This is a genomic window from Bacillus sp. H1a (assembly GCF_000633475.1).
GTDB lineage: Bacteria > Bacillota > Bacilli > Bacillales > Bacillaceae_G > Bacillus_A > Bacillus_A paramycoides.
In genome coordinates, this window is record NZ_AYMH01000010.1 from 1 (window position 1) to 226,043 (window position 226,043).

231 protein-coding genes, 2 tRNA genes, 8 pseudogenes and 8 other annotated features are annotated in these 226,043 nt (G+C 36.6%); of the genes and pseudogenes, 58 read left to right on the plus strand and 183 right to left on the minus strand.

What is annotated here, in order from left to right:
• The 4 genes and pseudogenes from exsA to nadB form a co-directional block, all read right to left on the minus strand.
• Positions 1-798 (minus strand): annotated as a pseudogene (gene exsA / locus U860_RS0103915) (spore coat assembly protein ExsA); the annotation flags it as partial.
• Between the two features lie 223 nt (positions 799-1,021).
• A complete protein-coding gene (nadA, locus tag U860_RS0103920) occupies positions 1,022-2,128 on the minus strand; it encodes a quinolinate synthase NadA (RefSeq protein WP_025147477.1) in 1,107 nt (368 codons plus the stop codon).
• A gap of 30 nt (positions 2,129-2,158) precedes the next feature.
• Complete coding sequence (gene nadC, locus U860_RS0103925) at positions 2,159-2,992, minus strand: carboxylating nicotinate-nucleotide diphosphorylase (RefSeq protein WP_025147478.1); 834 nt, start codon at positions 2,990-2,992, stop codon at positions 2,159-2,161.
• Between the two features lie 19 nt (positions 2,993-3,011).
• Complete coding sequence (nadB, locus tag U860_RS0103930) at positions 3,012-4,541, minus strand: L-aspartate oxidase (protein ID WP_025147479.1); 1,530 nt, start codon at positions 4,539-4,541, stop codon at positions 3,012-3,014.
• Positions 4,542-4,694: 153 nt separating this feature from the next.
• Between nadB and U860_RS0103935 the strand changes: the two genes are divergently transcribed.
• The 3 genes from U860_RS0103935 (at position 4,695) to U860_RS0103945 (ending at position 7,113) form a co-directional block, all read left to right on the plus strand.
• Positions 4,695-5,837, plus strand: coding sequence for an IscS subfamily cysteine desulfurase (locus U860_RS0103935; RefSeq protein WP_025147480.1), 1,143 nt, complete (start codon positions 4,695-4,697; stop codon positions 5,835-5,837).
• Complete coding sequence (locus U860_RS0103940) at positions 5,837-6,379, plus strand: transcription repressor NadR (protein ID WP_002173606.1); 543 nt, start codon at positions 5,837-5,839, stop codon at positions 6,377-6,379. Before U860_RS0103935 ends, U860_RS0103940 begins: the two co-directional genes overlap by 1 nt.
• Before the next feature lie 86 nt (positions 6,380-6,465).
• On the plus strand, positions 6,466-7,113 hold the full coding sequence (locus U860_RS0103945) for an MOSC domain-containing protein (RefSeq protein WP_025147481.1): 648 nt from the start codon (positions 6,466-6,468) through the stop codon (positions 7,111-7,113).
• A gap of 125 nt (positions 7,114-7,238) precedes the next feature.
• On the opposite strand, the gene pheA is transcribed toward U860_RS0103945, so the two are convergent.
• The 32 genes from pheA to hemA form a co-directional block, all read right to left on the minus strand.
• Positions 7,239-8,090: a prephenate dehydratase gene (gene pheA, locus U860_RS0103950; protein WP_025147482.1), complete on the minus strand. Its 852-nt coding sequence runs from the start codon at positions 8,088-8,090 to the stop codon at positions 7,239-7,241.
• A 97-nt stretch (positions 8,091-8,187) separates the two neighbouring features.
• The gene (locus tag U860_RS0103955) at positions 8,188-10,101 is read right to left on the minus strand and encodes an ABC transporter permease (RefSeq protein ID WP_025147483.1); all 1,914 of its coding nucleotides are present in this window, start codon (positions 10,099-10,101) and stop codon (positions 8,188-8,190) included.
• Between the two features lie 49 nt (positions 10,102-10,150).
• Complete coding sequence (locus U860_RS0103960; protein ID WP_025147484.1) at positions 10,151-12,073, minus strand: ABC transporter permease; 1,923 nt, start codon at positions 12,071-12,073, stop codon at positions 10,151-10,153.
• Positions 12,048-12,824, minus strand: coding sequence for an ABC transporter ATP-binding protein (locus U860_RS0103965; protein WP_025147485.1), 777 nt, complete (start codon positions 12,822-12,824; stop codon positions 12,048-12,050). Before U860_RS0103965 ends, U860_RS0103960 begins: the two co-directional genes overlap by 26 nt.
• A gap of 93 nt (positions 12,825-12,917) precedes the next feature.
• Positions 12,918-14,000 (minus strand): HAMP domain-containing histidine kinase, encoded by a 1,083-nt coding sequence (locus tag U860_RS0103970; RefSeq protein ID WP_025147486.1) that lies wholly within the window; start codon positions 13,998-14,000, stop codon positions 12,918-12,920.
• Entirely contained in the window at positions 13,990-14,697 is a 708-nt protein-coding gene (locus tag U860_RS0103975; RefSeq protein ID WP_025147487.1) for a response regulator transcription factor, read from the minus strand. Before U860_RS0103975 ends, U860_RS0103970 begins: the two co-directional genes overlap by 11 nt.
• Before the next feature lie 213 nt (positions 14,698-14,910).
• Complete coding sequence (gene obgE, locus U860_RS0103980; protein ID WP_000497121.1) at positions 14,911-16,197, minus strand: GTPase ObgE; 1,287 nt, start codon at positions 16,195-16,197, stop codon at positions 14,911-14,913.
• On the minus strand, positions 16,197-16,745 hold the full coding sequence (locus U860_RS0103985) for a sporulation initiation phosphotransferase B (protein WP_025147488.1): 549 nt from the start codon (positions 16,743-16,745) through the stop codon (positions 16,197-16,199). Before U860_RS0103985 ends, obgE begins: the two co-directional genes overlap by 1 nt.
• Before the next feature lie 63 nt (positions 16,746-16,808).
• Positions 16,809-17,099 carry a 50S ribosomal protein L27 gene (gene rpmA, locus U860_RS0103990; RefSeq protein ID WP_000944957.1) on the minus strand — a complete coding sequence of 97 codons (291 nt, stop codon included), beginning with the start codon at positions 17,097-17,099 and terminating at the stop codon, positions 16,809-16,811.
• Between the two features lie 3 nt (positions 17,100-17,102).
• The gene (locus U860_RS0103995) at positions 17,103-17,447 is read right to left on the minus strand and encodes a ribosomal-processing cysteine protease Prp (protein WP_001993153.1); all 345 of its coding nucleotides are present in this window, start codon (positions 17,445-17,447) and stop codon (positions 17,103-17,105) included.
• An 11-nt stretch (positions 17,448-17,458) separates the two neighbouring features.
• Positions 17,459-17,767 (minus strand): 50S ribosomal protein L21, encoded by a 309-nt coding sequence (gene rplU / locus U860_RS0104000; RefSeq protein ID WP_000270907.1) that lies wholly within the window; start codon positions 17,765-17,767, stop codon positions 17,459-17,461.
• Between the two features lie 14 nt (positions 17,768-17,781).
• Positions 17,782-17,859, minus strand: a sequence feature (ribosomal protein L21 leader region).
• Positions 17,860-17,936: 77 nt separating this feature from the next.
• Positions 17,937-19,325 (minus strand): Rne/Rng family ribonuclease, encoded by a 1,389-nt coding sequence (locus U860_RS0104005; protein ID WP_025147489.1) that lies wholly within the window; start codon positions 19,323-19,325, stop codon positions 17,937-17,939.
• Positions 19,326-19,388: 63 nt separating this feature from the next.
• A complete protein-coding gene (locus U860_RS0104010) occupies positions 19,389-20,249 on the minus strand; it encodes a M50 family metallopeptidase (RefSeq protein ID WP_002173616.1) in 861 nt (286 codons plus the stop codon).
• Positions 20,242-20,988 carry a M23 family metallopeptidase gene (locus U860_RS0104015; RefSeq protein WP_002173617.1) on the minus strand — a complete coding sequence of 249 codons (747 nt, stop codon included), beginning with the start codon at positions 20,986-20,988 and terminating at the stop codon, positions 20,242-20,244. Before U860_RS0104015 ends, U860_RS0104010 begins: the two co-directional genes overlap by 8 nt.
• Before the next feature lie 133 nt (positions 20,989-21,121).
• A complete protein-coding gene (gene minD / locus U860_RS0104020; RefSeq protein WP_000503310.1) occupies positions 21,122-21,919 on the minus strand; it encodes a septum site-determining protein MinD in 798 nt (265 codons plus the stop codon).
• 2 nt (positions 21,920-21,921) lie between these two features.
• Positions 21,922-22,608, minus strand: coding sequence for a septum site-determining protein MinC (gene minC, locus U860_RS0104025; RefSeq protein ID WP_025147490.1), 687 nt, complete (start codon positions 22,606-22,608; stop codon positions 21,922-21,924).
• Positions 22,609-22,643: 35 nt separating this feature from the next.
• Positions 22,644-23,189: a rod shape-determining protein MreD gene (gene mreD, locus U860_RS0104030; protein ID WP_025147491.1), complete on the minus strand. Its 546-nt coding sequence runs from the start codon at positions 23,187-23,189 to the stop codon at positions 22,644-22,646.
• A gap of 14 nt (positions 23,190-23,203) precedes the next feature.
• Complete coding sequence (gene mreC, locus U860_RS0104035; protein WP_025147492.1) at positions 23,204-24,055, minus strand: rod shape-determining protein MreC; 852 nt, start codon at positions 24,053-24,055, stop codon at positions 23,204-23,206.
• A 41-nt stretch (positions 24,056-24,096) separates the two neighbouring features.
• Complete coding sequence (gene mreB / locus U860_RS0104040) at positions 24,097-25,116, minus strand: cell shape-determining protein MreB (protein ID WP_000466737.1); 1,020 nt, start codon at positions 25,114-25,116, stop codon at positions 24,097-24,099.
• A gap of 157 nt (positions 25,117-25,273) precedes the next feature.
• Complete coding sequence (radC, locus tag U860_RS0104045; protein ID WP_025147493.1) at positions 25,274-25,951, minus strand: DNA repair protein RadC; 678 nt, start codon at positions 25,949-25,951, stop codon at positions 25,274-25,276.
• A gap of 49 nt (positions 25,952-26,000) precedes the next feature.
• Positions 26,001-26,576 (minus strand): nucleoside triphosphate pyrophosphatase, encoded by a 576-nt coding sequence (locus tag U860_RS0104050; RefSeq protein WP_025147494.1) that lies wholly within the window; start codon positions 26,574-26,576, stop codon positions 26,001-26,003.
• 218 nt (positions 26,577-26,794) lie between these two features.
• Entirely contained in the window at positions 26,795-27,757 is a 963-nt protein-coding gene (locus tag U860_RS0104055) for a hypothetical protein (RefSeq protein ID WP_025147495.1), read from the minus strand.
• A 164-nt stretch (positions 27,758-27,921) separates the two neighbouring features.
• On the minus strand, positions 27,922-29,223 hold the full coding sequence (locus tag U860_RS0104060; RefSeq protein WP_025147496.1) for a folylpolyglutamate synthase/dihydrofolate synthase family protein: 1,302 nt from the start codon (positions 29,221-29,223) through the stop codon (positions 27,922-27,924).
• 94 nt (positions 29,224-29,317) lie between these two features.
• Positions 29,318-31,963 (minus strand): valine--tRNA ligase, encoded by a 2,646-nt coding sequence (locus U860_RS0104065; protein ID WP_025147497.1) that lies wholly within the window; start codon positions 31,961-31,963, stop codon positions 29,318-29,320.
• 38 nt (positions 31,964-32,001) lie between these two features.
• Positions 32,002-32,233, minus strand: a binding site (T-box leader).
• 121 nt (positions 32,234-32,354) lie between these two features.
• On the minus strand, positions 32,355-33,380 hold the full coding sequence (gene ysxE / locus U860_RS0104070; protein ID WP_025147498.1) for a spore coat protein YsxE: 1,026 nt from the start codon (positions 33,378-33,380) through the stop codon (positions 32,355-32,357).
• A gap of 72 nt (positions 33,381-33,452) precedes the next feature.
• The gene (spoVID, locus tag U860_RS0104075; protein ID WP_115610286.1) at positions 33,453-34,475 is read right to left on the minus strand and encodes a stage VI sporulation protein D; all 1,023 of its coding nucleotides are present in this window, start codon (positions 34,473-34,475) and stop codon (positions 33,453-33,455) included.
• A gap of 79 nt (positions 34,476-34,554) precedes the next feature.
• Positions 34,555-35,844, minus strand: a complete 1,290-nt coding sequence (hemL, locus tag U860_RS0104080) for a glutamate-1-semialdehyde 2,1-aminomutase (protein WP_002173628.1) — start codon at positions 35,842-35,844, stop codon at positions 34,555-34,557.
• Positions 35,844-36,833 carry a porphobilinogen synthase gene (gene hemB, locus U860_RS0104085; RefSeq protein WP_002173629.1) on the minus strand — a complete coding sequence of 330 codons (990 nt, stop codon included), beginning with the start codon at positions 36,831-36,833 and terminating at the stop codon, positions 35,844-35,846. The genes hemL and hemB overlap by 1 nt, the downstream gene beginning before the upstream one ends.
• A gap of 29 nt (positions 36,834-36,862) precedes the next feature.
• Positions 36,863-37,621: a uroporphyrinogen-III synthase gene (gene hemD / locus U860_RS0104090; RefSeq protein ID WP_025147500.1), complete on the minus strand. Its 759-nt coding sequence runs from the start codon at positions 37,619-37,621 to the stop codon at positions 36,863-36,865.
• Between the two features lie 2 nt (positions 37,622-37,623).
• Positions 37,624-38,553, minus strand: coding sequence for a hydroxymethylbilane synthase (hemC, locus tag U860_RS0104095; RefSeq protein ID WP_025147501.1), 930 nt, complete (start codon positions 38,551-38,553; stop codon positions 37,624-37,626).
• A gap of 15 nt (positions 38,554-38,568) precedes the next feature.
• On the minus strand, positions 38,569-39,402 hold the full coding sequence (gene ccsA, locus U860_RS0104100; protein ID WP_002173632.1) for a cytochrome c biogenesis protein CcsA: 834 nt from the start codon (positions 39,400-39,402) through the stop codon (positions 38,569-38,571).
• 17 nt (positions 39,403-39,419) lie between these two features.
• On the minus strand, positions 39,420-40,754 hold the full coding sequence (hemA, locus tag U860_RS0104105) for a glutamyl-tRNA reductase (RefSeq protein ID WP_025147502.1): 1,335 nt from the start codon (positions 40,752-40,754) through the stop codon (positions 39,420-39,422).
• Positions 40,755-41,170: 416 nt separating this feature from the next.
• Between hemA and U860_RS0104110 the strand changes: the two genes are divergently transcribed.
• Both U860_RS0104110 and U860_RS0104115 read left to right on the plus strand, forming a co-directional pair.
• Entirely contained in the window at positions 41,171-41,623 is a 453-nt protein-coding gene (locus U860_RS0104110; protein WP_025147503.1) for a MarR family transcriptional regulator, read from the plus strand.
• A gap of 2 nt (positions 41,624-41,625) precedes the next feature.
• Positions 41,626-42,042 (plus strand): organic hydroperoxide resistance protein, encoded by a 417-nt coding sequence (locus tag U860_RS0104115; protein ID WP_025147504.1) that lies wholly within the window; start codon positions 41,626-41,628, stop codon positions 42,040-42,042.
• A 34-nt stretch (positions 42,043-42,076) separates the two neighbouring features.
• Here the strand turns inward: U860_RS0104115 and ysxC are convergent, their stop codons facing one another.
• From ysxC to U860_RS0104205, 17 genes and pseudogenes are all read right to left on the minus strand, one after another.
• On the minus strand, positions 42,077-42,673 hold the full coding sequence (gene ysxC / locus U860_RS0104120; RefSeq protein ID WP_000869121.1) for a ribosome biogenesis GTP-binding protein YsxC: 597 nt from the start codon (positions 42,671-42,673) through the stop codon (positions 42,077-42,079).
• Positions 42,670-45,000, minus strand: a complete 2,331-nt coding sequence (gene lon / locus U860_RS0104125; protein ID WP_025147505.1) for an endopeptidase La — start codon at positions 44,998-45,000, stop codon at positions 42,670-42,672. The genes ysxC and lon overlap by 4 nt, the downstream gene beginning before the upstream one ends.
• Positions 45,001-45,184: 184 nt before the next feature.
• A complete protein-coding gene (gene lonB / locus U860_RS0104130; protein ID WP_025147506.1) occupies positions 45,185-46,855 on the minus strand; it encodes an ATP-dependent protease LonB in 1,671 nt (556 codons plus the stop codon).
• 106 nt (positions 46,856-46,961) lie between these two features.
• The gene (gene clpX / locus U860_RS0104135; protein ID WP_000472286.1) at positions 46,962-48,221 is read right to left on the minus strand and encodes an ATP-dependent protease ATP-binding subunit ClpX; all 1,260 of its coding nucleotides are present in this window, start codon (positions 48,219-48,221) and stop codon (positions 46,962-46,964) included.
• Between the two features lie 264 nt (positions 48,222-48,485).
• A complete protein-coding gene (tig, locus tag U860_RS0104140) occupies positions 48,486-49,769 on the minus strand; it encodes a trigger factor (protein WP_025147507.1) in 1,284 nt (427 codons plus the stop codon).
• A gap of 309 nt (positions 49,770-50,078) precedes the next feature.
• Complete coding sequence (locus U860_RS0104145) at positions 50,079-51,077, minus strand: hypothetical protein (RefSeq protein ID WP_025147508.1); 999 nt, start codon at positions 51,075-51,077, stop codon at positions 50,079-50,081.
• A 198-nt stretch (positions 51,078-51,275) separates the two neighbouring features.
• Positions 51,276-51,524, minus strand: coding sequence for a hypothetical protein (locus U860_RS0104150; protein WP_002173640.1), 249 nt, complete (start codon positions 51,522-51,524; stop codon positions 51,276-51,278).
• Between the two features lie 295 nt (positions 51,525-51,819).
• Positions 51,820-51,893: transfer RNA gene (locus U860_RS0104160), tRNA-Arg, on the minus strand.
• 1 nt (position 51,894) lies between these two features.
• Positions 51,895-51,968 (minus strand) — tRNA-Gly (locus tag U860_RS0104165).
• Between the two features lie 109 nt (positions 51,969-52,077).
• The gene (locus U860_RS0104170; RefSeq protein WP_025147509.1) at positions 52,078-52,581 is read right to left on the minus strand and encodes a metallophosphoesterase; all 504 of its coding nucleotides are present in this window, start codon (positions 52,579-52,581) and stop codon (positions 52,078-52,080) included.
• Positions 52,582-52,594: 13 nt separating this feature from the next.
• Positions 52,595-53,203, minus strand: coding sequence for an XTP/dITP diphosphatase (locus tag U860_RS0104175; protein WP_025147510.1), 609 nt, complete (start codon positions 53,201-53,203; stop codon positions 52,595-52,597).
• Between the two features lie 11 nt (positions 53,204-53,214).
• The gene (gene rph / locus U860_RS0104180; protein WP_025147511.1) at positions 53,215-53,952 is read right to left on the minus strand and encodes a ribonuclease PH; all 738 of its coding nucleotides are present in this window, start codon (positions 53,950-53,952) and stop codon (positions 53,215-53,217) included.
• A gap of 132 nt (positions 53,953-54,084) precedes the next feature.
• A complete protein-coding gene (locus U860_RS0104185; protein ID WP_025147512.1) occupies positions 54,085-55,131 on the minus strand; it encodes a GerMN domain-containing protein in 1,047 nt (348 codons plus the stop codon).
• A gap of 130 nt (positions 55,132-55,261) precedes the next feature.
• Positions 55,262-56,074: a glutamate racemase gene (gene racE, locus U860_RS0104190; RefSeq protein WP_002173646.1), complete on the minus strand. Its 813-nt coding sequence runs from the start codon at positions 56,072-56,074 to the stop codon at positions 55,262-55,264.
• A gap of 331 nt (positions 56,075-56,405) precedes the next feature.
• A complete protein-coding gene (gene gerE / locus U860_RS0104195) occupies positions 56,406-56,630 on the minus strand; it encodes a spore germination transcription factor GerE (RefSeq protein ID WP_000659484.1) in 225 nt (74 codons plus the stop codon).
• Between the two features lie 165 nt (positions 56,631-56,795).
• Positions 56,796-57,124: pseudogene (locus U860_RS32710) on the minus strand (purine/pyrimidine permease); the annotation flags it as partial.
• A 37-nt stretch (positions 57,125-57,161) separates the two neighbouring features.
• Complete coding sequence (locus tag U860_RS0104205; protein ID WP_025147514.1) at positions 57,162-58,403, minus strand: amidohydrolase family protein; 1,242 nt, start codon at positions 58,401-58,403, stop codon at positions 57,162-57,164.
• A 211-nt stretch (positions 58,404-58,614) separates the two neighbouring features.
• Here U860_RS0104205 and U860_RS0104210 point away from each other — a divergent pair, with 211 nt between their 5' ends.
• Positions 58,615-58,800 carry a PspC domain-containing protein gene (locus U860_RS0104210; RefSeq protein WP_002173650.1) on the plus strand — a complete coding sequence of 62 codons (186 nt, stop codon included), beginning with the start codon at positions 58,615-58,617 and terminating at the stop codon, positions 58,798-58,800.
• 69 nt (positions 58,801-58,869) lie between these two features.
• Here U860_RS0104210 and U860_RS0104215 read toward each other — a convergent pair whose 3' ends face one another.
• Positions 58,870-59,442: an XRE family transcriptional regulator gene (locus U860_RS0104215; RefSeq protein WP_002173651.1), complete on the minus strand. Its 573-nt coding sequence runs from the start codon at positions 59,440-59,442 to the stop codon at positions 58,870-58,872.
• A gap of 100 nt (positions 59,443-59,542) precedes the next feature.
• On the opposite strand from U860_RS0104215, the gene U860_RS0104220 reads away from it, so the two are divergent.
• Together U860_RS0104220 and U860_RS0104225 are read left to right on the plus strand one after the other, a co-directional pair.
• Positions 59,543-60,508, plus strand: coding sequence for a multidrug resistance efflux transporter family protein (locus U860_RS0104220; RefSeq protein WP_025147515.1), 966 nt, complete (start codon positions 59,543-59,545; stop codon positions 60,506-60,508).
• A 139-nt stretch (positions 60,509-60,647) separates the two neighbouring features.
• Entirely contained in the window at positions 60,648-61,313 is a 666-nt protein-coding gene (locus U860_RS0104225) for an aquaporin (protein WP_002015331.1), read from the plus strand.
• A 59-nt stretch (positions 61,314-61,372) separates the two neighbouring features.
• Here U860_RS0104225 and U860_RS0104230 read toward each other — a convergent pair whose 3' ends face one another.
• The 3 genes from U860_RS0104230 to U860_RS0104240 all read right to left on the minus strand — a co-directional run bounded on the left by U860_RS0104230 (position 61,373) and on the right by U860_RS0104240 (position 64,036).
• Entirely contained in the window at positions 61,373-61,804 is a 432-nt protein-coding gene (locus U860_RS0104230) for an Rrf2 family transcriptional regulator (RefSeq protein ID WP_025147516.1), read from the minus strand.
• Between the two features lie 118 nt (positions 61,805-61,922).
• Entirely contained in the window at positions 61,923-63,149 is a 1,227-nt protein-coding gene (locus U860_RS0104235; protein ID WP_025147517.1) for an ABC transporter permease, read from the minus strand.
• A 2-nt stretch (positions 63,150-63,151) separates the two neighbouring features.
• On the minus strand, positions 63,152-64,036 hold the full coding sequence (locus tag U860_RS0104240) for an ATP-binding cassette domain-containing protein (RefSeq protein WP_025147518.1): 885 nt from the start codon (positions 64,034-64,036) through the stop codon (positions 63,152-63,154).
• Positions 64,037-64,308: 272 nt separating this feature from the next.
• Between U860_RS0104240 and U860_RS0104245 the strand changes: the two genes are divergently transcribed.
• Positions 64,309-65,136 (plus strand): 5'-nucleotidase, lipoprotein e(P4) family, encoded by an 828-nt coding sequence (locus U860_RS0104245; RefSeq protein WP_025147519.1) that lies wholly within the window; start codon positions 64,309-64,311, stop codon positions 65,134-65,136.
• Positions 65,137-65,162: 26 nt separating this feature from the next.
• Here U860_RS0104245 and motB read toward each other — a convergent pair whose 3' ends face one another.
• Entirely contained in the window at positions 65,163-65,948 is a 786-nt protein-coding gene (motB, locus tag U860_RS0104250) for a flagellar motor protein MotB (RefSeq protein ID WP_025147520.1), read from the minus strand.
• Positions 65,938-66,732, minus strand: a complete 795-nt coding sequence (motA, locus tag U860_RS0104255; RefSeq protein WP_025147521.1) for a flagellar motor stator protein MotA — start codon at positions 66,730-66,732, stop codon at positions 65,938-65,940. Before motA ends, motB begins: the two co-directional genes overlap by 11 nt.
• A gap of 265 nt (positions 66,733-66,997) precedes the next feature.
• On the opposite strand from motA, the gene U860_RS0104260 reads away from it, so the two are divergent.
• Positions 66,998-67,777 (plus strand): M15 family metallopeptidase, encoded by a 780-nt coding sequence (locus tag U860_RS0104260; RefSeq protein ID WP_025147522.1) that lies wholly within the window; start codon positions 66,998-67,000, stop codon positions 67,775-67,777.
• A 36-nt stretch (positions 67,778-67,813) separates the two neighbouring features.
• Here the strand turns inward: U860_RS0104260 and U860_RS0104265 are convergent, their stop codons facing one another.
• The 4 genes from U860_RS0104265 to sdhC all read right to left on the minus strand — a co-directional run bounded on the left by U860_RS0104265 (position 67,814) and on the right by sdhC (position 71,540).
• Positions 67,814-68,260, minus strand: a complete 447-nt coding sequence (locus U860_RS0104265; protein ID WP_025147523.1) for a thioesterase family protein — start codon at positions 68,258-68,260, stop codon at positions 67,814-67,816.
• Positions 68,261-68,352: 92 nt separating this feature from the next.
• Positions 68,353-69,114 carry a succinate dehydrogenase iron-sulfur subunit gene (gene sdhB / locus U860_RS0104270; RefSeq protein WP_025147524.1) on the minus strand — a complete coding sequence of 254 codons (762 nt, stop codon included), beginning with the start codon at positions 69,112-69,114 and terminating at the stop codon, positions 68,353-68,355.
• Positions 69,107-70,900 carry a succinate dehydrogenase flavoprotein subunit gene (gene sdhA / locus U860_RS0104275; RefSeq protein ID WP_000676747.1) on the minus strand — a complete coding sequence of 598 codons (1,794 nt, stop codon included), beginning with the start codon at positions 70,898-70,900 and terminating at the stop codon, positions 69,107-69,109. The genes sdhB and sdhA overlap by 8 nt, the downstream gene beginning before the upstream one ends.
• A gap of 13 nt (positions 70,901-70,913) precedes the next feature.
• Positions 70,914-71,540, minus strand: a complete 627-nt coding sequence (gene sdhC / locus U860_RS0104280; protein ID WP_000678360.1) for a succinate dehydrogenase cytochrome B558 — start codon at positions 71,538-71,540, stop codon at positions 70,914-70,916.
• 299 nt (positions 71,541-71,839) lie between these two features.
• Here sdhC and U860_RS0104285 point away from each other — a divergent pair, with 299 nt between their 5' ends.
• Positions 71,840-72,289, plus strand: a complete 450-nt coding sequence (locus U860_RS0104285) for a YslB family protein (protein ID WP_002173663.1) — start codon at positions 71,840-71,842, stop codon at positions 72,287-72,289.
• Between the two features lie 115 nt (positions 72,290-72,404).
• Here the strand turns inward: U860_RS0104285 and uvrC are convergent, their stop codons facing one another.
• From uvrC to U860_RS31140, 8 genes and pseudogenes are all read right to left on the minus strand, one after another.
• Positions 72,405-74,189 carry an excinuclease ABC subunit C gene (gene uvrC / locus U860_RS0104290; protein ID WP_025147525.1) on the minus strand — a complete coding sequence of 595 codons (1,785 nt, stop codon included), beginning with the start codon at positions 74,187-74,189 and terminating at the stop codon, positions 72,405-72,407.
• Positions 74,190-74,347: 158 nt separating this feature from the next.
• Entirely contained in the window at positions 74,348-74,662 is a 315-nt protein-coding gene (trxA, locus tag U860_RS0104295) for a thioredoxin (RefSeq protein WP_001018943.1), read from the minus strand.
• 211 nt (positions 74,663-74,873) lie between these two features.
• Positions 74,874-75,851: an electron transfer flavoprotein subunit alpha gene (gene etfA, locus U860_RS0104300; RefSeq protein ID WP_025147526.1), complete on the minus strand. Its 978-nt coding sequence runs from the start codon at positions 75,849-75,851 to the stop codon at positions 74,874-74,876.
• Positions 75,852-75,887: 36 nt separating this feature from the next.
• A complete protein-coding gene (gene etfB, locus U860_RS0104305; protein WP_025147527.1) occupies positions 75,888-76,661 on the minus strand; it encodes an electron transfer flavoprotein subunit beta in 774 nt (257 codons plus the stop codon).
• A gap of 78 nt (positions 76,662-76,739) precedes the next feature.
• Positions 76,740-77,516 carry an enoyl-CoA hydratase gene (locus U860_RS0104310; protein WP_002173667.1) on the minus strand — a complete coding sequence of 259 codons (777 nt, stop codon included), beginning with the start codon at positions 77,514-77,516 and terminating at the stop codon, positions 76,740-76,742.
• An 11-nt stretch (positions 77,517-77,527) separates the two neighbouring features.
• Positions 77,528-78,160, minus strand: a complete 633-nt coding sequence (locus tag U860_RS0104315; RefSeq protein ID WP_025147528.1) for a TetR/AcrR family transcriptional regulator — start codon at positions 78,158-78,160, stop codon at positions 77,528-77,530.
• 61 nt (positions 78,161-78,221) lie between these two features.
• Positions 78,222-79,907, minus strand: coding sequence for a long-chain-fatty-acid--CoA ligase (locus tag U860_RS0104320; RefSeq protein ID WP_025147529.1), 1,686 nt, complete (start codon positions 79,905-79,907; stop codon positions 78,222-78,224).
• Between the two features lie 193 nt (positions 79,908-80,100).
• Positions 80,101-80,247 (minus strand): annotated as a pseudogene (locus U860_RS31140) (hypothetical protein); the annotation flags it as partial.
• Positions 80,248-80,494: 247 nt separating this feature from the next.
• On the opposite strand from U860_RS31140, the gene U860_RS0104330 reads away from it, so the two are divergent.
• Both U860_RS0104330 and U860_RS0104335 read left to right on the plus strand, forming a co-directional pair.
• Positions 80,495-80,998: a DinB family protein gene (locus U860_RS0104330; protein ID WP_025147531.1), complete on the plus strand. Its 504-nt coding sequence runs from the start codon at positions 80,495-80,497 to the stop codon at positions 80,996-80,998.
• Positions 80,999-81,136: 138 nt separating this feature from the next.
• A complete protein-coding gene (locus U860_RS0104335) occupies positions 81,137-81,469 on the plus strand; it encodes a hypothetical protein (RefSeq protein WP_025147532.1) in 333 nt (110 codons plus the stop codon).
• A gap of 62 nt (positions 81,470-81,531) precedes the next feature.
• Here U860_RS0104335 and U860_RS0104340 read toward each other — a convergent pair whose 3' ends face one another.
• The 6 genes from U860_RS0104340 to U860_RS0104365 all read right to left on the minus strand — a co-directional run bounded on the left by U860_RS0104340 (position 81,532) and on the right by U860_RS0104365 (position 85,902).
• On the minus strand, positions 81,532-82,227 hold the full coding sequence (locus U860_RS0104340) for an ABC transporter permease (protein WP_025147533.1): 696 nt from the start codon (positions 82,225-82,227) through the stop codon (positions 81,532-81,534).
• A 109-nt stretch (positions 82,228-82,336) separates the two neighbouring features.
• Entirely contained in the window at positions 82,337-83,035 is a 699-nt protein-coding gene (locus U860_RS0104345) for an ABC transporter permease (protein ID WP_025147534.1), read from the minus strand.
• Between the two features lie 34 nt (positions 83,036-83,069).
• Positions 83,070-83,231 carry a hypothetical protein gene (locus U860_RS35740; protein WP_205206294.1) on the minus strand — a complete coding sequence of 54 codons (162 nt, stop codon included), beginning with the start codon at positions 83,229-83,231 and terminating at the stop codon, positions 83,070-83,072.
• Complete coding sequence (locus tag U860_RS0104355) at positions 83,224-84,147, minus strand: ABC transporter ATP-binding protein (protein ID WP_025147535.1); 924 nt, start codon at positions 84,145-84,147, stop codon at positions 83,224-83,226. The genes U860_RS35740 and U860_RS0104355 overlap by 8 nt, the downstream gene beginning before the upstream one ends.
• Positions 84,148-84,272: 125 nt before the next feature.
• Positions 84,273-85,208 (minus strand): HAMP domain-containing histidine kinase, encoded by a 936-nt coding sequence (locus tag U860_RS0104360; RefSeq protein ID WP_025147536.1) that lies wholly within the window; start codon positions 85,206-85,208, stop codon positions 84,273-84,275.
• A 1-nt stretch (position 85,209) separates the two neighbouring features.
• Complete coding sequence (locus tag U860_RS0104365; RefSeq protein ID WP_025147537.1) at positions 85,210-85,902, minus strand: response regulator transcription factor; 693 nt, start codon at positions 85,900-85,902, stop codon at positions 85,210-85,212.
• A gap of 168 nt (positions 85,903-86,070) precedes the next feature.
• Here U860_RS0104365 and U860_RS35745 point away from each other — a divergent pair, with 168 nt between their 5' ends.
• Together U860_RS35745 and U860_RS0104375 are read left to right on the plus strand one after the other, a co-directional pair.
• The gene (locus tag U860_RS35745) at positions 86,071-86,244 is read left to right on the plus strand and encodes a hypothetical protein (RefSeq protein WP_001293584.1); all 174 of its coding nucleotides are present in this window, start codon (positions 86,071-86,073) and stop codon (positions 86,242-86,244) included.
• Positions 86,245-86,439: a YwbE family protein gene (locus tag U860_RS0104375; protein ID WP_025147538.1), complete on the plus strand. Its 195-nt coding sequence runs from the start codon at positions 86,245-86,247 to the stop codon at positions 86,437-86,439. It abuts the gene before it with no gap.
• A 43-nt stretch (positions 86,440-86,482) separates the two neighbouring features.
• Here U860_RS0104375 and U860_RS0104380 read toward each other — a convergent pair whose 3' ends face one another.
• The 7 genes from U860_RS0104380 to zapA all read right to left on the minus strand — a co-directional run bounded on the left by U860_RS0104380 (position 86,483) and on the right by zapA (position 95,550).
• Entirely contained in the window at positions 86,483-87,682 is a 1,200-nt protein-coding gene (locus U860_RS0104380) for a class I SAM-dependent rRNA methyltransferase (RefSeq protein WP_002173679.1), read from the minus strand.
• A gap of 214 nt (positions 87,683-87,896) precedes the next feature.
• On the minus strand, positions 87,897-89,222 hold the full coding sequence (gene brnQ, locus U860_RS0104385; RefSeq protein WP_025147539.1) for a branched-chain amino acid transport system II carrier protein: 1,326 nt from the start codon (positions 89,220-89,222) through the stop codon (positions 87,897-87,899).
• Between the two features lie 118 nt (positions 89,223-89,340).
• Positions 89,341-89,592, minus strand: a binding site (T-box leader).
• A gap of 107 nt (positions 89,593-89,699) precedes the next feature.
• A complete protein-coding gene (locus U860_RS0104390; protein WP_025147540.1) occupies positions 89,700-90,389 on the minus strand; it encodes a 23S rRNA pseudouridine(2604) synthase RluF in 690 nt (229 codons plus the stop codon).
• A gap of 195 nt (positions 90,390-90,584) precedes the next feature.
• Positions 90,585-92,945 (minus strand): endonuclease MutS2, encoded by a 2,361-nt coding sequence (locus U860_RS0104400; RefSeq protein WP_025147541.1) that lies wholly within the window; start codon positions 92,943-92,945, stop codon positions 90,585-90,587.
• Between the two features lie 19 nt (positions 92,946-92,964).
• Positions 92,965-94,683 (minus strand): DNA polymerase/3'-5' exonuclease PolX, encoded by a 1,719-nt coding sequence (gene polX / locus U860_RS0104405; protein WP_025147542.1) that lies wholly within the window; start codon positions 94,681-94,683, stop codon positions 92,965-92,967.
• Between the two features lie 56 nt (positions 94,684-94,739).
• Positions 94,740-95,279: a CvpA family protein gene (locus tag U860_RS0104410; RefSeq protein WP_002173684.1), complete on the minus strand. Its 540-nt coding sequence runs from the start codon at positions 95,277-95,279 to the stop codon at positions 94,740-94,742.
• 1 nt (position 95,280) lies between these two features.
• Positions 95,281-95,550: a cell division protein ZapA gene (gene zapA, locus U860_RS0104415; RefSeq protein ID WP_000082701.1), complete on the minus strand. Its 270-nt coding sequence runs from the start codon at positions 95,548-95,550 to the stop codon at positions 95,281-95,283.
• A gap of 123 nt (positions 95,551-95,673) precedes the next feature.
• Between zapA and rnhC the strand changes: the two genes are divergently transcribed.
• Positions 95,674-96,609 (plus strand): ribonuclease HIII, encoded by a 936-nt coding sequence (gene rnhC / locus U860_RS0104420; RefSeq protein ID WP_025147543.1) that lies wholly within the window; start codon positions 95,674-95,676, stop codon positions 96,607-96,609.
• Positions 96,610-96,774: 165 nt separating this feature from the next.
• On the opposite strand, the gene U860_RS31150 is transcribed toward rnhC, so the two are convergent.
• The 5 genes from U860_RS31150 to U860_RS0104450 all read right to left on the minus strand — a co-directional run bounded on the left by U860_RS31150 (position 96,775) and on the right by U860_RS0104450 (position 103,457).
• Entirely contained in the window at positions 96,775-96,909 is a 135-nt protein-coding gene (locus tag U860_RS31150; protein WP_002173687.1) for a YuzL family protein, read from the minus strand.
• Positions 96,910-96,999: 90 nt separating this feature from the next.
• Positions 97,000-98,391, minus strand: coding sequence for an asparagine--tRNA ligase (gene asnS, locus U860_RS0104435; protein ID WP_025147544.1), 1,392 nt, complete (start codon positions 98,389-98,391; stop codon positions 97,000-97,002).
• A gap of 52 nt (positions 98,392-98,443) precedes the next feature.
• Positions 98,444-98,695: a binding site (T-box leader), on the minus strand.
• Between the two features lie 155 nt (positions 98,696-98,850).
• Positions 98,851-101,271 carry a phenylalanine--tRNA ligase subunit beta gene (gene pheT / locus U860_RS0104440; RefSeq protein ID WP_025147545.1) on the minus strand — a complete coding sequence of 807 codons (2,421 nt, stop codon included), beginning with the start codon at positions 101,269-101,271 and terminating at the stop codon, positions 98,851-98,853.
• Between the two features lie 18 nt (positions 101,272-101,289).
• Entirely contained in the window at positions 101,290-102,324 is a 1,035-nt protein-coding gene (gene pheS / locus U860_RS0104445) for a phenylalanine--tRNA ligase subunit alpha (RefSeq protein WP_000388222.1), read from the minus strand.
• Between the two features lie 43 nt (positions 102,325-102,367).
• Positions 102,368-102,597: a binding site (T-box leader), on the minus strand.
• Positions 102,598-102,659: 62 nt separating this feature from the next.
• Positions 102,660-103,457: an RNA methyltransferase gene (locus U860_RS0104450; protein WP_025147546.1), complete on the minus strand. Its 798-nt coding sequence runs from the start codon at positions 103,455-103,457 to the stop codon at positions 102,660-102,662.
• Positions 103,458-103,539: 82 nt separating this feature from the next.
• Between U860_RS0104450 and sspI the strand changes: the two genes are divergently transcribed.
• From sspI to U860_RS0104480, 6 genes are all read left to right on the plus strand, one after another.
• The gene (sspI, locus tag U860_RS0104455; RefSeq protein ID WP_025147547.1) at positions 103,540-103,749 is read left to right on the plus strand and encodes a small acid-soluble spore protein SspI; all 210 of its coding nucleotides are present in this window, start codon (positions 103,540-103,542) and stop codon (positions 103,747-103,749) included.
• Positions 103,750-103,924: 175 nt separating this feature from the next.
• Positions 103,925-104,482 (plus strand): HD domain-containing protein, encoded by a 558-nt coding sequence (locus tag U860_RS0104460; RefSeq protein WP_025147548.1) that lies wholly within the window; start codon positions 103,925-103,927, stop codon positions 104,480-104,482.
• Between the two features lie 189 nt (positions 104,483-104,671).
• A complete protein-coding gene (locus tag U860_RS0104465) occupies positions 104,672-105,343 on the plus strand; it encodes a type II CAAX endopeptidase family protein (RefSeq protein ID WP_081806600.1) in 672 nt (223 codons plus the stop codon).
• 142 nt (positions 105,344-105,485) lie between these two features.
• The gene (locus tag U860_RS0104470) at positions 105,486-106,199 is read left to right on the plus strand and encodes a CPBP family intramembrane glutamic endopeptidase (RefSeq protein ID WP_025147550.1); all 714 of its coding nucleotides are present in this window, start codon (positions 105,486-105,488) and stop codon (positions 106,197-106,199) included.
• A 157-nt stretch (positions 106,200-106,356) separates the two neighbouring features.
• The gene (locus tag U860_RS0104475; protein WP_025147551.1) at positions 106,357-106,731 is read left to right on the plus strand and encodes a hypothetical protein; all 375 of its coding nucleotides are present in this window, start codon (positions 106,357-106,359) and stop codon (positions 106,729-106,731) included.
• A 13-nt stretch (positions 106,732-106,744) separates the two neighbouring features.
• On the plus strand, positions 106,745-107,107 hold the full coding sequence (locus tag U860_RS0104480; RefSeq protein WP_025147552.1) for a hypothetical protein: 363 nt from the start codon (positions 106,745-106,747) through the stop codon (positions 107,105-107,107).
• Positions 107,108-107,127: 20 nt separating this feature from the next.
• Here U860_RS0104480 and U860_RS0104485 read toward each other — a convergent pair whose 3' ends face one another.
• Together U860_RS0104485 and U860_RS0104490 are read right to left on the minus strand one after the other, a co-directional pair.
• On the minus strand, positions 107,128-108,927 hold the full coding sequence (locus U860_RS0104485; RefSeq protein WP_025147553.1) for a DHA2 family efflux MFS transporter permease subunit: 1,800 nt from the start codon (positions 108,925-108,927) through the stop codon (positions 107,128-107,130).
• 12 nt (positions 108,928-108,939) lie between these two features.
• Positions 108,940-109,593: an HlyD family efflux transporter periplasmic adaptor subunit gene (locus tag U860_RS0104490; protein WP_025147554.1), complete on the minus strand. Its 654-nt coding sequence runs from the start codon at positions 109,591-109,593 to the stop codon at positions 108,940-108,942.
• Positions 109,594-109,888: 295 nt separating this feature from the next.
• Between U860_RS0104490 and U860_RS0104495 the strand changes: the two genes are divergently transcribed.
• Positions 109,889-110,506, plus strand: a complete 618-nt coding sequence (locus U860_RS0104495; protein WP_025147555.1) for a TetR/AcrR family transcriptional regulator C-terminal domain-containing protein — start codon at positions 109,889-109,891, stop codon at positions 110,504-110,506.
• 41 nt (positions 110,507-110,547) lie between these two features.
• On the opposite strand, the gene U860_RS0104500 is transcribed toward U860_RS0104495, so the two are convergent.
• The 7 genes from U860_RS0104500 to ytxC all read right to left on the minus strand — a co-directional run bounded on the left by U860_RS0104500 (position 110,548) and on the right by ytxC (position 117,376).
• Complete coding sequence (locus tag U860_RS0104500) at positions 110,548-111,633, minus strand: M42 family metallopeptidase (RefSeq protein WP_002173699.1); 1,086 nt, start codon at positions 111,631-111,633, stop codon at positions 110,548-110,550.
• Positions 111,634-111,703: 70 nt separating this feature from the next.
• Complete coding sequence (locus tag U860_RS0104505; RefSeq protein ID WP_000365057.1) at positions 111,704-112,195, minus strand: dUTP diphosphatase; 492 nt, start codon at positions 112,193-112,195, stop codon at positions 111,704-111,706.
• A gap of 548 nt (positions 112,196-112,743) precedes the next feature.
• Positions 112,744-113,100 carry a 50S ribosomal protein L20 gene (rplT, locus tag U860_RS0104510; protein ID WP_001138364.1) on the minus strand — a complete coding sequence of 119 codons (357 nt, stop codon included), beginning with the start codon at positions 113,098-113,100 and terminating at the stop codon, positions 112,744-112,746.
• 37 nt (positions 113,101-113,137) lie between these two features.
• Positions 113,138-113,338 carry a 50S ribosomal protein L35 gene (gene rpmI, locus U860_RS0104515; RefSeq protein WP_001125945.1) on the minus strand — a complete coding sequence of 67 codons (201 nt, stop codon included), beginning with the start codon at positions 113,336-113,338 and terminating at the stop codon, positions 113,138-113,140.
• A gap of 21 nt (positions 113,339-113,359) precedes the next feature.
• A complete protein-coding gene (gene infC, locus U860_RS0104520; RefSeq protein ID WP_000973214.1) occupies positions 113,360-113,863 on the minus strand; it encodes a translation initiation factor IF-3 in 504 nt (167 codons plus the stop codon).
• Positions 113,864-113,926: 63 nt separating this feature from the next.
• Positions 113,927-114,047: a sequence feature (ribosomal protein L20 leader region), on the minus strand.
• A gap of 208 nt (positions 114,048-114,255) precedes the next feature.
• A complete protein-coding gene (gene thrS, locus U860_RS0104530; protein ID WP_025147557.1) occupies positions 114,256-116,187 on the minus strand; it encodes a threonine--tRNA ligase in 1,932 nt (643 codons plus the stop codon).
• Positions 116,188-116,235: 48 nt separating this feature from the next.
• Positions 116,236-116,463: a binding site (T-box leader), on the minus strand.
• A gap of 31 nt (positions 116,464-116,494) precedes the next feature.
• Positions 116,495-117,376, minus strand: coding sequence for a putative sporulation protein YtxC (gene ytxC, locus U860_RS0104535; RefSeq protein WP_025147558.1), 882 nt, complete (start codon positions 117,374-117,376; stop codon positions 116,495-116,497).
• Positions 117,377-117,614: 238 nt separating this feature from the next.
• On the opposite strand from ytxC, the gene U860_RS32725 reads away from it, so the two are divergent.
• Positions 117,615-117,794: a DUF4177 domain-containing protein gene (locus U860_RS32725; RefSeq protein WP_240184448.1), complete on the plus strand. Its 180-nt coding sequence runs from the start codon at positions 117,615-117,617 to the stop codon at positions 117,792-117,794.
• Between the two features lie 30 nt (positions 117,795-117,824).
• Here the strand turns inward: U860_RS32725 and dnaI are convergent, their stop codons facing one another.
• From dnaI to U860_RS0104595, 12 genes are all read right to left on the minus strand, one after another.
• The gene (gene dnaI, locus U860_RS0104540; protein ID WP_002173703.1) at positions 117,825-118,763 is read right to left on the minus strand and encodes a primosomal protein DnaI; all 939 of its coding nucleotides are present in this window, start codon (positions 118,761-118,763) and stop codon (positions 117,825-117,827) included.
• Positions 118,764-118,796: 33 nt separating this feature from the next.
• On the minus strand, positions 118,797-120,203 hold the full coding sequence (locus tag U860_RS0104545; RefSeq protein WP_025147559.1) for a DnaD domain protein: 1,407 nt from the start codon (positions 120,201-120,203) through the stop codon (positions 118,797-118,799).
• 152 nt (positions 120,204-120,355) lie between these two features.
• Positions 120,356-120,817, minus strand: a complete 462-nt coding sequence (gene nrdR, locus U860_RS0104550) for a transcriptional regulator NrdR (RefSeq protein ID WP_001203686.1) — start codon at positions 120,815-120,817, stop codon at positions 120,356-120,358.
• Between the two features lie 195 nt (positions 120,818-121,012).
• Positions 121,013-121,396 (minus strand): adenosylmethionine decarboxylase, encoded by a 384-nt coding sequence (gene speD / locus U860_RS0104555; RefSeq protein WP_002003660.1) that lies wholly within the window; start codon positions 121,394-121,396, stop codon positions 121,013-121,015.
• 386 nt (positions 121,397-121,782) lie between these two features.
• The gene (locus U860_RS0104560; RefSeq protein WP_025147560.1) at positions 121,783-122,811 is read right to left on the minus strand and encodes a glyceraldehyde-3-phosphate dehydrogenase; all 1,029 of its coding nucleotides are present in this window, start codon (positions 122,809-122,811) and stop codon (positions 121,783-121,785) included.
• A 109-nt stretch (positions 122,812-122,920) separates the two neighbouring features.
• Positions 122,921-123,523 (minus strand): dephospho-CoA kinase, encoded by a 603-nt coding sequence (coaE, locus tag U860_RS0104565; protein ID WP_025147561.1) that lies wholly within the window; start codon positions 123,521-123,523, stop codon positions 122,921-122,923.
• A 51-nt stretch (positions 123,524-123,574) separates the two neighbouring features.
• Positions 123,575-124,207 (minus strand): sporulation membrane protein YtaF, encoded by a 633-nt coding sequence (gene ytaF, locus U860_RS0104570; RefSeq protein ID WP_025147562.1) that lies wholly within the window; start codon positions 124,205-124,207, stop codon positions 123,575-123,577.
• 72 nt (positions 124,208-124,279) lie between these two features.
• Positions 124,280-125,110: a DNA-formamidopyrimidine glycosylase gene (gene mutM / locus U860_RS0104575; protein ID WP_025147563.1), complete on the minus strand. Its 831-nt coding sequence runs from the start codon at positions 125,108-125,110 to the stop codon at positions 124,280-124,282.
• Between the two features lie 12 nt (positions 125,111-125,122).
• Positions 125,123-127,756 (minus strand): DNA polymerase I, encoded by a 2,634-nt coding sequence (gene polA, locus U860_RS0104580; protein ID WP_025147564.1) that lies wholly within the window; start codon positions 127,754-127,756, stop codon positions 125,123-125,125.
• 297 nt (positions 127,757-128,053) lie between these two features.
• A complete protein-coding gene (gene phoR / locus U860_RS0104585; protein WP_025147565.1) occupies positions 128,054-129,817 on the minus strand; it encodes a sensory box histidine kinase PhoR in 1,764 nt (587 codons plus the stop codon).
• Positions 129,810-130,529, minus strand: a complete 720-nt coding sequence (phoP, locus tag U860_RS0104590; protein WP_002173711.1) for a two-component system response regulator PhoP — start codon at positions 130,527-130,529, stop codon at positions 129,810-129,812. Before phoP ends, phoR begins: the two co-directional genes overlap by 8 nt.
• A 158-nt stretch (positions 130,530-130,687) precedes the next feature.
• Positions 130,688-130,933, minus strand: a complete 246-nt coding sequence (locus U860_RS0104595) for a hypothetical protein (protein ID WP_025147566.1) — start codon at positions 130,931-130,933, stop codon at positions 130,688-130,690.
• 102 nt (positions 130,934-131,035) lie between these two features.
• On the opposite strand from U860_RS0104595, the gene U860_RS36780 reads away from it, so the two are divergent.
• Complete coding sequence (locus U860_RS36780; RefSeq protein ID WP_081806602.1) at positions 131,036-131,167, plus strand: hypothetical protein; 132 nt, start codon at positions 131,036-131,038, stop codon at positions 131,165-131,167.
• A 58-nt stretch (positions 131,168-131,225) separates the two neighbouring features.
• Here the strand turns inward: U860_RS36780 and U860_RS0104600 are convergent, their stop codons facing one another.
• The 5 genes from U860_RS0104600 to U860_RS0104620 form a co-directional block, all read right to left on the minus strand.
• Positions 131,226-131,699, minus strand: a complete 474-nt coding sequence (locus U860_RS0104600; RefSeq protein WP_002173714.1) for a MaoC/PaaZ C-terminal domain-containing protein — start codon at positions 131,697-131,699, stop codon at positions 131,226-131,228.
• A gap of 216 nt (positions 131,700-131,915) precedes the next feature.
• Positions 131,916-132,854: a malate dehydrogenase gene (gene mdh / locus U860_RS0104605; protein ID WP_002173715.1), complete on the minus strand. Its 939-nt coding sequence runs from the start codon at positions 132,852-132,854 to the stop codon at positions 131,916-131,918.
• Positions 132,855-132,873: 19 nt separating this feature from the next.
• A complete protein-coding gene (icd, locus tag U860_RS0104610) occupies positions 132,874-134,166 on the minus strand; it encodes an NADP-dependent isocitrate dehydrogenase (RefSeq protein ID WP_025147567.1) in 1,293 nt (430 codons plus the stop codon).
• Positions 134,167-134,326: 160 nt separating this feature from the next.
• A complete protein-coding gene (gene citZ / locus U860_RS0104615; RefSeq protein ID WP_025147568.1) occupies positions 134,327-135,475 on the minus strand; it encodes a citrate synthase in 1,149 nt (382 codons plus the stop codon).
• 387 nt (positions 135,476-135,862) lie between these two features.
• Positions 135,863-136,324 (minus strand): DUF441 domain-containing protein, encoded by a 462-nt coding sequence (locus U860_RS0104620; protein WP_025147569.1) that lies wholly within the window; start codon positions 136,322-136,324, stop codon positions 135,863-135,865.
• A gap of 423 nt (positions 136,325-136,747) precedes the next feature.
• Between U860_RS0104620 and ytvI the strand changes: the two genes are divergently transcribed.
• The gene (gene ytvI, locus U860_RS0104625) at positions 136,748-137,866 is read left to right on the plus strand and encodes a sporulation integral membrane protein YtvI (RefSeq protein ID WP_025147570.1); all 1,119 of its coding nucleotides are present in this window, start codon (positions 136,748-136,750) and stop codon (positions 137,864-137,866) included.
• A gap of 493 nt (positions 137,867-138,359) precedes the next feature.
• Here ytvI and U860_RS0104630 read toward each other — a convergent pair whose 3' ends face one another.
• The 8 genes from U860_RS0104630 to dnaE form a co-directional block, all read right to left on the minus strand.
• The gene (locus U860_RS0104630; protein WP_002173720.1) at positions 138,360-138,749 is read right to left on the minus strand and encodes an FxsA family protein; all 390 of its coding nucleotides are present in this window, start codon (positions 138,747-138,749) and stop codon (positions 138,360-138,362) included.
• Positions 138,750-139,003: 254 nt separating this feature from the next.
• Complete coding sequence (gene pyk / locus U860_RS0104635; RefSeq protein ID WP_002173721.1) at positions 139,004-140,761, minus strand: pyruvate kinase; 1,758 nt, start codon at positions 140,759-140,761, stop codon at positions 139,004-139,006.
• Positions 140,762-140,814: 53 nt separating this feature from the next.
• Complete coding sequence (gene pfkA / locus U860_RS0104640; protein WP_002173722.1) at positions 140,815-141,774, minus strand: 6-phosphofructokinase; 960 nt, start codon at positions 141,772-141,774, stop codon at positions 140,815-140,817.
• Between the two features lie 128 nt (positions 141,775-141,902).
• Positions 141,903-142,877, minus strand: a complete 975-nt coding sequence (accA, locus tag U860_RS0104645; RefSeq protein WP_025147571.1) for an acetyl-CoA carboxylase carboxyl transferase subunit alpha — start codon at positions 142,875-142,877, stop codon at positions 141,903-141,905.
• Positions 142,865-143,734 carry an acetyl-CoA carboxylase, carboxyltransferase subunit beta gene (accD, locus tag U860_RS0104650; protein WP_002173724.1) on the minus strand — a complete coding sequence of 290 codons (870 nt, stop codon included), beginning with the start codon at positions 143,732-143,734 and terminating at the stop codon, positions 142,865-142,867. Before accD ends, accA begins: the two co-directional genes overlap by 13 nt.
• Positions 143,735-143,919: 185 nt before the next feature.
• Positions 143,920-144,564: a GntR family transcriptional regulator gene (locus U860_RS0104655; RefSeq protein ID WP_002173725.1), complete on the minus strand. Its 645-nt coding sequence runs from the start codon at positions 144,562-144,564 to the stop codon at positions 143,920-143,922.
• 14 nt (positions 144,565-144,578) lie between these two features.
• Complete coding sequence (locus U860_RS0104660; RefSeq protein ID WP_162790989.1) at positions 144,579-145,787, minus strand: malic enzyme-like NAD(P)-binding protein; 1,209 nt, start codon at positions 145,785-145,787, stop codon at positions 144,579-144,581.
• Positions 145,788-145,920: 133 nt separating this feature from the next.
• Positions 145,921-149,247, minus strand: coding sequence for a DNA polymerase III subunit alpha (dnaE, locus tag U860_RS0104665; RefSeq protein ID WP_025147573.1), 3,327 nt, complete (start codon positions 149,245-149,247; stop codon positions 145,921-145,923).
• 42 nt (positions 149,248-149,289) lie between these two features.
• Between dnaE and U860_RS0104670 the strand changes: the two genes are divergently transcribed.
• A complete protein-coding gene (locus U860_RS0104670; RefSeq protein WP_002034291.1) occupies positions 149,290-149,703 on the plus strand; it encodes a YtrH family sporulation protein in 414 nt (137 codons plus the stop codon).
• Positions 149,700-150,203 carry a sporulation membrane protein YtrI gene (gene ytrI, locus U860_RS0104675; protein ID WP_002173728.1) on the plus strand — a complete coding sequence of 168 codons (504 nt, stop codon included), beginning with the start codon at positions 149,700-149,702 and terminating at the stop codon, positions 150,201-150,203. The genes U860_RS0104670 and ytrI overlap by 4 nt, the downstream gene beginning before the upstream one ends.
• Before the next feature lie 57 nt (positions 150,204-150,260).
• On the opposite strand, the gene U860_RS0104680 is transcribed toward ytrI, so the two are convergent.
• Positions 150,261-151,193 (minus strand): bifunctional oligoribonuclease/PAP phosphatase NrnA, encoded by a 933-nt coding sequence (locus U860_RS0104680; protein WP_002173729.1) that lies wholly within the window; start codon positions 151,191-151,193, stop codon positions 150,261-150,263.
• A 157-nt stretch (positions 151,194-151,350) separates the two neighbouring features.
• Between U860_RS0104680 and U860_RS0104685 the strand changes: the two genes are divergently transcribed.
• Complete coding sequence (locus U860_RS0104685) at positions 151,351-151,656, plus strand: YtpI family protein (protein ID WP_002173730.1); 306 nt, start codon at positions 151,351-151,353, stop codon at positions 151,654-151,656.
• 7 nt (positions 151,657-151,663) lie between these two features.
• Here U860_RS0104685 and U860_RS0104690 read toward each other — a convergent pair whose 3' ends face one another.
• Positions 151,664-151,927, minus strand: coding sequence for a DUF3949 domain-containing protein (locus tag U860_RS0104690; RefSeq protein WP_025147574.1), 264 nt, complete (start codon positions 151,925-151,927; stop codon positions 151,664-151,666).
• Between the two features lie 262 nt (positions 151,928-152,189).
• Positions 152,190-153,503, minus strand: coding sequence for a CBS domain-containing protein (locus U860_RS0104695; protein WP_002173733.1), 1,314 nt, complete (start codon positions 153,501-153,503; stop codon positions 152,190-152,192).
• 244 nt (positions 153,504-153,747) lie between these two features.
• On the opposite strand from U860_RS0104695, the gene U860_RS35750 reads away from it, so the two are divergent.
• A complete protein-coding gene (locus U860_RS35750; RefSeq protein WP_033795368.1) occupies positions 153,748-153,909 on the plus strand; it encodes a hypothetical protein in 162 nt (53 codons plus the stop codon).
• Between the two features lie 40 nt (positions 153,910-153,949).
• Here U860_RS35750 and U860_RS0104705 read toward each other — a convergent pair whose 3' ends face one another.
• Complete coding sequence (locus U860_RS0104705) at positions 153,950-154,633, minus strand: metal-dependent hydrolase (RefSeq protein ID WP_025147575.1); 684 nt, start codon at positions 154,631-154,633, stop codon at positions 153,950-153,952.
• A 149-nt stretch (positions 154,634-154,782) separates the two neighbouring features.
• Between U860_RS0104705 and pepQ the strand changes: the two genes are divergently transcribed.
• Entirely contained in the window at positions 154,783-155,880 is a 1,098-nt protein-coding gene (pepQ, locus tag U860_RS0104710) for a Xaa-Pro dipeptidase (protein ID WP_025147576.1), read from the plus strand.
• A 31-nt stretch (positions 155,881-155,911) separates the two neighbouring features.
• Here the strand turns inward: pepQ and U860_RS0104715 are convergent, their stop codons facing one another.
• Positions 155,912-156,298 (minus strand): DUF3221 domain-containing protein, encoded by a 387-nt coding sequence (locus U860_RS0104715; RefSeq protein WP_025147577.1) that lies wholly within the window; start codon positions 156,296-156,298, stop codon positions 155,912-155,914.
• Positions 156,299-156,378: 80 nt separating this feature from the next.
• On the opposite strand from U860_RS0104715, the gene U860_RS0104720 reads away from it, so the two are divergent.
• Entirely contained in the window at positions 156,379-157,206 is an 828-nt protein-coding gene (locus U860_RS0104720; RefSeq protein ID WP_025147578.1) for a DUF2785 domain-containing protein, read from the plus strand.
• A 12-nt stretch (positions 157,207-157,218) separates the two neighbouring features.
• Here the strand turns inward: U860_RS0104720 and U860_RS0104725 are convergent, their stop codons facing one another.
• The 6 genes and pseudogenes from U860_RS0104725 to U860_RS0104755 all read right to left on the minus strand — a co-directional run bounded on the left by U860_RS0104725 (position 157,219) and on the right by U860_RS0104755 (position 160,022).
• Positions 157,219-157,425: a hypothetical protein gene (locus U860_RS0104725; protein ID WP_002173739.1), complete on the minus strand. Its 207-nt coding sequence runs from the start codon at positions 157,423-157,425 to the stop codon at positions 157,219-157,221.
• A 63-nt stretch (positions 157,426-157,488) separates the two neighbouring features.
• Positions 157,489-157,840, minus strand: a pseudogene (locus tag U860_RS32745) (anti sigma factor C-terminal domain-containing protein); the annotation flags it as partial.
• Positions 157,841-158,023: 183 nt separating this feature from the next.
• A complete protein-coding gene (locus U860_RS0104740) occupies positions 158,024-158,479 on the minus strand; it encodes a GNAT family N-acetyltransferase (RefSeq protein WP_025147579.1) in 456 nt (151 codons plus the stop codon).
• Positions 158,480-158,551: 72 nt separating this feature from the next.
• Positions 158,552-158,896: a DUF6176 family protein gene (locus U860_RS0104745; protein WP_025147580.1), complete on the minus strand. Its 345-nt coding sequence runs from the start codon at positions 158,894-158,896 to the stop codon at positions 158,552-158,554.
• Positions 158,897-158,898: 2 nt separating this feature from the next.
• A complete protein-coding gene (locus U860_RS0104750) occupies positions 158,899-159,693 on the minus strand; it encodes a GNAT family N-acetyltransferase (protein ID WP_025147581.1) in 795 nt (264 codons plus the stop codon).
• Entirely contained in the window at positions 159,690-160,022 is a 333-nt protein-coding gene (locus tag U860_RS0104755; protein ID WP_025147582.1) for a cupin domain-containing protein, read from the minus strand. The genes U860_RS0104750 and U860_RS0104755 overlap by 4 nt, the downstream gene beginning before the upstream one ends.
• Positions 160,023-160,165: 143 nt before the next feature.
• Here U860_RS0104755 and U860_RS0104760 point away from each other — a divergent pair, with 143 nt between their 5' ends.
• Together U860_RS0104760 and U860_RS0104765 are read left to right on the plus strand one after the other, a co-directional pair.
• On the plus strand, positions 160,166-160,435 hold the full coding sequence (locus tag U860_RS0104760) for a helix-turn-helix transcriptional regulator (protein ID WP_033795369.1): 270 nt from the start codon (positions 160,166-160,168) through the stop codon (positions 160,433-160,435).
• Positions 160,425-160,850 (plus strand): hypothetical protein, encoded by a 426-nt coding sequence (locus tag U860_RS0104765; protein ID WP_025147584.1) that lies wholly within the window; start codon positions 160,425-160,427, stop codon positions 160,848-160,850. Before U860_RS0104760 ends, U860_RS0104765 begins: the two co-directional genes overlap by 11 nt.
• A gap of 51 nt (positions 160,851-160,901) precedes the next feature.
• Here the strand turns inward: U860_RS0104765 and ald are convergent, their stop codons facing one another.
• Both ald and U860_RS0104775 read right to left on the minus strand, forming a co-directional pair.
• The gene (ald, locus tag U860_RS0104770; RefSeq protein ID WP_025147585.1) at positions 160,902-162,035 is read right to left on the minus strand and encodes an alanine dehydrogenase; all 1,134 of its coding nucleotides are present in this window, start codon (positions 162,033-162,035) and stop codon (positions 160,902-160,904) included.
• 195 nt (positions 162,036-162,230) lie between these two features.
• Positions 162,231-163,025 carry an SDR family oxidoreductase gene (locus U860_RS0104775; protein ID WP_029952849.1) on the minus strand — a complete coding sequence of 265 codons (795 nt, stop codon included), beginning with the start codon at positions 163,023-163,025 and terminating at the stop codon, positions 162,231-162,233.
• 147 nt (positions 163,026-163,172) lie between these two features.
• Between U860_RS0104775 and U860_RS0104780 the strand changes: the two genes are divergently transcribed.
• Positions 163,173-163,631 (plus strand): universal stress protein, encoded by a 459-nt coding sequence (locus U860_RS0104780; protein WP_025147586.1) that lies wholly within the window; start codon positions 163,173-163,175, stop codon positions 163,629-163,631.
• A 79-nt stretch (positions 163,632-163,710) separates the two neighbouring features.
• On the opposite strand, the pseudogene U860_RS32750 reads toward U860_RS0104780, so the two are convergent.
• A pseudogene (locus tag U860_RS32750) lies at positions 163,711-163,894 on the minus strand (hypothetical protein); the annotation flags it as partial.
• A 95-nt stretch (positions 163,895-163,989) separates the two neighbouring features.
• Between U860_RS32750 and U860_RS0104785 the strand changes: the two are divergent.
• Both U860_RS0104785 and U860_RS0104790 read left to right on the plus strand, forming a co-directional pair.
• Entirely contained in the window at positions 163,990-164,169 is a 180-nt protein-coding gene (locus tag U860_RS0104785; protein ID WP_000342760.1) for a hypothetical protein, read from the plus strand.
• A 100-nt stretch (positions 164,170-164,269) separates the two neighbouring features.
• Entirely contained in the window at positions 164,270-164,836 is a 567-nt protein-coding gene (locus U860_RS0104790; protein WP_025147587.1) for a DinB family protein, read from the plus strand.
• Between the two features lie 41 nt (positions 164,837-164,877).
• Here U860_RS0104790 and argH read toward each other — a convergent pair whose 3' ends face one another.
• The gene (argH, locus tag U860_RS0104795; RefSeq protein ID WP_025147588.1) at positions 164,878-166,269 is read right to left on the minus strand and encodes an argininosuccinate lyase; all 1,392 of its coding nucleotides are present in this window, start codon (positions 166,267-166,269) and stop codon (positions 164,878-164,880) included.
• Positions 166,266-167,471: an argininosuccinate synthase gene (locus U860_RS0104800; protein WP_002173754.1), complete on the minus strand. Its 1,206-nt coding sequence runs from the start codon at positions 167,469-167,471 to the stop codon at positions 166,266-166,268. Before U860_RS0104800 ends, argH begins: the two co-directional genes overlap by 4 nt.
• A gap of 166 nt (positions 167,472-167,637) precedes the next feature.
• Between U860_RS0104800 and U860_RS0104805 the strand changes: the two genes are divergently transcribed.
• Positions 167,638-167,955 carry a hypothetical protein gene (locus U860_RS0104805; protein ID WP_000417212.1) on the plus strand — a complete coding sequence of 106 codons (318 nt, stop codon included), beginning with the start codon at positions 167,638-167,640 and terminating at the stop codon, positions 167,953-167,955.
• A 28-nt stretch (positions 167,956-167,983) separates the two neighbouring features.
• Here U860_RS0104805 and U860_RS0104810 read toward each other — a convergent pair whose 3' ends face one another.
• Positions 167,984-168,178, minus strand: coding sequence for a hypothetical protein (locus U860_RS0104810; RefSeq protein ID WP_025147589.1), 195 nt, complete (start codon positions 168,176-168,178; stop codon positions 167,984-167,986).
• 854 nt (positions 168,179-169,032) lie between these two features.
• Between U860_RS0104810 and U860_RS0104820 the strand changes: the two genes are divergently transcribed.
• Positions 169,033-169,695 carry a YitT family protein gene (locus tag U860_RS0104820; protein WP_025147590.1) on the plus strand — a complete coding sequence of 221 codons (663 nt, stop codon included), beginning with the start codon at positions 169,033-169,035 and terminating at the stop codon, positions 169,693-169,695.
• A gap of 31 nt (positions 169,696-169,726) precedes the next feature.
• On the opposite strand, the gene U860_RS0104825 is transcribed toward U860_RS0104820, so the two are convergent.
• Complete coding sequence (locus tag U860_RS0104825; protein ID WP_025147591.1) at positions 169,727-170,560, minus strand: EcsC family protein; 834 nt, start codon at positions 170,558-170,560, stop codon at positions 169,727-169,729.
• Positions 170,561-170,711: 151 nt separating this feature from the next.
• Between U860_RS0104825 and U860_RS0104830 the strand changes: the two genes are divergently transcribed.
• On the plus strand, positions 170,712-171,146 hold the full coding sequence (locus tag U860_RS0104830; RefSeq protein WP_025147592.1) for an NUDIX hydrolase: 435 nt from the start codon (positions 170,712-170,714) through the stop codon (positions 171,144-171,146).
• 24 nt (positions 171,147-171,170) lie between these two features.
• Here U860_RS0104830 and ackA read toward each other — a convergent pair whose 3' ends face one another.
• From ackA to U860_RS0104855, 5 genes are all read right to left on the minus strand, one after another.
• Complete coding sequence (gene ackA / locus U860_RS0104835; protein ID WP_025147593.1) at positions 171,171-172,364, minus strand: acetate kinase; 1,194 nt, start codon at positions 172,362-172,364, stop codon at positions 171,171-171,173.
• 299 nt (positions 172,365-172,663) lie between these two features.
• Entirely contained in the window at positions 172,664-173,650 is a 987-nt protein-coding gene (locus U860_RS0104840) for a class I SAM-dependent methyltransferase (protein ID WP_025147594.1), read from the minus strand.
• 211 nt (positions 173,651-173,861) lie between these two features.
• On the minus strand, positions 173,862-174,362 hold the full coding sequence (gene tpx, locus U860_RS0104845) for a thiol peroxidase (protein ID WP_025147595.1): 501 nt from the start codon (positions 174,360-174,362) through the stop codon (positions 173,862-173,864).
• A gap of 133 nt (positions 174,363-174,495) precedes the next feature.
• A complete protein-coding gene (ytfJ, locus tag U860_RS0104850) occupies positions 174,496-174,891 on the minus strand; it encodes a GerW family sporulation protein (RefSeq protein ID WP_000350005.1) in 396 nt (131 codons plus the stop codon).
• 12 nt (positions 174,892-174,903) lie between these two features.
• On the minus strand, positions 174,904-175,542 hold the full coding sequence (locus U860_RS0104855; protein ID WP_025147596.1) for a DUF2953 domain-containing protein: 639 nt from the start codon (positions 175,540-175,542) through the stop codon (positions 174,904-174,906).
• A 204-nt stretch (positions 175,543-175,746) separates the two neighbouring features.
• Here U860_RS0104855 and U860_RS0104860 point away from each other — a divergent pair, with 204 nt between their 5' ends.
• A complete protein-coding gene (locus U860_RS0104860; RefSeq protein ID WP_025147597.1) occupies positions 175,747-176,550 on the plus strand; it encodes an NAD kinase in 804 nt (267 codons plus the stop codon).
• Positions 176,551-176,708: 158 nt separating this feature from the next.
• Here U860_RS0104860 and U860_RS0104865 read toward each other — a convergent pair whose 3' ends face one another.
• The 8 genes from U860_RS0104865 to U860_RS0104900 form a co-directional block, all read right to left on the minus strand.
• Positions 176,709-178,277: an amidohydrolase gene (locus tag U860_RS0104865; RefSeq protein WP_025147598.1), complete on the minus strand. Its 1,569-nt coding sequence runs from the start codon at positions 178,275-178,277 to the stop codon at positions 176,709-176,711.
• An 87-nt stretch (positions 178,278-178,364) separates the two neighbouring features.
• Positions 178,365-178,796 carry a VOC family protein gene (locus tag U860_RS0104870; protein ID WP_025147599.1) on the minus strand — a complete coding sequence of 144 codons (432 nt, stop codon included), beginning with the start codon at positions 178,794-178,796 and terminating at the stop codon, positions 178,365-178,367.
• A gap of 103 nt (positions 178,797-178,899) precedes the next feature.
• Positions 178,900-180,486, minus strand: a complete 1,587-nt coding sequence (locus U860_RS0104875; RefSeq protein WP_025147600.1) for an acyl--CoA ligase — start codon at positions 180,484-180,486, stop codon at positions 178,900-178,902.
• Positions 180,487-180,662: 176 nt separating this feature from the next.
• Positions 180,663-180,857 carry an alpha/beta-type small acid-soluble spore protein gene (locus U860_RS0104880; RefSeq protein ID WP_000168890.1) on the minus strand — a complete coding sequence of 65 codons (195 nt, stop codon included), beginning with the start codon at positions 180,855-180,857 and terminating at the stop codon, positions 180,663-180,665.
• A gap of 79 nt (positions 180,858-180,936) precedes the next feature.
• Positions 180,937-182,151 (minus strand): tRNA uracil 4-sulfurtransferase ThiI, encoded by a 1,215-nt coding sequence (thiI, locus tag U860_RS0104885; RefSeq protein WP_025147601.1) that lies wholly within the window; start codon positions 182,149-182,151, stop codon positions 180,937-180,939.
• 6 nt (positions 182,152-182,157) lie between these two features.
• Complete coding sequence (locus U860_RS0104890) at positions 182,158-183,300, minus strand: cysteine desulfurase family protein (protein ID WP_025147602.1); 1,143 nt, start codon at positions 183,298-183,300, stop codon at positions 182,158-182,160.
• Between the two features lie 274 nt (positions 183,301-183,574).
• Positions 183,575-185,284 (minus strand): septation ring formation regulator EzrA, encoded by a 1,710-nt coding sequence (ezrA, locus tag U860_RS0104895; RefSeq protein ID WP_025147603.1) that lies wholly within the window; start codon positions 185,282-185,284, stop codon positions 183,575-183,577.
• Between the two features lie 207 nt (positions 185,285-185,491).
• Positions 185,492-186,337, minus strand: coding sequence for a LysR family transcriptional regulator (locus U860_RS0104900; protein WP_025147604.1), 846 nt, complete (start codon positions 186,335-186,337; stop codon positions 185,492-185,494).
• Between the two features lie 121 nt (positions 186,338-186,458).
• On the opposite strand from U860_RS0104900, the gene U860_RS0104905 reads away from it, so the two are divergent.
• Positions 186,459-187,403 (plus strand): DMT family transporter, encoded by a 945-nt coding sequence (locus tag U860_RS0104905; RefSeq protein WP_025147605.1) that lies wholly within the window; start codon positions 186,459-186,461, stop codon positions 187,401-187,403.
• Between the two features lie 11 nt (positions 187,404-187,414).
• Here U860_RS0104905 and refZ read toward each other — a convergent pair whose 3' ends face one another.
• The gene (refZ, locus tag U860_RS0104910) at positions 187,415-188,053 is read right to left on the minus strand and encodes a forespore capture DNA-binding protein RefZ (protein WP_025147606.1); all 639 of its coding nucleotides are present in this window, start codon (positions 188,051-188,053) and stop codon (positions 187,415-187,417) included.
• Between the two features lie 147 nt (positions 188,054-188,200).
• On the opposite strand from refZ, the gene U860_RS0104915 reads away from it, so the two are divergent.
• Positions 188,201-188,680: a GAF domain-containing protein gene (locus U860_RS0104915; protein WP_002173777.1), complete on the plus strand. Its 480-nt coding sequence runs from the start codon at positions 188,201-188,203 to the stop codon at positions 188,678-188,680.
• A gap of 62 nt (positions 188,681-188,742) precedes the next feature.
• Here the strand turns inward: U860_RS0104915 and megL are convergent, their stop codons facing one another.
• Positions 188,743-189,921 carry a methionine gamma-lyase gene (gene megL / locus U860_RS0104920; RefSeq protein WP_025147607.1) on the minus strand — a complete coding sequence of 393 codons (1,179 nt, stop codon included), beginning with the start codon at positions 189,919-189,921 and terminating at the stop codon, positions 188,743-188,745.
• Between the two features lie 398 nt (positions 189,922-190,319).
• Between megL and rpsD the strand changes: the two genes are divergently transcribed.
• The 5 genes and pseudogenes from rpsD (at position 190,320) to U860_RS0104950 (ending at position 193,798) form a co-directional block, all read left to right on the plus strand.
• Entirely contained in the window at positions 190,320-190,922 is a 603-nt protein-coding gene (rpsD, locus tag U860_RS0104925) for a 30S ribosomal protein S4 (RefSeq protein ID WP_000135316.1), read from the plus strand.
• Positions 190,923-191,129: 207 nt separating this feature from the next.
• Positions 191,130-191,559, plus strand: a pseudogene (locus tag U860_RS31160) (N-acetyltransferase).
• A 196-nt stretch (positions 191,560-191,755) separates the two neighbouring features.
• Positions 191,756-192,854, plus strand: a pseudogene (locus U860_RS36235) (WXG100 family type VII secretion target).
• Between the two features lie 24 nt (positions 192,855-192,878).
• A complete protein-coding gene (locus U860_RS0104945) occupies positions 192,879-193,331 on the plus strand; it encodes a YrhA family protein (protein ID WP_025147610.1) in 453 nt (150 codons plus the stop codon).
• Positions 193,332-193,345: 14 nt separating this feature from the next.
• Complete coding sequence (locus U860_RS0104950; protein ID WP_025147611.1) at positions 193,346-193,798, plus strand: SMI1/KNR4 family protein; 453 nt, start codon at positions 193,346-193,348, stop codon at positions 193,796-193,798.
• A gap of 455 nt (positions 193,799-194,253) precedes the next feature.
• Here U860_RS0104950 and U860_RS0104955 read toward each other — a convergent pair whose 3' ends face one another.
• Positions 194,254-194,382 carry a hypothetical protein gene (locus tag U860_RS0104955; RefSeq protein WP_002112286.1) on the minus strand — a complete coding sequence of 43 codons (129 nt, stop codon included), beginning with the start codon at positions 194,380-194,382 and terminating at the stop codon, positions 194,254-194,256.
• A gap of 187 nt (positions 194,383-194,569) precedes the next feature.
• Between U860_RS0104955 and U860_RS0104960 the strand changes: the two genes are divergently transcribed.
• Positions 194,570-194,872, plus strand: a complete 303-nt coding sequence (locus U860_RS0104960) for a YjdJ family protein (RefSeq protein WP_025147612.1) — start codon at positions 194,570-194,572, stop codon at positions 194,870-194,872.
• Positions 194,873-194,950: 78 nt separating this feature from the next.
• On the opposite strand, the gene tyrS is transcribed toward U860_RS0104960, so the two are convergent.
• The 7 genes from tyrS to acsA form a co-directional block, all read right to left on the minus strand.
• The gene (gene tyrS / locus U860_RS0104965; protein ID WP_025147613.1) at positions 194,951-196,207 is read right to left on the minus strand and encodes a tyrosine--tRNA ligase; all 1,257 of its coding nucleotides are present in this window, start codon (positions 196,205-196,207) and stop codon (positions 194,951-194,953) included.
• A 69-nt stretch (positions 196,208-196,276) separates the two neighbouring features.
• Positions 196,277-196,505, minus strand: a binding site (T-box leader).
• A gap of 64 nt (positions 196,506-196,569) precedes the next feature.
• Positions 196,570-197,148, minus strand: coding sequence for a zinc ribbon domain-containing protein (locus tag U860_RS0104970; protein WP_025147614.1), 579 nt, complete (start codon positions 197,146-197,148; stop codon positions 196,570-196,572).
• A 119-nt stretch (positions 197,149-197,267) separates the two neighbouring features.
• Positions 197,268-197,510 carry a hypothetical protein gene (locus U860_RS0104975; RefSeq protein ID WP_025147615.1) on the minus strand — a complete coding sequence of 81 codons (243 nt, stop codon included), beginning with the start codon at positions 197,508-197,510 and terminating at the stop codon, positions 197,268-197,270.
• Complete coding sequence (locus U860_RS0104980) at positions 197,491-198,036, minus strand: RNA polymerase sigma factor (RefSeq protein WP_025147616.1); 546 nt, start codon at positions 198,034-198,036, stop codon at positions 197,491-197,493. Before U860_RS0104980 ends, U860_RS0104975 begins: the two co-directional genes overlap by 20 nt.
• Entirely contained in the window at positions 198,017-198,397 is a 381-nt protein-coding gene (locus tag U860_RS0104985; protein ID WP_025147617.1) for a hypothetical protein, read from the minus strand. The genes U860_RS0104980 and U860_RS0104985 overlap by 20 nt, the downstream gene beginning before the upstream one ends.
• A gap of 67 nt (positions 198,398-198,464) precedes the next feature.
• Complete coding sequence (locus tag U860_RS0104990) at positions 198,465-199,022, minus strand: maltose acetyltransferase domain-containing protein (protein WP_025147618.1); 558 nt, start codon at positions 199,020-199,022, stop codon at positions 198,465-198,467.
• An 86-nt stretch (positions 199,023-199,108) separates the two neighbouring features.
• Positions 199,109-200,827: an acetate--CoA ligase gene (gene acsA / locus U860_RS0104995; protein WP_025147619.1), complete on the minus strand. Its 1,719-nt coding sequence runs from the start codon at positions 200,825-200,827 to the stop codon at positions 199,109-199,111.
• A gap of 176 nt (positions 200,828-201,003) precedes the next feature.
• Here acsA and acuA point away from each other — a divergent pair, with 176 nt between their 5' ends.
• The 4 genes from acuA to U860_RS0105015 all read left to right on the plus strand — a co-directional run bounded on the left by acuA (position 201,004) and on the right by U860_RS0105015 (position 204,466).
• Positions 201,004-201,636 (plus strand): acetoin utilization protein acetyltransferase AcuA, encoded by a 633-nt coding sequence (gene acuA, locus U860_RS0105000; RefSeq protein ID WP_025147620.1) that lies wholly within the window; start codon positions 201,004-201,006, stop codon positions 201,634-201,636.
• A 17-nt stretch (positions 201,637-201,653) separates the two neighbouring features.
• On the plus strand, positions 201,654-202,298 hold the full coding sequence (locus U860_RS0105005; protein ID WP_025147621.1) for an acetoin utilization AcuB family protein: 645 nt from the start codon (positions 201,654-201,656) through the stop codon (positions 202,296-202,298).
• Positions 202,295-203,461, plus strand: a complete 1,167-nt coding sequence (gene acuC, locus U860_RS0105010; RefSeq protein ID WP_081806608.1) for an acetoin utilization protein AcuC — start codon at positions 202,295-202,297, stop codon at positions 203,459-203,461. Before U860_RS0105005 ends, acuC begins: the two co-directional genes overlap by 4 nt.
• Positions 203,462-203,626: 165 nt before the next feature.
• Positions 203,627-204,466 (plus strand): alpha/beta hydrolase, encoded by an 840-nt coding sequence (locus U860_RS0105015; protein ID WP_025147623.1) that lies wholly within the window; start codon positions 203,627-203,629, stop codon positions 204,464-204,466.
• 189 nt (positions 204,467-204,655) lie between these two features.
• On the opposite strand, the gene U860_RS36240 is transcribed toward U860_RS0105015, so the two are convergent.
• From U860_RS36240 to U860_RS0105030, 4 genes are all read right to left on the minus strand, one after another.
• On the minus strand, positions 204,656-205,018 hold the full coding sequence (locus U860_RS36240; RefSeq protein WP_240184449.1) for a hypothetical protein: 363 nt from the start codon (positions 205,016-205,018) through the stop codon (positions 204,656-204,658).
• Entirely contained in the window at positions 205,012-205,731 is a 720-nt protein-coding gene (locus U860_RS31170; RefSeq protein ID WP_240184450.1) for a hypothetical protein, read from the minus strand. Before U860_RS31170 ends, U860_RS36240 begins: the two co-directional genes overlap by 7 nt.
• Positions 205,732-205,914: 183 nt before the next feature.
• Entirely contained in the window at positions 205,915-206,604 is a 690-nt protein-coding gene (locus tag U860_RS0105025; protein WP_033795372.1) for a response regulator transcription factor, read from the minus strand.
• Between the two features lies 1 nt (position 206,605).
• Positions 206,606-208,063: a HAMP domain-containing sensor histidine kinase gene (locus U860_RS0105030; RefSeq protein ID WP_025147625.1), complete on the minus strand. Its 1,458-nt coding sequence runs from the start codon at positions 208,061-208,063 to the stop codon at positions 206,606-206,608.
• A 149-nt stretch (positions 208,064-208,212) separates the two neighbouring features.
• Here U860_RS0105030 and U860_RS0105035 point away from each other — a divergent pair, with 149 nt between their 5' ends.
• From U860_RS0105035 to mscL, 3 genes are all read left to right on the plus strand, one after another.
• Complete coding sequence (locus tag U860_RS0105035; RefSeq protein WP_025147626.1) at positions 208,213-208,893, plus strand: ankyrin repeat domain-containing protein; 681 nt, start codon at positions 208,213-208,215, stop codon at positions 208,891-208,893.
• Positions 208,894-208,984: 91 nt separating this feature from the next.
• Positions 208,985-209,911 (plus strand): Gfo/Idh/MocA family oxidoreductase, encoded by a 927-nt coding sequence (locus U860_RS0105040; protein WP_025147627.1) that lies wholly within the window; start codon positions 208,985-208,987, stop codon positions 209,909-209,911.
• A gap of 128 nt (positions 209,912-210,039) precedes the next feature.
• Positions 210,040-210,438 carry a large conductance mechanosensitive channel protein MscL gene (gene mscL, locus U860_RS0105045; RefSeq protein ID WP_025147628.1) on the plus strand — a complete coding sequence of 133 codons (399 nt, stop codon included), beginning with the start codon at positions 210,040-210,042 and terminating at the stop codon, positions 210,436-210,438.
• A gap of 50 nt (positions 210,439-210,488) precedes the next feature.
• Here mscL and U860_RS0105050 read toward each other — a convergent pair whose 3' ends face one another.
• On the minus strand, positions 210,489-210,761 hold the full coding sequence (locus tag U860_RS0105050) for a DUF3917 domain-containing protein (RefSeq protein WP_025147629.1): 273 nt from the start codon (positions 210,759-210,761) through the stop codon (positions 210,489-210,491).
• A gap of 110 nt (positions 210,762-210,871) precedes the next feature.
• On the opposite strand from U860_RS0105050, the pseudogene U860_RS36245 reads away from it, so the two are divergent.
• Positions 210,872-211,039 (plus strand): annotated as a pseudogene (locus U860_RS36245) (DUF4288 domain-containing protein); the annotation flags it as partial.
• A 33-nt stretch (positions 211,040-211,072) separates the two neighbouring features.
• Here the strand turns inward: U860_RS36245 and ccpA are convergent.
• The 5 genes from ccpA to U860_RS0105080 form a co-directional block, all read right to left on the minus strand.
• Positions 211,073-212,071 (minus strand): catabolite control protein A, encoded by a 999-nt coding sequence (ccpA, locus tag U860_RS0105060; protein ID WP_002173804.1) that lies wholly within the window; start codon positions 212,069-212,071, stop codon positions 211,073-211,075.
• 319 nt (positions 212,072-212,390) lie between these two features.
• Entirely contained in the window at positions 212,391-213,464 is a 1,074-nt protein-coding gene (locus U860_RS0105065; protein ID WP_025147630.1) for a bifunctional 3-deoxy-7-phosphoheptulonate synthase/chorismate mutase, read from the minus strand.
• 204 nt (positions 213,465-213,668) lie between these two features.
• A complete protein-coding gene (locus U860_RS0105070) occupies positions 213,669-214,685 on the minus strand; it encodes a CamS family sex pheromone protein (RefSeq protein ID WP_025147631.1) in 1,017 nt (338 codons plus the stop codon).
• Positions 214,686-214,796: 111 nt separating this feature from the next.
• Positions 214,797-215,123 (minus strand): bacillithiol system redox-active protein YtxJ, encoded by a 327-nt coding sequence (gene ytxJ / locus U860_RS0105075; protein WP_025147632.1) that lies wholly within the window; start codon positions 215,121-215,123, stop codon positions 214,797-214,799.
• 2 nt (positions 215,124-215,125) lie between these two features.
• Positions 215,126-215,635, minus strand: coding sequence for a DUF948 domain-containing protein (locus U860_RS0105080; RefSeq protein ID WP_002173808.1), 510 nt, complete (start codon positions 215,633-215,635; stop codon positions 215,126-215,128).
• 187 nt (positions 215,636-215,822) lie between these two features.
• Between U860_RS0105080 and U860_RS0105085 the strand changes: the two genes are divergently transcribed.
• Positions 215,823-216,938, plus strand: coding sequence for an aminopeptidase (locus U860_RS0105085; RefSeq protein WP_025147634.1), 1,116 nt, complete (start codon positions 215,823-215,825; stop codon positions 216,936-216,938).
• 40 nt (positions 216,939-216,978) lie between these two features.
• Here U860_RS0105085 and U860_RS0105090 read toward each other — a convergent pair whose 3' ends face one another.
• The 9 genes from U860_RS0105090 to U860_RS32410 form a co-directional block, all read right to left on the minus strand.
• Positions 216,979-217,425, minus strand: coding sequence for a hypothetical protein (locus U860_RS0105090; protein ID WP_025147635.1), 447 nt, complete (start codon positions 217,423-217,425; stop codon positions 216,979-216,981).
• Between the two features lie 198 nt (positions 217,426-217,623).
• Complete coding sequence (locus U860_RS0105095) at positions 217,624-218,025, minus strand: PH domain-containing protein (RefSeq protein ID WP_025147636.1); 402 nt, start codon at positions 218,023-218,025, stop codon at positions 217,624-217,626.
• Between the two features lie 77 nt (positions 218,026-218,102).
• Entirely contained in the window at positions 218,103-218,594 is a 492-nt protein-coding gene (locus tag U860_RS0105100) for a GNAT family N-acetyltransferase (RefSeq protein WP_025147637.1), read from the minus strand.
• Positions 218,591-219,139 carry a GNAT family protein gene (locus tag U860_RS0105105; protein ID WP_025147638.1) on the minus strand — a complete coding sequence of 183 codons (549 nt, stop codon included), beginning with the start codon at positions 219,137-219,139 and terminating at the stop codon, positions 218,591-218,593. The genes U860_RS0105100 and U860_RS0105105 overlap by 4 nt, the downstream gene beginning before the upstream one ends.
• Before the next feature lie 56 nt (positions 219,140-219,195).
• Complete coding sequence (locus U860_RS0105110; protein WP_025147639.1) at positions 219,196-220,101, minus strand: DMT family transporter; 906 nt, start codon at positions 220,099-220,101, stop codon at positions 219,196-219,198.
• Entirely contained in the window at positions 220,091-220,504 is a 414-nt protein-coding gene (locus U860_RS0105115) for a MerR family transcriptional regulator (RefSeq protein ID WP_025147640.1), read from the minus strand. Before U860_RS0105115 ends, U860_RS0105110 begins: the two co-directional genes overlap by 11 nt.
• Positions 220,505-220,728: 224 nt before the next feature.
• Complete coding sequence (gene murC / locus U860_RS0105120; RefSeq protein WP_025147641.1) at positions 220,729-222,039, minus strand: UDP-N-acetylmuramate--L-alanine ligase; 1,311 nt, start codon at positions 222,037-222,039, stop codon at positions 220,729-220,731.
• Positions 222,040-222,289: 250 nt separating this feature from the next.
• Positions 222,290-223,408 (minus strand): nicotinate phosphoribosyltransferase, encoded by a 1,119-nt coding sequence (locus U860_RS0105125; RefSeq protein WP_025147642.1) that lies wholly within the window; start codon positions 223,406-223,408, stop codon positions 222,290-222,292.
• Positions 223,409-223,469: 61 nt separating this feature from the next.
• On the minus strand, positions 223,470-226,043 hold a 2,574-nt coding region (locus U860_RS32410; protein WP_025147643.1), incomplete at its 5' end, for a DNA translocase FtsK.

Here is a 226,043-nt window from a genome sequence, read left to right on the forward strand (position 1 = left end):
TATGTTTCCTACATTTTCTTTCTTCACTTGCGGTGATACTATGTTTCCTACATTTTCTTTCTTTACTTGCGGTGATACATTTCCTATATTTTCTTTTTTCGTTTGCGGGGAAATGATGTTGTTAGGTTTCATTTTATTAATTTGAGGAGCAATTAACTCGCTTCCCTTTTTTATTACGTCTGAAATTTTATATTCTTTTTTCGGTTTAATCGGCGGTTGCGGCGGCTGCGGTAATACATTAACAGAAAATTTAGTGCTCTCTTTCGTAGTCGGTTTTGGTTTTTCTACTTTCTCTACAACAGGTGGTTTTTGAATGACAGGCGGCTTCTCAACTGGCTTTTCTTTTTGAATTGGTGTTTCTTTTTGCACTTCTTTTTGCGGCTTCACCTGTATTTCTTTTTGTGGTTTCACTTGCATTTCCTTTTGCGGTTTTACCTGCATTTCTTTTTGTGGTTTTACCTGCATTTCTTTTTGCGTTTGTTGCATAGCTGGTTGCTGTGTAATAGGTGCTGATTGATACGTAACTTCTTCTTCATCTTCTATTCCGAGTGGAGTTGGTGTTGATGCAAACTCTTTTTGCTGCACCTCTTTTACATATTGTTTCGGAGGCGCTGAACCCGATCCAGCCTGTTGTTTCACATGAACGCTGCTCGATGGTACTTTAATTTTCATCCCTGGCATAATAAGGTCTGGATTACTAAGTTGTGTATTTGTTTTCTTTAGCGTTTCAAAATCCACTCCGTACTTTTTCGCAATTTTCCAAAGGGTATCCCCTTTTTGCACGATATGAATTTTCAAATTTTCCCCCTCCTGTATAACTTATCTATAAGTAAAAACACTTCGAAGTAACACTTTCTAAAAAACTTAACTTCATCTACTTTTATCACTTCTTCTATTTTCAATATGGTTTGAAGTGGCATAATCATAAAAAAATCACAATGATTTCCTCAACACAATGTATGCCTATTTCACTCTTCTTATGATTGCATGCACGAAAAAAAGCAACGAGAGTCCCGTTGCTTTACACACGCTCTAACATACGATTCAATGCAAGAACCGCCTCTTTTGTTACTTGCTTATTTACACGAATAACATTGATTTGTTCTCCTCTTTCTATATTCTCAAGCGCCCATAACAGGTGGGGTAAATCAATCCGGTTCATCGTTAAACAAGGACACATAAACGGATTTAGAGAAATAATTTCTTTATCTGGATGTTGCTGAATAATTCGATTCACTAAATTCATCTCTGTACCAATCGCCCATTGACTTCCCGCTGGAGCTGCTTCAATCATATCAATAATATATTTCGTCGACCCTGCATAATCAGACGCATCAACAACTTCATAACAACATTCAGGGTGAACAATAATATTCATATCCGGATGGTTTTTTCGCACACTTTCAATATTTTTTACAGTAAAGTTTTGATGAACAGAACAATGGCCTTTCCATAAAATCACTTGAATTTCTTCTATAGCTCCATCGTACTCTAGTGAATCTGTATGCGGGTTCCACACTGCCATTTTCTCTAAAGGAATACCTAAATCGTACGCTGTATTTCTCCCTAAATGTTGGTCTGGTAAAAAGACGAGACGCTCTTTTTGGGTAAACGCCCAAGACACCATTTGTTTTGCATTAGAAGAGGTTACTGTTGCCCCTCCATTACGACCGCAAAATGCTTTAATCGCAGCTGTTGAATTTACATACGTTAACGGAATCATCGTATCCCCAAATAACTTTGTAAGCTCTTTCCACGCTCTTTCTGTTTGTTCAATATCTGCCATATCCGCCATAGAGCAGCCGGCACGCATATCTGGTAAGATGACAACTTGATCATCTGTTGTTAACATGTCTGCCGTTTCTGCCATAAAGTGCACACCACAAAATACAATATATTTTGCCTCTTTATTACTCGCTGCAACTTGTGCAAGTTGCAACGAGTCCCCTGCTGCGTCTGAAAATTGCACCACTTCATCTTTTTGATAATGATGCCCTGGAATAAATAGTAATTCCCCCATTTTTTCTTTAATTTCGCGAACACGCTCTTCCATTTCTAATGTAGACATCGTTTGATAACGCTCCGGTAACATTACTTCAATTGGCTGAACTTTCTCTAAAATACCCATTTACGATTCTCCCCCTCTAAACCACTCTCATTAAGACTCAATATTAAAACTAATATCAAGTGCTTTCACTGAATGTGTTAACGCTCCAAGTGAAATATAATCTACCCCTATTTTTCCGTATTTCGATAAATCTTCAATTGTAATGCCACCTGAAGCCTCCGTAACGATAGCACTCGGTACAAGTTTTGAAAACTCACGAATCTCTTCTGGCGTGCGGTTATCGAACATAATAACATCTGCGCCAGCCTCTACCGCTTCTCTCACTTGCGCCTCCGTCTCTGTTTCAACTTCTACTTTTACCATATGCCCTAATCTTTCTTTCACTGTCGTAACAGCCTTTGTAATAGACCCCGCAAACGCAATATGATTATCTTTAATCATGACCCCATCATACAAACCGAAGCGGTGGTTAAACCCGCCTCCGCACACTACCGCATACTTATCAAACATGCGCAATCCTGGCATCGTTTTTCTCGTATCACAAATACGCGTGTAATTGCTATCTAACGTAAGAACTGCTTTACGAGTCATCGTTGCTACACCGCTCATACGCTGAATGATATTCAATATAACGCGCTCCGCTGTTAATAAAGACGCAATAGGCCCTTGTGCCGTTGCTATAATTTCACCTTTTTCTACTAAGTCCCCATCTTTTTTATGGAGTGCAACTTCAATTTTTTCATCGATTAGTTTAAAGCCCTCTTCTATTACTAAACTCCCTGCAAAGACCCCTGAATCCTTTACAAGAAACGTTCCTTTCGCAAGTGCATTATCAGGAAAGATAAACTGAGATGTTACATCTCTTTCTCCTATATCTTCTAGAAAAAATCTATTTAATGCTTCCTTAACCTTTAACGTGTTCATAAAACCCCTCTTCCCCTCATTAAACAAGTTGTAGTTTTCTTCTCACTCGAATAATCTCTTTCCTTACTTTATTTCTTTCTGGATAATCACTGCGGTAATGACCACCAATACTTTCTTCTCTTTGTAAAGCTGATACTGTTATAAGCTCACAAACCGTTAACATATTAATAAGCGTTATCTCTTCATTTGTAAGTGCATCATATTGTAATATCATATTTTGCACACCGTACCTACTAAACCATCTCTTAGCATATGATAAACTTTTCTCAGTTCGTACAATCCCAACGTACTTCATCATGTATTCTTGTATTTCTTCTTTCAACGGTAAATCATTAAGAGCTATAAAGCTTTTTTCTCTCTCTTCTGATACATTTTTTCTTTCTTGTACTGGTCTAGCTAAAATATGTTTTCCTATTCTTCTTCCAAACACTAGACCTTCTAATAATGAATTACTCGCCAATCTGTTCGCACCGTGAACCCCATTACAAGCCACTTCGCCGACTGCATATAAATTTGGAATAGACGTCTCGCCGTCACAATTCGTCTTCACGCCGCCCATATGAAAATGAGCACCAGGTACGACTGGAATCCGATTTTCTTTTAGATTAACACCATTCTTTTTACATAATGATGAGACGGTTGGAAAACGCTGTTCAAAGTTTTGAATGGATGCAATGTTCAAATACACCTTTTCGCCTGCTAGGAGTTGTTCGTGAATAGCCCTTGCCACTACATCACGCGGTGCGAGATCTTTCCCAGGATGTATCTCCATCATAAAACGCTGTCCTTTTCCATTTATAAGGACAGCTCCTTCACCACGGACTGCTTCAGAAACAAGACCACAACATCGCCCGCCCACATATAACATCGTCGGATGAAATTGTACAAATTCTAAATCAACAAGTTCTCCCCCAGCTCGATAGATCATCGCAAGTCCATCGCCTGTAATTGTCTCATCATTCGACGTAAAGGCGTACAAGCTACCAATTCCACCTGATGCTAACACTGTATAATCAGCATAGTAGCGCTTCAGCTTCCCTTCACTATTTCGTGTTAAAGCCCCTATACATTTATTATTTTCCATAATAAAATCGAGCACCATTTCTTGCTCAACGACAGTAACGTATGGAGCTACTTCTTGAATTAAATGTTCTAATAAATTTTTACCAGTTGCATCTCCTCCCGCATGTAAAATACGACGTTTTCGATGCGCTCCTTCTTTACCAAGGTGGAGCCCTTTTTCATCCCCATCAAATTCCATCCCATTTGTAATCAGTTTACTTATTTCTTTCGGCCCTTCTTCAACTAAATACCGAACTGCTTCTTCATTGTTATAATGACAACCTGCCACTAATGTATCTTCAAAATGCCCACTCGGATTGTCATATGCAGCAACAGCTGCTGCAATTCCTCCTTGGGCTAAATGTGTATTGTTATTGCGTCCTGTTTTTTTTGTGATAATTATCACATTCTTTTCGTGACAAAGCTCTTTCGCAACACGAAGTGCCGCAACGCCACTTCCAATAATTAAGACATCTGCACTTGGCATAATTATTGCCTCCTACTTTACACTTTTCAACTGTCTTGACACCTATATTTACATAGTTTTAAAATAATGACAAGAGTTTTTTTACAATTCTTATTTTCACTACCATTCTAAAAACAAAAATTAATATCACTCTTACTGAAGAGAGGAAATTACATAATGATATATCTTGATTATGCAGCGACAACACCTATGAGCGAAGAAGCTTTAGAAACATATATACAAGCAACAAAGAAATATTTCGGAAATGAACAAAGTTTACACGATATCGGTGGAAGTGCCTCGTCTTTATTACAAGCTTGTAGAGAAACATTTGCAGAAATGATTGGGGGTAAAGAACAAGGTGTATTCTTTACAAGCGGCGGTTCAGAATCTAACTACCTTGCGATTCAATCACTTCTAAATGCTAGGAATGGGAAGCATATTATTACGACACCTATGGAACACGCATCGATTCGAAGTTATTTTCACTCCTTACAATCGCAAGGCTATACGATTACTGAAATCCCCGTTGATAAAAGCGGGCTAATTCATTTAGTAGATTTAGAAGCAGTTATTACAGAAGATACTGTTCTAGCAAGTATACAGCATGGAAACTCTGAAATCGGGACCGTTCAAAACATTGCAGAGATTGGAGCACTTTTAAAAAAATATAATGTTTTATTTCATTCGGATTGTGTTCAAACATTTGGTAAACTTCCAATAGACGTTACAGCGATGGAGATTGATAGTCTCTCTGTTTCAGCACATAAAATTTACGGCCCAAAAGGAGTCGGAGCTTGCTATATAAATCCGCAAGTTCGTTGGGAACAAATATTTCCTGGAACCTCTCATGAAAAAGGATTTCGCCCAGGTACAGTGAATGTACCTGGGATTGCCGCTTTTTTAACAGCCGCAGAGCATATATTAAAGAATCAAAAGGAAGAGAGCTTTCGTTTTAAACAATTACGATCTTATTTTTTAGAGCAATTACAAACACTTCCTCTAGAAATTGAAGTGGAAGGACATTCTACTTCTTGTTTACCACATATTATTGGGGTTACAATAAAAGGAATAGAAGGTCAGTATGCGATGTTAGAATGTAACCGTCATGGTATTGCCATTTCGACTGGAAGTGCTTGCCAAGTCGGTAAACAAGAACCTTCAAAGACAATGCTCGCAATTGGAAGAACGTATGAAGAGGCAAAACAATATGTTCGCTTTTCTTTCGGACATCACACAACGAAAGAACAAATTGATACAACTATTCATGCACTACACACAATTGGAAATCAATTTTATAGAGGTGTTAAATCATAATGAAACAAAATGATCAAAAAAAGATTTTAGGTGAAGAAAGACGACAGCTCATTCTGCAATGGCTTCTTGCTGCAAATGAACCGTTATCAGGAAGTGAACTATCTAAAAAAACGAATGTAAGTAGGCAAGTTATCGTTCAAGATATTTCCTTACTAAAAGCACGAAATGAACCAATTATTGCGACTGCACAAGGGTATTTATATTTAAAACCACAAGCGAAACAACAAGCTTTTGAACGTGTAATCGTATGCCAACATAAACCAGCAGAAGTACGTCAAGAACTTACAATGTTAGTTGACCACGGCGTTACGATTAAAGACGTAAAAGTTGAGCATCCTGTATACGGTGACTTAACAGCATCGATTATGGTAAGTAATCGCTTTGATGTAGAGCAATATTTACAAAAAATCGAAAACACAAACGCTTCTTACCTTTCTCAGCTAACAGATGGCATTCACTTACATACAATTGAAGCAGATTCTAAAGAAAAATTAGATGCAGCTTGCGATGCACTAGATCGAGCTGGATTTCTCGTTTATTAATGTACAGCACAGAGTTTTTCATCAATCTCTGTGCTTTTATTTTTTAAATGATATAATATTGTAATCAATTGTAAAGGAGATCAACTATGGGAATTGAACTCGTTCACTTTAGCATTGGCAAACCGAAACAAATGAAATATAGCGAAGATAAAGAAATGATTACTGGTATATGTAAAGAGCTTACAGAAGAAGCTTTTCTCTCAAAAGAAGGCTTCCGTGGTGATGATGTAGCGGATTTAAAACATCACGGCGGACCTGATCGTGCGGTTTGTGTGTATCCATATGAACATTACGCACTATGGGAAAAGGAATTTCAAACAACGCTCCCAGCTTCCACATTTGGCGAAAACATTACCGTAACAAATTTGTTAGAGCGTGATGTTTGCATCGGAGATACATATCAACTAGGCGAAGCAATCATTCAAGTGACACAAGCTCGCGTACCTTGTAGCACAATTTCAAAACGTCTTGGCATTCCAGGCATTTTACCACGCATTGTAGCAACTGGATATACCGGCTACTTATGCCGTGTTCTTCAAGAAGGTACCGTACGTAAAGATTCTAAAATTACATTACTAGAACGTCAACCGAGCAATGTTTCTGTTTCTTTCTCTAACGAAATCTATTTTCATAATAGAAAAGATAGAGATGGCATTGAGAAGATTCTTGCTGTCCCAGAACTAGCTGATGTTTGGCGTGAGCAGTTAGAGGATCGTCTTGCGAAGTTAATATAAAAAATCCCACCCTTTACTGGTGGGATTTTACTAATCTAGCACAAAGTATACTATTAAATGAAATTATATCAGCGATTCGACATGAAATATCGACTTACTGACAAATACCGACATACCATCCACCTCTACAACCAATAAGAAGAATAACTCCCCAGCACAGTAACAGAAAACCCGAGTGCTTCAAGTTCCATCGTTACGCCTGGCAATAATACATCATCATATGCTTTATCTACATCGATTAGGAAAAAGTAATTGCCAAGACCTGTTTTCATCGGGCGAGATTCGATTTTTGATAAGTTTAATTTTCTCCATGCGAAAGCTGATAACACTTGATATAGCGCTCCTGCATAATCCGCAGGTAACGTTATCATAAGCGTTGTTTTCTCTCCGCGGTTTTCTCCGTTATTTGGGAGTGCCGCTCTTTTTTTCTTATGCAAGACAAGAAAACGTGTATGATTGTTTTTATGCGTATGAATGTCACGCCTTACAATTGTTAATCCGTACTTTTCTGCCGCTGCCTCATTTGCAATAGCCGCAATTTTTTCTTCGGGATGTTCTTTCACATATTGTGCAGCTGCGCTTGTTGATGTCATATCTCGAACCGTTATGCCTTTTAATTCCTCATTTAAAAACTTATGACACTGTGCAATAGCATGTGGATGAGAATGTACAGCGTATACTTCTTTCCATGCTTCTTCATAATACGGATGCACAAGTAAATGTTGCTGAATTGGCACTGTAATTTCTCCTACAATAGAAAGCGGCTGCTCATGTACAAGATAGTCAACCGTTATATTAACCGAACCTTCTATGGCGTTCTCTAACGGTACAACCGCATAATCTACATTTTCATTTGCAGCTGCATCAATACAATCCGGAATCGTCCGATACGGTACATGCTCTGCTTCCGGAAAAAAACGACTCACCGCCATATTTGTAAATGTTGCCTCTGGTCCTAAATATCCTACTCGAATCATCGTCTTTTCCCTCTCTTTTTCGTTTTCTTACTGTTATACCATAATTTTTTATATTCTTCTATGTAAATTTCGAATATTTAAAAAAGACTAGTATTCGCTAGTCTATATGTTTTCTATATTCTCTTTGAGCGAAGAAGAAATAAATGATACATGCAGCAATATAAAACAGAATGAACAAGCATACTTTTCTTAATGACCCATCCATAAAGACAGTATTATGAAACGTATATAACGCAACTGCACTATGCATACTCCCTACTATAATTGGCGCAAAAAATAGCATACATAATTGCCAACGAGAAATCTTCCACACTTCTTCCTTCGTCATTCCAAGTTTAGAGAGCGCACCATACTGCTTACGATCCGATGAAATATTATGAAACCATTTAAAATATACGATACTACATGACGTAAGAAAGAATAATATACTAATGAATGAGCCTACAAATAGAGTAATATCACCGAACTCTTTCATATTCACATATAACTCCATATTACTTCGAAATGCATCATTTGTATTTTGTTTCATATGTTTCCGTAAATCTTCGTTTAATTCCTTCGTATTTTCGATATTTGGTAATGTATAACCTCTATATATCATTTTTTCAGAATCCGGAATTGTATTTGCTATACTGTTAAAATCTTCATCATTCATGACGAAAAACAGGCCATTAATGTGCGAAGGGTGATAGTTAAATTGCACCCCTTCTTTCTGACCATTAAATGCGAATTGATGCGTTTGATTCATTACTTGTAATTGAATCTCTTTTTGATTATACACATTCGGATGATTGTATTTATTATAATAAACAAGTGTAACTGTTCCTTTTTTAGGATGATACGTTTTCTGTTTTTGTTTTCTTGCCTCTTGATTGTATTCACTTTCCTTTATAAGCGGTGCTACTTCTGTTTCTCCTTTATTAGACTGAAAGGATGCATACACTCCAACAAAACTCATAGATTGAAAATCATCATACCCATATTGATGCAGTAATTTTTCAACCGCACCTTCCTCAAAGACTTCATGAGAAAAAGTACCTTTTTCTATGTAAGAAAACGAGTGCACTCCTCCATCTCGCCACATATCTTGCATGCTAGAAAAATATAAGAACACCGTACCTGTTGCCGTAACTACAAACGTTGTTGCCATAGACAGCATAAAGAAAAAGCGACCATTTTCCTTCATTCGATGTGACAATTGATTCACTATAAATAAATACGGATATGTATACATAATCTTTTTATTTCGTTTTATCATTTCTAATACTTGGGTAGCGCCATGTGTAAAAGAAAAGTACGTTCCGAAAAAGACAAGTATAGACACAGGAAAAAAGTATAACGCTATCGTTGGCATCGTTGCATTTAGCGCTAAGGCATACCCTATCCCTAAGCAAACGAAACCGAATAAACAAAGCCACTTTGATGTTTTTGCTTCTCTTTTATCCGTACGAAATTCTTTTAATAACCGAATTACTTTTATATTCCATATGCGTAAAGCACTTATAAAAGATAAGACAATAAAAACGACCATATATGTAACAAACGTTACACCAATCGCTCTCATATCAAATATGACAGGGAGTTCTTTCGGAAGGCGAAGTAACATACTAAACACCATAAAAAAGAGTTTCAAAAAGATCATGCCAAGCCCAATACCGAAAATATTAGCGAAAATCCCAATTAATATTTGCTCGGTCATAATCACTCCTATTACGTTAGACTTCGTCGCTCCCATTAACATATATAATCCTAATTCTTTCTTACGTGCTTCTATGAAAATAGAAGTAGAATACAAAATAAATATGACGAAAAAAGAAATAATTATAATGTTACATATGATAAGTCCCCAGCGTACATTTTGATACCACATCGTCTCTTGCATATACGGATGTACAATGACAGACATGTATGCATAAGAAGCAAATATTGCAAAACAACTACTTAAGAAAAACACTTTATAATTACGCCAATTCCCCTTTATATTTTGCATCGCTAGTTGCCGAATGTTCATCTACCGTCCTCCTGTAACTTACTACATAGGTAAAAAGCTAGAGGTTGCCCTAGCTTTTTACGTGTTTTAAATATCCTCTTTGAGCGATCATAAAGTAAATTGCAGAAGCTAAAATATATGCTCCAATTACAATCACACCTGATTTCCATAAATCGATATAAAGCATTTTTCCTAACGTATGAAGAGCAAATCCACTATGAATTGCACCGATCAAAATCGGGATAAAGAAGATAACGCCCATTTGTCGAATCGCAATTTTACGGATTTCTTTATCTGTCATGCCAATTCTTTTTAATGATTTAAATTGAATACGATCTTGTTCTTTATCGTTAAACCATTTAAAGTATGTCATACTACAAGCGAAGAAGAAGAACAATACTGCTACGAAGAAACCGATGAACATTGTAATTGCTCCGGATTCTCTTATATCTTTATAAGCAAACACTGAATTTTTCAGTTCTCCTTGCTTTTCTGGCGCAATTTCTTTTTTCAAATCTAGCACAAGATTTTCGGTACTTTTCCAATCTTCAATATAATACCCATAATATTTCGTCTTTTCTCCATCTGGTACGAGCTTTGCATATTTCTCAAAGTCTTGATCATTCACAATAATATATTCATCATCATTAAAAACAGAATATGAAGTTGGTTCATTTAACTGAACAGACTGTTTTTGCCCATTAATTGCAATTTCATATGGCTTCGTACGATCTATCTTCACTAGATCATTTGTCATATCACTCATGATCATCGTCGCACTACCTGGTGCATTATGAACTTCTCTAACTTCTTCCCTTTTTTGTTTGCGTACTTCCGCATTATATGCTTTCTCTGAAATAATCGCCGTTGGCACTTCATGTTCACTGTTAAAAAACGTTATTTTCTGTGTAGCAGGTAGTTTTACGTAGGTTATTTTTCGTGCATCTTCAAACCCATTCTTTTTTAATAATCCTTGTACTTTCTCCTCGTTAATAATGGTATGCGTATTTACACCCTTTTCTTCATATGAGATAGCATGTGGCATAAGGTCTACCGTTTTTGCACTCATATTTTCAAAATATACATAAAGCGTACCAACTGCTGAAGAAACAACCGCCGTAATAATAGAAATGACAAATAGAAAACGAGCATTATCTTTCATTTTATAAATAAGATTACTAAGGACAAACATATTTGGATACGTATAGAAAGATTGCTTTCTTTTTTGCAATGCTTTTAATACAACTGTACTTCCTTGTGTAAATAGTAAATACGTTCCGCCAATTGTCAGCCCTACAATCGGTAAGAAATACATCAGAAAATTCATAATTGTCACTTGGAAACAAAGGACGTATGCAGCAATGATACATCCTATACCGGCTACACATAACCATGTAAATGCAAAAGGCTCCACTTTTTGTTTTCTTGCTTCTCTTAATAAATCAATAATTTGCAAGCGTCCTACTGTCCAAACACTAAACAATGATAATATTAAAAAGAGAATAAAGTACACACCAGCTGTAATAAGAATTGCTTTACTATTCCACACAAGCGGAAGTGTTTTATCAACCTTTAGTAATACACTCAGTACTTGGAAAAACAGTTTTGAACAAAGCATTCCAATTCCAATACCTGCTACAATGGCAATACTACCTAACATCAATTGTTCTAATATAATCATTCTGCCAAGTTGAGACTTCGTTCCGCCTATTAACGTTAATAAGCCAAACTCTTTTTTTCTTGCTCGTAAAAACGTTGAATTTGCATATAAAATAAAGAGTGCTGAGAAGATGACTACAATATAATTCATCGATTCTAATCCTTTTGTAATCATCGTCCTCATACTAATATTACCGCTTACGACATCTGGATGATAAATGAAGGAAGCATACATGAAAAATACTACGATTGATAAACAACTACTAATAAGGAATGCTTTATAATTACGCCAATTTCCTTTTACGTTATTAAGCGCGAGCTGGCGAAAGTTCATGATATTCTCCTCCTAGCATCGCAAGTACGTCTAAAATTTCTTGGAAAAAGGCTTGCTTCGTTCTTCCTTTATGTATCTCTGAGAAAATTTCTCCATCGCGAATGAAGAGGATGCGTTCGCAATAACTAGCTGCTACTGGATCGTGCGTTACCATTGCAATTGTCACTTTCTTTTGCTCATGTAAATCTTGCAGAGCACCCATTAATGATTTCGCAGACTTAGAGTCTAAGTTTCCTGTTGGCTCATCTGCTAAAATTAATGTTGGGTCATGAATAATTGCTCTCGCTGCTGCCGCGCGCTGTTGTTGTCCTCCTGATACTTCATATACTTTTTTATTTAAAATTTCTTCGATGTTTAAAAACTTCGCAATTTCAAGTACTTTCGCATCAATTTCTTTTACAGATTTCTTCGCCATAACAAGTGGTAAAATAATATTTTCTTTAATCGATAACGTATCAAGTAAGTTGAAATCTTGGAAGATGAATCCTAAATGTGTACGGCGAAATTCCGCTAATTTTGCAGCACGCATTTGATTAATTTCTTCACCATTTACAAGCACATGACCTGAAGTTTGCTTATCAATTGTCGCTAATAAATTTAAAAGCGTTGTTTTTCCGCTCCCTGAAGGACCCATAATTCCTACAAATTCGCCTTCTTCTATTTTAAAATTTATATCATTTAAAGCAGTCGTCGCTACTGAACCTTTTGATTGGTACACCTTTGTTAACCCTTTTACTTCAAGAACACTCATTTCTAATCCCCCTATGTGTTTTCTTCTTACATTTACTATAAGAAAAATAAGAAAAAGAAACGAGTGATTTCCCTTACAAAACGTTTTGTTATCTTACAGTTTTGTCATTTTTCTCATTAGTGTATGATATTCCTCATCTTTTACAAATTGGAACGTAAACGTTGTCCCCTCACCTTCTGTTGATTTTACATAAATTCCATGATGTAAATTATCGCAAATTTCTTTCGTAATATATAAGCCCATTCCAGTTGCTTCCCTCGTTTTACGGCCGTTTACTCCCGTAAAGAACGGATCAAATATACGCTTCACATCTTGTTCTGGAATACCGATTCCATTGTCCCTAATATGTAGTAACACCTTTTGATCCTTCTCTTCAATTTGAAATTGAATTTCTTTTTTCTCTGCTTCTGAAATTTTTGTATACTTAATTGCATTTACAACAATTTGGCCCATAGCGATACTAAGCCACTTTCTATCAGACGCAATCATACAAGTCTCTTCTTCAAACATAAGTTTCGGAAATACAGAAGATTGAATGAACGACTTCCGATTTTCATTAATAATATCTCGAATGACATCTATAACATTTACTACCTCTACTTTATAATCCTTCGCAAACTGATCTAATCTTGCCATATGTAACGCTAAATCTAAGCCATTTAAAATACGGTTATTTTCTTCACGAATACTTTCAATCGTTCCTCTTGCTTCCCGGTGTTCCTTACCATATTTCTGTAACAATAATTCAATAACAGATACCGGTGTTTTCATTTGATGAATCCATTGGTTCATAAAAATCATTTGCTGTTGTTCTTTCGCATGCTGCTTATGAACTTCATTCATATATTGCTGCCTTAGCAACGTGAACGCTTCAACGACCATTTCTTGCTCTAATGTGTATGAAGCATCTATGAGTAAGGAATCGTGTAATGTATGTCCACCGGCAATATACTGTTCTATTCTTTTTAAAAACACACTTCTTTTTCGGTAATCGTAAATAAGGTATACACTAAACACAACTGTTCCTAATAAAAGTCCATATAGCCACGTACTCCAGTCCAATGACCTCTTTTCTAAAAGACTTTGTAACTGCAGTACAAGCCCAAATAAACAAAGGCTTATAATGTAAGAAAGGATTAAGGAAAAACGGTCTATGAGGTAGCTTTTAACCTTCATGCCCTTCGCCCCACTCTGTAAGAAGCGCATAACCGTACCCACGTTTTGTTACAATAGCATTTTTAATACCTAGTTCCTCTAGCTTCTTTCTTACACGCTTTACATTTACGGTTAATGTATTATCATCAACAAAAGCTACTTCATCCCATAAGGCCTCTAACAACTCTTCACGTGTTACGTATTGATTTGCTTGTTTCATTAAACATTCTAATAAATAAAATTCATTTTTTGTAAGTTCCGTTTGTTGACCTTTCCACTCTACTGTGTGCTGTGATGGGAATAATAACAATCCATTAACACCTAAACAGTCACTTTCCGCGGCCAAAGCATACTCACCGTATCCGCGGCGAAGTGCACTTTTCACCTTTGCCATTACGATATCTAAATGGAATGGCTTTGTAATGTAATCATCTCCGCCATTCTCAATCGCCATGACTTGATCCATTTCTCCTGTTCTTGCAGAGACAAAAATAATTGGTGCATTCGATACTGTGCGAATTTGGCGACACCAATAGAAGCCATCAAAATACGGTAAATTAATATCGAGTAACACGAGATGCGGATTTACTTTTACAAACGCATCTTTTATATGACGTAAATCGCTCGCTCTAAATGATTGATATCCATACCTTTCTAAATGCTCCTCTAATATCTCTGCAATTTTTTCATCATCTTCTACAATTAATATTTTATACATATTTCTTTTACTCCCCATAAAATATTCTTCTAAAATCACTCCTTTTTCTATTATAAATTGAAAATTTAATTAGTGGGGATTTTTTCCTATCTCCACTTATTTTTAACTAGTAGCCCGATTCCCACCTAACTTCTTTACATCCCCTAGTTTTGAAGTGGAGTTTTACTTTCCTCAAATAGTAGAATAAAAAAAGACCGCCGTATTTCGGCAGTCTTAATCGATAAATTCAAATTCATATTCAAGAATTTTTACAATATCTCCGTCTTTTGCACCACGTGCACGAAGCGCTTCATCAATACCCATTCCGCGCATTTGACGAGCGAAACGACGTATAGATTCATCACGTGAGAAGTCTGTCATTTTGAATGTCTTCTCGATATCGTAACCAGAAATAACAAACGTGCCGTCACTTTCACGTGTAATTTCAAATTTAAGACTTTCAGCATCAAATTTGTACATTACACTTGCTTCAGACTCCTCGACAACATCGTACATTGGGAATTCTGGTGTTGTTTCTAATAAGTTCGCTACTTCAAATAGTAAATCACGAACACCTTGTTTCGTTACAGCTGAGATTGGGAAGATTTTTACTTCGTCTCCCACTTTCTCTTTAAATGCTTGTAAGTTTTCTTCCGCATCTGGCATATCCATTTTGTTTGCAACAACAACTTGTGGACGCTCTGTTAAACGCATATTGTATTCTTTTAATTCATTATTGATTGTGACATAATCTTCATATGGCTCACGGCCTTCTAAACCAGACATATCGATAACATGCACAATTACACGTGTACGTTCGATATGACGTAAGAATTGGTGTCCAAGTCCGACGCCAGCGTGTGCGCCTTCAATTAGTCCAGGAAGGTCAGCCATAACGAAGCTGCGGTTATCACCAGTTTCAACAACACCAAGATTTGGAACGATTGTTGTAAAGTGATACTCTGCAATTTTCGGACGCGCTGATGATACAACAGATAATAATGTAGATTTACCTACACTTGGGAATCCAACAAGTCCAACATCTGCTAGCACTTTAAGTTCTAGAATGACATCACGTTCTTGACCTGGTTCCCCGTTCTCAGCGATTTCAGGCGCTGGGTTTGTCGCTGTTGCGAAACGTGAGTTACCACGGCCACCACGGCCACCTCTTGCGATTACAGCTGTTTGTTCATGCGTTACTAAATCGGCAAGAATTTGACCTGTTTTTTCATCTTTTACTATTGTTCCTGGTGGAACCTTTACGATTAAATCTTCTGATTTACGACCGTGCTGACCTTTACTCATTCCGTGCTGACCGCGATCAGCTTTGAAATGACGTTGGTAGCGGAAGTCCATTAATGTACGTAAGCCTTCCTCAACAACGAAAACAACATCTGCACCTTTACCACCGTCGCCACCTGCTGGGCCACCTTTAGGTACATACTTCTCACGACGATACGCAACCATTCCGTTACCACCGTCGCCGCCTTTTACATATATCTTGACCTGATCTACAAACATTATTTCACCACACTTTTTTCGATTGGTTGTAATATAACTGAGACTTCTTCGTCTCGTACTGTATAAGAAATGGAATACCATTTATTGTTTTGGTTCGCAAGCCACGTTTGTAGTTCTTCTACATTCGTTAGCTTTCCACGAAAATCAAAAAAGAAACGAGCATTCTCCGCGTCACATTCAATTGTGATACAAACATAATTTTCAACATATACGTCTAAACTATGCTGAAGCATTAAGAAAAATTGATCCGTCCATGTACATACAGTCTCATCTAAGTGAGATAAGTTATGTAATTCTCCTAATACTTCGTACTCCAATAAGCACGGCTGCTGTTTCCAATTATATGTTAAAATCCACTCTGAAAATAAAGGCATTGATAGCCCCATCAGATTGGATTCTTGTCTCGCTTCTTGGACAAAACGATCGATGAGCCTATGAATCTCTTCCACTTTTCCAAGGGAAAGGTTTCCTTTAACCATCTGCATACGATTGAGCCAATCATGTCTCGAATGACGTAATGCATCTATAATTGTCCATTTTTCATTCATTTAGATACCCCTTAATATAGAAAAACTCTAACCTGCACTCAGGTTAGAGTTTTCCGTGAGTTCTTATGCTTCTTGAGCAACAGGATATACGCTCACTTGTTTGCGGTCACGGCCAAGACGCTCAAAGCGTACTACGCCGTCAACTTTCGCGTATAAAGTGTCATCGCCACCACGACCAACGTTAACACCTGGATAAATTTTTGTACCGCGTTGACGGTAAAGAATTGAACCACCTGAAACCGTTTGACCATCTGCGCGTTTAGCACCAAGACGTTTTGACTGAGAGTCACGACCGTTCTTTGTACTACCTACACCTTTCTTAGATGCGAAAAACTGAAGATCTAATCTTAACATACGTTACACCTCCTGCACTTTTTCTATTAAACGGATATACTTTCCGTAATCAAGTTCGATCGTCTTAAGCGAAACAACCAATCCTTCTAAAAGTATCTGTGCTTTTTCTGCTGTATGAACGTCTAAATCATTAGGCAATTCATACGTTAAGAATCCGCCATCACTTCCGAGTTCAATAGTTGCCTGCACATTACAAAGTTCTTCCACTGCATTTATAGAACCAAACACAACCGCTGTAGTTCCAGCACAGACAAGGTCTTGTCCATGTGGCGCATAATCGGCATGTCCAGTCATTTTAAATGATTGGATACTTCCTAATTTCGTGCGACTTATCGTAATTTTAATCATGTTAACCAGAATTAAGCGTTGATAGCTTCAACAACTAGCTTAGTGTAAGGTTGACGATGACCTTGTTTCTTACGATTGTTCTTTTTCGCTTTGTATTTGAAAACGATGATTTTCTTAGCGCGACCTTGTTTTTCAACTTTCGCAGTAACTGTTGCACCTTCTACAACTGGGCTACCAACTTTAACGTTTTCGCCACCAACGAAAAGAACTTTGTCAAAAGTAACAGTTTCACCAGCTTCAACATCTAATTTTTCAATGTAGATTGCTTGACCAGCTTCAACTTTAATTTGTTTTCCACCTGTTTCGATAATTGCGTACATACTTGCACCTCCTCTTAATTACTAAGACTCGCCAAAAACGAGGTAGACATAAATGCCTTTAGGGAACCTGTCTTGTGCGGTTGTAGCATATAGCCGTTTAGGTGCTATAAACTATAACATAAAGATGTTATCATGAATCATTAACTATTGTCAACAAATGTTCTGCTAACTATTTTTTCCGTTCCATTATTTCTTTTTTACTTCCGAAACGAATTACCGCATACTTCTCTACATCTTCGTCTTTGAAATAAATTTCAAACGGAATATTTTTTTGTAATTCTTTTTGTAAAAAGATTTTTTGCACCTTTTTCGAGGCACCAATCAATACAGCTTCATCCTCTATATTACCATAAGTAATAAGTTCTCTCTCTAGCTCGTACGCGATTGTTTCATTAGACATAACGTAGCCTGTCGCTTTACAAGGTGCACACTCTTCTAATAATACGTCACGTAACGAATGTTTCTTACGCTTACGTGTCATTTCTAAAATTCCTAACTCAGTAAACCCAAGCACTCTCGTATATGTACGATCATCTTGTAAAGCTAACATTAAACTCTCTCTTACCTTCTCTTTATCTTCCCGTCTTTTCATATTAATAAAATCGATTAATATCATGCCGCCAATATCACGAAGTCTTAATTGACGAGCGATCTCTTCAGCAGCTATTTCATTTGTACGAAGTACTGTATCTTGTAAATTTTGTTTTCCAGTAAACTTACCCGTATTCACATCAATTACAGTCATCGTCTCCATTTGTTCCACAATTAGATAAGCACCATTTGATAGCCAAACAATTTTTTGAAGTGCTTTCTCGATTTCACGTTCTATTCCAAAATGGTTAAACATCGAAGATTTTTCATTATACAGGGAGACTCTTTCTTTTCCGACTTTTTCTTCTAATTCTTTTACTACACTTCTCGTATCTACAACTACTTTTTCAATTGTTTCAATTGGGTTCTCCTGAAATACACGATCTAAAAACGTCGCTGGTCGATGAAGTAGTAACGGTGCTTTCCCTTGCTCTTCTTTTCTTGTTAATTCTTCATATAGTTGTTGCAGTCGCTGCATTTCAGCTTGTATTTCATCGATTGTCCCTTTTTCAGAAGCAGAACGGAATATATATCCTCCTGTCCCTTCCACTTCAATATGAAGTAACTCTTGTCTTCTCTTGTTATTTTTTATTTTCCGAGAAACAGCACGCATTTCATCATACGGCATATACACGACATATTTCCCAGTAAATTCTATCTTCGCCGTTAATTTTGGCCCTTTCGTATCAATTGCCTCTTTCACAACTTGTACAAGTATCGCCTGCCCTTCATGTATGCGATATGAAGATGGTACATCATCGTATGAAAGATATGCATGTTTTTCTAATCCGATATTTACAAAGGCTGCGTTCATTCCAGCAATTGTTCTTACGATACGTCCAACATAAATATGTCCGACAATTTCCTGCTCTTCATTACGTTTCCATAATAGTTCGACAACTTTTTGCTTCTCTTCTATCGCAACACGCTTTTCCGAACCAGTGTAGTTAATATATAACGTCTTCAAAATTCTTTCCTCACTTTTCACTTCTTTTCCTTACAATATAAAAGGTTAGTGTCGTCGTCAACACTAACCAATTAATTCTTCAACAGATGAGGTTGTTCTTTTTTCAGCAAAATACGCATACAGCAACTCATTTTCATCCAATGTGTAGTGCTCTTTATATTTTCCATGAACGATAATAGAGTGCTTATATCCTCTGCGAAATTTTGTGAAAATCGTATATAAACGATCTTCTGTTTTCACCTCAATAGGTGCAATCTTTTCAATATCTCTTTTATTCCCATAATAACGTTCTAATAAAAAGCGCATAAATGCGTACCTTCTTTGTTTCCATTCTTGATATAAAGAAATCGCTAGAAAAACGAGTAATACCCACATCATAATGTTATTACTATTCCAAAGTAACTGCCATCCTAATATTACACTAAAAAAAACACATGACAATTTCATCATCTTTTCATGTGCTTGTAAATAAGGGAAACGATATGATAATACATTAAATAATACTTTCCCACCATCAAGTGGCCAAATAGGCAATAAATTAAAACCTAAAATGACAACATTATTCCATACAAAGAAATGATACAAATCATTAGTTACCCAGCCCGCTTGATACAAAATATAAGCAACCGCAATCATCCATACATGCTGAATTGGCCCAGCTATAACGACAATTAATTCTTCTTTTAATGATTTGTTCCCATGTTCTTCAAGCTCAGCTACGCCACCAAATGGCAAAAGCTGAATTTGTTTAATACGCCAATTATAATATGCCGCTGCAAAAGCATGCCCAAGTTCATGAACTAGAACGATACAAAATAATAATATTAACTCTTTAAAACGTGCCGTGAAAATGCCAATAACGATAATAACCCAAAACAATGGATGTACTGTAATTTTCGTTAAAACATCTCTATATTTAATCAAATGAAATCACCTGAATGGGATCGATAAATTTTTCATTCTTTTTTATCGCAAAGTAAAATTTACCGTTTTTATTATTTTCGTCACTATTCACCGTTCCGATTTTCTGTTTTTTTGAAACGTAATCATATAACTTCACTGACATATCGCTTAAATTTCCATACCACGATTCTGTACCGTCGGCATGTTGAATTTGAACTGTATTTCCAAGATCCTCTTTCTTGCCTGCAAAAATAACTACACCTTCATTTACTGACTCCACCGTTGCATTTGTAGCTGTTTGAACAAATACACCTTGGCCGTTTTTTTGAAATCCTTGCATCACCTTTCCAGAAGCAGGAATTGCATAATCTTTTTGCTGAATAGCCCCTTCTTTTTTCTCATTTGGAGAATAGAACACAAGAGGTTTTCCAAACTGCTTTTCATACCATTTCGATATAGTAGCAAATTGAAACTCTTCTTTCATAACCTTTTCTGTAACAGCTCTAGTACCATCAAAGGAAGGAGGAGCATTTTTAAATAAAATAGCGATTGAAAGAACTAATATTGCTGATAGCAAAACTTTGAAGAGAAAGACTTCTTTTCGAAATAGGGGATGAATTTCCTTTTCCCCTTCTTCAATAAATACCGTTTCGCTGTCAAAATCACCTCCAGCAAAATACTGCTCTTCCTCCATCCTTTCTTGCTCTGCTTTCCTTTTCGCAATCCGCTTTTTAATTTCTTCTACACGTCTATTCTTCATACTGTCTCCTTTCTTTAGTTAGCCTTATTCAAATAGAAACAGTTATATACAGTTTGTACATATGTATGAGCTACGGAAGAAAGATATTCATGCGAAGAAAAAAGAAAGCACTCCGCATATATGCGAAGTGCTTTTAACGGATTCCAAAGAAGTTTTTCATCTTTGTAAATACCGATACTTTTTCTTGTTCAAATGCTTGTAATGGTACATTCTCACCTAATAAACGTCTTGCAATATTACGATAAGCTAGCGCTGCTTTCCCACTAGGTTGCAGTGCTACAGGTTCACCTGTATTCGTAGCACGAATAACTTCATCATCATCCTCGACAACTCCAAGAAGCTCGATTGACAGTGTACGTACGATTTCATCTACATCTAACATATCTTGTTCATGAAGCATATGACTACGCACACGGTTAATAACAAGTTTCGGTGGTTCAATATCCTCTTTCTCTAAAAGCCCGATAATACGATCCGCATCACGCATTGAGGATACTTCTGGTGTTGTTACAACGATTGCTTTATCCGCACCCGCTACTGCATTTTTAAATCCCTGCTCAATCCCGGCAGGACAATCAATTAATATGTAATCATAATCTTGACGTAATACTTGTATTAATTCATCCATTTGTTCAGGTGTTACCGCCGATTTATCACTCGTTTGTGCTGCAGGTAATAAATATAGATCATCAAAACGCTTATCTTTAATAAGAGCCTGAGGTAAACGACAACGCCCTTCAACGACATCAACAAGATCAAATACAATACGATTTTCCAGCCCCATTACTACGTCTAAATTACGTAAACCGATATCTGTGTCAATTAAGCATACTTTCTTTCCAGATAACGCTAAGGCTGTACCAATGTTCGCAGACGTTGTAGTTTTACCTACTCCGCCTTTTCCAGATGTAATTACTATTGCCTCTCCCACAGCTATACAATTCCCCTTTCTAACTTTGTTAAATTAGGTCTAAGATGAGTGAGAAGTTGCAGGCGATCGACAACAATGTGATTGTTCTCATTAATATACGCACATTCCGCCGCCTCAGCTCCGACTTCTTTCTCTTCCGGAGCCCGCATTGCCACATCACTAATTCGGAGTTGCATAGGATTCATAATAGATGCAGCAATAACAGCTTCTGAATCTCCATTATACCCAGCATGTGCAATCCCTCTTAATGATCCCACAATAAAAATATTCCCCCCAGCGATAACCGTTCCGCCTGGATTAACATCCCCAATTAATAATAAATTTCCTTTTACATGTAACACTTGTCCAGAGCGAACAATTTTAGAAATAGGGACAATTTCTGTTTCTTCTTTCCAAGCTATTGCTTCCGCTTTTGTTATAACATCACTTTCAATAGAATCCACAACAAGGTTCTTCTTATTGCGAATTAACGTACGAATCTCTTCTTGTTGAACTTCTGTTAAATAACGATTTCCTACTTTAACATGCACTTCAATTAAAGAGCGTCCGTCACCATCATAGTAATGTGTAGAAAGCTTTTCGTCCAATTCTTTCAGTAATTCTGAGAATGAACAGCAATCATCTAAATGAAGCGTTATTCCATCTTTCGTCCCTTTTATCGTTACATTTTGTTGCTTTTTTTCTTCCACTAAAGTTCACCCCACCGATTCAATTCGACATAAAATTAGAAAATCCTTTTTTCTTTTTCTTCCATCGCTTTTGAAAGACGCACTAAATATCGTCTCAGTGGGAAACAAACTATTAATAAGAAAATTCCATTTAGCAATAAAGTAGCAAGGAGACGATCGGTGAAAAAGACATGCGCCGACATATGAGTACGTCCTAACAAAGTTAAAAATCCATACACATAGTACTCTAATGCTGCAATACCAGCTAATACGATAGAAACAACAATAAATAAATTCAATTGTAATACCTTCATCGCACTATAAACTAAGTAAGCTAAAATTGGATAAGCAAATATATATATACCGACAAGCTCTGTGTATACGGTATCAAATAAAAAACCAAACAATAGTCCGTAGTAAATCCCTTGGACCGGACTATAGTACACTGTAATAAAACAGAGCACAATTATAAAGAAATGCGGTGCTGCTATACTACCTTTCCAAAAAACCTCTGTTGGAACAACAGTAGCAAACATATTTTCAAATAAAAAAACAAAAAGGAGCAAAAGAGGAAGAGCTGCTCTTTTTAAAATCTTCATCATCTCTTCTTCCCCTCCTATTCTAACGGCGCTGTAGGCGTAGCGCGTTTGGCAACCGTAATATGCTCTACGTCATTTAAATCAGCAGCAGGTTTTACATAAGCTGTTTTTGTTAAACCGTATGGATCTGGCTGAACATCAACGATCTTCCCAATTACAAGACCTTTCGGGAAAATATCACCAAGTCCAGATGTTACAACTAGTTGATCTTTTGCTACTGGTGCATCAGAGCCAATCTTTGTGAAAAGAAGTAATTGTTTTTCTTTATCATAACCTTCAATCAATCCAAAGATTTTTTCTTGTCCTTGTACAATAGCAGAAACACGGTTTGTTCGGCTCATAGAACTTAACAACTCTACTGACGATGTAAACTGCGATACACTTTTCACTCGTCCAACTAAACCTTGTGAAGTGATTACAGCCATATCTTTTTTAATTCCTTGCTGTGCCCCTTTATCAATTCCAATTAAATCGTACCATTTATCTGGATTACGAGAAACAACAGTAGCTGGAATTTCAGTATAATCGCTATTCAACTCTTTTTTACCCGTTAACTCTTGTAATTTCTTTTTATCATCTTCTAATTGCTTTACGTCACTTGATAACTTTGCATAGTTATCTAATTTTGCTTTTAATTCTTTATTCTCTTCATACGTGCGCTTTACATCTTCTACGTTTTCGAAGAATCCGGCAACATAATTCGCTGGCTTTTGGAATACACGTTCTACAACACCGACAGTATCTTTAATAAACTGCTCTGGCCATGTTAAACTGTTCCGTTCTTTCAATGAGATTCCAATCAATGCCACGAGAAGAATAATACTAACTAACAAAACAATTAATCTTTTGTTTAAGAAAAACTGTGGCACGTTCACACCCTCTTAATTTCAGTGATTTTTATTTTGCAATATTATCGAGCAGCAGTTTTGAAAAGATCGATATTGTCTAATGCTTTACCCGTTCCAATTGCTACGCAATCTAATGGGTCCTCTGCAACAAGAACTGGCATATTTGTTTCTTCACTAATAACCTTATCCAAGTTACGAAGCAATGCTCCACCACCTGTTAATACAATACCACGGTCCATAATATCTGCCGCTAATTCAGGTGGAGTTTTCTCTAATGTATTTTTAACTGACTCTACAATCGCATCTACTGTATCTTTTAATGCATCTGCAATTTCTTCTGGTTGAATTAGTACTGTTTTTGGTAAACCACTTACTAAATCACGACCGCGAATTTCCATCGGCTCAATACCTTCTGGCTCGCCTGCAGAACCGATTTCTAATTTTAATGCTTCTGCAGTTCTTTCACCGATCATTAAGTTATAGCTTTTCTTAATGTACTGAATGATTGAATCATCCATATCATCACCAGCAACACGAACTGATTGACTTGTTACAATACCACCTAAAGAAATAATTGCAACTTCTGTTGTACCACCACCGATATCAACAACCATACTACCAGTTGGCTCCCAAACAGGTAAGTTCGCACCAATAGCTGCTGCAAATGGCTCTTCAATTGGATATGCATCACGAGCACCTGCTTGACGAGTCGCATCGATTACTGCACGTCTTTCTACAGCTGTAATACCAGATGGTACACATACCATTACATATGGTTTACGTGAGAAGAATCCATTTGATTTTTGAGCTTGTTGAATATAATATTTCATCATTGTTGCTGTTGTTTCGTAATCAGCAATTACACCGTCTTTCATAGGACGAAGTGCCACTACGTTTCCTGGTGTACGACCAATCATTTGTTTTGCATCGCTACCTACCGCAACGATTTGTTTCGTATCAGTTTGTAATGCTACTACTGAAGGTTCACGTAAAACTACACCTTTTCCTTTCACATATACAAGCGTGTTCGCTGTTCCTAAATCTATTCCAAGATCGCGAGTAAATCCACCAAATCCAAACATATCATCTATCTTCCCTTCTTATTTTCACGGACTCATTTTTCTTACTTTATATTTATAAAAACAGTACGTTTTTTATATTTGTATCCTTTTTATAGATAATTTTCTACAAAAAACTCATAAATCACATTATAAAACAAAATAAGTAAAAAGAATAGTCTTAAATATGACCTTTTTCCTTTAAACTCACGAATTTATGGTCACCTATTATGATATGATCAAGCACTTCAATTCCGATAATTCGACCACATTCTACTAATCGTTTTGTAACTTCAATATCTTCACGGCTCGGCGCCGGATCTCCTGAGGGATGGTTATGAAGACATATAATAGAGGCTGCTGCACGACGGAACGCTTCTTTAAAAACTTCCCTTGGGTGCACAATCGACGTATTTAAACTTCCGATAAAAATCGTTTGTCTATGTATAACTTGATTTTTCGTATTCAAATATAAACAAACAAAATGCTCCTGTTGTAAAAAACGCATTTCTTCCATCATATAGCTCGCACAATCTTCTGGACTTCGAATACTATATCTATTTTGATATTCTAAACGCACCATTCTTCTACCTAATTCAAAAGCAGACATAAGCTGCGACGCTTTTGCAATCCCAACACCATGAATGCTCATCAGCTCTTCTAACGTTGCATCTTTCAACATTCGTAAACCATCAAAATGATGTAAAATTTTATCTGATAATGCTAAAACTGTCTCTTCTTTAGAACCTGTTCTGAGTAAAACCGCAAGAAGCTCTCGATTTGATAAACTTCCAGCTCCTTCTAGCAATAAACGCTCCCGTGGCTGTTCCTCTTTCACAACATCACGAATACCGTTCATCTTTCCACCCCTTTTTTACGATTTCTCCCAAAGAAAACCCCATGCAATTTTACGCATGGGTTACATCGCTATCAAACTGTTTTAATTCACGAACAAGACGCGCAATTGGCAGTCCAACTACACTGTAGTAGTCCCCTTGAATATGTTGAACAAAAATAGCCCCTTTGCCTTGAATCCCATAGCTTCCTGCTTTATCAAGTGGTTCCTTCGATGCAACGTATACGTCAATTTCCTCTTCTGTTAATTCCCAAAATGTTACTTCTGTACGTTCATAAAAAGTTACCGTTTTCTCTTTTGATATAATTGCAACACCTGTGTATACTTCATGTGTTTTCCCCGATAATAATCGTAACATTTCTTTCGCCTCAGCCTCATTAGACGGCTTTCCAAGAATACGTGAATCATATGTAACAATTGTATCTGCACCTAGTACAACGTGATCACTATGATTTTCCGCCACGGCAGATGCTTTTTGCAAAGCAAGCGACATAACAATATCAGAAGGTGATGAATATGCACCAATCGTCTCTTCTACTTCACTAACAACAATTTCAAATGGCACATCAGCTAATTCAAGTAATTCCTTCCTCCGGGGTGATCCTGAAGCTAAAATAATTTTTCTCATATTTTCTCCTTCCTTTCTCATATGCAGCAGAACAATTCAAATCAATCGTATCAAAGGAATAGTTTCCCCACAAATTATAGAAATATCATTTTCTCTAAACAAAATAATGATTCTTTTTAAATACGATTATATTCTGCCATAAAGAAAGCACTTTGCTCTAAATTCAAAAGAAAAGAAAGAAGTATACATACTTCTTTCTCCTTCATCTCATTATCTTATTATTTTCCTTTTTGTGAAACCATTTTTTCGTACGAAAGTAATCCATCAATAATAACTTGATTTAATTTAGCTACAGATTCCTTATCGCTCTTTCCTTCCTTAATCGTTTGCATAGCCACAGATGTATACGTATAAAGCTTCTTCGCATCTTCACGCTTCATACTCTTCCCTTCCTTTTCAATGGCTTGCCATTCTTTTTCAATCGCCTCTACATCTTTTGAATTACTCTTTCCACTAGTTTGTACGGTGGACACATATTTTGTTAAATGAGTATATAATGGCTGCACTTTTGCTAAAAACCCACCTACTTCTTTATCATTTTTGAGTAATGCTTTATCTGTAATATCCCAATTCTTTTTCAAAACTGAAACGCCATCTTGCTTATACTGATCTATTAATTGATTAACTACCTGTTCATCACTCGCAACTCCAACAACTAGCGCATACTTATCACCACTTGGTTTCAAAGCAGCAATACCTCCATTACTTTTCCACTCTTCAAGAGCGGCCTGTCCCTTTTCTTCAGAAGAATAAAGCCCTCCTTGAACAAAAAATAATTTCATTGGTTCTAATGAAGCACCTACCTGCGCTTTTTGTTTTTCATCTCTTGGTTCTGCTGTTGGTTCTGTCGTTCCGCCCACCTTTTTTTCCTCATTCCCCATCTGCTTCGAAGTTGTTGCCGTACTTTCTCCTGTTGTCCCTTGTCCCGTTAGCAAATGAAGCATCCCCATTCCAAATGCCGTACCAATAATAATTGCAGTTGCAACTATTACGATTAGTGTATTACTCCATTTCTTTCGGTATTTTCCCATATGCGCTGCCTTCGCTTTTTGAAACGGCACGACATTTTGCGGTCTTTCACTTTCTACTACCATCCATTCAAACTCATCTTTCTTCTTTTCCTCATACTTCGCTTCTGTTCCATTTACTTTCACCGAGATTGTTCGTGATTGCTTGTCCATACACTCACACCTCACCTCTTATCGTTGTCCGCATCATATCATATTCATTTCACAAAAAAACGAGATATTTGTCAGAGGAATTCGCCAAATTACCCTATATAATTATCTTATATGTATGCATTTGACTTCATTTGTAGAACAAAAAACTAGATAGCAAATACTATCTAGTTTTTCTTGCGAATATATTTTCGAACTTCAGAAATGAAATATAGAGAACCTGTTATAATGAAGACATCATTTTCTCCTATCATTTCAATCTTCGTATCAATTGCCTCTTTCCAATCCTCAAAAATTAATTTTGATTCTTTTTGTGAATACGATGCAAGTTTGTCAGCAGAAATGGCACGATCAAAAGCGAATGTTGTAAAAATAATTTCATCTGCAATTGTTTCTAATTGTCCTACCATGTTATGCAATTGTTTGTCACCAAGAGCAGTAAATAAAACTATTACATTTTTATCTTTGTAATGTGACGATACGGTTTTCACAAGACTTTCAATACCTTCCGGATTATGAGCACCATCAATAATAACGTCCGGATTACTTTGTAACTTTTCAAATCGACCAATCCAGTACGCTTCTTGTAATCCAGCTTTCATTTCCTCTTCATTAATTAAAAATGATAAATATGTCCTTAAATACATCACTGCCATAAGCGCTACTGCAACATTTCCTACTTGATGACTCCCTTTCATTGAAATCCGAACATCTTCAAATGAGGCGAATGGACAAGAAAAATCAAAATGTTCCCCATCTTCATTAGAATGTTTATGTAGTGATGTAAACTGTTTGCCAAGTTCATATACGTTTGCATGATTTTCCTTCGCAACTCTTTGAATTACTTGCAACGCTTCTTCATCTTGCACACCAGTAATAACCGGTACACCAGACTTAATAATCCCTGCTTTTTCATATGCAATTTCTCCTAGTGTATTTCCTAAAATATGCATATGATCGTGACCGATATTCGTAATAATCGTGAGAACAGGATGAATAACATTTGTAGAATCAAATCTTCCCCCAAGTCCCGTTTCAAATAAAACAACATCACAGAAATTAACTTTACCGAAATAACAAATTGCCATTACTGTAATAATTTCAAACTCTGTCGCTTCCCCTAAGTCCGTCTCATCTAATTTTTCAACGACTGGCTTTACCATATTTACAAGTTCCGCAATCTCTTCATCTGCAATCGGTGTGCCGTTTACACTTATACGTTCATTAAATGTTTCTATATAAGGAGATGTAAACGTTCCTACCTTATATTTTGCACCTTCTAACATGTAGCGCATATATGTTAAAGTTGAACCTTTTCCATTTGTGCCAGCAAGATGAACACATTTTATGTGACGCTCTGGATTTCCGAGCTCTTCTAGCATCCATCTCATTCTTTCTAATCCTGGTTTAATACCAAACTTCAATCGGCTATGAATCCATCCTATCGCTTCTTCGTATGTATGTATCACGTATGTTATTCCCCTTTCAAAAGACAACCTTCATAATTCTATTATACGCAAAGAAAAGAGACTCACCAATATAGTGAGTCTCTGAAAAACATTTTTATTTCTCTAGGTCAGCTAGACGTTGACGAACCGCTTCACGTTTTTCTAGATAATCTTGCTCTTTCGCACGCTCTCCGTCAATAACTGCTGCAGGAGCTTTCGCTACGAATCCTTGGTTTAAAAGTTTCTTCTGTACACGTTCTACTTCTTTATCGAACTTCTCAAGTTCTTTTTCAAGACGCGCTTTCTCTTCATCAAGATTGATAAGATCAGCTAACGGTAAGAATAACTCTGCACCTGATACGATTGCAGTCATCGCTTTTTCTGGCGCTTGTAAATCAGTTTTAATTGTTAATTCACTTGGATTACAGAAACGCTCAATGTAAGAGCTGTTTTTCGTAAGTTGAGCTAGTACCGCCTCGTCTTTTGCTTTAATTTGCATTTGAACTTTTTTACTCATTGGCGTATTTACTTCTGCACGGATGTTACGAACAGAGCGAATGATATCAACTAGAAGGTGCATTTCTGCTGCCGCCTCTTTATCTTGTAAATCTTCGCGAACTGTTGGCCATGCAGCTACTGTAATAGACTCACCTTCATGTGGTAAGTGTTGCCAAATTTTCTCTGTTACAAATGGCATGAATGGGTGTAATAGACGCATCGTTTGGTCTAGTACGTAAGCTAAAATAGAACGCGTTGTTTTCTTAGCCGCTTCATCTTCACCGTATAGTGGAAGCTTCGCCATTTCGATGTACCAGTCACAGAAATCATCCCAAATGAAGTTGTATAATGAACGACCAGCTTCACCGAACTCATATTTATCCATGTTACGTGTTACACTTTCAATCGTTTCATTTAAGCGAGTTAAAATCCACTTATCAGCAACTGATTTTTCACCAGTTAAATCGATTTCTTCATACTTCATATCATCCATGTTCATTAATACGAAACGTGATGCGTTCCAAATTTTATTAATGAAGTTCCAAGTAGATTCTACTTTTTCCATGCTGAAACGTAAATCTTGGCCTGGTGCACTTCCTGTTGATAGGAAGTAACGCATTGCATCTGCACCGTACTTCTCGATAACATCCATCGGGTCAATACCGTTACCAAGAGATTTACTCATTTTACGTCCTTGCTCATCACGAACTAAACCGTGAATTAATACATCTTTAAATGGACGCTCGCCTGTAAACTCTAAACCTTGGAAAATCATACGAGATACCCAGAAGAAGATAATGTCATAACCAGTTACTAAAGCATCTGTTGAATAGTAACGTTTAAAGTCTGCTGCATCTTCATTTGGCCAACCAAGTGTTGAGAACGGCCATAATGCTGAACTAAACCATGTATCAAGTACGTCATTATCTTGATTCCAGTTTTCAATATCTGCTGGCGCTTCTGTACCTACGTATACTTCACCAGTTTCTTTATGATACCAAGCTGGAATGCGGTGTCCCCACCATAATTGACGAGAAATACACCAGTCATGAATGTTTTCCATCCAGCGTAAGTATGTGTTTTCAAAACGTTCTGGTACGAACGTTACTTTTTCTTCTTCTTTTTGTTGAAGTTCTACCGCTTTTTCTGCAAGTGGAGCCATTTTTACGAACCATTGTGTTGATAAGTAAGGCTCAACAACTGCACCGCTACGCTCACTATGACCTACTGAGTGCATATGAGGCTCGATTTCTACTAATACGCCAGCTTCTTGTAAGTCTTTTACTAACTCTTTACGGCATTCGAAACGATCCATACCGTTGTACTTACCGGCTTTTTCGTTCATCGTTCCATCTTCGTTCATTACTAAAATACGTGGTAAGTCATGACGGTTACCTACTTCAAAGTCATTCGGGTCATGAGCTGGTGTAATTTTTACAACGCCTGTTCCGAAGTCTTTTTCTACGTATTCATCAGCAATAATCGGAATCTCACGGCCTACGATTGGAAGTGTAACTGTTTTTCCGATTAAATGTTTGTAACGATCATCTTCTGGATGTACTGCTACTGCTGTATCACCAAGCATCGTTTCTGGACGAGTTGTTGCAAGACGAATGTGACCAGAACCATCTGTTAACGGATAGTTCATATGGTAGAACGCACCTTGAACTTCTTTATGAATTACTTCAATATCAGAAAGAGCCGTGCGTGTTGCTGGGTCCCAGTTGATAATATATTCACCGCGGTAAATTAAGCCTTTTTCGTATAATTGAACGAATACTTTATTAACCGCATCAGATAAACCTTCATCTAATGTGAAACGTTCGCGAGAATAGTCTAGTCCTAAACCAACTTTCCCCCATTGTTGACGAATGTGAGAAGCGTACTCTTCTTTCCATTCCCAAGCTTTTTCAAGGAACTTCTCACGGCCAAGATCGTAACGTGAAATACCTTCTTCACGAAGTTTTCCTTCTACTTTCGCTTGTGTTGCGATACCAGCATGGTCCATTCCTGGAAGCCATAATACATCGTAACCTTGCATACGCTTTGTACGAGTTAAAATATCTTGAAGCGTCGTATCCCAAGCATGACCTAAGTGCAACTTACCAGTTACGTTTGGCGGTGGGATTACGATTGTATAAGGTTGTTTCTTTTCATCTCCTGTTGCTTCGAAATATTTGCCTTCAAGCCACCATTGATAAAGGCCTTCTTCAACGGACATATGATCATATTTAGTTGGTAAATTCTTTTCCGTGTTTGACATTATTTTCCCTCCTTAAAATAAAAAATGTCCCTCATCCAAAAAAGGACGAGGGACATCGCGGTACCACCTTTATTTACAAACAAATTCAGAATTTGCTTATACTCTTAATTTGATAACGGACAAATCCGTCTTTTCCTAATGAGAATCATTCCGTTCAGAAAAGATGCTCCAGGGCTACCTTCTAACATAACTATCTAGAGAATCTCCCAGCTAATGATTCCCCTCTCTGAAGACGTTTCATGTTATACTCTTCCCCTTCAATGCATTTATATGATTGTTAATTATTATATACAATAGTGTAAAAAACGAAACCTTATTCGTCAAGATAAATTTGAGACTACGACTTTTATCTCACAAAAAAGACAAGCAAAGAACTCCCTACTTATCTTCTTTATCCGTTCCCTTGCTGGGCAGCTTGTAATTGTGAAAGGAAATATTCTGTATTGCTAACGAGCCAATGCGATTGTTGCAGGCTTTTCACTCCGCGGAGCTCATTTTCTTCATTACGACTCTGTCTTCTTTTCGTATAAGACTCAATTTGCCGAATAAAATGCGATGGGTACGTCATATACGCAAACATAAGAAGTTGCTCCTCTTTCGTAAACGGAAAATTTTTTTGATACATTTGATACCATTCAAAGCGGTCACTCCGTGCAATTGGATATGTGTTCAAAGATCTTGAATAAAAGCTAACGATATCTTGTACGGGTGTGGCAAACTGTGATTTTTCTAAACTAATAAAATAACCGTTTCGTTCATAATCAAATAAAAAATGGTTAAGCGATACATTTCCGTGAACGAAGGTAATACGTGTTTTTTCCTTTTCTTTCATTGCATCATGCCATTCATTTAATTGTTTCGTTGCGAACTCACGTGCTCTCATAACATGGTGATAATACGTACAATATTGTAATTCAAATGGAGACATATACCACTTCGCTTCAGATTCTACAAGAAACTCTTCTAACATCTCACCATCATTTTCCCAGCGATCCGATATATTCGTATAATGCTTTTCTAAATCTTCTTCTGTATAAGTCTCCTCTTTCACCGTTTTTTGATGCAACATTCCAAGTGTCTGGAACATTTTATGATATTGATCATTATCCTCGCCGTTTCCTTCTACACGTTCTAACCAAGGCATTAAATAATAACTATACGTCCCATCACTTAAAATATAGTTCCCGTCCGTCGCATGATATATAGGTACATAATTCGAAAAACCTTTCTCCTTCAAGTATTGAATGTGATGCAAAAAGTTATTCCGCTCTAATTTTCTATCTTGTATTCTCTTTAACGCATACGGACCTTGATTCGTATAAATTTTCATTACACTTCCGTGCTCTTCCATATGCTGAGTGTCCAATCTATATTGCCTCACAATGGGTTCATAGCGATTTCGTAATTCAATATCCATACGAATAACCCTTTCTTATTCAAAACATAGCTTCTAGGAAAAGAAAAGAGGTGAGTGAAAACACTCACTCACTTATTTCACCTTTGCTTTTGAAACAGGAATATATATAATTTGCCCTGTAGTTAAATATATATCTTCTGTTTGATTTATACGGTATAGGTTTTGTACAGACGTTTCGTAACGTTCTGCAACTGATTCAATTGTATCTCCTTCTTGTACGAAATACATTCTTAACTTCGTAAATTCTTCTTCTGGTTCTTTCGTAAATATTTTCGTTAAATAAAGTGCGTTTTCATCTCGCTGCGAGTAAGCTTCTTCCTCTTGCGCTTCCTGCTTTTTCGCTTTCTCTTTCTTAAAATCTTTTCTTCCGAACAATTCAAACTGTGGCGCTTTTTCTTGCTCCTCTTCACGCTCCACATTCTCAAACTCTTCGACTTCCTCTTCTTCTATTTCCTGCTCTTTTCTTTCTTCTAGCTGGAACGGTTCAAATGCGTAATCTTCCCATCCATCTGATTCTTTATAAGCTGATACTTCTTCAAGCTGCGCTGGTCTGTTTTCGTCCTCTATAACTGAAGTTTCCTCGGCTTCAACTTCCTCCATCTCGGCATACACCGGTTCTTCCTCTTCATACTCTTCTCTCTCTTCATCACATAAACCCGAAATGGATATATCCGCTAATAGTTGTAAGCAACCATGTTCCTTTAACTCATAATCAAATTCCTCGATTGATACATATAACTCTTCAATTACTTTTACTCGATTTCTTGGAATTGATATTTCGAGTGGAAAGGAATGGACAAGCTCATTAACCCCGTCTTCCCTTGTTTCTACATAATCAATTGCCTTTGCTGGTGATAGTTCCCTTAATGAATAAGCTGAATCATCTTGCCTTGCAACGTACTCTCCCGTTAAATCTAATTGCCCTCTCACGATAACTTCATGATCAAGCTCCTCTATCTCAACGTCTGGATCTAACGAAATTGACAAAAGTTCTTCGACTTCCTGTCCTTTTTGGAACCAAACAGATTCTTTTAACGAAAATCGTAATGAATGATCTGTTGCCACTTCTTTTCCCCCTCCCAAACTATATGTCATTACAGATTTATGTTTCTGAAGGCCACTTTATGAATAAAAAAAATCGCTCCCCTTATGGAGAGCGATTTTCTCTAAGAAATTATGCTTTTAATTTTGACATTGCAATTTCAGCCGCCGCAATTGTCGCTTCAATATCTGCATCACTATGTGCTGTCGATAAGAATAAACCTTCAAATTGAGAAGGTGGTAAAAATACACCTTGTTCTACCATTTCACGATAGTAAGCTGCAAAGAATTCTAAATTCGAAGATTTTGCTGCATCGTAATTGATTACAGGCTCATCTGTAAAGAAAATACCAATCATAGAGCCTGCGCGGTTAATATGATGAGGAATGCCATGTTTTTCAGCCGCTTTACGTAATCCAGCCTCTAACATTTCTGCTTTACGCTCAAATTCCACGTACGATTCTGGTGTTAACTGTACTAACGTTTCATAACCTGCTGCCATTGCAAGTGGATTACCTGATAATGTACCCGCTTGGTAAATCGGCCCGCTTGGCGCAACCTGACGCATAATTTCTGCTTTACCACCGTATGCTCCTACCGGTAAACCACCACCGATTACTTTACCTAAACAAGTTAAATCAGGTGTTACGCCGTAGTAACCTTGTCCACAGTTGTAAGCAACGCGGAATCCTGTCATTACTTCATCAAAAATAAGCAGTGAACCGTTTTGCTCTGTCACTTCACGAAGTCCTTCTAAAAATCCTGGTTGCGGAGGAACAACCCCCATATTCCCTGCCACTGGTTCTACAATTACACAAGCGATGTCATCACCGAATTGTTCGAAAGCATATTTTACACTTTCTAAATCGTTATACGCTACTGTAATCGTATTTTTCGCTACACCTTCTGGTACACCAGGGCTATCTGGTAAACCTAACGTCGCTACACCCGAACCTGCTTTAATTAATAAAGAATCACCATGACCGTGATAACAACCAATGAATTTCAAAATTTTGTTACGCCCTGTATAACCACGTGCTAAACGTAGCGCACTCATTGTCGCCTCTGTTCCAGAGTTAACCATACGTACAATCTCAATCGATGGCACGCGCTCAATAACAAGTTTTGCTAGTTTATTTTCAATTTCTGTTGGTGCACCAAAGCTTGTTCCTTTTTCAGCAACAGCTTTTAAAGCCTCAACAACACGATCGTTCGCATGACCATGAATTAAAGGTCCCCACGATAATACGTAATCGATGTATTCATTACCATCGATATCATATACTTTAGAGCCTTTTCCACGCTCCATAAACAACGGATTCATACCAACAGACTTAAAAGCACGAACAGGGCTATTTACGCCTCCAGGCATTAAGTCTTGTGCCTCTTCAAACGCCGCAATCGACTTATCAAATTTTTTCATTATTTAGCGCCTCCTTCTTGTAACCATCTTGCTGCATCTTTTGCATGATACGTAATAATTAAGTCTGCTCCTGCGCGCTTCATGCTTATTAATTTCTCTAATACAACTTCTTTTTCGTTAATCCAGCCATTTTGTGCTGCTGCTTTAATCATAGAATATTCACCACTTACATTGTAAGCTACGACTGGTAAGTTAAAGTTATTTTTCACATCACGAACAATATCTAAGTAAGAAAGAGCTGGTTTTACAATTAAGAAGTCGGCCCCTTCCATTACATCTGATTCTGCTTCACGGAATGCTTCCATACGATTTGCTGGGTCCATTTGATATGTTTTACGATCACCGAACTGCGGTGCACCATGTGCTGCATCACGGAACGGTCCGTAAAATGCTGATGAATATTTCACAGCGTACGACATAACTGGTACGTGTGAAAAACCATTTTCATCTAACGCGTGACGAATTGCCGTTACAAATCCATCCATCATATTAGATGGAGCAATAATGTCTGCTCCTGCTTTCGCTTGGCTTACAGCTGTTTTTGCAAGAACTGCAAGAGACTCATCATTTAAAATAACGCCATCTTCAATAACACCGCAATGACCATGGCTTGTGAATTGGCATAAACATGTATCTGCAACTACTACTAGCTCAGGGAACTCATCTTTAATTTGTTTAATTGCAAGCTGTACAATTCCATGCTCACAATATGCTGATGATCCAACTTCATCCTTTTCAGCAGGTAAACCAAATACAATAACAGAACGAATACCTAAATCAACAACTTCTTGCATTTCAGCTTGCAATAAATCTAAAGAGATTTGATATACGCCTGGCATAGAAGGAACTTCATTACGAGTATTTTCTCCTTCTAATACAAAAATAGGGTAAATAAAATCTTCTGTATGTAAAAAAGTTTCACGCACAAGCGCACGCATGCCCCCGCTTTGTCTTAAACGACGATGACGATTAAATTGTAAAGAATTCATAGATTTCTATCCCCATTCTTTTATTTTGATTATGCATGTAAAGTAGATTCACAAATGCATTGTATTAACGATTCTATTGTGTATTCTTCCGGTACGATAACATCTGAAAAATAGCTCCTTGCCTCTTTTGCTGTTATCGGTCCTATACAAGCAATTGTACATTTTTTTGTCCATTCTCTCCAGTTTGTACCCTCGAGTAAATGAACAAAACTATCAACAGTTGAAGGGCTCGTAAATGTAATAATATTTACTTTCCCTAATTTCAATGCAGTTATAAGCTCTTGCTTTTTCCCTACATTCGCTTTCGTACCGTATACGATTAGCTCATCTAGAAAAACACCAAACTCCCTTAACTTTACCGGGATTACATCTCTTGCTAAGTTCCCTTTCGGAAATAAAATGCGTTCGTTTCCACTTAACTCTTTTACAAACTCCTCTGCAAATGCCTCAGCGACAAATGACGATGGAATAAAATGAACTTCATAGCCTCTTTTTTCCAACTCTAATTTTGTTTTCACACCTACTGCAGCAATTTTAATAGCTAAAGGTATTTTCTTTCTCAAACCATCCAGAAAAAAAGTTACACCATTTTTACTCGTAAAAATAACCCAGTCATACGAATGTAGTTGCCTTGCTGCACGTTGAATTTGTTGCTGAGATGTGCCTTCCATACGCAAAAGCGGAATTTCCAATGGAATTCCGCTCCTTTCTTTCACCGCTACACTCATTTGTTTCGCTTGATGCTGGGCACGTGTAATCAATACTGTTTTGCCAGCGAGAGCATCCATATTTATTGTTGCTCCTTATTTGCAGCAAGGATGAGCTCTTTTGCTCCTTGTTTAATTAAACGGTCTGCAGCTTCTAATCCTACTTGCTCTGGATCAGTTCCTAATACTGTCTCTTTCAATAAAACAGAACCGTCCATAGAACCGACAAGCGCAGTTAATTCAATTGCATCATTTTCTTTAAGGGTTGCATATCCAGCGATTGGAACTTGGCATCCACCTTCAAGTTTATGAAGGAATACTCGCTCTGCTGCCACTGTTTTTTCTGTTACTGCATCATTAATATGTGATAATAACTCCAGTAAATCCTTATCGTCTTCACGACATTCAATCGCTAATGCACCTTGTCCTACGGCTGGTACACATAACGTTTCATCTAAATGTTCTGTAATAACTTCATCATCCCAGCCCATTCTCTGTAATCCAGCTGTCGCTAAAATAATTGCATCGTAATCTTCATCTTTCAACTTACGTAAGCGTGTATCGATGTTTCCACGAATCCACTTCACTTGTAAATCTGGTCTTGCAGCTAGTAGTTGTGCACTACGTCTCAAGCTACTCGTCCCTAATATCGCCCCTTCTGCTAAGTCTTTAAACGATTCTCCGTTTTTAGAAATAAAAGCATCACGAGGGTCAACGCGCTTTGGTGTACAACCAATCGTTAATCCTTCTGGCAGTACAGCCGGCATATCTTTCATACTATGTACAGCCATATCAATTTCTTTCGTCAGTAACGCATGTTCAATTTCTTTAACAAACAAACCTTTTCCGCCTACTTTTGAAAGAGTAACGTCTAAAATAACATCACCTTTTGTGACGATTTCTTTCACTTCAAATTCATATGGTAAACCAAGCGCTTTTAATTGATCGATAAACCAATTCGTTTGTGTTAATGCTAGTTTACTCTTTCGTGAACCTACAATAATTTTGCGCATAATTCTCTCTCCTCATTATAAATACCAAAAGTGGAAATTAGATAAACTGCTTAATAGAAAAATGTTAACTAGCATTACGAGAAATGCCCCGATATTCCACTGCACAATTTTCTTACCTTGCAACACATCTGCCGCTCGTAAATATAAGCCTGCACAATATGTAAATAGGACGACAAAAGACCCGATTACTTTCGTATCATACCAATGGAAATTATCCAACTTTGTATATCCCCATATGCACCCTAATATAATTGCTAATAAGAAAAACGGAACAGAAAATAAATTTAATCCGTAAGACATAGATTCAAGCTTCGGCAAATTTCCTAATCTTCTTAATCTCGCATTCCATTTTTTCTTTTTTAATAGCCGATATTGCAATAAATACATAATAGAAAAAATAAACGATACAGTAAACGTTGCATAAGAAATAATCGCCATACCGACATGCACGTATACAAGTTCTGACACTAATTGTTCTGCAAGTACTGGCGACATCTTTCCAAGCGGTGTAAAAATAGAAAAAGCGCTTACGCCAAATGCGACAACGTTTGTAAAAAAGACTAAAAAGTCAATTCGCATAAATCGATTAATGATTAATGACATCGTAATCAATAACCAAACATAAAAATAAATCCCTGATAATAAAGTTAAAATGGGATTCGTTTCTGAATCAGTAGCCCTAAGCAACATAAAAATAGACTGCAGAACCCATACAATCGAAAGTAACCAAAAAGCAAATCGATTCGCCTTTCGGTTACTTTGGAAATAATCTATAAAATATAAACTAATGCTACAAGCATATAAAATAATTGCAATATGATAAATAATACTGTTATTTAAAAAACTCATCCGATCATCCTTCCAAATTATAAAGATGGAACGGATGGTGTCCACGCTCTTTTATGTTCTACTTCTTCCGTATCTTCTGCGGTTTCTTCCGCTTCTAAATCAAAAATCTTCGCAAATAGAGCTAATTTTTCGTCAGCTCCCTCTTCAGCAGCTAGTTCTTTAGCTACTAAAATTGGGTCTTTTAACAATTGATTAATAATACTTTTCGTATGTTTACTAATTACTTTTCTCTCACGATCACTAAGAGTTGGTATTTTTCGCTCAAGACTTTCCATCGTGTCACTTTGAATTGCTAGCGCTTTATCACGAAGAGCAGATATTAACGGCACAACACCAAGCGTACTTAACCACGTTTTAAATAACACAATTTCCTCTTCAATCATAAATTGAATTTTCTCTGCTTCTTTCAAACGTTCAGCACGGTTTGCTTCCACTACACCTTGCAGATCATCGATATCATATAAGAAAGAGCCTTCTAGTTCATCAATAGCAGGATCAATATCACGTGGTACTGCAATGTCAACCATAAATAATGGACGACCAGAGCGCATTTTCTCTACTTTCGTCATCATCTCTTTCGTAATGACATATTCTGATGCACCAGTTGAACTAATTAAAATATCCGCTTCTAATAATGCACATTGCAATTCACTTAAAGGCTTTGCATGTCCCATATATTTCTCAGCCATCACTTCCGCTTTCGTAAGCGTCCTATTCATAACTGTTACTTTACGAGCTCCACTTCCGTATAAGTTTTGCAATGCAAGTTCACCCATCTTACCAGCACCAAGAATAAGTACATGACAATCTGTTAACTCGCCAAATATTTTCTTTCCAAGCTCAACAGCAGCATAACTAACAGACATCGCACTTCCACCAATTGTCGTTTCTGAGTGCGCACGTTTTGCTAATGTAACCACTTGCTTAAACAATTCATTAAAAATTGTACCTGTCGCTTTTACTTGTTGTGCTTCTAAAAAGCTATCTTTTATTTGACCTAAAATCTGTGTCTCTCCAACAACCATAGAATCTAAACCGCATGTTACGCGGAATAAATGATCTATTGCGCCATCTTGTTCAAAAATAGACAAGTATGGTGCGACTTCTTCTATTTCAAGCTGAAACCAATCAGCTAAAAACTTCTTAATGTAATATCGTCCCGTGTGTAATTGATCCACAACAGCATAAATCTCAGTGCGATTACAAGTTGATACAATGACATTTTCTAGCACGCTCTTTTGATTTTGTAATGTAGTCATTGCTTGCTCTAGCTCTGCTGCCTGAAATGTGAGTTTCTCACGAAATTCTACAGGGGCTGTTCGATAATTTACACTAACAACAAGAATATGCACGCAGCATGTCCCCCTTCAACCGTTTTATCACTTTATCTACTATCATAATACAACTTTCCTCTTATGAATCTGACAATCGTGTGAACAATCGATTGTTTTTATATATTCTCCATATGTAGTACAGGAGATTCAGTAAATCTTATGAAATAACTTTCTACTTTATAATAATTATAAAATAATAACTCTATTTGTACGTTACCAAAAAAAGTCCTCATAATCAAGTGATGGAAACTATTCCATATTAATTATACCATCATCTTTTCTATCTTCTTTCATCATGAAGGAAAATATGTATGATTGTTCCAAAATATAGCACTCACTTTCTCAATACAATGTATTTGACATTGTATTTCTTTTTCGTTATATTAATTTTACAAAATTAAATTGTACACAATCTAAAAAGAAAGGAGTTACTCATGAAAAAAGATTCTTTGCATCTAGATAAACAACTTTGTTTTTCTATTTACGCTTGTTCAAGAGAAGTTACCCGTTTTTACCGACCATATTTAGAAGAAATGGGCATTACGTACCCCCAGTACATTACTCTACTCGTACTATGGGAACAAGACGGACTAACAGTAAAAGAAATTGGAGAACGTCTATTTTTAGATTCTGGTACTTTAACACCTATGTTAAAACGGATGGAATCATTAAAACTTGTAAAACGTGTTCGTTCAAAGGAAGACGAGCGAAAAGTTTGTATCGAATTAACGGAACAAGGTAAAGATTTAAAAGAAAAGGCTTGTTCATTACCAACAACAATGGCTACAAATTTAGGAATTACAGAACAAGAATATCGTTCTTTATTAATCCAATTAAATAAATTAATTGAAACCATGAAAATAATTAATGATAGAAAAGGGGAATAAACATGGATAAATTATATACAGCTTCAGTAACAGCAACAGGTGGAAGAAATGGGAAAGTAGTTTCAGATGATGGCATATTAAATCTTGATGTGAAAATGCCAAAAGCACTAGGTGGCGTAGGCGGAGAGGCAACAAATCCAGAACAACTATTTGCAGCTGGTTATGCAGCTTGCTTTGATAGTGCATTACAACTTGTCATTCGTACAAAACGTGTGAAAGTGGAAAGTACAGAAGTTACTGCACACGTTTCTATTGGTAAAGATACAGATGGTGGTTTCGGACTATCTGCTGTACTTGATGTACATGTCGCTGGCGTTTCTCATGCCGAAGCACAAGAACTTGTAGAAGCTGCTCACGGTGTATGTCCTTACTCTAAAGCAACAAGAGGAAATATTGAAGTTACATTAAACGTACGCTAAAAAGTTACGTAAATAAAAAAACGCGCGACATTCGTCACGCGTTTTTTGTTTTTGTCATTTTATGAATTGCTTTCCATGCCTCTTCTTTTCCAAGTCCTGTTTCAGAAGAGAATAGAACGATTTCATCGCCAATTTCAACAGCAAGCGTTTCTTTTACAACTTTTAAATGCTTTTGCCATTTCCCTTTCGGAATTTTATCGGCCTTCGTTGCAATAATGATTGTTGGGATTTCATAATGCTTTAAGAAATCATACATCATCACGTCATCTTTTGTTGGTTGGTGACGTAAATCAACTACTAATACAGCAGCGTCTAATTGCTCACGTGTTGTAAAGTAAGTTTCAATCATCTTACCCCATGCCGCACGCTCCGTTTTAGATACTTTCGCATATCCATAACCTGGAACGTCAACAAAATGCATCATTTCATTGATTAAGAAAAAGTTCAACGTTTGCGTTTTTCCTGGTTTAGAAGAAATACGTACTAACTTTTTACGATTTAAAATCTTATTAATAAAGGAAGACTTCCCGACATTAGAACGACCCGCCAAGGCAATTTCTGGTAAATCACTGTCTGGATATTGTTCCGGTTTCACGGCACTAATTACAATATCTGCTTTTGTTACTTTCATTGTTTCACTCCTACTAATGCGTGCTCCAATACTTCGTCTAAATGAGATGCAAGCACAAACGTAAGGTTTTCTTTTACGCTCTCTGGAATATCATCTAAATCTTTCTCGTTCTCTGCTGGCAAAATAATTTTTGTTAAGCCTGCGCGGTGAGCACTTAATGTTTTTTCTTTCAAACCACCAATTGGTAATACACGGCCACGAAGTGTAATTTCACCTGTCATACCAACTTCTTTACTTACAGGAATACCTGTTAGTGCCGAAATAAGTGCCGTTGCCATCGTAATACCTGCTGACGGTCCATCTTTTGGAACTGCTCCTTCTGGAACATGAATATGAATATCGTTTTTCTCATGGAAATCTGGATCAATATGAAGCTCTTCTGCACGAGAACGAATATAGCTAAACGCCGCTTGTGCGGATTCTTTCATAACATCCCCAAGTTTCCCCGTTAAAATTAATTTCCCTTTTCCTGGTGCTACAGACACTTCAATTGCAAGTGTATCTCCACCAGCTGCTGTGTATGCTAAACCTGTCGCCATACCAACTTGGTCTGTCTTTTCAGCTTGCCCATAACGGAATATGTGCTTACCAAGTAAATCAACAACATTTTTCTCCGTTACAACAATGCGCTTGCGTTCTGCTGTAACAATAATTTTTGCTGCTTTACGACAAACTTTTGCAATTTGACGCTCTAACGTACGAACACCAGCCTCGCGCGTATAATAACGAATAATTTCAAGAAGCGCTTCATCACGCACTTGTAAATTACCTTTTCGTAAGCCGTGCTCTTTTAATTGTTTCGGCAGTAAATGCTCACGAGCAATGTGCACCTTTTCAAGTTCTGTATAACCAGCAATCGAAATGATTTCCATTCGATCCAGAAGAGGGCCTGGAACACTTGCAAGTGTATTCGCAGTTGCAACGAACATAACTTTCGATAAATCGTATGGCTCTTCAATGTAATGATCGCTGAAGTTATGATTTTGTTCTGGATCTAACACTTCAAGTAATGCCGCTGATGGATCTCCCCTGAAATCGTTAGACATTTTATCAATCTCATCTAATAAGAAGACTGGATTAACTGTTTTCCCCTTTTTCATACCTTGAATAATACGTCCTGGCATCGCTCCTACATATGTACGACGGTGACCACGAATTTCAGATTCATCACGTACACCACCAAGAGATACACGAACAAAATTACGATTCAATGATGTTGCAATAGAACGCGCTAACGAAGTTTTCCCGACTCCAGGAGGTCCTACTAAGCAAAGGATAGGTCCTTTTAATGAATTCGTTAACTTCTGTACAGCTAAATATTCAAGTACTCGCTCTTTCACTTTTTCAAGACCATAATGATCTTTGTTTAAAATCTCTTCAGAATGAACAAGATCAATCATATCTTCTGTTGCTTCTGTCCACGGAAGCGCCAATAACCAATCAATATAATTGCGAATAACACCGCTCTCTGCAGAACTTGCTGGTAACTTTTCATAGCGATCTAATTCTTTCAGTGCAGCCTTCATTGTTTCTTCAGGCATTCCTGACTGTTCAATTTTCTCACGAAGTTCTTCAACTTCCCCGCCCTTGCCTTCTTTATCACCAAGTTCAGTTTGAATCGCCTTCATTTGCTCACGTAGGAAATATTCTTTTTGCGTGCGCTCCATTGAACGTTTCACTTTTTGTCCAATTTTCTTTTCTAGGCTAAGTAATTCTTGTTCATCTTGAATAATTGAAATAAGTATATGTAATCGTTCTTTCACAGATACAATCTCTAAAATCTCTTGTTTCTGCTTCGTTTTAATCGGCAAGTGAGAAGCAATTAAATCAGCTAGTCTTCCTGGTTCTTCTACATCAGCTACCGTTGCAAATGTTTCATTTGAAACTTTTTTCGAAACTTTAATATATTGTTCGAAATGCTCCAGTAACGTACGCATAAGAGCCTTCTCTTCTAAATCATCTTCTACTTCTTCAGTTACCGTTCTAATAGAAACTTTTACTACATTTTCTTCTTCAATAAACTCTATTACTTCTGCTCTATGTAAACCTTCTACAAGGACACGAAGCGTACCGTTCGGCAATTTTAACATTTGCTTCACTTTCGCCACTGTACCTACACTATATATGTCATCATCTTTCGGATCGTCGATATTCATTTCTTTTTGCATTGCTAAAAAGATGATATTTTCATCCATTGCCGCCTGCTCTAGTGCTTGTATCGATTTATCACGTCCTACATCAAGATGCAGAACCATCGTTGGATATACGAGAACGCCTCTTAATGGTAGGAGGGGCACGATTCTTTCGTTCGCATTCATACTAGACATAGCACCTCCATAATAAATTAAACTCCTGTTCAACTATTTTATATTACAATACATCTAGATGCAATTGCAGAGATTCTTCGTAATTGTAAATCCCTTGTTTTTTTCTGCCTCATGAAAAGAAAAAGAACTCCGCTTAAGCATACAAACTTAAACGAAGTCTGGCAAATTTTATTATTATTTATTCTCACATTGATTGTGCATCTGTTTCGTCCAAAGTATTATGTACATCAAGCTCACGATGCTTGTTTTCCTGCATAAATGTTAGCTCAAATACTTCTTTTAGTTTGCGAACGGGAATGATTTCAATTCCCTTAATAGTATACAAAAATGGTTGCATGTTTTCCGCAGGAATGATGACTTTCTTAGCTCCTGCTTTTTTCGCAGCTTTTATTTTTGCGTACACACCACCAATAGGCTTCACCTCTCCGTGGATACTTATCTCACCTGTCATCGCTACTTCATTGTTCACATACGTACGATGCACCGCTGAATAGACACCTGTTGCCATAGCAATCCCTGCCGAAGGACCATCAATCGGGATACCACCTGGAAAATTAATATGTATATCATACCCTTCTGGCAACACATCTAGAGAACGAAGTACTGTTAACACATTATCAACAGAACCTTTCGCCATACTTTTTCGACGAATCGATTTCGTTTGGCTACCAATACTTTCCTCTTCTACAATTCCAGTTACATTTACTGACCCTTTATCTTTCGCAGGAATAGCTGTTACCTCAATTTCTAATAACGCGCCTGTATTCGGTCCATATACAGCAAGCCCGTTTACAAGACCAATCCTTGGAATTGGATAAATACGTTTTTCGTACTTTGGTGTAAGTTGACTCGAATGAACAACCCACTCAATATCTTCATCTTTAATGAAAGAACGTTCTTCATTTATCGCCATACCAGTAGAAATTTGCACGAGATTAATTGCTTCCCGTCCATTTCTTGCATACATTCCAATCATTTCAATACCGTTTTCACCTATTTGCATTTCCACCTTATCAGCTGCATTTTTCGCTACCTTTTGGATTTCTTCTGTATCTAATTCACGGAAGAACACTTCTAAACAACGCGACCGAATTGCAGGTGGAATCTCCTCTGGTGAACGTGTCGTTGCACCAACTAGGCGAAAATCTGCTGGTAAACCTTTTTGAAAAATATCATGTATATACGTTGGGATCATCGAATTTTCTTCACTATAGTACGCACTTTCCAAAAATACTTTCCGATCTTCTAACACCTTTAGCATTTTGTTCATTTGAATCGGATGTAATTCACCAATCTCATCAATGAACAAAATACCACCATGTGCATCTGTTACAGCCCCTTTTTTCGGTTGCGGGATACCCGCTTGCCCCATTGCACCCGCTCCTTGATAAATCGGATCATGCACTGAACCAATTAAAGGATCTGCAATACCACGTTCATCAAACCTAGCTGTCGTCGCATCAAGTTCGATAAATGTTGCATTCGTACGAAATGGAGATTTCGGATTTCGTTTTGCTTCTTCTAATACAAGGCGTGCTGCCGCTGTCTTTCCGACACCTGGCGGACCATATATGATCACATGTTGCGGATTAGGACCACAAAGAGCCGCTTTCAACGACTTAATTCCGTCTTCTTGCCCTACAATGTCTAAAAAGGATGTAGGACGTACCTTTTCCGCAAGTGGCTCTGTTAAAGAAATCTCACGCATTTTACGAAGTTGCTCTAATTCTTTTTTCGATTCTCGATCAATTGAAACTTTTTGTGTTCGCTGATTTCGAAGTAAATGCCAAAAATACAATCCGACAATTACGCCAAAAACAAGTTGAACAAGTAAAAATATATTTGTCCAGCTCATAATTTATTTCCTCCCGCTATGTTTTATCTTTTAGTATTTCCTGGGAGGAATAGTGCTAAACATAAAGAAAAACAGCAATTATAAAAATTGCTGTTTCTCCTTCACATTATGCAGATGTTTTTGTATCAAGTACAGTACCGTCTTGTAACACCAATTTCGGTGGCTCATTATCAGCTACTGTTTCTTTTGTAAGAATACACTTCTCGATATCTTTGCGAGATGGAAGTTCGAACATTACATCAAGCATTAAGCCTTCAATAATTGAACGAAGTCCACGAGCACCTGTTTTACGTTCAATTGCTTTTTTCGCAATCTCAATCAGTGCACCTTCTTCAAACTCTAACTCAACATCGTCAAGCTCCAATAGTTTTTGGAATTGCTTAACAAGTGCATTTTTTGGTTTAGTTAAAATATCTACAAGAGCATCTTCATCAAGCGGCTCTAGGTTCGCAATAACTGGAAGACGACCGATAAACTCCGGAATTAAACCGAATCTTAAAAGGTCCTCTGGTAAAACGTGAGATAAAACATGCTTCTCGTTTACATCAGCATTTTTCTTCTCAGAACCAAATCCAATTACTTTTTCACCAAGGCGACGTTTAATAATTGGCTCAATGCCATCAAACGCTCCACCACAAATGAATAAGATATTCGTTGTATCAATTTGAATAAACTCTTGATGCGGGTGCTTACGACCACCTTGAGGTGGAACGCTTGCTACAGTACCTTCTAAAATTTTCAGAAGTGCCTGCTGTACGCCTTCACCAGATACATCACGTGTAATTGATGGATTTTCGGACTTACGTGCCACTTTATCAATCTCATCAATATAAATGATTCCTTTTTCCGCTTTCTCTACATCATAATCAGCCGCTTGGATTAATTTTAATAAGATGTTTTCTACATCTTCCCCAACATATCCAGCTTCTGTTAAAGATGTTGCGTCCGCGATCGCAAATGGAACATTTAAAATACGCGCTAATGTTTGTGCCAATAATGTTTTACCACTACCAGTTGGCCCAATAAGTGAAATATTACTCTTCGCTAATTCTACATCATCAATTTTGCTGTTAGAATTAATGCGTTTGTAATGGTTATATACCGCTACCGCTAGTGCTTTTTTCGCGTTATCTTGTCCGATGACATACTCATCTAAGATTTCACGAATTTCTACCGGTTTCGGTACATCTTTGAATTCTACTTCTTCATCCTTCGCAAGCTCCTCTTGTACAATTTCAGTACAAAGCTCGATACACTCGTCACAAATGTAAACACCTGGACCTGCAACTAACTTACGAACTTGCGTCTGTGTTTTACCACAGAAAGAACATTTTAATTGCCCTTTTTCATCATTAAATTTAAACATATTTTCACACCCCTTACAAAGTGCTAACCTCTTGCCCTCGTATGTACACGATAAATGTATCGTATGTAAATACATATTATGTCACTACGCGGCGAGAAATACAAATAATATGACTAGTTATGTACAGATAAATTTTTTTTGAAACTTTTGAAATATGTATATTCGACTTATAAAGGAACTTTTCCTTCTTCATCGAAAAGTTTTATAAATATATTTCTATATTTATAAAACAAGGCACGATTAAAATCGCGCCTTGTTATTTTATTATGCAGCTTTGCTGTTGTCTACTAAGAAGTCTACAGCTTTACGCACTTTAAGATCTTCAGATAAAGCGTCTACGCTTCCAAGAGCTTGCTTGATAGCGTCTACTGGCATACCGTACATTTCAGCCATTTTTTCAACTTCTGCAGTTACTTCTTCTTCAGTAACTTCGATGTTTTCAGCTTCAATGATAGCTTCAAGAACAAGGTTGATTCTTACACGTTTTTGTGCATCCTCTTTCATTTGCTCTTTTAATTTGTCAGCGTCAGTACCTGTGAATTGGTAGTAAAGCTCAAGGTTCATACCTTGTTGGCTTAAACGTTGCTCGAATTCACGAACCATACGATCTAACTCAGTGTCGATCATAGCTTCTGGAATGTCGATTTCAGCGTTAGCAGCAGCTAATTCTACTACTTCGTCACGTACTTTGTGCTCAGCTTCGTGCTTTTTGCCTTCTTCTAAGTTTGTGCGAAGTTTTGCTTTTAATTCATCAAGAGTTGCAACCGCTTCGTCAGCTTCTTTAGCAAACTCGTCGTTTAACTCAGGAAGTTCTTTTGTTTTGATTTCGTGAATTGTTACTTTGAATGTTGCTGGTTTGCCAGCTAATTCAGCAGCATGGTACTCTTCTGGGAATGATACTTCAACGTCTTTAGACTCACCAGATTTAAGACCAATTACTTGCTCTTCGAAACCTGGGATGAAAGTACCAGAACCGATTGCAAGTGAGTAGTTTTCGCCTTTTCCGCCTTCAAATGCTTCGCCATCAACGAAACCTTCGAAGTCGATTACAGCTGTATCACCGTTTTCAACAGTTCCTTCTTCTTTAACAACTAGTTCAGCTTGACGCTCTTGTAAAGCTTTTAATTCGTTCTCTACATCTTCGTCAGTTACAGTTGTTTCAACTTTTTCTACTGCTAGACCTTTGTACTCACCTAATTTAACTTCAGGTTTCACTGTAACTTTTGCAGTGAAGATAAGGTTAGCATTTTTTTCGAACTTCTCAATGTCAATCTCAGGATGAGCAACTGGGAAGATACCAGCTTCATCGATTGCTTCACCGTATGCTTTTGGTAAGATGATATCTAAAGCATCTTGGTATAAAGATTCAATACCAAAGCGTTGTTCGAATAACGGACGAGGCATTTTTCCTTTACGGAAACCTGGTACGTTAATTGTTTTTACTACTTTTTTGAACGCAGCGTCGATAGAGTTGTTTACTTCTTTAGCATCAACTTCGATTGTTAAAACGCCAACGTTACCTTCTAATTTTTCCCATTTTGCAGCCATTTATTCTTTCCCTCCAACTATAATAATGTATGCACATACCTCTATAGATTAAAATCTTCATTATCTCTTTTTTGAAATAACAAATGTACAAATAATCCTCTAGCAAAAGCTTTCAGATATAATGTTCCAATCTACTAATTGTCTAAAAGACAACTACGGTATATTTTGTTCGAGACTAATATGAAACATATTAAGTAAGAGAATTATACTCCTCTTCTCTTACAAACAGGCAGTTTTCTGCCTTTTGCAACCCTTACATTATAACATAGAATATGCTCGTTTCAATAACTGAACGATTCTTTTTCATAATTATACGGGCAAATACCCTTCTCTTTCAACGCGTAGTAACCATTGATAAGCAATATGAAATTCCTCAAACTCGATATTGTATGCTGTCATAAGTTCTTCTTCATCAATAGCCAATCCGAAACGCTTTCTTCCAATTCTCTCTAAGACGGCAGCCCAAATTTCTACTTTATCCATTAATAGAGGGAATGGGAAAATGCTAATTTGTAATTCTTTCCAGTATGTAACCATTGTATCAAATATATCTGGATAATTTTGCTCTAATCGGCTTGATAATTTATGTATAATTTTATCGGATTGCTCCTCATTATGACCTGTAAATGCTGGTATCACCTTTATCGTATTTCCAAACTTCTCTACTTCTATCTCTTCTTCTATTTGATTTTCTACCATTTTATACAAAATAGAAGTTTTTAAATACGGGTGCTGATCTTCGTCTATTAAAAATTTCTTTAAAACAGGAAGTGCGAGATCAAGATCTTTTAACGAAAGCTTCTGAATTACCCTTAACTTTTGACCAAAGTTTTCTCCAAAAAGTTCATCGGTAAATTCTTCTAATTCAAAATCCGAATCCACTAGCGGTATATCTTCCTCATTCAGCATCCCTTGCGCAAACAAAGCAAGCTGCGCTAGTTTTTCCTTTTGCTCTGGAATTATATCTTTCGTTTGCAAAACTTCCTCAACAGTTTCGATAACACCTTCATAATCATTTGTTTGAACTAAAATAGTTACATACGTTTCAAGAATATCACCAAATAATACAGCTCCTGTTTCAAGCAACTGCTCACATTTTTCTTTCGCTTCTTCCATACGTTTTAATTCTAGCAAACAAATAACTGAAGCTAATTCTGTTTGTTCCGTTTCTGCATTATACTGACGTAATATTTCAAAGCAGCGCAATGCATCTTCGAATTTCCGCTCTTTCAGCGCTAAAAAACCTTCGTCAATATAGCGTTCTGATAGTTGCGGAAACAATACGACCGTATTTTCTTTTTTATCCATACGTCCGCCTCTTTTTCTAGATTTTAATTATCTTCACAGTAAATATATCAAATGCGTAATGAGAACACAACATTCCAAAACTGTTTATTTGAAATATAGGAATATTTAATTTTTATAACAAAAAATCAACAAACTGTTACATAAAATTCATTTTTTCATAAACAAAAACCCTCAGCAACAGACGCAGAGGATTCATCATTAATGGAAAGCTTTTATAATTGTGGGATATATAACAAGGGTAATAATTTGGAGAACAATAATTGCCATAACAATCATGCTAAAAAAGAAGATTGGTTTACTTCGCTTCATTAAAAACATAATAATAAGCATTGTACAAGCAAACAAACTTAAGAAGAACAAACTTGTTGTCGAACTAAGTATACCACTCGGGACAAAGAACAATAAAACTACACTACAAGTACCTATAATTCCGAATAACCATTCCATTCATTCACTCATTCCCTTTCCCTCTCATGGCAGTTTTTCTAAGCTACTAAATGTTTTACAACGTCAATTACATACGTTAATTTCTCATATGCTACAAATCCAAACGCTACTGTTAAACCCGTTACGATTAATCCTTTCATCATCTCTTCCTCCTCATTTATCGTTGTTATCTTCATTATAGAGGATTCGTAATGTGTTACCATCGAACTTCCTTACACTTACCTTACAGAATTGTAAGATTTCAAAAAAGACAAACAAAAAACCTTGTTATCAAAAGATAACAAGGTTTTTTTAGCGTCCCAGGAGAGATTCGAACTCCCGACCGACGGCTTAGAAGGCCGTTGCTCTATCCTGCTGAGCTACTGGGACATGGAGCGGGTGAAGAGAATCGAACTCTCGACCAGAGCTTGGAAGGCTCTTGTTTTACCACTAAACTACACCCGCATATGTTATTTTATTGTTTGTTTTTAGCGCCGATGTCCTATCGACAATATTTATTATATGTATATCCACACATAAAGTCAACACCTTTTTTAAAAGAGGATAATTTTTCTTATCCTCTTTTAAAAACTGCTTGTTCAACTAGTTGTCCATCTAATGTTTCAAAACGAACTTCCATTTGATTTTCATCCATTTCTAATAAGGCAAATGTTTTTTCTACACGCTGACGTGGTAATAAAACACTTCCTGGATTGATAAATAAAACGCCATCAATGAATTCCGCACCTAATACGTGAGAATGTCCAAAGCAGGCAACTTGCGCTCCTACCTCTTCCGCATGGTACGCTAATGTTTGTAACGTCATTTTCACATTATGACGATGTCCATGTACAACTAAGAAGCGAATTCCATCTACATCAGTTACAATTTCATCTCGAAAGTTAGCATAATCACAATTACCTTTTACAACATGGAAACCTTGCAGCTCTTCATGAGCAGGCGTTAACTCTGAATCACCGCAATGAATCATGACATCTACTTTCCCTTCGTATTTCTCTTTTAACTGCTGTAATTCCTTCACAGAGCTATGACTATCGCTTACGATTAAAGCTTTCATCAATCTCTCTCCCTTACTCTTCTAAAAACCATTCTGGGATTTTTTCTTCTAATTTACGAAGAGCACGCCCACGGTGACTAATTGCGTTTTTCTCATCTGAACTTAGCTCAGCCATCGCTTTTTTATATTCTTCTACATAAAAAATCGGATCGTATCCGAAACCATTTTCCCCGCGGCGCTGTTCTAAAATCTTCCCTTCGCACGTTCCGTTTACAATAACCGGCTCTTTATCCGTTTCAGGGAAGGCAACTGCTAACGCACAGTAAAAACGAGCAGTACGTTTTTCTAAAACGATGTCAGTTAACTCTTGCAAAACTTTATCGATATTCGCTTGATCATCTTTCGGTTCTCCAGCAAAACGAGCTGAATATACACCTGGTTTCCCGTTTAAAGCATCTACAATAAGACCAGAGTCATCTGCAATTACGATGGAATTCAATTGTTTACTAAGACTATCCGCTTTTAAAATTGCGTTTTCTTCAAATGTTTCACCAGTTTCTTCGACTTCTTCAATATGAGGAAAATCGTGTAAAGATTTCACTTCTAAGTCAAATCTCTCAAATAACTCAGCAAACTCACGCACTTTCCCCACGTTTTTTGTCGCTACAACAACTTGCTTCATATTTCCCACCTCTACTCTATATGAGATACGATGTCACCTAACGCTTCTTTTTGCTTTTCAACAAGTTGGAAAATCCCTTGTTCAGCAGCATCAAGTAATTCATTTAATTCCGCTCTACTAAACGTCGCTTCTTCTCCAGTTCCTTGTACTTCAACAAACTGACCTTTTCCAGTCATAATTACGTTCATATCAACGTCTGCTTTAGAATCTTCTATATAGTTTAAATCTAAAACGACACCTTGCTCTTCAACAATCCCTACTGACGTTGCTGCTAAATAATCTTTCACAGGGATTTTAGATACTTTTTCTGCTTGCAATAATTTTTCAAAAGCTAATACCATTGCTACATAAGCACCTGTAATAGAAGCTGTTCTAGTTCCGCCATCCGCTTGAATTACATCACAGTCAATCCACACTGTTCTTTCACCAAGCGCTTCTAAATCAACAACCGCACGTAATGCTCGCCCAATTAAACGCTGGATCTCCATTGTACGACCCGTTACTTTCCCTTTACTTGACTCTCGAATTGTACGTTGCTCTGTCGCACGTGGAATCATTGCGTATTCTGCTGTTACCCATCCTTTTCCTTCTCCACGCATAAATGGCGGTACACGCTCTTCAATTGTCGCTGAACAAATTACCTTTGTATCCCCAACTTCAATTAGTACCGATCCTTCTGGATGTTTTAAATAATTTGTATGAATATGTATATGGCGTAGTTCCGCTTGCCCTCTACCATCTACTCGCATAAAAATAACCCCCTCTTAACTACTACTCATTAGTATAGCCAAATTTAAATGTATGATATGTATAACAATAAAAGAAGGGGAACTCAAAAAGCAATTCCCCTTTCTTACATAATTATATCAAATTATTCACGATTAAAAACTACCTGTATTCACGTTTTGTGGACGATCAACAGGTTTTATTAATTTTTCACCTTTCTCATCCATAAGATTCGCTTTACCATTCACTTCAATAGAAACATTTTTTACACCTTGTTTTTCCGTTAAAGATAATACTAACGATTTCAGTACGTAATTTGAAATCATATTTTTGTCTTGATTCGCAAATATATTTTCATTAAAGTTTAATGTAATATTTCCGTTCTCTACTTTTGGATTCGTAATAAGCTTAACCCCTGGATTAAAATCATTTAGTAGCGAACCTTGAATCGGACCTTTTACAAGCTCATTCACAATTGTCGAATAATCATTCTCTTTCCCATCTGCAACGCGGCGTGTTACTGGTACGTAGTATTGTTTCTTATTACTTTGCGCCATAAAATAAAGTGTAACGGGTTTTGTATTCGTTACATCTGCTACTTGTTCATCATCAAAGTTAATTCCATTTGCACGGCTCACACCTTCACCAAGTGGCGTACCCGCTACAGGCATCTTCGCTAACTTCTCACCATTTATTTGGAACTGCACTTGTTTTATCTCTTTAAATTGCGTCAAAGTCCACGCTACTGATTCAACAATTTGACGTTCTTCTTCTTTTGCATAGTTTTTCATTTCTTTAGAGAAATCAATTACCGCTGTCCCATCTTTCTTCAAATCTAGGGTCATCGTTGTATTTGCTGGGAGAACTGCTCGAAATCCATTCGGCAATAAATTTGTGACTGGTCCATCTTTCACAAGATATTCTAACGTTTGCTGTACAACTTCATTCGCTTTCGGAGTAGGCATTGCAATGGTTTGCGGTACAACATACCCATTTTTATCAACGAGGTATAACTCTCTATTTACTGTTTGCCCTTGTTTATCTTTTTTAGCCGTTTCTTTCTTTTCACCTTCTGTATACGTAACTTTTTTCGGCGGATCAATTTGCTCTGTCGCTTTCTCCTGATTTAAAAAGCCACACCCTGTTAATAAAATTGCACTCATAGTAGCACCAACAACCCATTTAAAAGTGGATTTAGGCATGCCATTCCCCCCTAAAATCTAAGTTTGTACTATTATGTATACGAGCTGTTTCATGTTTTAGAACAAGCTATGGCTACTTATACAGAAAAAACCCCTGATTTCTCAGGAGTTCTCTTATATGAATCTACTATTATTCTGTTTCTAAATTAATATGCTTCACATTTTCAATCGGCTGACCGAACCATTTTGAAGCGATTTCTTTAAACAAACCTATTTTACCAGTTGTTAAGAAGAGGTGGTCACTTTGTTCTTCTCCCTCATTTAGCATCTTACTATGGTATAGGATCGTACTTACTTCACGTGCTGTTTCATCACCCGAACTAATTAATTGTACTTGATCTCCCATTACCTTTTTAATAACAGGACCTAAAATAGGATAATGTGTACACCCTAAAATTAGGGTATCAATATCAGTACTTTTCAACGGTTGCAATGTTTCTCTTACAACTTCATATGCCATTTCACTTTCGAAATTTCCGCTCTCTACAAGTTCTACGAAAGGCGGGCACGCTAAACTTTCTACCATAACACGGTTATTAATAGACTTTAGCGCCTCTTCATATGCACCACTTTTCACAGTGCCAATCGTTCCAATAATCCCAACATGATACGTATTTGTCATTTTTAAAGCTGTACGTGATCCAGGATGAATAACTCCAACTACTGGAATTGGTAATTGTTTTTGCATTTCTTCTAACACAACCGCAGTTGCTGTATTACATGCAATAACTAACATTTTGATGTTTAGTTCTAACAAATGTTCTGTCATTTCCCACGTGAATTTACGCACTTCTTCACGAGAACGCGGACCATAAGGGCATCGCGCTGTATCCCCTAAATATATAATACGTTCTTTAGGTAACTGACGAATTAATTCCTTCGCTACTGTTAATCCACCTACTCCTGAATCAATGACACCGATCGCTCTATTCAACTTAATCACCCGTTTTCTCATTCATCATCTTATTTTATGTTTATCAGTATATTTTACACACTTTAAGTTCGCTAACTTAAAATGCCCCTGTATAAAATTTTTCATTTGTACCTGTATAGACCAGGACCTTTTTTATTTTGCTCCTTTTTTTCATAATTTGCAAGACAGAAAAATAACCGACTCTTTTTATAAAAGTCGGCTTCTTCTATAACATATCTTCTATCTCAAAATCTGAGATACCTGCTTTTTAAGTTCAAAAACCTTTTCCCACTTCAATAGTTCATTTCAAAATATAAACAGAAAAATAGCCGACTCTTTTTATAAAAGTCGGCTTCTTCTATTATAGTTCGAGTTCTCCCATACGAAGAAGCTCAACAACTGCTTGTGAACGTCCTTTAACCCCTAGCTTTTGCATTGCATTTGATATGTGGTTGCGCACTGTTTTTTCACTTATAAAAAGTTCACCTGCAATTTCCTTCGTCGTTTTATCTTGAACCAGTAATTCAAATACTTCTCTCTCTCTCTTTGTGAGTAAAGGTTTAGATTGATACGCTTTTTCCTTCAACTGGTATAACCCTCCTTGCTTAAGCCAGAGCTGTGTATGTGTAAGTTGGGTGTTTATTTAGTCAAGATATTGTATGAACGAAATGTGCAGGTGGTGAATGAAAATGGGCTTTATTTCTTATGTTATTTTAGACTTTTATACTGTTTATGCACTCGTTTTATACATTTACTTCTCCGTACGCCATATTTGTTCTAGCAATATACTTACAACGGTACCTACAAACAAACCATTACCGAATATATTTTGCATAACAGAAGGCAATGATTGGAGTGCTCCAGACGGTAAAAACATAACGCCGCAGCCAAATAATACCGCAACTCCTAAAATCGTTACATTCTTTTCGCTAAGTTGTATTTTTTTATGTTATGAAACCCAATTCCAATGAACTGTACGAACGAAGCCATTAAAACTGCAGATGCGACCGCGGATGGCAGAGATGCTAGGTAGCGGATAATACTTGAAAACAGCGACATAACAACTAGTAGCACACATGCAAATAAGCCCCCTTCTCAAAACGTCTAAACGATTCTTCTATACAAGATTATCTAATTTCACTTGATCTAAATTCCCCATAACGACATTCCCCTTATACATAACTACACACTTCTCCGCTTGACGAGCTACTGCTTCAGCGACACATGTTGCATTCGTTAAAACAAAACTTGCCTCATCCCCTACATTAGGCCACACTCGCTCCCCTTCATTATTTAACGTTTCTTTCCCTCCTGTAATAAAACGAAGAGCTTTTCCTAAAGATCTTTCATCACTCCAACCAAACCGTTCCGCCAATCGATTCGCTTTTTGAAGCATATCCCCCGTTCCAAACGGAGACCAATGATCTGTAATACTATCATTTCCTAATGAAACTTTAACTCCTTTTCGATCTAATAATGGAATTGGGATTACTTGTTTACCAATTGGAACAGTTGAAGTAATATCGATCTTTAATGCCGCTAATCTTTCTGCCACTTCTTCAGCTTCTTTATCAGTAACGCCTCCAAGTCCAAGTGCATGGCTAATCGTTACACGCCCTTGCCATCCTGCTTCCTCTGTTAGGCTCGCCAATCTCTTCATCGTAAACGTTCCAAGGTTATTTGCATCATGCAGATGGATGTCCACATCCGCATTAAACTCCACTGCAATATCCATAATTGTATGTAATGATTTTTCGATGTCATTATCTACAGTAGCTGGGTCCACTCCGCCAACTAATTGTGCGCCCATACGCATTGCATCTTTCACAAGCTGTACAGAATTACTGCGCAATAATCCATGTTGCGGAAATGCAACTATTCTACCAGACAACCGATCTTTATATGTTTCTAAAGCCGCTAATGTTGCTTCCAAATTACGAAGTCCAATAATTGGATCAACATTACAATGCGTTCTAATATTCGTTGCGCCATTTCGGAGCAGTAACTCTAACATATTTTCCGCCCTATGTTGAGCAGTTGCTAATTGCTTTGGCAAAATCGTTTCTTCTTCATTAAAACGTGTAAAAATATTTTCTGCTGGCATGCAAGCTTTCCAAGGCCCACTATAATACGTTTTATCGATATGAATATGCATCTCTTCGAAAGCTGGTAAAACTAATAAACGATTAGCATCAAAAGTTAAAGTTCCTTCCTCTTGAACGATTCCCGATATAATTTTTTTAATTATGCCATCTTCAATAAGAAGACTGTATATCTCTGTTTCCGTTTGTGAAATTTTCGCTTCTTCATATGTATAACCTGTTTCAAGCTTTACATTAGTCAACCAATACAATGTCATTACCATTTCCCCACCTTATATTAGAAAATATGTCACACCCTCATTTTCATTTTAATATCAACTGAAAATTAAGACAATTAACAAACTATGAACCTCTTTGAAAAAAATAATATAATCAAATGGTCCCCCCATAAATTCCCATATAGAATAAAAGTACATACGCACACATAAAATTTTCACAATGATGATATAAAAAGGGGAGGATCATTATATGTCGAAGAAATTATGTAAATCTGAAACTGACAAAATGTTATTTGGTGTATGCGGAGGTTTAGGCGAATATTTTGATATTAGCGCTACTCTCATTCGGATCATCTGGCTTATTGCCGTTCTATGTTTTGGAACAGGGTTTTTAGTTTATCTCATTTGTTTATTACTCATGCCACGTTCGTACTAATAACATCGTTCAATATACTTTAGCAGTGCATATAAAAAAGTCACCTATAGAATTCTATAGGTGATTTTTTTATGAAGAATATTTCATCGTTAAATGCAATACCGCCACTTCATCCTCTTCATTTTTATAACTATGTTTCTTATTCGCTTCAAATTGAATGGAATCAAACTCATTTAGCTCATACACATCATTCTCAACTTGAATAGAAACTTTCCCTTTCATTACCGTTACAAGCTCAATTGCTCCTTCATGATGAGCTTCAGGCTCATATATACTATGCGCTCTTAAACAAGCCCGGTGCATTTCCATCCCCGTTTCTTTCGTGTAACGGAACATTGTTTCTAAGTGCCACGCTTGTCCTACATCTACTGCAAACCCTTCTCCGCAGCGTGCAACGGCTACAGGCTCTCCAACAACCATCAATCTCGATAAAGGGATTGATAACCCTTTCGTAATTTTCCAAATGACAGCTAATGTTGGATTCGTTTCACCTCTTTCAATCTTTCCTAGCGTTAATTTACTAACACCTGTCTTTTGGGCTAAATCTTCTAAACTTAATTTTTGTTCATTTCGAATTTGTCTTAATAGCTGACCTACTTGCTGAATGACTTCTTTCGTTTGCATGTCCTCATTTTCTTTCATCTATAAAACCACCTTAAAATATAAAATAGTTTACTTTTATTAAATTAAAGTATAGTATACTATACATAATTATTTAATTCCGAAAGGAGTGTTATACTTCATGCGCGCAATATTACTAGGTCTTTTATCATCGGCCTTTTTTTCTGCAACCTTTATTATTAACAGAGCAATGAATGTATCTGGAACAAGCTGGGCTTGGACTGCTTCCTTCCGTTTTCTATTTGCTCTCCCTATTTTATTCCTTATCGTTTTATTTCGCAAAAACTTAGGAGCTTTATGGGCAGAGTTAAAGAAACATCCATTTGCATGGATTGGGTGGGGCTCCGTCGCTGGCATCGGCTTCTATTCTTTATTAAGTTTCGCAGCTGTTTTTTCTCCAGCTTGGCTCGTTGCTGGAACTTGGCAAGTTACGATATTAGCAGGTTTACTTTTATCACCATTATTTTTCATTAAAATAGAAACAAAGTCTGGTACAAAACTTGTACGCGGAAAAATTCCACTGCGCAGTTTATATGTAGCATTATTTATTTTACTTGGTGTAATTTGTATGCAAGCTACTGCAGCGGGTCATATTACAATGACTCAGTTCATTTCTGGTTTTTTACCCGTCGTTTTAGCAGCTTTCTTATATCCCTTCGGTAACCGAAAAATGATGGAACTTGTTGGCGGGCGTCTTGATACATTCCAACGTGTATTAGGAATGGCGATCGGAAGTCTCCCTATTACAATTTTACTTGGTATATACGGATTTTCCACTACTGGTATTCCATCATCAAGTCAAATGCTGCAAGGGTTTTTGTTAGCATTATGTTCCGGAGTTATTGCGACGATGACATTTTTCTTTGCTACTGACTTAGCAAAAGACAATCTTGGTTTACTTGGAGCTGTTGAAGCAACACAAGCTGGAACGATGGTCTTTACCGTGCTCGGTGAGATTATTTTCTTAAATGGTTCATTTCCTGGTGGTCTGTCACTAATTGGGATGATTATTATCATGCTAGGCATGGTCGTAAATAGTGTTTTAAACCGTTCTGTTCCAGTCGTTAAACAGAAAAAATTAGCATAAAAAAAGCATGATTCTTCTTTATAGAATCATGCTTTTTTACTGTCCCCCTATTCAGATTTATCAGAATAGAATTTCATTAGCTATTTATACTAAAACCTATGTTATAATACGTTTCATGTGCATTAATAGGAGGTAAATTATGTTAAAAAAAGCAATTGCTGAATTTATTGGTACATTTGTACTTGTACTATTTGGAACTGGAGTAGCTGTCATTGGCGGCGGAATTGAAGGAATTGGAACATTAGGTATCGCTATGGCTTTCGGATTATCTATCGTGGCTATGGCATATAGCATTGGAACAATTTCTGGATGTCATATTAACCCAGCAGTATCAATCGCTATGTTCATCAACAAAAGAATGAACGCTATGGAACTTAGCTATTATTTATTAGCTCAAATTTTAGGTGGTTTATTAGGAACTGCAACGTTGGTAACAATTTTACGATCTGCTAAATTACCTTTAGATAATTTAGGACAAAATAGTTTTGGAACTCTTGGTTTATCTGGAGCATTTTTAGTTGAATTCATTTTAACTTTCGTATTTGTTTTAGTTATCGTTGCTGTAACAGGTAAAAAAGGAAGTTCTTCTTTAGCTGGACTAGTAATTGGTTTCACGTTAGTATTAATTCACTTATTAGGTATCCCGTTAACTGGAACATCTGTTAACCCAGCTCGTAGTATCGCACCAGCTTTATTCGCTGGCGGAGAAGCAATTTCTCAACTATGGGTATTCATCGTTGCACCAATTCTTGGTGGTATCGTAGCAGCTGTTGTAGGAAAGTTTATTTTAAATACTGAAAAATAGAATTTTCAATATTTCCGAATAAAAAAGGCGAGCCCTCTTCATGAGAAGGCTCGCTTTTTTTATTCTTTAATCTTGGACTTTAAATTTGTAACTAATTGCTGCACCGTTACATTTTCAAGTACGTTTTCCATCGCTTCTTGCGCTTGCATTAAAATAATTTCTAATACCGATTGAATATTAGCTCCTACTGGACATTCAATGTTGGGATTTTCATGGAAAGAAAATAGGTGTCCTTCTTCTACAACTTCCACAGCTTTATATACATCAAGTAATGTAATTTCATCTAAATCACGAGCAAGTGTCGTACCACCTTTACCAGCTTGTACATCAACAAATCCTGCTCTCTTCAACATTCCTGTAATGCGACGAATCACAACTGGATTTGTATTCACACTACCAGCAATCCATTCAGAGGTACAGCGAGAGTTTCGATCTATTGCAAGTAACGTTAACATATGAACACCTACTGTAAAACGACTACTAATTCCCATCTGCACACCCTCCTTTTTATTCATTCTATTAAAAGACAACTCTTATTATTATATACTATTTTTAATTTATACATAAAGAAAAAGCATGATTCCACTAGAAAATCATGCTTTTCTCTCCTTATTGACGCTTTATAAATTTCGCTAAATCTTTAAATTTCACTTTGTCGGAGTAATTCATTACACCGTTTACATAAATACGACTTGTAATAACATTTAATATACCAATTGTCGCCAATAAAACTACTAATGTTATCGTAATTTCTAACATACCTGCTTCACCAGCTACAATACGCGAGAAGGTAACCATCGGCGTGAAAAACGGAACATACGAACTTACAACGACAATAGTACTATTCGGATCACTTAATGATTTAATACTAATGAAGAATGCAGCCATAATCAAAATCATTACCGGGAAAGATACAGCTTGTAAATCCTCTGTCTTAGACACAACAGCTCCAGCCGCAGCGTACATCATCGCATAAAGTAAATATCCCGTAATGAAATAAACAAGAAACATACTTATAACTTTTGCATCTAATTTTGTAAAGTCAATTGGAATCCCAAATAATGAGGCACTTTCTAAGTCGACCCAACCTAACAAATAAGGAATAAGATAACCACACGCCAGTATTACAAGTTGTAGTAACGCCGTTGAAACAACCGCTAAGATTTTCGCATACATCATCGTAAGAGGTTTTACTTTCGGAAGCATCACTTCCATTACGCGTGACGCCTTTTCAGATGCAATATTCATTGCGATTGTATTCCCGAAAGCAACAATAAACATATACAAAGCAAATGTAAAGAAATACGCAATTCCGAAAGAAGACGTACGGTCTTTTATCGCTTCTTGCTTTACTTGAATTTCTGCTTGTAATTGCTGTGCAATTTCCGGCGAAACATTATTTTTTGCAATCGTCACCATTGTATATTGTTGTTTTAAATACCCCGCCATAATTGCAGAAGTTGCTTGGCTTGGGAATCCATTATACATATATGTAACCGATGGGGCTCCATTCTTCTCCGTCACATGGAATAGACCATCTAAATCGCCTTCTTCTACTTGCTTATGCAGTTTATCAAAATCAGCCTTTGAACCAACCGTTATTTTTGCTGATGGTAATAACTTATCTAACTCTTCTTTTTGTATTTTATACGTGGAACTCTCTGTCACAACTGCAATTTTATCTTTATCCTTATTTTTATCTCCACCTGAAGTGAAATGATTAAATGCAAAAATACCAAACACAACTAAAAATAAAATCGCACTTGTAATTAATGATTTTTTAGATAAAAACGCTTCCCTAAAATAAAATGAAAATACATGAGAAAATTTACGCATCTTTATTTCGCCCTCTCTACAAAGATTTCGTTTAATGTCGGCTCTAACATTTTAAATTGTCGTAAGCTAACACCTTGTTCTTGCAACTGTTGCAAAATCTTTAGAGCTTCTGCATCTTCTTGTATTTTCACATAAAGAAGGCCTTGTTGTTTTTCATACGGAACATCTATAACTTCGAGCCCTTTTTCATTCTCTACTGTATCTTCAACCGTTAAATTACGAAAACCATATTCTTTCTTTATATCACTTAATTGACCTTCTACGACCGCTTCACCTTTTTTCAAAATACATACATGCTGGCAAAAAGCTTCTACTTGCTCCATACGATGACTTGATAAAATAATTGTCTTTCCCCTTTGTACTTGTTCTTCAATAATACTAGCTAGCATCCCAGCATTAACTGGATCAAGTCCACTAAATGGTTCATCTAAAATAAGAAGCTCTGGATCATGAAGAAGAGCAGCAATTAATTGAATTTTTTGCTGGTTTCCTTTCGAAAGTTCTCCCGCTGTTTTGAATTTATATTCTGGGATTGCTAATCGCTCTAACCAGTGATCAATTGCAAGATCCACTTCTTTCTTCGTCATTCCTTCTAATCTACCAAAATAACGTAGTTGATCTATTACTCTACTTTTTGTATATAATCCTCTTTCTTCTGGTAAATATCCAATCGTTACCCCGCTTTTACCAAATTCTTTTCCATCCCACGTAATAGAACCTTCATTTGGCGTTAATAACCCTAGTAACATTTTAATCGTCGTTGTTTTCCCTGCACCATTTCGGCCAAGTAACCCTAACACTTCACCTTTTGGTAACGAGATTTGCAAACCATTAACTGCTTTTGATTCTCCAAATAGTTTCGTTAAGTTTTGAATTTGTAAACTCAATGTATATATCCTCCCCTTCAATAGCATTCTCGCTTTCATAATATGATTGTTTAAAAAACAACATATAGTAACCTTATTCCATCTTCTTACATACATTCCTTTTCTTCAGCTACTTAGTCTTTATCGCATCTTTTTTATGCATCTTATCTACTATAGGACAAACTACTATATATACAAAAGACAATATGTAAATGTTCATAAAAAAAAATGCAAAAAATATTATATTTTAATATATAATATTAATTGATTTTCTAACATCAAGGAGGATACATATGAAGATGAAGAGGGGTATTACCACTTTATTATCTGTAGCCGTTCTTTCCACATCGCTTGTAGCATGTTCAGGAACAGCTGAGAAAACAGTGGCAAAAGAAGAAAAAGTAAAATTAACAGACCAGCAATTGATGGCTGATTTATGGTATCAAACAGCTGGCGAAACGAAAGCGCTGTACTACCAAGGATACAATATTGGTCAATTGAAGCTTGATGCAGCTCTTGCAAAAGGTACAAACAAAAAACCTGCTATCGTACTTGATTTAGATGAAACTGTTTTAGATAACAGTCCTCATCAAGCAATGAGCGTAAAAACAGGAAAAGGCTACCCTTATAAATGGGACGATTGGATTAATAAGGCTGAAGCTGAAGCCCTTCCAGGCGCGATTGATTTCTTAAAATATACAGAGTCTAAAGGTGTAGATATTTACTACATCTCAAATCGTAAAACGAATCAACTAGATGCAACAATTAAAAATCTCGAGCGCGTAGGTGCTCCTCAAGCAACGAAAGAACACATATTACTACAAGACCCGAAAGAAAAAGGAAAAGAAAAACGCCGTGAACTTGTTTCTCAAACACATGATATTGTCCTATTCTTCGGTGATAACTTATCTGATTTCACTGGTTTTGATGGAAAATCTGTAAAAGATCGCAATCAAACAGTAGAAGAATCAAAAGCACAATTTGGTGAGAAATTCATCATTTTCCCTAATCCAATGTATGGTGATTGGGAAGGCGCTTTATATGACTATGATTTCAAAAAATCAGATGCAGAAAAAGATAAAATTCGTCGTGATAACTTAAAATCATTTGATGCAAAATAAAAGAGGATGGCTTTCGCCATCCTCTTTTATTGCATATTTCTTGTTAAAGGTAAAATAAATACTTCTACACGTCTATTTTTTGCTTTTCCTTCTGGTGTATCATTTGCTGCAATTGGACGGTATTCTCCGTAACCAATTGCACTAAATTTTTCTGGTTGCAATTCTTTATTTTGAAGTAATACCTGCATAAAATTTACTGCACGCTGTGTACTTAACTCCCAGTTTGATGCAAACTGAGCATTTGCGATAGGAACAGTATCTGTATGACCAGATACTGTGATTTCACGAGGTGATGCCGAAACAAGTAGATTAGACATCTCTTTTGCAATCCCTAACGATTCCAACTTCACATCCGCTTTTCCTGAATCAAATAGGACATTTTCTAATATCGTTACCATTAACCCTTTTTCTGTTAAATCAGTTTTAAAAGAAGAAGATAATTGATTCTCAGCAATATACTTGTCAATACTTTGTTGTACTGCTTTTAATTCATTCATTTCTTGCTGCTTCACTTTAGCTTCAGCATTTTTTTTTATATTCTCAGATTCCAAACTACTTGCCGATAATTCCTTTTCTTTCTTCGGTTTTTGATCACTTAAAAACTCTTTATTTCCTGTTCCACCTGCTAGTTCACTGCGAAAAGCTACTGCCATCTGTTTAAATTTCGCAGCATCTATACTACTCATTGCAAATAAAACAATAAACAGCGCAAACAACAACGTTAGCATATCAGAATACGGAATTAACCAAGTTTCATCAATATGCTCATCGTGTTTTTTCTTTTTACCTCTTCTATTTTTCTTACTCCGCATTTTTCTCCGCTCCTTTTTCTAGCTTCTTACGCTCAGTCGCAGAAAGCGCACCTAAAATGCGGTTTTTCATAATAAATGGATATGTACCTTCTTGTAACATTAATAAACAATCAATAATTAAACGTTTCTTCTCTAATTCAGCGGCAGACTTTTGCTTTAGTTTATTTGCAAATGGATGCCATAACACATAACCTGAAAAAATACCGAAAATCGTTGCAATAAACGCACCTGAAATAGCATGCCCTAGCTTCTCAATATCAGTTAAATTTCCAAGTGCAGCTACAAGACCAATAACAGCACCTAAAACCCCTAATGTAGGTGCATATGTACCAGCTTGCGAAAAAATAGCAGCACCTTTTGCATGCCTCTCTTCAATTGCTTCTAATTCGGCTTCTAAAATTTGTTCTAAATCTTCCGCAGATACGCCATCAATAACAAATTTCATACCACGCAAAAGAAATTCATCTTCAATTTTATCTAATTGTTGCTCTAAAGACAAAATACCATATTTTCTACTCTCAGATGTCCAATGAACAAATAATTCTAGCAACTGTTCATAACTTAAATCTTTTTTATTTGAACCAAAAAGAACTTTAAATAATTTTGGAACCCTCTTAAGTTGATTCATCGGAAATGCAATACAAACTGCGGCAAATGTACCGATAAAAATAATTAATGCTGCGGCAGGATTCAATAAGGCTGTTACGTCAGCGCCCTTGACGAACATCCCTACTACTACCGCTACAAATCCTAAAATGAGCCCAATAATTGTTGCAAAATCCATTCTCATTCACTCCTAGTCTATACAAGAAGTCCTTTATTCTCGATAATCGTTACATCTTCTTATACATATATATTACATAAAAAATGAATTTCATGAAAGATAAGAAATGAATTATGTGAAAAAATTCTACAATTTCACACATTTTCTGACATTTTCTTTGCATTTCTATTACGTTACGACTCTTATATTTCTTTTTCAACAAACTAGATTTATAATAAATAATGCTACAAATTTTATTAAGAAAGGACTGTGATTACAGGGTATCATGAAAAAAATAGTAATTATTTCTGCCGCTACTATTGTAATCGGTATCACCTCTTTCGCTTACTTCGGTTCTAAATCACCACTACAGAATGAGGCGAAAGCTGTCGAAAGTCAAAAACATAATAACCATCAAAAAGAAGAGATTCCTGCTTTTCCAAAAGCTGATCATAATGCAAAGAAACTAGATGATAATTTTTCCGTTGTAACAAATCCAGATTCTGATCTTGTATTGGTCAATAAACATCGTAAATTACCAGATGGGTACATTCCAGAAGATTTAACTAAACCGAACGTACCATTTACTAGTCCAAAAGATAAGGAGAAAACATTACTTCGTAAAGATGCTTCAGACGCGCTCGAAAAAATGTTCCAAGCGGCGAAAGAGGAAGGCTTAGAACTTACAGCAGTTTCAGGCTACCGTTCTTACAAACGCCAACAATCACTACATAACACATATATTAAACGCCAAGGAAAAGCTGAAGCTGATTCAGTAAGTGCAATTCCTGGAACAAGTGAGCATCAAACTGGTCTAGCAATGGATATTAGCTCAAAATCTGCTAAATTCCAATTAGAACCAATCTTCGGAGAGACTGCAGAGGGAAAATGGGTTGCAGAACATGCCCATGAGTTCGGATTTGTCATTCGTTATTTAGAGGATAAAACAAAGACAACAGAGTATGCATATGAACCGTGGCACTTGCGCTACGTTGGTAATCCATACGCCACATACATATATAAGCACCATCTAACATTAGAAGAGGCGATGGAGGACAAAAAATAAGAGAGCTAATTGCTCTCTTATTTTCTCTTTTCTATATTAAAGTAGCAATTTCTTCTTCCATTCTTCAGGCCATGGTTCGCCTCTTCCAGTTTTTTTCGATGCTTGCACCATTGTTCCACGCCCAACTAAACAAACTTCTTCCTTTGCATTTTTGACCATATAATGTAAATCTAAAGAAGAATTCCCCACCGCTCCTGCCTTTACATATACTTTCAACTGCTCATCAAAATAAATTTGTTTTATGAAATTGCATTGTAGATCTGCGACGACTATCATCGTTTCTGAAGATTCATGTGTCCATTCTTGCATAAATCCAAGTTCTTTAAACAATGCGATACGTGCTTCTTCAAAATATGTAAAAGCAACAACGTTATTCACATGACCAAACATATCTACTTCACCAAAACGAACTTTAACAGGATTATAAAATGAAAAACCACTTTCCCACTGCTCAAAGTCTTCAATATAAGAAATTCTCTTCATTGTTCCCTCTCCTTTTCTTTTATAAATACACAGAATAAACAGAAAAAACAAGCTATAAATATTGCCTCTTCAAAATGAAGAGGCAATATTTATTAATAGTTATTGTCGCTACCAAAGAAATCTTTGAACGATTGAATTGTTGTATCACGGTTTAATGCTGCAATTGAAGTTGTTAATGGAATACCTTTCGGACATGATTGCACACAGTTTTGAGAGTTACCACAGTTTGCAAGTCCTCCATCACCCATAATTGCACGTAAGCGATCTGCTTTATGCATTTCACCAGTTGGATGCGAGTTGAATAAACGCGCTTGTGAAAGCGGTGCTGGTCCAATAAAGTCAGATTTACTATTTACGTTCGGACATGACTCTAGGCAAACACCACATGTCATACATTTTGAAAGCTCATACGCCCATTGACGCTTTTTCTCTGGCATTCTTGGACCTGGTCCAAGGTCATACGTACCGTCGATTGGAATCCAAGCTTTAACACGTTTTAGCGCGTTAAACATACGACTACGGTCAACTTGTAAATCACGTACAACTGGGAATGTCTTCATTGGCTTTAAGCGAATTGGTTGTTCTAATTGGTCAATAAGAGCTGTACATGATTGACGTGGTTTTCCGTTAATCACCATCGAACATGCTCCACATACTTCCTCTAAACAGTTCATATCCCATGCAACCGGAGTTGTTTGGTTTCCTTTTGAGTCAACAGGATTACGACGAATTTCCATAAGCGCCGAAATAATATTCATATTAGGACGATACGGAATTTCAAACTCTTGTTCAAACTCTTGTGCATCTGGTCCATCTTGTCTCGTAATGATGAGGCGGATTGTTTTCTCAGACATGTTGTTTATCCCCCTTCTCTTCACCCTTAGCAGCTACATCATGTTTTGAAGAATAGTCACGTTTACGTGGTTTAATCAATGAAACATCCACGTCTTCGTAATGGAATGCTGGTGCATTTCCTTCTCCTTCAAATTTTGCCATCGTAGTTTTTAAGAAGTTCGCATCATCACGATTTGGGAATTCTGGTTTATAATGCGCTCCGCGGCTTTCATTACGGTTGTATGCCCCAATTGTAATAACACGCGCTAGCTCAAACATATTTGCAAGTTGGCGTGTAAATGAAGCACCTTGGTTACTCCATCTTGCTGTATCGTTAATGTTTATGCGTTTGTAACGAGCCATTAACTCTTCAATTTTCGCATCTGTTTCTAATAGTTTTTTATTTTCACGAACTACTGTAACGTTATCTGTCATCCATTCTCCAAGCTCTTTATGAAGAACATATGCATTTTCGTTACCATCAAGCGTTAAAATATTGTTAAATTTCTCTGTTTCGATTAATTCATTTTGCTCATATACAGTAGATGACACAGCATCAGATGATTTAGAAAGACCTTTCATATACTCAATTGCATTCGGTCCTGCTACCATACCACCGTAGATTGCTGATAATAGTGAGTTCGCACCTAGACGGTTACCACCGTGCATAGAATAATCACACTCACCTGCTGCAAATAAACCTGGAATACTTGTCATCTGCTTATAATCCACCCATAATCCGCCCATTGAATAGTGAACCGCTGGGAAGATTTTCATTGGTAGTTTACGAGGATCATCACCTGTAAATTTCTCATAGATTTCAATAATTCCACCAAGTTTAATATCTAGTTCTTTTGGATCTTTATGAGAAAGATCTAGATATACCATGTTTTCACCGTTAATACCTAGTTTTTGCTCTACGCAAACATCAAAGATTTCACGCGTTGCAATATCACGAGGTACAAGGTTTCCGTAAGCTGGATATTTTTCTTCTAAGAAGTACCACGGCTTACCATCTTTATATGTCCAAACACGCCCACCTTCACCACGTGCAGATTCACTCATAAGACGTAACTTATCGTCTCCAGGAATTGCAGTTGGATGGATTTGAATGAACTCACCGTTCGCATAATATGCACCTTGTTGATATACAGCAGATGCTGCTGTACCTGTATTAATAATGGAGTTCGTTGATTTCCCGAAGATGATACCAGGGCCCCCTGTTGCCATAATCACGGCATCAGCTTGGAAACTTTTAATCTCCATAGTTTGTAAGTCTTGTGCAACGATTCCTCGGCACACACCTTCGTCATCCACAACAGCTCGTAAGAAATCCCAACCTTCATATTTCGTTACAAGTCCTGCTACTTCATGGCGACGTACTTGCTCATCTAATGCGTATAGTAATTGTTGACCAGTTGTTGCGCCAGCAAATGCTGTACGGTGATGTTGTGTTCCACCAAAACGACGGAAATCAAGAAGTCCTTCTTCCGTACGGTTGAACATAACACCCATGCGGTCCATTAAATGAATAATACCAGGTGCAGCTTCACACATCGCTTTAACTGGTGGTTGGTTCGCTAAGAAGTCCCCACCATAAATTGTATCGTCAAAGTGGATCCATGGAGAATCCCCTTCACCTTTCGTATTTACGGCACCGTTAATTCCACCTTGGGCACATACAGAATGTGAACGTTTTACTGGTACTAAAGAAAATAGTTCAACATTTACTCCTGCTTCTGCCGCTTTAATCGTTGCCATTAAGCCAGCCAAGCCACCGCCGACTACTATAAGTTTCCCTTTCATGCTCTCCCACTCCTTACTGGTTTGCTAGCTGTGGATCGATGAACGCTAATAATGCACTCACACCTACATAAGATAGACCTAAGAAAATAGCTAATGTTACATAAGTAGAGATTCTTTGTGAACGTGGAGATACTGTAATTCCCCAGCTTATGCAGAATGTCCATAGTCCATTTGCAAAGTGGAAAATAGTTGAAACAACACCAACTAAGTAGAATGCAAACATAGCTGGATTGCTTAAAATATCTGCCATCATATCATAGTTTACCTCTTTACCTAACATTGCTTGAATACGAGTTTCCCAGACGTGCCAAGAAATAAATATCAGCGTAACGATACCTGAAATTCGTTGGAAGACGAACATCCAGTTACGGAAATAACCGTAAGATACCGCATTGTTCTTAGCTGTAAATGCAATATATAAGCCATATATAGCATGGTACAGTATAGGTAAAAAGATGATGAAAATTTCTAGCGCATACCGGAATGGAAGGAGCTCCATAAAGCCTGCAGCTTTGTTAAAAGCCTCTGCTCCTCTTGTTGCAAAGTTGTTTACTACTAAATGTTGCGTCAAAAAGACACCAACCGGGATGACCCCCATTAATGAGTGCCACTTACGAAACGTATACTCGCGGCCTTTCATGTCCCCATTACCCCCCTTGAATGTTTGACTGCTGTTTTCAGATTAGTTTACAACAATAATGTTTTTTCACTATTGGCATAAGAAAAACTGAAAAAATTATTCGAAATATTTCAGCATAATTTGATACCAAGTTCATTTTACTCCTATTTTTGTCGAAGCGTCAAGAAAACGTATACATAATTTGCATATAATTTGCCATTTCTTTTTTTCTTCTTATATATTCAGATTTCCCAAAGAAAAATCTGTTTTTATAAATGAGAAATGTTATATAATAATCCCTATAGAAAGAGGGGAATATTGTGAGCAAAAATACAATCGATATAACATCTTTAGAAGATGTTTCATTGAACGCCTTCGCTTATGAATTACTGCGTGAAGAACTACTACCTGATTTAATTGGTAATGATTTAGATGGAATTTTATACTGGTCCGGTAGAAATCTTGCAAGAAAATATCCGCTAGAAACCATTGAAGAAGTTATTCAGTTTTTCGAAAAAGCCGGTTGGGGCACTTTAAGCATCGTTGAGCATAAACGTCGTGAAATGCAGTTCCAACTTAAAAGTGCACTCATTGCTGAGCGTCAAAAACAAAAAAGACATTCTTCTTATCAATTAGAAGCTGGATTTATCGCCGAGCAAATTCAAAGACAAAGAAACGTCATTGCCGAGTCCTACGAAGAACAGAAAAAACGTTCAGACTCTATTACATTTCTTGTTAAATGGGATATAAAAGATCTCATTGAAGTGTAGCATTTACCTACAGTCAACTAGACATATACGTTTAGTTGACTTTTTTGCATATTCATTCAGGTGTGTTTATTTCAAATCTTCAGAAATTATACCAAAAAACAGAAGACATTGTAAACTACAACGTCTTCTTATCTGTTAAATAAGTATAAATCGTCTCCGCTACATTTTTCGGCATACCCGCTTCGACAAATTCTGCTACAGAAGCTTCTTTCATCTTTTTTAATGAGCCAAAATGTTTTAGCAATACCTTTTTCCGTTTATCACCGATTCCCGGAATTTCATCCAACGCGGATTGAATAACAGATTTTCCGTGTAATTGACGATGGAATGTAATTGCAAATCGATGCACCTCATCTTGAATGCGCTGCAATAAATAAAATTCTTGGCTATTCCTCGCAAGCATAACGGGCTCAGGTGGATCGCCAATAATTAAATGTGATGTTTTATGTTTTTCATCTTTGACAAGCCCTGCCATTGGAATATATAATCCAAGCTCGTTTTCAAGAACATCACTTGTAGCCGCGAGATGTCCTTTTCCCCCATCGATAATTATTAAATCTGGCAAGGGTAAATTTTCCTTTAATGCCCTCGTATAACGGCGCCTCACAACTTCCCTCATAGACTCGTAATCATCTGGCCCTTGGACTGTTTTAATTTTATATTTCCGATATTCTTTCTTCGCTGGTCTCCCATCGATAAAAGCAATCATTGCTGAAACAGGGTTTGTCCCTTGAATATTCGAGTTATCAAACGCTTCAATACGATATGGCGTTTCAATACCGAGCTGCTTCCCTAAATTGTCAACAGCTTTAATCGTCCGCTCTTCATCGCGTTCAATTAAGTAAAATTTCTCTTCTAGTGCAATTCTCGCGTTTTTATTTGCTAATTCCACAAGATCTTTTTTCTTCCCACGCTTCGGCTGTGTCGCTTCAACTTCTAAAAAGCGCTCTACTAATTCTGAATCTATACTTCCTGGAACTACAATTTCCTTCGGCTTAAAATGACTACTGTTTTCATAAAATTGACCGATAAAAGTTAAAAAACCCTCTTCAGGTTCATCATATATCGGGAACATTGAAACATCGCGTTCAATTAATTTTCCTTTTCGAACAAAGAAAACTTGAACACACATCCATCCTTTATCAACTGCATATCCAAACACGTCACGATCAACTAAGTCACTCATAATCATTTTTTGTTTTTCCATAATTGCATCAATATGAGCAATTTGATCTCGCAGCTCTTTTGCCCGTTCGAATTCTAGTTTCTCTGAAGCCTCATACATCTTTGTCTCTAATTCTGAGCGCACTTCTTTATGTCCGCCATTTAAAAACTTAATAATTTCATCAACTATTTCTTTATTTTGTTCTTCCGTTACTTCTTTTACACAAGGTGCTAAACATTGTCCCATATGATAATAGAGACAAACTTTATCTGGCATATTGGTACATTTACGAAGCGGATACATACGATCTAATAACTTTTTCGTTTCATGAGCTGACTGGGCGTTCGGATAAGGACCAAAGTACTTTCCTTTGTCCTTTTTTACATTTCGCGTAATGAGTAAACGCGGCTGCTTTTCAGCTGTAATTTTAATAAAAGGATATGTTTTATCATCTTTTAATTGAATATTATATTTTGGATCATACTTTTTAATTAAATTTAACTCTAAAATAAGAGCCTCCAAATTTGAGGAGGTTACAATATATTCAAAATCTACAATTTCTCCTACAAGCCTAAGTGTTTTCCCATCATGCGAACCAGTAAAGTACGAGCGCACACGATTTTTGAGTACCTTTGCTTTTCCGACGTATATAACCGTTCCCTGTTTATCCTTCATTAAATAACAACCAGGTTGATCGGGCAAAATTGCTAACTTCTCTTTTAAATGCTCGTGCACTCGTCTCCCTCCATTTCTACATGCTTATCATTTTTATTTTCATACGAAAACATACTATGCTAAAACACCCAACATACGTTCTTTTATTGTAACGGAAAGCGACAGAAAAAGAAAATATTATAAAATAAAAAAAAGCTGCCTCATGGCAGCTTTTTTTATTAGAAGTGTTTAGAAACTAATTCTACTAACGCTTCTTTCGGTTTGTAACCTAACGCTTGATCAACCACTTTACCATCTTTTAACACGAAAAGAGCTGGAATGCTCATTACTTCGAATTGACGAGCAGTTTCTTGGTTTTCATCAACGTCAACTTTTACTACCTTTACTTTCTCACCTAACTCTGCATCGATTTCCTCTAATACAGGAGCGATCATTTTACAAGGTCCGCACCAAGGCGCCCAGAAATCTAATAATACAACACCTTCGCTAGTTTCAGCTGCGAAGCTTTGGTCATTTGCATTTACAATTGCCATTTTATTTCCTCCTTCAAGTATATTCTACCAAGAGTATATCATTAACTTATATACGTGGCGAATATTATGTATCGTTATGTATTGTAACAAAAAAATGTTCCTTTATACTATATAAAAATACGGATTAAATACTAAAAAGATGAGAGACAGGGGATCTCTCACCTTTTTCTATATATAGGGGTACTTCACTTGGAACTCAAGGGTACTCAAATCATGAATGTACTTTTAACTTTTTAAACTCTTCTGTTAAAAGAGGCACTACTTCAAATAGATCACCGACAATACCGTAGTCAGCTACTTTGAAGATACTAGCTTCTGGATCTTTATTAATCGCAACAATTATTTTTGAGTTAGACATACCAGCTAAATGCTGAATCGCACCAGAAATACCGCATGCAATGTATAGGTCTGGTGTAACAACTTTACCAGTTTGACCAATTTGTAATGAGTAATCACAATACTCAGCGTCACAAGCACCACGAGATGCTCCAACAGCGCCACCTAGTACATCAGCTAACTCTTTTAATGGTTTAAATCCTTCTTCACTCTTCACACCGCGTCCGCCAGCGATAATAACTTTCGCTTCAGAAAGATCAACACCTTCTGCAGTTTTACGGACAACATCTTGAATAATTGTACGTAAATCTTTCACATCTACTGTAATAGAAGACACGTCACCGCTGCGAGACTCATCTTTTTCAAGAGTTGCAATGTTATTTGGACGCACTGTCGCAAATAAGATACCATCTGTTACAATCTTCTTCTCAAACGCTTTACCAGAGTAAATTGGACGAGTGAAGATAACATTTCCACCTTCAACCTCTAAAGCAGTTACGTCAGAAACTAGACCAGCTTCAAGCTTCGCCGCTAATTTTGGTGATAAATCTTTACCAAGTGCTGTATGTCCAAATACAATTCCTTCTGGTTTTTCTTCAGCATATACAGCTAAAAACGCTTGTGCATAGCCATCAGATGTATATGATTTTAATTTATCATTTTCAACTGTCACAACGCGATCTGCACCGTAATGAATCAATTCATTTGCAAAAGAGGTAACGCTGTCTCCAACTAGAAGACCTACCACTTCACCGCCTTCTGCAATTGTTTTTGCTGCTGCTACCGCTTCAAACGAAACGTTACGTAGCGATCCGTCACGAACTTCACCCATTACTAATACTTTACGAGCCATAGATTTTCCCTCCTGCATATATAATTTCGTATTTTATTAGATTACTTTCGCTTCTGTATGGAGCAACGATACAAGTTCTTTTACTTGATCTTGCAGCTCGCCTTGTAACACTTTTCCTGCATCTTTCTTAGGAGGCAAATAGATTTCAATTGTTTTTGTTTTTGCTTCCACATCATCTTCTTCTAAATCTAAATCATCTAATTCTAATTCTTCTAGTGGCTTCTTCTTCGCTTTCATAATACCTGGAAGCGATGGATAACGCGGTTCATTTAAACCTTGTTGTGCTGTTACTAAAACCGGTAATGATGTTTCAATTACTTCTGTATCTCCTTCAACATCACGCTCGATTTTCACATTTGTACCATCAATTTCAAGCTTTGTAATTGTCGTTACATATGGAATATTTAACGCTTCAGCTACACGTGGACCAACTTGTCCAGATGCACCGTCAATCGCAACGTTTCCACCTAAAATTAAATCTACTTCTTTATCTTTCAAATATTCAGCAAGCACTTTTGCCGTTGTAAACTGGTCACCATTCTCAATCTCATCTTCAATATTAATTAATACCGCTTTATCGCAGCCCATCGCTAATGCTGTGCGAAGTTCTTTTTCACTATCCTGGCCACCAACTGTTACAACAGTAACTTCTCCACCTTGTGCATCTCTTACTTGAATTGCTTCTTCAATCGCATATTCATCGTAAGGGTTGATGATGAATTCCGCTTCGCCATCGTAAATTGCACCGTTTTTAATTACGATTTTTTCTTCTGTATCAAATGTTCGTTTCATGAGTACGTAGATGTTCATTCCATTTACCCCCTTATTTTTCAGAAAGATTCTATCAATTTTAAAATTCTGTTAATTTATATTAAAAAAATATTTGGACTACCTACCACTAAATGAAGGCTTACGTTTTTCTAAAAATGCTGCTACGCCTTCTTTTCCATCTTCACCCGTAAATACTTCACCAAAAATCTGTGATTCACGCTGTACACCTTCATAATAATGAGACGATTTTGTTGTTTGTAATAACTCTAGCACAGCACGAATTGTTGCCGGACTTTTTCCAGCAATCTGCTTTGCAATTTTAAGCGTATCTTCTAAAAGTGATTCTTCAGAAAGTACCCCATTAACAAGTCCCCATTTCAATGCCTCTGCACCAGTAATTGGTGTACTTGTTAACATCATTTCACAAGCTTTCGCTTTACCAACATAACGCGGTAAGCGCTGTGTACCTGCAAAACCAGGAATTAATCCAAGTGTTAACTCAGGTAAACCAAGCTTTGCACTTTCAGTTACAAAGCGCATGTGGCAAGACATAGCAAATTCAAGGCCGCCGCCAAGTGCCGCTCCATGAATTGCCGCAATAACTGGCTTTGAACATTTTTCAACACGCTCAAACGTAACTTGCCCAAGCTGTGCTAATTCTGTCGCTTGCTTCGCTTCAGTAACAGATGTAAATTCTTTAATATCTGCTCCCGCTGAGAAGAAGCGCCCTTCACCATGTAGAACAACAACACGAATGTTATCATCCTTTTCCACTTGATCGATTAATTCAGTAACGTCATGCATAACTTGTGAAGACATCGCATTAGCTGGCGCATGGTTTAACGTCGCCACGGCGATATGGTCTTCAACTCTTACAGATAGGAATTTCAACATGATCCCTCCCATTATTGACGATAACCACAAGCTGCAATAAGTAGCCCATGTACCGTTTTTGAAAGTGCGACCAGATCATACTTATGATCGCTCATTACCCAATTGGTCACAACTTCATCTACTGTTCCAAAGATCATTTGTCTTGCCACGCGAACATTTAAATCCGCCTGAAATTCACCTTGCTTTATACCTGTCTCTAAAATCTCATCCATAACTAGCAAGTAGCCTTTTAATACTTCATTTATCTTGAGGCGCAAGTCTTGATTGGACTGTCTTAGCTCTAATTGTGTAACGATAGCAAGAGGATCATTTTGCGACAACAGCAAGAAGTGCGTTTCTACCAACATAAATAACTTCGCTACAGCGCTTTCAATTCCTGCTGTTTTTTGACGAATTGTTTCAACAAATTCTCCCATCTTCTCTTGGAATAAGGATATTAATATATCTTCTTTATTTTTAAAATATAAATAAATCGTGCCATCAGCTACCCCAGCTTGCTTTGCAATTTTAGAAACTTGCGCTTGATGGTATCCATTCTCCGCAATCACAATGACTGCTGCATCAATAATTTGATTGTATTTCGGTCTATTTTTCTTCACTTTACTGTCCCCTTCAAGAAGATGACTGAATGAATAGTCATTCATATTCTTATAATACTGACTATTTAGAAAAGTGTCAATCCTATTTTTTCAAAAAGAAAGGGCCTTAGCCCGTTTGTTCATCATCATTCTTTCTCTTTTCTTCATCTATTAGGACCCGACGTAAAATTTTTCCAACTGTCGTCTTCGGCAACTCACTTCTAAACTCATATACTTTCGGGACTTTATAAGCTGCTAAATATTTACGTGCAAACTGATCTAATTCTTCTTCAGAACATTCAGTGCCTTCCTTCAAAACAACAAACGCTTTTACAGTTTCCCCTCGATACGGATCAGGAACACCGATTGTTACCACTTCTTGCACCTTTTCGTGTTCATATAAAACCTCTTCTACCTCACGAGGATATACATTAAAACCGCTAGCAACAATCATATCCTTCTTACGATCTTTCACATAGAAAAAGCCATCCTCATCCATGTATCCTACATCACCTGTATGGAGCCAGCCATCTTGCAATACAGCCGCTGTTTCCTCAGGCTTATTCCAATACCCTTTCATAATTTGTGGGCCCTTTACAACAATTTCACCAATTTCACCCGGAGGTAATGCCTCTCCTGTTTCAAGTGACATAATGATTGCCTCTGTGTCTGGCCACGGCACCCCAATACTTCCCGGCACGCGTTTTTCCCACAAAAAATTCCCATGTGTAACTGGTGATGACTCCGTTAATCCATAACCTTCTACTAATTTACCACCTGTAACTCTCTCAAACTCTTCCTGCACTTCTACCGGAAGCGGCGCAGATCCACTAATACAAGCCTGAATAGAAGAAATATCGTATTCTTTTAAAAGGGGACTATTTAATAAAGCAATATAAATGGTTGGTGCTCCTGGAAATAGTGTGACTTTATGTTTTTTAATTGCTTCAAAAACCATTTTCATATCAAACTTCGGAATAAGCACCATTTTATATCCTTGCATAATACTTAAATTCATTACAGCTGTCATCCCGTACACATGAAAAAACGGAAGGACACCAAGGATTACTTCTTCTCCTTCTTTACAATTGTATAACCAATGCGCTCCCATTAAAGTGTTCGAAACGAGGTTTTTATGCGTCAACATAACCCCCTTTGGAAATCCTGTCGTTCCCCCTGTATACTGCAAAAGGGCTAGATCATTTGCAGGATCACACGGTACTTCAACATCCGTATTTACTTCTCTTTCTACTGAATCCCAAAGATGAATCGTTTCACTTTCTGATACTTTCACAACTAAATTCGACTGTTTCTTCTGCACAAATGGATACAATAAATTTTTAGGGAAAGGTAAAAAATCTGCAATACGGGTTACGATAATATGTTCAAGCTTTGTCGTATTTTGAACATTCGTCACTTTCGGAAATACTAAATCCAGGCAAAGAATTACTTTTGCTCCCGAGTCACGAAGCTGATACTCCAGCTCTCTTTCTGTATAGAGTGGATTTGTTTGTACGACAATTCCTCCCGCAAGTAATGTACCATAATAACCAATTACAGATTGCGGACAGTTCGGCAACATAATGGCAACTCGATCCCCTTTTTCCACACCTAGCGTTTGAAGATAATTTGCAAATCTCTTCACCTTATCATGGAAATCTGAAAATGTAATATCCTTCCCTAAAAAGTGAAGCGCTTTCTTTTCTGGATAACGAGAAGCCATCTGTTCTACATATCCATGAAGCGGCTGAATATCATAAGAAATCGTACTTGGAATTTCCTCTGGATAATTTTTCAACCAAGGTTTTTCCACTCTCATTCCCCCTTCCAATATTTGAGAAAATAAATGAATGTTCATTCATGATGGTTGTTTTCATTATATTATAGTCACCATAACGTTACAATCATAATATTCTGACTTCTGTGTAGCTATGCTTTACTTCATTAACTTCTTCTTATATGTATAAACTCTCCTAATTTTAATAGAATAAGAGAGTTATTAGTATTTAGCTTAATCTTATAATTGTTAATACCGCTTCTGGAGTAGCTGTTGATAATGTTGCAACAGCTACCAAACCAAATAATTGCAAACTAATGGCACTTCCAGCTGCAAGAGTTGTAATTATTGTTGCACTAAAGGAATTCGTTGCAAGCAATGCTAACATGTCTCTTTTTCGTAATCCCTCTACTATCTCTATTTCTTTCATCCTTATCACCACCCTTTATTCCATTCTCTACTCACTAAGTATACGAATGAACTCGTCAGTTTCCTGACACTTCCACAAATATTTCCTAGTTATTTCTATATTGTAACAATACTTAATTAAGTGTTCTTTATTAAACAGGGATTATATTATCTCTCACGAATTTAATTTATGAACGAAAATAGGGGGGATAACAATGTACCAAACAATTGAAGGCTTTTTAAGATCATGGAAATACGAGGCTGAGTCTACTCAGAAGATGCTCGATGCATTAACGGATGAATCTTTATCACAAGAAATTGCACCTGAACACTGGACGTTAGGAAGAGTGGCTTGGCATATCGTTACTGCAATTCCTGTTATGCTATCTGGTACAGGATTAAAGTTTGAAGGTGAAACGAAAGATTATCCTGTTCCAACTTCAGCAAAAACAATTGCAGATGGGTATCGCAAAGTGAATGTTGCTTTTGTTGAAGCACTTCAAAGTGAATGGACAGATAAAGACTTATCTACTATCAATGACTTCTTTGGTCGCCCTATGCCGAATTCTATATTTTTAATGACACTCATTAATCATCAAAATCACCACCGCGGGCAAATGACTGTTTTAATGCGACAAGCTGGCTTAACAGTTCCTGGCGTATATGGTCCTGCAAAAGAAGAATGGGCTGCGGCTGGAATGGAAGCTCCTAAAATGTAACAACAAAAAAAGACAAGGTGTTTACACATCTTGTCTTTTTCTGTAACTTGTTTCATGTGAAACTATTTTTTGCTAAATGGTTGTTTTATGGAAAAAACACGTTAAAATGAATACATATTATGAGGAGGGGCAACCAAATTGAATACAAAAAATAAAAAAATAGCTATGGGAACTCTTTTACTAACTTCTATTATTGGAGTTATCGGTGTATCCCTTTACTTCACATATTATGGTACTCCTTGGGGAAAACAAACAGCAATTGCGGAATCAAAAAGTTATATTACAAAATACTTCAATCTAAATGCGGAAGTCAAAAATACTTCTTACGATTCTAAAATGGATAGCTATGCGGTCTCTTTTGAAACAAATGAAGATGGAGAGTTTACTATCGAATATATAGGTCCTAATCACTTTAACATTTCTCCAGGAGTTCAAGAGTATTTGAGTAAACACTCCAAATTTACAGAGTAGTAATAAAGTATACATATACAAAAAGAGTTGGCATCATGCCAGCTCTTTTTCACATATTCTTGTCACGCTGCTACATCTTCCCTTTCAATATTTCTAATTCCATAATAAGCAATCGCCATACCGATCGCTGCAAATGTGAATTGAAGAGGGAGAAAAGTCGCTATAGGAAATATTGGCTGGTTATTAATTGCGATTATTACAACGATAATAGATGAAACAATTGTAGTTGGCACCGAATGTTTACGCATTCCGAAATATAGAGGGATTAAACTTATTCCCGCAGTTGCAATTGCTAAAGGGACAAGGTTTACCCCTTCTTGAATCAATTGATCTACTGTAAATGGATTAGGAAGAATTGAAAAATAACTATCTATCCCAAAGAAAATTCCTACTACTAAAATGTTAGATAAAATAACTGTTATAAATGTTAATGTTGCTGTAATGGCCAACTTACTAATCATCATTTTCTTCCGGTTAATAGGATAAGAAAACATGAGTAGTATTGTTTTATTTTTATATTCATCAATTATTAACTTGGCTATTAGTACACCACCAAAAATAATAAATGTTCCTCTTACTGACACACTAGCCATCGACAAAATTGCTTGCGGATCCCTTATTTCTGGATCTCCTTCTATTTGAGCAACGAAACCAGCCAAGATTAATAGTGCCAGTATGGTGATATTTGCAATAATTGCTCCCTTCACATACCATCCAAGCTTAAACTTCTTCAGTTCTAGCTTCATAAGACGTAGCATTATGGTCCTCCTTCCATGTAAACCACTTAAAATTTAATTGATATAAATTGCAATTACTATTATTTTTTTCACTCTTCCTACCCCAGTTCGTCGTTGTTTAAAACTTGTTTCACGCCACATCAACCTGATCGACTTTACGATACGAAAGATAACTAATAAAAATTCCTAATAAACAGAGAGCAATAGGTATAACTATAAAATTATATAAACTCGTTTGATCGGCGCCTACGTTACCGTTAATTATCATCGCGATTATTACTGCAGAAGTAATCGTTGTTGGTCCCGATTTCTTTCTCATCCCAAAAAATAATGGAATTAAACTTATACCAGATATCATAAATGCATTTATAAAAGTAGCCGGAACAGTAGCTATTATTTCGCCCATCGTAACAGGTGTTTCAAGTAGGCCCATCATTGGATTCATAAAGAATATGAGCAAACTAATAGTGAAAGTAGCGATAATCATGCTCACAAAGCAAAAACTAAAAACAATTGCTAATTTCGCTCTCATTAGCATTTTTCTTTGCAGTGGGTACATAAACAATAATTGCATTGTTTTATTCTTGTATTCATCAATTACTAAACGTGATAAAATGACCGCACTAAAAATAGTGAATGTTATCCTAATAACAAGATTTGCTAACACCATATATTTTGTGAAGTCAGTGATCGCCGCATCTCCTTCACCCTTAATCCCCGATGCCATAAGGCATACCGCAGCAAAAATTGCGATAATACAAATTGCTACACTTTTAAAGCAACTAGATAATTTATGTTTCTTCCATTCAAGCTTCATTAATTTAAACATATAAGCCACGCCTCCATTCCTTATATAATTATCTCTACGCTAATAATATTCTAATTCCAGCTGTAATTACGCTTACTATTCCTATTACTAGTAAAATTAGAATCCACTTTCGTTCTGGTTTTCTATAATATAAAATTCCACTTATGAGTATTACAATCAATCCACTTACTAGATTCAGCAACAATCCACTAAGCATGAATTCCTTCTCCATCCATGACATTTAAGAAATACTCTTCTAAAGAGCTATGTTTCTTATTAATACTTTCAATTTCCACATCGTTCATAATAAGTGCTTTTGAAATCGCTTGCTGCGTCACCGCCACTTCATAAACACGAATCATATTTCCACTCATTATTTTGTAATTTTTTATACCGAGTTTATCTTCTAAAATATAAGCTGCACGTTTCACATCAGGAATAGTAATTTCAATGTACTCTGTTTGTTTTCCGTTAATACTCTTCATTGAAACTTCTTTTATTAGTTTTCCATTTTGAATAACACCAATTGTATCCGCCATTTGTTCCATTTCACCTAAAATATGACTAGAAACTAATAAAGTAATGCCATATTCCTTACAAAGCATTTTAAATAAATCTCGTAATTCTTTAATACCAATTGGATCTAAGCCGTTAATCGGTTCATCTAAAATAAGAAGCTCTGGTTTTGTCATGATTGCTCTTGCAATACCCAGTCTTTGTTTCATCCCTAATGAAAAATCTTTTACTTTTTTATTATCGATGCCATGCAACTTAACAAGATTCAAAGCATGATCAATTGCGTTCTTATCGTAATAACCCATGTATTCACAATGTAAATCCAGATTCTCCTTCGCCGTTAATTTATCATAAAAAATCGGATATTCAATAATCGTTCCCATACGCTTTAACAATTCATAAGATGTATCTGTTAATTTCTCACCGAAAATTTCAATATCACCGCTCGTCGGCTTTATTAAGTTTGTAATCATTTTCATAATCGTTGTTTTACCCGCACCATTCGGTCCTAAAAAACCGTAAATTTCTCCTTTTTTCACATGCATGTTAACGCTAGAAACAACTGCTTTCCCTTTAAACACTTTCGTTAACTGATTCGTTTTTAATATATATGTCATGTCATTTTCCCCTTTCGCACTACTCTATATTTCTATAATAGACAACGGAAATCTCTTTTTTCTTACCCGTTCCTTACAAATTCCTTACGCTGAAAAAAAGCTTGTAGAATAACCTTCTCTACAAGCTAAAACTCCATTTTTTTCAATATAATTGTAAAGGTTGTTTTTTCATATGGCTTACTAGAAAGATGAATTTTTCCCTCCATTGCTTCTACAAGCCTTTTCGTAATCGTTAAACCTAGACCACTGCCCTGGTACAATCTATTTCTTGAATCTTCAAGTGTGTACATACGCTCAAACACTTTATCAATATGAGATTCATCAATTCCTTTCCCTTTATCCCATACGTCTATATACACACTCGTTTCATCCTCTCTTAATACCATACCGAGCGCCTTCCCATCATATCCATAGGCAATCGCATTTGATATTAAATTGTTTAACACCCTTCCAATCACTTCTGCATTTCCAAATGCATATATATTTCTCTCTGGTATATCAATATGAACCTCGAATCCTTTCGAGGTTACTAAATCATAAAACGATAAAATCTTTTCCCTGCATATTTCATTCATGTTTATCTTCGTTATTTCAATTGCTTTATCACCAGATTCCAATTTTGCTAAATCGAAAAACTTATGAATCAGTTCCATTACTTCTAATGTTTTCACATGTACCTTTTGTAATAATAATTGCCGTTCTTCCTCATTTATCGTTTTATCTATATTTAACATTTCTGTATATCCAAGAATGACGGTAAGCGGCGTTTTTAAATCATGTGAGATGTTCGAAAGCATTTTTCTCATCGAAATTTCTACTTTCGCATGATCTGCATTCGTTTTCTGTTTCGCATCTAACAAATGATTAATAGTAACTAATAGTTTTTGCAGTTCTTTATCATCTGTCATAACTAATAGCTTCTCACCAGTTTTCTCTTTTACAATATCCTCTAATTTTTCATATGTATAACGTAAATTTCTACTATTATTTTTTCGAATTTTATATTGTACATAAATTATTATTAACAATATAAAAATAACGGCCGTTAAAAAAGTAACCATACTACATCCCTTCCAGCTTATAACCGATGCCCCACAATGTTTTTACATACGCTGGGTTAGATGGATCAGTTTCAATTTTCTCGCGCAATCTTCTCATATGGACATTAATAACGTTGTCATCACCATAATATTCTTCGTTCCAAATTAGTGAATAGATTTGCGCTTTCGTAAATACACGATTTTGGTTCTTTACAAACAGTTTTAAAATCTCAAATTCTTTTAAAGTAAGTTTAAGCTGTCTTCCCTTTTTCTCTACAGTAAAATTAATTGGGTCAATTATTAAATCACCAATCTGAATGGTCTCATCTTTTGATTCCACAGCTGAATACTTTGTAGATCTTCGAATAGCAGCTTTTACACGCGCTGCTAGTTCAATCATAGAAAACGGTTTACAAATGTAATCATCCGCCCCAAGACCTAAACCAACTGCCTTATCAACATCTGTATCCTTCGCTGACATCATTAAAATCGGAACGGCACTTTTCTCTCGAATGATTCGCACAACCTCTAAGCCATCTAACTTCGGCATCATAATATCGAGAATGATCAAATCAAATGAACCTTTTAAAAATGCGGTAACTCCTTCTTCTCCATCAGATGCGATTGTAACTTGAAAACCTTCTTTTACTAAATATGTTTCAACCATCTCTTGAATTGAGACATCATCTTCAACTAATAAAATATGATGTGACATATTCTCATCCCCTTTTTACAAACATTAACATTTCAATTGTATCGTAACGAATGAATGCTGGAAAGAATTATATGAATTTTCAAACCAACTTCCCTTCCTTCCTTAACAATGATATGATGAAATTCACTACTATTGTTCATAATTAACTTTATATAAAGGAGACTTATCATGTCAGAAAACAAAAAAGTAAGCTTAGCTGATTTAATGCGCGAACAACTTGCAAAGAAAAAGCAAGGAAATGGAAATGGTTCAAATAATACAAATCAAAGCCAAGCAACGAAAAAATTACAAAACCAACAAACGAAGAAAACAAACAACCAACGTAGACGTACAGGTGTGTAAATGAACGGGCAAAAACGATCTAACATCGTGCCAGGTCTTGAAGTTGATATTGTGTTAAAACAAGATCAACGAACTGGTAAGTTAACAAGAGGAATTGTAAAAGATATTTTAACGAACTCACCTTCCCATCCGCACGGCATTAAAGTACGATTGCAGGACGGACAGATTGGCAGAGTACAAAATATTATTCAATAAGAAAAGGAGCTCATTTGAAATTGAGCTCCTTTTCTTATTTTCATTACCCTTTAATTTTTTCGATGAAAACTACTTTTAAATAGTCTCCCTCTTTAAATTGATCAATTGTACGGAAATCTTCGGGTAAAGAATGTTCTTCTAATATTTTATATTTGCCGTTCATTTCTTTAAATGCTGTATCGATAAAGCCTTTAAATTTTTTCATATCGAATGCGCTACAATTTGTAGAAGCTACGATAATACCGTTATTTTCTGTAATGGCAATTGTTTCTTTTAATAAATTTTTATAATCTTTCGCTGCACTGAATGTATATTTTTTCGAACGTGCAAAGCTTGGAGGATCAAGTACAACCATATCAAATTTCATCTTTTTCTTAGCTGCATATTTGAAATATAGAAATACATCTTCTACAATAATATCTTGCGCTTCGTAATCAATTTCATTTACACTGAACTGCTCAATCGTTTTACTTAAACTACGATTTGCAAGGTCAACACTCGTTGTTTTACTTGCGCCGCCAAGTGCTGCAAATACAGAAAAAGCTCCAGTATAGGAAAACATATTTAAAACTGTTCTTCCTTTTGCATATTTATCACGAATTTGTTTTCGAACGTTGCGCTGATCTAAAAATACACCAACCATCGCCCCGTCATTTAAATATACAGCAAAGTTTACACCGTTTTCTTTTACGATAAGTGGAAACTCACCGCGCTCTCCTGCTACGAAATCATCATCTTCAATGTATTTCCCTTTCGTATCAAAGCGCTTTTTCTCATAAATACCCTTAAAGTTTGCTACTTTTTGAAGTGCTTCTACGATTTCATCGCGGAAAGTATAAATCCCTTCACTATACCAACTTATTACGTAATAACCGTCATAATAATCGATGATTAAACCACCAAGGCCATCACCCTCACCATTCACAACACGGAATGCTGTTGTATCATTTGATTTATAAAAATCTTTTCGTTTATGTAAAGCAGATTTGATTTTACTTTCAAAGAAAGGTTGATTAATTTGCTCCTTCTCTTTTCTCGTTAAAATCCATCCATATCCTTTATTTTGTTTTCCATAATAGCCTTTTCCGATGAATTGGTTCTTCTCATCCACTACTTTGATGATTGTCCCTTCTTCACGTACATCATTTAAATTTTGAATAGCATCTTTTAAAATAAGCGGATATCCACTTTTAATTTCTTTTATAAACTTCGGTTTTATTTTTATAGTTACTTCAGATCGCATGTAATGTCTTCCTTTCCATTTGAATGCTTTCTAACTATAGTAAGCATTTAAAAAACGAGACTGAAAAAACAGCCTCGTTTCACTATACCATATTATTGCTTTGCTAGTACAACTAGCCTATCCTCTCGCATAACCGCTATATATTTACTAACTTTTGAAGTGAACATCTTACTATCTACAATAACTGAAAAAACTTATATAAAAGAGACTTTCTTTATTTTTCTACAGCAATTTCTTGCTTTTGAAACTTAGAAACTATATAACCAATTCCTATACCGATCATACCTGGAACTAACCAGCCAATCCCTACACTATATAATGGAATCTTATCTAAAATAGGTGCTAATGCGGCAATTTGAAGATTTGCATTGTGCAATCCATCAAAGAAGCTAATCGCGAACGCCCCTATAATACCGCCTACATACATTGCTAATGGAAGACGAACGTAATTTTCAACGAGTGATAATACGATAAGTACAATACCAATTGGGTAAATTGCAATTAAAATTGGTAATGCTAATGCATTTAACTGAGTTAAACCAAGATTTGCTACCATAAATGCTAATACACAGAAAATGAAAACAACTTTTTGATAAGAAAGCTTTGGTAATAAAGAAGAGAAGTATTCGCCACAAGCTGCAACAATACCTACAGAAGTTGTTAAACATGCTGCTGTAATTGCGATACCAAGTAATAACGTTCCGTAATTGCCAAATAAATGAGTCACTACGTTTGTTAAAATAATTCCGCCGTTTGCTCCCATGCCAAGTGAAACACTAGAAGCTCCAAGGTAAGCAAGCGCTAAATAAACAAGTAGTAAGCCAAGTGCTGCAATAAATCCTGCAAAAATTGTTACTTTCGCAATGCTATTTTTATTTGTAATACCTTTTGCTTTTAAAGCATTAATTACAACATTTCCGAAAACAAGTGCTGCAAGTCCATCTAAAGTTAAATATCCGTCAATAAAGCCTTTAAAGAGTGGAGCACTATACGCTTCTGTCGGTGCACCAAACTCTCCAATTGGTGTCATAATTGCTTTCGCTACAATAATTGCAATGACAGCTAATAAAATTGGTGTTAACACTTTACCGATGCGGCCCACTAATTTCGATGGGTTTAAAGCTAAATAGAAAGTTACTGCAAAGAAAATAAATGTAAAGATAACAAGTGGATATGATTGACCAGCTACCTCACTTGGTAAAAACGGTGCAACACTCATTTCATAAGCAACAGTTCCTGTACGTGGTACACTAACAAATACACCTAAACATAAATAAATTGCAGTGATAAAAATAAGTGCGAATACAGGGTGTACACGTCCTGCCAGTTCATTAATATCTCCTTTTAAAGCTATAACAATAACCCCTAATAAAGGAAGTCCCACACCTGTTACGATAAAACCAAACAACGCAATCCATACATCCGTTCCAGCACCTTGTCCTAACGCTGGTGGGAAGATCATATTACCTGCACCGAAAAACAATGCAAATAACATTAAACTTATTGCAAACATCTCAGAAAACTTTAAAGACGATTTCATTTCTACTAACCTCCTAAATAATTATCAGATTAACAAAATATTCTGAATTAAATTCCGTCACATCTCCTCTTTCAAGCATACTTCCCCATAAAAGAACGCAAAAAACACCCGTCCCTAACAAAGGGACGAGTGTTGAAATCGTGGTTCCACCCTTATTCTAATAAAATGAATTTATAACGAAATAAGCTCATTTTATAGCTCGTGTAAATTGATAACGGTTTTATCCGCCAAGAATTACAATGCATCATGCAGTTCACTCTTGAAGTTTAGAGGTGGTAAGTATGTCTTTCCGTAGTAGGAAGCTCACAGCCTAAGGCTTCCCTCTCTGAGAATCGTAAAAAACAACTCGTGTCCTCATCATTACTTTTATAAAATATCTTGTCGAAACTTGTTGTTTTTTATTATATGGGCTATTTTTTAAAAAATCAATAGTTTTATTTTTTCTGACAAAAAAATATAGGGAGAAAACATTCCCCCCTATATTTGCCCCATCAATCTTTCTAATTCTTCAGCTGTAATGTTCCGCCATTTTCCGGTTTCAAGTTCATTTAGCTCTATATTCATAATGCGAACTCGCTTCAACTTTGTTACTGTATACCCGAAAGCACGGCTCATTCTACGAATTTGCCTATTCATTCCTTGTGTTAAAACGATGCGAAATGTAGATTGATCAACTCTCGTCACTTTACATGGTTTCGTCATTCCATCTTTGATTTTCACTCCGCTGGACATCATATCAATAAACCAATCTGTAAAAGGCTTATCGACCGTAACAACATATTCTTTTTCATGCTCATGATCACCGTGCAAAATTTGATTCGCGATCGTACCATCATTCGTTAATAAAATGAGTCCTTCCGATGCTTTATCTAACCGCCCAACAGGAAAGATTCGCTCTGGATAATCGATATAATCAATAATATTATCTTCAATATGATCGGCTGCCGTACAAGTAATGCCAACTGGTTTATGGAAAGCAATATACACTTTTTCTTTCTCTTCTTTTGCAACTACCTGTCCATCAATCGTTACAACATCACCTTCGTTAACGATTGTACCGTGCGTACATATTTCACCGTTAATCGCGACACGCCCTGCTTTGATGAGACGATCTGTCTCGCGTCTTGAGCAGGATTTTGCTTCGCTTATGTATTGGTTGATTTTCATGTTTTATTCCTTTTCTTATAGATTAAAAGCGTCAATCCATGGCAATATCATTATGCCAAGATTGACGCTCCTTTACTTCGCAAAAACAACTAAATAAATAACCCCAATCACCAAAAATATTCCGCAACAAGCTAACAATACTTTTGCAAGTTTGTCCATAAACATATAATGGTTCCCCTTTTGTTTGGTTGTTTGCTATTTTAATTCGACAACTGTTACACCTAGGCCTCCCTCGCCCATGTCACCGTAACGGAAGTTTTTCACACCGCGGTGTTTCTTCAAGTAATCTTGTACACCTTGGCGAAGTGCTCCTGTTCCTTTACCGTGAATGATTGATACACGAGGGTAACTTGCAAGCTGTGCATCATCTAAATATTTCTCAACGCGCACCATTGCATCTTCATAACGTTCACCGCGAAGGTCAAGCTCTAATGAAACGTGATAATCTCTACCCTTCACACTTGCAACTGCTTTTTTCTCAGTTTGCTTCGGTGTATTAATGTATTCCATATTGGATTCTTTCACTTTCATCTTCAGAATACCAATTTGTACGCTCCACTCTGTATCACTTACTTTTTCAAGTAGTTGACCTTTTTGACCGAACGTTAACACTTTTACTTCATCGCCTGCTCGTAATTGTTGTTTCGGCGCTGTGTTTTTCACGTTTACTTTTTGTTTCTTCACAAGCTCTGGCGCTGCCCCTTCTAGACGGCTCTTCGCTTCAATAAGTTCATGGTCTTTCACGTTTACAAGCTGTGCTTTACGCAATTGACGAAGTTCTTGAATAATGCCTTCTGCTTCTTTCTTTGCAGCTTCGACTTTTTCTTCCCCTTCTTTTTGCGCTTTTAATAATTTTTCATCGCGCTCATCGTTAAATTCAATAATTTGACGCTGTAATTCACGATGAAGTTTTTCAGATTGCTTGCGAAGCGCTTCTGCTTCGTTCCAGTCACGCTCTGCGTTCTTTTGACTTTCTTCTAACTTCGCAATCATATTTTCAATTTTATTTGTATCTGTACTAATATGGTTACGTGCTTGATCGATAACTCGATCAGATAGTCCAAGGCGCTTCGAAATTTCAAAGGCATTACTACGTCCTGGTACACCGATTAATAATTTGTACGTTGGGCTTAATGTATTCACATCGAACTCAACACTCGCATTAATAACTTGCTCACGGTTATATCCGTATGCTTTTAATTCCGGGTAATGCGTCGTTGCAACAACGCGAGCACCGCGGTTACATACTTCATCCAAAATTGAAATTGCTAGTGCAGCCCCTTCTTGTGGATCTGTTCCAGCACCTAATTCATCGAATAAAACTAAGCTTTCAAAATCAGCTTTTTCTAAAATATCTACAATGTTCACCATATGTGAGGAGAACGTACTTAAACTTTGTTCAATCGATTGCTCATCACCGATATCAGCAAAGATATTTTTAAATACACAAATCTCTGACTCGTCCATTACTGGAATGTGAAGACCAGATTGCGCCATTAATACACAAATACCAACTGTTTTCAGCGTAACTGTTTTACCACCTGTATTCGGCCCTGTAATAACAATTGTTGTGAAGTCTTTACCGAGCATAATGTTATTTGGCACAATAATTTCCGGATCAATAAGCGGATGACGTGCTTGTCTTAAATCCATGTACCGCTCGTTATTTACGATTGGCTTCGTTGCTTTAATTCGCTTCGCATAAAAAGCTTTCGCAAAAATGAAGTCAAGATTGGCAACTACTTCTACGTTAGATAAAACGATATCCGCTTCTACTGCTACTTCTTCTGTTAACATCAATAAGATGCGTTCGATTTCTTGTTTTTCTTTCACTCGTGCTTCTTGAAGTGCGTTATTTAATTCTACAATGACTTGTGGTTCAATAAATAAAGTTTGTCCAGAAGCTGATTGATCGTGAACAATACCGCCATATACGCCGCGGTATTCTTGTTTTACCGGGATTACGTAGCGTTCGTTACGAATCGTTACAATCGCATCTGATAACATTTTTTGTGCATTTGAAGAACGCGTCATGTTTTCTAACTTCTCACGGATACGGCTTTCCGCAGTACGAATTTGAGTACGAATACCACGCAGTTTATCACTTGCGCTATCGACTACTTCACCGCCGTCACCGATGCAATTTGTAATTTTCTTTTCTAAATCATATAAAGATACAATTTGAGCGACATGAGTTTCTAAAATTGGAAGCTCGACACCATTATCAACCATATCTTCAATGAAACGTTTCATATTGCGACTACCATACATCGTATTGGCAATATCAAGTAGTTCATTTGGGCTTAACATACTTCCAATCTTTGCACGCTTCACATTTGAGCGAATATCCGTAATACCACCTAATGGTGCACTACCTTTTAAACGAATGACTTTCGCTGCTTCATCCGTTGTATCTTGCATTTCTACAATTTCTTCAAAATCAGTGCTCGGCACTAAATTCTTCACTTTATCACGGCCAAGTGAAGAGGCTGTATGTTCAAGTAAGTGTTCTTTTACTTTATTGTATTCTAATACACGCAACGTTCTTTCTAACATGTTGCAGGTCCCCCTTGTGTTACTTATTACGTTTAATATAGTCCAATAAACGTTCAATATCCCATGTGTTAATCACGTTATCTTTTTGAATCCAACCTTTACGTGCTGCTGCTACACCTGTTTCCATATCTTCTAACATTTCAAGTGTATGGGCATCGGTATTAATCGCTACTTTTACACCAGCATCTTGTGCTTGTTTTAATAATTTCGCGCTTAAATCTAAACGGTTTGGATTTGCATTTAATTCTAAAACTGTATTTGTTTCTTTTGCGAGTTCGATTAATAAATCTGTATCTACATCATAGCCCTCGCGGCGCCCAAGAAGACGCCCTGTCGGATGGGCAATCATTGTGACATGCTTATTCTCAAGCGCAGTGCGAAGACGTTTCATAATCGTTTCACGGTCTTGTGAGAAGCTAGAGTGAATGGCTCCAATGACATAATCTAGTTCTGCTAATACTTCATCATCAAAATCAAGTGTTGTATCCGGTAAAATGTCCATTTCAATTCCGCGTAAAATTGTAATGTCAGGATACTTTTCATTCATACGTTCAATTTCTTTTGCTTGCTCGCGAAGACGCTCTTTCGTTAAGCCATTCGCTACTTTCAAGTATTGTGAATGATCAGTAATTGCCATAAACTTATATCCACGAGCGCGACATGCTTGTACCATTTCTTCAATTGAAAAAGCACCATCACTCCACGTTGTATGCATATGTAAATCACCTTGTATGTCAGAGAACTGAATTAAGTTCGGATACTCTTTAATTAATTCAATTTCTTTTCCATCTTCACGCACTTCTGGCGGGATGAATGGAAGACCGAAATGAGCAAAGAATTCCTCTTCCGTTTCAAAAGTTTTCACTTCACCGGTTTCCAAGTTTTCTACACCGTACTCACTAATTTTCTCGCCTTTATCTTTTGCAATTTGACGCATTTTTACGTTATGGTCTTTTGATCCTGTGAAATGGTGAAGAGTTGTAATAAATTCTTTTGGTTTTACAAGACGGAAATCAATTGAAATATCATATTCATATTGAAGACGAACTGATACTTTCGTATCCCCGCTCGCAATTACTTCAATCATATTATCAAATTGTAGTAAATGTTCACGTACTACAGCTGGTTCTGTAGTTGCAATGATGAAGTCTAAATCCTTCACTGTCTCACGAACACGGCGTAAACTACCAGCGCGGGAGAAACGAATCACCTCAGCAATATTCGACAATTTCTCCTCTATTTCCCCGGCAATAGGCAATACCATCGCAATTGGTAAACGCTCTGGACGAGATCCTACTTGATCAATTGCTTCCAATATTTTCTCTTCTGTTTTTTTACCGAAACCTGCTAAAGCTTGTACTTTATTTTCCTCACAAGCAGCTTTTAACGTTTCCATATCGACAACACCAAGCTCTTTGTATAACTTAGCTACCTTCTTACCCCCAAGGCCTGGTAGTTTTAATAGCGGTAATAAACTGCTCGGTACTTCTTTTTCAAGTTCTTGTAGTACTTCAGATGTTCCTGATTCTATATATTCTTGAATAACTGCTGCCGTTCCTTTTCCGATGCCTGGAATCTTTGTGAAATCTTCAATTTCAGAAAGACTACGATCATCACTTTCTAGCGCTGCCGCTGCTTTACGAAATGCAGATATTTTAAATGTATTCGCGCCCTTTAATTCCATAAACAGGCCGATTGTCTCCAATAATTTAATAACTTGTTTTTTATTTACTTTCATCATTGCCCCCGCCTTTCTTTCATAGAAAAAAACTCCTCTTTCCGAAAAAAGAGAAGTTATACTCTGCTACCTGTCTGCCATAGTTCCTTCACCTTTTCAGAAAGAATCGGTGTATCGTCTATAATTATTTTGCTAATTGATGATTTTTGTAATGGTGTTTGCAATTGTTCAATTGGAAGAATTGTTCCAACAATAATTAAGACAAACAAAATAATATACACTTCTAAAAATCCGAGGATTGCCCCCGCAAGTGCATTCACTTGCTTTAAAACCGGTATTTCTGCAAACATATTTAACAAATTACCAAGTAATGAAAGTGCGATTTTTGTAATAATAAATAATACGATAAACGCAATTGCTTGATAAAATACTGTTTCAATATTATTTGCATCAATCCATTCTGGAACAGATACGTTTTTATCAAATGGATACGGAATAAATTTCGCAAGTGTTGGCGCTAAATCTTTACAGTACCAGTATGCAACAAGGTATGCGATAATAAAGCTTGTTAACTTTATAAGTTGTAAGATGAACCCTCTGCGTAAGCCAAGGAAAAATCCCATAACAAGCAGTAAAATGATAATAATATCAATCATGTTATTCCATTCCTTTTTTTGTCATACTTTCTTTCAGCTTCTCATGTTCTTCTTTTAATTTTATGTAATCGTGTATGACGTTTACCGCCGTCAATACCGCTAGTCTACTCGTATCAAGCGAAGGATTCTTGGCATTGAGTTCGCGCATTTTATCATCCACAATCGCTGCTACCATGCGGATATGACTTGTACTTTCATCGCCAACAACTGAATATTGCTGACCATAGATTTCTACATTAATTCGACTTTTCTTTCCCTTTTGTTGTGACAACTCACCGGCCTCCAATCACGTACAGAATCCTAAAGTTTATCATACCATGAACCATCATAATATGGAAACAGAAAGAACAATCCGATATGATAAAAATAACAATATAAAAAAGGAGCGACCATCTTGTCAAATTCTATCGTATTACAAACAAGTTCTACAGTAATTGAAGACATGAAACAACAATATAAACAGGCGCTTAGCCCGAAAATTCCGCAAGGCGGTATCTTTATGGCAAAAGTTCCATCTTGCACGATTACAGCATATAAATCAGGCAAAGTGATGTTCCAAGGTGGTCGTGCTGAAGCAGAAGCTACTCGTTGGCAAACTGTCTCTCAAGCACCAAAATCAGCTGTAAAAAAATCGGCTAACTCACATCGTTATGCCCCGCCCTCTTCCATCGGTACAATGTCTATTGTAGGATCCGATGAAGTAGGTACTGGCGATTATTTCGGACCGATGACAGTAGTTGCTGTATATGTGGATGCAAAGCAAATTCCGCTCTTAAAAGAACTCGGTGTAAAAGATTCCAAAAACTTAAACGATGCCCAAATTGCTGAGATTGCAAAACAACTCCTTCACGTTGTTCCTTATAGCTCTCTCGTTCTTCACAACGAAAAGTATAATGAGCTATTTGATAAAGGAAACAACCAAGGTAAACTAAAAGCTTTACTACACAATAAAGCCATCACAAACTTATTAGCAAAAATCGCGCCTACAAAACCAGAAGGCATCTTAATCGACCAATTTACACAGCCTGATACATACTATAAATATTTAGCGAAACAAAAACAGGTACAGCGTGAAAATGTTTATTTCGCTACGAAAGGTGAGAGCGTTCACTTAGCGGTAGCCGCTGCTTCCATTTTGGCTCGTTACTCATTCGTAAAACAATTTGACGAACTAAGCAAAAAAGCTGGTATGCCACTTCCGAAAGGTGCTGGCAAACAAGTAGATATTGCCGCTGCTAAACTCATTCAGAAGCTTGGAAAAGAAAGACTACCTGAGTTTGTGAAACTGCATTTTGCTAATACAGAAAAGGCGTTTCGCTTATTAAAATAGTATCGACAAAAACAGGAGCCTACAAACTCCTGTTTTTTGTTTCATATTGCCTCGATTCAATATAGTTGCATTTACTATTTTCCTCTCTAACATATCGCTCAACCACCTCATTTTTACTAATTTCCCTATATAAAAGGGAGAGTCACCACGACTCTCCCTTTTATATTAGCTTCGTTTTTGCTTCTTATTTGATGAAGATACTTTATGAGAACCAGTTTCATGTGTCGTTGTTCCTTGTCCTTCCACTTCTGGAGAACCTAGGCTTGATCTAGAATGATCTTTTTTCACTTTTTTACCCATTTACATTCACCCCTTCGCGTTACTATTTGCTGCGAGGTAATAAACTATTCAAAATAAAAAAGCGAGAGGATTCCCTCTCGCTTTTTTATCTTAGAATTCTGAAGAACCTGGAGTTCTTGGGAATGGAATTACGTCACGGATGTTAGCCATACCAGTGATGTACATTAGGAAGCGTTCGAAACCTAGACCGAATCCAGCGTGTTTTGTACCGCCGTATTTTCTAAGTTCTAAGTACCACCAGTAGTCCTCTTCGTTCATACCTAATTCTTTAATTCTGTCTACTAAAACGTCCATTCTTTCTTCACGTTGGCTACCGCCGATTAATTCGCCGATGCCAGGAACTAGAAGGTCAGTAGCAGCTACTGTTTTTCCATCTTCGTTAAGGCGCATGTAGAACGCTTTAATGTCTTTCGGATAGTCAGTTACGAATACAGGACGTTTGAAGATTTCTTCTGATAAGTATCTTTCGTGCTCTGTTTGTAAGTCGATACCCCATTCTACTGGGTATTTGAAGTCAGCGCCTGACTCTTGAAGTACTTTAATTGCTTCTGTATATGTGATGCGACCGAAGTCAGAGTTGATTACGTTGTTCATGCGCTCTAGAACTGTTTTATCAACGAAGCTATTGAAGAAGTCCATTTCTTCTGGTGCATGCTCTAATACGTATTTCATTGCATATTTCAGCATATCTTCTGTAAGGTTCATTACATCACCTAATTCAGCGAATGCAATCTCAGGCTCAACCATCCAGAACTCAGCTGCGTGACGAGTTGTGTTAGAGTTTTCTGCACGGAATGTAGGTCCGAATGTGTACACATCACGGAACGCTAATGCATAAGCTTCAGCATTCAGCTGTCCACTTACCGTTAAGTTTGTTTCTTTACCGAAGAAGTCTTTTGATTCGTCAACTTGTCCGTCTTCACCTTTTGGTACGTTGTTTAAATCTTGCGTTGTTACGCGGAACATTTCGCCTGCGCCTTCTGTATCACTACCAGTGATAATTGGTGTGTGAACATGTACGAATCCACGCTCTTGGAAGAATTGGTGAATCGCAAACGCTGCGATAGAACGCACGCGGAATGTTGCAGAGAATGCATTTGTTCTTGGACGTAAGTGAGCGATTGTACGTAAGTATTCAAACGTGTGACGCTTCTTTTGAAGTGGGTAATCAGAATCTGATAAGCCCTCAACCTCAATTTTTTCTGCTTTAATTTCAAATGGTTGCTTTGCTCCAGGTGTTGCAATTACTTTCCCCTCTACTTTAACTGAAGAGCTTAGTGGAAGCTTCGCAATTTCTTTGAAGTTATCTAATTCTGTATCGAAAACGATTTGAACACTTTTGAAGAAGCTACCATCGTTTAATTCGATGAAACCAAATGCTTTTGAATCACGTAAGTTACGAATCCAACCTGATACTTGTACTGTTTGATCTGCGTATTTCTCTGTATCTCTATACAGACTTTTTACTAATGTGTTTTCCATAGTGAAATTCTCCTTTGCTGATATATTTAAATACAAAAAAACCTTTCATCCATAAAGGGACGAAAGGTTAAACTTCGCGGTACCACCCAATTTGTCATAAAGACCAACTTTAACTCGTATGTAATACATACTTCCCGGTTTGTAACAGGCCGGATTCCCGTCTAAGTCTACTCTTGAATACAAGCTTCAATTTCGGTTAGCAACTCCAAGGTGTTCTTCACATATACCGCCTCATCAGGCTCTCACCGCCCCTGACTCGCTTTGGATTATAGTATATACTACTTTTCCTTATCATCGTCTTTCATTTTGTTAAACTAAAATTAATGTACTACATTCGAGGGAAAGATGCAAGATGTCGGAAAATATATCAGCGATTTTTATAATATATCGGCTTACCGACACCTTTCGACAATCGTTCCATAAAAAAACTGCCGGAAAATATTCCGGCAGCTGTTTTTATTACTTACGTAACTCCGCACCAAATTTTTCTTCTACCGCTGTTAATACACGGCTATGTGCTTCTGTTACTTCTTCGTCTGTTAATGTACGTTCTGCATCGAAGTAGTTCATAGAGAATGCAAGTGATTTCTTGCCTTCTTCCATCTTCTCACCTTCGTATAAGTCGAATAGTGTTACTTCTTTCAGAAGTTCTCCGCCAGCTTCAGCAATGACTTGCTTCATTTCACCAGCTTTTGTTTCTGTTGTTACCACAACAGCCATATCACGTGTCATAGATGGGAAACGTGGAATTGCTGAGTAGTAAGTTTCTTCAACGTCTGCACCGAATACTTTTACAAGAGATAGTTCGAATACAAATGTATTTTTCACATCTAGTTGTTTTTCTGTTTCTGGGTGCAATTGACCGATGAATCCAATTACTTCGCCATCTAATAAGATGTCAGCTGTACGGCCTGGATGCATACCTTCACGTTTTGCTGGTGCATAAGTGATTTGGTTTGCAACGCCAAGTACGTCGAATAATCCTTCTAACACACCTTTAACAACGAAGAAGTCTACAACTTTCTTCTCACCTTGCCATGCATGGTGAAGAGCAAGACCTGTCATAACACCTGCAAGATGTTGTTCTTCTTTCGGAAGTTCTCCTGCTACTGTTGGTAAGAAGATAGAACCTACTTCGTATAAAGCAACGCTGTCGTTTTTACGTGCAACATTGTATGAAACTGCTTCTAACAATTGTGGCACTAAGCTTAAACGAAGTTGGCTACGCTCTTCACTCATTGGAAGCGCAAGATTTACAGGTGCTTTTTCGTTCGGCTCAACCATATATTGTTTCGCTTTTTCAGCACTTGCTAATGAATATGTGATTGCTTCATATAAACCAGCGCCTTCTAGGAAGCGGCGTACTTTACGACGTTTCGTTTGAGCTGATGTTAACTTACCACGTGTCATTGTTCCAGCTGGTAATGTAACTGGAATGTGATCATAACCGTACAGACGACCTACTTCTTCTACTAAGTCTTCTGAAATTGTAATGTCAGGACGGCGCGCTGGTACGTTCACATGGAATGTTCCTTCTACTTCTGTGAATGGGAATTTCAAGTTTGTGAACATTGTACCCATTTCACTTGTAGAAATGTCTGTACCTAATACACGATTTACTTTCTCAGCTGTAACAGATACTGTACGCTCTTCTACTTGTAAGTTATCAACTTCTACTACACCTTCAAGCGCTTCTCCGCCAGCATATTTTGCCATTAAAGCAGCGGCGTGTTGAATCGCTTCAAATGTACGTGTTGGGTCGATTCCTTTTTCAAAACGTGCACTTGATTCGCTACGAAGACCTAAGTCTTTTGATGTACGGCGCACTGTTTGACCTGCAAAGTATGCAGACTCAATTAAAACGTTCACTGTATCGCTATCAACTTCAGAATCCGCTCCGCCCATTACACCAGCAACAGCTAAAGCTTTTTCACCGTTTGTAATAACAAGGTGGTGGCTTTGTAATGTACGCTCTTGATCATCTAACGTTTGAATCTTTTCGCTTTCTTTAGCTAGACGAACAACGATTTCTTTTGAACCTAATTTATCGTAATCGAATGCATGTAACGGTTGACCATATTCCATTAAAATGTAGTTTGTAATATCAACTACATTACTAATCGGGCGAATGCCAGCTGCCATAAGGCGAGTTTGCATCCACATTGGTGATGGACCAATCTTTACGTTCTTAACCATTTTCGCAATATATAATGGATTCTCTTCTTTCGCTTCTACACTTACAGAAATATAATCAGATGTTTTTTCAGCTGATTCTTGTAAGTTGATAGCTGGAAGTTTTACTTCACGGCCGTAAATAGCAGCTACTTCATATGCAACACCTAGCATGTTTAAGCAATCTGCACGGTTTGGTGTTAAACCAAGCTCAAGTACTTCATCATGTAAGTTCAAAATCTCAAGTGCATCTGCACCAACCTCAGCGTCACTTGGGAAGATGAAGATACCATCTGCGTATTCTTTCGCAACTAGTTTCCCATCAATACCAAGCTCTTGAAGAGCACAAACCATACCGTGAGAAGCTTCCCCGCGTAGTTTCGCTTTTTTAATTTTGAAGTTACCTGGAAGTACAGCACCAACTTTTGCAACTGGTACTTTTAAACCTTTTGCAATGTTAGCAGCACCACAAATAATTTGTACTGGTTCTTCTTCACCGATATCGATTAAGCATCTGCTTAATTTATCAGCTTCTGGGTGTTTTTCACATTCTAATACGTGGCCAACCACAACACCTTTTACACCTTTATTTAATACTTCAACGCCTTCTACTTCAATACCACTTTTCGTGATTTTGTCTGCTAGTTCTTGTGCTGTTACATCTTTAATATCTACATACTCTTGTAACCAACGATATGATACGAACATATTTATCCTCTCCTTCCCTTACGCTCGTTTGAATTGTTGTAAGAAACGTACATCATTTGTATAGAAATGACGAATGTCATCTACGCCGTATTTCAGCATTGCGATACGCTCTGCGCCCATACCGAATGCGAAGCCTTGATATTCTTTTGAATCATAACCAGCCATTTCAAGTACGTTCGGGTGAACCATACCTGCGCCTAAAATTTCGATCCAGCCAGTTCCTTTACAAGTGCCGCAACCTTTGCCGTGACACATCATACAAGAAATATCCATCTCTACAGATGGCTCTGTGAATGGGAAGAAACTTGGACGAAGACGGATTTCGCGATCTTCACCGAACATCTTTTTCACGAATACTTGTAGTGTACCTTTTAGGTCACTCATACGAATGTTTTTATCAATTACAAGACCTTCAATTTGCATGAACTGGTGTGAATGCGTCGCATCATCATCATCGCGGCGATACACTTTACCAGGACAAATAATTTTGATTGGGCCTTTTTCTTTATTATTTTCCATCGTACGTGCTTGCACAGAAGATGTATGTGTACGTAGTAACGTTTCTTCTGTAATGTAGAATGTATCTTGCATATCACGCGCTGGGTGATCTTTCGGTAAGTTTAATGCTTCAAAGTTGTAGTAGTCTTTTTCTACTTCTGTCCCTTCAGCTACTTCATAACCCATACCGATGAATACATCTTCAATTTGCTCAACAACAGCTGTTAACGGATGATGACAACCTGTTTCAACAGGACGACCTGGCAGTGTAACATCAATTGTTTCAGTAGCTAATTTTGCTTCGATCACTGCTTTTTCTAAGTTGCTAATTTTGTCTTCTAGACGCGTTTGAATCGCTTCACGTACTTCATTTACTAATGCTCCCATACGTGGACGCTCTTCTGCTGATAATTTTCCCATGCCGCGTAATACTTCTGTAATTGGACCTTTTTTCCCTAAATACGCTACGCGTACGTCGTTTAAGCCCTTTAGCTCTTTCGCTTCTTCAATAAGCTCTAACGCTTTTTGCTTTAGCTCTTTTAAACGTGCTTCCATTTGGAACCCTCCTAATTTTAAAAATAAAAAAACCTCGCTCCCAAAAAGGGACGAGGTAAATTCGCGGTACCACCCTAAATTGACAGAACAAGTCTGCCCACTTCATTAGTTATAACGACCAGCTTTGGCCGGAACGCCTTTACATATACATGGTCCTGGCGTCAACTCCAGAGGTGAATTCACTTTCGTCTACCATAAGAATGCTTTCAGTCTACGGCACTCTCTCCCTATATGGCGATTTTGTAAGCTACTCTTCTCTATCAACGTTTTTCATTATTTAACTTTTATTATATGTTCCTTACGAACATGTACTTCAACTTATTATAAGAAGTTTTTTATTTGTTCGCAACTGGGCTTTGTAAATAATACGTTAAAATCCCTGCTGCAACCGCAACATTTAGTGATTCTGCCCCGCCGTAAATCGGAATATACAAGTTTTGATCAGTTTTCGCAAGAATTTCTTGGCGTACGCCACTTCCTTCATTTCCTACAATTAATGCAAAACTTCCTGTTGGTGTTACTTCACCATATGGAACTCCATTTTCAAGAGCTGTTCCATATACAGGGACGTTATTTTCTTTTAACTTGTCTACCCATTCTTCTAAGTTCCCTTTCACAATCGGTAAGTGGAAAATAGAACCTTGTGTAGAGCGGAGTACTTTACTATTATAAACATCAACGCAACCTTCTCCAAGCACAACGGCATGAATACCAGCTGCATCAGCTGTACGAATAATCGTCCCTAAATTACCTGGGTCTTGAAGACCGTCTAATAAAAGGAATTTCCCATCAGTAAGAGCTACTTCTTTCTCCTGTTTTTCACAAACAGCAAATACACCTTGCGTTGTTTCTGTTTCACGAAGTACTTTTACAATTGCTTCAGGCACGATATACATTTCAACATCATTAACTGTCCAATCTTTCGGAAGGTCTGTCTGATCTGAAACGATAAGTTCTGTTACAACTCCTGCCTTTAAAGCTTCCTCTACTAAATGGAATCCTTCTACAAAAAATAAACCTTTTTTATCGCGCTCTTTTTTCGTCTGCAGCTTTTTCCACTGCTTCACACGCGGGTTTTGTACTGAATCAATGTTTTTCATAATATGTATTTCCCTCTCTTCTTGTCTTATCATTATAGCCTATTTTTCATACATATTTACATAAAAAAGAACAAAAACTAACGTCAGTTTCAATTCTGAAGAAGAGGTGAAAATAATGAGTTTTAATTTACGCGGCGCTGTATTAGCGAATATATCTGGAAATTCACAAGACCAATTACAAGAAACGATTGTCGATGCAATTCAAAGCGGGGAAGAAAAAATGCTTCCAGGTCTTGGCGTTTTATTCGAAGTCATTTGGAAAAATGCTGATGAAAATGAAAAACACGAAATGTTAGAAACGCTGGAGCAAGGATTAAAAAAATAAACACTAAAAGGTCACCTTAGAAAAAACTAAGGTGACCTTTTATGTCTATAAAATTTTTCTTCTCCTAAACATTTCTACTTTACTAACGCTGATTGATGGAGTACAATGTTCAAAATACATTTAAACCGATCGATTTTCTTCATATACATCAATAGATAAAAGGAGTGAATGTTTTATGCACCGTATTACGCTTGAACAAATTTTTAAACATCATATTACACAAAAATACGTAAATCGTTCTGGGATGGTCCACGCGATTGCTGTCGCTTACCATGCGTTTCACTTAGCCAAAAAGCATCACGCCTCAGTCGATGCTGCAACAAAAGCTGGTTTCCTTCATGATATCGGACATCATACATGGTATACAGGCGGAGAATGGGACTATGAATTGTATAAAAAGAATGATATACATGCAATTAAAGGGGCGGAAAGAGCTCATAAATTATTAATCCGATTAGGAGAACATCCGAAGCAAGCAAAAGAAATTTCTGTTGCAATTCTATTGCACACTGATTCTTTCTTAGTAGAACAAACACTTGAAAGAACACCTCTACAAAACATTATTAAGCGGGCGGATGAAGCAGACGAAGAACCAGGCGGAGCTCACCATTACCGAACTATTTCTTATGAAAAAGCCCTAAAGGCAATTCAGCAATTAGACCGATTGGTAGAGCGTGAATTACAAATAGAGCAAAAGAAATTGAATAAAACAACAGAACACATTTACCAATGAAAAAGAGGCATCACTACAGAGTGATACCTCTTTTATTATTTTACCTTAAAAAATATACCTTTTACTATAGTAATGACTTTTCCTTATACATATTCTATAATCTTTATATGCATTTTTAATATATATAAGGATAGGTGATTCACTATTATACAACAAGCCACACAACTAACTTACTCACAAAAACATCCTATGTCACTCTCACAATTTCTATTTTCAATCGTTTTTGCGATTTGGGGAACAGGATTCCTGGCCGACCTTTTCATAGGCCTTCCTACTGTTATTTATACAGAAGGCCTAACCGATCCAAAACAAATTGCTTTAACCAAATCCCTTACTACTTCTGGAAGGAATTTATTTGTATTGTGCATTTTATTAATTTTAATTTATTCATACAAACCATTAAGAAATTTAATTGTCCCAACGTTAAACTTTACACCATTAAAAAAAGTAAGCACATATATATATATAATCCTTTTCTATGGACTATATATTGTTAGTGATATATTTATAATTACTAATCTTTTTCCTGATGCGGCAAAAGAACAGTCATCCGCTTTAAACCTGGAAATGTTAAAACAATACAAACTATTATTGCTACTAGGCAGCGCTATCTTTGTACCTATTTTTGAAGAACTTATAGTCCGCGGTATTATTCTTCACTTCCTACAACAGCGCTTCCCTTTTTGGATTGCAGTACTTGGGTCTAGCTTCCTCTTCGGAATAGGTCATACGTATTCAACTGGTGTTATGTTTAGTATGTTCATCATGGGTCTATTTATGGCTATTTTATGCAAAAAGACAAATTCAATTATTCCAGCTATTTTATTGCACATGCTGAATAATACCCTAGCATTATTATAAAACTTCCATCAGTGGTGAATTCTTTATCCTCCACTGATCATTTCTCACTTAAAAATCAAATTTATTGAAGACATCCCCATTCCACCTTTTTACTATCAAGAAATAAAATCAATATATAAATAAAAAAGAAAGGGTTTTTCATATGCAATCAAATGCACAGTTTTCAGATACTCAAAAACAATCCATGTCATGGGGACAGTTTATTCCCTCTGCTCTATTTGCATTTTGGGGCACTGGTTTTATAACTGGATTCCTTATACTCCCACTAATAATTTATAAAAGTTTTTTTGCAGATAAATCACAAATTGCCTTATTCGAATCTATTATAGATACGACTAGCATTGCACTACAACTGACTATTCTATTGTTCTTCATATTTAAATACGAGCCTGCCAAAAGGTTATTATTATCATCATTTAACTTTAGAGTATTAAAAGGATGGCGTACATACGCATATTTACTCATTTTCTTCTCATTAAATATCCTTTTCAATTTATTCGTATTAGAACACGTATTTCCAGATGCATTAGAAGAACAAACGACTGCATTAAACTTACATATTTTAGAGCAATATCAAATATTGTTACTTATTGGGTCCGCAATACTTACACCCATTTTTGAAGAACTTATTTTCAGAGGTTTTATGCTTCGCTTCTTCTCAGAGCGGTTCCCATTCTGGATTGCTGCAATTTTGACAAGTTTATTTTTCGGAGTCGCCCATACATACTCACTCGGGATAATGGTGAGTGCTTTCTTCGCAGGACTAATGATGGCCATTTTATACAAGAAAACAAATTCCATCATTCCAACCATACTATTTCATATTATAAATAATATGGTAGCATTTTTAGGATAAAGAGAGGTATCATCACGATACCTCTCTAACGCTCTCTACATCTATTAATTCGTATCGTTACTTCTCATTTCTATCAATTTATACATATTTATTAATAATATCCAAAATAAACCTCATGTAGTAAAATATAACTTAATTAATATAAAGGAGTTTATATATGTTCAGTATTATTTGGATGCTCTTTATGCCACTTCTCTTATTATGTGGAATTGCTGGTGGTATTTTTTTAGTAGTAACAGGAATTATTCATCGAAAATTACTTGTTATCTTAATGGGGATTATTTGCTTCTCATTCGTTACAATGCCTTTTATTTTTTTGAACAAAGGTATCAAAGGAGAGGACGTTCTTCACATTCCAACTGTTCTATATTGGATGCTTTTCTCTCTAGCTGGTTTATTAGCAGGAATGAATGGGGCACGTTCAAAAATTAATAGTATACGCAACATGGGATTCATTATTTTCTCAATAGGACTGTTCGCAGCTATTTGTTATCAGCTCATGTCTATGCCTGATTCATTTTTCATTCGTTAAGGAGTTATTATACATGGAATCTACCGGATTATTTATTTGGTTTATCTTAGCCCCTATTTTATTGTTATGTGAATTCATCGTTGGCATTTTTTTAATTGCTGCCGGAATTAAATATCGTAAATTACTTACCATTATAGCTGGATTGATTAGCGTATTATTTATCGGTGTTCCTATCATTTGTATAGGAATCGGAATAGATTTAGAGCAGAAACTCCTAATTTCAGGAACTTTATATTGGAGCTTCTTCCTTTTAGCTGGACTATTAGCTATTATAAGCGGGAGACAATTAACACATATTCGTTCTATGGGGATAATTTTATTTATAACGGGATTATGCTCTTTGACTGCTTATCATCTTTTATATCTAACTACATAAAAACATAAAAAGCAGGGAATTTAATTCCCTGCTTTTCTATTTGGTTTATTGCCTGATGGTAAGAAGAACGATAACACCCAAGCAACGCCTGCTAATATCGTTGCAATTAAGAAGGCATCGTTAATACCATTAATTGCAGATAGCTTTGAAATTTGTCCGAATAATAGTTGCGCACTCATCGCGTCTCCTGCTTGTGCAGATCCAGCGACCGCAGCTAGGCTTTGACCCATGCCGTGCACTTTATCAACTAAAATTGGGTTTGATGTTGTTAACATATTGCCATAATCTGCTACGTGAGCAGTCGTTTGTTGCGTCATAAGCGTGATTAATATCGCTGTTCCAATTGAACCAGCTACTTGTCTTGACGTATTTTGCGTTGCTGTACCGTGAGAAATTAATTTCATCGGTAACGCGTTCATACCAGCTGTCATAATTGGCATCATAATGAATGACATACCAATTGAACGTATAATATAATCCGTCATAATAACGCTATACGGTGTATCCATCGATAACGTAGTAAATTTATATGTCGCAAATGTCGTAATCGCTAACCCGACAATTGCTAACGGGCGAATGCCATACTTATCAAATAGTTTACCTGCAACTGGTCCCATAATCCCCATAATTAATGATCCCGGAAGGAGTAGTAAACCAGATTCCATCGGCGTAAAGCCGCGAATATTTTGCAGATATACCGGAAGCAATAACATACCTCCGAATAATGCCATCGTTACGATTGCGTTAATTAATAATGTGAAAGTGAACGTTGGATATTTAAACACTTGTAAATCAAGCATTTTATTATCCGTTGTTAACTCTCTCCAAATAAATACTGCTAAACCAATGACACCGATGATAAGTGTTATAACAACTTCTGCACTAGTCCAGCCATTATTTCCAGCTTCACTAAATCCGTACAATAAGCTACCTAGTCCAATACTTGAACTAATAACACCGAATACATCTAACTTTGTTTTAGACACTGGCTGAGCTAGTGTAAAGAATTTTAAAGATAAGAACGTAATAATTAAACCGATAACAAACATACCGTAGAACATTAAGTTCCAGCTATAGTTTTCAATTACCCAACCTGTTACAGTTGGCCCGATAGCAGGTGCTAAAATCATTGCAACACCTAGTAATCCCATCGCTGCTCCGCGCTTATGAGGCGGGAATAATGTCATGAAGATATTCATACCAACCGGCATTAAAATACCTGCACCGACCGCTTGAATAATGCGGCCTGTCATCATCATTGTGAAATTACCTGATGTAGCACAAATGATAGATCCTACCGTGAAGAATAACATTGCTGCTACGAATAATTTACGATACGTAAATCGTGAAACTAAAAACGCACTAATCGGTACTAAAATTCCGTTTACAAGCATGAAACCTGTAATTAACCATTGTGCTGTTGAAGTTGATACGTTAAATTCGTTCATTAATGGCGGTAGTGCAACATTAATGATTGTTTGGTTTAAAATAGAAACGAACATACCGAGAATTAATACAGCTACGACTGCCTTCACGTTTACATTCCCTAGAGGCATAGACATTTGCTTTTTCGGCACTTCTGTTTCTTGTTTTACTTCTTCTTGCTTCCCTGTTCCTAATTCAACTACATTAGAAACTTCTGTTTCTTGTTTTGATTCAATTTCTTTCTCTTCTGTTTCTACCTTACTTACTTCTATTTTACTTACGGCTGGGACTTGTTCTTCTCCCACGTTCGTTTTTTTCTTTCGTAAAAGACGATTTACAAGGAAGAAGACGATTATACAAAATAGTGCATATCCTACAATTGCAATTGAGGACATCTCATCTCCCCCTTACTTATGAATACGAACTGACACATTCATTCCAGGAACAATATTTACTGATTTACTGTGATCTAAAGAAATTTTAACTGGTACAACTTGCTTTACTTTCGTATAGTTCGCTGTTGCGTTACTTGATGGTAACATCGAGAATGTATTTGCTGTTGTTAATCCAACTTGTTCTACTTTTCCTGTTAACGTTGTATCTGGGTATGCATCTACATACACATCTACTGTTTGGCCTTTTTGAACATCATCAATAGTTGTTTCTTCAATGTTTGCTGTTACCCATAAATTATTCATATCAAATGCGTAAGCAATTGGGCTTCCCGCTCCAACGAATGCATTTGTTGTTGCGTTTGATTGTACAACTGTCGCATTTTGTGGAATCGTTACGTCTACTGTTTGTTCTCCACTTGCTGCCGCTACAGTAACAGCACCTAATTTATCGTTCTCATTGTAATTTTTACCTACTTCAGCTTTCCAGTCTGTTAATTTACCCGCTACTGGTGACGCAATTGGAATTACCTTTCCGTCAATTTTTGCATTGTCTGTTTTTAAATAGTTTTCCGTTTGATTGTAATAGTAATAACCGCCGATACCGCCGCCAACTAATACAATTAATGTGATAATGTTGATAATTACCATTCTTCGAAACTGATTCATTGCATTCCTCTCCTTATATCGCATATAATTTTTTTCTAAACTATTTATATCCTTTTTGTTTAGATTGCTTAATTGTTAATTATATTAACTTTTAACCAAAAAAATCACACCATCTGCAGTATAAACCTAATTTGTCTGCCTGCGAGCGGTGCTGATTTCTAAAGGACTATCGTTTATAATTATAAATAATTATTCCGAATCTACAACCGACAATTTAAACATATATGTTGTTTAAACAACATTACACTATATATGTGTTGTTTAAGTGAAAAAAATTAAACGAGGTGAAGTAAAAATGTCTATTAAAAATACAAATGATCCACGCGTGAAACGAACGAGACAACTCATACAGGATGCTTTTGTCGCTTTAGTAGGCGAAAAGGGCTTTGAAAATGTATCCGTTCAACATATCGCGGAACGCGCCCCTGTAAATCGCGCTACATTTTATAGCCATTATCACGATAAATATGACTTATTAGAAAAAAGCATAGAAGAGATGCTAGAAAAGCTAGTCGAGGTGATTAAGCCAGAGAAGCGCAGTAAAGAAGACTTTCAGCTTACGTTTGATTCTCCACATCCGACCTTTTTAGCTTTATTTGAGCATATCGCAGAAAATGCTAATTTCTATAACATTATGCTCGGTGATAAAGCAGCCGGAAACTATACTTATAAAATGATGAAAGCAATTCAAACACATTTAACGTTAAGTTTATCCATTTCACAGCCTAACGATGAAAAGCTTATGGTCCCTCGTGATATTCTCATTAGTTATGTTACTGGTGCTCATCTCGGAATGATTATGTCATGGCTAAAAAAGGGCATGATCTATACCCCGCATTTTATGGCGATGCAGTTGACGCGCTTAATTATTTTAGGAGCTCATACAGCAGCGGGATTAGAAAGACCGTTTTAACATAAAAAAAAGCGAAGGAAATTCCTCTTCGCTTTTTTCTATTAATTAAATGTAATGTTATGTACAGCCTCTTTATCAAGACGTTTAATAACTTCTACAATTAACTTCACTGCGTTTTCATAATCATCACGATGTAACATCGCTGCATGAGAATGAATGTAGCGTGTCGCAATCGTAATTGCCATAGACGGAATACCGTTTACAGAAATATGAATTGCTCCTGCATCCGTTCCGCCACCCGCTACAGAGTCATATTGATACGGAATTTGTAATTCGTCAGCAACATCAACAACGAAATCACGTAAACCTGTATGACCAATAACAGAAGCATCATATAAAATGATTTGTGGGCCATCACCCATTTTACTTTGTGCTTCTTTCGCCGTTACACCTGGTGTATCACCAGCAATACCAACATCTACAGCGAATGCGATATCTGGCTTAATATAGTTTGCAGATGTTTTCGCACCACGAAGACCAACTTCTTCTTGTACAGTCCCAACGCCGTATACAACGTTTGGATGCTTTTCATCTTTTAATTGTTTTAATACGTCAATTGCAATTGCACAACCAATTCGGTTATCCCATGCTTTTGCAAGTAACATTTTTTCATTCTTCATTACTTGGAATTCAAAGTAAGGTACAACTTGATCTCCTGGTCGTACGCCCCACTCCATCGCTTCTTCTTGGCTAGAAGCACCAATATCGATGAACATATCTTTAATGTCAACTGGCTTTTTACGAGCTTCTGGAGGTAAAATGTGCGGTGGTTTGGAACCAATTACACCTGTTACATCTCCTTTACGCGTTACAATCGTTACACGCTGTGCAAGCATAACTTGTGACCACCAGCCTCCAACCGTTTGGAAACGAAGGAATCCTTTGTCATCAATTTGCGTAATCATAAAGCCAACTTCATCTAAATGACCTGCAACCATAATTTTCGGGCCGTTTTCTTCCCCAACTTTTTTCGCAACTAAACTTCCTAAATTGTCAGTAGAAAGTTCATCTGCAAACGGCTCAATATATTTCTTCATTACTTCACGTGGTTCGCGCTCGTTACCCGCAATACCGCGTGCATCTGTTAATTCTTTTAGCATTGTCAATGTCGCGTCTAATTTTGTCATTGCCAACACCCTCCTTTTTCTTCAGTCACTTCATTATACAATAAGTAAATTGAAATATTCAAAAATCAGCTTAGTATCCTTGTGTTTGACGCTGATGATTTACTTCATTTTTATCTAAGTATGCTTTTTCAATTTCTTCTTGTTCAAATTCAAGCGCTTGTCCAAGGCGAAGATAGCTTGTAAATAATTCAATATAGTTCGTAATAGATGGTTGATCTGTAAAACGAATGACTTTCGCATATGTGTCTAAGAAAATTTCTACTTGTGTTTTATTCGTTTGCGCACATTTATAGAATAAGAAGTTTTTATCAATTCCTAAATCGATTCCGATTGATAAAATAAAATGTAGGCCATCTACGTATTCTTCTAATATTACTTCACGTTCTGATGCTGGTTTATTGCTCCAATATTTAAAACAACGTGTTTCATTTGCAAGTTCTCCAATTTCTACAAGAAGAGCTAACATTTTTTCTTTTAACAATTTCTTCGGTTGTAAGTCATGCTCTTTCACAATACGATCGTCTAATTCTTTTTGTAATTTAAATAGTTGTAGTAAGTCCATTCTATTGTCCTCCTCCAACATCGCATTTTCCGCAACAATGTTGTTTCATCTCAAAGTTCATTATTATTTTTCGTTTCTTATTAACAAGTCAGCTACCTACATCTTTATAAAGATAGCTTGTCCTTAATTTGCAAATACGTTTCAATCATCATTCATAGATTATTCATCTGATGAAAGTTCCATATCATCTTTCCATTATAGCAGTGTCGTTTCTGCTAGGAAAGGTACACTTCCTCACGAATGAGTACAAATAAAAAAGCCAAGAGAATTCCCCTGACTTCATATGTATATTCTTCTATATTGCTATAACTTTTATATTGATTTTGTCATATCGATAACGACACGCCCGTAGATCTTTCCTGCTTTCATGTAAACGCCTCCTCGTTATCTTTCCAAAAGTTCTTACAAGCACATATTAATATACTGAGGTGCGAAATAACGCACTCAATTGTGACGATATCACGTAGGGAATTTTATTAATTATTGAATAATTATAATGAATACAAATAAAAAACCTTAGAAGAAAAATCTTCTAAGGTTTTAAACAATTAGTTAATGTTGTTTTTTGCAACTGTTGCTAATTCAGCGAAAGCTTTTTCGTCATGAACAGCTAAGTCAGCAAGCATCTTGCGGTTAACTTCGATGCCAGCATTTTTTAAACCGTGCATTAAGCGGCTGTAAGAAAGACCATTCATACGAGCTGCTGCGTTGATACGTGTAATCCATAATTTACGGAAGTCACGTTTCTTTTGACGACGGTCACGGAATGCATACATTAGAGATTTCATAACCTGTTGGTTAGCAACCTTAAATAATGTGCTCTTAGAACCGTAGTAACCTTTTGCTAATTTTATAACTTTTTTACGACGTTGACGAGTAACTGTACCACCTTTTACTCTTGGCATAATATTACCTCCTATTTGTTCTATATATCAGCCGAACTTATTTTAAGTTGTCAAGCATTTGACGAATGCGTTTGAAGTCACCAGCGCTTACTACACCAGCTTTACGTAATTTACGTTTAGCTTTTGTAGATTTGTTAGCGAATAAATGGCTTGTGTAAGCGTGAGAACGCTTCAGTTTACCAGATCCAGTCTTTTTGAAACGCTTTGCAGCGCCGCGATGAGTTTTTTGTTTAGGCATAGGTATTTCCTCCTCTATCTATTACTTATCGTTTTTCGGTGCTAAAACTAAGAACATACTACGTCCTTCCATTTTAGGCTTAGATTCAATTGTACTAACTTCAGCACAAGCTTCTGAGAAGCGATCTAAAACACGTTGACCGATTTCTTTATGAGTAATGGCACGTCCTTTAAAGCGAATTGACGCTTTAACCTTGTCGCCTTTCTCTAAAAACTTGATAGCATTACGAAGTTTTGTGTTAAAGTCGTGTTCATCAATTGTTGGACTTAAACGAACTTCTTTCATGCTAATTACTTTTTGATTTTTGCGCTGTTCTTTTTCTTTCTTTTGTTGCTCAAAGCGGAATTTACCGTAGTCCATAATGCGGCATACTGGCGGTTTCGCATTTGGAGCAACCAATACTAAATCAAGATTAAGATTTGCAGCTAAGTCTAAAGCGTCATTACGAGACTTGATTCCAAGTTGATCGCCGTTCGCGCCAACTAAGCGTACTTCACGTGCACGAATTTGCTCGTTAATCATCATATCCTTGCTAATAGTAAGCCACCTCCAAGGTTTTCTCAGAATACGTTTTGTAATTGTAGAACCCGAACAAAAAAAGTGCGGGCATACGGCACCCACACTTGTAATATCTTTAGTAAGAAATACATTTACCTGCTAACTGCGAATGCGTCCATCAGGTGAGAAGCGGGTGCTTCTACTTGTTCCAAAACCATATTCTATTATCCTTGATGAGTTTATCATAGGACATGACGTCTGTCAAGAAGACGCGATGTGTTTTACTAACAACAAGAAATATTGTAACAAACAACTGGCATACATGCAATACTTTTTTATGATAAGTATTGTTTGGTTATTTTTTCTAGATTTTCTTATTTATAATACATAAGAAAGCCGCGGTATACCGCGGCTCTTTCTTATCGTTTTCCTTCTACTTTAATCATGTCAACAAACGCATCTAATGCGATTGTTTCTGATTTTTGTTCACCATATTTACGTACGTTTACGCCATTTTCAGTCACTTCATTGTCACCTACTACAAGCATGTACGGGATCTTTTGCATTTGTGCTTCACGGATTTTGTAACCAATTTTCTCTTCACGAGTATCTACTTCAACACGGATACCAGCACGTTGCAGGTCTTCTTGTACTTTCTTCGCGTAGTCTAAATGTACTTGCGGAGAAACTGGAATTACTTGCGCCTGAACTGGAGCTAACCAAGTTGGGAATGCACCTTTGTATTCTTCAATTAAGAAGGCAACGAAGCGTTCCATAGTTGATACAACACCACGGTGAATTACAACTGGGCGATGTTGTTTACCATCTTCACCTACGTAAGTTAATTCAAAGCGTTCTGGAAGTAAGAAGTCTAATTGTACAGTTGAAAGTGTTTCGTCTTTTCCAAGTGCAGTACGAACTTGAACGTCAAGTTTCGGACCGTAGAACGCTGCTTCACCCTCAGCCTCATAGTACTCAAGACCCATTTCATCCATAGCTTCTTTTAACATACCTTGTGCTTTTTCCCACATCTCATCATCAGCATAATACTTTTTAGTATCTGCTGGGTCACGATAAGATAGACGGAATGAATAATCTTCTAAGCCGAAATCTTTGTATACTTCTAAAGTTAAGTTTACAACGCGTTTTAATTCTTCTTTAATTTGGTCTGGGCGAACGAAAATGTGCGCATCATTTAAAGTCATCCCGCGTACACGTTGTAATCCAGATAATGCTCCAGACATTTCATAACGGTGCATTGTTCCAAGTTCCGCAATACGGATTGGTAGTTCACGGTAGCTATGAATATCATTTTTATAAACCATCATATGGTGAGGACAGTTCATTGGACGAAGAACTAATTCCTCATTATCCATTTCCATTGATGGGAACATGCCATCACGATAGTGGTTCCAGTGACCAGAAGTTTCATAAAGCTCTCTGCTTCCTAGTACTGGAGTGTATACGTGGTCATATCCTAAGCTTGCTTCTTTATCAACGATGTAACGCTCAATAATGCGGCGGATTGTTGCACCTTTTGGTAACCAAAGTGGTAAACCTTGTCCTACTTTTTGGCTATTAGTAAATAGTTTTAATTCTTTACCTAATTTACGGTGATCACGCTCTTTTGCTTCTTCAAGCATACGTAAGTGCTCATCTAATTCTGCTTTCTTAACGAATGCAGTACCGTAAATACGTTGTAACATTTTATTATTGCTATCGCCGCGCCAGTAAGCACCTGCAACGCTTAATAATTTAAATACTTTAATCTTTCCTGTAGATGGAAGGTGAACACCACGGCAAAGGTCGAAGAATTCGCCTTGCTCGTAAATTGAAATAACTGCATCTTCTGGAAGATCGTTAATTAAATCTAATTTTAACTCATCGCCAACTTCTTCGTAACGACGAAGTGCTTCTACACGTGGTACTTCATGACGAACGATTTCTAAGTTCTCGTTCACAATTTTTTGCATTTCTTTTTCGATTTTCTTGAAATCTTCAACTGTAATTGCTTCTTCCATATCGATATCGTAGTAGAAGCCATTTTCGATTACTGGACCGATACCAAGCTTAACATCTTTATATAAACGTTTTAACGCTTGCGCTAAAAGGTGGGCTGTTGAGTGGCGTAAAATATATAAGCCATCTTCAGAATCTAATGTAATGATAGAAACTGCACCATCTTCTTCAATTGGTGTAGAAAGATCGATCATCTCATCATTTAACTTTCCAGCCACAGCTTTTTTCTTTAAGCCTGGGCTAATAGAAGCTGCGATTTCTTCAGTTGTTACTCCTTTTGGAAACTCCTTCACAGCTCCATCAGGGAAAGTAATTTTAACTACATCTGCCATCACTGGTCACTCCTCTTTTTTTTCAAAATAAAAAACACTCATCCCATAAAAAGGGACGAGTGTTGAATTCGTGGTTCCACCCTTGTTCCAATTAACTTTATTGTTAATTGCTCAAGTTCAACATAACGGTGTTGTCCGTTAGCAATTACTAGAAAAAGGTTCACTGCTAAAGTTTAGAGGTGGTAAGTAATAATCCCGTACTAGGAAGCTCACACCCTAAGGCTTCCCTCTCTGAAAATCGTAGAAAACTACTCATGTCCTCATCATAACATTTCGATATATTTCATTTATGTAGGTAATTATATGCTCAAAAACTTAGAAAATCAAGGGCGTTACCCTTATTTTTTAAATTTTTCACGTTGCGTTCAAATTCATGTAATCCATGTAGTTGTACTCGCTCTTGAAATACATTTCGCAAAGTAATAATCATATTATGATCTTGTTCTTTCGTATATAAATAAATCTTTTTCGGCGAAATGGAAAGAAGTGGTGCAATTACTTTCGTATCGATATATACATCCTTTTGCTTTAATAATTCTTCATCTATATATTGAACCAATTTCTCCTGTTTTAAACGTCTACCTTTATCATCATAGAAAATAAAACTCTCATCAAAAATAAGATGCACACAGGACAATCGCGATTTCCGGCTCCTTACTTGTTGGCGAAGTGTCTCAATGAACATTTGATATTCCTGCTCCATCTTATACTCATCAATTGCAACTTCAGCAAGCCGATCTACCATTTCCCTATATGTACGAAGACGAAAGCGAACGTATGATGAAAACGAAAATGAGAGCGGATCACAAAGCCAATCATTTAAAGACGACGCAATATAAGATTCAAATTTATGACGCGTTAAATCACTAGCTACCCCTTTTCTTCTTTCCTTTAAAATCTCATGTGCCATATGCAATATTTGATGACACTCTTCTTGTTCTTCATAAAAAAACTTTTCCTTTAAAATGGTATGAATCCATTCATTTTGTTTCACATTCATAATGAAATATAGTAATACTGGCAATAAAATCTTTTCAATATAATTCGATTCACATAATGGTATATGAATAACAACCTTTTGTTCATTTAAATATACACTTGTTTCCTTGTATAAGGATTCCATTTTTTTCGTTAGTTGTCTGTATACGTGCACAGCATCATTTTTTTCTTCGAAGCAAATTTCAATCACTTTTGTCCCCCCTTTTATCCCCGCTCTAAAGGATTTAAAAACCCTATAAGAGTCCGATCCGTGGCAAAGTCTCTCAGCAGAAACAATCTTCTACCATTAGACAACCCACTCGATACAACTTGCTAATTTCATATATATTAAAGGAGAGAGAAAAAAATGATACAAGCCAATTTAATTTTTTTATTGTATAATTTATTCATCACTAAAATGATGTATACAAATGTTTTGATATAAGTTTGTGAAAATCGAATTAACCTGGGGTTTTACCCGCTCGAAACCAACTGAAGATTATCAAAAAATTATTCAAGAACATGCTAGAGACGGATGGAAGTTCGTACGGATTTCCGCCCCTGCAATCGGTAATTCCGGACAACCTGAATATTTCGAGCTCATATTTGAAAAGAAAATAACACTATAATAAAAAAGAGCAAGCTTCTCAGCTTGCTCTTTACTTATGACGACGGTTCTTCCCACCAATAGAAATTGGCTTCGCTAAATATTGAATTCGTTCCATAATACGGGCCGCTTTCATCTCTTCTGCTTCACCACGCTGTGTATACGTTAAATGATGTTCTAACTGTTTGAAATCAAAGTTAGACGTAAAGAACGTCGGTAAGTTTTCTAACATACGGAATTGCAAGATTGCACCAAGAACATCATCACGCACAAAACTTGACATTGCTTCCGCTCCGATATCATCTAACATTAATACTTGTACGCGTTTTACCGCATCAATCTTTTCACCAATCGTATTATCTTGAATCGAGCTTTTAATTTCACGTAAAAATTCTGGGAAGTATACGATCATTGAACTTATTTTCCTAAGAGCAAGCTCATTTGCAATCGCCCCTAAAAGATATGTTTTCCCTACACCAAATTTACCGTAAAGATATAAGCCCTGCACTTTTTTTCCTGGTTCATATGCACGTAAAAATTCATTCGCTGCACCAATTGCATCAATACGCGCATCTAAATCTGAAGGGTCTAAGTTTTCCATAGACGCCTGTAAAATATCATTTGGCATATACACACTTTGAACAAGTTTTTCATGTTTCTTTCTCTCATCATATGCTACTTTTCTTACGCAGCGATCATATTGAATATCAATCATCTTACCTTGGATGACAAGCTTCGGCTCATATCCTTGCAGCATATTTTTACATGACCCTAAATCTGGACAATCAGCGCACCCTACACTTTGCCCAATATATTCATATAACTTCACAAGACTTCGTTCAATCATCGAAGTCGTTACTTCACCTTTATGTTCGTCTATAAATTCTTTCACACGAGGGTGCGCCATCACTTCTGCCTTTAAGACTTCATATCTATTCTTAAAGTTTTCATTCTCCATTAATTTCGCAAACGAATTTTGAATATGCTCCATTTCCTCACCTCAAAGAGCGTTCATTCTCTTCTATTAATCACGCTTATATTTTTTCAACACTTCTTCTAATCGTTTTCGTTCATCTTCTAACGTACTTGCATTTTTTTCCACACTCACGTCATTTTTCACAGTTTCTTTCGCTTGTTCTTTCGGCTCTTCTTTAAGCCAATCAGGTACCATTTCTTTACGCACCGTTTTCTTGGTCGTACGGCCTTTCTTCTTCGTCTCAGCCCACTCTTGATATTGACGATTCTCTTCTTTTGCTAGCGCCATTGCTTCGCCTACTGTACCAACCTTTTTTCGCGCCCAATGCCCAGCAATCTTCTCAACATACGTTTTAGCAAGCTTCATATCTGAGCGTAGCATAACGTAATAAATAAGTACATTCACAACCCCTGGCGTTAATTTTTGGTTTATCATTACATCCTCGACAATTTGCAAGTCCGCCTTCGTCGCCTCTGCACCGCCCGAAATCTCCTTCAATAGTTGTTTTGGCGAGATTTCCTCTAACTGCTTCATTAGCATCTCTTCTTGCGTAGATGGCTCTTTCTCTTTCATTGTACGAGCAGCATGAGGTTGCACCCTTTCACTTAATACAGGTAATGCTTGACCATTTTCGAATTGATACCAATCGCGTGCTCCCTTTCGAAGCCTTTCAATATCAATTGTTTGCATCTCTGTCACTGCGCCAAGAACGATATTTTGCATCGATAACACATCCACACCGTACACATAAGAGAGTGTAATGACACATTCTCGCACTTGATCTGTAATCGCCTTTTTAGGAACAAGCGCTGATAATCCTTCTACAAATAAAGAGAAATCAAAGAAATCATTCCAAACTTTCGGAGCATCCCCCTTCTCATTACTTGGCATAGTTGTCGTTTTCGGGATACGAAGTTCTTCTTGCGCATACTCAAACTGACCTGGGTTAAATGAATCAAATACATCATTGAAGGAGCGCGTAACATTTTCATAAGAAGCAAAATCGAATTCTTCTTCTAAGAAATATTGCTTTACTTGGTTGTATTTTGTCCGACTCAATCGATTGTATAAAAAGATACTTAAAACAATATCATCAAAAAACTGCTTCGGAGATAAAGGTGGTTGCAATTCATATATAAACATTCGAATATCTTTTTCTTTCTTAATATATACATTTAAAAGCCCAATCGCCTCTAACTTTACTCGTTCCTCATATATTTCAGGAAGTTGCATTTGCATGGTCACCATAAGGGAGTGATGTGTATTCTCTTTTCCAAACACACGATCTTGCTCTAACTCTCCCCATAGCGTCATGTATAAGCTAAAAGCTCTACTACCTACTAGCGGCTGATACAACATCGTTAACACTTTCCGGTCGTAATTATGTAGCAACCCTTTCGCACTTACTTTATAACGATCAATCGGCAATAGCTCCATCCATGACTGTTTTTCCATTCTTGCTTTCCTTTCTCTCATCTAATCTAACCTATATTTCATTCGTTCTATCTTCATTATATAATTTCTTAGCGAAAAAGAGCTATTAGCTTCCGCTTCTAGCTCTCTTATCTCGTTTACTTACAGTATATAAAGAGAATGGATTACACCTTCTACTCTCTCTCTTTTTGCAGTATATCTTTTAATTCTTCAATAAATACATTTAAATCTTTAAATTGACGATATACAGAAGCAAAACGTACGTAAGCAACATCATCGATATCGCGAAGTTCTTCCATAACAATTTCACCAATCATATCACTTTTCACTTCTGATATACCTAAGTTACGAAGTTCACGCTCTACACTTTGCGTTACTTCCTCTAACTGCCTTAAAGATACAGGTCTTTTTTCACACGCTTTAATTAACCCGCGTAAAATCTTCTCTTTATTAAACTCTTCTCGTGTTCCTTCTTTTTTAACAACGATAAGAGGTGATTCTTCTACCCTTTCAAATGTCGTAAAGCGACTTAAACAACTTTCACACTCTCTCCTTCTTCGAATAGAGCGCCCCTCGTCTACCGGACGCGAATCTAACACTCTTGTGCCATTATGAAAACAGGATGGACAACGCAATTCATTCACTCCTTTACAATATACTCTTTATTTTTTACGATTCATCTACACGTGAAAATATATATACAATATTATATAACTCATTCTTCTACACTGACCACTCTAAGTTAATACATATCATGATCTTATTTTATATAAACTAAAAAAGAGGTGCATTATACACCTCTTTACATTTTAAATCAATTATGTTCTTTTTTAAAGAGCTTTTGTTTCTCTCTGCTTAATTTCGAAGCTACCAGTGCCTCGAGGAAGCTCGATGCTCTCACGCGTTTTCGCGTTTAAACCTTCTGCAATATATTCTGCAGCAACATTTGGATCAATACGATCCCCACAAGTATAAACATCAATACTTGCGTAACCGTGCTCCGGAAAGCTATGAATTGTTAAATGTGATTCCGAAATAATTACTACTCCACTTACACCTTGTGGTGCAAATTTATGAAAAGCAACCTCACGTACTTCAGCACCAGCTCTTAGTGCTGCATCCACAAATAATTGTTCAATATACGGCATGTCATTAAGCTTGTCGAAATCGCAATCCCAAAGTTCAGCGATCACGTGACGACCCATCGTATCCATAGTATCCATTCTACAGTTCCCCCTTGTAAATTTAATCTAACTGTTCGAATTGAAAACTAATTTGCAATTTGGCTTGCTCCACTACCACGGGGGAAAGTTAGTCCAGAGAGGTCCTAACCCTTTAAGTAGTGACTACGTACCTCAGCTCTTAAGTTTACGAGTGTTAGTATACTTTGTTTATTTTCATTTTGCAACAACAGTTTTTTCGATTTTCTGTCATATTTTCCTCTTTACTTTTCCCTAAAAAAAATAAACCATTCACAAATGCAGTAATCCCAATGCTTTTTGGTATGTCCACTTTTTGAAAATATACTCATATAATTTTTTTCCTTTTCAGAAAAAAATAAAAAAGAAGGCAAATATTTACTTGCCTTCCTTTATTTCACTTAAATGTGTTGAACATTTTCTTGTTTCGCTAATTCACCAACAACTAACGTTACAAGATCTACAACACGACGAGAGTAGCCCCACTCGTTATCATACCAAGCAAGCACTTTCACTTTACGATCACCCATTACCATTGTAGATAAACCATCAATAATAGCTGAGTGTGTATTTGTATTAAAGTCGATAGACACTAAAGGCTCTTCGCTGAATTCTACAATTCCTTTTAATGCACCGTTTGCAACAGTTTTGAACGCTTCATTAATATCTTCAACTGTCACATCACGTTTTACGTCTACTACTAGGTCAACTAGAGACACGTTTGGTGTTGGTACACGAAGTGCCATACCATGAAGTTTTCCGTTTAAGTGTGGAAGAACTTTTGCTAGCGCTTTCGCAGCACCCGTCGTTGTCGGAATGATAGACTGTCCGCAAGCACGTGCTCTTCTTAAATCTTTATGTGGATTATCAATATTTTTTTGGTCATTTGTATAAGCATGAACAGTTGTCATTAAACCGTTTTCAATTCCGAACTGCTCATCTAACACCTTTACAACAGGCGCTAAACAGTTTGTTGTACAAGATGCATTTGAAATAACAGTATGTTTTGTAATATCTAATTGGTCATCGTTCACACCAACTACAATTGTTACATCTTCATTTTTACCAGGCGCTGTTAAAATAACTTTTTTCGCTCCAGCTTCAACATGAAGAATTGCTTTTTCTTTCGAATTAAATTTACCAGTTGCTTCAATTACAACTTCAACACCTAGATCTTTCCAAGGCAATTCCTTTGGATCGCGGTTGTTTAAAAGGCGAATCATTTTCCCATCAACTAGTAGGTGATCTTCAAATGCTTCTACTGTTCCGTCAAACTTGCCATGAACTGTATCATATTTAATTAAATGTGCTAACGTTTCGGATGGATAGCTTGCATTGATTGCTACAATTTCGAATGCGCTTTCTTTTATTGCTTGACGAAATACCATTCTCCCAATACGTCCAAATCCATTAATTGCCACACGAGTCATAATATGTTATCCCCCTTGAATGCGTTATACTATTTATCTCCAATCCCAATAATAGTATAACACAAAAAGAAGATATGTCACTAAGCATTTTCATTAATTTCACAATTTTTTAATCAATAATGTTCCATTCTTTCAAAATAGCAGCTAATTGTGTTTTCGTTTCAACAATTGTGCCATCATTATAAATTACTTCATCCGCCATCTTTACCTTTTCTTCTAGTGGCATTTGAGATTGAATACGTGCCGTTGCTTCTTTTTCTGAAAAATCATTCCGTTTCATTAAACGTTCTAATTGCGTATTCGGCGTAACCGCTACAACTAATACTCGATCAACGAGATTTGTTAATTTACTTTCAAACAAAAGAGGGATATCTAACACAACCGCTTGCATACCTTCTTTTATGTACATCTCCTTTTGTTCATTCATTTCTTCACGCACCGCAGGATGAACAATTTTGTTTAACTGCAATCGTTTTTCTTCATTATAAAAAACAACACTTCCAAGCTTCGGTCGATCAAGTTCTCCATCTTTTTGTAACACTTCTGTTCCAAAAACTTCTACAATTTTGTTATATGCTGGTTTTCCACGTTCTACAACTTCTCGCGCAATAATATCGGCATCAATGACTGGTATATTTATTTCACGAAACATTTGTGATACTGTACTTTTCCCGCTCGCAATGCCTCCTGTTAATCCAACTACAACTGTCATAATAATCCTCCTCATAATAATAGGCGCGAAACTAATGTTCCACGCCCATACTTACATTTTCCAAATTCCAATAATAATGAGTAAAACCCCAGGCAGGAATGTAAATTTTTGTAACCATTTCATATTCGATAAAACCGTACCGAGCTTCATTCCAATAAATAAAAATAAAGAACTCATAACCGCAACTATCGTCGCCATCATCGCAGGTGCATACCCTAATAAAGATGCACCAATTCCAGCACCAAACGAATCCACAGAAAGAGCAATACCGAGAAGTAGCGCTTCTCCTGCAGAGATGATTCCTGATTTATCAAAATCCGCAACAGTCGGTTTTCGCAAAATTTGAACGACTAGCCCTAGCGAAGCAATTTCTAACTTCCAAACTTTCTCTTCTTGCTTCGGTTCTTCTTTTTTATCGCCCCGAAAAAACTGATATAACACCCAAATACCTATTCCAATAAGAACAAGCCCACCGATACGCGTTGCGATAACAGGTGAAAATATTTTCGCGATCATATGTCCAATTCCCATGGAAACGAGCATTACAGCTGCTGAACAGATCCCGATAATTATAATAGATCTTAGCGGAATTCTTACGCTTCTTAACCCGTATGTCAGCCCTACACTACAGCTATCTAAGCTTAATGTAAAAGCTAATAAAATAAGAGATAAATAAAGGTACATCGGTAAGCTCCTCCCTTATACATAGCTCTGCTGTATGTATATGACAAATGCCTATCCGATGTTATCTCTTTTCTATATTCTAGGCTGGCAAATTGGGCAGTAATGCGTTCCTCTTCCACCAACCACCGTTTTTTCTAATATCGTGCCACAAGTTACACACGGTTCTCCTTTTTTCCCATATACATTTAGAAGCTCTTGGAACGAACCGATTTGACCTTGTGAATTAATATAAGTTCTAATTGTACTTCCCCCGCGTTTAACAGCTTCACCTAGTGTTGTGACAGTCGCCTCGTAAATTCTTTCGATTTCCTCTTCTGTTAAAGACGATGCTTCTCGTTCTGGATGGATGCGCGAACGGAATAAAACTTCATCTACATATATATTTCCAAGCCCTACTAAAAGACGCTGGTCTAATAATACAACTTTTATTTTACGATTTGTCTTTTGTAGTCTTTCCCTTAAGTACTGCGGTGTCAATTCAGCATCAAATGGTTCTGGCCCTAAATCTGCAAGAGGCATTTGAGCAAATTCTTCACCTTTCTTAAAGAGATGCATCGTACCAAACTTTCTCACATCTTTATAATGCAATTCAGTTCCATCTGTAAATAAGAAACGCACGTGTGTATGTTTATCGATTGGCTCATCCTCTTGATGAAGTAAAAACTTACCTTCCATACGCAAATGTGAAACAATTACATAGTTCGTTACATATAGAAGTAAAAACTTACCTCTTCGTTTTATATTTCCAATCGTCTCGCCTCTCAGCATTTCTTTAAAGATTTCTACATCGTCCGGTCGTTTCACTATTTTTGGATAAGTGACAATTACATCTTCAATTACTTTTCCCGTTACAAGATTTTCAAGTGTCCGTCTAACGTTTTCAACCTCTGGTAATTCAGGCATTTTATCCCTTCCTTATTTCGCGTCGTACCAAGTTGGGCCGTAAGAATAATCAACTTTTAATGGAACTGCCAACTCAATTGCATGCTCCATTACTTCTGGTACAAGCTTCTCTAATTTTTCCACTTCTTCTTTTGGTGCTTCAAAGATCAATTCATCGTGTACTTGCAGAAGTAGACGCGCTTCTAATCCTTCTTCTTCTAAACGATCCGCCATAATAATCATAGCCTTTTTAATAATATCCGCCGCACTACCTTGAATTGGTGTATTCATTGCAGTACGCTCTGCAAAGCTACGCAAATTAAAATTACGACTCGTAATTTCTGGAATGTAACGACGACGATTTAATAGCGTTGAAACATATCCTTTTTGCTTCGCATCTTTTACAATGTCATCCATATATTCTTTCACACCTGGGAAGCTTTCTAAATACTTCTCAATAAATTCTCCTGCCGCTTTTCGAGTAATCCCCAAGTTTTGCGAAAGTCCGTAATCACTAATACCGTACACAATACCAAAGTTTACAGCTTTTGCTTGTCGTCTCATATTAGATGTCACTTCATCTTTTCCAACGCCGAATACGTCCATAGCTGTTTTCGTATGAATATCCATATCATGTTTGAAGGCTTCAACTAATCCTGGATCATTTGCAATGTGAGCAAGCACACGAAGCTCAATTTGTGAATAATCAGCCGCATACATAACCCATCCTTCTTCTGATGGAACGAATGCCTGACGAATCTTTCTACCTTCTTCTAATCGAATCGGGATATTTTGTAAGTTCGGATCTGTTGAACTTAATCGCCCTGTTTGCGTTAACACTTGATTAAAACGAGTATGAATTTTAGATGAATCTTCATGTACAACTTTTAATAAACCTTCAATGTATGTTGAATTTAGTTTCCCTAATTGACGATAGTGTAAAATATTCGGAATGATCGCATGATGATCCATAAGCTTGTCTAGTACATCAGCAGACGTAGAATAACCTGTTTTCGTCTTTTTAATAACAGGTAAGTTTAAGTTCTCAAACAGGATAACTCCAAGCTGCTTCGGTGAATTAATATTAAACTCTGTTCCTGCAAGCTCATAAATCTCTTGTTCCATTTCCTTCAGTCTGCCAGCTAGCTCTTCTCCCATATTACGAAGACGCCCCGTATCAACTTTCACACCTTTTACTTCCATATCAGCTAATACTCGAGCAAGCGGTAATTCTAATTCGGTAAACAGTTCATATTGCTCGTTCTTTTCTAATTCTTCCTCGAATGTTTGCTTCACATCGTATAATACATGCACTTTACGAGCTACATGCTCAGCTACTACCTCTTGTTCTGGAACAGCACGCTTCGCACCTTTACCGTATACTTCTTCATCAGACTTTACCGCATGTGTTTCTTTCATTTTTGCTACAGCGCGAAAATCTTTATCTGTATCAGCTGGATCAAGTAAATAAGCAGCAATTAATAAATCAAAGTCAATCCCTTGAATATCTACACCTTTCCAGTTGAGAGCAACGATAGCTCGCTTCGCATCAAATGTATGTTTCCTCATTTCTCCATTCGCAAGCCACTCTTTGAAAGCATCTGATTTAAGAACGACGTCTGTCGGAATAAAGTAACAACCATTTTCATTTTGAATACCAAAACCTTGAATGTCCGCTTTATGATAGTTATCTTCTTGTACCTCTACAATAAGCGCACTATCTTGCTGAAGCATTTCTTCCGTAACTTCTTCCACAATATCAAATGTAATATCATCTAATTCAGCTGGCGCTGTTTCTTCTGGTGTAACACCTAACTTATTTAAAAGAGATGTAAATCCTAAATTCTCGAACATCGGAATAACATCACTTGCTTCGTATCCTTTATATTCCATATCATCTACATGCACAGTAATTGGTGCATCCGTAATAATAGTCGCCAAATCTTTACTCATAAGAGCTTGTTCTTTATTTGCTTCTAACTTTTCTTTTAATTTCTTGCCACTTACTTGATCTAAGTTTTCATATACAGCTTCTACTGTTTCAAATTGTGTTAACAATTTAATTGCAGTTTTTTCACCAACACCTGGTACGCCAGGAATGTTATCTGATTGGTCTCCCATTAAACCTTTCATGTCAATAATTTGTTTTGGTGACAAGCTATATTTCTCAAATAAAGCTTCTTTCGTATATTCATCTACTTCCGTAATCCCTTTGCGAGGAATACATACGAGTGTATTATCTGAAACAAGTTGAAGTAAATCTTTATCTCCTGAAATAACTTTAACATGAAACCCTTGTTCACTCGCTTCTTTCGCTAACGTCCCCATAATGTCATCCGCTTCATAATTTTCTAACTCATAACGCGGAACATTAAATGCATCAAGTAGTTCACGAATAAACGGGAATTGCTCCGATAGTTCAGGTGGAGTCTTTTGACGCCCTCCCTTATAATCACTATATGTTTTATGACGGAATGTTGTTTTTCCCGCATCAAATGCTACAAGCATATGCGTCGGTTTTTCTTCCTCTAATATTCTCATTAACATCATCGTAAAACCATAAATTGCGTTCGTATGTATACCCTTGTCGTTATTTAAAAGCGGTAGTGCAAAGAAAGCACGATACGCGATATTATTACCATCTACTAATACGACTTTTTTTTCCAAACTACAAACCTCCCCATACAAATTTGAAACGATTTTTCCACAGAAAAAAACCGTTCCTTTCCTCTCTCTATATTAACATGACTAATAGAGAGAAGAAAAATAACGGTTTTTTCTATCACATATAAACGGAAATATATATCAATATCTTTATTTTTACAAAAGGGAAGTGACGAGAATAGCGTAACTATTCTCGTCCAAAATTACTCCTTGGATGAAGGGGTTTTCATGTATTATATTAACAGAGCTTTATTAATATTTAATTGAGCCAATGTTAATATATTGTAAACATCCTTCATCCTATTTTTCAGTAGCTGATTTTGGTAAAACAACTGTAAACGTTGTTCCTTCTCCAACCTCACTATCCACTGTAATCGTACCTTGATGTGCTTCCACTAAATGTTTAACAATGGACAAGCCAAGACCTGTTCCACCTGTATTTCTACTTCTCGCTTTATCTACTCGATAAAAACGTTCAAAAATACGAGGGATTTCTTCTTTACTAATACCGATTCCCGTATCAGATACCTTTATATACGCATTATATTTATCTTCTAATAATTCAACAGAAACAACCCCTCCTGCTGGCGTATATACGATTGCATTATTAATTAAATTAATAAAGATTTGTTTTAAGCGGCTAGGATCTCCAATAACAGAAACTCGTTTCAATACATTCACTTGTAAAGAGATTTCTTTTTCTCCCGCTTTATTATCAAGCACCATGTGAATGTCTTCAAGAAGCCCCTTCATATCAACCGTACCCATATTCAACTTAAATCCTTGTTGCTCGATCTTTGACAAATCTAATAAATCCTCAATTAATCCTTGCATGCGTTCACTTTCTTTTAGAATAATATGTAAGAAATGTTCACAAAATCTTTTGTTATCCATCGCTCCATCCAAGAGCGTTTCTGAAAAACCTTTAATAGAAGTAATCGGTGTCTTCAATTCATGAGAAACATTCGCTAAAAAGTCTTTTCTCATTTGTTCTAATTTCTTTAGCTCAGTAATGTCATGGAATACGAGAACAATTCCTTTCCATTCATGGTTCGTCCCAATAATTGGCGCTCCATATACTTCGAAATGCTTCCGCTCAATGCCAAGCGGCAATAACATTTGTTTACGCACTTTCACTTCCGTCATAAAAATTTCTTCCACAAGTTCAATAATTTCCGTATGGTGAAACGATTCATAATATAAACGATTTAAATATTCTTCATCAGTTACGTGGAAAGTTTCCTTATAAGAACGGTTTACAAGGTTTATATATCCACGGCTATCAATTAAAATCATTCCGCTTCCCATATTTTCAATTAATGTGTGCAAACGATCTTGTTGCATTTCTTGTTCGAGTGTCATCTCTTGTAAATTACGAGCTAAAATATTAATCGCTTTACTCAGCATTCCAGTTTCATCTGAATGACTTTCATATGCACGCGCTTTATAATTCCCCTTCGCTAATTCAATCGCAACTTTCGTAACCGATTCAATCGGCCTAATATATTGCCCTGTAATTTTCATACCAAGGAATACAACTACGAGACAAGCGATGACAAATCCGATAATTAATAATCCCCACGTTTTTTGGTGAATGTCCCTCAAAGGTTCAATCGTACTTTTCACCAAAATATATCCTTGTTTCCCTGCTACATCCTGAACGAACACCGCATGATAAAATGCATTCTTTTGATCTGTTTCTTTCGTAATGACTTTATTTCTTTGGTTTGCTGTTTCGGAAGAAAGTTCTTTAATCGTCTCTTGACTAAATGCAGATTGTTGCCCACCGCTATATTGAACCTTCTTTTTTTCATCAACAAATAGAATAGAAGCTGGTATTTGTTCTTCTAACTTTTCAAATACATACGGCTTTTTTAAAACAGCATCAAACCCTTGCTCTTCTGCTAATAACGCAACATACTGCGTCTCTTTTACCATTCTCTCTTTAGCATGATCTATATAGTAATTTTCAAATACAGTTTCTAATAACACACCTAGTCCAACTAAAATAAAAACAATGAGAGAAACAAATGTAAAAAGAAGCCTGGAGCGAAATTTATTCATCCCCTTTTGGCTCCTCTAATTTATAACCTAAACCACGTATCGTTTTAATGTACGTCGGTTTTTTCGTATTTTTTTCAATTTTATCGCGCAAATGGCTAATATGGACATCAACAATCCTTGTATCACCGGCAAAATCATAATTCCATACAGCACTTAATAATTGATCACGAGTTAATACACGACTTTTATTTTTCGCAAGATAAACAAGCAGCTCAAATTCTTTCGGCGTTAACTCCAGCTTTCTCTCTTGGAAGTACGCTTCATAAAACTCAGGTAAAATTTTCAGTTCTGCAATCATGATGCTATCTTCATCTGGCGCTTCTGAAACTTGTTCTTCCTGTTGTAATTTCGTACGACGCAAAATCGCCTTCACACGAGCAACAACTTCCCTTGGACTAAATGGCTTCGTCATATAATCATCAGCCCCAAGTTCAAGACCTAGCACCTTATCAAATTCATCATCTTTTGCTGTTAGCATTAGAATCGGCGTCATAACGCGCTGCAATCGTAATTCTTTACACACTTCCATACCATCCATTTTCGGAAGCATTAAATCTAATATAATTAAATCTGGGCGTTCTGTAGTCGCTTTTTGAAGCGCCATTTCTCCATCCATCGCCGTTATAACTTCAAACCCAGCTTGTTGTAAATTAAATTCAATTAAAGTTAAGATAAACTCCTCATCATCAACTACTAAAATACGATTGTTCATTCTTTTCCTCCAAGTTATAGACTTGAAACCTTCTTCACCCTAGTATTTTCCCCGTTATTCTCATCATACTAGAAAACAGGTTCCCCCTCAATAAAATTGTCTATTCATGAAGCTCGATTACAATAAAATCGTTCCGAAAAATCAAAATAATTACAATTTCACTTTAGTGATCCAGTTGTTATCCAAATCTTATAAATCACCCTATCTTTTTTACAACTCACTTCTGTACAAACTATAAAATCTTGATTTTGCGCTAGGAAAAACGAAAGAGCATATGCTATTTTATAATCTGGTGTTTCATATCCATCAAATACTCTCCCATACATTTCATTCGCGATCGAATCCGCCCATACTTCAGCTTCTCTCATCGTTTCAAAGATCGTGTCTTCACTTTTCCATCTCATCCCTCTAAAAACCACTCCTTCATTTGACTTCCATTATTTCATAATGCGAAAATTAAAGATAAAAATCACTATATAAAAATTTAAAAGTAACGAGGTTTTATTATGCGACTAGTACTACCTATTTTATCTTTAGTGGTAACATGTATTCTTACTTTTAACATCTCAAACTGGGATACAATTAAAACTAACTGCTCAGATTACGCCCAAGGATTCGTAGATGGATTCTTCAACTAAAAATAGCGCTAGCATCTCTTTAATACAGGGATGCTAGCGCTATTCATATTTTCATGTTTTAAAAATTATCTAATGCTTTTTCCATAATAGAGACAGATTTAAAAGGTGGCGTTACTGTTAATGAACCTTTTACAACCTTCTCTTCTTGTTCATCATAAGCTGATACAAGCATATCAATTGTATGTTCCTCCTCAGAAACAGCCACAACTTCAAAGTGGATTTGTAACGTTTCATAATGGTGAACAGGCTTCACGAACGTAAGGTCCTTCCTAATAATATGACTACCTGGACCTGGCAAATATTTCGTAACCGCCGTTGTAATCATCCCTGTTAGCATAATGCTTGGTACAATCGGCTTTTCATACGGAGTTTGGGATGCGTAATCATGCTGAATATATAATGGATTGGCATCATTCGTTAATCCTAAATACAATAACAAATCTTTATCCTCAATTTTTTCAGTGATAGATAGTTTCTCTCCTACTGTAATTTCATCCATTCTACGACCAATTTGAACTTTTTTCTTTAACATGTTACAACCCCCTCCGATTTTTTCACCTTATTATCCTACTAAAAGCGATACCTTATCCGAAAATTACTATGATGAGGGCAATGTATAGTATAAGTCTATAGTTTCATTATAGGATCCTACAAATGATAGCGTTTTCATATTATTTTAAAAAAACAATTCAGTAAATAGTAGAAAAAGATTCGGGGCCCCGAATCTTTTTCCGCCTATATTTAATTATTAAACAAGAACTTTCATAACGTTACGTACAGATTCTACAGAGCGATCTAACGCTTCTCTTTCATCTTCAAGAAGTTCTAATTCAATAATTTTTTCAATTCCGTTACCACCTAGAATTACTGGTACCCCTAAGTAAAGGTCACTATAACCATACTCACCTTCAAGGTATGCAATAGCTGGTAATACACGGCGTTGATCTTTCAAGATTGCTTCTGTCATTTCAACTAAAGATGCTGCTGGCGCATAATATGCACTACCGTTTCCTAATAAGCCTACAATCTCACCGCCACCTTTACGTGTACGTTCTACGATTGCTTCTAAACGCTCTTTCGGAATCAATGTTTCTAACGGTATACCACCTGCATATGAGTAGCGCACAAGAGGTACCATATCATCACCATGTCCCCCAAGAACAAATCCTGTAATATCTTTAACAGATAGATTTAATTCTTGCGCAATGAATGTACGGAAACGAGCTGTATCTAATACACCTGATTGACCAATAACACGCTCTTTCGGGAACCCAGCCTCTTTAAATACAGAATATGTCATTGCATCAACTGGATTTGTTAACACAACAATAATCGCATTTGGTGAATGTTTTGCAATGTCGCGCGTAATACTTTTCATAATTTTAGAGTTTGTTGCTACTAAGTCATCACGGCTCATACCAGGCTTACGCGCAATACCTGCTGTAATAACGACAACGTCAGAATCAGCAGTATCCGCGTAGTCAGATGTGCCAATGATGTTAGCATCAAAACCTTGTACTGGGCTCGCTTCTAACATATCTAACGCTTTCCCTTTTGTTGGATTTTCCAGCTGTGGAATGTCCACTAACACAACATCTGCAAGCTCTTTTTGCGCTAATAAGAATGCCGTTGTTGCTCCTGTAAATCCTGCACCGATGACTGAAACCTTTTTGCGTTTGATTGTCATAATTTACCCCCCGCTTTAATTATGCGTTTTTGATTATCGCTACATCCATGTTTTTAATAAGTTCATTAGCAAATTCAGAACATTTCACTTCTGTTGCACCGTCCATTAAACGTGCGAAATCATATGTTACTACTTTTGATGCAATTGTTTTCTCAACTGAAGCTGTTACTAATTTCGCTGCTTCATTCCATCCTAAATGTTCTAATAATAATACACCTGAAAGAAGAACAGAAGATGGGTTTACTTTATCTAAACCTGCATATTTCGGAGCTGTACCATGTGTAGCTTCAAAAATAGCATGTCCAGTAACATAGTTAATATTTGCACCAGGTGCAATACCAATTCCACCTACTTGTGCAGCAAGCGCATCAGAGATATAGTCTCCGTTTAAGTTCATTGTTGCAACAACATCGAACTCACGAGGACGAGTTAAAATTTGTTGTAAGAAGATATCTGCAATAGAATCTTTTACGATGATTTTTCCAGCAGATTCTGCTTCAGCCATCGCTTTATTCGCTGCATCCTTACCATCTTTCTCAACAATACGGTCATATTCAGCCCAAGTAAATACTTTATCGCCAAATTCTTGTTCCGCTACTTCATAACCCCAGTTTTTGAAAGCACCTTCTGTAAATTTCATAATGTTTCCTTTATGAACTAATGTAACAGAAGAGCGTTTTTCGTTAATTGCATATTGAATTGCAGCACGAACAAGACGCTTTGTCCCTTCTTCTGAAATTGGTTTAATACCAATCCCTGAAGTTTCTGGGAAGCGAATTTTATTAACGCCCATTGCTTCTTTTAAGAAAGCAAGAACTTTTTCTGCTTCTGGAGATCCTTGTGCATATTCAATCCCAGCATAAATGTCTTCTGTATTTTCACGGAAAATAACCATATCAGTATCTTCCGGACGCTTTACAGGTGAAGGAACACCTTCAAAGTAACGAACTGGACGTAGACATACATATAAATCTAATTCTTGACGAAGTGCTACGTTTAGAGAACGAATACCACCACCAACTGGAGTTGTAAGTGGACCTTTAATCGCGATTAAATACTCACGAATTTCATTTAATGTCTCTTCTGGTAACCACTCGCCTGTTTGGTTGAATGCTTTTTCCCCTGCAAGCACTTCTTTCCAAACGATCTTTTTCTCACCATCATAAGCTTTTTCAACTGCTGCTTCTAGTACGCGAGATGCAGCTGCCCAAATATCAGGACCAATTCCATCTCCTTCGATAAATGGAATAATCGGATTGTTTGGTACATTCATAACACCATTAGTTACAGTAATTTTTTCACCTGTTGTCAATGTGATAACCCCCATGTTTGAAATTTCATATGTATGAAACTGAGGGAGTAACCCCTCAGTTCAAACCGTTAGTCAAATTAAAATATTCTAATCATTACATCTTCCCAAAAAAGTCAGACTTTTGAAAGCGTATTTTCACTATCAAAATAGTGTTTTTCGCTTATCGTTGTGCTAGCGGAACATACACTTGATGTGTCGGTCCATTATAATCAGCACGCGGACGGATTAAACGGTTATTTTCATATTGTTCTAGAATATGAGCTAACCAGCCTGACATACGGCTAATTGCAAAGATAGGTGTAAATAAATCATGGTCAATTCCTAAACAATGGTATACAGAAGCTGAATAGAAATCAACATTTGGTGGAAGACCTTTTTCTTTTGTTACAATGTCTTCAATTTTGATAGACATATTATACCATTTCTCTTCTCCTAAAAGCACGCATAATCTCTTAGACATTTCACGTAAATGTTTCGCGCGTGGATCACCATGCTCATACACACGATGGCCAAATCCCATAATTTTCACTTTATTTTGAAGAGCATTATGAATATATGATTCTACATTTTCTTCTTCGCCAATTTCAGTTAACATCTTCATTACATTTTCATTTGCCCCGCCGTGAAGAGGACCTTTTAACGCACCGATTGCAGCTGTAATACCAGAATATACATCCGACAGCGTAGCAACACAAACACGTGCAGTAAATGTAGAAGCGTTTAACTCATGATCTGCATGAAGTACAAGCGCTTTGTCAAAAGCCTCAATCTCAACTTCATTTGGCTCACGATTATTTAACATGTACAAGAAGTTTGCAGCTAATGATAAATCTTTTCTTGGCTCAACAACATCTAAACCTTTGCGAATTCTTGCGTAAGCCGCAACTAGAGTCCCCACTTGCGCCTGTAATTTAACCGCTTTCAAATAATTGGACTTTTCATCCATTATTTCAGCGCTCTCATCGTATAATGATAGCATGGAAATTGCAGTTCGTAAAACAGACATCGGGTGCGCAATTTTTAAATCTACTTGTTTTAAATATGTTAAAATCTCACCTGGAACTTTATAGTATTGAGACACAGTTTCACTAAATTCCGCTAGTTCTTTTTCGTTAGGAAGCTTGCGGTGCCATAATAAGTACACTACTTCTTCAAATGTAGCATTCTCAGCTAAATCATCAATATTATACCCAACATAAGTTAATGTATCATCAATAATAGAGCTCACAGATGATGTTGTTGCTACTACCCCTTCTAAACCTCGAATAACAGTCATGACATTCTCTCCTTTTCCTGAAAATTCTCCCAATCTTGCTCCTTATATCTATTTGCTCCCCTTATAAATTATGAACGCTCGTTCACTCTTTAGGCAAGCAAAATGCACGATCATGCAAATTTATTGCGATGTTCCCCTCTTATTGTCCATTGCTTACATGGAAGGCATGAGCGTGAATGTCTCCCCGAATCCTCACGCTCAGAACAACAAGTTAGTGAGGAAAATTAATTCCGAAGAGTTTTATGATAAAAACAACATAAAACAATATCATTATAAAATTGTTTTATGTTGTTTTTATTTTATCTGGTGTAAAGTCTTTGCTGTTATGTAACTTTTCAAAGTTTCTAATCCTATTATAAACAATTATCTGACTTTTGTGAACAGAAAGAATTCAAAAATTTTATATTACTATAAAATTTCTCATTTAAACATTTGTATAATACTCATAACTGCATAGGCAATTCCAGCCCCAATTAACGGACCTACAGCGACCCCATTAAATAAAGCGACAGCTATAATTGTCCCAAAAACAAGCGCAGTTGTAATATGAGGGTCAGTCGTTAATAATTGCACTCCACCTTTCGCCAACAAAGCAACTGCTATCCCTGAAGCTAAGGCAATCCATGCATAATACGATTTCGCCGCTTCTCCAAGTTGTTTAAACCCTATCTCACCCGTCGCAATTGGTACAAGCACCGCAATTGTAATAACCGTCACACCGAGGTTAATTCCCTTCGTTTGTAAATAAGGAAAAACCTTGTCTCCTAAAAACGTAAACTTCAATAAAGATAACACACCAACAGCTACAGTAAGCGATTGGTTTTTAGCAATTAGTCCTATAATAAGTAGTATGAATAAAAATAACGTTGACTGACTAATCATGATTGCACTTCCTTTCTGAAAATAATGAACTTGTTTCCAAACAAAAATACCTTTAAACCTATCGTTATACATGCTATATCGATACACATTTATCAATTATAATAAAGCAACAAATTAATTTTTATATGCGTTTCAAAATTACAAACAAGACTTTAACCAGAAAAAAACTAAAGCATGCATACACCGGCTGTCTCTCCTTTCTTTTCTAATAAGAAACAGGTAAAATAAAAAGGAGAGAAAATGAAGTTTTTACCATATAGTAGAAGCATCACCAACAAGCTTTTACAGTCATTATTCCACTGCAAAAGCAGGCTAAATCCATCATTCCACTATAACATAAAGTGAAACTTTGATCAGTGAATCTCACTAGTTATAAGTTGAACGAATTAGAATAATCCAAATTGGAATGGGAGGTATACATCTTTGAACCGAAACTTACTATATATGATATTACGACTCATATTTGTCATTGTAGCAACGGTAGTTGGGTTCTATGCCTTACTTTACATGTCAGGCCTTATTTACCCTTTTATTATCGCTTTTGCATTCGCTTATTTGATTAATCCTGTCGTCAATTTCCTTAATCAAAAACTACAATTTCCTCGTGCGTTATCGGTACTCGTTAGCTTAATTCTCGTGTTCGGGGCTATCGTCGGACTTGTTACATACCTTGTAACTGAAGCAATATCTGCCACAACATACTTACTACAAATTGTTACAGTGAAGTTTCCAGATATCGTTGCATTCGCCCAAGAATTTGCACTTAATCATATTATGCCTCTCTATGATGATTTAATCTCTAAATTTAATCATCTCGGAGAACCACAGCGATACACTATTACACAAAATATTCAAAACTTAGGTACCGAAGCAACGACACAAATGAAAGAACTTTTAACCGCCATCATAAGTGGATTAACAAATTTCATTAGTGCATTACCAACAACTTTAACTGTCCTTGTATTCATCTTATTAGCCACTTTCTTCATTAGTTACGATTGGCATCGTCTTGCTCATAAAGCAAGAAAACTCCTACCCAATCGTGTACATGGATACGGAAAAACTATTTTTGTCGATTTAAGAAAAGCTTTGTTCGGTTTTGTTAAAGCGCAACTTACACTCGTATCTATGACAACTATCATTGTACTAATCGGTCTTTTAATATTACGCGTGCCATACGCAATTACTATCGCGATTATTACAGGAGTTGTAGATTTACTCCCGTATTTAGGAACAGGAGCTGTCTTCGTTCCTTGGGTTATATACGTATTTTTCACAGGCGACACTGCATTCGCCATCGGTCTTCTCATCCTATACATCGTCGTGATTGTCCAAAGACAAATCATGGAGCCGAAAGTACTTTCATCTAATATTGGACTTGATCCATTAGCGACACTCATCGCTTTATTTGTCGGCTTTAAGCTCTTTGGTTTTTTAGGATTAATCATCGGTCCAGTCACATTAGTACTACTTAATACATTACACAAAGCTCATGTATTCCATGACTTATGGAAATTCATTAAAGGCTCACCATCAAAATAATATTTTCTAATTCATACACAATAAAAAAATTAACTGTAATCAGTGGGAAATTCCCACTGATTATTCACTGTACTTTTTTTGTAATAACTACATCCGAAAGAGAATTTCCTAAAAAAGGATAATTCTCTTATTTTTTGCATAAAAACGCATGTTTTAGGTTGAAATTACATTTTTATTCTATTTACTCTATAATTATTACTTACATTTATTACTTTTTATGTAAATGAATAAATATACAAAAGTGAGGTAAGAGTACCTTTTAATCAGTATTTTCCCCTCCCCTCACCTATCTTCTTTGCACTAATCAAACCTCGACAGAGGAAAGAACATTCCCTAAAGTAAACATTTAATTTACAAGAACCACTCTCTATCCCTATTGATTATCAGCTGACAACAATCTAACTTTCACAAAAAAATCATATTCCAACTGAAGTCTAAGCAGCCATAATTAACAAACAAAAAAAATAAAGCGTAGATCATAATGATCCACGCTTTATTTTTGAACAATAATAGTAGTTCTCTTTCTAAATTTCCAATCAATCCACTTCATAACAAGCGGTTTTAATAAAGCCCTCGTCGCAGGAACAACAAAGATAAAACCAAGTATATCCGTTACGTATCCAGGTAACACCAAAAGAATACCTCCTACGAATATAAAAATACCATCTAAAACCGCATCACCCGGCATTTCTCCTCTATTTAACCTAAATTGAATCTCTCTAAGCACTTTAAACCCTTGTCGTTTCGCCAAATACACACCTACAATGCCCGTAAATACAATCATAGCGAACGTAGACCATAAACCTATTACATGACTCGACACAATTAATACCGTAATCTCAATCGCCGGTATTAAAATAAGCAAGAACAACAACCATTTCATAGTTCCACATTCCTTTCACATTTCATTCAAAAGGCTCAAATATCGCCTCTCCCTCATCACATCTATCATGGCTTTATAAGCCCCTCACAACGCTCATATAAGCTCTACAAAAGATAACTAACCCTTTTCCTTTGGGGGGCGTTAAACATTATAACAAACGTTTCCCAAAGCAATTTCAGGCATTTAAAGCTACCTCTACCCTTTTTCGTGTAAAAAAAAGAGAAGGACTCCGCTCCTTCTCTCCGTATTACTTCTTATAGCACTTCCGCATGTCCATTATAAACAATTCCGCGTGCTGCATCAACTGTTACTTCTTGGCCATTTTTTAAAGTTGTTGTTACGCCGTTTACACCAACGATAACAGGAATACCGATTGATACACCTACAACAGCTGCATGGCTTGTTAAGCCACCTTCTTCAACTACTAGAGCAGCAGCTTTTTCAATTGCAGGAATCATATCTTTATCAGTGCTTGTTGTAACAAGAATATCACCTTTGTTTACGTTCGCTACAGCTTCAGCAGCTGTTTTCGCTACAACTACTTTACCTTTTGCTGCTTTACGACCGATACCTTGCCCTTTAGCAACTTCTTCACCAACAACGTGGATTTTCATTAAGTTTGTTGTACCAGTTTCAGCAACTGGAACACCAGCAGTGATTACTACAGTATCTCCAAGTCCAATTAGACCTGCATCCATACCTGTTTGAATTGCAGTATCTAACATTTCGTCAGTAGAAGCTGCACGTTTTCCAGCCATAAACGCTTGAACACCCCAAACAAGTGCAAGACGACGTCCTACTTGCTCGTCAGATGTTACAGCTACGATTGGAGATTTCGGACGGTATTTAGAGATCATTTTCGCAGTATATCCACTTTCTGTTGGAGCTACGATTGCAGCTACATCAAGAGCAAGTGCTGTGTGCGCAACAGATTGGCTAATTGCATCTGTAATTGTTGGAGTGAACTCTTTAATACGTTTTTTGAACATATCTTCATATTGTAATGATTTTTCAACACGTACTGCAATGTTAGCCATCATTGTTACAGCTTCTACAGGGTATTGACCCGCAGCAGTTTCACCTGAAAGCATGATTGCATCTGTACCATCGAAGATTGCGTTTGCTACGTCACTTGCTTCCGCACGAGTTGGACGTGGGTTACGTTGCATAGAATCTAACATTTGCGTTGCAGTAATAACTGGTTTGCCTAATACGTTACATTTTTTGATTAGACGTTTTTGTACTAATGGTACTTCTTCTGGTGGAATTTCTACACCCATATCACCACGAGCTACCATTAAACCGTCAGAAACTTCTAAGATTGAATCGATATTGTCGATACCTTCTTGGTTTTCGATTTTTGGTACGATTTGGATGTATTGAGCGTTATGCTCTTCCAATAATTCACGAATTTCTAATACGTCAGATGCTTTACGTACGAAAGATGCTGCGATGAAATCAACTTTTTGTTCGATACCGAAAACGATATCTTTAACGTCTTTTTCAGTGATACCAGGAAGCTTAATGCTTACGTTTGGTACGTTAACACCTTTTTTATTTTTTACAGTTCCGCTGTTTAATACTTTTGTACGGATGTTTCCGTCAGCTTTCTCGATTACTTCTAGTTCGATAAGACCGTCATCGATTAGAATGCGAGAACCTGGGTCTACATCATCATAAAGACCAGCATAAGATACAGAGAACTTCTCTGCAGTTCCTAATACTTGTTCAGTAGAAAGAACTACTTCTGCACCTGTTACAAGCTCAGCTTGTCCGTCTACGAAGTCGTGAGTACGGATTTCTGGACCTTTTGTATCAAGTAAAATACCAACTGTTTTACCAGTTTTCTTTGAAGCTTCACGAATGTTTTTAATACGAGCTCCATGCTCTTCATGGCTACCGTGAGAGAAGTTTAAACGAGCAACGTTCATACCCGCTTCGATTAATTGCTCTAATTTCTCAATACTTTCACTAGCAGGACCTATAGTACATACAATTTTAGTTTTACGCATATTGCACCTCCGAAAATTATGAAACCGTTCCCAAATATCTGACATTAAGTCAATTAGATGGATAATTCTTTAGATAATTGATACATATCTTTATCGATTGTATGCTTTTGAGCTAACGCTTCGATAATGTCATGATCAACAAGTTTGTTATTTTGAATACCTACACAACGTCCGCCATTACCAGCAATTAATAATTCAACTGCTCTTGCGCCAAGACGACTTGCTAATACACGGTCTTGTGCACTTGGTGATCCACCACGTTGTACGTGACCTAATACAGTTACACGAGTATCAAAGTTTGTTGCTTCTTCAATGTGCTTACCGATATCAATTGCACTTCCAACACCTTCAGCTACAACGATAATACTATGCTTTTTACCACGTTCACTACCGCGTTTCAGACGAGCGATAACATCATCCATGTCATACTTCTCTTCTGGGATTAAGATAGTTTCTGCACCATCAGCTAAACCAGCCCATAATGCGATATCTCCAGCGTGACGTCCCATTACTTCAATAACATATGTACGTTCATGAGATGTAGCTGTATCACGAATTTTATCAATTGCATCAATAACAGTATTTAAAGCTGTATCGAAACCAATTGTGAAGTCTGTTCCAGGAATATCATTGTCGATTGTACCTGGTACACCTACACATGGGAATCCTTGCTCAGTTAATTTTTTTGCGCCTTGGTAAGAACCATCTCCACCAATAACAACAAGTCCTTCAATACCATGTTTCTTTAATTGCTCGATTCCTTTAAGTCGTACTTCTGGGTCTTTAAACTCAGGACATCTTGCTGTATATAATTTTGTACCACCACGGTGGATAATATCGCCAACAGAACCAAGTTCTAATTTTTCAATATGACCAGAAATTAAACCAGCGTATCCATGGTAAATACCATATACTTCAATATCATGGAAAATCGCTTTACGAACAACTGCACGAATGGCAGCATTCATACCAGGTGAATCTCCACCACTTGTTAATACACCAATACGTTTCATTTGTACTCACCTCATAAAGATTATTTGCCTTATAATAAAATAACACGAAAAAATATAAAAACACAATGGAGAAGATGTGTCTTTTCATAATAAAAACGTGCATTCGCGAAGAGGAACGCACGCTTTTCTTATTTTATCCAAATGGAAGCGTTTGAAAACGAAACTTGCCCAATTTTCATATATTTTTCATAACGTTTTTCGATTAATTCATCTTTCGAAATTCCGCTTAATTGTTCAAAAGTTTTTCTAAGCATTAAATCTATATTTTCTGATTGTTTCAAAACATTACGATGCGCCCCGCCTCGCGCCTCTGGAATAATTTCGTCAATTACACCTAATTCTTTCAAATCTAATGCTGTAATTCTCATCGCTTCTGCAGCCTCTTTCGCTTTTCCAGCGTCTTTCCAAAGAATTGCTGCCGCACCCTCTGGTGTAATAACAGAATAAGTGGAATTTTCTAGCATATGAATGTAATCTCCTACTCCAAGACCTAGCGCACCACCACTACCACCTTCACCGATAACAATACAAATAACAGGTACAGTTAAACCGGCCATTTCAAATAAATTACGGGCAATAGCTTCACTTTGACCACGCTCTTCAGCTGCTTTACCAGGATAAGCTCCCTTCGTATCAATGAAACAAATAATTGGACGATTGAACTTTTCCGCTTGTTTCATTAAACGCAGTGCTTTTCGATATCCTTCTGGATGAGGCATCCCAAAATTACGACGAATATTTTCTTTCGTATCTTTTCCGCGTTGATGCCCAATTACAGTTACAGGCATTCCCTTATATTTCGCAATGCCGCCGACAATCGCTGCATCATCGCCAAATAGGCGATCTCCATGACATTCAAAAAAATCAGTAAATAAGTGCTCAATATAATCGAGCGTTGTCGGTCGTTCTGCATGACGAGCAATTTGAACACGGTCCCATACTTTCATATTGCCGTATATATCTTCCTCTAAATGTTCTAGCTTGTCTTCCAAAATACGAATCTCCTCACTGAAGTCCATCTGGCTGTTTTTCGTATAGTCTTTCAGTTCGTGAATCTTATTTCTTAGCTCAACAACTGGTTTCTCAAATTCTAGCTCTGCCATACAGCCATTTCCCCTCCTTGATGAACTTCTAAAATCTTACGGAGTGATTCTCTCATATCATCACGATGCACCACCGCATCTAATTGACCGTGCTCTAGTAAAAACTCTGCCGTTTGGAAATCTTCCGGCAGTTTCTCACGCACTGTTTGTTCAATTACACGTCTACCAGCAAATCCGATAAGTGCACCTGGTTCTGCAAGATTATAATCACCAAGTGAAGCGAAACTCGCTGAAACCCCGCCTGTCGTCGGGTGAGTCATAACAGAAATAAATAACCCTCCTGCATTACTATGCTTTTTCAAAGCTACGCTTGTTTTCGCCATTTGCATTAAACTTAATATCCCTTCTTGCATACGGGCACCACCCGACGCAGTAAAGATAATAAATGGAACTTGTAAGTCGTATGCCTTTTCAACTGCACGGGCAATTTTTTCTCCTACAACAGAGCCCATGCTGCCCATTCGAAAACGAGAATCCATTACTGCAACAACAACAAGCATGTCATCAATTGTTCCTTCACCAGTTACAACCGCTTCATTCAATTCAGTCTTCTTACGATCGTTTTCTAGTTTCTCTTCATATCCTGGAAACTCAAGTGGATTTAATGAAACCATCTCTTTGTCATACTCACGAAATGAACCTTCGTCCAATATACTGTCAAGACGTTCCCATGCATTCATTGGATGATGATATCCACAATTTACGCATACTTTTAAATTCTTAAGAAGCTCTTTCGTATACATGATTTTTTTACATTTCGGACATTTTGTCATAACGCCATCTGGTACATCTTTTCGTACTTGTTCTGAAGGTATTGCAGCGTACTTTTTCTTTTTCACGAATAAATCTCTTAGCACAATTTGACCCCCTTCGTTGAGAGCTAAGGTTAGCGTAAGAAGAAAATGGGGCTAACACCAAAGTTTGATGTTAGCCTTATCTTCTCAATCTGTCTAATAACCTCTCTCTTTACGTTTAACTTTAACCGCTATGCGGTAGAATGTTTGTCATAACGTGTCATGGTCATTTCGACAAATTTTATACATTACGAGTGAAACTGTATATTCTCTACTAATTCATCGTAAATTTTTAACGCATCATTTTCTTGTTTCACTTCCAAAGTAGCATACAGCTTTCTATACAATTCGATAGAATCTCCTGAAACTTCACAAGAAAGAGTTGCAACGTAATCATTTACGATCATCCAAATGCGATATAGTAAATAATTATCGACTTGTTCAATAAGTGTTTTAAAGAACGTTTGATGAAGCATCGGAATTGAACTTGCGTTTTCTTCAAGCACTTGGTGTAATTTACTTAGCACTTTAGAAAACGCTTCTTTCGGTAAATTACATACAATGCGAATCATATCTTTCTCAAGCAATCGTTTTGTTTGTAATAAATCACGAATTGTTTTCTCATCTTGCAGTAGAAACGGAGCAATTAATTGTACAAGACCGTTATCGTAAAAGTTTCGAATAAACGTCCCCTCACCGCGTCTTGTTTCAATTAACCCTACCAATTCTAAAGCACGCAATGCTTCTCTTACAGAGGAACGTCCAACGTTTAAACGTGAACTTAACTCACGCTCAGACGGCAAACGATCCCCCGCTACTAAACCATCCTCTTCCATAATGGAACGGATTTTTTTTACAATTTCGAGATATACTTTTGTATTTGATGATGTCAATGGGAATTCCTCGCTTATTCTTTACCAATCAGCGCTAATTGTTTTGTTTTCTCAGCGACTTCATTTGGATCTACTTGACGGCGAGCTACTCCTGTCTCCATTGCTGCTCTCGCAACGTAAGCCGCTACTTGAGGCGCTACACGCGCGTCAAACGGCGCTGGAATGATATGGTCTGCATTCAACTCATCCTCTGATACAAGCTCTGCAATGGCTTGTACAGCTGCCATCTTCATTTCTTCATTAATTTGTGTCGCATGTACATCAAGTGCACCGCGGAAAATACCAGGGAACGCTAGTACATTATTTACTTGGTTCGGGAAGTCAGAACGACCTGTTCCAACAACAGCTGCGCCCGCTGCTTTTGCCAATTCTGGCATAATTTCTGGAACCGGATTCGCCATTGCGAAAATAATCGCATCGTCATTCATTGTACGAACCATCTCCTCCGTTAATGCACCTTCTGCAGATACACCAATGAATACGTCCGTACCTTTTACAACGTCAGCTAAAGAACCTTCTATACGATTCTTATTTGTATATTTTGCAACTTCATCCTTCACGGGATTCATACCGACAGGACGACCTTCATAAATCGCACCTTTACGGTCACACATAATAACGTCACGTACACCATAGCGATATAAAAGTTTAATGATTGCAATACCTGCTGCACCTGCGCCATTTGCGACAACTTTAATGTCAGACATTTTCTTCCCAACTAATTTCAGCGCGTTCACAAGGCCTGCTACTGTTACGATAGCTGTTCCGTGTTGATCATCATGGAAGATAGGAATATTTGTCTCTTTTTTCAAACGTTCTTCAATAATGAAGCAATTTGGTGCTGCGATATCTTCTAAGTTTACACCACCAAAAGTTGGCTCCATTAATTTTACAGTTTCAACAATTTTATCTACATCGTTTGTATTTAAGGCAATTGGGAATGCATCTACACCAGCAAAGCTCTTGAATAATACAGCTTTACCTTCCATTACTGGAAGAGATGCTTCAGGTCCAATGTTACCAAGACCAAGTACAGCCGTTCCATCTGTCACAACTGCTACCATATTTCCCTTCATTGTATATTCATATACCTTACTTTTATCGTCATAAATTTCTTTACAAGGCTCTGCTACCCCTGGAGAATATGCAAGACTTAAATCTTTTGCATTTTCTACTTTTACTTTTGATACAGTTTCTAATTTTCCTTGATGCACTTTATGCATGTGAAGTGCTTCTTCACGAAGTGTTGACAAACTATCCACTCTCCTCAAATTATTCTTGCTGATATCAATTTCTCCAAGTGGTCTGACCACGAACACTACTACTATAATAATCGAAGTGTAGGGAAATTGTCCATTATATTTTCACAACGACATTTTCGTCACCGACAATTTCACGAAGTGCTCCTAAACATTCTTCACTTGGATGAATTGATAAACTTCGAGATAATTGTACCATTTTATGTTCCTTTTCATAATAAATTAGTACTTTCGCAAAACCTGAATAGTCAAACAATGTTTTTGTAACTTGATTTACAAGCTTTTTTTCATACTGAGACGGCAATTTCACGTAAACAGACGCTTCTTTCATCTCTTCATAAACATCCATTTCTTCTAGCGGATATAGTCCATTCACAATCCATTGTAACTTATGATTTCTTTGCTCAATCGTGCCATCAACTAAAACAATTTCTCCTTCTTGTAGCCTGTTTGAAAAATGTATATATGTTTCCGGGAAAAGAACAGCTTCCATTTCATCATTTTGATCACAGAATGTAATAAACGCCATCTTTTGCAACTTTTTCGTACGAATAACTTTCACACTTGTTATATATACGATTGCCCTTTGTACTTTTTTCTTATGTCGCATCGCCTGAGCAAGAGATGGAATTTCTAATTCTTTTCCTAACTTCACATACTGCGCTGTCGGATAGCTAGATAGATAAAAACCGAGTGCTTCCTTCTCTTTATTTAACTGTTCAATAAAGGATAGCTCTTCTCCTTGTACGTATTTTGATTTCGGAACAGCATCTCCTAGATCACGTGCAAGATTTGCGTACTCTAACGCCCCTTTAAGACTTTTCCATAAAGTCGTCCTCGAAACACCAAAATCGTCAAAACATCCAGACCAGACGAAAGCCTCTAAATTTCGCTCTGTGACAAACTTTGATGGCATACGAAGACAAAATTCAAATAAATCTTCGAACATTTTGTTCTCTCGTTCTTCCAATAACGCCGTCACTGTAGCCATTCCGATATTCCGAATCGAAAGTAAACTATAACGAATCGCATTTCCTTCTATTTGGAAATTGTAACCACTTCTCTGAAGAGACGGCGGTAAGACGTGAAAACCTTTCCGCTTCGTTTCTCGTATATACTGCACAATCTTATCTTCATTACCAATTGCACTTGATAATAATGCTGTCATAAATTCCAGCGTATAATTTGCTTTTAAGTATGCAAGCTGATATCCGATCATACTGTAAGCTACAGCGTGACTTCGGTTAAAACCGTAATTCGCAAATCTTACAATTAAATCGTAAATTTGTTCTGATGATGTCTCGTCATATCCGTTTTTCAAACAGCCTTGAACAAAATGTTTACGTTCTTGATCTAAAATATCACGATTCTTTTTACTCACTGCACGGCGCAGTAAATCCGCTTCTCCGAGCGAAAATCCAGCTAACTTCGATGCGATTTGCATAATTTGTTCTTGGTATACAATTACGCCGTATGTTCGTTCTAAAATCGGCTTTAAATCTGGATGTAAATATTCAATTCCTCTTTTTCCATGCTTCGATTCAATAAAGGTTGGAATTTGTTCCATCGGTCCTGGTCTGTATAACGAGTTAACAGCGACTATGTCTTCAAATTCATTCGGTTTTAACCCGCGCAGTACATTTCGCATACCACCTGATTCAAGCTGGAATACACCTGTTGTATCCCCTCTCCCTAACAATTGAAACGTCTTTTCATCTTGAAGAGGTAGATTTCTTATATCAATTTGTTCCCCCGTTTTTTTAACGATAAACTTCATAATATTTTCAAGTAACGTTAAATTACGTAAACCTAAAAAGTCCATCTTTAACAGGCCAAGTTCTTCTAATACATCAGCTGGATATTGCGTAACATAAACATCGTTATGCCCTTCTTGAATTGCTACACTTCCCGTTAACGGTTCTTGGCTCATAATAACGCCAGCTGCATGAATAGACGTATGCCGCGGTAATCCCTCTACACGTTTTGCAATTTCAAACACACGCTCATGCAAAAGGTTCCCTTGTATAAACTCACGGAGTGATTGTGATTCCTCATATGCATCTTTTAATGTTATACCAAGCTTTGATGGAATAAGTTTTGAAAATATATCAATATCTCTTGGCGGTAGCCCCATTACACGAGCAATGTCTCTAATTGCAGCTTTTGCTGCAAGGGTTCCGAACGTTACAATTTGTGCAACACGAAGCTGACCATATTTATCTTTTACATAACGAATCATCTCATCACGTCTTATATCTGGAAAATCAATATCAATATCTGGAAGTGTCACACGTTCAGGATTTAAAAACCTTTCAAATAATAAGTCATATTCAATTGGATCAATATCTGTAATTTCCAATACATAAGATACGAGCGACCCAGCTGCTGATCCACGTCCTGGTCCTGTTAAAATATGATTTTCATGTGCATATTTCATAAAGTCCCATACAATGAGGAAATAATCACTAAATCCCATGCGGGAAATAACATTTAATTCATGATCCAAACGCTTTATATGCACTTCTTTCGGCACGCCATATCGTTTCTGCAAGCCCTCTTCACAAACACGGCGCAAGTACATATCACTTGTCTCGTTAGATGGAATAGGAAACTTAGGTAGTTGATTTACCTGGAAAGGAATCTCCACTTGGCAACGCTCCGCGATTTTTATTGTGTTTTGAATCGCTTCCTCAGTATGAGAAAATAGTGCTTCCATTTCATCCGACGACTTTAAATAATACTGATCCGTTTTCATCCTCGGCCTATCTGGATCAGTCATTTTCGTTCCACCCTCAACAGACAATAAACATTCATGAACAAGTGCATCGCTTTGATTAATGTAGCGCACATCATTTGTTGCAACGACTGGAACGTTTACCTTATTAATAAATTCAGGTAGTTTTTCTTGCAAAAGCAGTTCATCTTGAATCGCGTGATACTGTAAACTTATATAAAAATTGCCGAACATATTTTGATACGTGCGGGCTACTTCTTCAGCCTGACTCTCTTTGTCTTCTAATAATAACTGTTCAATTTCCCCATCTTTCCCTGGTGAAATCGCAATTAATCCTTTCGCATAATGAGCAAGCCATTTCTTCGGAATACCCTCTTTTGACTTCGTCATAATACTGCTAGAAATCTTTAATAAATTTTGATAGCCTATTTCATTCTCAGCGAGTAAGACGAGTGGATAAGACCTTTCTTCCTCTTCACTAAAAATAGAGGCTGTTAAGCCGATAATAGGCTGTATACCATTTTTCTTGCATGCTTTATAAAACGGAATAACTCCATACATGACATTTTCATCCGTAATGGCCAGCGATGAAAATCCAAGCTCTTTCGCCCGAATGACAAGCTCATCAATTTTACAAGCACTCTTTAATAAACTAAAAACGGTTTGACATTGTAAATGCACAAACTTCACTGTTGTACCCTCTCTTTACCTATTTGACTACTTTTATTATAGGTGATGAGGAAAGCGGAAATCAAAACATACTTCTCATACTTTGTCCATATATATGAAGAAGAAAGGGGAATGACGATGGATGTAAGAGAACATACTTTTTTCTCTCTGCTTATTATTAGTTACTTTATTGCCTTTGGAGTTATACTTGGTGGTTCATTAATTGGTGGATTTGGTGCATTTCTCATCGGAAAACCAGCTCTAACTTATATTAATCAATTTGCCCAAAATTTAAGAATTTGGGCACTCGTTGCAGCAATTGGCGGAACGTTCGATACCTTTTATAGCTTTGAAAGAAGCTTCTTTGGCGGAGATATGAAAGATATCGTAAAACAAATTCTCCTTATTTTTTTCGCAACTGGTGGTATGCAAACTGGTCTTATTATTATTAAATGGCTTACACAGGAACATGTATGAGAGTACCAAGTGCCAATACAGCAAAAAGGTGGTATTTAGTTTTAGCTGGTGCTGCTGTTGGAGGGGTTTTGAGCTGGTTTATTTTTTTGTACATATACGGTGTTTTTCAGCAAGAACAAGCCAGTAAAATAGCAGAACAAAAAGAAATTATAGAAAAGCAAGAAGCAAAACTCCACGTCCTTCTCGAAGATCAAGAGAAATTGAATACGGAAAATAAGCGGCTCTTAACAATTCAAGAAATCAAAATAAAAATTATAAATCGAGAAAAATATGACTTAGACAACCTTACACTCGAAAATATGACCACTTCTATCCATAACGATCTCCAACATCTTTTAACGAAAAACATTCAAAGCATCGCCAAAAATAAAGACCTACTCAAAAAGGTAATCGAAAATAAAACGTACAAACATTACGATCGTATATATCGCTTCAAAGTAGACACAGTCTCTTTTGATACCGTACTTGAAATTAGTATTGATATAGAGAAAGAAAAATAAACGAAAAGAAGGAGGGCTTCTACGCCTCTCCTTCTTTTCGTTTTAACATATAAGCTCTTATCTGCACAGCTCACGTAAATCAGCAAAAAGACGATCCGCTTCTTCCCAAGAAGATGCTTTTGCACCAGAAGCCATCGGATGTCCTCCACCGTTATATTGCATTGCTAATTTATTAATAACCGGTCCTTTTGAACGAAGACGAACACGAATAACATCGTCTTCCTCTAAAAATAGAACCCACGCCTTTAATCCATCAATATTACCAAGCGCTCCGACAACACCAGATGCTTCAGAAGGAAGTACATCAAACTTTTCTAATACCTCTTTCGTTAATTTAATGTACGCTGCTCCTTCTTCTACCATCGTAAAGTTTTGTAAAATATAACCGTTTAAACGAGCAATTTTTTCTTTCGTCTTATACATTTCATTGTATAAATCCGTGAATTTCACGTCCATATCAACAAGCTCACTTACGTAACGAAGTGTTTTCGCTGTTGTATTTGGGAATAAGAAGCGGCCTGTATCTCCAACAATACCCGCTAAAATAAGGCGAGCTGCTTCCTTTGGAATCGTTAATCCTTTATCTTTTCCATAAGAATAAAACTCATAAATAAGCTCACTTGTAGAGCTTGCTGTCGTATCCACCCACGTAATATCTCCGTACGGATCTTCATTTGGATGATGATCAATTTTAATTAACATCTTTCCTTTTGTATAACGCTGATCACAAACACGCTCTTGATTTGCTGTATCACAAACGATAACAAGTGCATCTTCATACACACTATCTTCAATATCATCCATTACTCGTAAAAACGATAAAGAAGGCTCGTTGTACCCAACCATATAAATATTTTTCTCTGGAAACGATTCTTGCAAAATTGTACCAAGTCCGCACTGAGAACCTAACGCATCTGGATCCGGACGCACATGACGATGAATAATAATTGTATCAAACTCTTTAATTGCTCCTAAAATTTGTTCATGCATATGTATAATCTCCTTTTCATTCAACTTCTTCACTTTATCCTCCATTATAGCGGAAAATATTTCATACATGCGAACAATTGCTTTATAATAAAAGTTAGAAAGTTTAGATATCTCTTCATTCTCTACTATTTTATACAAAGCGATGGGAGTGTGCATTATGCCAGTATTAGTCTTCTGTATTATCGTCTCATTTATGTTGTATCTCTTCTATAAAACAAAATTCTTTCGTACAAACCGTCCAATGGAGAAAGGTTGGCTCTCAGGGAAATCCGCTATGGCACTTGGCTTATTCGTCCTATTCTTTGGGATAAACCAATTTTTTTTAGAGCTTTCAACTGCCCGCATCATCGTTGGTGTTTTGTTTATTTTATTTGGCACTGCGAGTACATTTAATGGATTCCGCCAATATAAACACTTTCTACCATTAGCAGTAAAAGAAGCTGAATCTTATAAAACAACGTAAAAAAGCATCAATATTGTGATGCTTTTTTACGTCCCTTAATCTTCAAAATCATACTTGCAACAAACGCAGAAGGTATATTAAATAGATTGCCTTGTACGTGAAAATGTAATTGTTCTTCTTCAAAGGACATCTGTTTGTATAGTTCTTGCTGAGATAATCCTGTTCGTTTCTTTTTTTCATTTAATCCTTGTAAATATAAGTATTGAATTGGTATCATCACAAGAAAGTAAAAGAGTGCGATACCACCAAAAAAGAGTAATTCTGATGACATATTGCATCCCCCTTCCGACATCCATTATCTTACAATCTAATTATAACATAGTATATAATCTAAATGAATTAATATTCTGTTTTTTCTTATTATATAATTGTCTCTCCATATAACCCCTCTCCTACATACCAAATAAGCATAATTTTTCTACTCCTACTCAGTCTTATACATATTCTACTAAAACTCGCTTACATCTTTAGCGATGGTCAACACCTATAAAACAAAAAAGATGGAACAAATCAAAGCGATTTGTTCCATCTTTTTATTTATCGATCAATTGCACCATAAGCAATGCTTTTCCAACAACATTACCTTCATGATGCACTTCTACATCAACCTTACCAAATTTACGCCCAATTTCTAATACTTTCGGATGAACTGATACAACATTATCAATTTGAACTGGCTTTACGAAATAAATGGTTAAGTTCTCAACAATTAAGTCACTCTTCTTCTGCGCACGAATGACGCGATTCGTTGCTTCTGTCACAATCGTTGCGAATACGCCGTAAGATAACGTCCCGATTGAATTGGTCATTTGTGGTGTCACTGAAAATTGGTATAGATGCTCATTTTTCGCTTCTTTCGGAGTCATAAATTGATTCGTTACAATATCATCAATTGTTTCACCAACTTGCGGTTGACGCTGAATCATTTGCAGCGCCTGAAGTACATCTTGGCGGCTAATAATTCCTTGTAATTTATTTCCTTCGTCAACAACAGGAAGTAACTCAATACCTTCCCACACCATCATACGTGCCGCAGCTGCGACAGACATTTTTCCATTTACCGTAATTGGATGCTTTGTCATTACTTTATCAATTGGTGTTTCTTTCACAACACCAATCATATCTTTGGAAGTTACGATACCTAACACCTTTTTATTTTCATCAACAATTGGATAACGTCCATGCATCGTCTCTTCATTATAGGCATGCCATTGCTGTACTGTATCACTTGGCTTTAAATATAACGTTTCTTCAATTGGTGTTAAAATATCTTCAACGAGTACAATTTCTTTCTTAATAAGCTGATCATAAATAGCACGGTTAATTAACGTTGCGACCGTAAATGTATCATAGCTACTCGAAATTATCGGTAGCTTTAACTCGTCTGCTAATTTCTTCACATGATCTTCCGTATCAAATCCACCCGTAATTAACACCGCAGCTCCAGCTTCTAATGCTAATTGATGTGCGTTCGTACGGTTACCGATAATAAGTAAGTTCCCTGCTTCTGTATAGCGCATCATCGCTTCTAATTTCATAGCCCCGATTACGAATTTATTTAATGTTTTATGTAGTCCGTCTCTGCCTCCAAGCACTTGACCATCGACAATGTTAACGACTTCTGCATATGTCAGTTTTTCAATATTCTCTTTCTTCTTTTGTTCAATTCGAATTGTTCCGACACGTTCAATTGTACTAACATATCCTTTATTTTCTGCATCTTTAATTGCTCTGTAAGCTGTCCCTTCACTTACACCTAAATCTTTCGCAATTTGCCTCACAGAAATTTTATGCCCTACTGGCAGGCTATTAATATGTTCTAAAATTTGATTATGTTTGGTAGCCAAATGGTTTCACCATACTTTCTTTTCCCTAAATTCTTCATGTGTTGTATTTTCAGTATACTATATTTTCAAAACTGTTACACTCTCTCTTTGTATATCTGTACTATTTTCTTTATAACAAAATGCTCCTTACATTACACCAATCATTCCATTACAACAATGTAATGGTATTGTCATCTCGTTCGATAGTTTGTCCACACGCCTCCATATACAATTAAGACAAGAAATGAAACAAAGGAGCGAATAAATGATGAAAAAATTTTTAGAGGTTGTAGGTGCTGTATTTTTAGCTTTCGTAGATGGAAAAAAGGTTGCAATTGAATTGAATGAAACACCCGAACAACCACTCCCAAAAAGAAAAAAATCACCAAAACAAGCGCAAACTTTAAAAGCTGTGCTACACACGTAAAAAACCCTTCACTTGTTTGTTCAAATGAAGGGTTTCTTTTTTATAGTGTAATACTTTCTCCAGCTTCTAATACTTTCCCTGTACAATTTTGTAGTTTTTCTACAAATTGATAAGGGTCTTGTTCAATAACTGGGAACGTATTGTAATGCATCGGTACAACTGTTTTCGCACCCACCCATTTTGCAGCTAAAACAGCATCTTCTGGCCCCATTGTAAAATTATCACCAATTGGTAAAAATGCTAAATCAACGTTATTAAGTTCTCCAATTAACTTCATATCAGAGAATAAAGCAGTATCTCCTGCATGATATACAGTTTTCTCCTCTGCCGTAAACAAAATACCAGCTGGCATACCTGTATATGTAATTGTTTTATTTTCTTCATCAATATAACTAGAACCGTGGAATGCTTGCGTAAATTTCACTTTACCGAAGTTAAATTCGTGTGAACCTCCAATATGCATTGGATGTGTATTTACACCTTGCCATCCTAAAAATGTCGCTAGTTCAAACGGCGCCACAACAACCGCATTATTTTTTTTTGCTAGCGCTACTGTATCGCCGACATGATCACCGTGTCCGTGCGATAAAATAATCGCATCAACTTTTACATCTTCTGCTTTTAAATCTGTTTTCGGATTCCCCGTTAAAAATGGGTCAATTAAAATAACCTTTCCATTCGTTTCAATCTTTACAACTGAATGCCCGTGATAAGATACTTTCATCATTCCATTCCTCCCCTATTCACATTCACACTTTTTATTCTACATGATTTCTTAATTCCCTGTCTTTTCTAACATCTATTTACTTGTCATAACGCTTTCATCCGATGTAAAGTTATATTTGTAATTAAATATCTCGGGGGTGCCTATCGATGAATGCTAGATTAGAAAATTTAATGCAATGGCTAAAAGAAAAAAACGTAGAAGCTGCGTTCTTAACTTCTACACCAAACGTCTTCTACATGACAAACTTCCACTGCGAACCACATGAAAGACTACTTGGTATGTTTGTATTCCAAGAAAAAGAGCCTATTTTAATTTGTCCTAAAATGGAAGAAGGCCAAGCGCGTAACGCTGGCTGGGCACATGAAATTATCGGATTTACTGATACTGACAAACCATGGGATATGATTGCAAAAGCAATTAAAGATCGTGGTATTGATGCAAATGCAGTTGCAATTGAAAAAGAACATTTAAACGTAGAGCGCTACGAAGAGTTAACAAAATTATTCCCGAAAGCGGCTTTCAAATCAGCTGAAGAGAAAGTTCGCGAGCTTCGCCTAATTAAAGATGAAAAAGAGCTTTCTATTTTACGTGAAGCAGCTAAAATGGCAGACTATGCTGTTGAAGTTGGTGTAAATGCAATTAAAGAAAATCGCAGCGAGCTAGAAGTATTAGCAATTATTGAGCATGAATTAAAAACAAAAGGCATCCATAAAATGTCATTCGATACGATGGTATTAGCGGGTGCAAACTCTGCTCTTCCACACGGTATTCCAGGTGCAAACAAAATGAAACGCGGCGATTTCGTACTATTTGATTTAGGTGTAATCATTGACGGTTACTGCTCTGATATTACACGTACAGTAGCATTTGGTGATATTTCTGAAGAACAAACTCGCATTTACAACACTGTTCTTACTGGACAACTACAAGCTGTTGAAGCGTGTAAACCAGGCGTTACATTTGGTGCCATCGACAACGCGGCCCGTTCTGTTATCGCAGATGCAGGTTACGGAGACTTCTTCCCACACCGCCTTGGTCACGGACTTGGAATTAGCGTACACGAATATCCAGATGTAAAAGAAGGCAACGAGTCTCTATTAAAAGAAGGTATGGTCTTCACAATCGAACCAGGTATTTACGTACCAAACGTAGGTGGCGTTCGTATTGAAGATGACATTTACATCACAAAAGACGGATCAGAAATTTTAACGAAGTTCCCGAAAGAATTACAATTTGTGAAATAATAAAAAAAGGTAGCGTGATCGCTACCTTTTTTTATTTCTCCAACATTTCAAATTTCTCTACAATCATTTTTGCTGGGTAACTTTCAAGTATTTGAGAAGACCATACTTTTATCTTATCCCCTGTTTTTAATTGATTAGATGCATCTTTATCCTTAAAATTCAAGACTGTATCTGATGGATGTTCTTTATTTATTTGTTGTTCTATATAATTTTGCAACTCTACTTTTGTTTCAAACGTTTTATCACCGACAAAAAATACCGTGTCATTTCTTAATATGGCATAGCCTTCTTTAGGTTCTTCTTTTACTCCTACTTGCTCTACTGTTTTCGTAGTACACGCTGATAATATTATTAGAAATAAAATACTAATGAAGAAGAACGTGGCTTTCCTCATAACGATCCCCCCATATCGAGTCATTCAAAAGAACTTATTTCTTGTCTATTTCTTCCTCCCATTATACTATTAATATACAGAATTTTCTAAAATAGGAGGGTTATATGTTACAACAACAGTTAGAAGAAATTCGTAATAATAATTACATAATCAACAGCTCACTTCATATTGATTCTTTAAGTTCAAGTATGCTTCAACATATCGGTGTTACCGATAGCTATTTAAGAGACAAACTCATTTACTCTACTTTTTATCATCTAATCAAGAAGGACTATATTTCACACACCCACTTACAGAAACTATTCTCAGAAAGCATCAGTGAAAAATATTTATTTTATAAAGTTCACTTAGATGACGATGACGCTGTATTTACCCGAGCATTTACGACATTATTAATTGCGCTCATTATTGATGCTGATACAAAACATCATTTCTTATCACAGTCTGATATTTTAAATGTAAAAGATAAATTAATTCTATATATGAACAAAGAACATGACTTACGAGGATATGTTCAAGACCGTGGCTGGGCACATAGTATCGCTCATGTTTCAGATACATTTGAAGCGCTTGTTAATAATCCTAAACTGGGAACTTCACATTATGGAGAAATACTAACAACTTTATTAAATAAAGTTTGTGTCCATTCCATCTATTACAAGTATGAAGAAGATGAACGTATCATTTATCCGATTGTCGCAATGCTGCAAAATGGTCTAGAGGAAGAAGTACTCATATTAGCCCTTCGTGATCTAGTAGCTCAATTGCAAGTTCAAAAACCGACACTTCATATTGACTCGTACGAATTTCTATTCGGAAATATAAAATCTTTCTTACGTAGCTTATTTTTCAGATTACGTACTATGTCTATATGTAAAGAAACTGAATGCGAAATTGAAAAATTACTACAGGGGCTTCGCCAATATTATTAAAAAAGAAGGCTCTTAAAAAGTGCCTTCTTCTATCTCACTAATATTTATTTGAAATTTCACGATCCAAACTGAGAAGAGGTGGACAAGAAACGCAATCACCATACATGCTCCACTTAAAAAAGTTAATATAGGATGCGAATACACGTGCCCTAAACCATAGGATATCCCCACGAAAAACATTGTTATGTAAATATAAATTGCTCCATGTATTTGCCTCATATAAACCTCCTTTTCCCATATTATAACACAAGTTTTCTGATTATTCACATTAATTAGTTGTAATCAATATTTCTCAACTGTTACACCTCTAACAGCCGCTTTAATATATGATGCTCCTTGTAAACTTTGTAAATCCTCCGTTTTTCCGGTTACGACTACACCGTATATTGGTAAGTCTTTTGGTTTGATGTTTTTTATTTCTTTATAAGTATTGTTCAAAATAATCACTTGGTATACCTTCACTTTTTTTTGCTAAAGACTTCATTTGGTACAGAAACTCTTTTGAGTTTATTGTTAAATCGTTTTCCACACCTTCTTTTACTTTTGCATAACTCCCTTCAAATCCAAAAACATTTATAGCCATTTCAACATTTAATTTTGCGCCACTTTTAGGATTTTTTAACTCTACATAAGCAATAAAGCTTTATACAACGTATCTTTCACAATATCTTCTGCTTCTTTTCTAAAAAAATTTTCATAATAAAAAGCACATCTGTTTTAATGTGCTTCTCACATATATTTTAATTTTTCAACATACAAATCAATTTTTTGAAACAAAAACTTCCACTCTTTTAAAAGGTATATTCTCATAATATCGTTATGATTTAGTTGTCATAATAATTGAACGTGGATAAAATCCCAACTTTTGATAAAACGATACAGCTTCATTTCCGTACACTACCGTTAATTCAATTTCATCTATTTGTTGTTCTTTAAACCATTCCACTGCACTATTCATTAATTTCAAACCGAGTCCGTTTCTTCGATATTTTTCATCAACAAATAGAACCTCAATCTTCCCGCTTATTTTTTTACTATATGCTATACAAAATCCTAATATATTATCTGTTTCTGACTCAATCAATAGTTCAATTCTATATTCTCCGTGCTTTGAATTTTTTTTATAATCTTCAATACGTTCCTCAAATGTCATTCTTGGATAATCACCAGAAAAATAATTTGATTTACTGTTATGATATTCATGCAATTTATCTAATGAGTCTCTGATTATCTCTATTTCATCGAGAGTGATATATTTATTACTAATTCTCATCTTACAGCATCTCCAATAATATATATTTCACCAAAAAAAGAGGATGGTTTATCTTTACAAAATACTACTCTATTATTTCATTACTTCTTTCACAACATCTTGAATCATAACGACTTCCGTCTTCATATCGACAGCCGGCTCATCCTCATCAATACATTCATACCAAAACGCTAAATGTTTTTTATCAACTTCATGATGAGAATTTTCGACAAGAGTACCACCTTCTCCTTGCACAGAATACCAATATAAGTACTCTTCTCCATCTCTTATTTCCCGGAAAATTGTCTCGACATACATTTTTTCGTCGTTTAATGTCAAAAGTACATCTTTCATATTGTCATTAAGAAGCTGCATCCATTCATCTACACGATGACTTTTACCTTCCTTCACCTTAAATCTCGTTAGTTCCACATTCATTTTTATTCCCCCATTTTCTTACGCACAAATAGATCATATTCTACTGGATTATGAAAACTTATTTTACTAGCTAACTTTTGCGAAGGAATATTATCCACATTACAATCCCAGCACGGTATAATATGATTTTGTATACAATGTTCAATGAAACTTGTTGCGACAACTTTAGCTAATCCTTTCCCTTGATATGCCTCATGCGTAGCAATATCAATTTCAGCAAAACCATTCCCGCTAAATATTGAGACGCATTCAGCTATGATTATCCCATCTTGTTCTATACAAAAACCAAAGCCACTATTTAAAAACGCTTCTTTTGATCCCCAATATTCTTTGTAATATTCCTCTGTAAATTCATTACTTCTTTCTATATTGCTTTTATCAATACGCTTAACTTCATATGTATTTTTGTTAAAATCTTTTTTTCTTTCTTCAAGAACTTCTCTTTGAAATTGAAATGTCATTCTTGGAATTTTCCGGAGTACATTACTAAAACGCTCTTCAATAATCATTTCCCACTCTTTACTTGAAGTAAACAGTGTAAATCGTTTCTCTGTTTTTTCAATAGCTGTTTCAATACATGAAACTAAATCCTCGTTAAAACTTCGGTCATAAGTGTCGCCAAACAAATAATAAATGCCGTTAGCTGTAACGATTAGTCCTGCTGTTAATTTCTCATTTGTAAAAATTTCACCATCTATGATTTGATCACAAACTGCATACGCAAAAGTTGTTGTTCGTTGATTCCCTTCTAAAAGCGGAATTACTTTATCGTATTCTTCAATCTCTAACCTTCTCATACGACCTCCACAATTACTGTATCCGCCTCTACATTTTCAAAACAAAGATTTACCGTTCTCTTCAACGCTCTCGTTCTATGAATTGTACCTGCTGGAATTAAAATAGAATCATTCGGCTTTAAAACTGCTGTCTCTCTATCTTGAAAATCGATCAGTAATTCTCCCTCTAATACAATGAATAATTCATCCGAATTAGAATGATAGTGCCAATCATATTCACCAGTAAATACAGCAATTCGTAAACAATGACTATTTACATTTGAAACGACGAAGTTCTTATGTTGGTCTTTAATATCTTTTGTTAACTCTAATAGATTTACTGTTTCCATAGTTCTCCCCACCCAATCCCCTCTATCGACTTTCACTTTCCGTTTAATTCCAAATTATCACAAAAATATACATTGCAACAAGCAATATCTCTCGTAAAGTTTTATTTACTTTTTGTAAAGCTTCATTTACATTTTACCTAAAAATGGATATAATAAATGTAACAAATTTACAAAAAGGAGACTTTGTATATTTGATACAAAATAAAGTAAAACAATTCCGCGTCGTTAGAGACATCACTCAAGAGCAATTAGCTTCCGCTGTTAATATCACTCGTCAATCCCTCATCGCCATCGAGAAAAATAAATACAACCCAAGTTTAGAATTAGCATTGAAATTATGTGAGTTTTTCGGCTGTAAAGTGGAGGATTTATTTCAGTTAGATAAGACTGGGGAGGAAAAAAATGAAAAGTAATTTTATCCAAGGGTTTGCTTCGCATCTTACTATTTTAGTGTTAGGATCGGCCTTTCTTTATTTCAATAGTAGTGATGAAGAAAATGTTCGTTCTGCTCTTCTATTCGCTGGCACGTACATACTCTTATCTTTACTACTATTACTAGTTAAACGCATATTTTTTACGAAAAAAAAGAAAACAGAGGAACAGTATCCATTACCTGAGACAGATGAAAGAATTGAAAAGATGGGCTTAAAATTTATGGCCCAAGTTTTCGGCCTCTCTCACTTAATTGGTTCTGCTATACTATTTATTTTATATATCACCAACGAAAATTCGACGATACGAGTAGAGTATGCCCTGTATTACTTGTTTGGAATTCTTTTCTTCACAATGATGTTCGGCTTGAAAGTTGTGAAGAAGTTAGATAATTAGTTTAAACAAAAAGACCCTTCCTACAAAGGAAAGGTCTTTACTTTATTTCTATTATGATAAAGCAGGAGCTTTTTCAAGAAGCTCTTTCGCATCAGCATATTGTAAGCCGTGCGCTTCTGCAACTGCTTCGAATGTTACATATCCATCTAATGTGTTAATACCTTTTAATAATGCAGAGTTGCCTAAGCAAGCATCTTTGTAGCCTTTGTTAGCAATTTGTACTGCATATGGTACTGTTACGTTTGTTAACGCAAGAGTTGATGTACGTGGAACCGCACCTGGCATGTTTGCAACTGCATAGTGAACAACACCATGTTTTTCATAAGTTGGGTTGTCGTGAGTTGTAATACGGTCAGTTGTTTCGAAAATACCACCTTGGTCAATCGCGATATCTACAACGACAGAACCTGGTTCCATTGATTTAATCATTTCTTCTGTTACAAGTTTTGGTGCTTTTGCACCTGGGATTAATACTGCACCGATTACAAGATCAGATTCTCTAACAGCTTCTGCAATGTTGTATGGGTTAGACATTAACGTTTTTACTTGATTACCAAAAATATCATCTAATTGACGAAGACGTTCTGCACTCAAGTCAATGATTGTTACATCTGCACCTAAACCAACTGCAATTTTTGCTGCGTTTGTACCAGCTTGACCACCGCCGACAATTGTTACTTTACCGCGTTTAACCCCTGGAACACCTGCAAGTAAAATACCTTTACCGCCTTTGTTTTTCTCAAGGAATTGTGCACCGATTTGCGCAGCCATACGGCCTGCAACTTCACTCATTGGTGCAAGTAATGGTAAAGAACGATTCTCTAATTGTACTGTTTCGTATGCAATTGATACAACTTTGTTATCAATTAATGCTTTTGTTAATTCTGGCTCTGGAGCTAAATGTAAGTATGTGAATAAAATTAAACCTTCGCGGAAATAACCGTATTCACTTTCAACTGGCTCTTTTACCTTCATAACCATATCTTGATTCCATGCTTCTTCAGCAGTTTCAACAAGTTTCGCACCAGCTTGTACGTATTCTTCATCTGTAAAGCCTGATCCTACACCTGCTCCTTTTTGAACAAAAATTTCATGACCATTTTGTACTAAATGTACAGCTCCCGCTGGCGTCATTGCCACACGGTTTTCATTGTTTTTAATTTCTGTTGGAATACCGATACGCATTATTAGTTCCCCCTTGAGTTATGAAATGACCCCTGAATCATTTTTTAAAGCGCTTTCTACGCTCTTATATTTTAACATAATATCTCAATATTTGACAAAAAATAATACAAGTTTTCCGATAGAATTTCTTCCACATAAAAGGACAGTATGATTCTTATATATGAAAATCACCTGTCCAATTACTACAACTACTCATTATTTAAGATGTTTATGGATAACATCAACCGCACCTGTTACTTCAATAATTGTACCGGTAATCATATCCGAATCTTCCTCACATAAAAACGAAATAGTTCTTGCGATATCTTCACCTGTTCCGGATCTACCAATTGGTGTGTTACTATCTTTTAGCTTTCGTGCTTCTTGAATCGTCGCTTCTTTCATTTCACCAATTATATCACCAGGACAAACCATGTTCGCAGTAATACCATATTCCGCTTCTTCGTAAGCTACTGTTTTCGTTAATGAAACAAGCCCTACTTTCGCAGCTGCAAAGGCTGAACGATAAATCCATCCAGGTGCGCTATCTGCTCCTTGAAAACCGTAGTTAATAATACGACCAAAGTTCTGTTTTCTCATAATCGGCACGACAAGTTTTAATAAATGAAACACCGCTGTTAAATTACCTTGGATCATTTCATTCCATTCGTCTTCTTCGTAATCGACTAATTTTTTCCGTTCAAATACATACGGACCAGCATTATTAATCAAAAAGTCAATTTTGCCAAAACGGCTCATCGCTTCTTCTACTATTTTATGTAAATCTTCCTTTTTCGTGACATCAGCTTGCACGAACTGTAGACGTTCTTCCATATTTTTATAAGTTTCTTTCATTATTTCCATAGCACATATATCACTATGATACGTTACTGTTACTGAATATCCTTTAGCCAATAACTTTTCTGTTACTTGCTTTCCTAAACCTTTCGTACCGGCTGTAATGAGCGCGTGTCTCACAAAACTGCCTCCTTTTAAATTGCTATACTTCATATGTAACAAGTTCTCGCTCCAATTACAACTAAAATGAACTAAAACAGAGTTTTCAAAATTCTGTAACGTTTTAGCAAGCACATTACCATAATTTGTTTTATAATTAAGTTGTAAACGGTTATGAAAATGAATTGGGAGGAATCTACTATGAATAATACATATACAAATATTTTAATTGCAGTGGACGGTTCCAAAGAAGCAGAAAAAGCCTTTAAGAAAGCAATTCAAGTCGCAAAACGAAACAATGCAACATTAACAATTGCTCATATCGTTGATGTGAAAGCATATTCCGCAGTAGAGGCTTATAGCCGCGCTATCGCTGAGCGTGCAAACCTCTTTGCAGAAGACTTATTAGAAGACTACAAAAAGACTGCGGTTGAAGCTGGTCTTGAAAAAGTGGAAACTGTATTAGAATTTGGTAATCCAAAATCTAAAATCTCAAAAGAAATTGCCCCAACACATAAAGTGGATTTAATTATGTGCGGTGCAACTGGTTTAAATGCTGTAGAACGTTTCCTAATTGGTAGCGTCTCTGAACATATTATTCGCTATGCGAAATGCGATGTCCTTGTTGTTCGTGGGGATGAAGAACAAGGTGAGCTTTAATTTATAAATAAAACACCAAGTCCACATGGGCTTGGTGTTTTTCATTTTACATATTTTACCATAAATACAAGACAAGCTACAATGAACGTTTTCTCTTTTTCCGTTCTATTTCTTTTTTTATCTTTTACCTCTTGTACTTTCTTTTTTCTCGAAAGCCATAAAGAAATACAGCAATCTACTACAAATAGAGTACAGATACACATCGCAACGTGTAATACAATTAGCGTGTATAAAATTAACCCTATAAAATAAATACGTCTTATTCTCCATTCCCTTCTTATTTCCTAACATTACGTTAACATACATTTTTTAGAAATAGACGGACAAAATATATGTGTTTAGAAAAGGAGGATGCTACATGGATGATTCTGAACGTATTATTTTAGATGTGAATGGAAAAGAAATCGAAATGTTAGATACGATTCGTACACATTTTAAAGAAAAACATGGCGTAGAATTAAGTAATGGTGCACTACTTCGAGATTTGATGGATATTGAGTATATTCGAATTACGGAAGATCGACATAAGTATGATTAATCGATGGATAATTAAGCCTAGAACACATTGTTCTAGGCTTAATTAAATTCATACGTAAAATGTTATAATTAGGAAAAACATGTATGGAGGCTGCTCTACTATGAAATCTGAAAATATCTCAAAACACTTTCACACATTACATGTACAAAGAAACCAATTCCTTCCTAAACTTCATTCACTTTCACAAGAACAACTATGGTATAAGAAAGAAGACGCAAAATGGTCTATTGGTGAGCACTTTTATCACTTATATTTAATTGCAAGGATGCTAAAAGTAGCGATTAAATTCTCTTTCGCTCTTATCCCCTATGCCAAACTAAGAAGAAATACCCCATTTGCAACTGAAATACATGACATTTATGCCGAATATAAAGAAAAGCATGGAAAAGGAATGAAAGCCCCTTGGATTTTAATCCCTTCAAAAAAAGTCTATTACGCTATGAATGTAAACGAATTAGAAGAATTACTTTCACACGAAACAGATGAAATACAAAAACTAGTTCAAAATATAGAAGAAAATATTGCAGGGCATATCGTATTTTTAGATCCAATTGCTCACTATCCTAACCTTATTCAATCTATTCAACTATTAGCGATTCATGAGAAGCATCATTTTATCATTATGAAAAATAACTATGAAACGCTCGACACCCCTCTAAAAATATAAAAGACTGCTAATAGTACTTATCAGCAGTCTCTCATATCTATTTAAGCTCTTGATATAACCTCTTTAGTTAAACTCTTCGCCTTCTCCAAAGCTTTTTCAATTTGTTCAAAGCCTGTTCCACCAGCACTGTTACGGCGCTTTACAGCCGCATATGGTGAAAGAACTTCATATAAATCTTCCTCAAATAACGGACTCATTTCTTTATATGTTTCAAGTGGTACATCTAATAAATAGATTCCTTTTTGTGTGCAATGTAGAACTAACTTCCCAACAATTTCATGAGCTTGACGGAATGGTAGTCCCTTGCTTGCTAAATAGTCAGCAATTTCTGTTGCGTTAGAGAAATCTTGCGTCACAGCTTGCCCCATTTTTTCTTTGTTTACAGTCATCGTTTCCAGCATGCCTGCCATAATATGAAGGCATCCTTCTACTGTTTTCACTGTATCAAACATTCCTTCTTTATCTTCTTGTAAGTCTTTATTGTAAGCAAGCGGCAATCCTTTCATTACAGTAAGCAAACTAAATAAATTGCCATATACTCTGCCTGTTTTACCGCGAATGAGCTCAGCCATATCGGGATTTTTCTTTTGCGGCATAATGCTGCTACCTGTCGCGTATTGGTCGCTCATTTCAATAAATTGAAACTCTTGACTACTCCATAAAATAAGCTCTTCACAAAAACGTGATAAGTGCATCATGAGCATAGATGAGTTACTTAAAAACTCTAATATGAAATCACGATCGCTTACCGCATCTAAACTATTTTCATAGATTCCATTAAATCCAAGGAGCCCCGCACTATATTCTCGGTCAATCGGAAATGTTGTGCCAGCTAGTGCTCCTGCTCCTAGCGGCGAAATGTTAATACGCTTTAACGAATCTTCATAACGATTCACATCGCGCTCTAACATCCAAAAGTAAGCAAGAATATGGTGCGCAAATGAAATCGGCTGGGCACGCTGTAAGTGCGTATAGCCAGGCATAATTGTTTCAATGTTATTTTCCGCTTGATGAACAAGAACAGTTTGCAATTGTTTTGTAGCTTTTATAATATCTTCTACTTTTTCTTTTAAATATAAGTGCATATCTGTCGCCACTTGATCGTTACGACTTCGGCCTGTATGAAGCTTTCCTCCTACTTCGCCAATTTGTTCAATTAACATTTTTTCAATGTTTAGGTGAATATCTTCTGCTTCTACCGAGAATTGGAGTTTATTCTCTTTTGCTTCTTTTAATAAATACTGAAGCCCTATCTTGATTTTCTCCGCTTCCTCTTTCGTTACGATGCCTTGTTTTGCTAGCATTGTAACGTGTGCGATACTACCTTTTATATCTTGATTAACCAATTGCTTATCAAAGGAAATAGAAGCTCCAAATTCTTCTACCCACGCTTCCGCTTCTTCTGTAAAACGTCCGCCCCAAAGTTTGCTCACGCTTCCACCTTCTTTTGATTCACTTGGCTGTATACTTTTGTAGGTAAACCGAATAATGAAATGAAACCAACTGCTGCATCATGATTAAATTCATCATCGACAGTATACGTTGCTAATTTTTCATCGTATAAAGAGTATTCAGACTTACGCCCTTCTACAATTGCATGACCTTTAAATAATTTCACACGCACTGTACCTGTTACATGTTTTTGCGTTTCTTGTAAGAAAGCATTGAGTGCTTGTTTTAAAGGTGAGAACCATAAGCCGTTATAAATTAATTCTGTTAGTTTTTGCTCAATCATCGGTTTGAAATGAGCAACCTCTTTCACAAGTGTTAAATCTTCAAGTTCTTTATGCGCTGTTATTAATGTCATTGCTGCTGGGCATTCATATACTTCACGAGATTTAATACCAACAAGGCGATTTTCTACATGATCGATACGTCCCACACCATGTTTTCCAGCAAGTGCATTTAACGTTTTAATTAATTCAGAAAGCGAATATGCAGTGCCGTTTAAAGTCGTCGGTACTCCTGCTTCAAATCCGATTTCTACAAACTCTGGTTTATTTGGTGTATCTTCTAATGCCAATGTCATCTCGTATGCATCTTCTGGCGGCGCTGCCCATGGATCTTCTAAAATTCCACATTCGTTGCTGCGTCCCCATAAGTTTTGGTCGATTGAAAATGGGCTATCTAAATTAATCGGAATTGGTACATCGTTTTCTTTTGCATATGCAATTTCTTCTTCACGTGACCATTTCCATTCACGCACAGGCGCAATCACTTCTAAGTAAGGATTTAATGCTTGAATAGAAACCTCGAAGCGAACTTGGTCATTCCCTTTCCCTGTACATCCGTGTGCAACTGCAGTTGCACCTTCTTGTTCTGCGATTTCTACTAATTTCTTCGCAATAAGTGGACGAGATAATGCAGAAACGAGAGGATATTTCCCTTCGTATAACGTATGGGCCTGTAATGCCATCAATGCATATTCATTCGCGAATTCTTCTTGAACATCAATCATATACGATTTAATTGCTCCTACTGAAAGTGCTTTTTCTTTTACAAATGCTAAGTCTTTACCTTCTCCTAAATCTAAACAAAGCGCGATAATATCATAATTCTTCTCTTGTAACCATTTAATTGCAACGGAAGTATCAAGACCTCCGGAATATGCTAACACAACTTTTTTCTTCTCCATTTTGCATCCCCCTAAAGAATAAATATTCATTTTCTTTTATAATAATTCAAACTTTAACACCTTTTACAAAATGTATCAAGGGGCATTTTCAAATTTTTTCAAACAATTTCGTCGAACTTCTTTCTGTTTTTATGTACAATATAAGCAGGAAAATGGGGGTGAACTTATGGAAAAGTATTTCTTATACGATGAACATCTAGGAATTGAAATTCCACATTTACAAGAAGACTGGGAAGACATCCCCGAAAAAATGCAACATGCTATTTTACTAAAATGGGAACAAGTTCGCGGGAAAATTCCTGATCGCATAAAAGAACTCGAACACTATATTAATGCAAAACAACATCATTTAAATAACGAGGAAGACTTCGAAATTTCTTGCAAACTTAATTCAGAAATTGCCGATCTCGCTTCCATCATTAATGATCTTTGGCTTTGGTATCGACTTACTCAAAATGTATCTGAGGGAAAAGCACACCAATGAAAAAAGCATGCCCCTCAATTACTTTGGGTCATGCTTTTTTGTCGTAACACGATTTACAATATATTTCTTGCGCTGTTTTTGCTAAACATACATCAAACGGGCCAACTAATATACTTCTTTCTTTCGGCAACTTCATAAAGGCAACAAGCTCTTCTTCGTATTCAATTTTTTTCTGACATGAAACACATTGTAATTCTTTTCTTTTAAACATGTCTTTTAGCATATCTCCACTCTCCCTTTCATCTATCTATATCAATATAATCTCATAACAATTAAAATTTGCAAAAAAATGACACATCCCAAAGTGAATTATTCATATACTGTGTACAAAAGGAGGCCTCAAACTTATGCGAGCTTTCATTATTATCGCTTTAACTTTTTTAAGTGTGATCAGCTGGGATGCATTTTTTAAAGATAAAAGTGATAAGAACAATACAGCTGAATAAAAACCCATCTTTTCTTACTTATTGGACAAACTTTATAAACTGTCCAATCTTACGGAATAGCTTAGACTTTTCTACAAAAATATTTAAACATAACAATTTTTGTAGATTCCCTCCGTTTATTGTCGGTTTCCATCCGCATACATTTTTTGAAAGTATGATATAATAATATAAATCTTGAAGGAAGGGATTTTGATATCATGATCGCTCGAAGGAGCATGTGGCATCGTATTGACGAATCATACACGTAGCGTATTTTTCAGCTCAGATACTTTAGTCTAGCGAAAAAAATACGAGAGTGGGGAAATTATGATTGCCCGAAGGATAATTTGGCAAAAAAAAGACTCTTCTTACACATAGCGTTTTGTTTAGGACTTAATTGTTACTAGCTAAACAAAACAAAGAAGAGCAGGATTGCTAAATGACGAATCCTACTCCACGTTTTGTTTAGTCGTTTTAAGACTTAAACTAAAACGAAGGTAGGGAGAATTGATGGACGAGAGGATTATTCGTTATTTCTTCAGCGACATATAGCGTAGTTAGTTTTTTCGTAAACTAACTGAAAGCTACATGTGAGCTCGTAGTTAGTTTACAACACAAAAAGGACTACTAACTACGGAAAGAAGGAATAACGATGAGGAACATCCAAAGTCGACAAATTATTAAAGAAGTTTTTATGGTTTTAATCGGTTCATTTATTTTAGCAGCAGCGCTATATCACATTCATTTCCAAAACCACTTAACAGAAGGTGGCTTTGTAGGTATTGCACTATTCATCCAAAATTTTTATGATATTTCACCATCTATTTCAACTGTAATAATGGATATCCCAATTATTTTACTATGCGCTTCATTTTTAGGTAAAAAAATGGTTGGCTATTCATTCTTAGGTTCAATTTCATTCGGAGTATTTTATTCCCTTATGGAAAATTATTCTCCTTTTACGGTAGACTTATCAAATAATTTATTTATAGCTGCAATAATTGGCGGTGCTTTAGCTGGTATTGGACTCGGTTTTATATTGCGATTTGGCGGTGCAACCGGTGGAGACGACATTTTAACAATTGTATTAAGTAAACGAACTCGTTTTACAATTGGGCAAATTTTCTTCGTCTTTGACGCGATTGTTCTTGCGCTTTCATTATATTATTTAAATTGGACAGAAATCGCTTTTACTATTCTTTCGATTGCCGTACAGGCAAAAACATTGGATTTAATTTACTATCCAAAAGCAGAAAAGAAAGCAGCAAAGCAACCAGTATCTATTCCAATGTCCAAAAAACATGCGACAAACTAAAAAGCGAAAGGCTTCGGCCTCTCGCTTTTTTTCATGCTCTCTTTTCTTTTTCTAATATGTAGCGTACTTGATAAAACTTATTTGCAAATTCAGTAACATTCCTCGTTAAGCGATAGTTCACTGTAGAGCCAATTGCCATCCCGAGTACAGGAATACCTTGGAATAATTTACGACGAAGAGCATAAATCGAAAATGTCTTCAAAATTTGTTTTAACACAACCTCAGTAGAAGCTGGCTTTAACACTTCTTCGTCTCCTTCATAAAAGAATGAATCTTCTTGCTCGAGTTCTCTCAGTAAATTGTACCATGCATATTGCTGAAGTCTTGCTGGTAATAATGCTGCATGGAATACTTTCAACGCGAGCATCATTTCATACGGCTTGTTCGCATCATGCCCAAATGATGTCGCAATAAGTTGTACAGCCTTCACATTTAATGCAATCATAACCGGAAAATCAGCCGTTAATAATAATAGACCGCCAGCACCTGTTGCCCCGCCTTGTACGAATGAATATAGACGATGACGTGCTGTTTGCTGCTCTGCTATGTATGTTAATTGATCAATAGATAACGCCTTCAAATCTTCAAGTTGCTCAATTGATTCATCAAATAATCTCGATGTTCCTAAAATACGCTTACGTGCATCTAACTGTGATTGCGAACTTTGAATGAGTGCATGCAAATGAAAGAGCCATCCATCTGCTTTCGCAAAGAAATCTTTTCGTTTTTTCTCAGGCAGTTTCGTAATTGTAGTATGCAACCACTTATCAAACATTTTTTGAAAATCAGTCGCTTCTTGCTCTACTAATTGCCCTTCCCACTCTTTTATATTTTCTAAAATGGCTTGTTCTCGCTTCGATCGCATCGCAACAACCACCTCGTTCGATTTTTTTCTATTGTAACATATTTCCGCTTATTCTTTACAATTAGCTCAACCAATTGAATAAAAAGGTGATTTTCTCCATATTTCAAATTATAATTATCCACATATTAATAAATAAGGGGCGATCACATACATGTATCCACGTGCAAAGGCCTTCGGTATTGTAATACGAGATAATTTCCTTCTCGTACAAGAGTATAGCACGGCCGCTGAAACCTATTACCGACCTCTTGGTGGATCAATTGAACTCGGAGAAAAATCGGCTGAAACAGTCATTCGGGAGTTTAAAGAGGAACTTCATACAGAAGTGGAAATTATCGATTATTTAGGTTGCTTGGAAAACATTTTTCATGCAGATGATGAAATTACTCATGAGATTATTCAACTATATACAATCCACCTTTTAAATACATCACTATATACAACAGAAATACTCCCCATATATGATGAACAGACATCTTCCTATGCAAAATGGATCCCCATCACTGCATTCATTCAGAAGGAAAAAGTGCTATATCCGGATGGAATCATAAAATATATCCAAAAGAAAAAAGACGAAATCCTTTAGGATCTCGTCTTTTTCATGCATATATTAACCAATATTTCCAAGACGTAATACGTCACGAGCAATCATAACTTCTTCGTCAGTTGGAATTACGATAATTTTTACTGGAGAGTGTGGGAAGCTGATGAATGCTTCTTCACCAAAGATGTTATTGCGTTTTGCATCGAAGTATACGCCCATGTACTCAAGGCCTTCTAATACGCGCTCACGAATAACTGCACTGTTCTCACCAATACCAGCTGTGAAGATGATTGCGTCTACACCTTTCATACGAGCTGTGTAAGAACCGATGTATTTGTGGATACGGCTTACGAATACATCAAGTGCTACTTTCGCACGGTGGTCGCCTTCTTCTTCTTTAGAAATGATGTCACGTAGGTCACTAGAGTAACCAGTAAGACCTAACATACCACTCTTCTTGTTTAATACGTTAACTACTTCTTCTACTGTTTGGCCTGTTTTTTCCATGATGTATGGAATTAACGCAGGGTCAATGTTACCAGAACGTGTACCCATTGTTACACCAGCAAGTGGAGTGAAGCCCATAGAAGTATCGATAGACTTACCGCCTTCTACTGCTGCGATACTTGCACCGTTACCTAAGTGACAAGAAAGTAGGCTTAAGCTTTCAAGTGGACGACCTAATAATTCAGCTGCACGCTCAGTTACATATTTATGAGAAGTTCCGTGGAAACCGTATTTACGGATGCCGAATTTCTCATAGTACTCATATGGTAAGCTGTATAGGAATGCAGATTCCGGCATTGTTTGGTGGAATGCTGTATCGAATACTGCTACTGCTGGTACGTTTGGTAATACTTCTTGGAACGCTTTAATACCAACAAGGTTTGCTGGGTTGTGAAGTGGTGCTAAATCGCTTAATTCTTCGATATCAGCTAATACTTCATCATTAATTAAAACAGAATCAGCAAATTTTTCGCCGCCGTGTACAACACGGTGACCGATACCGCCAATCTCATCAAGAGATTTTACGATTTCGTTTTCAGTTAATTTCTTAAGAAGCATATTAACCGCTACTGCGTGATCTGGGATGCTTGTAATTTCTTTTTGTTTTTCGCCATTTACAGTAATTGTGAAGATACTATCTTCTAAACCGATACGTTCTACTAAACCTTTTGTTAATACTGTTTCACTTGGCATTTCAAATAATTGGAACTTTAAGGAAGAGCTTCCTGCGTTAATCGCGATGATTTTTGACATCTAGTCTTTCGCCCCTTTTTCTCTTGGTAGTTGTGTGGATCATTCCACAAACCGCTCGATTTTATCTAATTAAATTCACTCACTATGAAAACGTTTCATCATCAGTAAATTTTATACTCACGATTTTAATTTAAACATCGTCCGACATATATTTCAAGTGAAAAAATTGTAACACCAAGAAAAAAAATATATTACAGATTTCAAAAAAATTCAGTTAAATCTTGTATACATTAAAAAATATTATATATCATATACAACTGTACTATATTAAATACTAACCCTGTTACATATATACTGTATTATTTATGTGTTGCAAACCAAGTATTTAATTGATCCATAATATCCTCCATAGCCTTCATGTTAGAGAATTTAGGTAATTCCACTAGTAGTGCCTGTTTCGGCATTATTACATCTTGGCCTTTCTTTTGGAGAACAAATATACTTTTTGCATTTTTCTCGTTTTTAAACATGGAAACAGGTAGCTGTAACAACCCTTGAATAAAACATGTTTCTTTAATAAATGCATGTAGTTTTGGCGCTTGATCACTTTCAAAAATGAAGTTTGGTACTAAGAAGAATAAATACCCGCCTTCTTTCGTATGTTTCACACTTTGTTCAATAAATAAGTGATGCGCATATGACATTCCTTCATCTGCTTTTAATGTATATTCACTTGCACCGATTTCATTTGGATAGTAACCAATTGGCAAATCTGAAACAACTGCATCAACTGGATCGATATAAAGTGGTGCTAGTCCATCTTGATGGAAGAATTCGATTGCATGCTTTTGTAAATTCGCATTTACTAAAGCAAGTTTGATTAGCACTTCATCCACTTCTACACCAAATCCACTCATTGCTAGTTCTTCTTTGGCACTATTAAACACTGTAGTCATTAAATTACCTGTTCCAATTGCAGGGTCTAAAACAGTAATTTCTTTTTGACCTTGCATAAATTTATGGAATAAGTAGCTCATGAACATTCCAACTGCATCAGGCGTCATTTCGTGATTCGCTTGTACGCCTTCTTTCATTCCTTTTAAAATGGCTAGCTGAAATGCTTTACGAATTTCTTCACCTTTATATGTTTCTTCATTAAACGTACTATATTCACGATTCAACCTTTCAATTGTTGATTCGGATAATTCTTCTTGTAAAATCGCTCCTTCAAACAAGTTATCCCCTGTTTCTACAAGCGCCTCTAAATATGTTACATCTAATTCTTTACGTAAAACTACCGCAGAAGAATCAAAAATAGAAAATAATGTTTCTACTGTCTGACTCACGTACATTCCTCCTTCTCTCTTTTACACATAACTTATATCATACCACAAAGTGATTTTTTCCAAAAAGAAAAAGCGACCTCTTGTAAAGAGCTCCCCTTCAAGTTGTTTATGATGTAACGTCTTTTCTCATATATTGGTTCAGTTAACAATACATGAGAAAAGACGACCTCTTCTAAAGTGAAACTTTAATTAGAGGTCGTCTTCTTTTACATTACTTCGCCAATTTTGCTGCTTCTAATGCTGCTTCATAGTTTGGATGGCTTGTACCTTCGCTTACGTATTCTACGTAAACTACTTTGTCATTGCTATCTACTACGAATACTGCACGAGCAAGTAAACGAAGTTCTTTCATTACTAAGCCATAAGCTTCACCGAATGAAAGGTCACGGTGGTCAGAAAGTGTTACAACATTTTCTAAACCGTTTGCTGCACACCAGCGTTTTTGAGCGAATGGTAGGTCAGCGCTAATTGTTAATACTTTCGCGTTTTCAATACCTGCTGCATCTTGGTTAAAACGACGTGTTTGTGCATCACACACACCTGTGTCGATTGAAGGTACAACACTAATTAATTTTACTTCACCTTTGTATGTTTCTAAACTTACTGGAGATAAGTCATTTGCTAACACTTGGAAGTTTGGCGCTTGATCGCCAACTTTAACTTCTGTTCCAACTAAAGTCATTGGGTTACCTTTAAAAGTTACGTTTGCCACTTGAAAATCCTCCCTTATTTAAACAAAATATGTACAATGTAAATGATAGTTTGTCCCTATCGATAATGCAAATAAAATCGCTTCATTTACAAAAAAATAAAGAAGCTAATCCATTGATTAGCTTCTTTACTCATTAAATTTGAAATTCTGGATCATCTTCTTTTCGTTTATCCATCATTTCTTTCACTTTATCAACAGCTTGTGGCGCTAATTCAATTATTTTGTCAATGACATGTGTTTGTTTATCCAAATGTAAAACTTTCACACCTTCTCCATTTATAACAAGAAAGGCAACTGGATTAATGGAAACACCACCACCGCTACCTCCTCCAAATGGATGACGACCAGAATGTTCTACTTTTCCAAATTCACTTCCACCAGCAGCAAATCCAAAACTTACTTTTGAAACGGTAAGAATTACACTTCCATCTGCCGCTTTAATTGGATCACCAACAATTGTATTTACATCAGTCATTTGTTTTAAATGCTGCATTGCGGTTGTCATTAAACCTTGAATTGGATGGTCCATTCTATATCCCCCCTATGCTTGAACAGATTTATCTGCCATACCAGACTTTTGCTTTCTCATAAACATGAGTAGTTTTACCCCTGTTTTCACAGTACGAAATATATGAAAGGAAGCCGTTAATTCACATCTTGATGCAAATCCCTTCCCTTGAAAAACAGGTGTAATTTCAAATTCTGGTACGTCGACAATATGCATATATTGTCCTACAACTCCAGCAGCCATTCCTTTTGTCCCCCATGCATATCCAGTGACAATTCCAGTACTAGCTGCGTCGCCTGCCCCAATTTGTGAATGCCATTTCCAACTATTGATTTTCACTCGTTTGAGAAAATCTTTAAGAATAGTATGAACTTCTTGAAGCTTTTTTATCAGTTCTCCAATGCTATCAAGTTGTGCCATAATTTTATTATCTATTCCGCCATCTTTTTCAGCTTTTTCGATTTTCTGCCCTGTCTTTTTCTGCTGTTTTTCAATTCTTTCCAATACATCAAACGTATATCGAATCATCCATATTTTCACTTGAAATAAACACTGTTTTTCCATTTCTGAATATAAAAACGTCACCTTAAGCGTTATTTTCGATAATAGTATTAGCAAAATAAAAAGGAGAAGAATTATCATTCCAATTACGAGCCATTTCATTCGTACCATCCTTTCACTCCATACCCATTATCGACAAGTTTATTCATCATTAAACAACCTTTTATAAAATTGAATATAAAAATTTTTCTAAAAATAAAAAGGAATTTTGACATTTTATATCGAAATATACTATTTGAGCATATCATTCAGAATACACTCTGATGATATGCAGCACTAAGATTAGAAAATTCAACTGCAGTGGAGGGATACATAATGGCAGATCGTCGCAATTTATTTTTCTTTTATGGTGATGACAAAGTAACGCTCGTTGAAAAAATGAAACCAATATATCGTATTTTAGAGGAGAATGGATTTACCATATTAGATCATCCAAAAAATGCAAACGCTATCGTCAGCGTTGGAGATGATGGAACTTTCTTACAAGCCGTTCGTAAAACTGGTTTTAGAGAAGATTGCTTATACGCAGGTATTTCGACGAAAGATGGAATTTCTTTCTACTGCGATTTCCACATTGACCACGTTGATACAGCCCTTCAAGAAATTACAAAAAACGAAATTGAAGTGCGAAAATATCCAACAATTAAAGTAGATGTAGATCACGGCACATCTTTCCATTGTTTAAATGAATTCTCATTACGCTCTAGCATCATTAAAACATTTGTCGTAGATGTACACGTCGACGATTTACATTTCGAAACATTTAGAGGTGATGGATTAGTTATCTCCACACCAACAGGAAGTACCGCTTATAATAAATCATTACATGGTGCAGTTGTTGATCCACTTATCCCATGTTTCCAAGTAAGCGAACTAGCATCTTTAAATAACAACACATACCGTACACTCGGATCACCGTTTCTTTTAAATCACGAACGTACGTTAACTTTAAAACTTAGACCAGATGGAAATGATTATCCTGTTATCGGAATGGATAACGAAGCACTTAGCATTAAACAAGTGGAGAAAGCTGTTGTTCGATTAAGCGATAAACAAATTAAAACTGTTAAATTAAAAAATAATTCCTTCTGGGAAAAAGTACAGAGAACGTTTTTATAGTAATAAAACACCCCTCGAGTTATGGAAAATCCCATAATTCGAGGGGTGTTTATTTCCCCCGCTATTGGCGCACAGCCTCATATCATTGTCAGTTTTTATCGGTAAATCGATATATCTCGAGTTGCGGTCGATATATTCCGAAAATCGCTGATATACTTTCACACATCTTTTCTATACACAATCTCCCCGTCAATGACGGTCATTTCTGCCTGTACTTCTTTTATTTCTTCTGGCCCAATTTCAAATATGTTGCGATCTAATATCGTAAAGTCTGCTTCATATCCTTTTGCGATTTGCCCCCGCTTCGCTTCTTTGCCAATTGCGTATGCACTTCCTGTCGTAAACAAAGACACTGCCTCATATACCGTTAACTTTTCTTCTGGCATATAGCATACGCCGTCAATAAAGCTTCGACGTGTAACAGCACTATATATGCCTAAAAACGGATTTACTTGTTCAATTGGAGCATCAGATCCTCCGTTACAATGTAATCCCGCATCGAGTAACGTCTTCCAAGCATATGCATAACGAAGGCGATGTTCTCCTAACTTTTCAATAACTGATGGAAAATCCGACGAAACAAAGACAGGCTGAATATCAATGATTGCTTGCAAACTCTTCATTCTTTCAATTAATTCTTCACGAGCAAGCTGGCAATGAATAATACGGTCACGTAATCCTTCTGCAGGTGGATATAATTCAAGCGCATCAATTACATATTCAAGCGATAAATCACCGATTGTATGAATGGCAACCGGCATATGTAAATCACGTGCTTTCTTCACTAACTCTGCAAGCTCTTCACGTGAAAAAATGGCAACTCCATTCGTTTCCTTCGCATCTTCGTACGGTTCACTTAATAAAGCCGTTCTTCCGCCAAAAGAGCCGTCAGAAAAAATTTTCATCGCTCCAAATTCAATATAATGCTTATTTTCATATTCGTTTCGTTCATTCGCTACTTCATGGTGAACGAGTAAATGCGCTTTAAATGGCATTTCGTTTATAACATACGAAAACGCATTGTACGTTTTTTGAAAGCCACCATAATAATTTAAATCTTCCGTATGCCCGCCAACGATTCCGTATTGCCAGCAGTCTTTAATCGCTGTTTGCAAAGCTCTTTGTAAATAAGCCTCATCAATTTCAGGCTGAACATGTTTAATTAATTCTTGTCCTTGTTCATATAAAAGCCCTGTTAACTTATTTAATGCATCCCGGCCAATTTTCCCGCCTTTCGGGTCTTCCGTCTCTTCTGTTATGTTCGCTTCTTGCAGTATGTATGAATTCACCCATGTAACGTGACGACAAACTCGTTTTAATAAAATCGGATGTTCTTTCGAAATCTCATCTAAATCATGTATATGAACATGCTTTGTATCTGTAAAATTATTTTCATTCCAGCCTTCCCCAATAATCCATGTTCCTTGTGGAGCTTCTTCTACTCGCTTCTGAACAAGAATAAGCACTTCGCTATAAGATGTACAATTTGATAAATCTAAACGGAGCAACCTCTCTCCATGCCCAATAAGATGCATATGGCTATCAACGAGCCCCGGAATCATTGTTTTCCCTTTTAAGTCATACAGCTTCACGTCTAAATATCGTTTTTCTAATTCTTCCTTATTCCCCACATCAACAATGACACCATTTTCAGCGTAAACGGCTTCTACTTTTTCATTTTCTTCTCTCATTGTATAAATGGTTCCACCATGCCAAATTTCTCCCATATACTCATCCCCTTTTCCCTTTAGTCTACGGAATTATTTCGTATAAAAAAAGCACCATTTCGATTAAAAATGGTGCTTTTCCAAAAATTAATTTTGTTCAGTAGGATTCGTTGTAATTTGCCATTCAATGCTAAATTTATCTTTTACTTGTCCGTATGCTGGGCTCCAGAACGTTTCTTGAAGCGGCATAATAACCTCTCCACCTTCTTGTAACTTATCGAATACTTCTTTCGCTTTTTCTGCATTACTAATTTGAATTGCGATTGTTACTTGAGATCCGATTGCATGCCCTTGACCTGGGAATGTATCAGAAATCATAAGTTCCGTATTACCAACTTTTAAATTAGCATGTAAAACGCGCTCTTTCGCTTCAGCTGGAATCGGGTATTCTGGATTTTCAGGCATGTCACCAAAAGTTTGCATTACTTCTACTTTTGCATCTAACGCCTCTTTATAAAATTGCACAGCTTCTTGCCCACTACCATCTAAAACTAAGTACGGATTAATACCTAAAATCATACGGACACCTCTTTTTTAAGTTTTTAAAACAGAACTTGTGTTCGATTTCATAATATCATACGTTTTGCATCTCATTCAACTATTTACTTCACTATTTTCAAAATTATTTTGACGGCAGCTCCATCTCTTGTTTTCTAAGTTCAATACGGCGAATTTTTCCGGAAATCGTTTTTGGTAGTTCATCTACAAATTCAATTTTACGAGGGTATTTATATGGTGCAGTGAGTTCTTTGACGTGTTGTTGGAGTACTGGAATTAATGTTTCTTCGTTCTTTTCTATATTCTCTCTTAATACGATAAATGCCTTCACGATGCTTCCACGAATTTCATCTGGACTTGCGACAACAGCACATTCTCTTACGTATGGATGTTTTACAAGTGCATCTTCTACTTCAAACGGTCCGATTGTATAGCCAGAGCTAATAATGATATCATCGCCGCGTCCTTCAAACCAGAAATAGCCATCTTCATCCTTTTTCGCTTTATCACCGGTAATATAATAATCACCGCGGAATTGCATCACTGTACGCTCATTGTCTTTATAATATTGTTTAAAGAGTGCTGGTGTTTCAATATGAACTGCAATATCACCAACTTCTCCTACCTGCACCGGAATACCTTCCTCATTTACGATATCAACATGGTTGCCTGGCGTCGGTTTTCCCATTGAACCTGGTCTAATGTCCATCCCTTTCATTATCCCAACGAGTAATGTGTTTTCCGTTTGTCCATAACCGTCTCTTACTGTAATATCGAAATGTCTTTGGAACGTTTCAATAACTTCTCTGTTTAACGGCTCACCAGCTGATACAGCGCTATGTAACGCTTCTAAATTGTACTCACTCAGGTTTTCTACCTTTGCCATTAATCTATACTCAGTCGGCGTACAACAAAGCACATTCACCTTGTTATCACCTAATAAATTCAAATACGTTTTCGGTTCAAATTTACCGTGATATACAAATCCTGTTGCACCTGAACCGAGAGTCGCTAAAAATGGGCTCCAAATCCACTTTTGCCAACCTGGACTAGCCGTTGCCCATACAACATCATTTTCTTCAATTCCAAGCCAGTTTGGAGCGCTTGTACGTAAGTGTGCGTATGCCCATGCATGCGTATGAACAACACCTTTTGGATTTCCTGTCGTCCCTGACGTATAAGATAAAAAGACCATATCTTCTTTATCTGTCTTCGCTATTTCTAGCATGTCACTTTCTGTTTCTAATGCTGTTTTTAAGTTTGTCCATCCATCTACTGATCGCTCGCTCAGAACGAATTTTTGAAGAGAGTCCATTGCCTCTATCTCGTCAAATTGTCCAATATACGGTTCGTAGCTGACGATTGCCTTCACTTCCCCGTGCCCAATACGATACTCAATATCTTTTTTACGCAACATTTCTGAGCTTGGGATAACGACAAATCCTGCTTTAATCGCAGCGATATACGTCATGTAAGCTTCAATTAAGCGCGGCATCATAATAAGGAGCTTGTCCCCTTTTTGCAAGCCACTTTTTATAAAAGCGTTTCCAATTTTATTCGCACCTTGCATTAATTCAAAATATGTAACCTCTCGTCTATTTCCTTTATCATCTTGCCAAATTAAAGCAAGCTTCTCTTTATCGCCTGTATATTTCTCTATTTCCGAAACTAAATTATAAGACGGTGGCGCCAACAATTCCTCTCTCTTCATAAACATCCTCCTTTATTTCTATGCCTCCCTTATATAATAAAGAATTTTCAGTAAATTTTGAACCCTCTTCTTTTGACAATTTTTTTATGCCTATGTCGAAATGAATTTATAATGATACAAATAACAAAAAGAAAGAGCGGGGAGAACCCGCTCTTTCTAAGCCATCGTATATGGGATTATTTTTGGAAACCGCCTAATTGTTGCTCAGCTAGTGAAACTAGACGTTTAGTAATTTCGCCACCAACAGAACCGTTAGCGCGAGATGTTGCATCAGCTCCAAGTTGAACACCAAACTCTTGAGCGATTTCATATTTCATTTGATCTAATGCTGCTTGAGCACCAGATACTGCTAATTTATTTGTGCTTGCCATGTTGTATCACCTCCTTGTGAGTATAGAGTGTGATAAACAGCATGACTTCATGCACATTTGAATGTGGTAATTTATGGGTTTAGAAAAGTTCTTCGAATTTTTCTTCTTCCGCCACTACTTCTACTGTTTGTAATACCATTTGTTCTGTGTTTGCTACAGCTTCTTCAATTAGCGGCGTGAAATCGTATTTCGACTCAAAACGATTTACTTTCTCACGCTTCGGTTTCGTCGCTGGGCTTGCTGGTGTGAATACTGTACAGCAGTCTTCGTATGGACGAATTGAAATATCATATGTGCCAATTTCTTCAGCAATTTTAATAATTTCTAATTTATCCATCGTAATAAGCGGGCGAATAACAGGATAGTTTGTCACTTCGTTAATCGTATGCATACTATCTAACGTTTGGCTCGCTACTTGTCCAAGACTTTCACCAGTCGTAATTGCAAGTGCATTACGCTCCTCTGCGATACGCTCTGTAATACGCATCATCATACGACGCATAACTGTCATAGAATAGCTAGATGGAATTTCTTTATTAATCGTTTTTTGCACTTCAGTAAATGGAACAAGGTGAAGTGTTACACGTTTACAGTATTTCGTTAACTCTTGTGCTAAATCAATTACTTTTTGTTTCGCGCGCTCACTTGTGAAAGGTGGACTATGGAAGTGAACTGCCTCCACAGATACGCCGCGTTTCATCGTTAAGTAAGTTGCTACCGGGCTATCGATACCACCAGAAAGAAGTACCATTACTTTTCCGCCAACGCCAACTGGTAAACCGCCAGCTCCCATGCGCTCACCACACATAATATAGCTGTAACCACTGCGAATTTCTACACGTACATTCACATCTGGATTATGAACGTCTACTGTGATATCCTCTGTATTTTCTAAAATGTGCCCACCGATTTCTGGAAGTAACTCCATCGTCTTCATTGGGAAGCGCTTATCAGAACGGTGCACTGTAATTTTAAATGTTTTCACATCACCTTTTACTTGTAAGAAAGCTGCTAATGCACCTTTTTTAATATCTTCTAATTCTGATGGTACTTTCATCGCTAAGTTAAACTTATGAATACCGAATACATCTTTCAATCTTTCAGAAATTGCTTCATGGTCTTCACCGTTTAATTGGATGTACATACGGTCATGTGTTGCATCGATTTTAATGTTTGGGAATTTTTTTAATTTGAATTTCACATTATCTCTTAACGTACTCACAAATTTAGAGCGGTTCTTACCTTTAGTCGTCATCTCTCCGTAACGAACTAAAATATATTCATATGTCATCATATTTCTTTACCTCATCACTTCATATAATTTTGGCATTGTCTCTTTAACAATACCTTCAAATTGTTTTACTTCTTCCATCGTGTTTTCCGGTGCTAGACTAATGCGAATCGCACTTGCAGCTGCGGCGTGCGGTACTCCCATTGACACTAGTACTCGGCTCACTTCATTTGCTTTTGAAGAACAAGCAGACTTCGTCGATACATATACACCATGCTCTTCTAAAGCATGAACGACTACTTCTGGTTTTAAACCAACAAATGATACGTTTAAAATGTGCGGTGCCGCATATTCAAGTGACGTATTAATCGTTACATCTTCCATCTCTTTAAAGAAACGGACCAGCTCTGTTTGTAAATTTTGCAAATGAGCTACCTTTTCTTTCACTTGTTCCATCGTCATACGAAGTGCTTTCACCATCGCTACAATACCAGGTAAGTTTTCTGTACCTGAGCGATACTTGAGCTCTTGTTGACCACCTGATAAGATTGGATCTAATCTTACACCATCACGTACATAAAGAAGTCCTGTTCCCTTTACACTGTGAAATTTATGCCCAGATATTGAACAAAGATCAATATGAGAAGCGTATAAATCAAGTGGTACTTTTCCTATCCCTTGTACATGGTCCACGTGGAATCTTATTTTCGGATAATTCGATAATAACGTTCCAATTTCAGCAACGGGCTGAATCGCTCCCGTCTCGTTGTTCACGTGAATAATTGACACAAGAATCGTATCTTCACGAAGCGCTCGTTTTACATCTTCTACCGATACAACACCATGCTCGTTAACCGGTAAATATGTTACATCAAAACCGAGATCTTCTAATTGTTTATATGCCTCAAACACAGACGCGTGTTCAATATTTGTTGTAATGATATGTTTGCCGCGCGAACGATTCCTCATCGCTATCCCTTTAATCGCAAGGTTATTCCCTTCCGTTCCACCTGATGTGAAAATAATTTCAGAAGGTTTAACGTGAAGGAGCTGTGCTGCAATCGTTCTCGATTGAGTTAATAGACGCTCTGCCTCTCCTCCAAGCGAATGAATAGAAGAAGGATTACCAAAATATTTCCCTGCAACCGTTACGTACGATTGAAGAGCTTCTGGATATGGCTTCGTCGTCGCACTATTATCAAAATAGATCATCGTTCTTCCCCTTTCAGCGCTATCACATCATATAATCATATCACAAATACGTGTAATTACGCTAAGACTACTCAAAGGTTCCGTTTTTATATAAAAGTGTACAGTTTTCCCCGCTATTTGCAGGCAGCCTGATTCGTGAAGATTAACAATCAGTGGTGGATGAATCCCCATCACTTATGATTTCACTTTATTTTGAAACGAACAACCTTACTATATTCCGCTATTCATTATAGCAACATCGTCTTCAAAATTACACAAAAAAACAAACCCTTTATTAAAGGGTTTGTTCATTGTCTACATATTCAGCTATTTTTTGAACAACGCCAGGTTCAAGCTGCTCTAATACAGAAGCTGCTTGCTCTAAAGCTGCATCGTATTGATATTCACGGAACAACTTCTCCGCATAATCTAAACTTTGCGCAAGTTCCACATCATGACTGCGGTAACGATTACCGTATTGAATTAATTTTTCAACTAAATACGCTTGTCCAATTAACTCTTCCGTCATTTCAGATACACCATTCACAGTTGTATATGCTTCTTCTAAACTGCTATTTACAGCATTCATATTTAACGGCTTTACTTCTAATTGCTCATATACAGCTTGCATCGCCATTTGGCCTCTTTGTAAATCTTCCATAATGCTCTCTGGAAGACCTGGTAAATTCGATTTTTGCATGAAACGTTTCGTCTCAAAAATTATATTTCGCATTTCTTGTAACTTTTCACGTGCTTCAAATTCTTCTTTACGCATCGTTTGTAGCATTTCCTTATATTCTTCATGAAGTACTTTTAAAGTTTCACATTGCTCATAAATCTCTTCTAGCTCCTCACGAATAATAGAGAATGCAATATCTTGCTCAGCAACTCGTAATTGCAATACTTCAAAACGTTTCAATAAAATATGCATTTGTTTTTCAATTACTTTTTGCGACTCAATATCTTTATCTTGTAATTGATAACTTTGTTTCACAAGTTGTGTTTCTGTTTTCGTTTCAATTGTTCCTATGCGAATTTCTTCTAAATCTTCATAAACAGAAAGTGTTTTTTGCTCCACATAATGTTTCGCATGTACTTCTTGTTCAAGTTGGTCATAAAAACCATCTAAACGAGTTTTTAAGTTTTCTACTTTTTCAGCTGCTTCCGTTATATGAAGCTCCTGTATATCCATTAAACATGTTTGTAGTTGTGTCGTCATATCACGGACTTCTTTAGGGATTTCCAAATACTCTAATACATAGCCTTGACTTACCATATCGTTATGGCCGTGCAATAAATCTTCCAGCTGAACTGGTAATGTCGCTTGACACTCCACCAATAAATCCGGAATTTGGTGAATAATAATTTCTAAACTTGCTAAACCTTCTTCTAAACTAATAACAATTTCTCTCGCTTTTAAATAATCGCCATTATCTGTTGCTTCTTCAAAGCTTTTAAATTTATTAGATTCAGCATCTAGCATCTCTTCAATTCTTTGCTCAGCTGCTCCATACATATGTCGATGAGCAAGAACACTTTTCTTCATACTACGATATGTATCACGTAACCCTTCAATTTCCGAACTATTTTTCTCATGGCTTTCTAACAGTTGCTGTAATTCATTTAAAATATCAGTAATACGATTATCAGCGTCATCTAAACCACTTATGGATTCTTTCATCGCATGCTTTGCTTTTCGGAAGGAGAATTGCGAGGCGAATTTTCGCGCTTGCCCTAAATCTTTTTCAGCTTTCGGAAGAGTTGTTGATACAATTTCATCCCACTCTTCACGCCATTTACCAAACAGTTCTTCTGTTTGACCTGTCATATTTAAGTCTTTCACCCGTTTTAGTTCATCTGCCACAGGTTTATCTTTTATTTCTTGTTTCCACTGCTCCAGTGCTTCAATATCTTTATATGAACGATTTCTTATCACAAGCTCTATCATGAGCAGCACTAGAATAGAGCTTACTACAATGATAACGATCGTCAGGATAGAATCCATGCAAAAAAGCCTCCTAGTTATATCTCTTTTTTTGTCCGTTCCGTTTATGAAATGGAAGGCATTATGTATAAAAAGGGAATTCCCCTATATTTAACAACTAACAATGTACTAATCATACCATGTAATGGCGTGTTTTTGACCTAGTTTTTTTTAAAATTTCATGTTTCTTTAAATGTAATTGTAATCTTTCTCAACATTCCGTTTACTTCACCCTCTATCCTCAAATGAACGCGATAACAAACACTCTTCCATATGAGATACGAAATAAATTTTTCGCAATAGTGATGGTTCTACAGAAATTGCATGCACATTACCTTGCATTACTGCTTGCTGTACAGCTATTTCTGGAAGCAACGTTATACCAAGTCCAGCTCCTACCATCGCAAGCATAGGTTCTGCATAAGAGGTTTCAACTGCAATTATCGGTTTCGCGCCCATACCTTGAAACATATTCATAATCATTTTCCTTACATCGCATATTTCTGGGTATACAATTAACTTTTCATCCTGTAAATCTTCCATTCGGATTACCGTTTTCTCTTTATACGGATGATCATTTGAAACAGCACAAACAATTTTTTCTTTCCGAATTTCTTTTATAGACGTAGCGCCTTCTACTACTGAATCAATGAACATCGCTTCAATCTTCCGCTCTTTAAATAATTCCATTAATACTTTCGTATGCTCGATTTGCCACTCTACTTCATATACATCGCCTAATATGTCTTTACACTTCGATATGTAATGAGCCGCTAAACTCGGTAATATACCTATTGAGATTTTCCGCTTCTCTTGAAATTCCTTCATTTCCGTTTTCACTTCATTTATTTGTTCCAAAATCGGTGACATTCTTTTTATAAATAGCTCTCCAGCTTTTGTTAATTCTACCCCTTGAGCGGAACGTTTTAATAAAGTAACCTCTAAGTCAGCTTCTAATCTTTGAATTTGTTTACTAAGCGCTGGTTGTGAAATATGTAAAAGTTTACTCGCTTTCGATAAACTTCGCGTTTTCTTTACTTCAATAAACGATCGTACTGCCTCCAAATCCATCATACACACCTCTAACAAAAAGTTATAACCGCCATAAAAAATCTATATTTCCTCTTAGAAAGAATCAATCTTTATACTTATTTTATCAACTTACTATAACGAAATAAAAAGGAGAAAGATACTCTTGGACAAAAAACAAATACTACTCGGATCCCTTCTATGCTTAATCGCTGTAATGGCTTGGGGATTTATGTTTCCTGTAATGGCAAATGCCCTGCAGTTTATAGATCCATTCTTCTTCACAACTATCCGCTATGGATCAGCAGCTATTATTTTCCTTATGCTGCTCTTAATCATCGAGGGGAAGAATTCGCTCCGCTTAGAAAAACGAACACTTTCGTTATTCTTTTATGGAACAGTCGGTTTCGCAGGGTATGGATTTCTCGTTTTCTACGGACAACAACTTGCCGGACCTTCCGGAGCAATCCATGCAGCTATGATTCAGTCTCTTATGCCACTAATTGCTCTATCATTGCAATGGATAACTAAAAATAAACGCCCACAACACTACACATTTCTTTGTATGTTCGTTGCATTATTCGGTGTTATGCTTGTCATTTCAAAAGGAAACATTCACTTATTATTCGGAACCGCAAGTCACTTATCAACAAATATATTTATGTTATGCGGCGTTACTTGCTGGGTAATTTACACGAACGGCGGTGCTAATTTCAAGTCTTGGTCACCACTTAGATACACAACATTAACTTGTTTATTCGGCTCTATTTCACTCGTTGTAATCGTTACTGCATTAACAAACGCAAATATAGTCGCTGTACCGTCACTATATACAATTATGAGCATTCGTTTTGAGCTCTTTTATATGTCAATTATTGCGGGCGTTATCGCTGTATTTTGCTGGAACACAGGAAATCGATATATTTCATCTATTAACGGCATATTATTTATGAATTTAGTTCCTGTGCTTGCACTTATCGGTTCTATATTTCGAGGTTATACAATCGACAACATAGAAATTGTCGGAGCGGCATTAACAATTATTGCGCTATTATGCAACAATTTATGGCAAAGAAAACAAGATATAAAAATCCCCACCTCAGTTCGTTAGGTGGGGGTTTTTCACATATGAACAGCTCTTGGCAATTCATAGTACATATTCGTTGTATACAATGTTCGTTCCATCCATTGCTCAATTTCTTTCGTGTACATTTCTAAGAAAAATGTCTCTGACGGAAAAGAGTGTAGTACTTCTGATATATATTGCGGATATAAAAACGGCATATTCATCATGCCTTTTAATTGCGTCATAAACATTGTAAAAGATACCTTTTTAAATTCTTTCTTCATTTGTCCTTGTTTAATAATTTGCTCTATATAATATCTTTCTCTAGAAAAATAAACGGTCATCACTTCACGAATTAATGTCGTATCAAGCGAAAGCTCTCTATAAAAAAAACGTGTCAGTTCCCTATTATCAAATTGATATCGTAAAATCCCGCGCACCATTTGCACTATCGCATCTTTAGCCGATAAATATTCTCTCTGTTCAAATGATGTTTCAATTACGTGAATATATCCTTCTAAAAAATCAGTAATAAGCTGTTCTAATAGGCCTTGCTTTCCAGCAAAATAATATGAAATATTCGCTACATTCACATCCGCTCGCTTTGCAATGTCTCGCACCGACGTTCCATCATAACCTTTCGTATTAAACAACGATATTGCCGCATCAATTACCTTTTGTTTCGTCTGCTTCATGCGCTCACTTCCTCTCACTGAACAGCTATAGTTTAAATTTCTTGACTTTTAAGACAAATTCCTTTAATTTTCTATCGACAAAGTCATGTGAAATACATCGTATTTTGCTAGCATTTTACATATCTCGATAAAAAGGGAGTTGTTTCCATGTTTACAAAAGAAAGTTATGCAGGATCTCGTGAGCAGCAATATGAGACAGTAATTAAACAACTGGATGCATTATTAACTGGCGAACCGAACGTAGTCGCAAACTTATCAAATGCGTCCGCACTATTAAATCAATTTTTAGATCGCGTTAATTGGGTTGGCTTTTATGTAACAGAAGGAAATCAGCTTGTTCTTGGACCATTCCAAGGAATGCCCGCTTGCGTACGTATTCCTTTCGGACGCGGTGTTTGCGGCGCGGCAGCTGAAACAAAAACAACGCAACTTGTAGCAGATGTTCACCAATTCCCAGGACATATCGCTTGCGATAGTGCCTCTAATTCGGAAATCGTTGTACCGATTATGAAAGAAGGAACTGTCATTGGTGTACTTGATATTGATAGTCCTGAAAAAAATCGTTTCGATGAAGTAGATCAGCACTATTTAGAAAAGTTTGTGGAAACACTCCTAAAACATATGTAAAAAAGAAAAGAGTGAGTTATCAATTACGTACGTAATGTACGAAACCGATAGCTCACTCTCTTTTATTGATTGCTAACAGTGGATATCTTTTTAAGCGCCTGCTCTAAATCAGAAATGATATCTTCCCATGATTCTAAACCGACAGATAGGCGTATTAAATTATCAAAAATACCCATTTCCTTCCGGAGCTCAGCTGGAATAGCCGCGTGCGTCATCGTCGCCGGATGCTGAATTAACGTTTCTGTATCACCTAAACTTACCGCAATCTTAATAAAATGGAGGTCATTAATAAACGACTGCGCTTCCTCTTTTCCGCCTTTTACAGAAAAAGAAATAACGCCCCCGCCTCGTTTCATTTGCCGAGATGCTAACTCTCCCTCCGGATACCAAACACCTTCAACCGCTTCATGATTTTTCAAAAACGCTACAATTTTTTCCGCATTATCACAATGACGATCCATTCTTACCGCTAATGTCTTTAACCCGCGTAATAATAACCACGCATCAAACGGCGCCATAATACCGCCAATATCTTTTCGCATCGGACGGATTTTTTCCGCTAACGCTTTCGTTTTACAAATTGTTACACCCGCTACAACATCCCCGTGACCCCCAATATATTTTGTCGCACTATGAACGACAGCGTCACATCCGAGCTCAAGAGGCCTTTGTAAATAAGGTGAACAAAATGTATTATCGACAATAACAAGTAAGCCATTTCGCTTTGCTACTTGTATCACCTTCTCTAAATCGATTAATTTCATCGTTGGATTAATCGGTGTTTCAACAAAAATGAGCTTTGTATTTGGACGAACCTTCCCTTCCAAATCCTCCTCTATTTCCATATCACAAAACGAATGAGTAATCATAAATTTTTCTTCTAACACTTCTAAAAAACCGTAAGTACATCCATATAATCCATTTGAACAAATAATATGATCTCCAGCCTTTAGAAAGCCAATTAACGTTGCTGAAATTGCTGCCATACCTGAACCGAACGCCAGCGCTTCCTCTCCACCTTCTAAAACAGCCATACGTTCTTCAAATAAATTCACAGTTGGATTTCCAAGCCTTGAATAAATATAAGATGGATCTTCTCCAGCAAAACTCGCTTCTCCTTGCTGTGCTGTCTCAAACGTAAATGTAGAAGTTTGAAATAAAGGTGGTGTTAAACTCCCTTTATGCTCATTTGATTCATAACCGTGATGAATTAATGCTGTCTCCATATGTTTCTTTTTCATAAAAACATCCCCCTTATGTTTTTATTGCCACTTATCCACCAGCAAAAAACTGATGAACGTTTTTACTACATTTTATGTAAGCGTTTTACTTGTGTTTCTATCTCTTCTTTTATATTGTTTTAAATTCCTTCTTGTTAATTCCCAAAATTTATCTGCATAAAACAAAAAGATACTCGCTTGACGAAATTGTAGGTAAAAGATATAATAGCGTTTGTGTAAAATAAAAAGGCAGCCTTGTAATGTGAGTTTATCGTTTGTATTTTGTTCCTCTGCGGAGGTGTATCTCGTAACTCCCTGCTGCTGGAGCGAAGGTACATGAAAACAAAATACCCGTAAATATCGATTACGTCTGTTTTTATTTTACGAAAATAAAAACATTTTTGAAGGAGGAGTCAACTATGGCTCGTTATACAGGTCCAGCTTGGAAACTGTCTCGTCGTCTTGGAATCTCTCTAAGCGGCACAGGAAAAGAATTAGAAAAACGCCCTTACGCACCAGGTCCTCACGGTCCTAACCAACGTAAGAAACTTTCAGAATACGGTTTACAATTACAAGAGAAACAAAAACTTCGTCACATGTACGGCATGACTGAGCGTCAATTCCGTCGCACATTTGACCAAGCAGGTAAAATGCCTGGTAAGCACGGCGAAAACTTCATGATCCTTCTTGAAGCTCGTCTTGACAACCTAGTTTACCGCATGGGCTTAGCTCGCACTCGTCGCGCAGCTCGCCAATTAGTAAACCACGGCCACATCATGGTAGATGGCGCTCGCGTAGATATCCCATCTTACCGCGTTAAACCTGGTCAAACTATCAGCGTTCGCGAAAAATCTAACAGCCTTGTTGTTGTTAAAGAAGCGATCGAAGTTAACAACTTCGTACCAGAATACTTAACTTTCGATGCTGATAAGTTAGAAGCTACTTACACTCGTCACGCTGAGCGTTCTGAGTTAGCAGCTGAAATCAACGAAGCATTAATCGTAGAGTTCTACTCTCGTTAATCTCGGTACTCTGAAAAGAGTCGTATTAAAAGCCTTAGGAACCTTGTTTATCAAGGGGCCTGGGCTTTTTTTATTTTATTTAATAATGCAAGATAAGGCATAAAAAAGAATGTAATTGGGGCCAGTTTGGGGCCACAATAAAAAAGGCTGGCGTGTGTATAGAAATGGATCAGTACACAAAATAGATGGTAAAAGGAGTTACTTGTTTTGAAAGAAAAATTCACCAAGATTCCTCTTCATGTACAAGACTTTCAAAAATTAAAATTGTTATTAGAAGAATTAGTGCAAGATGAAATAGAATTCATTGAAAATTTTTCTAAATATGCTTTAATTATTTCTTCTAAAGAATCTTTGGTCACAATTAATCTTAGAAGTGAATTTTACCCTGATCCATACTTAGCGATTACCGCTATAAACATTACCCCAAGTAATCAAGGTAAAGGAAGTATTGTTCTTGAATGGTTTAAAACATTCGCTAAAGAAAAAGGCTTCGAGCGATTAGTATTACAAGAAGTTATAACTGAAGAAGGTTACCACTTTGCATTAAAAAAATGTTTTTTCAAAAAATGTCGGTCCATTCGAGGAAATATTTAGAAAGCCTGATAGTACTGATGGAAATTATGAACTATATTTATAAAGATTAAAATAAAAGTGAACGAATATTTTTCATAATCGTTCACTTTTTTATTTGGTGAATTATCTAATATCGCCGGCTCCTTCTACATCCAATACATAATAAAGAGCCATACTAGATTTTACCCAAAATTCCTGTAACAGAAAAATGCCTATATGCTATAATTTTATTGGCAAATATTAGGGGTAGGAGGGGCTATATGGTTCAAATCAAAATAACACCCGAAATGCTAGAAGAAGTTGCAAACCGTGCAAATAACACTAGAAACGCGTTAGAATCCATACATAACGACTTATGTAATCAAATTGATTATTTATGTTATCAATGGATAGGTGCTTCTAATCAAAATTTCGTCCAAATGTTCAATGATGCAAGACCAAAAGCATTTACCTCTATCAATGCAATCACAAATGTGGAAGAAGAATTGAAAAGGATTGCTGAAAAATTCCGCAATGCGGATAATCAAGATGCTACCTGTGGCATGGAATGCCCTATCCGATTCATTCATGAATGAATTATGGAATGGGGATATGAAAAGTAGAGAACATTATGCAGCTTATGCGGTCACCTCGCTACTCACAGGTTTTATTGGTAGCAAAGGTCTGGATAAAGTTGGACAAGTAGGAAAAGTAGCAGCTGTTACAAGTCTTACAAAAGGAAAATCGCTTCTAACTACTGCCCCTGCATACAGAGATGCATTGTATACATTAAATAATTTTAAGTTGAACACCGGAAACCGTTTTGCTTATGCTGGTGTTGGGGCGAGTTCCTTAAAAACTAGCCTTGTTGATACTTATCAAACAGCTAAGGATAAACTATCGCCTTATCAATATACTAAAAGTACTACGGACGGTGACGTTTTTGTTGGCAAATTATACGGCAAAGATGTGCCTCTTAAAGACGTCAAAGTTGAAGATGTTACTTATACTAAGAGACCTAGAGAAGAAGCGGAACAACTTAGGAAAGCTTTTGATAGCAGGGTAAGACAAGAGTTTCTTAAATCCTTAGTAAATGACCCTGTTAAGCTTGCTGAACTTAAGAAAGCGGGAATAACAGATGGTAATATAGAATTAATGAAACAAGGAAGACCTCCAGTAGGGTGGCAAGTACATCATAATCTTCCTTTAGACGACGGAGGAACAAACGCATTTGAAAATTTAACTTTAATACAAAATCATCCATATCATAAAGCTATAACTAATACACAACGTACATTAACTAGACACTTACAAGATGGAGATAGTGCAGACATAAGCTGGCCTATACCCAAATATAATATCTACCCTAAAGGAGAATAAATACACTTAGAAAGAGGTTTTTATATGTGGAAAAATCTAGTTTTAGAAATTGGAGATATACTAAAAAGTGTTAACTTTAATTTGAACACACCAGCAAAGGATACTGAAGTTCATAGATTAAGAGAACACGTGAAAGAGAAATTTAATGTTGATTTACCGATTGAATTTGAGGAGTTTCTTAAAAATGTAAACGGTTTAGATTTTGGTGGACTAGTTATTTATGGAGTTGACCCTTCTTTACTAGAAACAGAAAGAAACGAACCGATTTGTGGATTTATAGACACGAATGAGATTTGGTATGAAAATGAATTTCAAAAAGAGTATCTTTTCTTTGGAGATTCAAATATTGCGTGGTTTTGTAAAAACTTATCTGACAGTACTTATTTAGAACTTGATAAACCATCTGGAACAGTGCTGAACACATATAATGATTTCAATACAATGCTTGAAGAAGCATTGAAAACAGCCCTCCTTTAATATGGAGTATTAAAATAAAGAATATTACATGGTCCTTTATGAGTAAAACACCAATTACAGATGAAGAAATCCAAAAAGTAGAAAAATATTTTGGCATTAAATTTCCTGAAGATTTCATTGCATGTGTAAAGAAATACGATGGAGGTTATCCGAGACCTAAAATATTTGATGTGCCTGGGCAGGATGAAAATGTATTTAGTAAGCTTTTAACTTTTGATTTAGAAAGTAGAAATTCAATTATTCAAGTTTATGAAGATACAAAAGATCGATTAGCAAATAAAACATATCCTTTTGGTAAAGACTCATTTGGAAATCACTTATGTTTTGATTATCGAAACAATCCTGAATCACCAACTGTTGTATTTTGGGAACACGAAGAAGAAGATATCGAAAAAGCAATTTATCCTGTTTGTTCGTCTTTTACCGAATTACTTAATAGCTTACGCGATTTAGAAGACGAGGAATAAAAAATAAAAGAAGAACGCCTTATTATAAGGATTAACGTTCTTCTTTTTCATTTTGAATATGGATAGGTTCGCTTTTGAGGTATGTTAATACCTTTACAAAATAATAAGTTACGCAAATAACTTATTGGACAAATTCCATTTCGATAAAGAATGAATGTATGGCGAGCATCAATAACATAATCCAATTGCGATATAATGGTTCAGTTGGAATATTAAACCTAAATCTTCAAAGGAGGATATATAAGTTATATGTCATTTCTTCTTCATAAAGACATAATGATCTAGATCAATCGGAAACATACTAACATCTCTAATAAAATGAAGAAAAACAACATTTCCGCTTTGACTGGTCGACGATATCCCTAGCCTTTTTATTCCTTCTAAATAAAAAAGGCCATCCAAAGCAACTAAACAGTTACTTCAAACAGCCTTCATTTTTTATATATAAAATAAAATTATTTATTTTCCTCTTTTTGAACATATACATAAGCATCTTTCTGCTCTTTATGTATATCAACCTTCGTGTTCTCTGCAAGCTGACCCGCATTTAGCAAAGAAAAAATAATAAGCGCTTCTAGTGACATTTCGTTTTACCACTCCTTTCTAGTTGTTATACGATTATCATACCGCTTACATGTGGTTTCCGTATGAACTCGAAAAGGAGATTAAAACAAAAAATTTAAAGGACTGCCAACTGCACTCTATCTCCTGAGTAGTTTATTAAAGCAAATTATTACGTTATAATAACCAGAAAATGGGGGGGATTTCATTTTGACAATAAATCAAATGGTTCAATTCGGCAGTTCGTTTATGCTGTTTATTACTTCAGCATTTATTAGTTGGTATCAAGGGAGTAATTTAATAGACAGCCCTGATGAATGGAAATATAGCGCGAAGTTTACGAATTATTTTAAAGGGCCCGTTTCAAGTTATGAAGATATTTATCAAATCGATTTCTTTATATATGCGGCAAAATTTTACCCTGGAGCATTTGTCGTTATGCTAATTAGTTTACTTTATATGCTGGTATTAATTTTTCATATTCTATTTAAAAGAAATCATGAGGCAATCTAAATTCATACATAAAAACCCCGAATCATAGACTTTTCAGCCTACAATTCGGGGTACTATTTGTTTTAAATTCTTTTCTGATTAGTAACGAATTAAGAAATATTTCTTCTTACCGCGGCGAATGATTGTGAATTTACCTTCGATGCGGTCGTTTTCTGTTACAACGTAGTCTAACGCTTGTGTACGCTCACCGTTTACGTAGATTGCACCGTTTGTTACATCTTCACGCGCTTGACGTTTAGATGGAGAAATTTTGCTTTCTACAAGTAAGTCGATTAATACTGTATCTTCTGCAGTACGTTCTACAGATGGTACATCTTTGAATCCTTGCTCGATTTCGCTTGCAGTAAGTTCTGCTACAGAACCGCTGAATAATGCAGCTGAAATTTTGATTGCTTGCTCTAACGCTTCTTCACCGTGAACAAGTTTTGTCATTTCAGAACCTAATGCTTTTTGTGCTGCACGTTTTTCTGGTGCTTCAGCTACTTGCTTCTCAAGCTCAAGAATTTCTTCATGAGATAAGAATGTGAAGTATTTTAAGTATTTAACTACATCGCGATCATCTGTGTTGATCCAGAATTGGTAGAACTCGTAAGGAGTTGTTTTCTCTGGGTCTAACCAAATTGCTCCGCCTTCTGTTTTACCAAACTTCGTACCGTCAGATTTTGTAACAAGTGGAATTGTTAAACCGAATGCTTTCGCATCTTCTTCTGATTTACGGATTAATTCAAGACCAGCTGTAATGTTACCCCATTGATCACTACCACCGATTTGAAGACGGCAATTGTGCTGTTGGTATAAGTTTAAGAAGTCGTATGATTGTAAAATCATGTAACTAAACTCAGTGAATGAAATACCAGTTTCTAAACGAGATGCTACTGTATCTTTTGCTAACATATAGTTTAAACCGAAGTTTTTACCGATATCGCGTAAGAATGTAATTACATCTAAGTTACCAAGCCAGTCATAGTTATTAGCCATCGTTGCTGGGTTGTCCACATTTTCAAACTCTAAGAAGTTTGAAAGTTGGTTTTTAATACTTTCCGTGTAGTAAGCAACTATATCTTTTGTATTTAATGTACGCTCTGCTTTTTTACCACTTGGGTCACCGATCATACCAGTACCACCGCCAACAAGTGCGATTGGTTGGTGACCAGCTAATTGGAAACGACGTAGCATTAATACTGGTAACATATGACCGATGTGTAAGCTATCCGCTGTTGGGTCGAAACCACAGTATAATTTAACGCTTTCTTTTTCTAATAATTGCTCAAGGCCTTCAGCATCTGTTTGCTGATTAATTAGACCGCGAAATTCAAGATCTTGTAAAATACCCATATCCTACATACTCTCCTTTAAGTTAAGTCTAGCGTGAATGTTGAAAACATAAAAAAATCGCCCCTTCAAATAAGGGACGATTTTGATTATCGCGTTACCACCCTAGTTGCAGACAAAAAAAGCCTACCACCTTATTTACATAACGGCTCAGCACCGTCTTTTCCCTTTTGAATACAATTCAATCGAAAAAAGATGCTCTAGGGGCGTAATTCGCGATCATCTATGTGCTGATTTCCACCGACCATCAGCTCTCTAAAACAGGGAAATGATCACTACTTCTCCCTTTCCACGCTCAATTATTCATATACTTTTCTTTATATCATTATTTACTAGTATGTGTCAAATTGAAGAAAATAGGAGATTTAATTCGAATTATAAAAGTCTTTTATGTTATAAAAATTATTAAATTCCTCTTCCGTCCCTTTTGTAAATTCCATTCTTCCTGAAGAAGTATCTTCTGGGCTAAAATAATACAGCATTCCATCTTTTAATTCTAATGTTGCCATTACATTTTTCCCACGATCAGTCACATAGAAATTCACCGTATCTCGTTTATGATTTACGACATTTCCTTGAATAACTTTTTCTTTTCTCCTTTTATCATAGAAAACCATTTCAATATACTCATCATTTATTTCTCGAATTTGAATATAGTTATGAAATTTTTCCGTATACCAATAACCTTTCATCGTATTAAACGGAGATAAATTCATATAAATAAGGACGATACTACTCATGATAATTAAGAAAGCAAGTAAACCTCTTTTTACTAATTTTTTCTCCCATAACATAGCCATCTTACTCTTTACAGGTAATTGTTCTTTACTGTCTACTTCAGTCACGAAATCATCTTTTCCTACTTTCTCTAAATAATGACCACAACCGTTACAATAATTATTATAATCTTGAATTTTTCTTCCACAATTAGAACAATGTCTCACTTTTTCCACCCCTATTCCAAATTGAACATTAATATATTAACATAAAACACAATAACAAATAGAATAATTTTAGGTCTAACAAAAAAACATACCGCTTTCAAATACGGTATGTTTTTCACTCAAACGAATAATAGTATTGTCAGCAAAGAAATAACTGGAACCCCAACTAATAACGATACATGAAACACAACCGATAAATCATTTCCAATTGTCGCTTCCACAGGATCTTTCGCTGGAGAAGCAAGAAATCCAAGTAATCGATCGAAGCGACTTACCGTTTTTGGAAAATCCGGTACTTCTACATGGTCACTGTCTAAATGCTGCTTTAATTTATATTCACTTTTAAAGGGATTTTCGCTCAATTTCATCCACCTCCAGCAATTGTTTCAATTTCTTTATTCCGTTATGGAGCCTCGATTTCACTGTTCCAATAGGAATGTTTAATATCTCTGCAATCTCTTTTTGCTGCATATCATGATAATATGAAAGAATAAGGACAGCCCTCTGCTCTTCAGGAACTTTCAAAATCGCTTCTCTTACTGAAAGACGGTCTTCTTGCGAAAACTCTACCTCTTGCACTGGTACTAAAAACGGCAAGAGCGTACGCCACTTTTTTCTTCTATTTAATTTATTAATCATAAGACGATAACCGATTTGAAATAAATACGTTTTAATTTTTCCTTTTTTGATTTCATACATATGTTTCTTGCGTTCTAACGTCAAAAACGTATCTTGCACAAGGTCGATACTTAATTGTTCATCTCGGTTAAAACGATACAAAAATGTATATAGCGCTGGTTTGATTAAAACGTATAGTTTTTCCCAAGCCTGCTTATCTCCACTTTGATACGCAAGCATGAGCTCCTCCTCAATCCCAATCTGCGCCATGATTTTTGATCTCCTTTATTCCTTTTAACGTTAATGAAATGCGGGAAATTAAATATGCACTTGCGACAATAATCCATACTTGTGATTGATTCGCAAGAAATTGAACATACGGGTTTTGAACTGTAAATCCACTTAAAATTAAAATATTTAACGCTTGCACACATATGCATGCATACACTGCAAGACAGACAGAAATAGTATCAAATACATTCCAGCGAAAATACACTTTTGTTTTTGTAAAATCAATTTTATTTCCTTTTTTCCGTACAATATATTTTCTATCAAAAGGTATTAAAATCCCAAGGATAACACCCATCATTACAACTATTACAACACCTGAAATAATAAACCCCATTAGCATAAAAGACGCCTCCCTCATCTATTCTTTCATAAATGTATACAGACGAGGAAGACGCTTCGTTCAAATATTATTTTATTTTTTTAATAATCTTTGCAGGATTCCCGCCAACTACCACATTATCCGGCACATCTTTCGTTACAACAGCGCCAGATGCGATGACGGCATTATGTCCAATTACAACACCTGGATTAATAATCGCTCTTCCGCCAATCCATACGTTATCTCCAATTGTAACTGGCTTTCCGTATTCTGATCCGCTTATGCGCTCTTCTGGATCAAGCGGGTGTGTCGCTGTATAAATATGAACTCCTGGAGCTAACATACAGTTCACTCCGATGTCTACTCGGCATACGTCCAAAATCGTACAGTCAAAGTTCGCGTAAAAGTTTTCGCCAACATGAATGTTATAGCCGTAATCACATCTAAAAGAAGATTCAAGATGAATATTATCTCCTGTCGTTCCGAATAGTTCTTTTACAATTTCGCTACGCTCTTTTAATTGCACTTCTGGTGTATCATTTAATTTTCTCGTTAATATGCGTGCTTGCTCCCTGTCTTGTACTAAAACTGGATCAGCTGGTATGTACATTTCCCCTTGTATCATCTTTTCTTTTTCTGTTTTCATTTCTTTCTCCCCTTCCAACACGTATATATAAGTTTATGATAACATAAAAAAGAAAGGTCTGAACGTATCGTTCAGACCTTTCTCTCTTAATCTTCCATCGTCGATAAATCGCCTGTCGGTAAATTCAGCTCCCACGCTTTTAATACGCGGCGCATAATTTTACCACTTCTCGTTTTCGGTAGTTTATCTCTAAATTCAATTTGTCGTGGCGCTGCATGAGCTGCTAGACCTTTCTTTACAAATTGACGAATTTCTTCTTTTAATTCTTCAGATGGTTCGTATCCTGCACGAAGCGCGATAAATGCTTTAATGATTTCTCCGCGCACCGGATCAGGAATACCGATTACACCAGCTTCTGCAACAGCAGCATGCTCGATTAATTTACTTTCTACTTCAAACGGACCAACGCGCTCTCCTGACGTCATAATGACATCATCAATACGTCCTTGGAACCAGAAGTATCCATCTTCATCCATATAGGCAGAGTCACCTGATACGTACCAATCTCCCGGCATGAAGTAAGACTCATATTTTTGCGGGTTATTCCAAACCGCACGCATCATAGATGGCCAACCTTTTGCAATTGCTAAGTTACCCATTGTGTATGGAGGCACTTCATTTCCTTCATTATCAACAATCGCTGCTTTCACGCCTGGAATTGGTTTACCCATTGAACCTGGACGGATTTCCATACAAGGGTAGTTACAAATAACTTGTCCACCTGTTTCTGTCATCCACCACGTATCATGAATACGAAGTCCAAATGCATTCATCCCCCAGCGAATTACTTCTGGATTTAGCGGCTCACCAACGCTTAATACGTGACGAACTTGTGATAAATCATATTTTTTAATTGCATCTTGTCCAGCTCCCATTAACATACGGAACGCTGTTGGTGCGCTATACCAAACTGTTACACCGTAATCTTGTAACGCTTCGTACCACGCTTCTGGACTAAAGCGTCCACCTAAAATAACATTTGATGCCCCCACTAACCACGGTGCAAAAATACCGTAAGCTGTTCCAGTTACCCAGCCCGGGTCAGCTGTACACCAATATACGTCATCTTCTTTTAAATCTAATACCCACTTCGCCGTTTGATAGTGCTGAACCATTGCGTTTTGCGCATGAAGCACACCTTTTGGCTTACCAGTAGAACCAGATGTGTAATGAAGAATTAAACCGTCTTCACGGCCTAACCATTCGATATGTAATTCTTTTGAAGCTTGTTCAAATAAAGGATTGAACGCTACAGTTTTACCGCCTTCTTCTACATTGTCTCCAACAAGGAAGACTGTTTTTAAAGCAGGTAAATCGTTTAATGGTACGCGCTCTAACAATTCAGGAGTTGTAATTAACACCTTTGCTTCGCTATCTTCTAAGCGGTCGCGAACTGCCCCTTCCATAAATGCTTCAAATAGCGGTCCAACAATAGCCCCTAATTTCACTGCACCAAGAAGTGCAAAATATAATTCTGGGGAACGCGGCATAAAAATAAAAACGCGATCGCCTTTCTCAACATCGCCATAGTTTTTCAGGACATTTCCTGCTTTATTAGAAAAATCCTTCATTTCCTTAAATGTATATTTCTCTTTTCGCGATCCATCTTGGTAATAAAGCGCTACTTTATTCTTTCGATCGGATTTCGCATGCTTATCAATTGCCTCATACGCCATATTCACTCGACCTGTTTCATTCCAAGTAAAATTTTTATTAACCTCTTCCCAGTTAAAATTTGCGTATGCCTCTTCATAATTCGGCAAATTATTTTTCCCTTTAATGACAGGAAGCGTTTCTACTTTCATACTTTACATCCCCCTCCTATGTATTCTATTATCTATTATAATGATATTATTTAAAATTTTCAGTATATTTGTTGATTTTTAGACAAATTTTTAATGACAAAATTCGATTCACATCGCATATATTATAAAGTACGATATTAATAGATTCACAAACCCTCAAGGTGGTGAGCAATACATTGATTCATAAAAAAATATATAATGCCAGAAACTTAAAAACAGCGAAAGGAACTTTAATTATTGAAGGTCCTGTCTCTACACATAATCTTGAAATGTATGAATTTCATCCAGACTTAGTTGCATTTCGCCCTGCCGAGCAGCAATATAAAGCAATTGTCGAAATTTCTAAATTACCAGAAGCTCGTCTCATTATTGCTAGACATGACCAAATGATCGTTGGATATGTTACATACTTATATCCTGATCCGCTCGAGCGATGGTCAGAAGGAAAGATTGAAAACTTAATTGAACTTGGGGCGATTGAAGTTGTCCCAGCCTTTCGCGGGTGCTCTGTCGGAAAAAACTTATTAGAAGTTTCAATGATGGACGATCATATGGAAGATTACATTATATTAACGACTGAATATTATTGGCACTGGGATTTAAAACAAACAGGCTTAAATGTTTGGGAATACCGAAAAGTAATGGAAAAAATGATGAATGCCGGTGGTTTACAATGGATGGCTACAGACGATCCTGAAATTTGTTCACACCCCGCTAACTGTTTAATGGTTCGCATCGGTAAGCGCGTCGATACGGATTCCATTCAAGCATTCGATCGTCTACGTTTTCACAATCGTTTTATGTATTAATAAAGGGGGCAACTGGAATGATTGTAGAAGAAATTATGAATCAAAATGTAGTAACATTGCATCCAGATGATACAATCGAAACAGCAATCCGAACGATACGTACGAAAGGTATTCGGCACATTCCAATTGTCGATCAAAATAATCACGTTGTAGGTATTATTTCTGATCGAGATGTAAGAGATGCAAGTCCATCAATTCTTGATGAACAAGTTTCACTCGATATGCTGAAACAACCGCTCGAACTTATTATGAAACACCCTGTCATGACTTGCCATCCTCTTGATTTCGTTGAGGAAATTGCTACTTTATTTTTTGAAAATAAAATTGGCTGTCTCCCTGTTACAAAGGCTGGAAAGCTAGTAGGAATTATTTCCGAATCTACAGTACTACACACATTAGTGAAATTAACAGGGGCACATCAGCCTAGTTCGCAAATTGAAATTCAAGTGAAGAATGAACCTGGTATTCTTGGAAAGGTAGTTGCTATTTTTAGCGATTTACAAATTAATATTGTGAGCGTTCTCGTCTATCCAGCAAAAGATGAGAATGATAAAGTGCTCGTTTTCCGCATTCAAACGATGAATCCTTTAAGGGTGATTGAAGCACTTGAAACAGAAGGCTATCGCGTTTTATGGCCGAACATAATGGGGATGCAAGCATGAATAGCGCCTTCATTTATTCGGATGACTTTCGGGGCTATTCTTTTAGCCCTGAACATCCTTTTAACCAACTGCGCGTCACACTTACGTATGATTTGTTACAAAAAAGTGGTTTTATCTCCCCTTCTCAAGTCATTCCACCAAGAATGGCTACAGATGAGGAAATTGCATTCATTCATACAGAAGAGTACATAAATGCGGTAAAACGTGCTGGAGAAGGAAAGTTAGAAAAATCAATCGCTATGACATATGGGCTCGGAACAGAAGATACACCGATGTTCCCAAATATGCATGAAGCAAGCGCATTACTCGTTGGCGGTACGTTAACAGCTGTAGATGCTGTTCTTTCCGGCAAAGTGAAACATGCACTTAATTTAGGCGGCGGCTTACATCATGGCTTTCGCGGCAAAGCATCTGGCTTTTGCATTTATAACGATAGCTCTATCGCAATGAAATATATTCAGAAGAAATATGGTTTACGCGTTTTATATATTGATACAGATGCTCATCACGGTGATGGTGTACAATGGTCATTTTACGACGACCCTAACGTATGCACCATTTCATTACATGAAACTGGGCGTTATTTATTTCCTGGAACTGGTGCTGTAAATGAACGCGGACAAGGAAATGGCTATAGTTATTCTTTTAACGTTCCGCTCGATGCCTTTACAGAAGACGAATCGTTTTTAGAATCGTATCGAACTGTTGTAAAAGAAGTTGCAGCATACTTTAAACCGGATATTATTTTAACGCAAAATGGTGCCGATGCTCATTATTACGACCCACTTACACACCTTTGCGCAACGATGAACATTTATCGCGAAATACCGAAGCTCGCTCGTGAAATCGCTAATGAATATTGCGACGGTCGCTGGATTGCTGTCGGCGGCGGTGGCTACGACTTATGGCGCGTCGTACCAAGGGCTTGGGCACTCATTTGGCTCGAAATGAACAACATCCAAAACATCTCAGGTTATCTCCCTCCAGAATGGATTGATGCTTGGAAAGGACAAGCAGAAACTGAACTTCCCCTCACATGGGAAGATCCAGACAACATGTATAAACCTATCCCTCGGAAACTTGAAATTGAAGAAAAAAACACATTAACTGTAGCGAAATCCCTTGAAATTATTCGGAATAATATGAAAAAATCTTTGTATTAAACAGAAAGGAGGCTCGTTTTTGAACGGTCTCCTTTTATTTTATTGTCGGTTTCTTTCGGTAAATCGATATATTTTAAAATCGCCGATATATCCCAAAAATCGCCGATATAATTTTATTTACTAAGGGACTATCCCAACTCTAATGAGAAAAGGTATAGTGATACTATGTGGAAACAACAAATAATCAATACAAAACGCGGTACATTCGAACTCTTTATAAAAGGAAATGGTGAACCGCTTTGCATTACACATCACTATTCACAGTTCAATGAAACTGGTGATTACTTTGCGGATGTTTTTACTTCTACACATCGTGTATTCCTCGTTAATTTACGAGACGCTGGCAATTCTGTAAAAGCCCAGTCAGAAAATGAATTACGTATGATCGAAACGATTCACGACTTAGAAGCGATACGAGAATCTTTACAATTTCCCACATGGCATTTCGCCGGCCATTCAACAGGCGGTATGCTTGGACTTTTATACGCGATTACATATCCAAATGCCTTACAATCATTAGTTATCGTTGGAGCTGCAGCCAGTAATTACACGAGAACATCAAATTGTATTTATCATCCAGAACATCCGCAGTTTCATTATATGCAAGAACTCATTGAGAACTTAAAAAGTCCCCTTCTTTCAAAGGAAGAACGAAAAGAACTATCTACTAAACGAACAAAATTATCTTTATGTACCCCTGAAAACTACAACTCTTATTTTTGTAAACCAATTCAAAAAACAATGTCCGCTAGCCGGATGAACGCTTTCGCTAAAGAATATTCTTCATTTGATTTGAGAGAGTACTTACCTTCTATCCAAACAAAGACGCTTATTGTTTGCGGAAAACACGATGTACAATGCCCCATTCAATATTCCCTTGAGATGCATGAGGGCATACGTAATTCTATTTTTGTGCCATTTGAGTACAGTAACCATTATCCTTTTTTAGAAGAAGCCAGCCGCTTTATTTCTACTATTCAAGAGTTTTATAAATCGTTACGCTAGGAAAATGCCCGCCTTTAGTTCCGTTATTATTGTGAAAATCTAAAATAACATATTAATTCACAAACCAATTTACTGACAAAAAGCTCAAAGTCTCTATATGACTATGAGCTTAAAAATCGAGCATAAAACCTTCATGATTTTATACTCGATTTAATCTGTCATTTATACAGTTGCCCTACGCTATCTGGACTATTTTGCTACAAATGTAACTTGTTCGCCAGTCGCCCAGCCTCCTGTTGGTACAACTGTATACTTCATCCCTTGTTGCAGAGTTGCGCCGTTTTGTAAATCAAAGATTCCTACTGCACCTTTTCGAGAGCTGAAACGATATTGTGCTTCTATTTTATTTCCGTCTTCACTTTGTAATTCTACTTTTCTACCAGCAAAAAGTTCCATGCTCGGATCTTTGTCTAATGTAACTTGAATAGATTTATTATCTATTGCTTCTGCACTTTGAATTACTAACGGAGCGATAGACGAAGCAGTAAATTTCGGATTTTTAACTGTTGCCCAGTCAGACGTAATTGTGTATTCTGTTCCTGGTTTCAGCATTTGACCTGCAGGTAAGCGGAATTTAGGCGCTTGTCTACCATCTGACGCTTGTGTAAACGGAACATATCCAACTTCAATTTTTCACCTGAACTCGCTGTAATCGTTAGTTTTCTATCACGAAGCGAAGAAATAACTTGATATTGTTTACCATCTTTATCTTTATTCGCTTCATCTAATTGGAATGCTTGATTACCCCTTCCCGCCTTATACGCTTCAATAATATTTGCATAATCCGTCACACCATCTTCTAAAAATGATTCAATTTCAAACGTATCGTTCGTCACTTGCTTCGCTTGGCGAACATTAATCTTTTCCGAACTTCCTTCAAACTTTTCTTTTTTTCCACCCTTATAACTTAACGTATATTTTTCACCTGGTTTTTGCACCTTTACAGGTACTATATATGTACTCGTTGCCCCTGTTTTTAGTCTCGGTACATTCACAATTTCCAGGCCATTGCTAAATACGAAGTTTTTCTTAATAGCATCTAAGTTTTCTAATTTCACTTCCTCTTCTGATAAAGGTTTAGCAAACGTTAGTTGTAATGTCATCGCATTTAATGGCTCTAGTTTCGTAATTTGGGCTTGTTGTTTTTTCTGCTCTTTTTTCGCTTCTTGCTTCGTTGCTTGTTTTGATTCCGCCTTCGTTTCACCTTGCGCGCATCCCGTTACAAGCACTGTAAATCCAATTACTGCTGGTACTAAAAATTTCATTTTTTCATCTCTATACCCTCCAAATTTATGATCAATATTTTCATTGCTTCCTGTGATATTAATAATAAATAGCGGGTATAAATTGCCTATAAATAAATTATTAAAAAAAGATAAAATAAAGATAATATATTTTTAATCTCATTTTTTCTAATAAAAAAACCTGTCAACAATTTGACAGGTTCACTACACATTAAAGCGATAACCAGCTCCCCACACTGTTTCAATATATTGCGGATGAGCAGGATCTCTTTCAATCTTTTCACGTAACTTTCTAATATGAACAACAACCGTCGCCAAATCACCAGCCGAATCTAATCCCCAAATACGTTCAAATAACTGTTCTTTATTTAACACTTGATTTGGATGCATTACAAAAAATGTTAATAAATCAAATTCCTTCGTTGTAAACGCAACTTCTTTATTATTTATAAAAACTTTCCTCGCTCGCTGATCAATAGAAATCCCGTGAATGTATAACGTATCACGTTGCTTAACCATATTTCCTGATAATCTTTCATAACGAGAAATATGTGCTTTAACTCTTGCAACTAACTCACTTGGACTAAATGGTTTCGTTATATAATCATCCGCACCTAATCCGAGTCCGCGAATTTTATCTATATCTTCTTTCTTTGCTGAAACAAGTAAAATAGGAATGTCTTTTATAGCGCGTATTTGTTTGCAAATTTCGAAGCCATTCATCTTCGGAAGCATAATATCTAAAATAATTAAATCATAGTCTTCCTGTAAAGCCCTTTGTAAGCCTTTTTCTCCAGAATGCTCTACATCAACTTGAAAATCGTGAATTTCTAAATAATCTCGCTGTAATTCTGCAATACTTACTTCATCTTCAATTAGTAAAACTCTCTTCAATTCATTCACCACATTCCTGTACTTTTTGCAGCGAGAAGAAAATACTTGTGCTTTCTCCAAGCTTACTTTCTGCCCAAATTTCCCCACCATGTTCTTCAACAATTTGCTTCGCTATCGCTAAACCAAGCCCACTTCCACCTGTGCTAGAATTTCGTGATTGCTCCGCTCGATAAAATCTCTCAAAAATATACGAAAGTGTATCAGATTCTATTCCTGATCCATTATCCTTCACTTTCACGATAACTTTATTTTCAATACTCGATACGGTTACGGTAATTTGCTTCTCTTCTTTATCCATGTACTTCACACTATTATGAATTAAATTCGATATAACTCTCTTTATTTTTTCACGATCCGCTATTACATATAGCGGTGATACATGCTGTAATTGTAAGCATACATCTATACCTTCTTCACTTAAATCCATCTGCATCTCTTCTATTAAATCTTGCATAAACATATTTAGTTCTATCGTTTCAAATTGAAAAGGAACTCGATTCAAATCTAACTTTGAAAATAAAAATAGTTCATCAATGAGTGTATCCATATGTTTTGCTTTCGTATGGATAGTTGTTAAATACTTATCCATTTTTTCCGGCGTATTTGCTACCCCATCTTTTATTCCTTCAACATAACCTATAATAGATGTAATTGGTGTTTTTAAATCGTGAGAGATGTTTGAAATAAGTTCTTTTCGATTTTCTTCATATTGCGTTTGCATCTCAATCGACTCTTTTAGCTTCTTCCTCATTTCCTCAAATCCTTGGTTTAACTGTCCTATTTCATCATGCGATGTAGCTGGAATTTGAAAATCTAAGTTCCCTTCTTTAATTCTCTCAGTCGCATCTTTCAATACAAAGATTGGTTTTATAACACTTCTTGAAACGAAGTAACTTAATAGTCCAATAAGCAAAATGGCTAAAAGCAATAGCGATACGAACAAAATCGGAAATAATTTTTGTGTCAGATCTACAAAGGAACTTTGCTTTTTTAGTACAAATATACTCCCTTCTTCATTCTCTGGAAAATAAAAATCGAATTTTACATATCGATAAAATGTACCATTTAGTTCCGTTGTGCCACGACTATTGATATTTGTCTTTTCAAATTTTGGAAGAGCTTCTTTTAAAGCTGTGCTTTCAAATACTTTTGAAGCATATGAAATTGCTTCCCCTTTTCTTACAACTATTTTCACATCCCCCTTTTCGATCGATGACACGAACGATTCATCTAATAGTTGTGATTGATTCTGTTTAGCTTCCGATTTCAATTCAAGAAAAATATTTTCTTCTTCCGCCGTCAGTGGCTTTTGGATGTAAGAACTTTTGTAGAAATTTTCCACTGATTCCAAGTCACCCGTTATCGAAAAAACAATTAAAAATCCCGTGACTAATATGAGCGTAATGGAAACGAGAATAACAGCAATATAAGAAAATAAAAACCTCGTTTTAATAGACATCATTTACATCCTCACTTTATCCATCCTTATTATTCATAAGCATAAAAATATATGCTCAAATACTCAAGTGATTTTATAGTAATTTTAGCGTCAGTTTATAAAAATTTAATGTTCTTATTTTACAGTTGAAATTAGGAGGCTGAAATTCTATGTTCAAAAAAACATTAAGTATGATATGCTGCGTAATATTTTTACAAGGATGCTCGCAAGAACAAGAAGTGAAAAAGGAGATGACAAACATGGAGACAGCACTACTATCAGCTACTGAGAAAAAAGAAACTAACACTGTTATAGCATTACTAAAAAAAGGGGCAAATATAAATATAACTGACGGTAAAGGACGTACTCCTCTTATGATTGCTACATACAAAAATGATGTAAAAACTGCCAAAGCTCTTATCGACGCTGACGCTGACGTAAATATACAAGATGATATGAAAAACAACCCATTTCTATACGCCGGTGCGGAAGGTTACTTAGACATTTTAAAACTAACGATTGATGCTGGCGCGGATCCAGCTCTTACGAATCGTTATGGTGGAACAGCTCTTATTCCAGCCTCAGAGCACGGTTATCTCGATGTTATAAAAGAACTCCTCGCTCGAACAAATATCGATGTAAACCATGTAAATAACCTCGGATGGACAGCCTTAATGGAAGCTATCGTATTAAGTAACGGAGATGAAACACAGCAACAAGTCATTCGCCTTCTTATCGAGCACGGTGCAGATGTAAATATTCCAGACAACGATGGTGTTACCCCGCTGCAACATGCTCGTGCTCATAACTTTGAAGAGATAGAGAAGATTTTGTTAGAGGGGGATAAGTAAAAAATTAAAAATCCTACTTTTTGCCTTCCTCCCACGCCCTATGCTACATTTAACCCGTCAATTAAATATTGTTAATAGGGTGGGAATAAAAATGAACAAACCTCGAATCGGAATGATTGGTCTTGGAAATATTGCACAGAAAGCCTATCTCCCAACACTTACAAAAGAAACAAATTGGAATTTTGTAGGGGCGTTTACACCTAACGCAGAGAAAAGAAAACAAATTTGCCAGCAATATCGTATTCAAGACTTCCATTCTATTGAAACGTTAGCTTCGGAATGTGATGCAATCTTCGTTCATAGTTCAACTGCTACACATTATGAAATTGTTTCTACACTTTTGGAAAAGGGAATCGATGTTTATGTAGATAAACCGTTAGCGGCTACTACTGAACAAGCTGAAAAGCTAGTCGAAATGAGTGAAAAGTACAATCGGAAATTAATGGTTGGATTTAACCGCCGCTTCGTCCCTATGTATGTCGCTGCAAAAGAGCAGGCTAATGATATTTCATGGATTCGGATTGAAAAGCACCGCACAAATAAAGTCGGGCCATATACGTATGACTTTACTATGTTAGATGATTACTTACATATTGTAGATACTGCTCGCTGGCTAGCTGATGATGACCTTAACGTCGTTCACAATATGATGCAAATAAATGAAAAGAATGAACTTCTTTACGGACATCATACATATACAACTGCAAACGGACTTTTACTTTCTACAGCGATGCACCGCCATGCCGGTACAAATTTAGAACAAATTGAACTTGTGACGACAGGTAAAATCATTCGCGTAAAAAATATGAACACATTTGAAATTGAGCAGGAAAACTCCGTTTCACAAAGTGGTTCACCATCATGGGAAACAACGTTAAAACAGCGCGGTTTTGAAGATGCTGTTCATCATTTTATCGAATGTGTACACGGGGATACAAAGCCTATAGTAGATGGATTAGAAGGGTTAAAATCTCAACAAATGCTACAATCTCTACTGCACGACACAAACAAAAATTAAAACGGATACATTTTTCAGAATTTACTTTCATTACCATTTTCCCTTTATTTCTATCAACATTTTCTATAGAATATGTTGATAGGAATTATAAATTTCATATTGAATCGTGGAAAGGATGGGAATAACACATGTGGAACGAGTTTAAAAAGTTCGCCTTAAAAGGGAACGTAATGGATTTAGCTGTCGGGGTCGTAATCGGTGGTGCATTCGGTAAAATTGTTTCTTCATTAGTAGGCGATGTTATCATGCCATTAATTGGTCTACTACTTGGTGGAATAAACTTCAAAGGACTTTCCTTTACATTTGGTGGCGCGGTTGTAAAATATGGTGCATTTATTCAAACAGTTGTCGACTTCTTAATTATCGCATTCTCTATCTTCTTATTCATTAAACTGTTTAATAAACTAACGTTGAAAAAAGAAGAAGAAAAAGAGGAAGAAATTCCAGAACCAACAAAAGAAGAAGTTCTTCTTGGCGAAATTCGCGACTTATTAAAACAACAAAATTCTTCTAAAGATAGAGCATAATTGAACGGATAAAAGGCATGCCCCTCTTGGGACATGCCTTTTTTTATATGTTATAACGTTTCCGAATTCGTATGAATAAATATAATAATACCTGCAACCATAAGTACCATAATGCTACCTGCAAATAGTGTAATACCGATAAACATTAAACTCGTACTTAAATCTATCGAAATACTTTCAGTAAAAATAGAAATTACATACGTGATAAGGGCGATTCCTGCAAGAATACTTCCTGGAACAAATCGCTTTAAGCCATTTTGTTTTAACGTCATATATGCAAAAATAGCAGTCATGCAAAGCGTAATTATCCAAAGAACGATCATCTCTTCTCCCCCCTCACAAACCTTTTCTTTCTATTATACATGACATTGCCCTATAATAGTTAAATTTGCACTTATGTGACATATAACAAGGAATAACCCCATCTATAGCAAATGTCTTCCAACATAAACTAAGGAGGTTTCAAAAAGTGTTACATGTGTTCGAATTAAATGAAACGCCATTTGAGACAGGAAAAGAATTGTACGCAAGATTTTTACACGTTAAGAAAAATGAAAATGTAGATACAGTAGTAAAAAAGTACTACCCTGAATACGAATAAAAGCTCACAGCAATCGCTGTGAGCTTTTTATACTTACTTCGTTGAATCTCTAAATTGGATACGGTGAGGTAAGATAACTGTGTGATCTTCCACTTTTTCTTTGTTCATATATTTTGTTAGTAGACGCATCGCTACTGCACCGATATCATACATTGGTTGTACAACTGTTGAAAGCTGTGGACGTACCATTAAGGCAAGGCGAGTGTTGTCAAAACCAAGCACTTCGATATCAGTTGGTACGTTTAATCCAGCGTCTTGTGCTGCGTGGATTACACCTAGTGCCATTTCATCAGAAGATACGAAAATTGCTGTTGGTTTTTCATCAATGCTCCAAAGCTTTTCAAACGCTTCTAGACCTGAATCATATGTGTAATCTCCATCGATTACAAGATTTTCATCATATGAAATACCTGCTTCTTCTAAAGCTTTTTTATAACCTTGTAACTTCTTCGCGCTTCCCGCTTTATCAATGAAAGGACCAGAGACGAAACCGATACGTTTATGTCCTCGCTCAATAAAATGCTTCATTGCATCGTAAGCTGCTTGTGTATAATCAATATTTACTGATGACGTTTCATTTTGCTCATCAAATGACGCTGCTAATACAATTGGTACTGGAGATTTTTTGAACTCTTCAACGTGAGTATCTGTAATATCTTCACCCATGAAAACAATCCCGTCCACTTGTTTCCCAAGCATCGTATTTAATAAGTGGAACTCTTTCTCTTTGTTTTGGTCAGAGTTACTTAAAATGATGTTATATTTGTACATTGTTGCGATATCTTCAATTCCACGAGCAAGTTCTGCATAAAACGTATTTGAGATATCAGGGATAATAACACCCACTGTAGTTGTCTTCTTACTTGCTAGTCCACGTGCAACCGCATTTGGGCGGTATCCTAAACGATCAATTGCTTCTAATACTTTCTTTCTTGTTGTAGGCTTTACGTTTGGGTTACCGTTCACAACACGTGATACAGTAGCCATTGAAACATTCGCTTCACGCGCTACATCATAGATTGTTACGTTCATCTCTTCGCACACTCCTTCTATTTATGTTATCTATTTTTATGTATCGGTTCACTTGAATGAAAAAAAGACATCAACTCTATTTGCAGATGCCAACAATCGTCCCGAGTTCTTCCTTTTACTAATGATACGATAAAAACGCAGGCTCATACAATATTTTCCCGCAAAAGTTTCGAAAAAATTCGCTTCTTTTCTCGTATTTTCGTATTTTTTATGCAAAAAGGGCAATTTTTGTAAAAAGGAGATGCCCCATAAGTAAAAACTTATAAAATAAGAGGAGGCTGTTCCAAAATGTCTTTTTGGACCGCCTCTTTAAAATTTTTTACAATTTACTTCCAAATGCTTTTAATTCTTTCATAAACTCATTGAATTCCGAAATATCCATTTGCTGTGCTGCATCTGATAAAGCAACAGCAGGATCCGGGTGTACTTCCGCCATAATCGCATCCGCACCAATTGCCATTGCCGCTTTTGCAGCTGGTAATAGAAGGTCACGACGCCCTGTAGAATGCGTAACATCAACAACGACAGGTAAATGTGTTTCTTTCTTTAAAATCGGCACAGCGGAAATATCAAGCGTATTACGCGTTGCTCTTTCATATGTGCGAATACCACGTTCACATAAAATAATATTACCATTACCCTCTGCCATGATATATTCTGCCGCATTAATAAATTCTTCGATTGTTGCTGATAAACCACGCTTTAATAATACCGGTTTATTTACAGCACCAGCCGCTTTTAACAGTTCAAAATTTTGCATATTGCGAGCACCAATTTGAATAACATCAACGTAATCTAATGCCATTTCAATATCATTTGGATTTAAAATTTCACTAATAACAGCTAAATCATATTCATCTGCAACTTGGCGTAAAATTTGCAAGCCTTCTAATCCAAGACCTTGAAAATCATATGGAGATGTACGAGGCTTGAAAGCACCACCGCGCATTAATTTTAACCCTTGCTCTTTCATCGCTTCTGCAACTTGGCGTACTTGTTCATAACCTTCCACAGCACATGGTCCCATAATAAAATGCTGATTACCATCGCCAATTTTTTCACCATTAATTTCGACAATTGTATCTTCTGTTTTTTTCTTACGAGAAACAAGTAGCGCCTTACGATGATCGTCTTCTTGTAACTCTAAACCAGCTTGGAAAATTTGTTTGAAAATATGTTGTAAAGTTGATGTTTCAAATGGACCATCATTCTTTTCTGCAATTAAATCCAACATATTTCTTTCACGTACAGGATCAAAACGTTTCACACCTTGTACTTCTTTTAAATTCCCAACCTCTTGCACGAGACGGCCTCTTTCACTTAGTAATTCTAATATTTGTAGATTGAGTTGATCGATTCCAGAACGTAAACGATCCAATTCTTGTGATGCCATAAGAAAGCCACCTTTTTCAAATTTCTATATGTTACAGTCATTAACTTTTTTAAGATAACTTATTATAGCTGATACATATGCAGTTGTCACACGATATACAACATAGGGTGACGTAGTGAACAGATAGAAAGAATACATGAAAATTTCATGCAAATATAGTAGTTTGCAATGAAAAAAAGACAGTATTTAAACTGTCTTTTTTTATTATAGGAAAGAAACAAACGGCTTATCGCTGTCCTTCTCTTTTATAATAACAGCCTCGATTTTACTCTCGGACTTGATTTGTAATTGTACTTTAGCATCTTTAGGCAATTGTTCTAACATACTTTGAACAGCAATTTGAGAGAGCCCCATTAATTCTGATTTACCATTGTATTTAACGACAATATCCAGATTTAATTTATCCATACGATTTTGCTTATATGAAATCTTAGCATTAACTGGAATATAATCTCCTTTAGAAAATTCCTTTATCGATTTAGAAAAATCATTTAGCTTTTTATTATCTTCTCCATGTGCTCCCTCAAATTCTTGAGAAGGATACGAATACGACTTTTCATCAATAGCTTCCCAATTCCCAAGATTTGTAGCGTTCTTTTGAACAGAAGCGCTAGAAATATAAGTACCATTCTTTAAAGAACTTGTACTTTCTTGCTTAAATATAGCAAACGTAATTGGAGATTTGTTATATTTATCATTTTTATTAATAGCTTCTATAAGCTTCTTAGCGACTTCAGTACCCTTAGAAATAGCTTCCTCATTAGATACATTTGAAGACATAGCTAAACCAATAACTACACCAGACAAGCTTAGTTCGTTTGAATTTTGTTTGCTGAAATAGTCCTGTTCTATAATATTAGTCACAACCGGTACTTCTTGTTTCGTAACTAATTCATCAATAGTTTTCTCTGGAATATACTGATTTAATTGTAATACGTAATTTTCTGTATCAAATTGTTTTGAAGCAATATTCATTAAACCACTTTCATATTCTGCTAAATCTAGTTTAGAATTCGTTGTAACATTAACTGTATTAATTACTTTTTGTTCCTTTAAAGGAATAACAGTTCTATAGTACTCCTTAGAAACCGCAGTTCTTGGAATCATACTTTTTTCTTTCGTATCTTTCTGTACAACTTCATCCTTCTTACCAATAGTATCATTACTGCAAGCCCCCAGTAATAAACTTACGGTTGTGAAGAATAACGCCATTTTCTTCATTGCTTAAAACCCACTTTCAAAATTCAATTTACTTAGTTCTAATGTATTTATAGTGTACCACTAAATATATTGCAACAAAATAAAAAAGAAGCAAGCCTCTCGCTTGCCTCTCTACTTTACATTCTCTTCCAAAGCTTCTTTTTTTATATTCCAATGAGATGTATGCCATACTACCATTCCATCTTTTATGTATAACACTTGCGGAGATTCATGCTTAATACTGTACTGCTCTGCAACATGGTTCGAAACGTCTCTCGCATCTTGTACGTATAAGTAATATGCTGGCACTTCTCTTTCTTCACCACAATACGCTTGAAACTCTGTATATGCACCGTGGCTAATTGGACATGTTGTACTATGTTTAAAAAGAACATATGGCTCGTTCTTTTCTACTAACGCTTCAAGTTCTTCAATCGTTTCAATTTTTATCATACTCATCATTACTCACCTCTCATACGAAGTCTAGAGCGTTTCTCTCTCTTTTCAGCCTTCTGCTCAGCTCTCTCTAGTTTACGCTCTTCTTTTTCAATCTTTTTCTCTTGTCTCGTAGCACGGTAATGGTTGTATACTTCAATTGCTGCGCTGCTCCACTGTACAACTTGTGCTACTTTATCTGCATTATTTTCAATTTCGTCCGTAACAGACTCTGACACATTGCGAAGCTTCGTATTTAAAGAGTGAATCGTCGTTCCGATTCCATCCACACCTTCTACTACTTTATTTAGCGACTGTGACTTCTGTTGAATATCATCAGCTAACGCATTTGTCTTATGTAATAATTGCTCCGTCTCTACACTTATTCCTTGCATTTGCTTTTCTAAACCTTCTAACGTGCTTGCAACGTTTTCTAACGTCTTCTGAACCGATAACAACGTTCTGCATGCATATACTACTAATACAGCGAAAGCAACTGCAATAATAGCCGCACTTACATATAAAAGAACTTGCATTTCATCACTTCCTTTATCTTTTTCATACTTTCTCCTATTATACAATCATTTTCCGTTTCATTCTAATCCCTATCTTTTCATTAGAATTTTCATACTTATTCGTTAACTTTAACATAAATCATTCAACAAATTCCACTAAGTAGGTTACAATAGGAGAGGATACATAATTAGTAAGGAGGCTTTACATATGAAAGATCCACGCATTGAAAAGTTAGCATACAATTTAATTAACTACTCTATTCGCTTACAAAAAGGCGAAAAAGTATTAATTGAAAACTTTGGCTTACAAAAAGAACTTGTAACTGCACTTGTAAAAGAAGCATATGCAGCTGGCGGTTTCCCATTCGTTTCTTTAAAAGACCACTCAGTAGATCGCTCTTTATTAATGGGTGCTACGGAAGAACATTTCGAACAAATCGCTACATATGAAGCGAGCGTAATGAAAGATATGGATGCTTACATCGGCCTTCGCTCTGGTGATAATATTAACGAACAAGCCGACGTTCCAAGTGAACGTATGAAAATTCATGGCCAAACAGTTGGTAAAAAAGTTCATAGAGACATTCGCGTTCCGAAAACACGCTGGGTTGTTCTTCGCTACCCAAATGCTTCTATGGCACAGCTTGCTAAAATGAGCACAGAAGCTTTTGAAGACTTCTACTTCGAAGTATGTAACTTAGATTACGGAAAAATGGATAAGGCGATGGATAGCCTTGTTGCATTAATGAATAAAACAGATAAAGTTCGCTTAACTGGACCTGGAACTGACTTAACATTCTCTATTAAAGACATTCCAGCTATTAAATGCTCAGGTCATTTAAACATCCCAGATGGTGAAGTATACTCTGCGCCAGTTCGCGATTCTGTTAACGGTACAGTTTCTTACAATACACCATCACCTTACAACGGCTATACATTTGAAAATGTACAACTTAAATTTGAGAATGGACAAATCGTTGAAGCAACTGCAAACGATTCAGAACGCATTAACAAAATCTTCGATACAGACGAAGGCGCACGCTACGTTGGTGAGTTCGCAATCGGTGTAAACCCATACATCTTACATCCAATGGGAGACATTCTATTCGATGAAAAAATCGATGGCAGCTTCCACTTCACACCCGGGCAAGCTTACGACGATGCATGGAACGGCAACAACTCTAACATCCACTGGGATTTAGTGTGCATTCAGCGCCCTGAATACGGCGGCGGCGAAATTTACTTCGACGACGTATTAATCCGTAAAGACGGACGCTTCGTTGTACCTGAACTAGAAGCTTTAAACCCAGAGAACTTAAAATAATATAAAAAAACGCTCGGAATTGTATCCGAGCGCTTTTTTATTAATACGCTAATAATTTTTTAGCCACATCTTCTGGTACTTTAAAACTATTTTTATTTTTTATTACATTAATTTTTAATTCAACCTCAACATAAGGGACATCTTTATAAACTGTCATAGTACCAATTTCATGTAACTCTTTTTTATCTTTACTCGAATCCAATAATTTCGGTGTATCCTCTTGATACATTTTAAACGTTTTCCCTTGCGGAGTATCCACAGGAGCCGATTCCATTTCCCACTCATCCATTTTTATTGATTCAAACAACTTTGTGATTTCTTTCTTATCGGTAATTGTTTTTTTATCACTCGAATCAGTAAGCGATTCAATTTCAATTTTTTGTGCCTTTTCTAAGCTAACATCAGACTTCTCTTTCTTCGCACTACATCCTATTAAAAGAATTGATGTAGTTAGCAGAAGCAAAAACAACATACAGATTTTTTTCATTTCTAATCCCCCTGCACTATATAGAGCTATTTTTCTCGCTTTTTGTTTGCCGATTATGGAACTAGAATAATAGTGATACTGCACTAGTCCCTATTAATATTGGGACATATAAAGGCAATTCCCATCGAGTATATACTCTAGTGCAAATCACAAGCACCATTAAAATTTCTAAGCAAAACAAAGGTCTTACATATTTCATTACTTACCTACCAGTTCTATTTTTACATATGGATTTTCTTTCTCAATAAGCGCCAAGAACTCATTCATATCTTGCGGCATCGCAATCATATGTACTTTATATGCATTCGTTGTAATCTCAAGAGACTTTCCAACTTGACGAACAATTCTAACATCTCTCAATACAACATCATCGTTTAAAATACCGTATTTTAGCACACCATTTTCTACTTTATGCTTTTTAATGAATATTTCCCAAACGAGAGGGACATTTATAATAAAACATAATCCCATCCCAATTAGGGCTGAAACCCAATCCCCTTTTCTTGTAAAAAACATTACAATTGGATATACAACCATAAAAGCTAGCGTTATACTAACGGAAATTATTCCTGACTTACTTCTTTGAATTGGAAAGTTCATAACCACACCCCTTAATCCAAATTATACCATCATTTCCATTTTAGTTCATAAAAAAAGGTCATTCATAAATGACCTTTTTAAAAAATGTACCTATAAAATTTCTTATCTACCTCTAACACTGGAAAACTTTTTGGCAACTCTTCTATATTCACACTTTGAAAACCGTTCTTTTCGTAAAAACGGTGTGCCGCTAGAAATTTAATTGTTGTTCCTAAATAAATGTCTTCCAAGTTCTGTTCCTTCGCCCAAGAGATTGCTGTTTGAAGTAGCATTCTTGATGCACCCCATTCTTTTCCACGGAACTCTTTCTTCACAAACATTTTCCGTAGCGCTACTTGATGATTCTCAATATCTAATAAAGCTACTGTTCCAACTACTTTACCATCATAAGTTGCTACCCAAAAGTTTCCATAATCCTTTTGATAGAACGTTTCTATTTCAAGTAAGTCAGGCTGCTCTTCTTTCGTAATTGGGATATTGTATTCATTTTGCTGAATATGAATGATAAGATCTACTACTTCATCTTGAAACTTACTGTCGTACGGAATAATACAAATCTTCTCGTTCATCGAATCTCTTTCCACTCTGAAGCTAATAAACTATATACAGCGATATCGTGAAAATGGTCATATAGCCATTCTTCCTCTCTTAAAATACCATCTAACTTAAACCCTAAACGCTCTGGAATAGCGCGGCTTTTCACATTTTCAACACCGCATCTAATTTCCATTTTATTTAATTTTAAATTCTCAAATGCATAATGAAGTACAGCCTTCACGCTACGCGTCATAATGCCTTTCCCGCCAGCATCTTCTGCAAGGTAATATCCGAGACTCGCCGCTTTCTTCCCCCAGCTTACCGGATGAATGCCTACCATCCCAACGAGCTTTCCTTTGTAACGTATGCCACTTTCAAAACCGTCTCCCTCTGCAAATTTCTTTAACCACATCGGAAAAATCTCATCATAAGCATCAGCAGATTTCGTCCCATCTACCCACGGAAGCCACCTTCTTAAATGATTACGATTTTGATCTATTAATTCATATAGTTCCTCTTTATGATGTTTTTCTAATAGTTGAAGTTCGATTTCATTATCTACTCGGAGTGTGAACATATTTTTTAGCCCCTTTTTATTTTTCTTATTATTCTAACATTTATGGATAGGAAATGTTAAATATTCACACTTTCTTTTGGCTTTATTTGTATAAAACCGGAAGAATACAATACTCCCGTAATAACTAATATCATCCCTATACATTGTGCAGCTGCTATATTTACTCCTTCTGTAAAAGAAATAATCATTGTAACAACAGGCACTAGATTAAAAAATAAAGATGTTCTCGCTGCCCCAATTTGAGCAATTCCATTATTCCACCATAAGTAACCGAGCACACTCATTCCAATTGCCATAAAGAGAATCGCTCCCCAAGCGAATAAAGGAATTTCCAAAACTGGTACTATACTTTTTTGCGTGGAAGATATCATAATAAAGGCAAGTGCCCCAATAGTCATCGTATATGTCGTCGTTTGTATTGGACTGCCAATCTTAATAAATCTTCTGCTTAATACACCGTATAACGCCCAGCAAATATTCCCTAACAAAATATAAAAATCACCTTTTGAAAACGATAAATTTTGTAGTATTGCAAACGAACCTTGTGTAAGGACAAAAACAACACCAAGTAGTGCAAGTAACATTCCAATCGCTTGGTGCTTCACTATTTTCTCTCGTAAAATTACACTTCCTAATAACGTCGTAACAAGTGGATTTGTCGCCATAATAAGCGCTCCATTAATAGCTTCTGTATGTTTCATTCCTAAAAAGAAAAAGAAGTTAAAACCGAATACACCAACTATACCAAGCAAAAGGTAATAAGCCCTATTCTGCCTCCATACTTCCAACTCAAAATCTTTTCGTATTTTTAAGAGACATAACATCACAAGTGCAGCAATTCCAAAACGCCATGCCGCTATGTGAATCGCTTCGAAATACTGCACCGCATATTTCGAAGCATTAAATGTCCCACCAGTAAATATCGCAAACCCTAGTAGCTGAGCGTATACTTTATTCTTCATTGTCGGCCTCCAAGTTTTTCTCTTCTAGAAAACCGTAATAAATTTCTAACTTCTCCTCTGTTAACTGAACTACTTTTCGCAATTGCTCCTGTTGTTCTTTTAAACGCTTTAAGTGAGTTGTTAAAATTGAAATCCTCTTTTTTATTTTCGCAGGTACTTCCTCTTTCCGCTGTTTGATTTCCTCTATAATACATCCATCACTTGCAAACTCAGCCATCTCTTCTAATGACATTCCAGTTTGTTTTAATGAATATAAAAATTTTAATAGGCGCACATCACCTTCTGTATACTGCCGAATACCACTATTTCGCGTTGGTGGTGGTAATAAGCCTAGTTTCTCATAATAGCGCAAAGTGTGAATACCCATCCCCGTTAACTCTGCTACTTCACCAATTTTATACATATTCTCTCCCCCTTGTTTTCACATGTTTATCTTACAACCTAGAGTTAACTCTAGGTCAATACATAAAGTTCAACTAATCGGGCTTTTACGGGCAGTTGATCTCCCACCTAACTCCTTTGCTTTACAGCCGAATTTTGAGGTGGGAGTTTTACTGCCCGCAAATAGTGGGATAAAAATCGAGTACAACAAAAAAAGACGCACAGCTCAGCTATGCGTCTTTTTTCTTACTTCTCTGCAACTTGAACTTCTTTTACGTAAGCTGCTTCGAATTTTTGGATGTCACCTGCGCCCATGAAAATAAGAACGCCATTTTTATGTTTCTTTAATACCTCTGTTGTTGTATCTGTAATTAGCTCTGCACCATCGATACGTTTTTGCAGATCTTCAATTGTTAATTCACCTTTGTTTTCACGTGCTGATCCGAAAATATCACATAAGTATACTTGGTCAGCTTTGCTTAGGCTTTCTGCGAACTCATCTAAGAATTTCTCTGTACGTGAGAATGTATGTGGCTGGAATACAGCGACAACTTCACGCTCTGGATGTTTTTGACGAGCTGCTTCAATCGTTGCATTAATTTCTGTCGGATGGTGTGCATAGTCATCAATGATAACTTGCTCTCCCATCGGCTTTTCATTAAAGCGACGTTTTACACCTTCAAAAGTTGTTAATTGATGTTTTACTGCTTCTACATCAACGTTTTCATAATGGCAAAGCGCGATAACCGCTAATGCATTTAATACGCTGTGATCGCCGTATCCTGTAATTTCAAACGTGTCATAATACGTATTACGAACAAATACATCGAATATAGTACCATCAGTTCTCTTTTGGATGTTACGTGCTTGGAAATCATTATCTTCTCCAAATCCATAGAAAATAACAGGTACTTTCGCTTGAATTTTTTGAAGTTCTTCATCATCACCACATGCAATAATACCTTTTTTCACTTGCAATGCCATCTCTTTGAATGCACTAAATACATCATTGATGTCTGCAAAATAATCTGGATGATCGAAATCGATATTTGTCATAATTGCATAGTCTGGATAGTAAGACAAGAAATGACGACGATACTCACAAGCTTCAAATACAAAATACTTACTATTTTCTACCCCATGCCCAGTTCCATCTCCAATAAGGTATGATGTTGGGTGTGCACCTTGCATTACATGGGCTAACAAACCAGTTGTTGATGTTTTTCCATGTGCACCAGTTACAGCAACACTTGTGTATTGGTTCATCAGGTCACCTAAAAAATGGTGGTAACGGTGTACTGGGATATTTAATTCTTTTGCTGCTACGATTTCTTCATGCGTATCAGGAAATGCATTTCCTGCGATAATCACTTGTCCTTCTTTAATATTATTTTTATCAAAAGGAAGGATGGAAATACCACGCTTTTCCAATGCTGTTTGTGTAAAGAAACGCTTTTCATAATCAGACCCTTGAACAGTATGCTTCATGTCATGAAGAATTTGCGCTAATGAACTCATTCCTGTTCCTTTAATTCCTACAAAATGGTAAACTGTCATCTTAAAGAACCTCCAACATTTCGAACTAATACAACGTCCTATCTATAAGACAGTATATGAATCTTTTCTTATTTTGGTAATCATCATACATTTCTGATACAGTGAATTTCTTTTTACCTTCACCTATCAGGATAAACTCATACGTACTTCTTTTATGTCCATAACACATTTATTATAGCAAAAAACAAGCCGCTATACTATGATAACAGAAAAACTGATAGGGTCAATCACCTATCAGTTTTTCTCGCTTTTACATATCTTTTTTTGTTTTTAATTGAACACGCTCTAGACGTGGATTTGGACGGTATTTACGACCAGCTTTTGCTTCTGGTTTTCCATTTAATTCTACGTTATCACCAGTGAAACCAATATTCATTTTTAATAAGCTGCTTCCTACTCCGTATATATCGACAGGAACATTTTGAGCTTCAAATTCACGAATACGCTTCTCATCAAATCCACCAGTTACAACGATATCTACATGTTGGAAACCTTCCCCATCAAGAGCCTTACGAAGTGCAAATACAAGCGATGGATTTACACCGCGTGGATCAAATGTTCCAAGTACTTCTGGGTGACGAATGAAGTATTGATCAATCATTGTACGAGACGTATCGACACGTACACCTTTTAATGTTGATCCAAATTCACGCGCTACGCGAAGTGCATCTGTAATGACATCATTGTTGTAATCAATTAGTACGACTAATTCATCCTCTGGGAATTTTTTATGATATGCTTTTGCAGCTTCAACAACATCACCATTAAACATTTGAATTAATGCGTGAGGCATCGTCCCCATACCACTTCTGCCCCACCACTCATTCATTGCATGTGTCGCTTGTGCGCTCATACCTCCGATGTATGCCGCATAACCGTCACCAGCTTGTTGCGTATAATGATCATCACGATCTCCCATGAAAATAACCGGTTTTTCTTTGTCTACGCTACGTGCAGCTTGGACAACGTTATATACGTTTGTCGCAACTGATGTACGACGAGCTAAAATCCCATCAATTACACCTTCTAAAAAGCCGAAGTATTCATAAGGACCATGAATTGTTAAAACTGTTTCAAATGGACTAATATTATCGCCATCCTTTAAAGAATGAATTTCTAATTCCTCAGGATTTTTGGCGAATGTTTGTAGCAATGCAATTACCTCATCTGTTCCGCAAAGAACTGCATGTTCTTTTTGGAAAAACTGCATTGTTACAACACTTTTCGGGCGAAATTCTTCAATGATTTCTCTAGTTTTTAAAAAGTAAACGGCAGAGAACCAACCTTCTCCAACACGTTCATCAAATTTAAATGTTTTATTTGTTAGTCGATTTATTTCACCTTTTAATTTTAATTCAATTTCTTTCATGTCGCTTTACTCCCTACTTTACTATCCAACATTTTCTCTTAGTATACAGCAAAACCGCGTACTATACATTCGTTTCCTGCATAGCAGCAAATTCATCCTCGGAAATAAGGACATCTCTCGGTTTCGTTCCTCTTGCTTCAGAAATAATCCCTTGCGATTCCATCTCTTCAATTAGACGTGCCGCGCGATTATAACCGATACGGAATTTTCTCTGTACAGAAGATGTGGACGCTCCCCCTTGCTCTACAACAAATTGACATGCATCAAAAAATAGTTCATCTTCAGACTCACTCTGCTCTGATTTTGCTAATAAATCCTCTTGCTTAAATAAGTAGTTCGGCTTCATTTGCTTTTTCACATGGTCAACTGTTTTTTCAATCTCATCATCCGATACGTATACGCCTTGTACACGAACTGGTTTAGACGTGCCGTTTCCTAAAAATAGCATATCACCACGGCCAAGTAATTTCTCCGCGCCCCCAATATCGATAATCGTACGCGAATCAACTTGAGACGATACTGTAAATGCGATACGCGTTGGAATGTTTGATTTAATTAAACCTGTAATAACGTCTACAGATGGACGCTGCGTCGCAACTAATAGATGAATTCCACAAGCACGAGCTTTTTGTGCAATACGACAAATTGCTTCCTCAACATCACCAGGGGCAACCATCATTAAGTCCGCTAACTCGTCAATGACAATAACAATATAAGGTAATGTCTCACCCGGAATTTCTCTCTCACTTACAATCGTATTGTAACGAGTTAAATCACGAGCACCAGCATGCGCAAACAATTCATAACGGCGTTCCATCTCTTCAACCGACCACTTTAACGCAGCTGTAGCTGCTTTTACGTCAGTAATAACAGGTGCTACAAGATGTGGAACAGAATTATATGGTGCAAGCTCAACCATCTTCGGATCAATTAGTATCAACTTCACTTCATGCGGCTTCGCTTTATATAAAATACTCGTTAAAATTGCGTTAATGCACACACTTTTCCCAGAACCAGTTGCGCCTGCAATAAGTCCATGTGGCATTTTTCGAATATCCGTTACAATTGGATCACCTGAAATATCAAGTCCAAGCGCAACTGTAAGCGGTGATTCACTCTTTGTAAATACAGGACTCCTTAAAATTTCACGAAGGAATACTGGCTTACTTTCCTTGTTCGGAACTTCAATTCCAATTGCACTCTTCCCTGGAATTGGCGCTTCAATTCGAATATCTTTCGCAGCTAAACTTAATTTAATATCATCACTTAAATTTGTAATTTTATTTACTTTCACACCTGGGTCTGGTTGTACTTCAAAACGAGTTACTGCCGGCCCTTGTGACACATTAATAACATGTGCTCCAACATGGAAATTATTAAATGTCGTATTTAATAATTCTTCCTGTTCCTCTAGCCACTCTGTATTATCTAACGCTGCCTGCTGTGGAATCGACAACAACGTTAATGACGGAAGTTCATATTCCGGTGGCGTTTGTAGTACGTTGCGCATATCGTTCTCTTTTTGATTTACAACATATGCTTTCTCTTGTACTTCCGTACTTGAAATTGGCTCTTGTACTTGTTCAGCTACCACTACTTGCTGCTCTGGCTTTTCTTCCACTTGGGCTTCTACCGCCACTTGCTGCATTGGCTTTTCTTCCACTTGGGCTTCTACTACCACTTGCTGCATTGGCTTTTCTTCCACTTGTACTTCTACTACCACTTGCTGCATTGGCTTTTCTTCCACTTGGGCTTCTACTACCACTTGCTGCACTAGCTTTTCTTCCACTTGGGCTTCTACCGTCACTTGCTGCTCTGGCTTTTCTTCCACTTGGGCTTCTACCACCACTTGCTGCTCTGGCTTTTCTTCCACTTGGGCTTCTACCACCACTTGCTGCATTGGCTTTTCTTCCACTTGGGCTTCTACCGCTACTTGCTGCATTGGTTTTTCTTCCACTTGGGCTTCTACCGCTACTTGCTGCATTGGTTTTTCCGCTACTCGTTCACCGAAAGTAGATTGCGTTACATTCGTTCTTGCCGCATGTCTTTCCATTAACTTCTTTCTGTCTTGTTTTAGCATGACAACGTTAAATGGGACATGGCGCTTTTTCTCACGCTTCGGCTCTTCTGTTTGTGTAGCAGGCTGTTCTTTAGCAACTTGTTTCTTTTCTTCAGCTTCTTCAATTAAAACATTCGCAAAGCTTTGAACCTCTTTCTTTGTTTGCTCATCCGCTTCTGAATCTGGTACGAACACTTCACGTTCTTCCTTGAACTCAATTGTTTCTTGCTGAGAAATTACTGGTTGCTCTGCAACTGGTGTATTGTCCACCAACTCTTTATTTATCGTCTCTTCAATTGCTATTTCTTGAGAAGTTTCCTCTAATATGAATTCCGTAACTGGTTCTTCTTCCTTAGATTCTTCTAATTCCACAACTTCTACTTCTTCCTCAGATTCCTCTGACTCCGCAGCTTCTACTTCTTCCTCAGATTCTTCTAACTCCGCAACTTCTGCTTCTTCCTTAGATTCTTCTAACTCCATAGCTTCTGCTTCTTCCTTAGATTCCTCTAACTCCACAGCTTCTGCTTCTTCCTTAGATTCCTCTAACTCCACAGCTTCTGCTTCTTCCTTAGATTC

Coding starts and splice junctions, on each gene's coding strand:
- thiI (WP_025147601.1), bottom strand. CDS start 182,151: ATGATGACATATGAATATATTTTAGTTCGTTACGGAGAGATGACGACT.
- pepQ (WP_025147576.1), top strand. CDS start 154,783: ATGAATGCTAGATTAGAAAATTTAATGCAATGGCTAAAAGAAAAAAAC.
- pfkA (WP_002173722.1), bottom strand. CDS start 141,774: ATGAAACGTATTGGTGTATTAACAAGTGGTGGAGATTCACCTGGTATG.
- U860_RS0104355 (WP_025147535.1), bottom strand. CDS start 84,147: ATGACATATATATTAAAAACGAATCAGTTAACGAAAGTGTTTAAAGGG.
- trxA (WP_001018943.1), bottom strand. CDS start 74,662: ATGGCAATTGTAAATGCAAATGACCAAAGCTTCGCAGCTGAAACTAGC.
- megL (WP_025147607.1), bottom strand. CDS start 189,921: ATGAAAAAGAAACATATGGAGACAGCATTAATTCATCACGGTTATGAA.
- ccpA (WP_002173804.1), bottom strand. CDS start 212,071: ATGAACGTAACAATCTATGATGTAGCGCGTGAAGCGAATGTTTCAATG.
- U860_RS0104955 (WP_002112286.1), bottom strand. CDS start 194,382: ATGTCACTAGAAGCGCTTATTATTTTTTCTTTGCTAAATGCGGGTCAG.
- U860_RS0104980 (WP_025147616.1), bottom strand. CDS start 198,036: ATGGCGCAGATTGGGATTGAGGAGGAGCTCATGCTTGCGTATCAAAGT.
- motA (WP_025147521.1), bottom strand. CDS start 66,732: ATGGATTTTGCAACAATTATTGGGCTCATTTTAGGATTTGTAGCGGTA.
- U860_RS0103970 (WP_025147486.1), bottom strand. CDS start 14,000: ATGAAGGTTAAAAGCTACCTCATAGACCGTTTTTCCTTAATCCTTTCT.
- mreB (WP_000466737.1), bottom strand. CDS start 25,116: ATGTTTGGATTTGGTGGATTTACTCGCGATCTTGGAATAGATTTAGGA.
- U860_RS0104855 (WP_025147596.1), bottom strand. CDS start 175,542: ATGGTACGAATGAAATGGCTCGTAATTGGAATGATAATTCTTCTCCTT.
- U860_RS0103955 (WP_025147483.1), bottom strand. CDS start 10,101: ATGAACATTCGGCAACTAGCGATGCAAAATATAAAGGGGAATTGGCGT.
- hemL (WP_002173628.1), bottom strand. CDS start 35,844: ATGAAAAAATTTGATAAGTCGATTGCGGCGTTTGAAGAGGCACAAGAC.
- dnaI (WP_002173703.1), bottom strand. CDS start 118,763: ATGGAGCATATTCAAAATTCGTTTGCGAAATTAATGGAGAATGAAAAC.
- U860_RS0104175 (WP_025147510.1), bottom strand. CDS start 53,203: ATGAAGCAAGTTGTTGTAGCGACAAAAAACGTGGGGAAAGTGCGTGAG.
- U860_RS0104185 (WP_025147512.1), bottom strand. CDS start 55,131: ATGCCTAAATCCACTTTTAAATGGGTTGTTGGTGCTACTATGAGTGCA.
- U860_RS0105005 (WP_025147621.1), top strand. CDS start 201,654: ATGATTGTAGAAGAAATTATGAATCAAAATGTAGTAACATTGCATCCA.
- U860_RS0105035 (WP_025147626.1), top strand. CDS start 208,213: ATGTTCAAAAAAACATTAAGTATGATATGCTGCGTAATATTTTTACAA.
- U860_RS0104680 (WP_002173729.1), bottom strand. CDS start 151,193: ATGCATGAACAAATTTTAGGAGCAATTAAAGAGTTTGATACAATTATT.
- U860_RS0104310 (WP_002173667.1), bottom strand. CDS start 77,516: ATGTTGAAATTCCTATCTGTAAGAGTTGAAGACCATATCGCCGTGGCG.
- U860_RS0104360 (WP_025147536.1), bottom strand. CDS start 85,208: ATGGTTACTTTTTTAACGGCCGTTATTTTTATATTGTTAATAATAATT.
- clpX (WP_000472286.1), bottom strand. CDS start 48,221: ATGTTTAAATTTAATGATGAAAAAGGGCAATTAAAATGTTCTTTCTGT.
- brnQ (WP_025147539.1), bottom strand. CDS start 89,222: ATGAAATCGTCTTTAAAGTTTTCTGAGATGTTTGCAATAAGTTTAATG.
- nadB (WP_025147479.1), bottom strand. CDS start 4,541: ATGCCAAGTGCAGATGTCTTAATTATTGGAAGTGGCGTTGCGGCACTT.
- radC (WP_025147493.1), bottom strand. CDS start 25,951: ATGAACGGTATTCGTGATGTTGTGAAAGAGGAACAGCCACGGGAGCGT.
- U860_RS0104740 (WP_025147579.1), bottom strand. CDS start 158,479: ATGAGAATTAGTAATAAATATATCACTCTCGATGAAATAGAGATAATC.
- infC (WP_000973214.1), bottom strand. CDS start 113,863: ATGATGATTAACGAGCAAATTCGTGCACGTGAAGTACGCTTAGTTGGC.
- U860_RS0105090 (WP_025147635.1), bottom strand. CDS start 217,425: ATGAAAAAAATCTGTATGTTGTTTTTGCTTCTGCTAACTACATCAATT.
- U860_RS0104065 (WP_025147497.1), bottom strand. CDS start 31,963: ATGTCAAACACGGAAAAGAATTTACCAACTAAATATGATCATATGTCC.
- nadA (WP_025147477.1), bottom strand. CDS start 2,128: ATGGGTATTTTAGAGAAAGTTCAGCCAATTGAAGTAATGTTACCGGAG.
- tig (WP_025147507.1), bottom strand. CDS start 49,769: ATGGCTGCAAAATGGGAAAAATTAGAAGGTAACGTTGGCGTTTTAACA.
- U860_RS0104470 (WP_025147550.1), top strand. CDS start 105,486: ATGCAATCAAATGCACAGTTTTCAGATACTCAAAAACAATCCATGTCA.
- thrS (WP_025147557.1), bottom strand. CDS start 116,187: ATGGCAGATGTAGTTAAAATTACTTTCCCTGATGGAGCTGTGAAGGAG.
- U860_RS0105040 (WP_025147627.1), top strand. CDS start 208,985: ATGAACAAACCTCGAATCGGAATGATTGGTCTTGGAAATATTGCACAG.
- sspI (WP_025147547.1), top strand. CDS start 103,540: ATGAGTTTTAATTTACGCGGCGCTGTATTAGCGAATATATCTGGAAAT.
- U860_RS0104490 (WP_025147554.1), bottom strand. CDS start 109,593: ATGAATCAGTTTCGAAGAATGGTAATTATCAACATTATCACATTAATT.
- U860_RS0104205 (WP_025147514.1), bottom strand. CDS start 58,403: ATGACATTGTATTGGTTGACTAATGTAAAGCTTGAAACAGGTTATACA.
- rplT (WP_001138364.1), bottom strand. CDS start 113,100: ATGCCAAGAGTAAAAGGTGGTACAGTTACTCGTCAACGTCGTAAAAAA.
- rplU (WP_000270907.1), bottom strand. CDS start 17,767: ATGTACGCAATTATCGAAACAGGTGGAAAACAAATTAAAGTTGAAGCT.
- U860_RS0104945 (WP_025147610.1), top strand. CDS start 192,879: ATGTGGAAAAATCTAGTTTTAGAAATTGGAGATATACTAAAAAGTGTT.
- pheS (WP_000388222.1), bottom strand. CDS start 102,324: ATGGAAGCACGTTTAAAAGAGCTAAAGCAAAAAGCGTTAGAGCTTATT.
- ezrA (WP_025147603.1), bottom strand. CDS start 185,284: ATGGATTCTATCCTGACGATCGTTATCATTGTAGTAAGCTCTATTCTA.
- ccsA (WP_002173632.1), bottom strand. CDS start 39,402: ATGAGTTTTTTAAATAACAGTATTATTTATCATATTGCAATTATTTTA.
- U860_RS0104500 (WP_002173699.1), bottom strand. CDS start 111,633: ATGACAAAATTAGACGCGACATTGACAATGCTAAAAGAATTAACAGAT.
- mscL (WP_025147628.1), top strand. CDS start 210,040: ATGTGGAACGAGTTTAAAAAGTTCGCCTTAAAAGGGAACGTAATGGAT.
- U860_RS0104365 (WP_025147537.1), bottom strand. CDS start 85,902: ATGTCACATCATATTTTATTAGTTGAAGATGATGTCTCAATTCAAGAG.
- U860_RS0104810 (WP_025147589.1), bottom strand. CDS start 168,178: ATGCTAAAAGACATGTTTAAAAGAAAAGAATTACAATGTGTTTCATGT.
- U860_RS31150 (WP_002173687.1), bottom strand. CDS start 96,909: ATGGGTAAAAAAGTGAAAAAAGATCATTCTAGATCAAGCCTAGGTTCT.
- ytxJ (WP_025147632.1), bottom strand. CDS start 215,123: ATGAGTATGATAAAAATTGAAACGATTGAAGAACTTGAAGCGTTAGTA.
- U860_RS0104890 (WP_025147602.1), bottom strand. CDS start 183,300: ATGATCTATTTTGATAATAGTGCGACGACGAAGCCATATCCAGAAGCT.
- rpsD (WP_000135316.1), top strand. CDS start 190,320: ATGGCTCGTTATACAGGTCCAGCTTGGAAACTGTCTCGTCGTCTTGGA.
- U860_RS0104820 (WP_025147590.1), top strand. CDS start 169,033: ATGAGGAACATCCAAAGTCGACAAATTATTAAAGAAGTTTTTATGGTT.
- hemB (WP_002173629.1), bottom strand. CDS start 36,833: ATGAATTCTTTACAATTTAATCGTCATCGTCGTTTAAGACAAAGCGGG.
- U860_RS0104375 (WP_025147538.1), top strand. CDS start 86,245: ATGAACGGGCAAAAACGATCTAACATCGTGCCAGGTCTTGAAGTTGAT.
- U860_RS0104505 (WP_000365057.1), bottom strand. CDS start 112,195: ATGGACTTACTACAACTATTTAAATTACAAAAAGAATTAGACGATCGT.
- U860_RS0104765 (WP_025147584.1), top strand. CDS start 160,425: ATGAAAAGTAATTTTATCCAAGGGTTTGCTTCGCATCTTACTATTTTA.
- U860_RS0105110 (WP_025147639.1), bottom strand. CDS start 220,101: ATGAAGAATAAAGTATACGCTCAGCTACTAGGGTTTGCGATATTTACT.
- ytrI (WP_002173728.1), top strand. CDS start 149,700: ATGAGAGTACCAAGTGCCAATACAGCAAAAAGGTGGTATTTAGTTTTA.
- U860_RS0104865 (WP_025147598.1), bottom strand. CDS start 178,277: ATGGGAGAAATTTGGCATGGTGGAACCATTTATACAATGAGAGAAGAA.
- U860_RS0104225 (WP_002015331.1), top strand. CDS start 60,648: ATGTTAAAAAAAGCAATTGCTGAATTTATTGGTACATTTGTACTTGTA.
- U860_RS0104620 (WP_025147569.1), bottom strand. CDS start 136,324: ATGATTAGTCAGTCAACGTTATTTTTATTCATACTACTTATTATAGGA.
- sdhA (WP_000676747.1), bottom strand. CDS start 70,900: ATGAAAGGGAAACTTATAGTAGTCGGCGGTGGCTTGGCTGGCTTAATG.
- lon (WP_025147505.1), bottom strand. CDS start 45,000: ATGTCTAGTATGAATGCGAACGAAAGAATCGTGCCCCTCCTACCATTA.
- U860_RS0104690 (WP_025147574.1), bottom strand. CDS start 151,927: ATGTCATCAGAATTACTCTTTTTTGGTGGTATCGCACTCTTTTACTTT.
- U860_RS0104110 (WP_025147503.1), top strand. CDS start 41,171: ATGAAAAAAGATTCTTTGCATCTAGATAAACAACTTTGTTTTTCTATT.
- U860_RS0104715 (WP_025147577.1), bottom strand. CDS start 156,298: ATGACTCGATATGGGGGGATCGTTATGAGGAAAGCCACGTTCTTCTTC.
- tyrS (WP_025147613.1), bottom strand. CDS start 196,207: ATGGGTATTTTACAAGATCTTGAATTTCGCGGTCTAATTAATCAGCAA.
- U860_RS0104750 (WP_025147581.1), bottom strand. CDS start 159,693: ATGAGAAGGTTAGAGATTGAAGAATACGATAAAGTAATTCCGCTTTTA.
- ytfJ (WP_000350005.1), bottom strand. CDS start 174,891: ATGGACCATCCAATTCAAGGTTTAATGACAACCGCAATGCAGCATTTA.
- ytaF (WP_025147562.1), bottom strand. CDS start 124,207: ATGTACCTTTATTTATCTCTTATTTTATTAGCTTTTACATTAAGCTTA.
- acsA (WP_025147619.1), bottom strand. CDS start 200,827: ATGAAAGTAGAAACGCTTCCTGTCATTAAAGGGAAAAATAATTTGCCG.
- U860_RS0105065 (WP_025147630.1), bottom strand. CDS start 213,464: ATGGCATCACAAGAATTGGATCGTTTACGTTCTGGAATCGATCAACTC.
- sdhB (WP_025147524.1), bottom strand. CDS start 69,114: ATGTCTGAGAAAACAATCCGCCTCATCATTACGAGACAAGATGGACCA.
- U860_RS0105050 (WP_025147629.1), bottom strand. CDS start 210,761: ATGATCGTTCTTTGGATAATTACGCTTTGCATGACTGCTATTTTTGCA.
- U860_RS0105125 (WP_025147642.1), bottom strand. CDS start 223,408: ATGAAAGAAATTGAATTAAAATTAAAAGGTGAAATAAATCGACTAACA.
- mutM (WP_025147563.1), bottom strand. CDS start 125,110: ATGCCTGAATTACCAGAGGTTGAAAACGTTAGACGGACACTTGAAAAT.
- U860_RS0104260 (WP_025147522.1), top strand. CDS start 66,998: ATGAAAAAAATAGTAATTATTTCTGCCGCTACTATTGTAATCGGTATC.
- phoR (WP_025147565.1), bottom strand. CDS start 129,817: ATGAATAAATTTCGCTCCAGGCTTCTTTTTACATTTGTTTCTCTCATT.
- U860_RS0105115 (WP_025147640.1), bottom strand. CDS start 220,504: ATGTATAAAATTGGTGAAGTAGCAGAGTTAACGGGGATGGGTATTCAC.
- rpmI (WP_001125945.1), bottom strand. CDS start 113,338: ATGCCTAAACAAAAAACTCATCGCGGCGCTGCAAAGCGTTTCAAAAAG.
- U860_RS0104245 (WP_025147519.1), top strand. CDS start 64,309: ATGAAGATGAAGAGGGGTATTACCACTTTATTATCTGTAGCCGTTCTT.
- U860_RS0105030 (WP_025147625.1), bottom strand. CDS start 208,063: ATGTCTATTAAAACGAGGTTTTTATTTTCTTATATTGCTGTTATTCTC.
- U860_RS0104800 (WP_002173754.1), bottom strand. CDS start 167,471: ATGGAGAAGAAAAAAGTTGTGTTAGCATATTCCGGAGGTCTTGATACT.
- pheT (WP_025147545.1), bottom strand. CDS start 101,271: ATGTTCGTATCATATCGTTGGTTACAAGAGTATGTAGATATTAAAGAT.
- U860_RS0104315 (WP_025147528.1), bottom strand. CDS start 78,160: ATGAATGACTATTCATTCAGTCATCTTCTTGAAGGGGACAGTAAAGTG.
- U860_RS0104870 (WP_025147599.1), bottom strand. CDS start 178,796: ATGATTTTAGGTATTAATCCGTACTTAGTTTTAGATGGTAGTGGGCAA.
- U860_RS0104860 (WP_025147597.1), top strand. CDS start 175,747: ATGGCAGATCGTCGCAATTTATTTTTCTTTTATGGTGATGACAAAGTA.
- U860_RS0104465 (WP_081806600.1), top strand. CDS start 104,672: ATGTCACTCTCACAATTTCTATTTTCAATCGTTTTTGCGATTTGGGGA.
- U860_RS0104345 (WP_025147534.1), bottom strand. CDS start 83,035: ATGTTTAAATTAATGAAGCTTGAATGGAAGAAACATAAATTATCTAGT.
- U860_RS0104790 (WP_025147587.1), top strand. CDS start 164,270: ATGAAATCTGAAAATATCTCAAAACACTTTCACACATTACATGTACAA.
- U860_RS0104215 (WP_002173651.1), bottom strand. CDS start 59,442: ATGAAAGAAAATGAGGACATGCAAACGAAAGAAGTCATTCAGCAAGTA.
- speD (WP_002003660.1), bottom strand. CDS start 121,396: ATGGATACGATGGGTCGTCACGTGATCGCTGAACTTTGGGATTGCGAT.
- U860_RS0103960 (WP_025147484.1), bottom strand. CDS start 12,073: ATGAACTTTCGCCAGCTCGCGCTTAATAACGTAAAAGGAAATTGGCGT.
- U860_RS0104785 (WP_000342760.1), top strand. CDS start 163,990: ATGGATGATTCTGAACGTATTATTTTAGATGTGAATGGAAAAGAAATC.
- etfA (WP_025147526.1), bottom strand. CDS start 75,851: ATGGCTCGTAAAGTATTAGTAATGGGTGAAGTTCGTGACGGATCGCTA.
- U860_RS0104595 (WP_025147566.1), bottom strand. CDS start 130,933: ATGAGATGGAAAAGTGAAGACACGATCTTTGAAACGATGAGAGAAGCT.
- U860_RS0104265 (WP_025147523.1), bottom strand. CDS start 68,260: ATGAAGAGAATTTCTTATATTGAAGACTTTGAGCAGTGGGAAAGTGGT.
- U860_RS0104875 (WP_025147600.1), bottom strand. CDS start 180,486: ATGAAGAGAGAGGAATTGTTGGCGCCACCGTCTTATAATTTAGTTTCG.
- U860_RS0104630 (WP_002173720.1), bottom strand. CDS start 138,749: ATGAAATGGTTGTTGTTCTTGCTTATTTTAATACCGGCGATTGAGATT.
- U860_RS0104055 (WP_025147495.1), bottom strand. CDS start 27,757: ATGGACAAGCAATCACGAACAATCTCGGTGAAAGTAAATGGAACAGAA.
- U860_RS0104380 (WP_002173679.1), bottom strand. CDS start 87,682: ATGCGATCTGAAGTAACTATAAAAATAAAACCGAAGTTTATAAAAGAA.
- U860_RS0104780 (WP_025147586.1), top strand. CDS start 163,173: ATGAATAATACATATACAAATATTTTAATTGCAGTGGACGGTTCCAAA.
- U860_RS0103975 (WP_025147487.1), bottom strand. CDS start 14,697: ATGTATAAAATATTAATTGTAGAAGATGATGAAAAAATTGCAGAGATA.
- U860_RS0104330 (WP_025147531.1), top strand. CDS start 80,495: ATGTACCAAACAATTGAAGGCTTTTTAAGATCATGGAAATACGAGGCT.
- U860_RS35740 (WP_205206294.1), bottom strand. CDS start 83,231: ATGCTTAGTGGATTGTTGCTGAATCTAGTAAGTGGATTGATTGTAATA.
- U860_RS0104805 (WP_000417212.1), top strand. CDS start 167,638: ATGGAAAAGTATTTCTTATACGATGAACATCTAGGAATTGAAATTCCA.
- motB (WP_025147520.1), bottom strand. CDS start 65,948: ATGCGGAGTAAGAAAAATAGAAGAGGTAAAAAGAAAAAACACGATGAG.
- U860_RS0105095 (WP_025147636.1), bottom strand. CDS start 218,025: ATGAACTTTCCAATTCAAAGAAGTAAGTCAGGAATAATTTCCGTTAGT.
- U860_RS31170 (WP_240184450.1), bottom strand. CDS start 205,731: ATGAAATTTTTAGTACCAGCAGTAATTGGATTTACAGTGCTTGTAACG.
- U860_RS0104115 (WP_025147504.1), top strand. CDS start 41,626: ATGGATAAATTATATACAGCTTCAGTAACAGCAACAGGTGGAAGAAAT.
- U860_RS0104145 (WP_025147508.1), bottom strand. CDS start 51,077: ATGGATAAAAAAGAAAATACGGTCGTATTGTTTCCGCAACTATCAGAA.
- U860_RS0105100 (WP_025147637.1), bottom strand. CDS start 218,594: ATGAACGAGAAGATTTGTATTATTCCGTACGACAGTAAGTTTCAAGAT.
- U860_RS36240 (WP_240184449.1), bottom strand. CDS start 205,018: ATGCTGAAACCAGGAACAGAATACACAATTACGTCTGACTGGGCAACA.
- U860_RS0104230 (WP_025147516.1), bottom strand. CDS start 61,804: ATGGGAATTAGTAGTCGTTTTACAGTAGGTGTTCATATGTTAACGTTA.
- U860_RS0105085 (WP_025147634.1), top strand. CDS start 215,823: ATGAAAGATCCACGCATTGAAAAGTTAGCATACAATTTAATTAACTAC.
- U860_RS0104775 (WP_029952849.1), bottom strand. CDS start 163,025: ATGAAGTATAGCAATTTAAAAGGAGGCAGTTTTGTGAGACACGCGCTC.
- U860_RS0104340 (WP_025147533.1), bottom strand. CDS start 82,227: ATGCTACGTCTTATGAAGCTAGAACTGAAGAAGTTTAAGCTTGGATGG.
- sdhC (WP_000678360.1), bottom strand. CDS start 71,540: ATGAAAGGCCGCGAGTATACGTTTCGTAAGTGGCACTCATTAATGGGG.
- U860_RS0104985 (WP_025147617.1), bottom strand. CDS start 198,397: ATGCTAATGGGGTTTATTATTTCAGGTGTTGTAATAGTTGTAATGATG.
- U860_RS0104460 (WP_025147548.1), top strand. CDS start 103,925: ATGCACCGTATTACGCTTGAACAAATTTTTAAACATCATATTACACAA.
- asnS (WP_025147544.1), bottom strand. CDS start 98,391: ATGGAAAACACATTAGTAAAAAGTCTGTATAGAGATACAGAGAAATAC.
- U860_RS0105105 (WP_025147638.1), bottom strand. CDS start 219,139: ATGTTCACACTCCGAGTAGATAATGAAATCGAACTTCAACTATTAGAA.
- U860_RS0104900 (WP_025147604.1), bottom strand. CDS start 186,337: ATGATGGATTTGGAGGCAGTACGATCGTTTATTGAAGTAAAGAAAACG.
- U860_RS0104220 (WP_025147515.1), top strand. CDS start 59,543: ATGCGCGCAATATTACTAGGTCTTTTATCATCGGCCTTTTTTTCTGCA.
- U860_RS0104235 (WP_025147517.1), bottom strand. CDS start 63,149: ATGCGTAAATTTTCTCATGTATTTTCATTTTATTTTAGGGAAGCGTTT.
- U860_RS0104830 (WP_025147592.1), top strand. CDS start 170,712: ATGTATCCACGTGCAAAGGCCTTCGGTATTGTAATACGAGATAATTTC.
- U860_RS35750 (WP_033795368.1), top strand. CDS start 153,748: ATGATGAAAAAATTTTTAGAGGTTGTAGGTGCTGTATTTTTAGCTTTC.
- U860_RS0104390 (WP_025147540.1), bottom strand. CDS start 90,389: ATGAAAATCAACCAATACATAAGCGAAGCAAAATCCTGCTCAAGACGC.
- U860_RS0104450 (WP_025147546.1), bottom strand. CDS start 103,457: ATGATAAGACAAGAAGAGAGGGAAATACATATTATGAAAAACATTGAT.
- U860_RS0104210 (WP_002173650.1), top strand. CDS start 58,615: ATGTCGAAGAAATTATGTAAATCTGAAACTGACAAAATGTTATTTGGT.
- U860_RS0103940 (WP_002173606.1), top strand. CDS start 5,837: ATGAAACAAAATGATCAAAAAAAGATTTTAGGTGAAGAAAGACGACAG.
- obgE (WP_000497121.1), bottom strand. CDS start 16,197: ATGTTTGTAGATCAGGTCAAGATATATGTAAAAGGCGGCGACGGTGGT.
- U860_RS0104760 (WP_033795369.1), top strand. CDS start 160,166: ATGGATATAATAAATGTAACAAATTTACAAAAAGGAGACTTTGTATAT.
- mreD (WP_025147491.1), bottom strand. CDS start 23,189: ATGATGAAGATTTTAAAAAGAGCAGCTCTTCCTCTTTTGCTCCTTTTT.
- U860_RS0104755 (WP_025147582.1), bottom strand. CDS start 160,022: ATGGAAACAGTAAATCTATTAGAGTTAACAAAAGATATTAAAGACCAA.
- U860_RS0104560 (WP_025147560.1), bottom strand. CDS start 122,811: ATGACTCGTGTGGCAATTAATGGATTTGGACGTATTGGGAGAATGGTA.
- rpmA (WP_000944957.1), bottom strand. CDS start 17,099: ATGTTAAGATTAGATCTTCAGTTTTTCGCATCTAAGAAAGGTGTAGGT.
- nadC (WP_025147478.1), bottom strand. CDS start 2,992: ATGAACACGTTAAAGGTTAAGGAAGCATTAAATAGATTTTTTCTAGAA.
- U860_RS35745 (WP_001293584.1), top strand. CDS start 86,071: ATGTCAGAAAACAAAAAAGTAAGCTTAGCTGATTTAATGCGCGAACAA.
- coaE (WP_025147561.1), bottom strand. CDS start 123,523: ATGACAGTTGTAGTTGGATTAACAGGAGGCATTGCGAGCGGGAAAAGT.
- U860_RS0104990 (WP_025147618.1), bottom strand. CDS start 199,022: ATGAAAACAGAAAAAGAAAAGATGATACAAGGGGAAATGTACATACCA.
- acuC (WP_081806608.1), top strand. CDS start 202,295: ATGAATAGCGCCTTCATTTATTCGGATGACTTTCGGGGCTATTCTTTT.
- U860_RS0103945 (WP_025147481.1), top strand. CDS start 6,466: ATGGGAATTGAACTCGTTCACTTTAGCATTGGCAAACCGAAACAAATG.
- U860_RS0104725 (WP_002173739.1), bottom strand. CDS start 157,425: ATGAGGCAAATACATGGAGCAATTTATATTTACATAACAATGTTTTTC.
- U860_RS0104495 (WP_025147555.1), top strand. CDS start 109,889: ATGTCTATTAAAAATACAAATGATCCACGCGTGAAACGAACGAGACAA.
- ackA (WP_025147593.1), bottom strand. CDS start 172,364: ATGTCAAAAATCATCGCGATTAACGCAGGAAGCTCTTCCTTAAAGTTC.
- U860_RS0104015 (WP_002173617.1), bottom strand. CDS start 20,988: ATGAAGAATAGACGTGTAGAAGAAATTAAAAAGCGGATTGCGAAAAGG.
- U860_RS0104685 (WP_002173730.1), top strand. CDS start 151,351: ATGCCAGTATTAGTCTTCTGTATTATCGTCTCATTTATGTTGTATCTC.
- ysxE (WP_025147498.1), bottom strand. CDS start 33,380: ATGGATATTGAATTACGAAATCGCTATGAACCCATTGTGAGGCAATAT.
- U860_RS0105015 (WP_025147623.1), top strand. CDS start 203,627: ATGTGGAAACAACAAATAATCAATACAAAACGCGGTACATTCGAACTC.
- phoP (WP_002173711.1), bottom strand. CDS start 130,529: ATGAACAATCGTATTTTAGTAGTTGATGATGAGGAGTTTATCTTAACT.
- U860_RS0104475 (WP_025147551.1), top strand. CDS start 106,357: ATGTTCAGTATTATTTGGATGCTCTTTATGCCACTTCTCTTATTATGT.
- U860_RS0104485 (WP_025147553.1), bottom strand. CDS start 108,927: ATGTCCTCAATTGCAATTGTAGGATATGCACTATTTTGTATAATCGTC.
- murC (WP_025147641.1), bottom strand. CDS start 222,039: ATGACAGTTTACCATTTTGTAGGAATTAAAGGAACAGGAATGAGTTCA.
- hemD (WP_025147500.1), bottom strand. CDS start 37,621: ATGGATGCTCTCGCTGGCAAAACAGTATTGATTACACGTGCCCAGCAT.
- U860_RS0103965 (WP_025147485.1), bottom strand. CDS start 12,824: ATGAGTGTTCTTGAAGTAAAAGGGTTAACAAAGGTGTACCAATCAAAA.
- U860_RS0104400 (WP_025147541.1), bottom strand. CDS start 92,945: ATGTTAGAAAGAACGTTGCGTGTATTAGAATACAATAAAGTAAAAGAA.
- U860_RS0104660 (WP_162790989.1), bottom strand. CDS start 145,787: ATGCATAAAGTGCATCAAGGAAAATTAGAAACTGTATCAAAAGTAAAA.
- U860_RS0104480 (WP_025147552.1), top strand. CDS start 106,745: ATGGAATCTACCGGATTATTTATTTGGTTTATCTTAGCCCCTATTTTA.
- lonB (WP_025147506.1), bottom strand. CDS start 46,855: ATGAGCTGGACAAATATATTTTTACTTGTTCAACTTGTTTTTGGCGTA.
- accA (WP_025147571.1), bottom strand. CDS start 142,877: ATGGCAGAGCTAGAATTTGAGAAACCAGTTGTTGAGCTAAGAAATAAG.
- U860_RS0104150 (WP_002173640.1), bottom strand. CDS start 51,524: ATGGAATGGTTATTCGGAATTATAGGTACTTGTAGTGTAGTTTTATTG.
- polX (WP_025147542.1), bottom strand. CDS start 94,683: ATGAAAGTAAATAAAAAACAAGTTATTAAATTATTGGAGACAATCGGC.
- mdh (WP_002173715.1), bottom strand. CDS start 132,854: ATGACAATCAAACGCAAAAAGGTTTCAGTCATCGGTGCAGGATTTACA.
- U860_RS0105080 (WP_002173808.1), bottom strand. CDS start 215,635: ATGCAAGTTCTTTTATATGTAAGTGCGGCTATTATTGCAGTTGCTTTC.
- ald (WP_025147585.1), bottom strand. CDS start 162,035: ATGCGTATCGGTATTCCAACAGAAATTAAAAACAATGAAAACCGTGTG.
- U860_RS36780 (WP_081806602.1), top strand. CDS start 131,036: ATGCGACTAGTACTACCTATTTTATCTTTAGTGGTAACATGTATTCTT.
- U860_RS0104410 (WP_002173684.1), bottom strand. CDS start 95,279: ATGATTGATATTATTATCATTTTACTGCTTGTTATGGGATTTTTCCTT.
- U860_RS0105070 (WP_025147631.1), bottom strand. CDS start 214,685: ATGAAGAAAATGGCGTTATTCTTCACAACCGTAAGTTTATTACTGGGG.
- ysxC (WP_000869121.1), bottom strand. CDS start 42,673: ATGAAAGTAACAAAAGCAGATATTGTAATTAGTGCCGTGAAACCGGAA.
- etfB (WP_025147527.1), bottom strand. CDS start 76,661: ATGAACATCTACGTACTCATGAAACGAACATTTGATACAGAAGAAAAA.
- U860_RS0104170 (WP_025147509.1), bottom strand. CDS start 52,581: ATGAAAGCTTTAATCGTAAGCGATAGTCATAGCTCTGTGAAGGAATTA.
- U860_RS0104880 (WP_000168890.1), bottom strand. CDS start 180,857: ATGGCAAGCACAAATAAATTAGCAGTATCTGGTGCTCAAGCAGCATTA.
- U860_RS0104720 (WP_025147578.1), top strand. CDS start 156,379: ATGTTACAACAACAGTTAGAAGAAATTCGTAATAATAATTACATAATC.
- U860_RS0104745 (WP_025147580.1), bottom strand. CDS start 158,896: ATGAATGTGGAACTAACGAGATTTAAGGTGAAGGAAGGTAAAAGTCAT.
- U860_RS0104705 (WP_025147575.1), bottom strand. CDS start 154,633: ATGAAAGTATCTTATCACGGGCATTCAGTTGTAAAGATTGAAACGAAT.
- U860_RS0104050 (WP_025147494.1), bottom strand. CDS start 26,576: ATGAGAAAAATTATTTTAGCTTCAGGATCACCCCGGAGGAAGGAATTA.
- pheA (WP_025147482.1), bottom strand. CDS start 8,090: ATGATTCGAGTAGGATATTTAGGACCAGAGGCAACATTTACAAATATG.
- hemC (WP_025147501.1), bottom strand. CDS start 38,553: ATGCGCAAAATTATTGTAGGTTCACGAAAGAGTAAACTAGCATTAACA.
- pyk (WP_002173721.1), bottom strand. CDS start 140,761: ATGCGTAAAACTAAAATTGTATGTACTATAGGTCCTGCTAGTGAAAGT.
- U860_RS0104600 (WP_002173714.1), bottom strand. CDS start 131,699: ATGTTAAAGAAAAAAGTTCAAATTGGTCGTAGAATGGATGAAATTACA.
- U860_RS0104825 (WP_025147591.1), bottom strand. CDS start 170,560: ATGCGATCGAAGCGAGAACAAGCCATTTTAGAAAATATAAAAGAGTGG.
- U860_RS0104545 (WP_025147559.1), bottom strand. CDS start 120,203: ATGGAAAAACAGTCATGGATGGAGCTATTGCCGATTGATCGTTATAAA.
- U860_RS0104915 (WP_002173777.1), top strand. CDS start 188,201: ATGTTTACAAAAGAAAGTTATGCAGGATCTCGTGAGCAGCAATATGAG.
- rph (WP_025147511.1), bottom strand. CDS start 53,952: ATGCGAGTAGATGGTAGAGGGCAAGCGGAACTACGCCATATACATATT.
- spoVID (WP_115610286.1), bottom strand. CDS start 34,475: ATGACATATAGTTTGGGAGGGGGAAAAGAAGTGGCAACAGATCATTCA.
- U860_RS0103995 (WP_001993153.1), bottom strand. CDS start 17,447: ATGATTAAAATTACGATAAGTCGCACGAAATTAGGAAGTATCCAATCA.
- refZ (WP_025147606.1), bottom strand. CDS start 188,053: ATGAAGCAGACGAAACAAAAGGTAATTGATGCGGCAATATCGTTGTTT.
- U860_RS0103985 (WP_025147488.1), bottom strand. CDS start 16,745: ATGAATGAAAAATGGACAATTATAGATGCATTACGTCATTCGAGACAT.